The sequence below is a fragment of the Pseudovibrio sp. Tun.PSC04-5.I4 genome (assembly GCF_900104145.1).
Taxonomy (GTDB): Bacteria; Pseudomonadota; Alphaproteobacteria; order Rhizobiales; family Stappiaceae; genus Pseudovibrio.
In genome coordinates, this window is sequence record NZ_FNLB01000006.1 from 1,183,085 (window position 1) to 1,413,770 (window position 230,686).

The 230,686-nt window shown below is 50.1% G+C and carries 211 protein-coding genes, 5 tRNA genes and 8 pseudogenes; 139 read left to right on the forward strand and 85 right to left on the reverse strand.

Going from position 1 to position 230,686, the window contains the following annotated elements:
* Nucleotides 1-144 precede the first annotated feature (144 nt).
* From BLS62_RS10485 to arsB, 12 genes are all read left to right on the forward strand, one after another.
* Entirely contained in the window at nucleotides 145-1,173 is a 1,029-nt protein-coding gene (locus BLS62_RS10485; protein WP_093180289.1) for a TRAP transporter substrate-binding protein, read from the forward strand.
* Nucleotides 1,170-1,679: a TRAP transporter small permease gene (locus BLS62_RS10490; protein ID WP_093180291.1), complete on the forward strand. Its 510-nt coding sequence runs from the start codon at nucleotides 1,170-1,172 to the stop codon at nucleotides 1,677-1,679. The genes BLS62_RS10485 and BLS62_RS10490 overlap by 4 nt, the downstream gene beginning before the upstream one ends.
* The gene (locus tag BLS62_RS10495; RefSeq protein WP_093180293.1) at nucleotides 1,679-2,965 is read left to right on the forward strand and encodes a TRAP transporter large permease; all 1,287 of its coding nucleotides are present in this window, start codon (nucleotides 1,679-1,681) and stop codon (nucleotides 2,963-2,965) included. Before BLS62_RS10490 ends, BLS62_RS10495 begins: the two co-directional genes overlap by 1 nt.
* Before the next feature lie 32 nt (nucleotides 2,966-2,997).
* Nucleotides 2,998-3,465: a MarR family winged helix-turn-helix transcriptional regulator gene (locus BLS62_RS10500; protein WP_093180296.1), complete on the forward strand. Its 468-nt coding sequence runs from the start codon at nucleotides 2,998-3,000 to the stop codon at nucleotides 3,463-3,465.
* A gap of 128 nt (nucleotides 3,466-3,593) precedes the next feature.
* On the forward strand, nucleotides 3,594-4,115 hold the full coding sequence (locus BLS62_RS10505; RefSeq protein ID WP_093180299.1) for a MarR family winged helix-turn-helix transcriptional regulator: 522 nt from the start codon (nucleotides 3,594-3,596) through the stop codon (nucleotides 4,113-4,115).
* Between the two features lie 44 nt (nucleotides 4,116-4,159).
* Complete coding sequence (locus BLS62_RS10510) at nucleotides 4,160-6,310, forward strand: thiamine pyrophosphate-dependent enzyme (protein ID WP_093180302.1); 2,151 nt, start codon at nucleotides 4,160-4,162, stop codon at nucleotides 6,308-6,310.
* A 1-nt stretch (nucleotide 6,311) separates the two neighbouring features.
* Entirely contained in the window at nucleotides 6,312-7,874 is a 1,563-nt protein-coding gene (locus tag BLS62_RS10515) for an indolepyruvate oxidoreductase subunit beta family protein (RefSeq protein WP_093180304.1), read from the forward strand.
* A 578-nt stretch (nucleotides 7,875-8,452) separates the two neighbouring features.
* Nucleotides 8,453-9,730: an aromatic amino acid transport family protein gene (locus tag BLS62_RS10520; protein ID WP_093180306.1), complete on the forward strand. Its 1,278-nt coding sequence runs from the start codon at nucleotides 8,453-8,455 to the stop codon at nucleotides 9,728-9,730.
* 137 nt (nucleotides 9,731-9,867) lie between these two features.
* Nucleotides 9,868-10,065 (forward strand): hypothetical protein, encoded by a 198-nt coding sequence (locus BLS62_RS32555; protein WP_280141886.1) that lies wholly within the window; start codon nucleotides 9,868-9,870, stop codon nucleotides 10,063-10,065.
* A gap of 151 nt (nucleotides 10,066-10,216) precedes the next feature.
* The gene (locus BLS62_RS10530) at nucleotides 10,217-11,302 is read left to right on the forward strand and encodes an endonuclease/exonuclease/phosphatase family protein (RefSeq protein ID WP_093180308.1); all 1,086 of its coding nucleotides are present in this window, start codon (nucleotides 10,217-10,219) and stop codon (nucleotides 11,300-11,302) included.
* Between the two features lie 197 nt (nucleotides 11,303-11,499).
* Nucleotides 11,500-12,759: an IS256 family transposase gene (locus BLS62_RS10535; protein ID WP_093176470.1), complete on the forward strand. Its 1,260-nt coding sequence runs from the start codon at nucleotides 11,500-11,502 to the stop codon at nucleotides 12,757-12,759.
* The gene (gene arsB / locus BLS62_RS10540) at nucleotides 12,734-13,759 is read left to right on the forward strand and encodes an ACR3 family arsenite efflux transporter (protein WP_093180311.1); all 1,026 of its coding nucleotides are present in this window, start codon (nucleotides 12,734-12,736) and stop codon (nucleotides 13,757-13,759) included. The genes BLS62_RS10535 and arsB overlap by 26 nt, the downstream gene beginning before the upstream one ends.
* A gap of 149 nt (nucleotides 13,760-13,908) precedes the next feature.
* Here arsB and BLS62_RS10545 read toward each other — a convergent pair whose 3' ends face one another.
* From BLS62_RS10545 to BLS62_RS10560, 4 genes are all read right to left on the reverse strand, one after another.
* Complete coding sequence (locus tag BLS62_RS10545) at nucleotides 13,909-15,528, reverse strand: IS66 family transposase (protein WP_208990807.1); 1,620 nt, start codon at nucleotides 15,526-15,528, stop codon at nucleotides 13,909-13,911.
* Between the two features lie 147 nt (nucleotides 15,529-15,675).
* Entirely contained in the window at nucleotides 15,676-16,023 is a 348-nt protein-coding gene (gene tnpB, locus BLS62_RS10550) for an IS66 family insertion sequence element accessory protein TnpB (protein ID WP_093180317.1), read from the reverse strand.
* Nucleotides 16,020-16,373, reverse strand: a complete 354-nt coding sequence (locus BLS62_RS10555; RefSeq protein WP_208990808.1) for a transposase — start codon at nucleotides 16,371-16,373, stop codon at nucleotides 16,020-16,022. The genes tnpB and BLS62_RS10555 overlap by 4 nt, the downstream gene beginning before the upstream one ends.
* A gap of 57 nt (nucleotides 16,374-16,430) precedes the next feature.
* Complete coding sequence (locus BLS62_RS10560) at nucleotides 16,431-16,955, reverse strand: hypothetical protein (protein WP_208990809.1); 525 nt, start codon at nucleotides 16,953-16,955, stop codon at nucleotides 16,431-16,433.
* Nucleotides 16,956-17,754: 799 nt separating this feature from the next.
* Between BLS62_RS10560 and rbsD the strand changes: the two genes are divergently transcribed.
* The 6 genes from rbsD to rbsK all read left to right on the forward strand — a co-directional run bounded on the left by rbsD (nucleotide 17,755) and on the right by rbsK (nucleotide 23,561).
* Nucleotides 17,755-18,174, forward strand: a complete 420-nt coding sequence (gene rbsD, locus BLS62_RS10565; RefSeq protein WP_093180320.1) for a D-ribose pyranase — start codon at nucleotides 17,755-17,757, stop codon at nucleotides 18,172-18,174.
* A 40-nt stretch (nucleotides 18,175-18,214) separates the two neighbouring features.
* Nucleotides 18,215-19,708 carry a sugar ABC transporter ATP-binding protein gene (locus tag BLS62_RS10570; protein ID WP_093180323.1) on the forward strand — a complete coding sequence of 498 codons (1,494 nt, stop codon included), beginning with the start codon at nucleotides 18,215-18,217 and terminating at the stop codon, nucleotides 19,706-19,708.
* 5 nt (nucleotides 19,709-19,713) lie between these two features.
* The gene (gene rbsC / locus BLS62_RS10575; protein WP_093180326.1) at nucleotides 19,714-20,658 is read left to right on the forward strand and encodes a ribose ABC transporter permease; all 945 of its coding nucleotides are present in this window, start codon (nucleotides 19,714-19,716) and stop codon (nucleotides 20,656-20,658) included.
* Nucleotides 20,659-20,689: 31 nt separating this feature from the next.
* Nucleotides 20,690-21,571 (forward strand): ribose ABC transporter substrate-binding protein RbsB, encoded by an 882-nt coding sequence (gene rbsB, locus BLS62_RS10580; protein WP_093180329.1) that lies wholly within the window; start codon nucleotides 20,690-20,692, stop codon nucleotides 21,569-21,571.
* Between the two features lie 70 nt (nucleotides 21,572-21,641).
* Nucleotides 21,642-22,637 (forward strand): LacI family DNA-binding transcriptional regulator, encoded by a 996-nt coding sequence (locus BLS62_RS10585; RefSeq protein ID WP_093180331.1) that lies wholly within the window; start codon nucleotides 21,642-21,644, stop codon nucleotides 22,635-22,637.
* 9 nt (nucleotides 22,638-22,646) lie between these two features.
* The gene (rbsK, locus tag BLS62_RS10590; protein WP_093180334.1) at nucleotides 22,647-23,561 is read left to right on the forward strand and encodes a ribokinase; all 915 of its coding nucleotides are present in this window, start codon (nucleotides 22,647-22,649) and stop codon (nucleotides 23,559-23,561) included.
* Between the two features lie 56 nt (nucleotides 23,562-23,617).
* Here the strand turns inward: rbsK and queF are convergent, their stop codons facing one another.
* The 6 genes from queF to BLS62_RS10620 form a co-directional block, all read right to left on the reverse strand.
* Complete coding sequence (gene queF, locus BLS62_RS10595; RefSeq protein WP_093180336.1) at nucleotides 23,618-24,085, reverse strand: preQ(1) synthase; 468 nt, start codon at nucleotides 24,083-24,085, stop codon at nucleotides 23,618-23,620.
* 16 nt (nucleotides 24,086-24,101) lie between these two features.
* A complete protein-coding gene (gene queE / locus BLS62_RS10600) occupies nucleotides 24,102-24,842 on the reverse strand; it encodes a 7-carboxy-7-deazaguanine synthase QueE (protein WP_093180339.1) in 741 nt (246 codons plus the stop codon).
* Nucleotides 24,821-25,177, reverse strand: coding sequence for a 6-carboxytetrahydropterin synthase QueD (queD, locus tag BLS62_RS10605; RefSeq protein WP_093180342.1), 357 nt, complete (start codon nucleotides 25,175-25,177; stop codon nucleotides 24,821-24,823). The genes queE and queD overlap by 22 nt, the downstream gene beginning before the upstream one ends.
* Nucleotides 25,177-25,875, reverse strand: a complete 699-nt coding sequence (queC, locus tag BLS62_RS10610; protein ID WP_093180345.1) for a 7-cyano-7-deazaguanine synthase QueC — start codon at nucleotides 25,873-25,875, stop codon at nucleotides 25,177-25,179. Before queC ends, queD begins: the two co-directional genes overlap by 1 nt.
* A 225-nt stretch (nucleotides 25,876-26,100) precedes the next feature.
* Nucleotides 26,101-28,818: a hypothetical protein gene (locus BLS62_RS10615; RefSeq protein WP_093180348.1), complete on the reverse strand. Its 2,718-nt coding sequence runs from the start codon at nucleotides 28,816-28,818 to the stop codon at nucleotides 26,101-26,103.
* A 474-nt stretch (nucleotides 28,819-29,292) separates the two neighbouring features.
* Nucleotides 29,293-30,165 (reverse strand): urea carboxylase-associated family protein, encoded by an 873-nt coding sequence (locus BLS62_RS10620; RefSeq protein WP_093180351.1) that lies wholly within the window; start codon nucleotides 30,163-30,165, stop codon nucleotides 29,293-29,295.
* Between the two features lie 277 nt (nucleotides 30,166-30,442).
* Here BLS62_RS10620 and BLS62_RS10625 point away from each other — a divergent pair, with 277 nt between their 5' ends.
* Nucleotides 30,443-31,633 (forward strand): cation:proton antiporter, encoded by a 1,191-nt coding sequence (locus BLS62_RS10625; RefSeq protein WP_093180354.1) that lies wholly within the window; start codon nucleotides 30,443-30,445, stop codon nucleotides 31,631-31,633.
* A 24-nt stretch (nucleotides 31,634-31,657) separates the two neighbouring features.
* On the opposite strand, the gene BLS62_RS10630 is transcribed toward BLS62_RS10625, so the two are convergent.
* The 4 genes from BLS62_RS10630 to yghU all read right to left on the reverse strand — a co-directional run bounded on the left by BLS62_RS10630 (nucleotide 31,658) and on the right by yghU (nucleotide 36,341).
* Entirely contained in the window at nucleotides 31,658-32,998 is a 1,341-nt protein-coding gene (locus BLS62_RS10630; protein ID WP_093180356.1) for a ferredoxin reductase family protein, read from the reverse strand.
* Between the two features lie 202 nt (nucleotides 32,999-33,200).
* Nucleotides 33,201-34,514, reverse strand: a complete 1,314-nt coding sequence (locus BLS62_RS10635) for an ATP-binding protein (RefSeq protein ID WP_093180359.1) — start codon at nucleotides 34,512-34,514, stop codon at nucleotides 33,201-33,203.
* Nucleotides 34,511-35,179 (reverse strand): response regulator transcription factor, encoded by a 669-nt coding sequence (locus BLS62_RS10640; protein ID WP_093180361.1) that lies wholly within the window; start codon nucleotides 35,177-35,179, stop codon nucleotides 34,511-34,513. The genes BLS62_RS10635 and BLS62_RS10640 overlap by 4 nt, the downstream gene beginning before the upstream one ends.
* 289 nt (nucleotides 35,180-35,468) lie before the next feature.
* The gene (yghU, locus tag BLS62_RS10645; protein WP_093180363.1) at nucleotides 35,469-36,341 is read right to left on the reverse strand and encodes a glutathione-dependent disulfide-bond oxidoreductase; all 873 of its coding nucleotides are present in this window, start codon (nucleotides 36,339-36,341) and stop codon (nucleotides 35,469-35,471) included.
* 673 nt (nucleotides 36,342-37,014) lie between these two features.
* On the opposite strand from yghU, the gene BLS62_RS10650 reads away from it, so the two are divergent.
* The 4 genes from BLS62_RS10650 (at nucleotide 37,015) to BLS62_RS10665 (ending at nucleotide 53,663) form a co-directional block, all read left to right on the forward strand.
* Nucleotides 37,015-40,719, forward strand: coding sequence for a hypothetical protein (locus BLS62_RS10650; protein ID WP_093180365.1), 3,705 nt, complete (start codon nucleotides 37,015-37,017; stop codon nucleotides 40,717-40,719).
* A gap of 38 nt (nucleotides 40,720-40,757) precedes the next feature.
* On the forward strand, nucleotides 40,758-52,541 hold the full coding sequence (locus BLS62_RS10655) for a LysM peptidoglycan-binding domain-containing protein (RefSeq protein WP_093180367.1): 11,784 nt from the start codon (nucleotides 40,758-40,760) through the stop codon (nucleotides 52,539-52,541).
* 154 nt (nucleotides 52,542-52,695) lie between these two features.
* A complete protein-coding gene (locus BLS62_RS10660) occupies nucleotides 52,696-53,343 on the forward strand; it encodes a cytochrome c oxidase subunit 3 family protein (RefSeq protein WP_093180369.1) in 648 nt (215 codons plus the stop codon).
* Nucleotides 53,340-53,663, forward strand: coding sequence for a hypothetical protein (locus BLS62_RS10665; RefSeq protein WP_093180371.1), 324 nt, complete (start codon nucleotides 53,340-53,342; stop codon nucleotides 53,661-53,663). Before BLS62_RS10660 ends, BLS62_RS10665 begins: the two co-directional genes overlap by 4 nt.
* A gap of 216 nt (nucleotides 53,664-53,879) precedes the next feature.
* Here the strand turns inward: BLS62_RS10665 and BLS62_RS10670 are convergent, their stop codons facing one another.
* The 4 genes from BLS62_RS10670 to BLS62_RS10690 all read right to left on the reverse strand — a co-directional run bounded on the left by BLS62_RS10670 (nucleotide 53,880) and on the right by BLS62_RS10690 (nucleotide 61,913).
* Entirely contained in the window at nucleotides 53,880-56,153 is a 2,274-nt protein-coding gene (locus tag BLS62_RS10670; protein ID WP_093180373.1) for a hypothetical protein, read from the reverse strand.
* 461 nt (nucleotides 56,154-56,614) lie between these two features.
* Nucleotides 56,615-57,367 (reverse strand): ABC transporter permease, encoded by a 753-nt coding sequence (locus BLS62_RS10675; protein ID WP_093180375.1) that lies wholly within the window; start codon nucleotides 57,365-57,367, stop codon nucleotides 56,615-56,617.
* Nucleotides 57,364-58,044, reverse strand: coding sequence for an ABC transporter ATP-binding protein (locus BLS62_RS10680; RefSeq protein ID WP_093180377.1), 681 nt, complete (start codon nucleotides 58,042-58,044; stop codon nucleotides 57,364-57,366). Before BLS62_RS10680 ends, BLS62_RS10675 begins: the two co-directional genes overlap by 4 nt.
* A gap of 188 nt (nucleotides 58,045-58,232) precedes the next feature.
* Complete coding sequence (locus tag BLS62_RS10690; RefSeq protein WP_093180382.1) at nucleotides 58,233-61,913, reverse strand: vitamin B12-dependent ribonucleotide reductase; 3,681 nt, start codon at nucleotides 61,911-61,913, stop codon at nucleotides 58,233-58,235.
* Between the two features lie 694 nt (nucleotides 61,914-62,607).
* Between BLS62_RS10690 and BLS62_RS10695 the strand changes: the two genes are divergently transcribed.
* Both BLS62_RS10695 and BLS62_RS10700 read left to right on the forward strand, forming a co-directional pair.
* Nucleotides 62,608-63,297: a response regulator gene (locus BLS62_RS10695; RefSeq protein ID WP_093180384.1), complete on the forward strand. Its 690-nt coding sequence runs from the start codon at nucleotides 62,608-62,610 to the stop codon at nucleotides 63,295-63,297.
* A gap of 157 nt (nucleotides 63,298-63,454) precedes the next feature.
* A complete protein-coding gene (locus BLS62_RS10700; protein ID WP_093180386.1) occupies nucleotides 63,455-63,841 on the forward strand; it encodes an NADH:ubiquinone oxidoreductase subunit NDUFA12 in 387 nt (128 codons plus the stop codon).
* 97 nt (nucleotides 63,842-63,938) lie between these two features.
* Here the strand turns inward: BLS62_RS10700 and BLS62_RS10705 are convergent, their stop codons facing one another.
* Nucleotides 63,939-64,604, reverse strand: a complete 666-nt coding sequence (locus BLS62_RS10705) for an alpha/beta hydrolase (protein WP_093180388.1) — start codon at nucleotides 64,602-64,604, stop codon at nucleotides 63,939-63,941.
* Nucleotides 64,605-64,934: 330 nt separating this feature from the next.
* On the opposite strand from BLS62_RS10705, the gene BLS62_RS10710 reads away from it, so the two are divergent.
* From BLS62_RS10710 to BLS62_RS10750, 9 genes are all read left to right on the forward strand, one after another.
* Entirely contained in the window at nucleotides 64,935-66,101 is a 1,167-nt protein-coding gene (locus BLS62_RS10710; RefSeq protein ID WP_093180390.1) for a cysteine desulfurase family protein, read from the forward strand.
* Nucleotides 66,102-66,243: 142 nt separating this feature from the next.
* Nucleotides 66,244-67,716, forward strand: a complete 1,473-nt coding sequence (sufB, locus tag BLS62_RS10715) for a Fe-S cluster assembly protein SufB (protein WP_093180392.1) — start codon at nucleotides 66,244-66,246, stop codon at nucleotides 67,714-67,716.
* Between the two features lie 58 nt (nucleotides 67,717-67,774).
* Entirely contained in the window at nucleotides 67,775-68,527 is a 753-nt protein-coding gene (sufC, locus tag BLS62_RS10720; protein WP_093180394.1) for a Fe-S cluster assembly ATPase SufC, read from the forward strand.
* A gap of 15 nt (nucleotides 68,528-68,542) precedes the next feature.
* A complete protein-coding gene (sufD, locus tag BLS62_RS10725; RefSeq protein WP_093180396.1) occupies nucleotides 68,543-69,826 on the forward strand; it encodes a Fe-S cluster assembly protein SufD in 1,284 nt (427 codons plus the stop codon).
* Nucleotides 69,823-71,070: an aminotransferase class V-fold PLP-dependent enzyme gene (locus tag BLS62_RS10730; protein ID WP_093180398.1), complete on the forward strand. Its 1,248-nt coding sequence runs from the start codon at nucleotides 69,823-69,825 to the stop codon at nucleotides 71,068-71,070. Before sufD ends, BLS62_RS10730 begins: the two co-directional genes overlap by 4 nt.
* Before the next feature lie 5 nt (nucleotides 71,071-71,075).
* The gene (locus BLS62_RS10735) at nucleotides 71,076-71,471 is read left to right on the forward strand and encodes an SUF system Fe-S cluster assembly protein (protein WP_093180401.1); all 396 of its coding nucleotides are present in this window, start codon (nucleotides 71,076-71,078) and stop codon (nucleotides 71,469-71,471) included.
* A gap of 66 nt (nucleotides 71,472-71,537) precedes the next feature.
* Complete coding sequence (locus BLS62_RS10740; protein WP_093180405.1) at nucleotides 71,538-71,915, forward strand: HesB/IscA family protein; 378 nt, start codon at nucleotides 71,538-71,540, stop codon at nucleotides 71,913-71,915.
* A gap of 46 nt (nucleotides 71,916-71,961) precedes the next feature.
* On the forward strand, nucleotides 71,962-72,621 hold the full coding sequence (tenA, locus tag BLS62_RS10745; protein WP_093188761.1) for a thiaminase II: 660 nt from the start codon (nucleotides 71,962-71,964) through the stop codon (nucleotides 72,619-72,621).
* Between the two features lie 115 nt (nucleotides 72,622-72,736).
* On the forward strand, nucleotides 72,737-73,144 hold the full coding sequence (locus BLS62_RS10750) for a TfoX/Sxy family protein (RefSeq protein WP_093180408.1): 408 nt from the start codon (nucleotides 72,737-72,739) through the stop codon (nucleotides 73,142-73,144).
* 15 nt (nucleotides 73,145-73,159) lie between these two features.
* On the opposite strand, the gene BLS62_RS10755 is transcribed toward BLS62_RS10750, so the two are convergent.
* From BLS62_RS10755 to parE, 3 genes are all read right to left on the reverse strand, one after another.
* On the reverse strand, nucleotides 73,160-74,218 hold the full coding sequence (locus BLS62_RS10755) for a GGDEF domain-containing protein (protein ID WP_093180411.1): 1,059 nt from the start codon (nucleotides 74,216-74,218) through the stop codon (nucleotides 73,160-73,162).
* 110 nt (nucleotides 74,219-74,328) lie between these two features.
* A complete protein-coding gene (locus BLS62_RS10760) occupies nucleotides 74,329-75,786 on the reverse strand; it encodes a DEAD/DEAH box helicase (protein ID WP_093180414.1) in 1,458 nt (485 codons plus the stop codon).
* Nucleotides 75,787-75,994: 208 nt separating this feature from the next.
* Nucleotides 75,995-78,088, reverse strand: coding sequence for a DNA topoisomerase IV subunit B (parE, locus tag BLS62_RS10765; RefSeq protein WP_093180417.1), 2,094 nt, complete (start codon nucleotides 78,086-78,088; stop codon nucleotides 75,995-75,997).
* Nucleotides 78,089-78,692: 604 nt separating this feature from the next.
* On the opposite strand from parE, the gene BLS62_RS10770 reads away from it, so the two are divergent.
* From BLS62_RS10770 to BLS62_RS10785, 4 genes are all read left to right on the forward strand, one after another.
* Entirely contained in the window at nucleotides 78,693-79,583 is an 891-nt protein-coding gene (locus BLS62_RS10770) for a tetratricopeptide repeat protein (RefSeq protein ID WP_208990811.1), read from the forward strand.
* A gap of 388 nt (nucleotides 79,584-79,971) precedes the next feature.
* Nucleotides 79,972-80,048 (forward strand) — tRNA-Pro (locus BLS62_RS10775).
* 23 nt (nucleotides 80,049-80,071) lie between these two features.
* Nucleotides 80,072-80,148, forward strand: a tRNA-Pro gene (locus BLS62_RS10780).
* Nucleotides 80,149-80,170: 22 nt separating this feature from the next.
* Nucleotides 80,171-80,247, forward strand: a tRNA-Pro gene (locus BLS62_RS10785).
* 369 nt (nucleotides 80,248-80,616) lie between these two features.
* Here the strand turns inward: BLS62_RS10785 and BLS62_RS10790 are convergent.
* Entirely contained in the window at nucleotides 80,617-82,107 is a 1,491-nt protein-coding gene (locus BLS62_RS10790; RefSeq protein ID WP_093180420.1) for an inorganic phosphate transporter, read from the reverse strand.
* Between the two features lie 554 nt (nucleotides 82,108-82,661).
* Here BLS62_RS10790 and BLS62_RS10795 point away from each other — a divergent pair.
* Together BLS62_RS10795 and BLS62_RS10800 are read left to right on the forward strand one after the other, a co-directional pair.
* Nucleotides 82,662-82,967 carry an ETC complex I subunit gene (locus BLS62_RS10795; RefSeq protein ID WP_093180423.1) on the forward strand — a complete coding sequence of 102 codons (306 nt, stop codon included), beginning with the start codon at nucleotides 82,662-82,664 and terminating at the stop codon, nucleotides 82,965-82,967.
* Nucleotides 82,968-83,046: 79 nt separating this feature from the next.
* Nucleotides 83,047-83,123 (forward strand) — tRNA-Arg (locus BLS62_RS10800).
* Nucleotides 83,124-83,187: 64 nt separating this feature from the next.
* On the opposite strand, the gene BLS62_RS10805 is transcribed toward BLS62_RS10800, so the two are convergent.
* The 13 genes from BLS62_RS10805 to BLS62_RS10860 all read right to left on the reverse strand — a co-directional run bounded on the left by BLS62_RS10805 (nucleotide 83,188) and on the right by BLS62_RS10860 (nucleotide 89,595).
* The gene (locus BLS62_RS10805) at nucleotides 83,188-84,225 is read right to left on the reverse strand and encodes a tyrosine-type recombinase/integrase (RefSeq protein WP_093180426.1); all 1,038 of its coding nucleotides are present in this window, start codon (nucleotides 84,223-84,225) and stop codon (nucleotides 83,188-83,190) included.
* Complete coding sequence (locus BLS62_RS10810) at nucleotides 84,216-84,464, reverse strand: helix-turn-helix transcriptional regulator (protein ID WP_093180429.1); 249 nt, start codon at nucleotides 84,462-84,464, stop codon at nucleotides 84,216-84,218. Before BLS62_RS10810 ends, BLS62_RS10805 begins: the two co-directional genes overlap by 10 nt.
* Before the next feature lie 129 nt (nucleotides 84,465-84,593).
* Entirely contained in the window at nucleotides 84,594-85,172 is a 579-nt protein-coding gene (locus BLS62_RS10815; RefSeq protein WP_093180432.1) for a hypothetical protein, read from the reverse strand.
* A complete protein-coding gene (locus tag BLS62_RS10820; RefSeq protein ID WP_093180433.1) occupies nucleotides 85,172-85,807 on the reverse strand; it encodes a hypothetical protein in 636 nt (211 codons plus the stop codon). Before BLS62_RS10820 ends, BLS62_RS10815 begins: the two co-directional genes overlap by 1 nt.
* Nucleotides 85,807-86,385 carry a hypothetical protein gene (locus BLS62_RS10825; protein WP_093180435.1) on the reverse strand — a complete coding sequence of 193 codons (579 nt, stop codon included), beginning with the start codon at nucleotides 86,383-86,385 and terminating at the stop codon, nucleotides 85,807-85,809. The genes BLS62_RS10820 and BLS62_RS10825 overlap by 1 nt, the downstream gene beginning before the upstream one ends.
* Nucleotides 86,385-86,867, reverse strand: coding sequence for a hypothetical protein (locus tag BLS62_RS10830; protein WP_093180437.1), 483 nt, complete (start codon nucleotides 86,865-86,867; stop codon nucleotides 86,385-86,387). Before BLS62_RS10830 ends, BLS62_RS10825 begins: the two co-directional genes overlap by 1 nt.
* On the reverse strand, nucleotides 86,867-87,301 hold the full coding sequence (locus tag BLS62_RS10835; RefSeq protein WP_093180440.1) for a hypothetical protein: 435 nt from the start codon (nucleotides 87,299-87,301) through the stop codon (nucleotides 86,867-86,869). The genes BLS62_RS10830 and BLS62_RS10835 overlap by 1 nt, the downstream gene beginning before the upstream one ends.
* Nucleotides 87,301-87,567: a DUF2312 domain-containing protein gene (locus tag BLS62_RS10840; RefSeq protein WP_093180442.1), complete on the reverse strand. Its 267-nt coding sequence runs from the start codon at nucleotides 87,565-87,567 to the stop codon at nucleotides 87,301-87,303. The genes BLS62_RS10835 and BLS62_RS10840 overlap by 1 nt, the downstream gene beginning before the upstream one ends.
* 38 nt (nucleotides 87,568-87,605) lie before the next feature.
* Nucleotides 87,606-87,830 carry a hypothetical protein gene (locus BLS62_RS30740; RefSeq protein ID WP_143521537.1) on the reverse strand — a complete coding sequence of 75 codons (225 nt, stop codon included), beginning with the start codon at nucleotides 87,828-87,830 and terminating at the stop codon, nucleotides 87,606-87,608.
* A 1-nt stretch (nucleotide 87,831) separates the two neighbouring features.
* On the reverse strand, nucleotides 87,832-88,047 hold the full coding sequence (locus tag BLS62_RS10845) for a hypothetical protein (RefSeq protein ID WP_093180445.1): 216 nt from the start codon (nucleotides 88,045-88,047) through the stop codon (nucleotides 87,832-87,834).
* 33 nt (nucleotides 88,048-88,080) lie between these two features.
* Nucleotides 88,081-88,368, reverse strand: a complete 288-nt coding sequence (locus BLS62_RS10850; RefSeq protein WP_093180447.1) for a hypothetical protein — start codon at nucleotides 88,366-88,368, stop codon at nucleotides 88,081-88,083.
* The gene (locus tag BLS62_RS10855; RefSeq protein WP_093180450.1) at nucleotides 88,365-88,964 is read right to left on the reverse strand and encodes a 3'-5' exonuclease; all 600 of its coding nucleotides are present in this window, start codon (nucleotides 88,962-88,964) and stop codon (nucleotides 88,365-88,367) included. Before BLS62_RS10855 ends, BLS62_RS10850 begins: the two co-directional genes overlap by 4 nt.
* Nucleotides 88,965-89,046: 82 nt before the next feature.
* Nucleotides 89,047-89,595 carry a hypothetical protein gene (locus tag BLS62_RS10860; protein ID WP_093180452.1) on the reverse strand — a complete coding sequence of 183 codons (549 nt, stop codon included), beginning with the start codon at nucleotides 89,593-89,595 and terminating at the stop codon, nucleotides 89,047-89,049.
* 267 nt (nucleotides 89,596-89,862) lie between these two features.
* On the opposite strand from BLS62_RS10860, the gene BLS62_RS10865 reads away from it, so the two are divergent.
* On the forward strand, nucleotides 89,863-90,909 hold the full coding sequence (locus tag BLS62_RS10865; RefSeq protein WP_159436518.1) for a DUF4875 domain-containing protein: 1,047 nt from the start codon (nucleotides 89,863-89,865) through the stop codon (nucleotides 90,907-90,909).
* A gap of 793 nt (nucleotides 90,910-91,702) precedes the next feature.
* On the opposite strand, the gene BLS62_RS31025 is transcribed toward BLS62_RS10865, so the two are convergent.
* Nucleotides 91,703-91,864 carry a hypothetical protein gene (locus BLS62_RS31025; protein WP_159436520.1) on the reverse strand — a complete coding sequence of 54 codons (162 nt, stop codon included), beginning with the start codon at nucleotides 91,862-91,864 and terminating at the stop codon, nucleotides 91,703-91,705.
* Between the two features lie 108 nt (nucleotides 91,865-91,972).
* Between BLS62_RS31025 and BLS62_RS10880 the strand changes: the two genes are divergently transcribed.
* The 45 genes and pseudogenes from BLS62_RS10880 (at nucleotide 91,973) to BLS62_RS11100 (ending at nucleotide 128,518) form a co-directional block, all read left to right on the forward strand.
* A complete protein-coding gene (locus BLS62_RS10880; protein ID WP_093180464.1) occupies nucleotides 91,973-92,464 on the forward strand; it encodes a hypothetical protein in 492 nt (163 codons plus the stop codon).
* Complete coding sequence (locus BLS62_RS10885) at nucleotides 92,464-92,982, forward strand: hypothetical protein (RefSeq protein WP_093180467.1); 519 nt, start codon at nucleotides 92,464-92,466, stop codon at nucleotides 92,980-92,982. The genes BLS62_RS10880 and BLS62_RS10885 overlap by 1 nt, the downstream gene beginning before the upstream one ends.
* The gene (locus BLS62_RS10890) at nucleotides 92,979-94,181 is read left to right on the forward strand and encodes a DNA-methyltransferase (protein WP_208990812.1); all 1,203 of its coding nucleotides are present in this window, start codon (nucleotides 92,979-92,981) and stop codon (nucleotides 94,179-94,181) included. The genes BLS62_RS10885 and BLS62_RS10890 overlap by 4 nt, the downstream gene beginning before the upstream one ends.
* A complete protein-coding gene (locus BLS62_RS10895) occupies nucleotides 94,181-95,701 on the forward strand; it encodes a DNA cytosine methyltransferase (RefSeq protein ID WP_244283576.1) in 1,521 nt (506 codons plus the stop codon). Before BLS62_RS10890 ends, BLS62_RS10895 begins: the two co-directional genes overlap by 1 nt.
* Nucleotides 95,702-95,810: 109 nt before the next feature.
* Complete coding sequence (locus tag BLS62_RS10900; protein WP_093180469.1) at nucleotides 95,811-96,593, forward strand: hypothetical protein; 783 nt, start codon at nucleotides 95,811-95,813, stop codon at nucleotides 96,591-96,593.
* A complete protein-coding gene (locus BLS62_RS10905) occupies nucleotides 96,590-97,390 on the forward strand; it encodes an MmcB family DNA repair protein (protein ID WP_093180472.1) in 801 nt (266 codons plus the stop codon). Before BLS62_RS10900 ends, BLS62_RS10905 begins: the two co-directional genes overlap by 4 nt.
* A complete protein-coding gene (locus BLS62_RS10910; RefSeq protein ID WP_093180475.1) occupies nucleotides 97,377-97,670 on the forward strand; it encodes a hypothetical protein in 294 nt (97 codons plus the stop codon). Before BLS62_RS10905 ends, BLS62_RS10910 begins: the two co-directional genes overlap by 14 nt.
* Nucleotides 97,654-97,896, forward strand: coding sequence for a hypothetical protein (locus BLS62_RS10915; RefSeq protein ID WP_093180478.1), 243 nt, complete (start codon nucleotides 97,654-97,656; stop codon nucleotides 97,894-97,896). The genes BLS62_RS10910 and BLS62_RS10915 overlap by 17 nt, the downstream gene beginning before the upstream one ends.
* A gap of 60 nt (nucleotides 97,897-97,956) precedes the next feature.
* Entirely contained in the window at nucleotides 97,957-98,853 is an 897-nt protein-coding gene (locus BLS62_RS10920; protein ID WP_093180481.1) for a helix-turn-helix domain-containing protein, read from the forward strand.
* The gene (locus tag BLS62_RS10925; protein ID WP_093180484.1) at nucleotides 98,853-99,521 is read left to right on the forward strand and encodes a hypothetical protein; all 669 of its coding nucleotides are present in this window, start codon (nucleotides 98,853-98,855) and stop codon (nucleotides 99,519-99,521) included. The genes BLS62_RS10920 and BLS62_RS10925 overlap by 1 nt, the downstream gene beginning before the upstream one ends.
* On the forward strand, nucleotides 99,514-99,927 hold the full coding sequence (locus BLS62_RS10930; protein WP_093180487.1) for a hypothetical protein: 414 nt from the start codon (nucleotides 99,514-99,516) through the stop codon (nucleotides 99,925-99,927). Before BLS62_RS10925 ends, BLS62_RS10930 begins: the two co-directional genes overlap by 8 nt.
* Nucleotides 99,928-99,952: 25 nt before the next feature.
* Complete coding sequence (locus BLS62_RS10935) at nucleotides 99,953-100,681, forward strand: hypothetical protein (protein WP_093180490.1); 729 nt, start codon at nucleotides 99,953-99,955, stop codon at nucleotides 100,679-100,681.
* A 239-nt stretch (nucleotides 100,682-100,920) separates the two neighbouring features.
* On the forward strand, nucleotides 100,921-101,484 hold the full coding sequence (locus BLS62_RS10940; RefSeq protein WP_093180493.1) for a hypothetical protein: 564 nt from the start codon (nucleotides 100,921-100,923) through the stop codon (nucleotides 101,482-101,484).
* Nucleotides 101,485-101,748: 264 nt separating this feature from the next.
* Nucleotides 101,749-102,528 carry a hypothetical protein gene (locus BLS62_RS10945; protein WP_093180497.1) on the forward strand — a complete coding sequence of 260 codons (780 nt, stop codon included), beginning with the start codon at nucleotides 101,749-101,751 and terminating at the stop codon, nucleotides 102,526-102,528.
* A complete protein-coding gene (locus tag BLS62_RS10950) occupies nucleotides 102,440-104,467 on the forward strand; it encodes a phage terminase large subunit family protein (protein WP_093180500.1) in 2,028 nt (675 codons plus the stop codon). The genes BLS62_RS10945 and BLS62_RS10950 overlap by 89 nt, the downstream gene beginning before the upstream one ends.
* Nucleotides 104,468-104,483: 16 nt before the next feature.
* Nucleotides 104,484-104,720 (forward strand): gpW family head-tail joining protein, encoded by a 237-nt coding sequence (gene gpW, locus BLS62_RS10955; RefSeq protein WP_093180503.1) that lies wholly within the window; start codon nucleotides 104,484-104,486, stop codon nucleotides 104,718-104,720.
* A gap of 15 nt (nucleotides 104,721-104,735) precedes the next feature.
* Nucleotides 104,736-106,355, forward strand: a complete 1,620-nt coding sequence (locus BLS62_RS10960; protein ID WP_093180506.1) for a phage portal protein — start codon at nucleotides 104,736-104,738, stop codon at nucleotides 106,353-106,355.
* A complete protein-coding gene (locus tag BLS62_RS10965; RefSeq protein ID WP_159436521.1) occupies nucleotides 106,348-107,688 on the forward strand; it encodes a S49 family peptidase in 1,341 nt (446 codons plus the stop codon). The genes BLS62_RS10960 and BLS62_RS10965 overlap by 8 nt, the downstream gene beginning before the upstream one ends.
* Complete coding sequence (locus BLS62_RS10970; protein WP_093180511.1) at nucleotides 107,685-108,035, forward strand: hypothetical protein; 351 nt, start codon at nucleotides 107,685-107,687, stop codon at nucleotides 108,033-108,035. Before BLS62_RS10965 ends, BLS62_RS10970 begins: the two co-directional genes overlap by 4 nt.
* A gap of 15 nt (nucleotides 108,036-108,050) precedes the next feature.
* Nucleotides 108,051-109,106, forward strand: coding sequence for a major capsid protein (locus BLS62_RS10975; RefSeq protein ID WP_093180513.1), 1,056 nt, complete (start codon nucleotides 108,051-108,053; stop codon nucleotides 109,104-109,106).
* Nucleotides 109,106-109,336 carry a hypothetical protein gene (locus BLS62_RS10980; protein ID WP_093180516.1) on the forward strand — a complete coding sequence of 77 codons (231 nt, stop codon included), beginning with the start codon at nucleotides 109,106-109,108 and terminating at the stop codon, nucleotides 109,334-109,336. The genes BLS62_RS10975 and BLS62_RS10980 overlap by 1 nt, the downstream gene beginning before the upstream one ends.
* Nucleotides 109,336-109,722, forward strand: a complete 387-nt coding sequence (locus BLS62_RS10985) for a hypothetical protein (protein WP_093180518.1) — start codon at nucleotides 109,336-109,338, stop codon at nucleotides 109,720-109,722. Before BLS62_RS10980 ends, BLS62_RS10985 begins: the two co-directional genes overlap by 1 nt.
* A gap of 7 nt (nucleotides 109,723-109,729) precedes the next feature.
* Nucleotides 109,730-110,464 (forward strand): hypothetical protein, encoded by a 735-nt coding sequence (locus BLS62_RS10990; RefSeq protein WP_093180521.1) that lies wholly within the window; start codon nucleotides 109,730-109,732, stop codon nucleotides 110,462-110,464.
* A 6-nt stretch (nucleotides 110,465-110,470) separates the two neighbouring features.
* Nucleotides 110,471-111,007: a hypothetical protein gene (locus BLS62_RS10995; RefSeq protein WP_093180523.1), complete on the forward strand. Its 537-nt coding sequence runs from the start codon at nucleotides 110,471-110,473 to the stop codon at nucleotides 111,005-111,007.
* A gap of 25 nt (nucleotides 111,008-111,032) precedes the next feature.
* Nucleotides 111,033-111,215, forward strand: a complete 183-nt coding sequence (locus BLS62_RS11000) for a hypothetical protein (RefSeq protein WP_143521538.1) — start codon at nucleotides 111,033-111,035, stop codon at nucleotides 111,213-111,215.
* Nucleotides 111,212-111,583, forward strand: a complete 372-nt coding sequence (locus BLS62_RS11005; RefSeq protein ID WP_093180528.1) for a GPW/gp25 family protein — start codon at nucleotides 111,212-111,214, stop codon at nucleotides 111,581-111,583. Before BLS62_RS11000 ends, BLS62_RS11005 begins: the two co-directional genes overlap by 4 nt.
* A gap of 7 nt (nucleotides 111,584-111,590) precedes the next feature.
* On the forward strand, nucleotides 111,591-112,451 hold the full coding sequence (locus tag BLS62_RS11010; RefSeq protein WP_143521539.1) for a baseplate J/gp47 family protein: 861 nt from the start codon (nucleotides 111,591-111,593) through the stop codon (nucleotides 112,449-112,451).
* Complete coding sequence (locus BLS62_RS11015) at nucleotides 112,448-113,287, forward strand: phage tail protein (RefSeq protein ID WP_093180534.1); 840 nt, start codon at nucleotides 112,448-112,450, stop codon at nucleotides 113,285-113,287. Before BLS62_RS11010 ends, BLS62_RS11015 begins: the two co-directional genes overlap by 4 nt.
* Nucleotides 113,288-113,312: 25 nt before the next feature.
* Complete coding sequence (locus BLS62_RS11020; RefSeq protein ID WP_093180537.1) at nucleotides 113,313-113,828, forward strand: hypothetical protein; 516 nt, start codon at nucleotides 113,313-113,315, stop codon at nucleotides 113,826-113,828.
* A gap of 1 nt (nucleotide 113,829) precedes the next feature.
* Complete coding sequence (locus BLS62_RS11025) at nucleotides 113,830-117,030, forward strand: DUF4815 domain-containing protein (RefSeq protein WP_093180540.1); 3,201 nt, start codon at nucleotides 113,830-113,832, stop codon at nucleotides 117,028-117,030.
* Between the two features lie 3 nt (nucleotides 117,031-117,033).
* Entirely contained in the window at nucleotides 117,034-117,936 is a 903-nt protein-coding gene (locus tag BLS62_RS11030; protein ID WP_093180542.1) for a tail fiber domain-containing protein, read from the forward strand.
* Nucleotides 117,933-118,340, forward strand: a complete 408-nt coding sequence (locus BLS62_RS11035) for a hypothetical protein (protein WP_093180545.1) — start codon at nucleotides 117,933-117,935, stop codon at nucleotides 118,338-118,340. Before BLS62_RS11030 ends, BLS62_RS11035 begins: the two co-directional genes overlap by 4 nt.
* Nucleotides 118,337-118,876 (forward strand): hypothetical protein, encoded by a 540-nt coding sequence (locus BLS62_RS11040; protein WP_093180548.1) that lies wholly within the window; start codon nucleotides 118,337-118,339, stop codon nucleotides 118,874-118,876. Before BLS62_RS11035 ends, BLS62_RS11040 begins: the two co-directional genes overlap by 4 nt.
* Before the next feature lie 75 nt (nucleotides 118,877-118,951).
* Nucleotides 118,952-120,184 (forward strand): phage tail sheath protein, encoded by a 1,233-nt coding sequence (locus BLS62_RS11045; protein WP_208990813.1) that lies wholly within the window; start codon nucleotides 118,952-118,954, stop codon nucleotides 120,182-120,184.
* A 23-nt stretch (nucleotides 120,185-120,207) separates the two neighbouring features.
* Nucleotides 120,208-120,735: a hypothetical protein gene (locus BLS62_RS11050; RefSeq protein WP_093180551.1), complete on the forward strand. Its 528-nt coding sequence runs from the start codon at nucleotides 120,208-120,210 to the stop codon at nucleotides 120,733-120,735.
* Nucleotides 120,736-120,855: 120 nt separating this feature from the next.
* Nucleotides 120,856-122,240: pseudogene (locus tag BLS62_RS11060) on the forward strand (IS3 family transposase); the annotation flags it as partial.
* Between the two features lie 156 nt (nucleotides 122,241-122,396).
* Nucleotides 122,397-122,717: a phage tail assembly protein gene (locus BLS62_RS11065; RefSeq protein ID WP_093180553.1), complete on the forward strand. Its 321-nt coding sequence runs from the start codon at nucleotides 122,397-122,399 to the stop codon at nucleotides 122,715-122,717.
* Between the two features lie 207 nt (nucleotides 122,718-122,924).
* A complete protein-coding gene (locus BLS62_RS11070; protein ID WP_093180555.1) occupies nucleotides 122,925-125,321 on the forward strand; it encodes a phage tail tape measure protein in 2,397 nt (798 codons plus the stop codon).
* A gap of 26 nt (nucleotides 125,322-125,347) precedes the next feature.
* Entirely contained in the window at nucleotides 125,348-125,755 is a 408-nt protein-coding gene (locus BLS62_RS11075; protein WP_208990814.1) for a phage tail protein, read from the forward strand.
* Between the two features lie 8 nt (nucleotides 125,756-125,763).
* The gene (locus BLS62_RS11080) at nucleotides 125,764-125,988 is read left to right on the forward strand and encodes a tail protein X (RefSeq protein WP_093180562.1); all 225 of its coding nucleotides are present in this window, start codon (nucleotides 125,764-125,766) and stop codon (nucleotides 125,986-125,988) included.
* Between the two features lie 3 nt (nucleotides 125,989-125,991).
* Entirely contained in the window at nucleotides 125,992-127,101 is a 1,110-nt protein-coding gene (locus BLS62_RS11085) for a phage late control D family protein (RefSeq protein ID WP_143521540.1), read from the forward strand.
* A 95-nt stretch (nucleotides 127,102-127,196) separates the two neighbouring features.
* Nucleotides 127,197-127,667 carry a lysozyme gene (locus BLS62_RS11090; protein ID WP_093180568.1) on the forward strand — a complete coding sequence of 157 codons (471 nt, stop codon included), beginning with the start codon at nucleotides 127,197-127,199 and terminating at the stop codon, nucleotides 127,665-127,667.
* Nucleotides 127,664-128,095 (forward strand): hypothetical protein, encoded by a 432-nt coding sequence (locus tag BLS62_RS11095; protein WP_093180571.1) that lies wholly within the window; start codon nucleotides 127,664-127,666, stop codon nucleotides 128,093-128,095. The genes BLS62_RS11090 and BLS62_RS11095 overlap by 4 nt, the downstream gene beginning before the upstream one ends.
* Nucleotides 128,096-128,108: 13 nt before the next feature.
* A complete protein-coding gene (locus tag BLS62_RS31030) occupies nucleotides 128,109-128,273 on the forward strand; it encodes a hypothetical protein (RefSeq protein WP_159436522.1) in 165 nt (54 codons plus the stop codon).
* A complete protein-coding gene (locus BLS62_RS11100; protein WP_093180574.1) occupies nucleotides 128,270-128,518 on the forward strand; it encodes a hypothetical protein in 249 nt (82 codons plus the stop codon). Before BLS62_RS31030 ends, BLS62_RS11100 begins: the two co-directional genes overlap by 4 nt.
* A gap of 273 nt (nucleotides 128,519-128,791) precedes the next feature.
* Here BLS62_RS11100 and BLS62_RS11105 read toward each other — a convergent pair whose 3' ends face one another.
* From BLS62_RS11105 to BLS62_RS11120, 3 genes and pseudogenes are all read right to left on the reverse strand, one after another.
* A complete protein-coding gene (locus BLS62_RS11105; RefSeq protein WP_093180577.1) occupies nucleotides 128,792-133,090 on the reverse strand; it encodes an NACHT domain-containing protein in 4,299 nt (1,432 codons plus the stop codon).
* Between the two features lie 377 nt (nucleotides 133,091-133,467).
* A complete protein-coding gene (locus BLS62_RS11110; protein ID WP_200798498.1) occupies nucleotides 133,468-134,004 on the reverse strand; it encodes a DUF6998 domain-containing protein in 537 nt (178 codons plus the stop codon).
* Nucleotides 134,005-136,475: 2,471 nt separating this feature from the next.
* A pseudogene (locus BLS62_RS11120) lies at nucleotides 136,476-137,815 on the reverse strand (IS3 family transposase).
* Between the two features lie 373 nt (nucleotides 137,816-138,188).
* Here BLS62_RS11120 and BLS62_RS11125 point away from each other — a divergent pair.
* Both BLS62_RS11125 and BLS62_RS11130 read left to right on the forward strand, forming a co-directional pair.
* Nucleotides 138,189-138,758: a recombinase family protein gene (locus BLS62_RS11125; RefSeq protein WP_093180583.1), complete on the forward strand. Its 570-nt coding sequence runs from the start codon at nucleotides 138,189-138,191 to the stop codon at nucleotides 138,756-138,758.
* 618 nt (nucleotides 138,759-139,376) lie between these two features.
* Entirely contained in the window at nucleotides 139,377-139,724 is a 348-nt protein-coding gene (locus BLS62_RS11130) for a DNA adenine methylase (protein WP_143521541.1), read from the forward strand.
* A 271-nt stretch (nucleotides 139,725-139,995) separates the two neighbouring features.
* Here BLS62_RS11130 and BLS62_RS11135 read toward each other — a convergent pair.
* Nucleotides 139,996-140,071 (reverse strand) — tRNA-Lys (locus BLS62_RS11135).
* Between the two features lie 169 nt (nucleotides 140,072-140,240).
* Nucleotides 140,241-140,513, reverse strand: a complete 273-nt coding sequence (locus tag BLS62_RS11140; RefSeq protein WP_093180589.1) for an N-acetyltransferase — start codon at nucleotides 140,511-140,513, stop codon at nucleotides 140,241-140,243.
* Nucleotides 140,514-141,299: 786 nt separating this feature from the next.
* On the opposite strand from BLS62_RS11140, the gene BLS62_RS11145 reads away from it, so the two are divergent.
* From BLS62_RS11145 to BLS62_RS30745, 7 genes are all read left to right on the forward strand, one after another.
* Nucleotides 141,300-143,393 carry a NosR/NirI family protein gene (locus BLS62_RS11145; protein WP_208990815.1) on the forward strand — a complete coding sequence of 698 codons (2,094 nt, stop codon included), beginning with the start codon at nucleotides 141,300-141,302 and terminating at the stop codon, nucleotides 143,391-143,393.
* Between the two features lie 75 nt (nucleotides 143,394-143,468).
* A complete protein-coding gene (nosZ, locus tag BLS62_RS11150) occupies nucleotides 143,469-145,376 on the forward strand; it encodes a TAT-dependent nitrous-oxide reductase (RefSeq protein ID WP_093180592.1) in 1,908 nt (635 codons plus the stop codon).
* A gap of 13 nt (nucleotides 145,377-145,389) precedes the next feature.
* Nucleotides 145,390-146,664, forward strand: a complete 1,275-nt coding sequence (locus tag BLS62_RS11155) for a nitrous oxide reductase family maturation protein NosD (RefSeq protein WP_093180595.1) — start codon at nucleotides 145,390-145,392, stop codon at nucleotides 146,662-146,664.
* The gene (locus BLS62_RS11160) at nucleotides 146,661-147,581 is read left to right on the forward strand and encodes an ABC transporter ATP-binding protein (protein WP_093180598.1); all 921 of its coding nucleotides are present in this window, start codon (nucleotides 146,661-146,663) and stop codon (nucleotides 147,579-147,581) included. Before BLS62_RS11155 ends, BLS62_RS11160 begins: the two co-directional genes overlap by 4 nt.
* 3 nt (nucleotides 147,582-147,584) lie before the next feature.
* Nucleotides 147,585-148,415, forward strand: a complete 831-nt coding sequence (locus tag BLS62_RS11165) for an ABC transporter permease (protein ID WP_093180600.1) — start codon at nucleotides 147,585-147,587, stop codon at nucleotides 148,413-148,415.
* A complete protein-coding gene (locus tag BLS62_RS11170; RefSeq protein WP_093180603.1) occupies nucleotides 148,412-148,939 on the forward strand; it encodes a nitrous oxide reductase accessory protein NosL in 528 nt (175 codons plus the stop codon). The genes BLS62_RS11165 and BLS62_RS11170 overlap by 4 nt, the downstream gene beginning before the upstream one ends.
* Nucleotides 148,940-149,987: 1,048 nt before the next feature.
* Complete coding sequence (locus tag BLS62_RS30745; protein WP_143521542.1) at nucleotides 149,988-150,668, forward strand: hypothetical protein; 681 nt, start codon at nucleotides 149,988-149,990, stop codon at nucleotides 150,666-150,668.
* Between the two features lie 464 nt (nucleotides 150,669-151,132).
* Here the strand turns inward: BLS62_RS30745 and BLS62_RS11185 are convergent, their stop codons facing one another.
* The gene (locus BLS62_RS11185; RefSeq protein ID WP_093180612.1) at nucleotides 151,133-151,393 is read right to left on the reverse strand and encodes a hypothetical protein; all 261 of its coding nucleotides are present in this window, start codon (nucleotides 151,391-151,393) and stop codon (nucleotides 151,133-151,135) included.
* A 349-nt stretch (nucleotides 151,394-151,742) separates the two neighbouring features.
* Between BLS62_RS11185 and BLS62_RS11190 the strand changes: the two are divergent.
* Nucleotides 151,743-152,189: pseudogene (locus tag BLS62_RS11190) on the forward strand (transposase); the annotation flags it as partial.
* 30 nt (nucleotides 152,190-152,219) lie between these two features.
* Here the strand turns inward: BLS62_RS11190 and BLS62_RS11195 are convergent.
* The 10 genes from BLS62_RS11195 to BLS62_RS11240 all read right to left on the reverse strand — a co-directional run bounded on the left by BLS62_RS11195 (nucleotide 152,220) and on the right by BLS62_RS11240 (nucleotide 161,480).
* On the reverse strand, nucleotides 152,220-152,699 hold the full coding sequence (locus tag BLS62_RS11195) for a deoxycytidylate deaminase (RefSeq protein ID WP_093180617.1): 480 nt from the start codon (nucleotides 152,697-152,699) through the stop codon (nucleotides 152,220-152,222).
* A 14-nt stretch (nucleotides 152,700-152,713) separates the two neighbouring features.
* Entirely contained in the window at nucleotides 152,714-154,150 is a 1,437-nt protein-coding gene (locus tag BLS62_RS11200; protein ID WP_093180620.1) for an aldehyde dehydrogenase family protein, read from the reverse strand.
* Between the two features lie 19 nt (nucleotides 154,151-154,169).
* Nucleotides 154,170-155,054 (reverse strand): dihydrodipicolinate synthase family protein, encoded by an 885-nt coding sequence (locus BLS62_RS11205; protein WP_093180623.1) that lies wholly within the window; start codon nucleotides 155,052-155,054, stop codon nucleotides 154,170-154,172.
* A gap of 27 nt (nucleotides 155,055-155,081) precedes the next feature.
* Nucleotides 155,082-155,420, reverse strand: coding sequence for an indolepyruvate ferredoxin oxidoreductase subunit alpha (locus BLS62_RS11210; RefSeq protein ID WP_093180626.1), 339 nt, complete (start codon nucleotides 155,418-155,420; stop codon nucleotides 155,082-155,084).
* Between the two features lie 11 nt (nucleotides 155,421-155,431).
* On the reverse strand, nucleotides 155,432-156,208 hold the full coding sequence (locus BLS62_RS11215; RefSeq protein WP_093180629.1) for an enoyl-CoA hydratase-related protein: 777 nt from the start codon (nucleotides 156,206-156,208) through the stop codon (nucleotides 155,432-155,434).
* Nucleotides 156,205-157,371 carry a CaiB/BaiF CoA transferase family protein gene (locus BLS62_RS11220; protein WP_093188778.1) on the reverse strand — a complete coding sequence of 389 codons (1,167 nt, stop codon included), beginning with the start codon at nucleotides 157,369-157,371 and terminating at the stop codon, nucleotides 156,205-156,207. Before BLS62_RS11220 ends, BLS62_RS11215 begins: the two co-directional genes overlap by 4 nt.
* Before the next feature lie 27 nt (nucleotides 157,372-157,398).
* Nucleotides 157,399-158,766 carry an FAD-dependent oxidoreductase gene (locus BLS62_RS11225; RefSeq protein WP_093180631.1) on the reverse strand — a complete coding sequence of 456 codons (1,368 nt, stop codon included), beginning with the start codon at nucleotides 158,764-158,766 and terminating at the stop codon, nucleotides 157,399-157,401.
* A gap of 71 nt (nucleotides 158,767-158,837) precedes the next feature.
* The gene (locus BLS62_RS11230) at nucleotides 158,838-159,647 is read right to left on the reverse strand and encodes an ABC transporter permease (protein ID WP_093180633.1); all 810 of its coding nucleotides are present in this window, start codon (nucleotides 159,645-159,647) and stop codon (nucleotides 158,838-158,840) included.
* Nucleotides 159,647-160,450 carry an ABC transporter ATP-binding protein gene (locus tag BLS62_RS11235; protein WP_093180635.1) on the reverse strand — a complete coding sequence of 268 codons (804 nt, stop codon included), beginning with the start codon at nucleotides 160,448-160,450 and terminating at the stop codon, nucleotides 159,647-159,649. Before BLS62_RS11235 ends, BLS62_RS11230 begins: the two co-directional genes overlap by 1 nt.
* 4 nt (nucleotides 160,451-160,454) lie before the next feature.
* Nucleotides 160,455-161,480, reverse strand: coding sequence for an ABC transporter substrate-binding protein (locus BLS62_RS11240; RefSeq protein ID WP_093180637.1), 1,026 nt, complete (start codon nucleotides 161,478-161,480; stop codon nucleotides 160,455-160,457).
* A 153-nt stretch (nucleotides 161,481-161,633) separates the two neighbouring features.
* Between BLS62_RS11240 and BLS62_RS11245 the strand changes: the two genes are divergently transcribed.
* Complete coding sequence (locus tag BLS62_RS11245; RefSeq protein ID WP_093180639.1) at nucleotides 161,634-162,539, forward strand: LysR family transcriptional regulator; 906 nt, start codon at nucleotides 161,634-161,636, stop codon at nucleotides 162,537-162,539.
* A gap of 475 nt (nucleotides 162,540-163,014) precedes the next feature.
* Here BLS62_RS11245 and BLS62_RS11255 read toward each other — a convergent pair whose 3' ends face one another.
* Together BLS62_RS11255 and BLS62_RS11260 are read right to left on the reverse strand one after the other, a co-directional pair.
* Nucleotides 163,015-163,527, reverse strand: coding sequence for a Tn3 family transposase (locus BLS62_RS11255; RefSeq protein ID WP_159436524.1), 513 nt, complete (start codon nucleotides 163,525-163,527; stop codon nucleotides 163,015-163,017).
* Nucleotides 163,528-163,761: 234 nt separating this feature from the next.
* Nucleotides 163,762-164,019, reverse strand: a complete 258-nt coding sequence (locus tag BLS62_RS11260) for a hypothetical protein (RefSeq protein WP_093180646.1) — start codon at nucleotides 164,017-164,019, stop codon at nucleotides 163,762-163,764.
* Nucleotides 164,020-164,156: 137 nt separating this feature from the next.
* Here BLS62_RS11260 and BLS62_RS11265 point away from each other — a divergent pair.
* From BLS62_RS11265 to BLS62_RS32160, 4 genes and pseudogenes are all read left to right on the forward strand, one after another.
* A pseudogene (locus BLS62_RS11265) lies at nucleotides 164,157-165,481 on the forward strand (IS3 family transposase).
* A gap of 354 nt (nucleotides 165,482-165,835) precedes the next feature.
* A complete protein-coding gene (locus BLS62_RS32560; protein WP_159436525.1) occupies nucleotides 165,836-166,678 on the forward strand; it encodes a Tn3 family transposase in 843 nt (280 codons plus the stop codon).
* Nucleotides 166,679-166,851: 173 nt separating this feature from the next.
* Nucleotides 166,852-167,151, forward strand: coding sequence for a Tn3 family transposase (locus BLS62_RS32565; protein ID WP_093180655.1), 300 nt, complete (start codon nucleotides 166,852-166,854; stop codon nucleotides 167,149-167,151).
* 232 nt (nucleotides 167,152-167,383) lie between these two features.
* Nucleotides 167,384-167,608: pseudogene (locus tag BLS62_RS32160) on the forward strand (recombinase family protein); the annotation flags it as partial.
* Nucleotides 167,609-167,875: 267 nt separating this feature from the next.
* Here BLS62_RS32160 and BLS62_RS32165 read toward each other — a convergent pair.
* On the reverse strand, nucleotides 167,876-168,292 hold the full coding sequence (locus BLS62_RS32165; protein WP_093180657.1) for a helix-turn-helix domain-containing protein: 417 nt from the start codon (nucleotides 168,290-168,292) through the stop codon (nucleotides 167,876-167,878).
* A 339-nt stretch (nucleotides 168,293-168,631) separates the two neighbouring features.
* On the opposite strand from BLS62_RS32165, the gene speA reads away from it, so the two are divergent.
* From speA to speB, 4 genes are read left to right on the forward strand one after another with little or no spacing between them, the layout of a single operon-like run.
* On the forward strand, nucleotides 168,632-170,521 hold the full coding sequence (gene speA / locus BLS62_RS11300; protein WP_093188781.1) for a biosynthetic arginine decarboxylase: 1,890 nt from the start codon (nucleotides 168,632-168,634) through the stop codon (nucleotides 170,519-170,521).
* 21 nt (nucleotides 170,522-170,542) lie between these two features.
* Entirely contained in the window at nucleotides 170,543-171,754 is a 1,212-nt protein-coding gene (locus tag BLS62_RS11305) for a saccharopine dehydrogenase family protein (protein ID WP_093180659.1), read from the forward strand.
* Nucleotides 171,726-172,934 carry a carboxynorspermidine decarboxylase gene (nspC, locus tag BLS62_RS11310; RefSeq protein ID WP_208990816.1) on the forward strand — a complete coding sequence of 403 codons (1,209 nt, stop codon included), beginning with the start codon at nucleotides 171,726-171,728 and terminating at the stop codon, nucleotides 172,932-172,934. The genes BLS62_RS11305 and nspC overlap by 29 nt, the downstream gene beginning before the upstream one ends.
* A gap of 10 nt (nucleotides 172,935-172,944) precedes the next feature.
* On the forward strand, nucleotides 172,945-173,805 hold the full coding sequence (gene speB / locus BLS62_RS11315) for an agmatinase (protein ID WP_093180663.1): 861 nt from the start codon (nucleotides 172,945-172,947) through the stop codon (nucleotides 173,803-173,805).
* A gap of 322 nt (nucleotides 173,806-174,127) precedes the next feature.
* Here the strand turns inward: speB and BLS62_RS11320 are convergent, their stop codons facing one another.
* The 3 genes from BLS62_RS11320 to istA all read right to left on the reverse strand — a co-directional run bounded on the left by BLS62_RS11320 (nucleotide 174,128) and on the right by istA (nucleotide 177,180).
* Entirely contained in the window at nucleotides 174,128-174,985 is an 858-nt protein-coding gene (locus tag BLS62_RS11320; protein ID WP_159436526.1) for a tyrosine-type recombinase/integrase, read from the reverse strand.
* A 117-nt stretch (nucleotides 174,986-175,102) separates the two neighbouring features.
* On the reverse strand, nucleotides 175,103-175,930 hold the full coding sequence (istB, locus tag BLS62_RS11325; protein WP_093175407.1) for an IS21-like element helper ATPase IstB: 828 nt from the start codon (nucleotides 175,928-175,930) through the stop codon (nucleotides 175,103-175,105).
* Nucleotides 175,927-177,180 carry an IS21 family transposase gene (gene istA, locus BLS62_RS11330; protein WP_093176930.1) on the reverse strand — a complete coding sequence of 418 codons (1,254 nt, stop codon included), beginning with the start codon at nucleotides 177,178-177,180 and terminating at the stop codon, nucleotides 175,927-175,929. Before istA ends, istB begins: the two co-directional genes overlap by 4 nt.
* A gap of 67 nt (nucleotides 177,181-177,247) precedes the next feature.
* On the opposite strand from istA, the gene BLS62_RS11335 reads away from it, so the two are divergent.
* Nucleotides 177,248-177,604 (forward strand): hypothetical protein, encoded by a 357-nt coding sequence (locus BLS62_RS11335; protein WP_093180668.1) that lies wholly within the window; start codon nucleotides 177,248-177,250, stop codon nucleotides 177,602-177,604.
* A gap of 71 nt (nucleotides 177,605-177,675) precedes the next feature.
* Here BLS62_RS11335 and BLS62_RS30755 read toward each other — a convergent pair whose 3' ends face one another.
* The 5 genes and pseudogenes from BLS62_RS30755 to BLS62_RS32170 form a co-directional block, all read right to left on the reverse strand.
* Entirely contained in the window at nucleotides 177,676-177,882 is a 207-nt protein-coding gene (locus BLS62_RS30755) for a hypothetical protein (RefSeq protein WP_143521545.1), read from the reverse strand.
* A complete protein-coding gene (locus tag BLS62_RS11340) occupies nucleotides 177,866-178,423 on the reverse strand; it encodes a hypothetical protein (RefSeq protein ID WP_093180670.1) in 558 nt (185 codons plus the stop codon). Before BLS62_RS11340 ends, BLS62_RS30755 begins: the two co-directional genes overlap by 17 nt.
* A 210-nt stretch (nucleotides 178,424-178,633) precedes the next feature.
* Nucleotides 178,634-179,155, reverse strand: coding sequence for a hypothetical protein (locus tag BLS62_RS30760; protein WP_143521546.1), 522 nt, complete (start codon nucleotides 179,153-179,155; stop codon nucleotides 178,634-178,636).
* A 476-nt stretch (nucleotides 179,156-179,631) separates the two neighbouring features.
* Nucleotides 179,632-179,865: a hypothetical protein gene (locus BLS62_RS11355; protein WP_093180676.1), complete on the reverse strand. Its 234-nt coding sequence runs from the start codon at nucleotides 179,863-179,865 to the stop codon at nucleotides 179,632-179,634.
* 41 nt (nucleotides 179,866-179,906) lie between these two features.
* A pseudogene (locus BLS62_RS32170) lies at nucleotides 179,907-180,649 on the reverse strand (transposase); the annotation flags it as partial.
* A gap of 503 nt (nucleotides 180,650-181,152) precedes the next feature.
* On the opposite strand from BLS62_RS32170, the gene BLS62_RS11370 reads away from it, so the two are divergent.
* The 10 genes and pseudogenes from BLS62_RS11370 (at nucleotide 181,153) to BLS62_RS11410 (ending at nucleotide 191,111) form a co-directional block, all read left to right on the forward strand.
* The gene (locus BLS62_RS11370) at nucleotides 181,153-182,136 is read left to right on the forward strand and encodes an ABC transporter substrate-binding protein (protein ID WP_244283636.1); all 984 of its coding nucleotides are present in this window, start codon (nucleotides 181,153-181,155) and stop codon (nucleotides 182,134-182,136) included.
* Nucleotides 182,137-182,197: 61 nt separating this feature from the next.
* On the forward strand, nucleotides 182,198-183,709 hold the full coding sequence (locus BLS62_RS11375; RefSeq protein WP_093180684.1) for a sugar ABC transporter ATP-binding protein: 1,512 nt from the start codon (nucleotides 182,198-182,200) through the stop codon (nucleotides 183,707-183,709).
* 89 nt (nucleotides 183,710-183,798) lie between these two features.
* Nucleotides 183,799-184,689: an ABC transporter permease gene (locus tag BLS62_RS11380; RefSeq protein ID WP_244283637.1), complete on the forward strand. Its 891-nt coding sequence runs from the start codon at nucleotides 183,799-183,801 to the stop codon at nucleotides 184,687-184,689.
* 16 nt (nucleotides 184,690-184,705) lie between these two features.
* On the forward strand, nucleotides 184,706-185,662 hold the full coding sequence (locus tag BLS62_RS11385) for an ABC transporter permease (RefSeq protein WP_093188784.1): 957 nt from the start codon (nucleotides 184,706-184,708) through the stop codon (nucleotides 185,660-185,662).
* Nucleotides 185,659-186,693 (forward strand): LacI family DNA-binding transcriptional regulator, encoded by a 1,035-nt coding sequence (locus BLS62_RS11390; RefSeq protein ID WP_093180688.1) that lies wholly within the window; start codon nucleotides 185,659-185,661, stop codon nucleotides 186,691-186,693. Before BLS62_RS11385 ends, BLS62_RS11390 begins: the two co-directional genes overlap by 4 nt.
* Entirely contained in the window at nucleotides 186,678-187,940 is a 1,263-nt protein-coding gene (locus BLS62_RS11395; protein WP_093180690.1) for a Gfo/Idh/MocA family protein, read from the forward strand. The genes BLS62_RS11390 and BLS62_RS11395 overlap by 16 nt, the downstream gene beginning before the upstream one ends.
* A 478-nt stretch (nucleotides 187,941-188,418) precedes the next feature.
* A pseudogene (locus tag BLS62_RS11400) lies at nucleotides 188,419-189,771 on the forward strand (IS3 family transposase).
* Nucleotides 189,772-190,092: 321 nt separating this feature from the next.
* The gene (locus BLS62_RS31035) at nucleotides 190,093-190,266 is read left to right on the forward strand and encodes a hypothetical protein (RefSeq protein WP_159436527.1); all 174 of its coding nucleotides are present in this window, start codon (nucleotides 190,093-190,095) and stop codon (nucleotides 190,264-190,266) included.
* Nucleotides 190,267-190,633: 367 nt separating this feature from the next.
* Nucleotides 190,634-190,795, forward strand: coding sequence for a hypothetical protein (locus BLS62_RS31040; protein ID WP_159436528.1), 162 nt, complete (start codon nucleotides 190,634-190,636; stop codon nucleotides 190,793-190,795).
* 103 nt (nucleotides 190,796-190,898) lie between these two features.
* On the forward strand, nucleotides 190,899-191,111 hold the full coding sequence (locus tag BLS62_RS11410; RefSeq protein ID WP_093180694.1) for a hypothetical protein: 213 nt from the start codon (nucleotides 190,899-190,901) through the stop codon (nucleotides 191,109-191,111).
* 146 nt (nucleotides 191,112-191,257) lie between these two features.
* Here the strand turns inward: BLS62_RS11410 and BLS62_RS31665 are convergent, their stop codons facing one another.
* The 3 genes from BLS62_RS31665 to BLS62_RS11425 form a co-directional block, all read right to left on the reverse strand.
* Nucleotides 191,258-191,812: a thermonuclease family protein gene (locus BLS62_RS31665; protein ID WP_208990817.1), complete on the reverse strand. Its 555-nt coding sequence runs from the start codon at nucleotides 191,810-191,812 to the stop codon at nucleotides 191,258-191,260.
* 833 nt (nucleotides 191,813-192,645) lie between these two features.
* On the reverse strand, nucleotides 192,646-192,828 hold the full coding sequence (locus BLS62_RS11420; RefSeq protein WP_093180696.1) for a hypothetical protein: 183 nt from the start codon (nucleotides 192,826-192,828) through the stop codon (nucleotides 192,646-192,648).
* Between the two features lie 57 nt (nucleotides 192,829-192,885).
* Complete coding sequence (locus BLS62_RS11425; RefSeq protein ID WP_093180698.1) at nucleotides 192,886-193,095, reverse strand: cold-shock protein; 210 nt, start codon at nucleotides 193,093-193,095, stop codon at nucleotides 192,886-192,888.
* Nucleotides 193,096-193,930: 835 nt separating this feature from the next.
* On the opposite strand from BLS62_RS11425, the gene BLS62_RS11430 reads away from it, so the two are divergent.
* From BLS62_RS11430 to BLS62_RS11485, 11 genes and pseudogenes are all read left to right on the forward strand, one after another.
* Nucleotides 193,931-194,140: a cold-shock protein gene (locus BLS62_RS11430; RefSeq protein WP_093180700.1), complete on the forward strand. Its 210-nt coding sequence runs from the start codon at nucleotides 193,931-193,933 to the stop codon at nucleotides 194,138-194,140.
* 261 nt (nucleotides 194,141-194,401) lie between these two features.
* Nucleotides 194,402-195,544 (forward strand): D-alanine--D-alanine ligase family protein, encoded by a 1,143-nt coding sequence (locus BLS62_RS11435; RefSeq protein ID WP_093180702.1) that lies wholly within the window; start codon nucleotides 194,402-194,404, stop codon nucleotides 195,542-195,544.
* Nucleotides 195,545-195,767: 223 nt separating this feature from the next.
* Nucleotides 195,768-197,119: pseudogene (locus BLS62_RS11440) on the forward strand (IS3 family transposase).
* 288 nt (nucleotides 197,120-197,407) lie between these two features.
* Nucleotides 197,408-199,660 (forward strand): phage tail tape measure protein, encoded by a 2,253-nt coding sequence (locus BLS62_RS11445; RefSeq protein ID WP_208990818.1) that lies wholly within the window; start codon nucleotides 197,408-197,410, stop codon nucleotides 199,658-199,660.
* Between the two features lie 26 nt (nucleotides 199,661-199,686).
* The gene (locus BLS62_RS11450; protein WP_208990819.1) at nucleotides 199,687-200,094 is read left to right on the forward strand and encodes a phage tail protein; all 408 of its coding nucleotides are present in this window, start codon (nucleotides 199,687-199,689) and stop codon (nucleotides 200,092-200,094) included.
* A 9-nt stretch (nucleotides 200,095-200,103) separates the two neighbouring features.
* Entirely contained in the window at nucleotides 200,104-200,328 is a 225-nt protein-coding gene (locus tag BLS62_RS11455) for a tail protein X (RefSeq protein WP_093180708.1), read from the forward strand.
* Nucleotides 200,329-200,331: 3 nt separating this feature from the next.
* Entirely contained in the window at nucleotides 200,332-201,426 is a 1,095-nt protein-coding gene (locus BLS62_RS11460) for a phage late control D family protein (RefSeq protein WP_093180710.1), read from the forward strand.
* 126 nt (nucleotides 201,427-201,552) lie between these two features.
* On the forward strand, nucleotides 201,553-202,251 hold the full coding sequence (locus BLS62_RS11465) for a hypothetical protein (protein ID WP_093180713.1): 699 nt from the start codon (nucleotides 201,553-201,555) through the stop codon (nucleotides 202,249-202,251).
* A 354-nt stretch (nucleotides 202,252-202,605) separates the two neighbouring features.
* Nucleotides 202,606-203,076, forward strand: coding sequence for a lysozyme (locus tag BLS62_RS11475; RefSeq protein ID WP_200798503.1), 471 nt, complete (start codon nucleotides 202,606-202,608; stop codon nucleotides 203,074-203,076).
* Nucleotides 203,073-203,504 (forward strand): hypothetical protein, encoded by a 432-nt coding sequence (locus BLS62_RS11480; RefSeq protein WP_093180719.1) that lies wholly within the window; start codon nucleotides 203,073-203,075, stop codon nucleotides 203,502-203,504. Before BLS62_RS11475 ends, BLS62_RS11480 begins: the two co-directional genes overlap by 4 nt.
* A gap of 174 nt (nucleotides 203,505-203,678) precedes the next feature.
* Complete coding sequence (locus BLS62_RS11485) at nucleotides 203,679-203,924, forward strand: hypothetical protein (protein ID WP_093180721.1); 246 nt, start codon at nucleotides 203,679-203,681, stop codon at nucleotides 203,922-203,924.
* 353 nt (nucleotides 203,925-204,277) lie between these two features.
* Here the strand turns inward: BLS62_RS11485 and BLS62_RS11490 are convergent, their stop codons facing one another.
* The 3 genes from BLS62_RS11490 to BLS62_RS11495 all read right to left on the reverse strand — a co-directional run bounded on the left by BLS62_RS11490 (nucleotide 204,278) and on the right by BLS62_RS11495 (nucleotide 206,810).
* A complete protein-coding gene (locus BLS62_RS11490; protein WP_093180724.1) occupies nucleotides 204,278-205,660 on the reverse strand; it encodes a pentapeptide repeat-containing protein in 1,383 nt (460 codons plus the stop codon).
* A gap of 440 nt (nucleotides 205,661-206,100) precedes the next feature.
* Nucleotides 206,101-206,253, reverse strand: coding sequence for a hypothetical protein (locus BLS62_RS31045; protein WP_159436529.1), 153 nt, complete (start codon nucleotides 206,251-206,253; stop codon nucleotides 206,101-206,103).
* Between the two features lie 311 nt (nucleotides 206,254-206,564).
* Complete coding sequence (locus tag BLS62_RS11495) at nucleotides 206,565-206,810, reverse strand: hypothetical protein (protein ID WP_093180726.1); 246 nt, start codon at nucleotides 206,808-206,810, stop codon at nucleotides 206,565-206,567.
* A 672-nt stretch (nucleotides 206,811-207,482) separates the two neighbouring features.
* On the opposite strand from BLS62_RS11495, the gene BLS62_RS11500 reads away from it, so the two are divergent.
* Nucleotides 207,483-208,811 (forward strand): DUF6538 domain-containing protein, encoded by a 1,329-nt coding sequence (locus tag BLS62_RS11500; protein WP_159436530.1) that lies wholly within the window; start codon nucleotides 207,483-207,485, stop codon nucleotides 208,809-208,811.
* Here BLS62_RS11500 and BLS62_RS11505 read toward each other — a convergent pair.
* The 11 genes from BLS62_RS11505 to BLS62_RS11560 all read right to left on the reverse strand — a co-directional run bounded on the left by BLS62_RS11505 (nucleotide 208,778) and on the right by BLS62_RS11560 (nucleotide 213,724).
* Nucleotides 208,778-209,032 (reverse strand): hypothetical protein, encoded by a 255-nt coding sequence (locus BLS62_RS11505; RefSeq protein WP_093180731.1) that lies wholly within the window; start codon nucleotides 209,030-209,032, stop codon nucleotides 208,778-208,780. The two genes, BLS62_RS11500 and BLS62_RS11505, sit on opposite strands and share 34 nt — an antisense overlap.
* A gap of 262 nt (nucleotides 209,033-209,294) precedes the next feature.
* A complete protein-coding gene (locus tag BLS62_RS11515; protein ID WP_093180737.1) occupies nucleotides 209,295-209,498 on the reverse strand; it encodes a hypothetical protein in 204 nt (67 codons plus the stop codon).
* Nucleotides 209,495-209,923: a DUF7694 domain-containing protein gene (locus BLS62_RS11520; protein ID WP_093180740.1), complete on the reverse strand. Its 429-nt coding sequence runs from the start codon at nucleotides 209,921-209,923 to the stop codon at nucleotides 209,495-209,497. The genes BLS62_RS11515 and BLS62_RS11520 overlap by 4 nt, the downstream gene beginning before the upstream one ends.
* Nucleotides 209,923-210,198, reverse strand: a complete 276-nt coding sequence (locus tag BLS62_RS11525; RefSeq protein ID WP_093180743.1) for a hypothetical protein — start codon at nucleotides 210,196-210,198, stop codon at nucleotides 209,923-209,925. The genes BLS62_RS11520 and BLS62_RS11525 overlap by 1 nt, the downstream gene beginning before the upstream one ends.
* Nucleotides 210,199-210,312: 114 nt before the next feature.
* Nucleotides 210,313-210,801, reverse strand: a complete 489-nt coding sequence (locus BLS62_RS11530) for a hypothetical protein (RefSeq protein ID WP_093180745.1) — start codon at nucleotides 210,799-210,801, stop codon at nucleotides 210,313-210,315.
* Nucleotides 210,798-212,339: a DNA cytosine methyltransferase gene (locus BLS62_RS11535; protein WP_244283578.1), complete on the reverse strand. Its 1,542-nt coding sequence runs from the start codon at nucleotides 212,337-212,339 to the stop codon at nucleotides 210,798-210,800. The genes BLS62_RS11530 and BLS62_RS11535 overlap by 4 nt, the downstream gene beginning before the upstream one ends.
* Before the next feature lie 14 nt (nucleotides 212,340-212,353).
* Nucleotides 212,354-212,575, reverse strand: a complete 222-nt coding sequence (locus BLS62_RS11540; RefSeq protein ID WP_093180748.1) for a hypothetical protein — start codon at nucleotides 212,573-212,575, stop codon at nucleotides 212,354-212,356.
* An 11-nt stretch (nucleotides 212,576-212,586) separates the two neighbouring features.
* Complete coding sequence (locus tag BLS62_RS11545; RefSeq protein WP_093180751.1) at nucleotides 212,587-212,928, reverse strand: ASCH domain-containing protein; 342 nt, start codon at nucleotides 212,926-212,928, stop codon at nucleotides 212,587-212,589.
* 9 nt (nucleotides 212,929-212,937) lie between these two features.
* Entirely contained in the window at nucleotides 212,938-213,213 is a 276-nt protein-coding gene (locus BLS62_RS11550) for a hypothetical protein (RefSeq protein ID WP_093180753.1), read from the reverse strand.
* A gap of 42 nt (nucleotides 213,214-213,255) precedes the next feature.
* On the reverse strand, nucleotides 213,256-213,483 hold the full coding sequence (locus tag BLS62_RS11555) for a hypothetical protein (protein ID WP_093180756.1): 228 nt from the start codon (nucleotides 213,481-213,483) through the stop codon (nucleotides 213,256-213,258).
* A 1-nt stretch (nucleotide 213,484) separates the two neighbouring features.
* Complete coding sequence (locus BLS62_RS11560; protein ID WP_093180758.1) at nucleotides 213,485-213,724, reverse strand: hypothetical protein; 240 nt, start codon at nucleotides 213,722-213,724, stop codon at nucleotides 213,485-213,487.
* 214 nt (nucleotides 213,725-213,938) lie between these two features.
* On the opposite strand from BLS62_RS11560, the gene BLS62_RS11565 reads away from it, so the two are divergent.
* The gene (locus BLS62_RS11565; protein WP_093180761.1) at nucleotides 213,939-214,619 is read left to right on the forward strand and encodes a GNAT family N-acetyltransferase; all 681 of its coding nucleotides are present in this window, start codon (nucleotides 213,939-213,941) and stop codon (nucleotides 214,617-214,619) included.
* Nucleotides 214,620-215,072: 453 nt separating this feature from the next.
* Here the strand turns inward: BLS62_RS11565 and BLS62_RS11575 are convergent, their stop codons facing one another.
* Nucleotides 215,073-215,327 carry a hypothetical protein gene (locus BLS62_RS11575; RefSeq protein WP_093180767.1) on the reverse strand — a complete coding sequence of 85 codons (255 nt, stop codon included), beginning with the start codon at nucleotides 215,325-215,327 and terminating at the stop codon, nucleotides 215,073-215,075.
* 75 nt (nucleotides 215,328-215,402) lie between these two features.
* Nucleotides 215,403-215,846 carry a helix-turn-helix domain-containing protein gene (locus BLS62_RS11580; RefSeq protein ID WP_093180770.1) on the reverse strand — a complete coding sequence of 148 codons (444 nt, stop codon included), beginning with the start codon at nucleotides 215,844-215,846 and terminating at the stop codon, nucleotides 215,403-215,405.
* Between the two features lie 111 nt (nucleotides 215,847-215,957).
* On the opposite strand from BLS62_RS11580, the gene BLS62_RS11585 reads away from it, so the two are divergent.
* From BLS62_RS11585 to BLS62_RS11605, 5 genes are all read left to right on the forward strand, one after another.
* The gene (locus BLS62_RS11585) at nucleotides 215,958-216,176 is read left to right on the forward strand and encodes a helix-turn-helix domain-containing protein (protein ID WP_093180772.1); all 219 of its coding nucleotides are present in this window, start codon (nucleotides 215,958-215,960) and stop codon (nucleotides 216,174-216,176) included.
* A 370-nt stretch (nucleotides 216,177-216,546) separates the two neighbouring features.
* Nucleotides 216,547-217,689: a DNA-methyltransferase gene (locus BLS62_RS11590; protein WP_093180775.1), complete on the forward strand. Its 1,143-nt coding sequence runs from the start codon at nucleotides 216,547-216,549 to the stop codon at nucleotides 217,687-217,689.
* Entirely contained in the window at nucleotides 217,682-217,990 is a 309-nt protein-coding gene (locus BLS62_RS11595) for a helix-turn-helix domain-containing protein (protein WP_159436531.1), read from the forward strand. Before BLS62_RS11590 ends, BLS62_RS11595 begins: the two co-directional genes overlap by 8 nt.
* Complete coding sequence (locus BLS62_RS11600) at nucleotides 217,987-219,291, forward strand: helix-turn-helix domain-containing protein (protein ID WP_093180781.1); 1,305 nt, start codon at nucleotides 217,987-217,989, stop codon at nucleotides 219,289-219,291. The genes BLS62_RS11595 and BLS62_RS11600 overlap by 4 nt, the downstream gene beginning before the upstream one ends.
* A complete protein-coding gene (locus BLS62_RS11605; protein WP_093180784.1) occupies nucleotides 219,288-219,890 on the forward strand; it encodes a transcription termination/antitermination protein NusG in 603 nt (200 codons plus the stop codon). Before BLS62_RS11600 ends, BLS62_RS11605 begins: the two co-directional genes overlap by 4 nt.
* Here the strand turns inward: BLS62_RS11605 and BLS62_RS30765 are convergent.
* Nucleotides 219,887-220,117 (reverse strand): hypothetical protein, encoded by a 231-nt coding sequence (locus BLS62_RS30765; RefSeq protein WP_143521548.1) that lies wholly within the window; start codon nucleotides 220,115-220,117, stop codon nucleotides 219,887-219,889. The genes BLS62_RS11605 and BLS62_RS30765 overlap by 4 nt on opposite strands.
* 260 nt (nucleotides 220,118-220,377) lie before the next feature.
* On the opposite strand from BLS62_RS30765, the gene BLS62_RS11610 reads away from it, so the two are divergent.
* Nucleotides 220,378-220,569, forward strand: coding sequence for a hypothetical protein (locus BLS62_RS11610; RefSeq protein WP_143521549.1), 192 nt, complete (start codon nucleotides 220,378-220,380; stop codon nucleotides 220,567-220,569).
* Nucleotides 220,570-221,045: 476 nt separating this feature from the next.
* Here the strand turns inward: BLS62_RS11610 and BLS62_RS11615 are convergent, their stop codons facing one another.
* On the reverse strand, nucleotides 221,046-222,488 hold the full coding sequence (locus tag BLS62_RS11615) for a DUF6880 family protein (RefSeq protein WP_093180790.1): 1,443 nt from the start codon (nucleotides 222,486-222,488) through the stop codon (nucleotides 221,046-221,048).
* 401 nt (nucleotides 222,489-222,889) lie between these two features.
* Here BLS62_RS11615 and BLS62_RS11620 point away from each other — a divergent pair, with 401 nt between their 5' ends.
* The 4 genes from BLS62_RS11620 to BLS62_RS11640 all read left to right on the forward strand — a co-directional run bounded on the left by BLS62_RS11620 (nucleotide 222,890) and on the right by BLS62_RS11640 (nucleotide 230,626).
* A complete protein-coding gene (locus tag BLS62_RS11620) occupies nucleotides 222,890-224,404 on the forward strand; it encodes a type I restriction-modification system subunit M (protein ID WP_200798504.1) in 1,515 nt (504 codons plus the stop codon).
* Nucleotides 224,394-225,611 (forward strand): restriction endonuclease subunit S, encoded by a 1,218-nt coding sequence (locus BLS62_RS11625; RefSeq protein WP_093180792.1) that lies wholly within the window; start codon nucleotides 224,394-224,396, stop codon nucleotides 225,609-225,611. Before BLS62_RS11620 ends, BLS62_RS11625 begins: the two co-directional genes overlap by 11 nt.
* Before the next feature lie 994 nt (nucleotides 225,612-226,605).
* The gene (locus BLS62_RS11635) at nucleotides 226,606-229,896 is read left to right on the forward strand and encodes a type I restriction endonuclease subunit R (protein ID WP_093180798.1); all 3,291 of its coding nucleotides are present in this window, start codon (nucleotides 226,606-226,608) and stop codon (nucleotides 229,894-229,896) included.
* Nucleotides 229,883-230,626, forward strand: coding sequence for a M48 family metallopeptidase (locus BLS62_RS11640; protein ID WP_093180800.1), 744 nt, complete (start codon nucleotides 229,883-229,885; stop codon nucleotides 230,624-230,626). Before BLS62_RS11635 ends, BLS62_RS11640 begins: the two co-directional genes overlap by 14 nt.
* The last annotated feature ends 60 nt before the right edge of the window (nucleotides 230,627-230,686 follow it).

The following is a 230,686-nucleotide window of genomic DNA, read 5'->3' on the forward strand; positions in this document are numbered from 1 at the left end:
TTGAATTTAATATGCTATATCATATAATATTATGTCAACGGAAAAACTGAATAATAGTTGCCATTTCATATTAGTGCTTGATTAAACGACCGGATGTGTGCACATTTTTTGCCATCCAACTTGTATTCTCTGGGGAGGGAGAACATGAACAAAAAACTCAAGATACTTGCATCTGCAGCTATTGCTGCATTTACGATCAACACAGCCGCTGTGGCGCAGGAGACGGTCCTGCGTATGTCCAGTTGGTTGCCGCCTGCCCACCCAATTGTAAAGGGCATGATGGTGCCTTGGGCCGCGAAGGTAAAGGAAGTGACGCAGGGACGCGTTTCTGTCCGAATCCTAGACGCTCCGCTTGGCCCACCACCGTCGCACTTCGACCTTGCTGCAAATGGAATCGCTGATCTCACTTATGGTGTTCATGGCTATACGCCGGGCCGTTTTAAACTGACTCAGATCGCTGAACTGCCATTCCTTACCAAGGACGCAACCAGCCTGTCCGTTGCGTACTGGCGTCTCTATGAAAGCACACTGGCAAAAGTGGGCGAGCATCGCGGGGCCAAGGTTTTAGGTGTCTTCACTCATGGTCCGGGCTTGCTCTACACCACTGATCGTCTTGTTTCGCCGCTCAGCGAGTTGAAGGGGGCGAAAATCCGTGTTGCGGGCAGCATCACCAACCAGCTGGTGCAAACCATGGGTATGGTTGCAATTCAAGCGCCTGCGCCGCAATCCTATGAGATCCTCTCGGGCGGTATCGCAGATGGTATCGTGTTCCCGGCAGAATCCATCCCGTTCTTCAAGCTTGATGGTTTGTTGCACAATGGTCTGCGCGTTGAAGGTGGCCTTTACAATGTGTCCTTCTTCTTCATTGCCAACAATGCCAAGTTCTCAAGCCTGTCTGAAGCCGACCAGAAAGCCATTGAGGCAATCTCTGGTGAAGCATTCTCTCGTCTGGCTGGTGCTGCATGGACTGCAGCCGATGCGCGTGGTCTGGAGTTGATGCAAGGCAAAGTCGCCATTCATGATGCAACCGCGCAGGAGCGGGCGCAGCTGGAAGAGGTAACTCAGCCAATGTTTGAGGGTGTTGCTAAAGCCTATGCAGAAAAAGGCATCGACTTTGAAGTGGCTATGGACATGCTTCAAAAAGACGTAGCGGCGGTTTTATCTGAAAAATGATTGGGAATCTAGTCGATATTGCAGCGCGTGCCCGGCGAAAACTTCGCTCGGGCACCTCTGTCCTGTGCGGGGTGCTTTTGTTGGCGCTGGTGGCGGTAACAGTGATCGATGTGATTGGTCGTTATCTGCTCGCCAGCCCGCTGCCCGGTGCTCCAGAATACACCGAACTGCTGCTGATGGCAGTGATCTTCACCGGCTTGCCCGCGGTCTGTCTGGATGATGGTCATATTACGGTAGACCTGTTTACGTCACGCTTTAAAGGCGGATTGGCCTCTCTTCAGTTGTTCTTCTCACGCATGTTTGTGGCTGTTGTGCTGTCTGTGGTTGCCTGGCAACTCTGGAAACACGGCGCTCAGCTCGCAAGTTATCAGGAAGTCACAGTGTACCTGCGCATTCCTTTGGCACCCTTTGCCAAGGCAGCCGGCGTAATCTGTGCATGCTGCGCATTCGTCACCTTCGTGTTGGCGGTTTTAAAAATCCCTAGAGGTATTGGGGGCGGTTCCTGATGGAATGGTATTTTGGTCTTGCCATTCTTATGGCTTTGATTTTTGTTGGTGTTCCCATTGCGTTTGCGATGGCCGCCGTTGGATTCTTTGGCGTTGCCTCCTTCATCGGCATGCCGCCTGCCTTCCACATGGTGGGGCAGATCTATTTTGATAGCGGACGCAGCTACACGCTGTCCGTGGTGCCGCTGTTCCTGCTTATGGGCAATCTCATCGTACAGTCGGGCATCGCCAATGACATGTATGAGGCGGCAAACGCATGGCTGCGCCACCGCAAAGGCGGTCTGGCCATGGCAACCATCGTGGCTTGTGGCGGGTTCTCATCCGTATGTGGCTCATCTTTGGCAACAACGGCGACAATGGCCCGCGTCTCGTTACCGGCCATGCGCCGTTACGGGTATTCTGACCGTTTGGCCACGTCTTCCATTGCAGCTGGCGGAACCCTCGGGATTTTGATCCCGCCCTCTGTGATCCTTGTGATTTACGGCATCCTGACACAGCAAAACATTGGCGCTTTGTTTCTGGCCGGCATCTTGCCGGGCTTGATCGGCGTGATCGGCTACATGATGGCCGTGCGTCTCTCACTGGTCATGTTTAAAGAAAATCTGGTCGTTCAAAGCAAACTACCTTTGATTGAGCGGATTAGAGCACTGCGCGGTGTGGCATGGGCTCTCGTGCTCTTTACGTGTGTGCTCGGTGGTATTTATCTGGGTATCTTTACAGCGACGGAAGCTGCTGGCGTTGGAGCAGGGGGGGCGTTGGTTCTCACCGCCGTACGGCGCAAACTCACGTACCGCGAGACGCTGAACACCTTGTTTGAAACAGCCAAAACCACAGCCGTTATGTTCTTCATCTTGTTTGGGGCGCTGTATTTCCTCAACTACGTGAACATCTCTGGCCTGTCGATGGATCTTCGTGTCTGGGTGGGCGCGCTGGGTGTTGGGCCATATGCTGTCATCACCATGATTGTGTTCATCTATCTGGTGCTGGGTTGTTTGTTGGAAAGCCTATCCATGGTGACGCTCACCGTGCCGATTCTCTTCCCAATCGTGACAGGGCTTGGTTTTGATCCGATCTGGTTCGGTATCTTCGTCATTATTGTTACGGAAATGAGCTTTATTACCCCTCCAATTGGTATGAATGTCTTTGTTATGCGCTCGGTTGCTCCAGAAGTGCCGGTTGAAAAGATATTTCTAGGGGTTGTTCCGTTCGTGGCTATGGATGTGCTGCGCCTTATCCTGCTAATTGCAGTGCCGGGAATCGCACTTATCATCCCGTACTCCATGTAGCGCCACGATAAGACGAAGGAAGAGGCTGACCGGTGGAAGCAGACCCGAAAAAGTTCAAATACAGTGAGAAGACCCCCGGTTTTGTTGATGGGTATCTTCTTTATCTTCTTGCATCCGCAAGCCACCTTGCCAGTGGGCAGTTTCATGAAGAGATCCGGGACGCAGACGTTCGTGTCCCGGAATGGCGTGTATTAGCGTGCTTGTTGGATAATGATGGCCAAATGGTCACCCAACTGGCGCATTTTGCGTTGATGGAACAGTCTCACTTGACCAAAACCATTGACCAGATGGCAGATCGCGGGTTGGTACTACGTAAAACTGATGAGATTGATCGCCGCAGAGTCCGAATCTATCTGAGTGATAAAGGCCGGGAGCTGAGCGACAGACTGGTAACGCAGGCGCGGGATCATGAAGCGCGGTTGATCAAGCAGTTGAAAGCGGGAGATGTCTCTCGGGTAAAGCGGTTTTTGTCTCATATGATTGAGACTTTAGAAAAATAATGTGCATATGCATATTCTATTCACGATTACACGTAATTGTGGTTGCTGTTAACATGTAAATGCATATAATAAAAGCAAGGTTCGCTGCCAAAGCGAGGCTTGTTCAAATATAAGAAAGAGTACACCAAATGAATGACATTCACGGTGATGAAGCTCCCGAAAATGAACAAGACGGAAAGCACAACAAACCGGTGACCGCACCAAGAACATTGGGTGAAGTCGGTTTGAATCATTTTGCACCCTACCTGATGAACCGCATCATGGGGCGGTACAATGAAAGTTTGCGCGAGAAGCTGACGAGATCAGGTCTTTCTGTTGCCAAAATGAGAGCCTTGGCAGTGTTGTCAGTCGTAGACGGATTGATGATCAATGAACTCTCCGTCTACTCAGTAATTGAGCAATCGACGCTGAGCCGCACACTGGACGCGATGGAAAAGGAAGGTCTGATCCACCGCAAAGCCAGTGAGCAGGACAACCGGGTGCGCCATATCTTCATGACAGAAGACGGGCGTAGTGCGTTTGCCGAAATGTGGCCACATATGCGCAATGAGTATGAGGCAATGTTCAAGGGAATCTCCCAGTCAGAACATGATGCCTTTGCCATGACGCTGCGAAAAGTGCTCAACAATATTAAGAAGCACGACATCTGATCGGTCCCGTCAGACAGAGGTAGTCGTGCTTTCGGGGAGGAAGTATGGCTGAACGGTCCTTTGTGAAAGAGGTCGAAAAACTACGTGCCGGAGATGGCGAGGTTTTTCGAGGAGAAGGTATTTTAGCAATCACCAAGGCGTTGTTGCAAAACGGCGTCGGGTATGTGGGCGGATACCAAGGATCTCCCATCAGCCACCTCATGGATGTCCTTGCAGATGCGCAAGATATTCTGGGTGAGCTGGGCGTGCATTATGAGGCGAGCGCGAGCGAAGCTGCGGCTGCTGCAATGCTGGCAGCTTCAGTTCATTATCCCATTCGCGGCGCAGTCACCTTCAAATCCACAGTGGGCACCAACGTGGCCTCTGACGCATTGGCCAACCTGGCTTCGGGTGGCGTGACAGGCGGGGCACTTGTCATCGTGGGCGAGGATTACGGCGAAGGCTCCTCCATCATGCAGGAGCGCAGCCACGCGTTTGCAATGAAAAGCCAGATCTGGCTGCTTGACCCAAGACCAAACCTGCCATCCATCGTGAAAGCCGTCGGTGACGGATTTGAACTCTCTGAAGCGTCCAATACGCCGGTGATGCTTCAGGTTCGTATCCGCAGTTGTCATGTGCATGGCGAGTTCAACTGCAAAGACAATCTGCGTCCGCACACCACTGTCGCTGATGCATTAGAAAGCCCCAAGCGCGATCTGGGCCGTATCGTCCTGCCACCAGCCTCGTTCCTGCATGAACAGGAGAAGGTGACCAAACGCCTGCCTGCTGCGCTGGACTACATTAGCAAAAACAAGCTGAACGAGCACTTTGGGCCAGAGAAAGCCAAAGTTGGGATCATCCTGCAAGGCGGCATGTACAATGGCGTTATCCGCGCGCTTCAGCGGGTTGGCCTTGCCGATGTAAACGGTGCAACAGCAGTTCCGCTCTACGTGATGAACGTCACCTATCCGCTGCATCAAGGGGAGATACTGGAGTTCTGTGAGGGGAAAGATGCTGTTCTGGTCGTGGAAGAAGGCTATCCCGATTATCTGGAGCAAGCCATTGGCGCCATGCTGCAAAAGAGCGGGCAGACAATTAAGCTAACAGGCAAAGGCCCGTTCCCGGCAGCAGGCGAATACACCGGGCAAGTGATGTTGGACAGCATCCAGATCTTCCTTGCACAGCACTCTGATTTGCTACCGGACAAAGGCCGCGCGCCCAACAAACCCGCAGAATTACCGGATTTGAAGGAATTGCAGCAAACAGTACCTATGCGCCCACCGGGGTTCTGCATCGGGTGTCCGGAACGCCCAATTTTTGCGGCCACGAAATTGGTTGAAAATGAACTGGGTGAACACCACATCGCCTCCGATATCGGCTGTCACTTGTTTTCCATAATGCCCCCGTTTGGTATCGGTTCAACAACCATGGGATATGGGTTAGGGCCAGCCTCGGCCTCAGCGTTCAACACCACAGAAACAGACCGCCGCACCATCTCGTTCATGGGCGATGGCGGGTTCTGGCACAACGGCCTCACCACCTCTATCGGCAATGCAGTCTTTAACCAGAATGATGGCGTAATCGTTATCGTCGATAACTACTATTCTGCGGCAACAGGCGGGCAGGATATTCTGTCGTCGCGCGCCAACAACAAATCCAAATCCACCAAGCATCCGATTGCGGAGGCGGTGAAGGGTATTGGTGTGAAATGGGTGCGTCAGGTCGACAGAACCTATGATGTCACGCAAATGCAAAACGTCCTGAAGGAAGCGCTGACCACGCCGGAAAAAGGACCAAAGGTCATCGTCGCATCCTCCGAATGCATGCTGAACCTTCAACGCCGCGAAAAGCCGCTGTTGAACAAAGCAATCAAGGACCAGAAGCGCGTCGTGAAAACCAAGTTCGGCGTGGATGAAGACGTCTGCACTGGTGATCACGGCTGTATGCGCCTGTCCGGGTGCCCATCACTCACGGTCAAAACGCTTGATGATCCGCTGCGCGATGATTCGGTTGCCCACATCGACCAGAATTGCGTTGGCTGTGGCAACTGTGGGGAGGTGGCTGATGCCGCCGTGCTCTGCCCATCCTTCTATCAAGCGGATACCATTCACAATCCAAGTTCATCGGAAAAATTGCTCCGAAAACTGCAAGATCGCGTGATTTCTGCTCTGCAAAATTGGCGTGAGCGCCGCAGCCTGATCATTGAGGAGCTATAAGATGAACATCGAAACCGGGTGGAAGGCGCTTGGCTCCGGTCAGGACTCAACACGCACCATCACCAAAATTGCCGTTTTCGCTGTTGGCGGGCAGGGCGGCGGTGTGCTCACCGATTGGATCGTCAATCTGGCTGAAGCCAATGGGTATCGCGCTCAATCCACCTCCGTGGCAGGCGTCGCTCAGCGCACCGGGGCAACCATCTACTACGTGGAAATAGCACCTGATACGGGGGAGACTCCGGTGTTCTCCCTCAGTCCTGCCCAAGGCGATGTGGACATCGTTATCTGTGCCGAGCTGATGGAAGCAGGCCGCGCTGTCATTCGCGGTTTTGTCACCGCCGATAAAACAACCCTGATCGCGTCCTCTCACCGTATTCTTGCTGTCTCTGAAAAGATCGTACCGGGCAATGGGGAGCAGGATGGATCCGTTGTGCTTTCAAAACTGGGCAGTGCTTCGCGAAAACTTGTTGCGTTTGATATGGAAAGTGTCGCTGCAAGTCAGGGCAGCGTCATCTCCTCCAGCTTGTTCGGGGCCTTGGCTGGCTCCGGGGCATTACCATTCCCCAAGGCATCCTATGAGGACACCATCCGCAAAGGCGGGCGCGGTGTAGAGGCGAGCCTGCGCGCGTTCAATGCCAGTATGGAGTATGTGCCTTGTGAATCTGAGGCGGATGAAAAGCCAGTCTTACCGGCAGATGAGAAGAGCGCGTCAGCGCTCAACACGGCACGCGGCCCGCACACCAAGGTTGCGGCGTGGAAAATTCTTACAAGGCGTGTTGAAGGATTGCCCGTTGAAGCCAAAACCATGGCGTTGGCAGGGCTGAAGAAGACCGTTGACTATCAGGACTTGAAATACGGCGGACTTTACCTCGATCATCTGGAGCGCTTCTTCGCTCAAGATAACGCTGCTAACGGCTGGGAACTGACCATAAACGCAGCTAAATATCTCGCAAATGCCATGTGTTATGACGACACCATCCGTGTTGCTGATCTTAAAACCCGCGCCAGCCGCTTCGAGCGTGTGCAAGAGGATGTAGGGCAGGTGCAAGGCGCGCAACTGGTTTTGACAGAATACTTTCATCCGCGCATGGAAGAGATCTGCGGTACGCTGCCAATTGGTCTGGCCAAGTGGATCCAAGCCCGCCCGCGCCTGTTTCAATGGCTGGATCGCCGCGTGAACAAAGGCCGCCGCATCAAAACCAGAAGCATTCGCGGCTTTGCCATGCTGTGGTGTGTGGCCGGTCTCAAACGCTGGCGCCGGCGCTTCTATCGTCATTCCATCGAAACCAACCATATGCAGGCGTGGATGCAGACCGCACTCACACAAGTGACTTCTGATTATGCTTTGGCCGTTGAGGTCCTTAAATGTCGCCGCCTGATCAAAGGTTATTCCGATACCCACATACGCGGCCAATCCAAATTTGATCGTGTTCTCTCTGCTTTGTCCGTGTTGAAAGGGCGTGAAGATGCTGCCGATTGGCTCAGACGCCTTCGAGATGCTGCGCTCTTGGATGAAAAAGGCGAGGCTCTAGAGGGTGCATTGCAGACAATACGAACCCTCTGATTGCAATGAACCGGGGAAAAATGAATTGTCTAAATTTTTCCCCGACTTACTTTTACGTATACATTTGTGTGCCTTAGCAGATTTTGCGTAGACGCCAGAGTGCAAAAAGTGCGCTTTAGATGCGCATATTGTCTTTTTCCGCAGAATAATAAATCTGCGTGTTTTTTGCATGCATTTGAATGCAAACTCCATCAACGGAAGATCGCCAAGTATTAAAAGTTACCTCTAGGGCAGTGATATACTGTTTTTACACAATGTGTTAAATACATATATCAGCTTATCTTCATGTAGAGATTGCGAGCTGATTGTACCTATCAAAAATTCTGTACAGCTGTATTTCATTGAAAAATAAAATTAATATCCAATGTGCGACCGTTGCGGCAGATTGTTGCACGCATCGTCACTCTCACGGCAGTAGTCAGAAGTCAAATGAGATTTCGTAGCGTTAATATGGCGGGTCGCGTGGGTATTAAAACGTATGGTCATTAAATTTTAACATAAGTATATCAGGTCCCGATCCTAGTGAGATTGGGAAATTCTCCTAGGGCACGTGAGTGGCACATGGGGAAATAAAAGAAATGTCAAGCATACAAGCGGCCCAAGCAGAAGCCGCACCAAAAGAAACGGTCAAGTTTACCAAGCAAGATCTTACATGGTCTTTGTCTATGTTCGGCACTGCCGTAGGTGCTGGTGTTTTGTTTTTGCCGATCCGCGCCGGCCTTGAAGGGTTCTGGCCGCTGATCCTGATCGCAATTCTCGTGGGTCCTATGACCTACTTCTCTCACCGCGCACTTGCACGCTTTGTCCTCTCCTCCAAGCGCAAAGATGCAGACATTACTGACGTGGTTGAAGAGCACTTTGGTAAAACAGCAGGTTTGCTGATTACCTTCTTTTACTTTTTTGCGATTTACCCAATCGTACTGATCTATGGTAACGCGATTACCAACACCTTCGACAGCTTCATCGTGAACCAGTTGGCAATGCCTGCTGTCCCGCGCTGGCTGCTCTCAGGCGCACTCGTCGCAATGATGATGGGCGTGATGATCCTTGGTCGCCGTCTGATGCTCGTGGCAACAGAAATTCTGGTGTACCCACTGGTGATCATTCTGGCTGGTATGTCCATCTACCTGATCCCGTCCTGGTCATTTGAAGCTATGAGCTTCGACAGCATTCCAGACGTGGGCACTTTGCTGACAGTGGTGTACCTCACCATTCCAATGCTCATCTTCTCCTTCAACCACAGCCCTGCCGTCTCCTCCATGGCTCTGGCTCAGCGTGAAGCACATGGTGATGATGCAGTTGCAAAGTCCGACATGATCTTGAAGCGGGCATCTGTCATGCTTCTCGGCTTCGTTATGTTCTTCGTATTCAGCTGCGTTCTCGCTCTGTCTCCTGAACAGCTGATGGAAGCAAAACAGCAGAACCTGCCAGTTCTCTCCTACCTTGCAAACGTGTTTGAGAGCCCGCTGATCTCCTTCATGGGTCCACTGGTCGCGTTCCTTGCAATCTTCTCTTCTTTCTTCGGCCACTACCTTGGCGCAAAAGAAGGCCTTGCAGGCATCGTTAAGAAGTCCGCTCCAAAAGCTGTCGAAAGCATGGGCGAAAAGAAGTTCAACACACTGCTCGTTGCCTTCTTCTTCTTCTCCGTCTGGGGCGTTGCAATCATCAACCCATCCGTTCTTGGCATGATTGAAGGCCTGGGTGCACCGTTCATCGCTGCAATCCTGTTCCTGATGCCAATGTACGCAATCAAAAAAGTCCCAAGCATGAAGAAGTACGACGGCGTGCTGTCCAACATCTTCATCGCTGTTATGGGCATCATCGCTATCTCAGCGATCGTTAAAGACCTCATCTAAGAAGGTCTGTTGAAAGAAAAGAACCGGTGTCCTTTCGGCACCGGTTTTCTTATCTCCAAAATGTTCATGTTATGTTCGAAGTTTTTAACATCTTCAAAATCGGTTCTGGTCCATCCCGTTCTCATACAGTTGGTCCTATGAAAGCGGCAAAGCAGTTTATTGATAGCTTGCCGGTAATGGATAAACTGCGTGATGTGACGCCTATTTCAGTCGCTGACAGGAAAAGGTCACCATACGGACATCGCGGCCCATGTATGAGACCGTCAAAGATATATGCCCTACGCACCATGAAACCTCTCATGCGGGCTCGCGTTGAAAGTTGTGCCAGAGGCTAGCTGAATAAGCGACCTAAAGTCGACGTTGAATGAGCCAGCTATTTTATTGCCGTCTCTATGAGTATTTCAGGACATATTTAAAACTCGACGGGCGCGTGGAACCGGCTACTAACGCCTTTTTGGTACTCCCTGAGGAAAAAGGGAGAAACCCATGAAGTCTTTACTGCTGAGTGCAACGTTTCTAGGCTTTGCATTGCCTGCCGCATTCGCCGCTGATCCCGTGACCGTTGTGAGCTACAACGTCCAGAACCTGTTTGATAGCATTGATGCCCCCGATAATCCGCAGGACAACACCTACGTTTCTAAAGATGCCAAAGAGGAACTGAGTGAGGAACATAAAGCGACTTGCGAGAGTTATAGTGACAAAGAATCTCACTATTACAAGCAATGCATTGAGCTGAACTGGGGAGAGGAGTCTTATATGAAAAAACTGACTTCTCTTGGTGCAGTCATCAGGTCGTTCCCGGAAACGCCAGATGTTCTTGTCCTTCCAGAGACGGAAAATAAGAAGGTTCTCGATGACCTTGTTACGAATGCTTTGTCAGGGCTCGGTTACATCTCAGTGGTTCAAATTGATACCAGCGATAAGGATCAGGATCGCGGTGTTGATGTGGGTATTATTTCGCGGTTGCCATTGAGGGGGGAAGCGGAAGCCATTCAGTTGTTTGGCAAGGATCAACCCAATCCTCACGACTGCAAACCAACGCGAGACCTTATTAAAGCCCAGTTTGAGATGCCCGACGGAGAAAGCATTTATGTATTTGGGGTCCATTTCCCATCTGGAGACGCTTACCAGTGCCGTAAAGATGCGATGGGAATTCTGAATGCAGAACGGGCAAAACTCCCTGCTGATGCAAATGTAGTCGCAGCAGGAGACTTCAACTTCAATTGCACAGATGTTCAAAATGGTGAGTTTCAGGCGTTGGCAAGGGAAGGGCATTGGACGTACCCCCCAGAGATTGTTGGTTGTGCAGCACCTGGTAGTGCCTTTTTTTACAAGGACCAAAGTTGGTCGTTTCTGGACATGATCCTTGTTTCAGATGCATTACGCCCTGATAAAGATAGCGACAGCACGTGGTTTGCAGATTTGGGCAGTTTCCACACAGTGGTGACACATCCAAGCCAGTACACAAGGGACGCGAAAAACAGAGTACGGCCCAATAGATTTGATGCAAAAAACAATGAGGGCGTAAGCGATCATTGGCCTGTCCTCATGCGGTTTTTGAAACGCTTTTAGGATCAGCAATATTTTACCAAATATAAAACCGGCTCAGTCTTCTGAGCCGGTTTTATATTTGGGTTTTATCAACGTACCAACGCGAAAGCTTAGGTTTAATAAAGAGCTAACGGTGAATCTTGGTGACGGAGTGAATTGCGGCGTATCATAGCAAGTGATTGAGGCTTGCTTTTGACTCCAGAGGAGCTGATACGCCTATGACAGATGATAGTGTTATCCCGCTTGTGCAGCCAGGGGAATTTCAAGATGCACTTACGGAAGTTTTGCGTTCGGGTGCACAGCAACTTTTGCGAGCGGCCATTGAGAGTGAAGTCATGAGCGTGCTTTCGCTTTACTCGGACTTAAAATTACCAGATGGCCGTCAGCGGGTGGTTCGGCATGGGCATTTGCCAGAGCGACAGGTCCAGACTGGCGTTGGGCCAGTCACGGTCAGCAAACCTCGGATCCGGGATCGAGATGAGAATGCAGAAGAGAAAATTCATTACCATTCCAATCTGTTACCTAATTATCTGCGCCGTTCAACCAGTCTTGATGAATTGATCCCAGCGCTCTATTTGCGTGGGGTTTCTACCAATAATGTTCAGCAAGCTTTGAGTGCTTTGTTGGGTGTTGATGCCCCCAACCTTTCACCGGATGTCATCCGCGGCCTTGTCAAAAGCTGGCGATCTTTATGGGAAGAGTGGAAAACCAGAGACCTGTCAGCGCGCAACTACGTTTATATGTGGGCAGATGGCATCTATCTGAAAGCCCGGGGAGAACGGGAAAGTCGCTGTATTCTGGTGTTGATCGGGGCAACACCGGAAGGCAAGAAAGAGCTGATTGGCTTTGATGATGGCTACCGGGAAGATACTCAGAGCTGGCGGGAGCTACTGCTTGCTCTCAAAGCTCGCGGCTTGCAGATCGAACCGAAGTTGGCTGTCGGTGATGGTGCTCTGGGTTTCTGGGCGGCATTGCGGGAAGTCTTTAGCACAACAAAAGCTCAACGCTGCTGGGTCCACAAGACAATGAATGTCTTAAGCAAAATGCCTAAATCCTTGCAGGCCAAAGCAAAGAAAGATCTACAGGATATCTGGATGGCAGAGAACCGCGTAGATGCTGAGACGGCTTTTGATCTTTTCATAGAGAAATTTGAGGCCAAATACCCCAAAGCCACGCAATGCCTTGCCAAGGATAGGATCGAACTGTTGGCTTTTTATGACTTTCCTGCTGAGCATTGGGGGCATATCAGAACCACCAATCCAATTGAATCAACCTTTGCGACTGTGCGCCACAGAACAAGGCAGACCAAGAACTGCCTCTCCCGGGATACTGCAATGCCAATGGTCTTCATGCTGATCAAGGCAGCGGAGAAGCGCTGGCAGAAATTGAGAGGCAAAAATCAATTGCCTAAGATAATACAGGGTGTCATCTTCAAAAATGGCATCGAGAGTGATGCAAACCAAAATCACGCCGCCTGAAACCCATCACCAACTTTTGCGGTTAGCTCGCGCTGGCTTGCTGCAACCTGAACTATTTGAAACGATTGGCACACTACAAATAGGCGGCATCAATCTCGTCATTGCCGTGCTGATCTGGTTGATGATCTATCCAATGATGGTGCAGGTGGAATTCACCGGAGTACGCAATTGCTTTGTGAAACCAAAAGGATTGATTGTCACTTTAGTAATGAACTGGCTGGTGAAGCCTTTCACGATGGCAGCATTGGCAATCCTGTTCATGCGCTATATTTTTGCCTCATGGATATCTACAGATCTGGCAAACCAATATATTGCAGGCATGATCTTGCTGGGCGCAGCGCCATGTTCAGCAATGGTGTTTGTCTGGTCTTATCTCACTAGAGGAAACGCCAGTTATACTGTTGCACAGGTTGCGACCAATGATCTGATCATGATCTTCGCCTACGCGCCGCTCGCAGCATTCCTGCTCGGTGTTTCAGATATAATTGTCCCATGGGATGTATTGCTGGTTTCAACCGGCCTATTTGTTGCCTTGCCATTGGGGGCAGGGTGGGTGACTCGGCTCGCTCTAAAAAATGAGGCGCACCTCGCCTCCTTCAGCTTTGGCATGAAACCATTCTCTATCGCGGGACTCGTGGGAACCGTCTTCCTGCTCTTTGGCCTTCAGGCCAACGACATCATCGCCGCACCGGCAGACATTGTTTTGATCGCAATCCCACTTCTCATCCAGACTGTGCTCATTTTCTTCATCACATACATCTGGATGAAAAAGTGGCGCCAGCCGCACAACATAGCGGCTCCGGGTGCAATGATAGGCGCATCAAATTTCTTTGAGTTGGCTGTTGCTGTTGCTATCAGTCTGTTCGGTGTCACATCGGGAGCCGCACTCGCGACCATTGTTGGCGTTCTGGTGGAGGTACCCGTTATGCTTGCGTTGGTTTCTTACGCCAATAAGACACGCGGACAGTTTTCAAATGATCTTGCCGAAGAAAAAACGTAACGGCTCTCATCCCATTGTGTAGGGCGTTGATGGGTTGGATGCCCCACCCCGACGGCATCACAATGGCGTTGTTGCAGTATTCCACTGACATGGTGTATCTTCTTCGAAATTTCCTATTCTAAAGATGTAAGCGTCAACGCTTCGTGTGATCAAGCCTCGGTTTTGGCCTCGACCTTGTTTTTCTGAACATCGATAATTGCTTGATACTGCCAAGGCATCAGCTCGTTGATGCGGTTCGCAGGATGATCTTGGATCCGTTCCAGCACCCAAGCAAGCCACGCCTCTGGATTAATTTTGTTCAGCTTGCATGTCTCAATCAGGGTATAGGCGATGGCGGCTGATTTTCCACCTGCCTCTGAGCCCATGAATAGATAATTCTTTCTGCCCAGTGTAACCGGCCTCACAGCGCGTTCCGCGGTATTGTTATCCAACTCCAGAAAGCCGTGATCCAGATAGGGTCGCGCCTTTGGCAGGCGGGTCAGTGCATATCTGATCGCTTTGGCCAAAGGTGTCTTGGCAGATATTTTATTCAGCTGCGTTCTGAGCCAGTCCTCCAGATCATCAAAGATGGGCTTGGCGTCTTTCTGACGCAAAGCCACGCGGTCAGCTGGTGATTTCCCCCGTGCCCGTTTTTCCACGCCATAAAGATCAGCTATCCGGTTTATCGCCTCTTTGGCAACGGGTAACTTATAGCTGTCATAAACCTTCACAAATTCGCGCCGGATATGAACCATACAAGCCATCTCTTTCACACGCCCCGTGCGGTAGACATCATTGTACCCTGCATAGGCATCAGCATGGGCGAAACCCTCGTAGCTTTGTAGATGTTTACTGGGGTGTTTAGCTTCCCGACTGGTGGAGAACTGATACCATACGGCAGGTGGTGATGTGCTACTCCAAGCGCGTTCATCTCTAGCATAGACCCAGAGGCGTGCGGTTTTAGTCTTGTTTTTCCCGCGCCCCTTGCCCTTTTCAAGCAGCTTGACGGTAGTATCATCCATAAAGATAGCTTTGCCATCAGTCACATGATCGCGGATGGCATCGGAAAGTCGTTCCAACAACTTTGTGCTTTTGCCTACCCATGAGGACAGAAGCGACCCGCTTAGATCAATACTCTGGTTCGTAAAGATCTGGCTCTGGCGGTAGAGGGGCAGGTGATATCCGTATTTACAGGTTAAGATATGCGCCATCAGCGCAGGACCAACAAAGCTCTTGGGGATGGGACGCGAAGGCACCTCGGCTTGTGTGACAGTCTCACAGCAGGTGCAGGCGAGACGCGGGCGGATGATCTGGTTGACGATGTAATGGCCGGGAACATATTCCAGTTCTTCCATGACATCTGTGCCCAGTTCTTTGAAGCTGCCGCCACACTCAGCGCAGGCATCACCGGGTGTCAGGCGGGTCTGTGTGCGTTTAAGATCTTTTGGGAACGGCTTGCGCTGGCGCGGCGCGCGCGGCGGCTTGGCCTCTTGTTCAGCAGTTGGCGTGCCTTCATCGATACCAGTCTCTGCTGCCTGCGCAATCTCATGCTCTTCGAGCACCAGTTCCAATGCAAGCTGATCGAGGCTTTCCGAGCGTACGCCAAAACGATGCTTCTTATGGCCATCCAGTTGCAGGCGTAGATCGGCTATGATTGTGTCGCGGCTTTGGATCGACAGAGAATGGGCAGTGCGTTCTGCAACCAGTTCTGATTGCATTACTGACTTGAGGCGCTTTTGTTCCGCTGCATTGGTGAGGCTCGATTCCAGAAGCTCTGCTTCCAAACTCATGACTTCCACCCTCTGCGCGGCGATATAAGCCTGCACATCATGGGGTAAATTAACAAAATTTGGAAGCAATTCAGACATGAAACTTTATAGCATGTTTTGAGCATATTGGGAATTCAAAACAACCGGACATCCCAATAAAACAAGGCCTTATCCGACCATGGTGGGCCGCCAAGTCCTCTTAAGAATTCGCCAGTCTATGCCTTCCAACAGCATCGCCAATTGTGCACGGCTCAGGCTGATCTTGCCGTCTTTGGCCAAAGGCCAAACAAAACGGCCCCGCTCAAGGCGCTTGGTAAAAAGGCACGCGCCTTGGCCGTCCCACCATATCACTTTGATAGTATCACCGCGCCGCCCGCGAAACAAAAACAGATGGCCTGAGTATGGATCTCCCGCCAGAACCTGTTCCGTCTGAGCAGCCAACCCGTTAAACCCGCGCCTCATATCTGTGACACCCGCAGCCAGCCAGATCTTAGCATCCGCCAAAACAGGGATCATGCCGCAAGTCCTCGTGCCAGTTCCACAACAAAGCCTGCATCGACCCTATCGCTGATGGACAGCCTGCGCCCATTCTCAAGTATGATCTCTATGCGCGCTTCTGACAGTGGGAAGGGGATGTCTTCCAGCGTCGGCGCATCTGTTACCTCAACGACTGCAAAGCCGGACGGATCCAGTGACCCATCCCTAAACCGCTCATCCTGCCGCCATGCGTATATACGGCTGGCTAAAACGCCATGCCGCTTCGAGACCATAGGCACCGTCGTCCCTGCATTCAAGCTCTCCGCGACCAACTGCATCTTGAATGTATCCGAATATCTGGGCCCACTGCCACCACCATTCTTGCTCACAGTAAATCTCCTGTTATCGCACCGAAAATCAGCGCCATCACGCGAAAATGACAGGTCTCAGCAGGTTAAAAAAGAGGGGGTTCCCTTGGTGCTTACCCGGAAATTGACGTCAGCGACCAGAAAGTTGATCTCATCGGCCAGCTGTATGGTCGCGCCGCTTTCAGCATGTTCTATAAAGCGTTCAACAAAAGAGTTAAGAGCTTCTTGAAGGTAACCGAAGGAAATACGCACACTCGTATTTGAGAAGATTGGTGCAACCATCTCATGTTGGTCCTGCCATTCTACGCCTTCTGCAGAAACTAAACCATTATGTAGTATGGGTTTTAGTAGGTCAGCAATACCACCGCCCTTTGGAAAAATAGCTTGTTGCTCTTCCAGAACTCGGGACAGTAATTTAGGATCGTTTACGAGGAACTTGCGGGGGTCGTCGTCATCGAATTGGAAAATAGCACACTCATAGAGCTCCTTTGGAATAACACCAAGAGGGTCTGAGCTCAGATAATTGCTAAAGTTCCTCCAGCCTTCTACTGCGTCTCCCGGAAAGGGCGCTGGTGGTCGATATAATGAAATCCTGTTTTCCATTATCTACATTCATGTTGCGGCGGAAATTGAAACAACTCCGCACATTTCCCAACATTATCAGCATCTGCCGACAGAAGAAGCAGGTGAGAACCCATGCGTAATCACGCTTTGCGGAAATATAGAACAGCCCTCTTATAGATTTGCTTTCTGGACACAACAAATTTTGTTTGATTGCTAATCAAGAGGAATTACTTCGAGTTACCAAAGGCTTCGCACAGTAATTTGAGCGGTGCAAATAATAACTAGAACAGATAATGGCACTCATTTAGCTTCGTGAGCTGAAGGTAAATTGAGTATTGCCTTCTAGGCGAAATGACGCTTCGTCTTTTTATGGGTAGAAAACGGTTATATGGAGACCAACACTAAGCAGGCGTTGTGCGCTGAGGCTGACTGCAAAAAAACATTTTGCAACTGGTCTCAGAGCACACCAAAAGATGTCGCAGGCTAGGCGCACTTTCTGCATTCAGTGAATAAACTTCAGCCGGAGAGCACACATATCCCCAAGCAGATTACCTGAGACACTATTGCCTAAATGAGGAAGAGATCATTCAAAAATGGCATCGGGACTCCTCGCAAATCACCACAGCTTTTAATAATAACTGATTGTGCCGGCTAATATTTTTCAAATCGCGTCAGTATCCCGCTGAACTTGTAGGGCCAAACAAGAGCGCTGATTTAGAATAATTATGATATTTCACTTCGTTCGAATACTGACGCAAACGGTTGCGCAAACGGTTGCGCGAGTCGTTTGTGCCTGATATCTTATTCTCAGGTCGGGAGACGATGGGGGATTTCCGCAATGAAGAAGGGCGTACTTTTAAACGCTCCGGTATCCGGTATTATTTCTCATATGGGCCATGGTGATGGTCTGTGTGTTGGAGATGCAGGCTTGCCAATTCCGCAAAACGTTATGCGGATTGATCTTGCAGTTATGCGAGGTTTACCAGCAATGCTTGAAACGGCCAAAGCGATCACTGATGAAATGCAGGTTGAACGCGTTGTGATAGCGGACGAATTGGTAGAGCAGCAGCCAGCTTATCATCTCAGAGTTCTGACACTCATTGCTGAGATATCTAAGCAGCAAAATACCCGAGTGGAAATTTCGAGTGTATCCCACGATGCTTTCAAAGCACTGACAGCCGACTGTCGGGCTGTTGTCCGCACCGGCGAATGTACTCCATACGCAAATATTATTTTTTATTCGGGCGTCGCGTTTTAGCAAGCACGAGCATTCTTAAAACCTAAGAAGAGGACATAGAGTGACAACCCTTCTAGAACTGCAAGGAATTGAGAAATCCTTTTCTGGAGTGCACGTGCTCAAATCTGTCGATTTCACCATTCATGCGGGCCGCGTTGTTGCGCTTGCAGGGGAGAACGGGGCAGGCAAATCTACGCTCATGAAGATCATAGCTGGCATCTATGGACGCGATGCAGGCAAGGTGGTGTTCAAGGGCAATGAAGTTGAATTTAACACTGCGCGCCAGTCCATGGATGCAGGCATAGGCATTATTCACCAGGAACTTAATCTTCTCCCAGAACTGAGTGTTGCAGAAAATATTTTTCTTGGCCGTGAACCAACCAGGTTTGGTCGCATTCAGTGGGATGTAATTGACCGTGAAGCCCGCAAGTGGCTAGGGCAGTTGAAGCAGGATATCGATCCGCGTATGCTTCTTGGAAAGCTCTCCATAGCCCAACAACAAATGGTTGAAATTGCGCGTGCATTGTCTCTCAATGCTGAAGTGATCATCATGGATGAACCAACAGATGCGCTCACCGATATTGAAACAGCGATCCTGTTTGAAGTTGTAGGCGAGCTCCGCAACCAAGGCAAAGGGTTGGTTTTCATCTCGCATCGTTTGGGTGAAATTTTCCAGATGTGTGATGACATCGCCATCTTGCGTGATGGGCAGATGGTGCATCAAGGGCCTGTGAGCGAGATCACTGAGGATGACCTCATCCGCTATATGGTTGGCCGCGAGCTCTCTGATCAATATCCTTTTGTTCCAGCTGCACCGGGCGAAATTCGTCTGGAGGTCGAAAAACTCACCGCTCATGGGACCAACGATATTTCATTTTCCGCACATGCAGGCGAGGTCGTTGGCTTTGCAGGTCTTGTTGGAGCAGGGCGTACGGAACTTGCAAAAGCGATATTTGGCGCAAATCCAATCGAGAGCGGAATTGTTAAAGTCGATGGCGCCGAAATTCGCCTTAGATCACCGCAGGATGGCGTAAAAGCGCGCATTGGATATGTCACCGAAGACCGCAAACACGAAGGTTTGGTGCAATCTCAAGAGCTTGGCCGCAACATGTCTTTGAGTGGACTTGAAAGGTTTTGTAACAGCCTGGGTATCGTCAACAAAGCCGCAGAAGCCGTTACGATCAGCGAATATATCAAAGCGTTCGCCATCAAAACACGAGATGCAAATACAATTATCTCCAATCTGTCTGGTGGTAACCAGCAGAAGGTCTCAATCGCCAAATCTCTCGTACACGAACCAACCGTTCTCATTCTTGATGAGCCGACGCGCGGGGTTGATGTAGGTGCTAAGCGCGAAATCTATTCTTTGATTAACACACTGAAAGCACAGGGCCTGTGCATTTTGCTGGTGTCCTCAGATATGCCAGAGCTCCTCGGCATTTCTGATCGAATTCTGGTGTTGTCAGACGGGAAGCTGACAGGCGAATTTGAACGGGCTGATGCCACTCAGGAAAACATAATGCGCTGCGCCGTTGCAGGCCAGATAAACGGGTAAACCACATGAAACTCAACGAGTTCCTCAGTGAAAATAAGTCTCTGATTGGCCTGATTATTCTTATGGCCTTCGTCTCTCTTGCCAATGCCAATTTCCTTGGTGTTGACAATATGCTCAACATTTTACGCCAGACCTCCATCAACGCCATCATTGCAATGGGAATGACCTTTGTCATTCTAACTGCAGGCATTGACCTGTCCGTTGGGTCTATCCTTGCGTTTGCTGGTGCCATTTGTGCCAGCTTGATTGGTTTGGATACGCCATTGGTGATTGCGCTTGTCGCAACGCTCTGCGTTGGTGCTGCTCTTGGCGCAACCAGCGGCGTTATCATCAGCTATTTCAACGTCCAGCCGTTCATCGCCACGCTCGTCGGTATGACCATGATCCGCGGTGCTACGCTGGTCTATACGCAAGGCCGCCCAATTTCTACGGGCGACTATGATGTTGCGGAAAGCTTCTATCAGTTCGGAGCAGGCTATCTCTTCGGTATTCCCCACCCTGTAATCGTGATGGCGATCATCTTTGCACTCTGCTGGTTCTTGCTCTCACAGACCCGTTTTGGCCGCTACGTCTATGCCATTGGCGGCAATGAGAACGTGGCTCGTCTGTCCGGCATCAATGTCAAAAAGGTCAAGATTGCTGTGTATGCCCTCAGCGGCGCACTGGCAGCGCTCGCAGGCATCATTTTAACAGCTCGCCTTGAATCTGCACAGCCAACAGCAGGCCTTGGGTACGAGTTGGACGCCATTGCAGCTGTAGTCCTGGGCGGAACCAGTCTGGCTGGCGGTAAAGGCCGTATTTTCGGCACCATTATTGGTGCCCTTATTATTGGTGTGTTGAACAACGCACTGAATATTATGGATGTTTCATCCTACTACCAGATGATCGCCAAAGGTGCGGTTATTCTTCTTGCGGTTGTCGTTGACAGCCGTGGCAAAGCAAATGCTTAAGCAAAACAACTTGACACTTGGGAGGTTACCTATGAAAAAAATTATTAGTTTGGCAGCTGGTGCAGCACTTCTTCTTGGCTCAACAACAGCGTCTATGGCGCAGGACACACTGGCACTGGTCGTGTCCACTTTGAACAACCCGTTCTTCGTAACTTTGAAGGAAGGTGCTGAAGCACGCGCAAACGAACTTGGTTACAAGATCGTTGTTCTCGACAGCCAGAACGATCCAGCAAAAGAACTGGCAAACGTTGAAGACGTGCTGAGCAAAAATATTGCTTTGTTGCTCATCAACCCAACTGACTCTGATGCAGTTTCCAGCTCCATCCGCGCTGCAAATCGCAAAGGCGTTCCAGTTGTCACCCTTGACCGAGGTGCTAACCGAGGTAAAGTTGTGTCTCACGTTGCCTCAGACAATATTCTGGGCGGCGAAATGGCGGGCGAGCTGATCGTTGAAACACTTCGCGGCAGTGGCAAGGTTGTTGAACTGGAAGGCGTTCCAGGAACGTCTGCTGCGCGTGATCGCGGTGCAGGATTCAGGAAAGCAATGTTTGGTGCTTCCGGTATTGAAGTTGTGGCTGTACAGCCTGCCGATTTTGACCGCACCAAAGGTCTGAACGTCATGGAGAACATCCTGCAGGCACAGCCAGAAATCAACGCTGTCTTTGCTCACAATGATGAAATGGCTCTGGGTGCAATCAAGGCGATTGAAGGAGCTAATCGCGACATCCTTGTTGTTGGCTTTGATGGAACTGAAGATGGCGTAAAAGCTGTTGAAGAAGGTACAATGCTGGCAACCGTAGCGCAGCAGGCTGGCATGATCGGCTCCATCGGCGTAGACATTGCGGATAAAGTTCTTAAGGGTGAAAAAGTTGATACGTACACCCCAGTAGCACTAAAGCTGGTTACCAAGTAAACCTCAGTATCTATAGTACAAAAAGGGTCTGGCGTATGCGCCGGGCCCATTGTCCTAAACCGGAGTTAAAATGGTCAGTATCAAGGATGTTGCACAGGTTGCGGGCGTTTCCGTCTCTACAGTGTCTCATGTTATCAATGAGACCCGCTTTGTTGCTCCCCTGACCAAACAACGGGTGATTGAGGCAATCAAAAACCTCGGGTTTCAACCAAGTATGATGGCCCGTGCCTTGAAGGTAAAACGCACCAACATCATCGGTATGCTGGTATCTTCAAGCTCCAACCCATTTTTTGCAGATGTCGTTCGCGGTGTCGAAGAGGGATGCTACCAACACAATTTCAGCCTGATCCTGTGTAATTCAGGTCATCAACCAGATAGACAGCTTGCCAATCTAACGACGCTTCTTCAGCGCCGCATTGATGCGCTTCTGGTGATGACCACCAAAACGGATCCGGCTCTTTACGATCAGCTTAGCAAACTGGGCAAGCTGCCAAAGGCGATTTTGGACTCCGCACCCCATCCAAATGCGTGCACCTTGCAGGATGATTCCGTCCTCGGTGGCCGTATCGCGACAAAACATCTGATTGACCGCGGCCTGACAAAGATCGGGTGTCTAATGGGGCCGGATGACCATCCAAGATCTATCGAGCGCCTACAAGGTTTCAAAACGGCGATGGAGGCCGCTCATCTGCCCATAAATGAGAATTGGCTGGCGGCTGGAATGCTCACTGCTTCTGGCGGCTATGAGGCGATGAAACAAATTCTGGCATTAGAGACGAGACCAGATGCTATCTTCGCATTCAACGACCTTATGGCTATGGGGGCTTACAGGGCGGTGCAGGAGCAGGGGCTCTCCATTCCGCAGGATATGTCCATTGTTGGTTACGATGATGTTGAATATGCCTCCTATATGTCTCCAGCACTGACCACCATTAAACAACCAAGCTTTGAACTCGGCTTAAGCGCTGCAGAAACCTTGATCAGTCATCTTGAAGAAAAAACTGAAATGCCGCCGGTGGTTCAATTGGTTCCGGAACTCATTATGCGCAACTCTGTCAAACACTAGGAATACCTCATGTCTATCGTCATCGTTGGCAGCATAAACGTCGACATTACAACGCGTTCTGAAAAACTTCCGCGACCTGGTGAAACACTGCATGGTGACAGCTACTCAATTAACTTGGGCGGTAAGGGCTGCAATCAAGCTGTTGCTGTTTCCAAGCTTGGCGGCGATGTGCAACTGGTCGGGCGTATCGGCAAAGACGGTTTTGGGGATATCGCTGAGACCCAGTTAAAAGATATGGGCGTTGCAACTGATCACGTCTTAAAAGATGAGAACAACGGCACAGGTATCGCGGTCATCGGTGTTGATGCAAACTCGGAAAACTGCATCACTGTTGTTGGCGGTGCGAATATGGCGGTCAGTAGCTCTGATATAACGCAGAATAAAGAGCTGCTTGAGAATGCTAAGCTTTTGATGCTGCAGTTGGAGATACCAGCACAAACGTGTCTGGCAGCGGCAAAGGCCGTACAGGCCTCAGGTGGCCGAGTAGTCTTTGACCCAGCTCCAGCCCCAGTTCATGGTTTGCCAGAAGGTTTTTTGCGCCATGTCGACGTGATCACACCCAATGAGACAGAAACTGAAGTCTTGACCGGGTTTAAGCCAACCAACCCGCAAGAAGCTGCAAAAGCTGCAGATTTACTGCGCCAAATGGGTGTTCCGGCAGCTGTGGTAAAGCTTGGGGCTCACGGTGTCTACTTTAAGGATGAAACAAGCGAAGGTTTTGTAAAGCCGTACAAGGTCGATAGCATTGATTCCGTGGCAGCGGGAGATTGTTTCAACGGTGGCTTGGCCTACGCACTATCACAGGGCAAAAACCTAGGTGATGCCGTGCGGTTTGCTGCTGCGTGTGGTGCGCTTTCGACGACAAAGCGTGGGGCTGCAACATCAGCACCAACACTCAAAGAAGTCGAAGAATTGATGGGCTGAACATAACTTGAATAAGCTGGGGTTGGCAGCCTTTATGCAACCCCAGCTGAATTGGATTAGCCGCGCCCGCGGTAAGTTGGAACACCTTGTTCTGGAATCCAAACCCCTTTTGGCGCTTCTCCAGTTTGATAAAACACATCAATTGGAATGCCGCCGCGTGGATACCAGTAGCCACCAATGCGCAGCCAGATCGGGTTGAGCGTATCAACGATCCGCTTACCAATGGAAACGGTGCAATCTTCGTGGAAGGCACCGTGATTGCGGAATGATGTAAGGAAGAGTTTGAGAGACTTGCTCTCCACCAACCACTCATCCGGGACATAATCAATCACGAGATGCGCAAAATCAGGTTGCCCGGTAATTGGACACAAAGAGGTGAACTCTGGTGCCGTAAACCGGATGGCATAGCGCGTGCTCTGTTGTGGGTTTGGCACTTTTTCCAGAACGGCTTCCTCTGGAGATTGGGGCTGCACTGTTGCACCGCCCAACATGGTCAGGTTCTTGTAAATATCGGATTTGCTCATAATCTTCTCGTTTTTATTAGACGCCGCGCTTATTGCCCCAAAGCAGCACATGGAGTTGCGGCAGGATGCGGGGCGTAAACCAGCGGTCAGCAAGGGTCTTTTCAATAAGCCAGTGCATGCGCTCCATCACGCCATCCATGTCAATGCGCGCATCCTCATCGTCTGGCGGTGGAGGTGTATGGTTGCCCGGCTGCAGATACAAAGGTAAATGCGGGAACCGTTCATGAACCTTCCGCGCCCAATTATAGTCCACCTCATCAAACACAACGATCTTTAACAAACTGTTGGTGTCGTCTCCCGCTTTGGTCAGGCAAAGTTCAAACTTGATCCAATCGACGGTCTCACCAGAGGAGGGTGGTTTAGGGCTCAGCACCAGAGTATCAAGCTGCGCAAACCAGTCTTTGGCAACCGAGCCCTGTGTCTCCAGAGCAAAGCGGTAGCCCTTGGATTTGCCCATTTCAATGAGTTTGGAAAAATCCTGAATAGCTGGATTACCGCCCGACAATGAGACGGTCAAAGGTGTATGGCCAGTAAGTGTTTCCACCTCGCTCCATACATCTTCAGGTTCCATTGGTCGCCATGTATGACGATAGGCACTGTCAACCGCATGCAGCGTATCACACCAAACACAGCGATAATCACACCCGCCAGTGCGCACAAAGACAGTTGGTTCCCCCATCAAAGCCCCTTCGCCTTGAATAGTCGGCCCAAAGATCTCACTAATGCTCAGCTTGGTCATGGCCGATACTCCGCCCATGTTTTAGGTGTTTCGCTCACGCGAACAGCGCTCGTCTCATCCCAACGTTGCTTGCACCAACTGTAGATTTCGGTTGCCAGAAACTCTGAGGTCACCTGATCATGGTCAAACACCTCATTGAGATGCCGGTGATCCAGTTCATCATCAATATAACGCTTCAGCGGTTTTAACGCGGTGAAATCCACCACAAATCCGTATTTGTCCAAGGTCTCGCAGGAGAGCTCAACCACAACAACATAGTTGTGGCCATGAAGACGCGCGCAAGGATGGTCCTCCGGCATTTCGCAGAGTTGATGTGAGGCCGAAAAGTGGAATTCCTTTGTGATTTTGTACATTACAAAGGTGCCCGCTCCAACGCAGATTTCCAGTAATCAGGATCAGCATAGATAGTTGGATCCACAACACCGGCAATGGCAAAAGCTTCACGCCGTTCAACACAGGTGCCACATCGCCCACAATGTGTGTCGCCGCCTTTGTAGCAGGACCACGTGTCAGCAAACGGGACGTTGTGCTTTACGCCTTCCGTTACGATTGCGGATTTAGGGATCTCTAGAAACGGAGTGTAAAGGCTCACATTAGCGTACCCATCAAGGGCCAGCTTTTGCATGTCTTCAAAGTTCTTGATGAAACCAGGGCGGCAGTCTGGATAGATGAAGTGATCCCCACCATGAACAGCAGCAGCCACAGCATCTGCCTGCTGGGCAGCAGCAATGCCAAATCCAATGGAGAGCATAATGGCATTGCGGTTAGGAACCACAGTCACCTTCATGTTCTCTTCTGCATAATGGCCATCTGGCACATCTATATCATCCGTGAGCGCGGACCCACTGAGATGTCGCCCAATCTGGCTCATATCCAAAAGAGAATACGGCACCCCCAATTGCTTGGCTGCATGGGCGGCGTAATCCAGTTCAATTTTATGTCTCTGGCCATAGTCAAATGAGACCAGACCAAGGAGCGTCTGTTCATGCGCCACCTTGTAGGCGAGCGTAACAGAATCCAATCCGCCGGAGCAGATTACGATCGTTTTCATATTTTAGTCCTTGTTTTAGGTCCCGGGTAGGCTGCGACCGGCGCTCAAACGTTGAGCAAGGGGCTACCTAGCAGACTAAAGAAGCAAGGAAAAGGCGATTTTGGAATTGAACCGGTTCCTCTGGGGAAATTAGGGAAGCCGCATGAAGTTAGCAATTGATGTAAATCAGAAATGAAGTTGCCTTTGACACACATAGAAATTTGCGCGCAGGTCCTAAGGAGAATGTTAGGAGGCCAGAGTCAGGAGTTTGACCTCGAGCTGTATCAGGGCGGGCCTTAGCGTATTAAAGTCGTTTTCAATATTGGTGAACGGATGCCTCCTATAAAGCTTGATGGCTTTTGCACTATCCAACTGGGCAAGCAAAGGGCGAACGATACGCAAGGCATCTTCTCGTGCCTTTTTGCGGATTATGAGCGTCTGACGGGTATCTGCTATGATTTGAACATGTTTTTTGAGGTCCCCAGCGACGAGGGGTTGAGTTACGCAACTTATAAATTTCTTCAAAGCGGCAGTATCAACATACTGCTCGCCAGCTTCTTGATTGCCCAAAAGGATGTCAATAAAATAATTATCGGCAATCGATTTCGTAAGTTCCATACGTGCAATGCAGTTATCAGCTGCCTTTTTGACACCTTTTGCTATGTCCTCGCGAAAGCCGGTCAACTCGCCATGCATAGCATCATACATGCCTTTAAGTTCGTTCAGTTGGCCCATGTTTTCCTCATGAGAACTGTTCTTGGCAGATTCTTGTTCAAGCAATTTTATTTCAGTCAGGAGATCTTTAAATTTGGTTGGATCAAAAACAGATTCATCAATGCGGTCAATGCCTTTAATCTTGCCCTTGATATTTTTCCAGGAGGCCGCCTTCGAAGTCAGTATTTCCAGATTTTCCTTTATTGGGCCAGCCTTTTCTGTGAATTTGTCCTTAGATATTTTGCGGTCCTTGGCTAATTGGATGCCTTGTTTGTAATCCTCTTCAATTTTCTGGAAGTAACTATCTTCCGAAACATTATGAGGACTATCCACTTGTTCCGACTGCCAGTCCAGACGACCTTTCAATTCCATTATATATTTCTCAGCCTGAAACTTAATACGGTTCATCTGAGTGAGAGACTCTTTCAGATCGTCAACCGTAGAAGAATTATTGGCCACAATTCTTGCCTGTTTGAGATAAAGTTCTAACTCGCCATGATAGATTTTTTCGTTTTTCGGTTGCAGAATTGCTTTGAATTTTTGAGCTAATTCTGGCCGTGCCGCTCCCAGTTTAGCTAATAAAATGGGTATATCCTTAAAGCGTTTCTCAATGTGTTGAATTTTCAAATCAATAATCTTGCGGAATTCTATTGCCATCTTGATGTTGGACATAAGAGGTTCAAACTGCTCTGTTTCAAGCTCCTCACATTGGCGTATAGCCTTGTCAATACTTATACCGGAGGATTGATCTCGCAGGTTCTTAACATCTTCTACCAGTCGCATTTTGGCTTCTATGTAGTAGAGACCTTCTTTACTGCCCTTTGACTTATTGATCTTATCTAAAATTTTCTGAGTTCTTTTTTGTAAGTCCTCATATCCGCCAGGGTTTCTTTGTAAACCATCCAGAATATCTTCTGCCTTTAAAAACTCTTCTACGGCAATTGTTTCTATCCCACTTACCCCAGATGATCTAAGTTCATCCAAAAAATCGAAGGATTCCAAAAGGCTATCGAGAGTCTTACGAGGAACTGCTTTTGCTTTTTTATCTTTGGGACGCTTGGGGATCTCCACCATTACGTCTTTGGTTAACCCGTCAATATCACCAGCGCGGGCGTAGGATTCTGTCGTACTTTTCTTAGTAACAACTGTGTCACCGTCACCAAACATGACTAGTTTTTCCAGCTGCTCTTTGTAGTTTCGTGTTCGAATATCAAGATCCTTCTTGGCCCACTCCTTGTTTTTGCTCCATTTTTCCTTGCGAATTGCAGATGTTTTTAAAGTAAAAATCAAACTGACGACTGTAGCTAAATTGCGGGATGGGTCAGTTCTATAGTGACCAAGTTCTTCCAAAATTTGGTCTGCTACCTCACTCGGTCCAGCCGTTTGCATACTGGCACAAAGCTTTTCTATATAAGCTGTCATATTCTTCAAGGTGACCATAGAAGCTTTTGCTTCCTCGGTATTCTTAAAGAGATCCTGCCATGCTGGGTCATCGCTTGTGGCATTTAATGATTGAGCGGTCGCCAAGGGAGTGCTTAAGCGGGTTGCTAAGCCGGTATATCCTATCCCGGTGAGGTCGGTTATGCACTCTTTTACGGATATGATCTGCTTACTAAAGTTTTTTTCGGTTTCATCTATAATCGACCCACCGGAGTTTTGAATAACATCTTGCAAGAGCGATTGCATTGTGTCCAACTTGCTCCGGGTCTCGGCAAGAGAACCCTCACATGCATCATAACTATGTGCATCACAGTTCAGTTCAGCTTTTTGCAGTAACAGATCAACAGTTTCATGAATGGACCTGAATGCTTCATCCTCTTTTACAAAATCTTTAAAGCTAGCTTGATTTTTAAAAAGGTTTGCATTCCGTATTCTATAACCTGCAATTTGATCCTGCAGAAACGCCATGCGACTATCATCAAGAGGTGCGCCACCTATAGGAGGGTTGGTTTTAAGTTCTTCAATCTCCCAAAAGAGTTCTGAAATTTGCTGAAAATTGTCCATGGCCATAGTTTGCACTGCAGCAACTGTAGCTGCATGTTCCACAAGCTTGCGATCCTGCTCATCCTCAAGAGCCGCCGCCGCCGCGATTTCCTGCTCTTCCTTTTCCCTAATCGCCACATACAAACCATCAACAGCGGCAGCAAAATCAGGGTATGTCAGCCCAAATTCTTGAAAAACCGACTTGGCCCAACTGTCTTCTTTTCGTGTTAAGGGGGGGGCAGGTTGCTTTAACTTTGTTTCAGGCATCGGAGGCTTCACCTTGGTCTTTTTGAGGAGGTGATAATATTTGGATTTTCTGTAATGATATTTTCCAGTTAAGGCCCATGAGCAGACCTTCAAAAATCTTTGGGTATTGCAACGATTTGCCGGCCATTGGGAAATGGCCAGTTGGTAACTGGGAATGAATATTTTAGTTCATGAAACGGAGGTTTTACTTTGCTCACGTGTTCAAGTTCCAATTACGTATCCGGCGGTTTGTCCGTTGATGAGGACAACATCTGCAAGGGAGTAATACGAAATCACCCCTCGAATTCACCGCTTCCATGCGCCTCCTATGGTCACGGAGGATAGTTACGCCTCACATAAAAGTCGGCGCAGAAAAGCTACTGCAGCAGTTATGGCCGACCTTCGTGAAATATGCGTTGTAATAAATGTTTTGGTTTTCGCTTATTATTGATCGATTTTCAACGAACCCAAGTTCAGCTGTCGAGACAGTCGCGTTTAGGTTTTGTGTTTTCCAGAATACCCGCTTGGTTTGGACATCGACCATTTCTGTAATGAACCTTCTTCTGGCTTATAAATCTCAATGAGCAAGGGGTAGCAAGGCGTATTGTCATCAGAATGGCCGCTTCCACAATCACCACCGGGGCATGCGGAAATAGCACCAAGCAAATCAATTTCAGCAAAAAATTCGATAAAATCACCGGGCCGAACCGGGCTGGCTTTCATAAAGTATTGATGCGTATCAGGTGTGAAGCCTGTGCACATGAAAACGTTCATCACATCATGGACATGAGGCTCGGCGCCATCAAAAGATAGGCCTTTGGCAGCAGAAAGCGCGCGGGTCAAATTTGAATGGCAGCAATGGTTGTAGTCAACGTTCTTTAACATGTGATTGGTGTACGGATCACAGCGTGTACCAATCACATCATGAACTCCGGCACCATCTTCATCCCAGCCATACCAATCCAGTGTGTCCTGAGTAATCGTCGCCATTGGACGCAAATAAGGCATATTGCTCCAGAGACGATCGCCAGTGGTGAGATGGCTTGCATGGAGTTGCCTCGTCTTGCCGCTAAAAAAACGTTCATTCAGATCGTTGGCATTCCAAAGGTTCAAATCGCCGACCTGAGGGCCTTCAACGCTGACAATTCTAAAGAAGGATCCGGCAGGAACTTCAAAATACCCGCCATCACGCGGTGACACCAAAACCTCTGAAACTTTCTGCATGGTCTGTTTGGCCTGCTGATACAGATCCCCATCATAATCAGGAAGGTGGTCAACCTCATAGCAAACAATAGGGTTTTTGGAACGTCGCTCATCAGATGGGGCAGGGATACCGGTGGAAACAGAACGAGAAGCGAGCTTGGTCATGAGCCGATGATCCTATGAGTATGATGCAGACTTGATCGACCTGATTGAACATTGCAATGCTCATTTAATATATTGATATATTTTCATGAATCCGGTTAGCCGCGCATGAAAAGGAGGAGGAACAGAGGACCTCCACCGGGAATGTTTTTTGTGGCCGTTGTTTAAATGATTGAAAACGCGAATGTCATAGAGTTTGTTGAATGAAAAGGGCTGCATCCTGCATTTTCGTTTTATGGGAGAATTTTGAAATGAGCAAACTCCAAGGCGGGAAATTGGGATGTCCTATCAAAATCTAACTATAATTTTTGTCGTGGTCTTTGTTTATAGCGTTATGAACCGTAAGCTGGAACAATACCCAATAAACGGGGCCCTGTTGTTCTGCATCATCGGGTTTCTGCTGGGAGATAACGGCCTGGATTGGTTTAGCATCAGCCTTTCCAATGAAACCATTCGGACACTGGCGGAATTATCTTTGGCCATTGTTCTGTTTACCGATGCCGCCAATACAAACCTCAAAGTCCTATCTGACAACGTTGATCTGCCACGCCGGCTTTTGCTTCTAGGGCTCCCACTGACGATCATCCTGGGCATCGGGGCAGGGATGATGCTTCTGCCCGATTTACCACTTGTTGAAGTCGCTATTCTCGCCGCGCTTCTGGCCCCAACAGATGCAGCACTCGGCAAAGCTGTTGTGACTGATCCTGAAGTGCCGACACGAATTCGTGAGACACTGAACGTAGAAAGCGGTCTGAATGACGGCATCTGCGTTCCCATCGTTTTCTCACTCCTCCCGGTGGCAATAGATCCATCTCTGGCAAGCAACCTTAATCACATGGCTGCCAAGTTGTTTGCTGAACAGATTGGCTTGGGGGTGCTGATAGGTATTGGTGTCGCTGTGCTGGCATGTCAGTTTATCGAATTATGCTTTGGCAGTGCCGAGCAATCAAAAACATGGGAGCAGGTCACTGTTGTCGCTCTTGCAATAAGCTGCTTTGCCATAGCTCAGCTGGCTGGTGGCAGCGGTTTTATTGCCGCGTTTGTGGGAGGAATTGTTTTTGGCAGGCTGGAGAAGCCCTATAAAACACAGCTCCTGGTATCTGCGGAAGGAATTGGAGACACACTTTCTCTGATGACATGGTTGATTTTCGGGGCGGCAATTATTGGCTCTGTCCTCAGCACTTTCAGCTTTGAAATTCTGCTCTATTCAATTCTGAGCCTGACCATCGTGCGTATACTACCCGTCTATCTGGCGCTTTCTGGCGAAAGCCTGCTGCTCAAAGAGAAGCTGTTTATTGGTTGGTTTGGACCAAGGGGCCTTGCCAGTATTGTCTTTGCAATTATCGTGCTGGACGCCAATTTGCCGGGCAGTTCAATCATCGCGTCCACTGCGGTAACCACCATCGGTCTCAGTGTTATCCTGCATGGAATTACCGCTCATTCCTTCATCAAAGCGCTGATAAAGAAGTGAGCAACGTTGGTCTGGGGGCTCGGTTTATTTAACGGGTACGAGCTTGCCCGTGTGTTTGAAGAGCCGGCGAATAAGGAACTTGATCAACCAACCGAACCCAATATCTGATCGCATTTCGAATTCTTCGTAATGGAACTTCCGCATCGGGTAATTTAGTTTTTTTAGCCCAGTGGTCAAGTTCATCCGCATCATTTCTGGTCCACAGAATGCGATTGGCATCATATCAAAACAGGTGCCTTGTAAAATTTTGAGGAGCCGTGCATCGATGTATTCACCCATATCTGATTCAAAGTATTGAACATGCAGATTGGGGAGACGTTTTTGCAGCGCTTCAAGCTCTTCCTCAAGCGGGTTTTCAAGTCTATTTCGAACGCCGTAGTAAAGATAAATCTGTCCCGTTGCCTCAAGAGACAAGGCCTGTGCCCATGCCAGAAATGGAGTAATTCCCACTCCGCCCGCAATCCAGATCTGATCTTGATTTTGAGCAAAGGGTTTGAACCCGCCATACCCTCTGCTGAGCTGAGCCTTCGCACCTGCTTTTAACTCGTGAATGCGGGACGTGTAGTCACCCAGTGCAGAAATACAAAAGCGGATACTACCGTTTTCCTGAGGGGCAGACGCAATCGTATATGGATGCGTTTCCCGCAATCCGTCTTGTTCAAATGAAACATAAGCGAACTGTCCGGCTTTATATGAAATAGGCTTGCCGCCTGGCTTCAAACTAACGGTTGTAACCCGCCCATATACCTCAACAGTCTCCACCTCATAAGCTTTTGTACGCCCCGTGATGCCTTTGTAAGTCAGGTAGACAAAGGAACTGACACCAGCAAAACAGAAAACGGAGACATAAAGACCGAGTGGGTCACTCCATGAGAAGAAGTTGTTAATGAGTAAGAAATGGACGGCAGCTAGGGCGAAGAAAACACCAATGAGCCGATGGGTCCACCGCCAGATATTGTAGGGAATGAAGGTCGCCAAGGAGCCTAAACCGAGGATTAGGATGCCATAAAACCCAATTTCACCAAGCTCTCCGGCAATACCTTCATCTTCACCTCTGATAAACGCACCTGCAGCGTCCCGCAGAGTTGGCTCGGCTTCTATGGTGTCATGAAGAAAGGCAGCTACGATGGCCAGAACAGCAAGCCATTTGTGCAAAACATACACTTGGTCCAATGGCCCAAAGAGGGCTTCGACACCTCTTACACGTGTGGCCATAACCTGAACCAGCGCCATGCTGATCAAAGAGACCATGCCTGCATATTGGCTAATCAAAACAGAAAAGCTCTGCTCTCCGCCAAACTGCGTCAACAAATACAGAGGAGGCAACAGGCTTGCAAATATAAGTGACAGACCAACGGGCTTCATTCTCTAGCGCTTTCTTACCAACACAATTGAGTGCCTCGGATGAAGAAACAGCTTTACTCTGGTTGTACGCCGGGGGCGTCTAGAGCTGAATAATCGACCTTTTGGCTATCGCCGGCTTAGGTCTTCATAAGCTATTTTCTGGTTATCCAAGTGCCCGGTAACAAAGCGGGTTCAACCTGAAATCAATCTGAAGCTCCTGAAATTAATTTGGCAATTTTAACCAAAAGCACGCGCCGCCCAGTTTTGTACTCTCACAAAGTGCAATCTCAATTGAGTTCCGTTTGCATAAAGATTGCACAATGGAGAGACCTAACCCCGCGCCCGTCGATGATTGCCCTGGCATGCGGAAGAACCGTTCAAATACTTTCTCACAGTACTCTGCTGGAATTCCCGGTCCGCTGTCTTCGACCGTAAGGGTGATGCCGTTATCATGTTCTTCAACGGAAATCAGAACCTCGCCTTGCGCAGGTGTGTACCGAATAGCGTTTGCAATAAGGTTGCTCAACACAGTGTTTAAGTCCTCAGAATCTACAGGAGCATTGACCGCCACCGATTGGAGTAGCTGTAATTCAACATGCTTTTCCTGAGCAGAGTGTGCCTGTTGAGCTAATGCTTCCTGCAATACTGGGAGCAAATTGTGACGTGATGGTTCCCTCTGGTGCTCTTGTCCTGCCCGTGCATGTTCCAGCAGTTTCGCTGCCAGATGGGTTGCCCGGTCTACGCCTTCAATTATGTTGGCAAAACGGACTTTTGTAGCATCATCCAGTTTGTCTGTTTCAATCACCTGACATTGAGCCTTCACAACCGTCAAAGGCGTACGAAGTTCATGTGCCGCGTCATCAATGAACCTTTGTTCTCGTTCCAAATAAGCAGCTATACGATCAAACAGAGTGTTGAGGGATCCGATAATTGGGGCGAGTTCATCTGGCTGATTTTCGGTGCTCAGCTTGCCCAGACGCTCTGGTTCTTGCGAGGCGAGTGTTTCAGAAAGGGTTGTGAGGGGACGCAATCCGCTTCTGACGATGTAGACAGTCGCGGCAATGGAAAAGAGAAGGACCAGTGCAAGTGGAATGGAAACAGTCAAAACCGTTTGCTCAAGCAATTCAGTTGCCTCTTCAACAACCACGCCTACGATGTATTCCTGATCTTTTTTGTCGCCTGGAAATAACCAGATTACCCAATTTTCGCCTTTGGCTTGAACTTCTTGTGCCCCGAGTTTCAAGCTTTGAGGGAGCTGGATACTGTTGTCTGACTGGTAGACCGTATCTCCATTCACATTGCGGATGGCTATAAAATAATCACCGGCCTCATGATGCTCGTCTAACCATTCGGAAGATATCAGATCGCCCTGTAAATGAGCGATCGCACTAGCAAGCTGAAAAGTTTGAGCATCAGTCGTTTCAATCAACTCTTCCTCAGTCAGATTGTAAACGATGAAAGAAAAAGCACCCCAAACAACAACCAGTAGAGGAAGGAGGAAAATCAGAATTCGCCGACGGATGGAGTTTAGCCTCATGCGCTTATTTCCTCATCCACGATGTAGCCAACACCTCGAATAGTCCGGATGAGGCGAGGGGTTGTTTTTCTGCGGATTTGAGAAACATACACTTCCAGCACATTGCTTTCCGCGTTTTCCTCCCATCCATAAAGCTTCTCCATGAGGTCTGTTTTGGAAACGACCCGTCCTCGGTGCTCCAACAAAATGGTTAGCAGGCGGAACGCAAGTGGCTGCAGAACAACCTCCTGTCCTTCATAAACAGCGCTTTGCTGATCTAGGTCCAGACTGAGAGCTCCATGCTGTAACACCATGCGTGTACGGCCACTGGCACGGCGGACAAGCGCACGGCAACGGGCAAGCAATTCATCCATATCGAAAGGCTTGGTCAGATAATCGTCAGCACCGAGGTTCAGGCCATCAATACGGTTCTTGGTCGTTTCACGTGCAGAAAGGATCAAAACAGGGGCATCTGCCTTGTCATTTCTCACGGATTTGAGGAGTTCAAGACCATCTTGACCAGGCAAACCAAGGTCGAGGATGACGAGATCAAAATTGCCGGCTCTCAATGCGTCTTCTGCAAGCAAACCATCATCAACCCAATCCACACGATATTCATGCCGTTCCAGAAATGCCTTGATCGCGTCCGCAATAAGCCGCTCGTCCTCAACCAGTAAAATACGCATAGGTTCCTTCCAGCACTTGAAGGCGCTTCTTCCATAAGTGCCAACACTCTCATGATTATGAGATACCTGAAAACTGAAATGTGCCTGAAGAAAGCAAGAAACTTAGCGTAATACCCACAAAACAAAGAGGAAGGATCGAGAGTGAGGGTGCATCCTTTGAGAAAGGATGCACGACAGGATCAAGTCGGCGCTGGAGCAATTGCACGCTCTCTGTCGCTTCTCTTAAAATAAAAGCGACCTCTCCGTGATGGAAAGGCCGCTAATTTTGAGATTTGAAGGAGTGGGAGGCTTATTCAGCCGGAACCTTGTCCTGTGTCTTTAATTCAAAATCAGATGCATCATGGCGCTCATGGAGCTGACCTTCTGGCTCACCCCATGCTTTGTTGACCATGCGGCCACGCTTAACTGCAGGACGCTCGCTAATGTCTTTAGCCCAGCGCACGAGGTTCTTGTAGGAGCCCACATCAAGGAACTCGGCAGCTGAATAGAGACCACCCAGCGCAAGATTGCCGTACCAAGGCCAAATTGCCATATCCGCAATGGAATATTCATCACCGGCAATAAAACGGTTGTTTTCGAGCTGGCGATCCAAAACATCAAGCTGGCGTTTTACTTCCATGGTGAAGCGCTCAATCGGGTATTCCATCTTGAACGGCGCGTAGGAGTAAAAGTGACCAAAGCCACCACCAAGGTAGGGAGCAGACCCTTGCAACCAGAACAGCCAGTTCAAAGCCTCAATGCGTTTTGCTGGATCTTTGGGGAGGAAATGCCCAAATTTTTCAGCAAGGTGCAACAGGATGGCGCCAGACTCAAACACGCGCACAGGGTTTCCTGAGGAGTGATCAAACAAGGCTGGAATTTTGGAGTTTGGATTTACAGCCACAAAGCCGGAGGAGAACTGATCTCCATCCCCAATTTTGATGAGGTGGGCATCATATTCAGCGCCCTTTTCGCCAAGAGCAAGCAACTCTTCCAGAAGGATTGTTACCTTTTGGCCGTTTGGCGTGGCAAGAGAATAAAGTTGCAGTGGGTGTTTGCCAACTGGCAGCTCGGAGTCATGAGTTGAACCGGAAACTGGACGATTGATCTTAGACCACTGGCCACCGTTTTCAGCGTCCCAGACCCAAATCTTTGGTGGAGTGTATTCTGTTGCTTCGGTCATTGTTTAACCCTTGAGTTCAATCAGTATCATAAAGGCGCTAATTGCGCTGAATTGCTATGGTCTGTCATCTTTTGCGCCGTTGAGAGGGCATGTTGTAAATTTTCTACTGGTGCGAGTAACTCGCATGATCCTCAGCAGCCCCTCTTCGCAAAGTGCTATAAGTTCACGAGTTGTATGTTGGCGTTCTGTTCAGATAATCAAGAGCTTCTGAGAGAAATGAAAGTGGAATTTTCCTTTCACTTCCGCAGCCTCAACCTTTTGAGCAATCCATTCTCAATGCCATTTGGTGGGCGCTTGTTAGGTTCTCTTAAAGTTTAGGAAATTGGAAATTTAGTTTAATTTGGAAAAATACTATTTGGAATTTCAGTCAAACCGGAATGTACATTCAGACCCCGCATCAAACCAGTGATTATAATTCGCTTCACAAAACTGGATGATCGATTTTTGTATGTATCGCGCAGGTATGAGTGCAATTTTCCTATAATAAACAAAGCTTCTTCAATTTGTGAGATCTGTAGAAAGTTGCACTCCTGAAAGTTTTTCATCTCACTTTGTGAACTTTAATTGTCGTGAATTGAAGTCCCTATGCTCCCCATGTTCCCCTTAAACCGTGGGGCGGATTGCCCTTGCATGTCCCCTGTTTTGGGCGGATTTGTCTTTCGGGAGCTGACTGATGGAATTTGCCCAACAAGCTTGCAAGAGCCTTTATCTGGCTTCCAACACCGGAGATAACGCCGGAGGGTTTGCCTTTGTCGTGAGCCAGATGTCAGCAGAACGGGCAGTTTTGCCCACTCACATATCGCTGAAGGATGCTTTGACTGATCAAGCCTATCGGGGATCGTTTATCTATTGCCCCGACACGCTGAATTTTGAGAGTAACCAGACTGAACAACAGGCGCTGGTGACGGGCTTACATACATACCTGAAGACCATGAATGTCGCGCGCGGTTTCATGTGGCTGCCAAAAGCATCAACACCGCTTCCTCAACCTCCAGAGGATCCCAATCAGCGCCCAGCGTTCTTTTCCATTAACACGGCTGGAACTGAAACCACCAGCAGTCTGTCTTATGTGCTTGTGAGCGAGCTGACCATCGAGTTCTATTCTGGCGCGTATATCCGTGTTTCGGATGATCAAGAAAGCCTCCAGATTTCGGAGGGAGCGATCCAGTTAGGTGGGTATCTAAGTCCCGATACAGGGTCTGTGAGTGACGGCGATATACGGTGTTCGGGTCCTGATCGCGGTACAATTGTGTTCAATGCAGATTTTGAGCGAGCCGCCCTTCGTGATCAGTGGAACTGGGGGTTTCAATGGGTGGCTGCCGATCCCAAATTGCAAGATGGAGTAAAAGGGCAACGCTTTGCTCTGGGATCCGGCAATATCGGCACGCGCGAACCGCTCCCCATGGAAGTTATCGTGGATGTGACGGACCCGCTGAACCTATACCCAACGCATAACAGCGAAAATCCTGAGAGATGCGCCTTCTATTTCCGAAGCCTAGAGCAAAATGGCATCGGGCCAACCGTAAACAGCTTCTATCGCACCACCTATGGTGCTCCCATCTCCCTAACTGCAGTTAGCAAAGGATCAACACTTGCAGATGCTCGGCCCGCTGCTTTGGTGCTATCGCCAAGCTTCGGGAGCTCAGCCGCCCAGCAAAGGTTTATCGCAAGTCCTATCGGAGATTTCCTCATATGTGCTCCAGCCCGGCAGGGAGAACAACAAGCACGCTTCATGTGCGGGTTAGGTGGAACAGAGTTTTTGCAGCTGCTTGACGTCTCCCAAAAGAACATAACCTCGGCGGCACGGCTTCGTTTTATCCAACGTCAGCCGGCTTTCGCTCCGGTGTTTCCTCTTCCGCGCTCGTCTCCAACAGGGCCTCCAGCCCCTAAAGGAGCACCTCTAAAAAGCACCTACCAAACATCCTACGTGCAAGTAATCCAGCCCCAATCGTCTGAGGGTGAGACAACCACGTTACCCTGTAGCTATGTTGCACAGCCTCGTGGCAGCGCACTGCATGGATATGATGATGATATCTGGCAGGAAAACAAATCTCTACTCGGGACGGTTAGCCCATCCTACACACTGCCTGCGATGGGGCAGGACAGTTTTCCGTTGTTTCCTTACAGCGGCAAGGACGAACAAACGGCCAGCTACTCGCAAAACGAGATCGCTCTGTTTGAAAAAAGCATAATCGCTCCCATCAGACGGCAAACCATAGCCAAGCTGACAAACTCACAGATCACAGATAGGGCCACAGAGAATGCCAGAGATAATACCAGCGCAGAAAAGACGACCTCGGGCCAAGGCTCAACCACTTTAACCACACCATCAGGCGTCATCGCCACTCTGGCGTCACCGGAAGATGCGCGGTCATGGCAGGCTGTGAAGCTTGCTCAAATCAAAACTCCGGAGAGCTCGGAGTTTTCATTCATCGACCCCTCTGCAAAGCTCATTGAGGCGTTTCAAACCAATCAGTTGTTTATGGTCGCGGCCAATGGAGACGAGCTTGGGCAGGCCGGAAAGACCTTTTTAAACACACTCAATATCGAGGAGTGGCAGATTGAAGCCGATGTCGGAAACTCTCCTGACTTTGGTGACTATGCGAACATTCTCATCATCAAGGGCATCCGGGGTCCACTCTATGACCCCAAAGGGGATGAGAAAGACAATCTGATCGCCAACCCGCAAAAATGGACGCAGAAAGAAACATTCTCTGCACCGACCACCGTCCAGGAGAGTACGCCCGACCAAACTCAATTACTGAATGTATCCACATGGTTGCAGGATTACTTTCAAGCAGCAGTTGATAATCCTGACGGCGAGTATCTGGCAAATTTCAATCAGGTTGCCGCTGATCCCAACTGGACGGGTGTGTTGATGCTACGCGCGCGTATCAAGTCACCTCCAGAGCAACTGGCAGGTATTGTTGCGGGAGTGAGAGATCAGAGCTTGTTTTATGCACACCACCTTGCCATCCGTATCAATCAGATAAAGGCGGACCAAAGTGGTGGAGAAATCTCCATCAAAAAACAGAGTTCGGTGTATGGGCTGATCTACTACGAAGACCCGGAGTTTATCGCGCCCAAAGGCAAAGACAGTCCGCAGCCGGTGGTCCCATCCATCGCGCGCACCTATGATTTTATCCTGCTGTCCCTCAAAGTTTTGTTTGAGAACACGGCAATCAAGAAGTTCTCTTCCTACGCGCAGCTCGCCATAGATAAAGTGTTTGATAGCGCCGTCATCAATGCTGAACCGATCTCGCCGTCAGGGCAGGCCTTACCATCAGGCTCTCAGTACAATTCGTTGATCATGACGGCGAGTTATCAAGATAACAACCATCACCCATCCTACACCATGGCGGCTCCAGAACCCTATGTGTTCACGGTAGAAAACAACGTCTTGCAACAGGTGGAGTTTTCCTCAGCTCAGATGAATACCATTACCAGTGGAGCGAAAAGCAAGCAGGAGGAGGGTGCAGAGCAAAGACCGCTCATCCGGTTTGGATTAGCGGGTTTTTTGAGTTTTGCAGTCCTCAAAGACAGCAATGGACAAGACATAGACCTCTTTTCCTTTGGGGGTGAAGCAGGCCAGACTTCAACGCGTATTGGGCTGAATTTCGCCAATCTAGGTCTGGAGATGACTTTCTCAAAGGATGACCCCTATGAGACCCAAAAGATTGTCTGGGACAGCGCCCAAATGAGCTTCAACATGAGCTCCAGCACTCTGCGTCCCGGCAGCTTGTTGGCAACGATGCCTCTGGAATTACAAAGCTACATGAGCTCAGCAACAGCGCGTGAGGCGCCCTCATCTCTGGGGTTCCTCAATGTAATCACCAACGTGCGCCAACAAGGTGTCTCAGAGGCGTGGAACGGATTGAAATTCAAAGTCAATTTGGGCACGGCAGGAGATCTGGCGGGAAAACTGGGGCTTAACGCCTATGTCTTGTTGGCATGGTCGCCTGACTCAAAGGGAAACATCTACAAATCCATGACTGGCATCCAAATGCCGGGGACCACAAACGGGGCATCGCTCATCAGTTTGCAAAACGTCCTGTCTATGTCCTATGGCCCCATCCAACTGCTGTATGCAGATAAGCCCACCACCAAAAGCCCGAGTTCCGCTGAACAAATCACGAGTGTCTCCCCGCAATCCATTCGAGCTGTGGAAGCGAATGAACCGAGCCCAACCAGCGATAAACAATACATGTTTGTGCTCAATGAGATTGCCATCAAATTCATGGGACTGGCAAAAATCCCTCCCAACGGAGCGACTTCGTTTTACTTGTTTGCAGAGAGCGACACGCAAGCCCAATCAGCTGACAATAGGACCGGCCTGGCTTGGTATGCCGCTTACAACAACGAACCAGAAGACAGCTAATTCCTCCCCATTTCCTGACGAAACAATGGTGCCTGAAGATGAACGAGCTCAGCCCGATTGAACCCACCGCGCGTGTTGCCCTGCCAAATGAGGAAAGCTTGACCACGCAGCTCTCAGATCTTCTGCAATCGTTCTCGTCAGCTGCGCAAAGCCTCAATTCCACAATCACAAACAGCGTGATTGCGCGGCTCACAGATCATCTTCGTGGCAAAAAACTGCGGTACTTCGCGTATCAGCAAAAGCAAGCGGGCAGCGTTGCCAACACGGTCAACCTCATTGCGCGGATGATCAAACTTGGCTTTCGCAATGATGTAGAGCTGATCTACAACAGCCAGCAAAATGGACTGCTACAGGAACTGGCAGAACTCCTGCCCGGGTTTGATCCTGCCACACGCGCACCCTACACATTGAATGGGGTGACCCTCACGTTCTTCGCCTATGAAGAAACAACAGTTGGGAGCACCACCCACCGCCAAGTGCCGGATTTATCGGGCCAGATGCCACTGTGCCTGTGTGGCGGAGGAGATATTCCCAACATCTCCTCTGCAAGCATCGCTTTGGCAACAAAGTGCGATTACTTCCTCCTTCTGCAACCCTATTTGTGGACCGCTGAAAACTGTGGCAAGACCGATGAAACTTGCGATGCTCATTCCAAGATAGTCCTTCCCGGTTTCAAACAGGAAATCAATCTGGATGATCAGCTCGCGCTTCAATCCTCTCAGTTTTCATATAGAGCCTTCACACAGGAGCTGAATCCCAAGCTAAACTGGACAGATCTGGCCATAGTCCCAAAGGTAGATCCTCAGGTCCTCAGCGCTGCGCACAACATCAGCAACGCACTGGCACAAGGGGCAAAAAGGGCTTTCGAGTTCTTTCCCGTCTATGGTCTTTCCACCTCACCAAGGGACAAGCGGGCAATCGTGGGGAGCGCAGATGGCATCGCATTTGAGCTGATAGCTGCTGCAACGCTCCTGCAAAGACAAACGGGCTTCACAGAAAAACCTGTCGTGATTGCTCTGTTGGATGAGATCACATCCTCCCTCTGGCAAACCTTGCAGAGTTACTTCCCCAAACAAACCGCTGCTGGAACGTCATCGAACGGATCTGAGCAGATTGAAGACCAGCTCACCCAGAACATTAATGCTTACTGCCAAAGCCAGCAACTCTTTCAGAATTCCTCGGGTTCAGGAACCGGCATCTATCTCAACAAAGATGTTTCCGGCTCAGAGGGAGCGGCTTTTCTCAGCAAACTGCAAACGGGAAGTACGGTTGTCGTCACGCTCCCGAACTTGCCGCCGCAGGTCTTTGCGCATCTCTATCAATCTGCAACCCTGCCAAGTGTGTTGGAAGGGCTCCAGAACGATAATCTTGCCGTTAATCTGGGCAAGCCGTTTTTCAAATTGGGTAGTTTTTCAACCAATCCCTATCCAAGTGCTTACGGAAACGGAACCGGTAAAACATCCAGCAGCACAACGGCTGTTACCGCTAGGCTTTTCGATATTTCCAAGAACCAAATCGCGTTGGGAACCTCCTCGTTTTTAAGAGGCTACCAACGAACAATGCCCCCAAATCAACTAACAAAAACCATCGCAGAAATAACGAGTGAGTTTCGAAATGGCCATGGTGACTATTTTGAGTATTACGATGGCCTAAAGCGATTCTATACATCACCTATCAACGATAAGTTATTGCAAGCATTGGGGTTTATCTCTGCACGGTTTGCGTTGATATCTATAGAAAATAACATCTTCGCAGACCTGCCGAAGTTTTATGCAGAGCTAGAGGTCAACAACAAAAATGGTGTTTTATCCTTGATGCCACAGGTGCTGAAGGACGGGCCATTCCACACTTTCCTACGCACGGTTTTAAACACCAATAGCTTCACAATTGGGGCTACCAAAAATAACGTGAAGATATCCCGTAGTCCTGCTCAGTCTGCCAAAATTGATCAGGTTATAATCGACGGAACGACAACTGACTTCCTTGGAGTACCGCTTGATATAACACTGACAGTCACCAATACGAGCCCAGCTGCCTCACAGCAAAAGGACAGTGACTACACGGTTCATTTGGATCTGAAACTCGGTAAGGTCTCATTACCCGGTGTCGAATGGTTTTCACTGGAAGACACAAACCTATCTGCCGTTTTTTCAAGCACAGGTGCACGCTTGACGGGGGACCTGGGAACCACACTTAGTCTTGGAGATGCGCCTTTCTCCTTCCATATGGATTACCCGAGTTCTGCCAATGGAAAAATGGTGGTACAGGGACAGTTTGGCGATCATTCCCCCTCCCTCAATAGCGTATTCACGCTCATTGGCGGCATGAATTTCATCAACAGCTTCCCGCCGCAGGTATCCAGCGTGCAGGACCTCACCATAGAGGCCCTGCGCTTTAGTTATGACTTTGAAAGCAAGGCAATCGACAGCTTTCAGGTCTCTTTGAAAGACAGCAAGAAATGGCCCTTACTCGGAGATATCAGCCTTGAGGATCTCTCCTTCGATATCACCGGAGTAGAGCCGACAGGGTCACGGGAAATAAGCTGGGTTGCAACGACAGACGTCAAGGTGGGCAGCGCGCCCGACCCCGCCCAAGTCAACGTTTCTGTCAGCTACCCACAGACCACTGTAACTGCAACACAAGACCAAAATGCGCCGGATTTGTCAGTCTCTGATTTTGTAAATTCATTTTTGCCAAGCAGTTACAAGCTGGATGTCGATGCAGATATTGCAAACCTGTCTTTAGAACTCTCTCCAAGCAAAGGCCAAAGTAGCCAAACATATGCGGTTAAAGCCGGTGTCAATCTGGACAACTGGAAGATCACTCTAGCACCAGCAGAGTTTAAGCTCACAAACATCTACATTGAGGCACAAGGGGCAGGGACCGCCGCTGTTGGCTCAATCAGTGCCGCGACCATCCTTTTTGACGGAGTATCGGGTGTCGAACCCGTCCCTGTCAAAGTCACAGCCACGTTTAATAGCAAAACGGATCTCTGGACGTTTGTTGGCGAGCAAGGTGATGTTCCGATCAATCTCAAAGATATTATTGTTGCCTATGTCGGGAGCAATTGGTGGAACAAAGACCTACCGAATTTCGACCTCTCTGACCTTTATGTGAGCTTCTCAACCGGCAGTGGAGCATCCCCAAAGAATGAGACGTCAAAAACCGGAGGGGCTGCATCCAGTTATGAAGTTGGCGGAACGGTCACGCTTTCAGGTGAAATAACAAAGTGGTTCGAGTTTGAAACAGCCGTCACAGCCAGATTTGGAAACACCGGCGGCAGCGAGCTTTGGTTATCCGGCAGCAAAGCGCAGATCCCCATACTGGATGAGAATGACGAAATCTTTTTCCTTGAGCCAAACAAATCACTCATAGCTCAGGAGACCACCAGTTCCGGCGGAAAATACGGGATGATCTCCGCTGATGTTATTTGGAACAACATCGAGCTCCTGCTGTTTTTTGACTATGCCCCAACCTATCAATCCTACGGCTTTAAATGGGGGCCTTTGACCGCCAAAATCGACAGCGAAAAGAAAACGGCGATCCTAACCTTTACTGATACGACCACACTCGGCTCAATGGTTGAAACCTTCATTTCTTGGATGACAGGATCAAAGTTTGGTTTGGCCGCGCCTTGGGACCTTCTAAACTCAGTTAAGCTTTCTGGTTTCGATATGCTCTGGGATTTTGGCGAGGATTCAGTCAGCTTCACAGTCCCGATTGGCCCGGTTGATCTGGGCATCGCATCTGTAAAAGGGGTCACGCTCACCTATAAAAGCAAGGGTAAAGGCAAAGGTGTGCATGTTGAATTAGACGGCAACTTCCCTTGGCTGGATTTTGCCGCTGAAAGTGCGAAAACCCCAAGCTGGCGCGCTGATAAACCGTCAACAACACCGAGCCCGGGCGGGGCGGGCAATAAGTATCTTGATTTGCGCTTGCTCGCAGCGGGTCAGCACGTCGCAGTTAAAGGATTGCAAGAGGTCACGTCTGTTCAGGACGCGATCGACAAGCTCGCAGATCTGAAAGAACCATCTCCAGATAAGGTCCCGCAAATCGGTTTTGATGGCACCAACAACTGGTTGTTTGGAACCGATTTTGGGGTCCTGCGCATAGACTCCGGCAAAAAGAAGGGACAAGAGCACCAGGTCGAAGGAACGCAAAACGGCCCTAAATATACATTCACCATGCAAGTGGTGTTCACAGATCCAACGCTTTACGCTCTGCGCATAGCCTGTGCTGGTGAATCTGCGAAGATATTTGATGGGCTGGATTTCCAGATCATTTATCGCAAAATATCCCAGGGACTAGGCGAGTTCTCTGCGTCCATTCAGCTCCCCCTGATAATGCGCCGGATTGATGTGGGCGCGGTGACCATAACACTGCCAACATTCGGCATTGATATCTACACAAACGGAGATTTCCAGATTGATGTTGGCTTCCCATGGCACAACAACTTCTCTCACTCATTTTCTGTCGAGGCAATCATACCCCCCGGTATCCCGGTAAAGGGCGGAGGAGGGTTTTACTTTGGGAAGCTGCCTGCCGCCGCTGTTCCCGCCCTTCCGAAAGCGACCAACGGCTTCTTTAACCCCAACCTTGTGTTTGGCTTTGGCGCGCAACTTGGCTTGGGTAAGTCCTTTGAAATGGGGATATTGAAAGCTGGTTTCAGTTTGACAGCCTTTGGCATCTTGCAAGGTATTATTGCCAAATGGAATCCTTATGAGGCAACAAACACTGGCGGCGGTGATGCACTGTCGTTGCAAGGGCAGTATTTCTTTTCCCTAACAGGCACATTCGGCATCATTGGCAAACTGTATGGCTCAATCGATTTCGCGATTGTCAAAGCATCGGTCAACATCAGGATAGAGGTCAGCGCACAAATTGAGCTGACCTCCTATGAGCCAATACCGCTGACCATATCTGCAAAGGTCGATGTGAATGCATCCGCCAAAATCAACCTCGGTCTGTTCTCGATCAAAATCAGCTTTAGCTTTTCCGCCCATGTGCACACCACCTTCACACTAGGGGCGTTGCAAAACCCCAATGATGCGCCTTGGGTTACGGATGGTAATGCGAAAAAAGGCCGACTGGCAGCCCCAGCAGCAGAGCGTTTGGGTGCCTATAGCCGTATGCCTATGCTGTCTTACGCCTCTGAAGCTGTTCCACTTATCCTGGACTGGTCAAACCTGGAAGCTGCCAGTGACCCAAGTCAGAACAAGCTGGAGGTCCATCTGGGTTACGGCTTAACGCTGGCCAAAGATGAAAACTGGAATGCCTCAGCTGGTGCGCGGCCACAGCAATTCCCGTGTTATGTCGCAAACATGTTCATCACTGCGCCAGCGCCCACAAAGCCTGATGATACGGGGCTGGAGGAAAAAGCAGCAGGCACATCGATCGATACGCCGTTTGAAGCTCTTGCAAAAATGGTCGCGCGTTGGGTCGTTGCCGCCACTCTGGGCAACAAGGTCTCATATGAAGAGGTGAACAGCCATGTTATCAGCGCCAACGATATTAACCTGTTGCTGGATGAGTTAAGCGCGCAGGAGAAGAGCTCCGCCCAGTTGTCGCCGGACCAGATTACGACGTTCCTAAAGCAACAATTCCAGTTGGATGTCGGGCTTCCGTCAAGATCAGGGGAAGCGCAGGCCACATATTTCCCAATGCCGCCAATGCTGAATATAGCAGCGGCACAGGGAACTCAGGCGGCTGACCTAAGCTATAATTTCGTTGATTATAACAGGATCAGCGATACCTATCTAAGCGATTTATCCAATTATTTCGATGAGTTAAGCGTGCAAGTTGAGAAAGAAAGTAAAGAGTCTCAGGCAGAACTTAAAGCCGCTAATCCAGAACTGTCCATCGCCTCCTTTATCTATCAGAATTACTTCCTCTTGCTGATGAAACAGATGTTACAAAACATGCTCAGCGGCCTAAGGGATTTCAATTACCCTATCGTTGCCAGTGAAACACCGCTGGATGTGGTGAAGTGGGTCAACAGTACCGTCACGTTAGATCCCTCGGAGCAGGTCACGCTCACCGATGTGTTTAAGGCCAATGACAGGCATCCTCTCATCAGTGGTGTTGCAGTCACCATTCCCTTTGCACCAATAGTGCTTGCAGCGAACGACACACTATCCGGGCTTGCGAGTAACAACCTCTACAAAGCCACCGTTTCGCTCCAAGACCTGATGGAAGTCAACAAGAACACCGCCGGCCTGTTATTGGGCGGGGCCATCATCACCTATAGCCCAGCGGGCGGCTCTCCCGTAAAGCATGTTGTGTCGGGGGGGCAAACACTAAGCGTCATCGCCAGCGCTCTTAAAACGACTGTCGAAAGGCTTGCAACAAGCAGCACAATACCGAGCCTCACAGGTCTGTTGGTCGTGGGGGCTACTCTGCAAATGCCCGCTTTTATGCATGGTGTAAGCGAGGGTGAAACACTGTCTTCTGTCGCACAGACCTATGAAATTGAGCTGGATGATCTGGCAATTGACGCCAATGGAAATGTACAAGGCCTGTTTTCTGCAAGTGCCAACAAATATCTGAATTTGGTTTATCTGCCCCAGTTTCCGGTGGGCGAACTCATCAATGAAGTGCAACGCACCGGTGGCATCACCCATCTGTCTGGCATGGCATCACGCTACTACTTCCATGGCATGCGGTTGCCAACCGAGGGCATAACTCCACTTGCTGATGGTATGTGGGTTGAGAAAGAGCCCGCAGGCAACCTCATGCTGCCAGAAAATGCAGGGCTCTTTGCATTATCCGGCCAGCAAATACCTATCCCCACTGCGCTGGATTCTGATTTTTCGATTACACTCAGCAAACCGCAGGACACAGCTTGGATATTGTTCGGCCATGATCAAAATAAATTGGTCTATACGATTGAAAGCCCAACGGATGATGTTCCCGCAGGCCCGGAATACCAACGTATTGCAGCGCTCATAACCTATGGAGAAAAGGGCTACTTGCCGGCAGGACCAGAGCAGGTCTGCCTGCTTGCCAAACTGGAACAACAACCCACTAGTTTTCCAATACCTAACTTCATAAAATGGCAAAGCGCAGAGTCCATATATTTCCCTGATAAGACAGAGGCTCCCACCCAGTATTTGCGGTTGTGGCCGCTACCCGGCGCTCTGACAGCGCTTGGGGGAAGCTATGCACCCGGCAGCAACATCTTGCCGCCACAGCTGATCCTTGAGCAGGTCACGATGGATGAAGCATCAGGTAAAGCAGTCAAAACGCCCGTAACCGCATATGGCTGGACATCCACCGTCGAGTTCACCATCAAAAAACTACCTCAGCAGCAAGCGACAGCACCTGCGGGAGCTATCAAAACCACCTATGAAATCAGCGGTGTAAGTGCTGCCAACATTTTGGTGTTAGAGCGCTTGGTGCAAAACCTACCCCCAGAGCACACGTTTGCCTCTGTAACGCTTGGTTATAACACGGGCTCCGATAGCAGCGGTCTTCAGTTTGTCGGGCAGGGCGGCGCAGAGGTAACTTTCGGCATATCGCAAACCAACCTGTCCACCATCACAAAACCTCCCACAGAGATGCTGTTTCTTGACCAAACCAGGCAGGAAAGCACAGGCCCGACACTCCTGAACAAACCTATGGATTTTGTCCAACTGCTGTGGGAAGCGGCAATCACCAATGCAGGAGGCTTCTACCTCTATTACACCGCCGATGAGGGAGCGACAGGCCTACCAGCAGCTATCTTCAACACTAAAGGTGAGGCCACTCTCTCACTGGTGATCATCCATGAAGATAAAGATCAGGTGTTCCCATATGTAAACGGCCTTGCCACAGTTCAGCGTATGGCTGGATCTGGGTCTGTGTTGACTGCCGTCGCAAAAGGAGAGCTGATAGAGCACACTACAAGTGTTGGGGAGACCCTGTCTGGCATCGCGGCCCAATACACGTCAAATCTCAATTCCCTCATCGCAAACAGTGTCGTGATTGCCGAGAATGGAACGCAGGCAAGTGATCTTCAGCTGACGGCTGGCGTAACGATCAACATTGCGCAAGGCACTTATAGGGTGCCAAAGGGAACAAGTGCGCCGGGGGCTTCCTTTGCCAGCATTGCCTTGCGGTTTGGCATAGAGCCTGAGGCGCTCAAAACCCAAAATCCACGGATTGAAGGGGATGTTGTTCCCGCAGGGTATCCGCTCGTATTGCCTGTGATCTTGCTTGTTATTGGCGCAAAAGCTGCCAGCAACGCGATTAAAGCACTGCGCTCACTCTCAGATATTGCTCAGTATTATGGAACGGAACCAATCGTTCTTGCAGCTTATAATGCGGATGTGGCAGGCCTTGTCGCAAATGGTGAAAAGCTAAAACTCCGCAGTGGCCCGCTCTCCTTACAACCGGGAGAACACTCTGGTGTGCAGGCGTTGTATGCCCTCCGCAGTGCTCTGCCAGAAGTGCCTATGAGCGGAACCGATCCTGATTACGCAAAGGATTTATTGCTCAATAACTTCAGCCTTCTTGCGTATTCCATCAGCGATAATCAGGATTTTCGCGCCAGCAAAATGGGTTTGCCGATTGGAGCGAGTGGGAAATCAACATCACCAAACGATGGCAAACTGAGATTTGTACAGGATCCTGAACCCGATGAAGCGCAAATCTATCAAGGCGCGATCTCTTATCTCAGCCTCACAAAACCCGATCAGTTAACATCAGGTGAGGAGCAAAACCCCTACAGCGCCAACGGAATGCTGTTGCAAACGCAACTGAGCTGGAACGACTATTACGGCAATACCACCCTGACCAAGCTGGAGGATCAGAGCAGTCCGATCGAGCAAGCTAACGATAAGCCTGCGTTGCAAGGCTATACGGATCAAATTATCCCGCTCTCTCAATGGCCTTCAACCTCATCAGGCTGGACCGTTCAATCTGGCAGTGGACTGCAAGGGGCGGGTGCAGTCGATGCTGCTTTTACAAACTTCAGCATCGTCATTGAATTCAGCTTTGATGATGAACCCTTTATCCCGCAGCAGGGGCAAAATCCGGTCATAGCGCAGCAAAGAGCACGTTCGGCATTGGTGGTGGTGCAGGACATGCTTGCGCAGTTCAATGATCCCAACGGGTTTACAATTGAGGTGCGTTCCACGCTTGTTGCGCAGGTCCGCAGATTAAGCGAGACGGAGTTTGGTCAACTCGTGAGTTGGTGGGGTGAAATAAGTGAGTTCCTGATCCGGCAAAGTGAACCCACTGAAGCGAGAGATTACAGGGACAAAGGCAGCATTGCCGCGTTCACTCTTTATGTAACGGAAGAGCTGGGCAAGCTCAGTAGCGATCAAGTGATTGAGCTCTCAACTCAACTGGTTTTCACCCGCACCAATGGCATTGCAGTGGGTGACTACGCGGCTGTCCCGTCCACGCGCTCTGTCACCAACACAATCGGCGTCAAAACGTCAACGGGCAGCACATCTAAGCCGTCGGGTTCAAACCCGAATGTCTTGGCGGACTTTGCACAAAACATAGAGAACGCGATTGTTGGGCCTGATTACAGGATGATTGTCGCGTCCGGGACCAATAGGTATGCACCATCTGTTGGCACCGCTCCCACAGCCACATGGGGAGTGCATATTGGTGAGAAGTCAGGCACTGCAATCTCGTTCAAAATCAATGATAAAAGCAACCCTGAGATCTATGCACCACTGCCAGTCAGCAACACGTTAATCTCGCGTACAGTGCCGATTCAACCCTACACGGTATTGGATGATTTTGATCCGGCCACATGCCTTTTCACCAAGCCCGCTGTTCCAAGTACGTTCTCAAACGTGGAAATGGATGTATGGCTCAAACAATTTTTCGGTTTCTTCGATACCCTGTTGTCACCGCAATATTCCTCCTCAATCCTCTTTGTTGATGCGCTGGCAACAAACAAGCCCCAAGGCATAACAAGCTATTTAGAGGCTTTGACAGAGCTAAAGAAAAGCCTTGCTGACGTGACCTCAAAAATGCTTTCGCCGGTTTACCAAGGGCAGGCGAGCACAAGGCTGACATCAGTTCGCGAAACCTTCAAACAAACTCTGCTGGATGAACTCTCCAACCTTTATGTAACGCAAGCCGCACTCTCATTTGGCGCGCAGGTATGGGCGGATATTCCAACACGGGACGGTGAGGATGTGGCGCAGCTCTATGGCAACGTGACCATGCATCCGGTTAGGTCAAAAACCACTCAAACAACAAAGGACCTGTCGAGCCTGATCACCTTAACATCAGCCAAGGTCACGCTGGATAATGGTGATGATCAACCGCTCAATTTCCTTCTGCAAGCGCCTGAAAAACTGGGGGAGGACACTGATCTCGTTTCGCTTGACCTGACTTATAAAGTTGCTGCCATCGAGCATCAAATCAGTGCTGTGCCGGGCATTGCAAACTACAAAGCGTCCAGTTGGCTGTCCCCGATTAAAACCGCCAATAGTCCATACCTTGAAGCATCCTTAGGTCAGTTTTGTGTGCCAATTTTGCTGCGTAAGTTCCCGGAAACGCCGCGCATGGTGCAGCAAAATGGCGTCGCTGCCTATCCAAATGCACAGCAGCTCTCAAAGATCACACGGTGGGACTACGACTATACCTATGGTCTTGATTTTCACTATGAGCAAGACAAAGCTTTTGGGGAAGTACACTACAATCTCAAGGACACCTCTAAAGGAGAATTGGCCGGTTTTGCTGATGCGTTCCAGCCTCTGGCGCAATTCATCTCAGTCCAACATGATCTTTCAAAGATCATAGGTCAGTATGTTCCTGTCATCAGCGCTGGCAATAAAGGTGAGGTTGCAATTACTAATGCCTCAAGTGTACTATCGGTGTTTGTTAAACTAACACAAGATATAGCAACCGCTGCGTCAGCCAGCAATGGAGTCAGGGTCTTTGCCTCTGCAATGACAAAAACCGGTATTGAGCCCTACCAGTTTTATGTCACAGAAGAGCGCCAGATAATTACTGATGATACGCCGGAAGATAACCATCGCTGGATCGTAAAATTGGTTTCCAGCAGTGGTGTTGCACCAATAGGCCTTTCACAAAATCCACGTGTCGAGATTTCAGGTTGGACCAGCCATTTGAGCACCAAGGACAGTGATTTAATAAGCAAAGGCATTTACGTTTATTATTACACTCAGAAAACCGGTAAAAATCAGATCTACCTCACGCAACAAGTTGCTCAATCTCTCAGCAATCGACAGGTTGTCTTGCCCGGTATGCAGGTGCTTGCGCGGCAGGATGCCATGTCATCCATGTATCTGGTGCGCAATGAAGATATTGGCGGGCAGATCAACGAGGGCTTTGTGTTTAGGACGCCAACAGCAACCTTCAAAAACCCTTATCACCCAACTTTGAGCAGTCAGAAAACGCTCAACATCGCCTGTTTAAACAACCCAACGGGCGAGCCGTTCAAGCACACACTACAAGAGCATTTGAACCATCTCTTCATCGCGTTGTTTGAAGGGGAATATACGGGCGACGTCACCCTTCAGCTCAACATTGGCTATGATTACCACCTCTGCGAAGGCCTGACAGATGCCTCCATTGACCTTCCCATAGCGCTTCTGCCACCGACGCAAATCACTATCGAGGAAAGCGGTAAACCTGCTGGAGATATCATCGCATCGCTGGCAGGTTCGATCACCAAATGGGCATCCCAACATAAGCCGTCCAGACACAAAGCAGAACTACGCTTTGCCATGAACATAATGTCCAACCTGACAGAGAACCCCATGCCCTTGCTCAGTCTTGAGAATATAATACTGATGATTGACGATATTTCGCCTCCACTGGCATCTCTGGAAGGTGAACCCGCGATTACTTAGGAATGCTGAAATCCACCGGGATAAAGCCGGTTAGAACAAATTATCTTGAATCCAGTGAAGGGAGTTCTGTTGAGTTAGCGCTCCAACAACGACCATCTATGAAATCACATCAAAGGTCATTTCTAATGGGACCATAGGAATTCGGAAGGCAGCAATGGACGAAATTCGCGTAAACACTGTACCAGTGGATCAATCAACTCTTCGATCTGTTGCACAGGCAAGCACTCCGCAACGTGAGTATCAGGTAGAATCTCCTTGGTCCTTGGACAATCTACCCGGCGATCCCATGATGTGGATCCTGATACTCAGCGAAATTCTGGTGTTTGGGGGCTTTCTGTGGGCATTTGCGGGTAATGAGCTGCTTCATCCTGAAATGTATAAGGAAGCTCGAACCCATCTGAATGTGCCCCTTGCAACCATAAATACCATAGTGCTTCTCACCTCTGGTTTTTTTGCTGCAGTAGCTCTTCGCTTCGTAAAACTTGGAGAGATAACGAAAACACGGGTTTCGTTATTGGGAGCAGGGCTACTTGGTGTCGTTTTCATGGCACTTAAGATATTCGAGTATCAGGAGAAATTTGCGCTCGGCATCGACATAGAAACCAACACATTTTACACGCTCTATTATCTCGTCACTGGGTTCCATCTGGCACACGTGATCTTCGGTTTGATCATTCTGGCCATCCTTGCCATATGGCCGACTGAAGAAAATCTGGAGTCTGGGACAGCCTTCTGGCACATGGTGGACCTGATCTGGGTCATAATCTTCCCTGTGTTTTATCTGATGGGGCAAGCACTATGAATAACACCAGCCAAATATCTCCTGATGCGGAAAACACACCTGAAACCCCGTTGGCCGATCTTGTAAAAGCTTGGGGCATGTTGGTTGCCCTAACGCTCTTGGGCTATACTCTGAGCCTCTTCAACAACGCTCTTCTTGTCTATGTTGGTCCGCTGATTATTGCCGCGCTTATACTCCTTAAAACGCGCATTATCCTGAAACGCTATCTGGGACTGACCCGCTGCCCCGCTTGGCTCTCCATGTTATCGAGTATGATCTTTACACTCACCGTGGTCTGCGCCGGATTGCTGACAATCGTTTCAGCCGGGTTGTTGCCGTAAGTGGGGGAGAGATAAAATCAGCAGCCTGAACCCAACGCTAACTTTTGCGGGGAACATATCTTTCCTCACGCAACATAGGGACGACGAGACCTTTTGATCCTGTTTGACGACAGTCCCTTCACCGCGTTGTATGAGGTGTTCATATGTGTTGGGCTCCACAATCAAGCAGAGCCCAACACATATGATTATAAATATCTATCAGCAGTTTCTGTACCGTTAGGCTGCCTGTTTGAAGGCTGATGGTTTAAATTCCAAGACCCAACAAGCCTGCAGTTTGTTTTTCTTCCAAGGCAGAAGGGAACGGATACGGTACTGCACTTCACGAAGTTCCAGATAATCCGGCAAATTGGCATCTGCACCGCCAGACTTCTTTAGAAGATCAGCCCAATCTCTGGCAAGTTTACTTGGCTCTTCAACAATGGCAAGACCATTGGCGGAATCGCCAGTAGGTTTGGAGACCAACTGCTTGTGAACGGTTGGATTCAAGAGAGCACGCAACGCGCCTTTGAGACCATGGAACTGTTCGCCATATGTTTGATCTTCTTCATCAACGACACCGCCTGCATCCGCGCCAGCTTCTCCAGTTGGTTTATTGAGAACCGCAGTTCCTTCTTCAGTTGTTCCTTGGTTCTTCTCTTTAATAACAACATTGTACTCACCGCTGCTTCCATCCTCCTTCGGAGTGATGGCAACATCAAATATGGCTGACCAGGATTGTTGCGCGGCCCATTTCTTGATCTTTTTGATACTGGAACCACCGCTCATCTTTGCTATTACTTCCTTCATTGCATGGTCTTGAAGGCTGCTAATGGCATCATGGGCCGTACCATAATTCTGTAAGAGGCCATCTCCCTTTGTGCTTAGGAAGTTCTCAAGGTGGCTCTTCTTAGAAAGGATGTCTTCTGTCTGGGTCGCTTGATCGTTTTTCAGATCCTTCATATTCTCTGCAAGCTCACCAAGATCACCAGCAATACTGCGTGGCAGATTGTTCAGCAAGTTAACCTCAGAAACGGTCTCTGAAGTGTCCATTTGCTCGACAATCCATGCTGTTTTCACGGTGTCTGTCTTGGAAAAGAAACCTTGCTTAACATCGTGATAGTGAACCTGCTTGAGGCTCATATAGTCAGGCAACTGGTCACTTATATCGTGTCCGCCCGCTTGCGCTCTGGCAAGGGTTTCCCCCCATGTCATGGCCATATCAGTTGGTTTTTCGATAAAAGGCACATCATCAGAACTTGGCTCACCTGTTGGCTTTGTGGAGAGCGCTTGCTTCATTTCAGGTGAACGCAATCCGTTAAAGATCAACTCAGGTGTGTTGCTCAGTTTTTCCCTGGTGAGGTTTGTTTGAGCAAGATTTACAGTGTTATCGTTTTGAGGGCCATTTGCATCTGGTTCAGCAGAAGATTCGCGAACCTTTGTGATGATGTCAAAATATTCCCCCGAGGTATCAATGCTCACATCAATGAGGTTAGCCCAAGGTTGAGTGGCAACCCAACTCAGCGTTTTGCGTGAGCTATTGGACTGAGCCAGGTGTTTGCGAACCATGTCCTCAGTAAGTTTTGCAAGTCCAGAAACGGCGTTATGGGCGCGGCCATTCTCATAGGAAAGCTCTTCGGCGGCAGAATCGACTGTGGCACCAAAGCTGAGAGCAGACTGAACATCATTTGTCGTGTTCAGCGCCATACCCAGCTGTCTTGCAACAGCCATACGGTATTCAACAACTTCCTGTTCCATCTCATCAAGTTTTTTCTTTTCACTTTCTGTGACGGCATTTTCTCTAGCTTCATCAATGGTGTCGCTCATGGCCTTCCCAAAAGCGTGCTGGCGGTACAACTCATTGACGTTTGCGACAAGTGCATTGCCAAGTGTTTTGAGATTTTGGCTCAGGAAGACGAGCATTTCTTTGTGTGCATTAGTCAGTTTGTTTGGGCCACCCGAGGCGGCATTCTTCAGGAAATCAGTGAAACGTGGATCATCAGATTGTGTCTCGAAGATCTCCTTGGTGATGCTTCGGGATTCATTCTTCATATCGTTGGTGAACTGCATCCTGACCATCTCATCAGCTTTGTCCTGAGACATGCCAAGTGTTCCCTTGACGCGCCGTTCCCATGTGGAGGCTTTGGGATCAGCATAGGCTGCTGCCGTCGGATCTTTTTTGTAGGCAGTTTTTTTGTCGTGATAGTTCTGTATGCGATCCCGGAAATTGTCGGTTTCTGGAAGGCCAATTTCCTCAAAGACGGCATGAATTGGGCTTGGCTTGTAACCCGCTGACCGTTCGATGGGAGGGCTGTCTACAATTACATAATCACTCAGGTCCGGTTCAGCTGTTCCATTGCGCTGAGCATGTGTGCCATTCGCGCTCTGGAGTTGTTCGGCTGAGGCTCTTGCTGAGTTGGTTGAACCATCTTCATCAGGAAAGCTCCAATGAAGAGATTGGTAAACCGCTTTGGCCCAATCTTGCTGTTCAGTATTTAACTTATTTACAGGCATGACACGTCCCCTAGTAATTAAGTTTTGTTATTGGCTAATTATGTTGTGCTACTGCTATGCGTTTATTTTACGGCAGGTCGATAGACTTTAGTATAAAAAGTTAAAGCTATATAAATCGATAATGTCGACTTGCCCTCAAATTGAAACAACGGGAGGTGGAGTGCATTAGCGTTATTGGAAAGTTCCAGCAAACTATATCGGGGTGGGAACAACGCTTGAATAACAAACAATGCTTGATGCTTTGTAGCACTAACACATTGATCTAGAGGGTTTTGTTGCTGAGTGACCTAGTTGCAGGACGTAAGCGGAGAGAAATGAAACTCATCACAACTCTGCTCAGGATTAAAAAATGACACGCCCGTATTGGTCGTTTGCGCTTTGAAAATAGGCGAGACGGCCCAGACACATGATCGCGTAAATGTGAAGTGTTGGGAATGATCAATACGCAGGCCCGCATCCTTCTAACCGTCCTCAAGGTAGACCGAAAACCGCAGGGCAAGGATGATTGCCAGGGTTTGGGTTGCTGAGATGCCGAGCATGATTGCGATTTGGTATTGCACGGCCTCCATGGGATTGAGGCCACCAAGGATTTGCCCAGTCATCATCCCCGGAAGGGACACCAATCCAAGTGTTGCCATACTGGCGATGACGGGAGAGGCTGCTGCTCGGAGTGAAGATTTTATGAGGAAACGGCGAGCTTCCGCCTTTGTGGCTCCCATAGTGGTGAGAAGTTCGATGCGCTCTATATCCTCTGCCGTGCGAAGTTGAAAACGCCTGAGCGCAATCACGAGAGAGCCAAGTGCATTGCCTAATAACATGCCAGCAATTGGGATTGTAATCTGTGCAGAATACCAAGGGATTGGTCGGCTAAGAACAAAAATAAACATCAATAGGACGGGAAGCATCGCCACCAGAATTGCGCCTGTTAACGGAACAACAGAGCGTAGGCGAGGCATCTTTGCTCGCCCAGCGGAGGTTACCGCAGCAATCGCTGTCATGGCGATCAGCCATATCAGGTTGAGCGCGAAATTATTATAATCAAAAACAGCCTGAAGGTAAAAGCCTACGGCCAGCAATTGAATGCTCATTCGGGTGATGGATATGGAAAGATCGCGAGCTAAGTCCTTCAGGTCCATGAACCACAGCAGACTTAAGGGGATGAGGGCCGTAACATAAAACAGAGCTAACTGGCTCCAGCTGAGTGCGCCTGTCATCGGATCACCCCATCACCTTTGGCTGGGACATCGGGAAGTTCAATTTTGGTGGGAAACAGAGCAAGCAGCTCAGGGTCGTGTGTCACAGCAATCAATGTTTCACAGGTGTTTAACAGCAATTCTCCGCATGAGATTGCACGTTCTTTGTCTAAGGAGGCGGTCGGCTCATCTGCGATCCATAAGGGCCTTTCCAACAAGATCGCTGTGGCAATTGCCAAACGTTGGCGCTCCCCACCTGACAACTGACTGGTAGATTGATCTAGTGCTGTATCAGATAGCCCCGCTTTGCCAAGTGCAGCCATCATCCCGGTTTTATCAGGTTTTCGGTCATGATTATTGCGCAGCTCAAAGGGGGCGAACAAAGACTCCTGAACTGTTTCCCCCAAAAGACTGACCCGTTGTGGCAACCAATTGAGTTGCCTGTAAAGTGCTGCACATCCCCGTGCATTATAGGGTTTGCCATTAAAAAGAAGATCTCCTTGATCTGGCTTTTCCAGCCCGGCCAATATCCGCAAAAAAACTGTTTTGCCCCGGCCAGAAGGTGCGCTGATACATACCTTCTCACCTTTGTGAAGGGAAAACGAAAAATCTTGAAAGAGCTGACGTCCTTGCTTCTCGACACAAATCTTACGGGCCTCAATAAGAGGGGTTTTTTGCGGTGATTGAGAAGGGGGCATGTAAACTCCTGATTGCAGATCTCAACCTTGCGCCAATTCCCACTAAAATCAACTGATAAGCTCTTCCAAACGATTGAACCGGATGAAGTCCAACTTGATCATAAAAAAATGGCTCCAGAAATATCCGGAGCCATCATTCAGGATGTGGTTATGTGGCAAACTTATAAGAAGCCACATAATCTTACATTTTAGCTACAGCCGCTTGTGGAGCCACAAGTGTCACACTTCAGGCAAGTGCCGTTACGCACCATGGTGAAGTTGCCACATTCCGCGCAGTTTTCGCCTTCATAGCCCTTCATGCGGGCCTGAGCGACTTGGCTTGCAACCGTCTGCCGCGGAGCAGCCGGTGTGGCTGTACCAACGGAAACAGGAGCAGCAGCAACAGAGGCTTCGCCGCCGCGCTGGAAGGCCGTCGCAATAGCGTCAGATTGAACTGAGATGGCGCCAGCCATCTGAACAGCAGGATCACCGCCCGGAACCAGACGGAACTTCTCGGTCTGACCGCGCACAAGACCATGAGACACGATCCCAGGAGCGTTGTGGCTACCTTGTCCACCTCCAGTAGAGGCGTGGGCGGTAGACGTTGCACTTCCCAAAGCTTCTGGTGGAACATGCGCCAGATCATTACGACCCAAGTAAGACACAGCCAGTTCACGGAAGATGTAATCAAGGATGGACGTTGCATTCTTGATGGCATCATTGCCCATCACCATGCCAGCAGGCTCAAAGCGTGTGAAGGTGAACGCATCCACGTACTCTTCAAGCGGCACACCGTATTGCAGGCCAAGAGAGATTGCGATGGCGAAGTTGTTCATCAAGGAGCGGAAGGCAGCGCCTTCTTTGTGCATGTCGATGAAGATTTCGCCAATGGTGCCATTCTCATACTCACCCGTTGTCAGGTAAACTTTATGGCCGCCAACAGAGGCTTTTTGAGTGTAACCCTTACGGCGGTTCGGCAATCTTTCCCGGTTGCGCACAGTGCGCTCAACAATGCGTTCCACGATGCGTTCTGCAACAGCTTCAACACGGGCAGTTTGCGGCTGAGCTAGGATATCTTCAACTGTATCTTCGTCATCCTCATCATCTTCCAGAAGCTGAGAGTTCAGCGGCTGAGACAACTTGGAGCCATCGCGGTAAAGTGCATTGGCTTTCAGGCCAAGCTTCCAGGACAGCATGTACGCTTCTTTACAGTCCTCAACGCTTGCCGTGTTTGGCATGTTGATGGTTTTGGAAATCGCGCCAGAGATGAACGGCTGAGCCGCTGCCATCATCTTGATGTGGCTGTCGACTGAAAGGTAACGCTTGCCAGTCCGTCCGCATGGGTTGGCACAATCAAACACAGAGTAATGCTCTTCCAACAGGTGCGGCGCACCTTCAAGGGTCATCGCACCACACACATGTGTGTTCGCAGCTTCAATCTCAGCTTTGCTGAAACCCATGTGGGACAGGAGGTTAAATTCCATGTCGTCCAGTTGAGCAGCAGAAACGCCAAGCTTTCCGGTCAGCAGCTCGTCACCAAGGGTCCAGCGGTTGAACACAAATTTGATGTCGAACGCAGCGCCAAGAGACGCGCTGAGCTTTTCAAGCGCCGCATCATCAAAGCCTTTGGCACGCAAAGAACCGGTGTTGATAGCCGGTGCCTGTGCAATGGACCCATGCCCAACTGCAAAAGCTTCTATCTCACCAATTTCAGCTTCACTGTAGCCAAGGGTGCGAAGCGCTTCTGGAGCGGCACGGTTGATGATTTTGAAGTAACCGCCACCAGCGAGCTTTTTAAACTTCACCAAAGCAAAGTCAGGCTCAATACCGGTGGTGTCACAGTCCATAACCAGACCGATTGTACCAGTTGGTGCAATCACAGAAACCTGCGCATTGCGGTAACCGTGTTTTTCACCAAGGGAAAGCGCAAGGTCCCAAGCTACTTTTGCACGTTCAACCAAATCTGCTTGTGGGCAGGAGGCAGCGTCCAACGGAACGGGCAGGGTGTTGAGCTTCTCATAGCCACCAGCTTCGCTGTAAGCAGCACGGCGGTGGTTACGGATCACGCGCAGCATATCTGCCGCGTTTTCTTTGTGACGCGGGAAGGCACCCAGCTCGCCAGCCATTTCAGCAGAGGTTGAATAACACACACCGGTCATGATCGCGGAGATCGCACCACACAGCGCCCGGCCTTCATCACTGTCGTAGGAGATGCCGGAGGTCATCAGCAGGCCGCCAATATTGGCGTAACCAAGACCCGTAGTCCGGTATTCGTAAGAGAGCTGAGCAATCTGCTTGGATGGGAATTGGGCCATCAAAATAGAAATCTCAAGCACAATCTGCCAGAGGCGGGTTGCATGCTCAAACTTTGAAGAATCGAACTGACCATCGTCCTGACGGAACTGCAGCAGGTTCAAGGATGCAAGGTTACACGCCGTATCATCCAGGAACATGTATTCAGAACATGGGTTGGACGCACGAATTTCACCACCCTGCGGGCAGGTGTGCCAGTCGTTGATTGTGGTGTGGTACTGCAAGCCCGGATCAGCGGATGCCCAGGCAGCATACCCAATCTGTTCCCAAAGCTCGGTTGCTTTAACGGTCTTGTGGGCTTTACCGGTTTTGCGGGCGGTCAGATCCCAGTCCGCATCATCTGTCACAGCTTTCAAGAAGCCATCAGTCACACGAACGGAGTTGTTGGAGTTCTGGCCAGCAACTGTCAGGTAAGCCTCAGAATCCCAATCGGTGTTGTAAACCGGGAAATCGATAGACTTGTAACCCTGACGGGCAAACTGAACCACACGCTGAATGTAGTTGTCTGGAATCAGAGCCTTTTTCGCGGCGCGCATTTCGCGCTTCAGAGCAGGGTTCTTCTTCGGGTCAAAACAATCGCCGCCGCTGCCTTCGCAGTTAACGCAAGCTTTCATCACAGCCTGCAGATGCTTCTGACAGACCTTGGAACCGGTCACGATAGCCGCAACCTTCTGCTCCTCGTGAACCTTCCAGTTGACGAATTCCTCGATATCCGGATGGTCAATATCAACCACAACCATCTTCGCTGCACGCCGTGTTGTGCCGCCAGATTTGATGGCACCAGCTGCCCGGTCACCAATTTTCAGGAAGCTCATCAGGCCCGAGGATTTACCGCCGCCCGCCAGCTTCTCACCGCTTGCACGCAGGGAGGAGAAGTTGGTGCCAGTGCCGGAGCCGTATTTGAACAGGCGTGCTTCACGAACCCAAAGGTCCATAATGCCGTTCTCATTCACAAGGTCATCGTCAACAGATTGAATGAAACAGGCATGGGGTTGTGGATGCTCATAGGCTGTTGCTGAACGGGTCAACTTGCCAGTTTCAAAGTCCACGTAATGGTGGCCCTGACTTGGACCATCAATACCGTAAGCCCAATGCAGGCCGGTGTTGAACCACTGTGGGGAGTTCGGCGCTACCTTTTGAGTAGCCAGCATGTACCGCAGCTCGTCGTAAAACGCTTGCGCATCAGCTTCGCTATCAAAGTAGCCGCCCTTCCAGCCCCAGTAGGTCCATGTGCCTGCCAGACGGTTAAAAACCTGACGGGCGTCAATTTCAGACCCAAAGCGTTTGTCCTCGTCCATCTTGGACAGAGCTTTGTCGTCAGGTGCCATGCGCCACAGCCAGGACGGAATTGTGTTTTCTTCAACCGCTTTCAGCTTGGCAGGAACGCCAGCCTTACGGAAATACTTCTGAGCCAGAATATCGGAGGCAACTTGAGAGAATTGCTTTGGAACCTGAATGTTCTCAAGGCGAAACACAATAGATCCGTCTGGGTTACGGATTTCGCTCGTCGCATTACAGAATTCAATATCTGCGTATGGGGATTTGCCAGACGCAGTATATCGCCGCTCAATTCTCATTTTTTAGCCCCTTTCGTACCCAGTGGACCTCACTGCGATACATTCGGATTGCAAAGAACAATCAGTTGCAATTTTAATCAAAATCCACCGCTGGTTTTGATTGTTGAACTGACCGCCATTCGTTTAGGCGAGTTGTTTGTAAACGCTACGCATTTTTTGCTTATAACAATATATAGTGTGCGATAGATATATTAACACAATATTTAGTCGGCAATTGGCAAAAAAAAGCGACCGCTTGAAGTGAAAACTAATTCAACTTCTAGCACTCGATGCTACTGAATTTAGAAGAACTCCCGACCGAAGCCGTACAAACTGAACACGCCTTGATTTCGACCCCAAATTAGATTGAATCGGAAAGCATCGTCAAGCAGGATTTGTCCACTGGTTGTGTGCATAAGAGGGGATGAAACACCAAATATTGTATTGTGTGTGGATTATGGGGAGCCTTAAGGAACACTGAAAAGTGGCATGGGCAGCAGAACCCTGCCATTTCCGCAGAGCCAAGCGAAAATGCAAACTCAACCTCTTTTTTTTTGGGGAGTATTTTTAGGAAAGATTATTCGGTGGATCACAGCAATTCGCCGGTAAAAAGTCTGTGCACCCCTCGCAAAATTACTCGGTAATTGTATGGAGAGATCATATATAGACTCTTACTCACCATTGATTTCTTATTATGTTGGTCTAGCGAGCAATCATGCATCACACGTCATTCGGCAAGGACATTTCCCAGTTAGATGTGGTTCTTGTGGAACACTCAAAACCCACCCAAGTAATCTTGCGGGGTATTTTGAGTACACTGAAGCTCGGGCGTGTTCGCGTCTATGACTCGCCCAAAGATGCGCTGCCTATGTTGATTTCTGACCCGCCAGATATTGTATTGTCTGGATGGGAGATGAAACCGGTCAGCGGCTACCAGCTGCTCAAGCTTATGCGCTCCGGGCGAATCCCTGAACTCATTAACGTTCCGCTGGTCTTTATAACGGCCTATGGGACCCGGGCTCTGGTCACGCGCGCTATGGAAGCAGGGGCACATCATCTGCTCGTTACTCCAATCTCGTCTGCTGCTTTAAAAAAATCGCTGGAATCAATCTGCCGCGATCGCCGTCAGTTCATCAAAAACGCAGAAGGCGGCTTTCACATTGAAGGCACACAAAGGCGTGTTGATGAGAATCATGCAAAATTCGCGACACTGAATAAAGCGCGTGATTATCAAAAGATCGAGGAAGAGCGGCCAGCTGGGCCAAGATCGAAGAAACGGGCTTATAACGAGGATACTGCGCCTCTCTCCTTAAAGGATCTGGAGATTGAGCCCGCCTCAAAGGCAGATAAGTTTAGCGAGAACCCGTATCTGATGCGTCGAGCTCGAAAAACGAAATCAGATTAATCCGCCATATTGTGAAAATAATAACTGACCCTAGGATATTTTGGGTGACTTCCGGTGAATAGTTGAAACTACGGTACTCAAAGACTGGACAGGCAGGAAAACACTCGTCATATTCCGAGAAAATTCATAGAGCCATCGATCTGGAAAGGCCCGACTAATGAAACACCTTTTGCTTACGTTCTTCACGTGGTGGAACAGTGAAACATGGGGCACTCGCTTCTTTACATGGAAGAAGGGGGAGTTTGTCGGCACGGATGAGACTGGCAACAAGTACTATACAGAGCGTGGCGGCAAACGCCGTTGGGTGATTTACAAGCATATGGCGGAAGCCTCCCAGATCCCTCCAGGCTGGCATGGCTGGATGCATCACCGTACAGATACCCCGCCAACGCAAAGCGGCTATGTTGCGCACGAGTGGGAAGTACCACATTCTCCAAACCTGACGGGCACACCAAACGCCTACCGTCCAAAGGGTTCCATTCTGACCCCGGAAAACCGCCCGGAAGTAACAGGCGATTATCACGCTTGGACCCCAGGCGAATAGGTCCTTGGACCCCCGGCGAATAAATCAGAATTCAGTTATATAAAAAGCCCGGTCAGTGACCGGGCTTTTTTGTTGCAAAGCTCATAGGTGAAGGCGTTTAGATTCTGGTTCCATCTTCAGCAATCAGGCCAAGACGGCGATCAAGATAGCCAGCACAGTTGCGCATCAAACCTTCAACGTGATTTTCGAAGAAGTGGTTTGCACCCGGCATTTCCTGGTGGTCGATGATGATACCCTTCTGGGTTTTCAACTTATCAACCAGCACCTGTACATCCTTTTGCGGAACCACCTTGTCCTGCTCACCATGAATAATCAGGCCAGAAGACGGGCAGGGTGCCAAGAATGAGAAGTCATGCAGGTTTGCAGGAGGGGCTATAGAGATAAAGCCCTCAACTTCAGGACGACGCATCAAAAGCTGCATGCCAATCCACGCACCAAATGAGAAACCAGCAATCCAGCAAGCACGTGCATCGGGATGGATGGTTTGCACCCAATCCAACGCCGCCGCCGCATCTGACAGTTCACCTTGACCATGATCGAACTGACCTTGGGACCGACCCACGCCGCGGAAGTTGAAGCGCAGAACGGCAAAGCCGCGTCTGGCAAACATGTAATAGGTCTGATAAATGATCTGGTTGTTCATCGTGCCGCCAAACTGCGGATGCAGATGAAGAACAAGTGCGATCGGAGCATTACGTTTTTTTGCTGGATGGAAACGGCCTTCTAGCCGCCCTGCAGGGCCATTGAAGATCACCTCAGGCATATACTGCAAAATCCTTTTGTTTTCGCCAGCAGCCAAAGTGCTGCCGGTTTTTTTGGTAGGCCGGATCGCTGTCGATTAAACTTGACTGCGAAACGCAAGTTTACTAGAACTAGTTTAGAATTATTCTACGATGAATCTCAAGGGCTACCATGATATTCGGCCATAATTGGAGAAAGTAATTCCCAACTCGGTGCACTCAAGTTATAGACCCGTAAGACTTCAAAGGGAACTTATCCATCCTTATCGTAAGCGCGGTGGAAAATATCAAGGTTTCCATTTCCATAGACACCCAATTAGGGCACTAAAGAACCCCATTTTCTGTGTTAAACTATGACAGCGAACCGAGAACTGACATATTTAGACTATAACGCCAGCGCTCCGTTGAGGGAAGAATCTCTTTTGGCTCTTCAAGAAGCGTATAAAGCAGCTGGAAACGCGTCCTCTATTCATAGTAGTGGACGGCGCGCTCGTGCGATTATCGAAGATGCCAGACATAAACTCTCTGATCTGGTCGATGGTAATCCGGCAAACGTCATTTTTACAAGTGGTGCATCAGAGGCCAATGTAACGGCCTTATCTCCGACTTGGTTGAAGAATGGCGAGCCTTTTATATTAACCCAGTTGTTTGTGAGTGCCATTGAACATCCATCGGTCATTGCCGGTGGTCGCTTTGCCACTCAAAACACCCATGTCATTCCGGTTGACGACAAAGGCCGGGTTATTGTGGCTGAGTTAAAACGGTTACTGGAACAATTGGGCGAGGATGAGACCGTCCTTGTCTCTGTTATGGCAGCCAACAGTGAAACAGGCGTGTTACAGCCCCTGCAAGAAGTTGGTGTCCTTGTTGAAGATTTAGGGCACGTTTTTCATGTAGACGCCGTTCAGATGGCAGGCAAAGCCCCTGTTTCTATAGAAATGATTGGCTGTAACTCACTCTCAATTTCCTCCCATAAAATCGGAGGGCCACAAGGTGTTGGTGCTCTTATCTTAGGGAAGGGAGATTTTAGGCCAGTTCCGCTCTTAACAGGCGGTGGTCAGGAATCTTGGAGACGTGCAGGTACAGAAAATACAGCAGGCATTGCAGGATTTGCGGTTGCGGCAGCGCAATCAACCAATTCCGAAGAGCGTGCTAGAATATCTGGCCTGCGTGATTATATGGAGGAGAGACTAAAAGTACTCACTCCTGAAGCGGTTATCTTTGGTCAAGATGTTCTGCGTCTTGGCAATACGACGTGTTTCGCAGTTGAAGGGATTTCAGCTGAAACAGCGCTCATCAATTTCGATTTATCTGATGTAGCTGTCTCATCTGGGTCGGCCTGTTCTTCCGGCAAAGTTGGCGCATCCCATGTGCTTCTTGCTATGGGGATATCGGAAACACTGGCTCGTGGCGCAATCCGGGTGAGTCTCGGATGGGCAACGACCAAAATCGATATCGAGCGGTTTTTAATCGCTTGGACGAAAATATTTAAACGAATGAAGCCCACACAGAAGGGGTGAGCGCTAAACAAAAAATAAACGAGGACAACACCCTCGTATAAATAAGGATGCGATGTGTTGCGACACTGCATCTGTTAGGTAAGGGCAACGGGTCCGATAAGGTTTACCCAATGCGGCTTTGAACCGCGTATGGAGACAAAATATGGCGGCAGTCCAAGAAACAATTGACAAGGTCAAAGCAATTGACGTTGATCAGTATAAATATGGCTTCGTAACCAATATCGAAAGTGAGCTTGCTCCCAAAGGGCTCAACGAAGATATCGTTGCATATATTTCCGGGAAAAAAGACGAACCGGAATGGATGCTCAATTGGCGCTTGGAGGCGTTTCGTCGTTGGAAAACGATGGAAGAACCATCATGGGCGCGTGTTGATTATCCGAAGATCGATTTTCAAGACCTTCACTATTATGCAGCACCTAAAAAGCGCGAAGGCCTGAAGTCTCTTGATGAGGTTGATCCAGAAATTCTGGACACCTACAAGAAGCTGGGCATTCCGATTTCCGAACAGGAAATTCTTGCAGGTGTCGCACCAGAACACCGCATCGCAGTTGATGCCGTGTTTGATAGTGTCTCGGTGGCAACAACCTTTAAGGAAGAGCTGGCTAAGGCAGGCGTTATTTTCTGCCCGATCTCCGAAGCAATTCGTGAGCATCCCGAGCTTGTGAAAAAATATCTTGGGTCTGTTGTTCCAGTCTCCGATAACTTCTATGCAACATTGAACTCTGCTGTGTTTTCTGATGGGTCGTTTGTGTACATTCCACCAGGCGTTCGTTGCCCTATGGAACTGTCCACGTACTTCCGCATCAACGAACCGAACACCGGCCAGTTTGAGCGCACACTCATTATTGCAGATAAAGGCTCCTACGTGTCTTATCTGGAAGGGTGTACTGCGCCTCAGCGAGATGAAAACCAGTTGCATGCAGCAGTGGTTGAACTTGTTGCTCTGGAAGATGCGCAGATCAAGTATTCGACCGTTCAGAACTGGTACCCAGGCGACTCCAATGGTGTTGGCGGTATCTACAACTTCGTGACCAAACGTGGTGACTGCCGCGAGAAAAACTCGAAGATTTCCTGGACTCAGGTTGAAACCGGCTCTGCAATCACTTGGAAATACCCAAGTTGTATTCTGCGCGGGGATAACTCACAGGGTGAGTTCTACTCCATTGCGATCTCCAATGGTCACCAGCAGATCGACAGCGGTACCAAGATGATCCATCTGGGTAAAAATACATCCAGCCGGATTATCTCCAAGGGTATCTCAGCAGGTGTTTCGCAAAACACCTATCGCGGTCAGGTTTCTGCCCATCGCAAGGCATCTAACGCACGTAATTTCACCCAATGTGACTCATTGCTCATTGGCGATAAGTGCGGTGCTCACACAGTTCCTTATATTGAGAGCAAAAACTCGACAGCGGTCTTTGAACATGAGGCAACCACCTCAAAAATTTCAGATGACCAGATGTTCTATTGTCAGGCCCGCGGGCTTAACGATGAAGAAGCTGTCGCGTTGATTGTAAACGGCTTTGTGCGTGAGGTCATTCAACAACTGCCAATGGAATTTGCAGTTGAAGCACAAAAGCTGATTTCCATCAGCCTTGAAGGAAGTGTGGGTTAAAGCGCGGCAACGCGCTTGCATCAAACCTATTGACGAATTGAAAAGACGAGAACGATAGATGCTTGAGATTAAAAACCTGCACGCCGAAGTTGATGGCAATAAAATCCTTCGCGGCATTGACCTGGTCGTTCGCCCGGGTGAAGTACACGCGATTATGGGGCCGAACGGCTCTGGTAAGTCTACCTTGTCCTACGTTTTGGCAGGTAAAAGCGACTACGATATCACCGAGGGCTCCATCACCTATAATGGTGTAGACTGGGCTGAGCTGAGCGCACACGAGCGGGCCGCTGCCGGCATGTTCCTTGCGTTCCAGTACCCGATTGAGATTCCCGGTGTTGCGACCATGACCTTCTTGAAGACTGCTTTGAACGCACAGCGCAAAGCACGCGGTGAAGATGAAATTTCTACACCTGATTTCATGAAGCTCGTTCGCGAAAAAGCCAAAGCATTGAAGGTTACACCTGACATGCTGCGTCGCCCGCTGAACGTTGGTTTTTCCGGTGGTGAAAAGAAACGCGCTGAGATCCTGCAAATGTCTTTGCTGGAACCAACCCTGTGTGTTCTTGATGAAACAGATTCCGGTCTGGACATCGATGCGCTGCGTGTTGTCTCCGAAGGCGTGAATCAGCTTCGCTCCCCGGATCGCTCCATGATCGTGATCACGCACTACCAGCGTCTTCTGGACCATATCATCCCGGACGTGGTTCATGTCCTGTCCAAAGGTAAGATCGTGAAAACCGGCGGTAAAGAGCTTGCTCTTGAGCTGGAGAAAAACGGTTATGCTGAATACGTCGGCGAAGAAGCTGCTTGAGCGGAAGGGTAACCCATGAATGCTCCGGCAAAGATTCAAGAGACGAAAGCCGAACAGAGCTTAAACACTCAGTTCGACGCAATTATTGCAGATAAAACGCAAAATAACGCAATTCAACGCAAAGACGCGTGGGACGCTTTTAAAGCAAAAGGCATCCCGCATCGCCGCGTTGAAGAGTGGCATTATACCGATCTGCGCACAAAGATGAGAGATGCGTTCGCGCTGGCCGCAAAGTCTGCTCCCAAGGCAGATGCACTGCAAGGTGCAGGTGGTTTAGGCACGCACCGGATCGCGATCGTCAATGGTCGTTACGTTCCAGAACTGTCGTCAAATCAAGAGCTTGCTGGCTTGACGGTCACAGCGACTGATGGTGTTGTCGCTTCTGAGCTAATAGCCAAAGACGCGATGATCAGCCTCAATCAGGCTCTGGTTCAGGGCGGCATTGAGATCACCGTGGCAGACAATGCCAAGATCGAAATGCCAATCGAGATCGTTCGCTATACAGATGGAACTGAGGTCAGCTCCTACTCCAGCACACGCGTTGAAATTGGCGCAGGCGCAAAAGCACTATTTATCGAAAGCTTTGAAGGTGAAAGCGCAGCGGATTATCAATCCAACGCATTCACGCAGATCAACGTTGGCGATAACGCGGATATTCACTGGCTTAAGCTTCAGGTCGAATCTGAAAAAGCTCAGCATATCGAGACGCTTGGCATTGAACTGGGAGCGAAAGTTAACTTCCAGCACTTCATCTATAACGAAGGTGCCGCACTCTCCCGTGCCCAGCTTTTCGTTGAGCTCAAAGGTGAGGGAACCCACGCAGGTCTGCGTGGAATTTCTCTGCTAAAAGACGCGCAACATGCTGATATTACACTCTATGTGAACCACGCTGTTCCTGAATGTGATAGCCGCGAATACTACCGCACAGTGGTTGATGACAAAGCCCGCGCTGTTTTCCAAGGTAAGATTATTGTTGAGCCCGGCGCTCAAAAGACCGACGGTCAGATGATGATCAAATCACTCCTTTTGAGTGATACCTCTGAAATCAATGTGAAACCTGAGCTGGAAATCTTTGCAGATGATGTTCAGTGCGCTCATGGTTCAACCACCGGCGACATTGACGAAGACCTGCTGTTCTATCTCATGGCACGCGGTATTCCCGAAGATCTAGCTCGTAAAATTCTCATTCTGGCGTTCCTTTCTGAGGCGATTGAAGAATTTGAAGAAGAGCGTTCAGTTGAGATTCTGGAAGCAATGACCCGCAAATGGCTCGGCGCTGAGGATTTGGTAAGCGAATGACCAAGGTAGAAAAAATTGCTGTAACAACGGCTTATGACGTGGAGAAAGTTCGGAAAGATTTTCCGATCCTCTCGACGCAAGTCTACGGCAAGCCTTTGGTTTATTTGGACAATGGTGCATCTGCGCAAAAGCCGACAGCGGTTATTGATGCGATCACCAAAGCCTATACCGAAGAGTATGCCAACGTGCACCGCGGTTTGCATTACCTGTCAAACACGGCCACAGAAAACTTTGAAGCGGCACGCGAAATCACGCGCCGCTTCCTGAATGCACCAAGTGTTGATGAAATTGTCTTCACAAAATCCACCACTGAAGCCATCAATCTGGTTTCTTATGGTATCGAAGACGATATTCAGGAAGGCGATGAAATCATCATCTCCATTCTTGAGCATCACTCCAACATTGTGCCTTGGCACTTCCTGCGAGAGCGCAAAGGCGCTGTCATCAAGTGGGCGCCAATTGCAGAAGATGGGACGTTTCTGCTGGAGGAGTTCGAGAAACTCCTGACAGATCGCACCAAGCTTGTTGCAATCACACAGATGTCCAACGTGACTGGCACTGTCGTTCCTGTAAAGGAAGTGACGCGCTTGGCACATGAACGCGGCGCGAAAGTCCTTATCGATGGCTCACAGAGCGCTGTCCATATGCCTGTTGACGTACAGGATCTGGATTGTGATTTTTTTGTCATCACAGGCCACAAACTCTATGGTCCAAGCGGAATTGGTGCGCTTTACGGCAAAAAGGAAATCCTCAACAACCTCCGCCCTTTCCAGGGTGGCGGTGAGATGATTAAAGACGTGACCGAGTGTCATGTTACCTATGCTGAAGCACCGCACCGTTTTGAGGCAGGCACACCTCCTATCGTCCAGGCTATTGGATTAGGGGCTGCGCTTGACTATATGGATACTTTAGGGCGCGAAAACATTGCATTGCATGAGGCTTCCCTGCGTGATTATGCGCAGCAACGCTTGAAGGAAGTCAATTCCTTAAAGATCTTCGGGAATGCTAAGGGGAAGGGCGCTATCTTCTCCTTTGAGATTGAAGGCGTACATGCCCACGATATCTCAATGGTAATTGACCGGGAAGGCGTTGCTGTACGAGCCGGAACCCATTGCGCTCAGCCATTGCTGGCGCGTTATGGCGTAACAAGTACATGTCGTGCCAGTTTTGGGTTATATAACACCCATGCAGAAGTTGACCGCTTAGTAGAAGCTTTGCGTAAAGCGCAAATGATGTTTGGTTAGGACGGATGACAGATAACACACAAACAAGCGAGTTCTCTGACGGACCTCTGACAACTCCTGAGATTATTCAGAGTTCAGCCATTCCGGTCGAAGAACTGGAAACTCTCACGAGTGACATTATCGCGGCTATTAAAACTGTGTTTGATCCGGAAATTCCGGTCGACATCTATGAACTTGGCCTGATCTACAAAGTCGATATCGAAGATGACAGAGCCGTCAAAATCGATATGACCTTGACAGCTCCGGGTTGTCCAGTTGCTGGCGAAATGCCGATCTGGGTAGAAAACGCAGTGAATTCAGTGCCGGGCGTTGGCACCGTTCAGGTTGATATGGTTTTTGATCCTCCGTGGGATCCAAGCCGTATGTCTGACGAAGCCCGCGTTGCATTGAACTTCTTCTAAGGTTTAAAGCGCGCTTTAAGCAAAAGGGCACTTCAATTCAATTGGAGTGTCCAAGGAGGACGTAATATGACCTCAGCATTTCAGGTGCTATCAGTAACCGACGAAGCGGCGCAGCACATTCATGCTCTGCTGGATGCTAATGAAGAGCATCCACTGGGTATTCGTGTCTCTATTAAAACCGGCGGCTGCGCTGGCATGGAGTACGAGCTGGGTTTGGTTTCAGAAGTCAAAGCTGGTGATGATGTGGTGGAAGACAAGGGCGTAAAGGTCTTTGTAGATCCAGCTGCAACTCTGTATTTGCTTGGAACGGAAATGGGATTTGAAACCACTAAGTTCCGCTCTGGCTTTATATTTAAAAATCCAAACGAAGTGTCTGCTTGTGGTTGCGGTGAATCTGTAGAGTTACTGCCGGCTGATCTATCTAAGTTTGCGCTAAAAAACTAAGTAAGTCCGGGTTCCTTACCCGGGCATGGCAATGGGTGGCTATGTCATGTCTCTGTTTAATTCATTAAAAAACGATAATCTAGAGACATGGCATAGCTATACCAAGCACGAATTTGTTCAAGGGCTTGGGAATGGCAAACTGCCTATTGCCTCCTTTAAAAAATATCTTGTCCAAGACTACCTGTTTCTGATTGAGTTTGCCCGTGCCTATGCTCTTGGCGTGTACAAATCAACGGACCTGACGCAAATGCGCAAATGTCTTTCTTCTGCTAAAGGCATTCTGGACACAGAGATGGGGCTTCATATCCGACTTTGTGAATCTTGGGGGCTGTCAGAAGCTGATATTGTTGCAACACCGGAAGACCCTGCCAATCTGGCATACACTCGATACGTTCTTGATACGGCAATGAAGGGCGATATGCTCGACCTTAAAGTCGCCCTCGCACCTTGTGCTATTGGCTATGGCGAGATTGGCGCGGCACTGGCTCTGCAAGAGGGAGCGTTAAGCGCACAGAACCCGTATGCAGAATGGATTCGCGAATATTCTAGTGATGAGTATCAAGAGCTGGCGGCAGACGCAGTTAAAGAGATAGACGAGCTAGGTGCTCTGTATGCAACAGAGGCTCGTTACGTCCAATTGTCTAGAGTATTCCGTGAGGCTACTAGACTTGAGGCCAATTTCTGGCAGATGGGCCTGGAGTTATAATCCACCAAAAGGAAGACTTCACAATTCTGTGTATGGATAAAATGCGCAATCTCCTTGTCGATAACCGATGAGATGCTGCAAAGTTTTTATTTAATTATTCTATTTGGTGCCATTTATGTCTTTATCTATATTTTTCACGCCAGAAAACCGGCCCGATTTTTTAGAAAAAATCCGCTGCAGGCCGATGTTTGGTGGTCATGGCTATTACGTCAACGGTAAGATATTTGCGCTTGTGCGTGAAAAATCGCTTTATTTGAAAGCAGGCTCTGGCAATGTCGCTGACTTTCTTTTAATGGGCCAGCTTCCCTATATCCATCAATGTTTCGGGGAGTACTTCCCAACGAACTTCTATTCTGTCCCGCGAGATGTCGTAGTTGACCAAGGTGGGCTTGCCAGATGGATGGAAAAAGCGATCCGTCATACGGAAAATCAGACCACTTCAAAAATCTCAGATCGTCTCGATAGCCGACATAAAAAGGCGACCGGCATAATTTTGGTCGCCCATAATACATTCATTTTTTGATCTGAAAACCGCTGATTAAGCGACCTGTGTGACAGAAGGGATCTTTTTGTCTTCTTCGGCTTTCACAAGGTTGCGGCCAGCTTTTTTAGCAGCATAAAGCGCCAGATCAGCACGAGAGATCATACTCTCAGCATTATCACTTTCTCTGAAGGTTGAAATTCCGATTGAGATCGTGATCCGGCCCAGGTTCTCACCGGTAGAACGTTTTACAAGTTCTTTGGCAACAACGGCCCTACGAATATTCTCCGCAATGATCCTAGCGTCTTCTATAGTAGTACGCGGCAGAATAATGCCAAATTCTTCACCGCCATAACGGCAGGCAATATCGCTGTTCTTGACGTTATGTTTCACAGCCAAAGCAACCAGACGCAACACCTGATCACCAGTTTGGTGGCCATAATTGTCGTTAAACTGCTTAAAGTGGTCGATGTCTGAAATTAGCAAGGAGAGGGGAGCGTGGCTCTCTTCCGCTTCTTTGACAGAGCGAACGAGGCTTTGATCAAAGTGCTTGCGATTGTTCAGAGTTGTAAGCTCATCTGTCAGTGATTCATATCGGATGGCCTCAAGACCTTCCTGAAGTACGCCGATCTGCCGCCGGGAATCAACCAGCTGTTCACGCAATTCCTGATTGCTCTCAGCAGTTTCAGTCGTCATTTTTGCAAGGCTAATAACCAGTTTGGACAGTTGGGTTTGGTCACTTACATTCTCAAGCGCACTCAGCGTTTTGGCGAGCTCTTCACCATACCGAGTGGTCTTGAGAGTACCTTGATCCAGCGCAGAAATAAGTTCCCGCACTTCCTCAGATATCTTATCACCAACTTCGTCAATCCGCTCGCCAAGGCGATTGGGAGACAGAAATCGATTGTAGATCTTCTGAGTATCTCCGGGAGAAATTTTACCGTCTCGCGCAAGAATTTTATTTATGGTGCGGTTTAACGCACGGTTGAAACCGGACGCGTAAGAATACCATAGCTCATAATTGCGTGGAAACGCTGGGAGCTTATTGGTTTTGATGTAATCGAGCGCACTGTCTGCATAAACGATAGTACGCTTGAACTCGTCTTCTTGACTCATGATTGCATCACCGCGTCACGGAAAGGGCTACCCCATTATTAGTAAGCTAATTTAACATTAGCAAATTTAATGGGATACACCTAACCAGTGGTTAACCTCAGAAAAATGGGTTATCGGCTTTGAACTTTGGGACGAGTTCCACGTAAAAGGAACGCCGGAATGTGACTTGCGTTACGGAAAATAGCTTCATCTTTCTGTACTGCAACACGACGTCCGCCTCTTGGGCGCACAGGGCTCTGAGGTTCTGCAATTCTCTGAGGTTCTACAGCAGCAGAAACGGTTGGTTGTTCCTCAAGGCCGGCAGGTACAACTTCAACAGCAACCGCCTGAATTTCTGGTGTTTCTTGCGGCTCAGCCTTTACCTTACGCGGGCGAGCTTTGCTCTTGTCATTGCGGGCAGTACGGCGGCGAGACTTTCTCTCTTCAGCAGCAGCAGTAAAGTCCATTGGTTCGCCAATCCACTCAAGCTCTTTACCAATGGTCTCATTGATAGCTTTCAGAGCTTTCTCATCCTTGCCGGTCACAATGGAAATAGCTGTTCCTTCTCGGCCTGCACGTCCTGTGCGGCCAATACGGTGAACATAGTCTTCTGAGTGAATCGGGAGATCAAAGTTGAATACGTGACTTACAGACGGAATATCTAGGCCTCGAGCTGCAACGTCACTCGCAACGAGAACCTTGATCGTTCCCTTCTTGAAGTTGTCCAGCATAGTCATGCGTGACCGCTGGTCCATATCACCATGCAAGCCGCCAACGGAAAACTCGTGGCGAATGAGGGAGCGCAGGAGTGTGGCCACATCACGCTTACGATTACAGAAAACGATCGCGTTCTGTAAGTCTTCTGCGCCTTCAATTAGTTCACGGAGTTTCGCGCGCTTGTCATAATCCTCGGAGTCTGATGCAGCAATACGCTGTGTAACTGTATCGGCAGTAACAGAATTCTTAGCAACTTCAATCTGCGCAGGGTTCTGCAGGAAGGTATCTGTCAGGCGTTGAATCTCTGTCGGCATTGTTGCGGAGAAGAACAGTGTCTGACGTGTAAACGGAATGAGCTTACAGATACGTTCAATATCCGGGATAAAGCCCATGTCCAGCATACGGTCAGCTTCATCGATAACCAGAATCTCCACGCCCTGAAGCAGCAGTTTACCGCGTTCGAAATGATCAAGTAACCGGCCTGGGGTCGCGATAAGAACATCAGCGCCACGTTCAAGCTTACGGTCCTGCTCAGCAAAAGAAACGCCGCCAATGAGGAGGGCAACGTTTAGTTTGTGGTTTGCACCGTACCGGTTAAAGTTATCTTCGACCTGCGCTGCAAGCTCACGGGTTGGCTCAAGAATAAGTGTTCTTGGCATACGTGCGCGAGCGCGGCCTTTTTCCAGAAGAGTAATCATCGGCAATGTAAAACTTGCCGTCTTCCCGGTTCCGGTTTGAGCAATACCGAGCACGTCCCGGCGTTCCAAGACGTAAGGAATTGCTGCAGCCTGAATAGCTGTTGGCTCTGTATAGCCGGATGTTTCTACAGCAGCGAGTACTTTCTCACTAAGTCCGAGAGTGGAAAACGACATATTTCATGTTCTTTGCGATATATGAGGAGAGAAGCTGGAATCCGTATGGGTTACAGGTCTCTCCCACCAGTTTGGCGGAACACTACAGTTATAGGCAGCGTTGTCAATAAAATCCGCAGCATAACCGATATATTCCTTCAAGTTATGCCTAGGTTTGGAAGCGCTAACTTGTGCTTAACTAAGCAAAAGCTGCAGAATTAGGCCAGTTCTATATATTTAGATCCGTTGCAAATTCTGCTCGTTCCTGAATGAAATTAAACCTTGCTTCGGGTTTATTACCCATCAACTGCTCCACTGCATGTCCGGTTTCTATCACTGCATCTTCAGCAATGACCACTTGAAGAAGTGTTCTGCGTTTCGGGTCCATGGTTGTTTCTTTCAGCTGAGATGGCATCATCTCCCCCAGTCCTTTAAAACGGCCGATTTCAATCTTGCCGTTCTTTTTAAAACTGGTTCTCAAAAGCTCTTCGCGGTGCTCGTCGTCTCTTGCGTAGAGTGTCTTCCCGCCTTGGCTGATGCGGTAAAGCGGGGGGACTGCAAGGTGGAGGTGCCCATTATGGATAAGGCCTGGCATCTCTTTATAAAAGAACGTTATCAGTAGCGCCGCAATATGCGCCCCATCCACATCTGCATCCGTCATGATAACAATGCGCTCGTAACGCAGGTCTTTATCATCATAATTGGATCGTGTACCGCAACCCAATGCCTGAATAAGATCGGAAAGCAGTTGGTTTGCCAATAACTTATCCCGGCCAGCATTGGCTACATTCAAGATCTTACCGCGCAGTGGAAGGATGGCTTGTGTTGCACGGTTCCGAGCCTGCTTTGCTGAACCGCCCGCAGAATCGCCCTCCACGATGAACAATTCAGTTCCTTCAGACTTGCTGGTGGAGCAATCCGCCAGCTTGCCGGGAAGCCGAAGCCGTCGCACAGCGGTTTTACGGGCAACATCTTTGTCCTGACGCCGCTTAAGGCGTTCATCAGCACGGTCAAGTACCCATTCAAGAAGCTTGTTTGCCTGATTAGGGGAGGCCGTTAGCCAATGGTCAAACGCATCACGAACAGCATTTTCTGCAATGCGCGTCGCTTCATTGGTCGCCAGTCTGTCTTTGGTCTGGCCAACAAATTCCGGTTCACGAACAAAAACAGACAGCATCGCAGCGGCGGACGTCAGCACATCATCCCCTGTGATGATAGAAGCTCTCTTATTGCCAATCAGCTCGCCGTAAGCTTTCAACCCGCGCAACAGCGCATAGCGAAGCCCGGTTTCGTGCGTTCCGCCGTCTGGAGTGGGGACAGTATTACAGTAGGAGTTGACGAAGCCGTCACCAGCAAACCATGCAACAGCCCATTCAACAGAACCATGTTTGCCGGTTGCCTGTGTCCGACCGGAAAAAATTTCGTCTGTGACGCGTCGTTCCTGTCCAAGTGCTTCACTCAAATAATCTTTAAGACCGCCCGGGAAGTGGAATGTCGCGTTTTCTGGAACGCCGTTCGCGTCACTCGTCAGCGATTTAGCACAGCGCCAGCGAATTTCTACACCGCCAAACAGGTAGGCTTTGGAACGAGCCATCTTCATCAGACGGGCAGGTACAAATTTGAGTGTCTTACCGAAAATCTCAGCGTCTGGTTTGAACCGAACCATTGTACCGCGGCGATTGTGAACATCACCAACCAGTTCCAGTCCACCATCGGCAAGGCCACGCCGGAACGTTTGGCGGTAAAGCTTACGGTTACGAGCAACTTCCACAACAAGCTCTTCGGAAAGAGCGTTCACAACGGAGATACCGACACCGTGAAGGCCGCCGGATGTCTCATAGACCTTGCTGTCAAACTTACCGCCTGCATGCAACGTCGTCATAATGACTTCAAGTGCAGACTTATCTTTGTATTTAGGGTGCTGGTCGACCGGAATGCCGCGCCCATTATCTGTAATCGTCAGATACCCATCATCACCCAAGGAGACATCGATCCAACTGGCGTGGCCAGCGACGGCCTCATCCATGGAGTTGTCAATCACTTCGGCAAACAGGTGGTGAAGAGCTTTTTCGTCCGTTCCGCCGATATACATACCAGGACGCCGACGAACAGGCTCCAGCCCTTCCAACACTTCAATATCAGCGGCCGTATAGTCCGTGCCGTCGCTCGCACCCACGGGAGCCTTTCTCGCAGGAGAGGGCTTTGCAGAGGAAGCAGGCGCACTTGGAGCTGAAGTTTGTTTTCTTTTAATGTCACTGGAAGCGGTGGTTAAATCTTCCACGCATTTGGCAACACTTGCAAACAGATCATCACGCGAGCTCATCATACCTCTTTGATTTGGCTTTGTGCTTTCACAGCAAACGAATCGAATGGCAGTCTTGCAGGACTAAGAGAAAAGGGCAAAATTCTGCCAGCGTTCTACTCTTGTTCCTTGTGGGTAAGCGCGTTTTTGCACGATTTGACGCATACCCGTTACGACTACCAATCCAATTGAAGCTCTAGGGCAAGCCATATGCGCCATTCCCGGCGAAAATACAAACGTCAAATAACGGAGCTTGTATGAAACACTCCGTGTATTTGCACTGTGCATACACAGCCAAAGCGTGCTCTCACTGCGAAATGTTGCGAGCATGCAACAGCATTTCGCAGTGAGAGGAATGGTAGAAACTGACACTGGCTCACTCATGTCAAATTGGGTAGTTTGCCGTGTCCGTGTCCGTGTTGTAGAGGTGGTCGAACTGTGTGGTTTTTTTGTTAAGCGGACGAGAAGCTAGGCATTTGTAAGATTATTTGTGACAATTTGAAGATACATCACCTTTGGAGCCAAAATTGACATTTTTGCATTTCATAGCCTCGGGAGAACTTAGGCACCGAAAGCGCAAGAAGTCAGAACCAGTAGTCTAACTACAACGGTCAAGTGAGGCATTTTGAAAGTAGCTCTGTTAAAAGATGAAGTGGCAATGCATCGCGGTGCATTTACGCGTCTTGCGACGAGTTTGGGATGTGCCTCCATCCTCACTCTTCTTATCTTGGGACATGCTCACGCACTCGACACAAAAAAGAGTGCCATGGAAGCCGTCAATCAGATGGCAAATATCACACCGCAACAAGCATTGCGGGATGGCGCGCGAGCCTATTACTCTGGAGAGAAGGATAAGGCACTCTCACCACTTCGCTACGCTGCTGAAAATGGCCAGCCCATGGCTGCCTGGAAACTAGGTAGAATGTATGCTCAAGGGGATGGTGTTCCAGAAGATGACTTACAAGCCTTCCAGTACTTCTCGCAGGTCGTCCGTGAATATTCCTCTGAAGGTCCGAAAGCAAGGTCCGCACCCTTTGTGGCAAGCGCTCTGGTCGAGCTTGGTCATTACTTCCAGACCGGTATCAGTGACACCGCAGTAAAACAGAACCCAAACAAGGCGCGTGAGATCTTTACTTATGCGGCCTCCTATTTTGGTGATGCAGATGCTCAATACAGTTTAGGCCTTATGTATCTGGATTCTGAGCAGCCGGATCACGACAACCGACTAGCCGCACGTTGGCTAAAACTGGCCGCAGTTAAAGGTCATGTGGGTGCTCAGGCAAAATTTGGCGAACTTCTCTTCTTTACAGAAGAACTGACATCAGCACGCATAACCGGCCTTAAGTGGATGACGCTCGCTCGCCGGCAAATTGTCAGCGGTGAAAAAGATGCATGGATCATCTCACTGCACGAAAAAGCATTTTCGCTTGCATCAGAGCAAGAGCGCCGCAAATCTGCGGAATGGGCTGATGAATGGCTGAATAAACGTAGTAGCCTCGTCGCATCTACAAACTAATCCATCCAAAATTTTATATTTCTTGGCTTTTATCACTTGACCTCGCAGGATATTTTTGTAAATTAAAACATGAGTTCAATATTCATGTTTGTTATTGACCTCTGTTTGGCGATTGTAGATCCACTTGCGGGTCTCTGGAATAAACTTGGGGTGAGTCTTTTGTGCTCACCCTTTTTTTTATGTGCTGACTAGCGGAAATCCTAAAGTTTTATGCGTTTGCATGGGTGCGGTTTAAGTCTCTGAAATTTCAGTGTTTTCAACAGCGAAACATCAAGATCTCTTTTTTGTCGTATGTCTTGGGAAAAACTCTAAAACGCTATTGCCAAGCTTTAAAACACTGCCTATATACCTGCTTCAAGAAGACGCCACGGCGTTGAGGTGATTTTGTCGGAGCATAGCGCAGCCTGGTAGCGCATCTGGTTTGGGACCAGAGGGTCGCAGGTTCGAATCCTGCTGCTCCGACCATTTATCACATCGGTTGTATTGATCGGAGCATAGCGCAGCCTGGTAGCGCATCTGGTTTGGGACCAGAGGGTCGCAGGTTCGAATCCTGCTGCTCCGACCATCAACACAACCGCCGAATTGATCGGAGCATAGCGCAGCCTGGTAGCGCATCTGGTTTGGGACCAGAGGGTCGCAGGTTCGAATCCTGCTGCTCCGACCATTTCCTCCCAAGTAATCTCTTCATAATTCAATTTAGAATGTAGACAGCGGCGTACGCTGTTTTATTTGTTGTGCTCTGTGCTCTGTGCTCTGTGCTCTGTGCTCTGTGCTCTGTGCTCTGTGCTCTGTGCTCTGTGCTCTGTGCTCTGTGCTCTGTGCTCTGTGCTCTGTGCTCTGTGCTCTGTGCTCTGTGCTCTGTGCTCTGTGCTCTGTGCTCTGTGCTCTGTGCTCTGTGCTCTGTGCTCTGTGCTCTGTGCTCTGTGCTCTGTGCTCTGTGCTCTGTAAGGCAGCTCAAACGTGTGCAGACAAAGAAAAAGCCCGGGGGAGGCAATCCACCGGGCTTCGAGCTATTGGGAACTGTGGACCTCCCTCAGAAGATAAGCAGATCCAATAGATAAAACAAACACGCTGACAAAGCCGCCGCCGCAGGTACTGTAACAACCCACGCTGCAATGATCGTCATAAAATGAGAGCGACGCACAAGCATGCGGCGTTTTTCATCTTCACGCACCTGAGATTCTCTGAAACCTTCCATGCCCGTTTGCTGCTTAACAAAAGCAACGCGGCGCTTGGACTTCATGGTGTACCACTCACGGAAAAAGCCAACACCAAAGATCGCACCCACAGCAATATGAGTAGAGCTCACTGGAAGTCCGAACCCGGATGCAACGATCACGGTAATCGCTGCAGAGAGGGACACACAGAAAGCGCGCATTGGGTTCAACTTGGTGATTTTCTCACCAACCATGCGGATCAGCTTAGGACCGAAGAGCATCAGGCCAAACGATATTCCGAAAGCGCCAATCAGCATCACCCAAAGCGGAATAGTCACTGCCTTAGCAATGCCACCTTCCTGAATGGAGTGCACAATTGCGGCGAGGGGGCCAATTGCATTTGCAACGTCGTTTGCGCCATGTGCAAACGATAAAAGGGCTGCAGAAAAAATCAAAGGCCAGCGGAACAATGTACGAAGAGACTGGTTCCGGTTTTCCATGCCTTCGGACTGTTTGCGAATCAGCGGACGACAAATACCGATTGCCAGAACGAATGCCACAACGCCAAGAAGAAGAGCAATCTCAATATCAATCTTGACGATTTTCTTGAGGCCCTTCATTGCAAGGTAGGTCGCAAAAGTACCCATCATAATAGCAATCAATATAGGCACCCATCGCCGGGCGGCTGCTATCTTGTCGTGCTGGTAAATAATAAAAGACTTGATGAAGGCCAGGAACAAAGCAGCAATGACACCGCCAAGGACTGGGGAGATGATCCAGCTCGCTGCAATGCCAGACATTGTATCCCAGCTTACCGCGTCGAAGCCGGCAGCTGCGATGCCACCGCCCATAACACCACCAACAACAGAGTGTGTTGTTGAGACGGGGGCACCAATCCAGGTTGCCAGATTAAGCCAAACCGCGGCAGAGATGAGTGCCGCAAGCATCAGCTTTACGAAATCAGTGTAATTAGCGACCAATGTTGGGTCGATGATGCCTTTGGAGACGGTTTTAACGACATCACCACCTGCTATGAGTGCACCAGCGCTTTCAAACACAGCAGCAAGGAGAAGCGCACCGCCAATAGTGAGGGCTTTGGAGCCAACAGAAGGGCCAACATTGTTCGCGACATCATTAGCGCCAATATTGATTGCCAAATAAGCGCCGATACCGGCTGCAGCAACAACGATCAGGGCGTTTGGTTGCCCGGATACGTAAAGGCCAGCCATCGCCATCGCGAACATAAGGAAAACAAATGCGACCGCAGGAGCAATCAATGGACGAGCCATTGCATTGCCGGCCACCTCTAATCTGCTAAACTTTTCTAAGTCTTTGTCTAGAGTTGGCTTTTTTCTTAGGTTTGACATGCTGTATACTTTTTTCGCCACGTTTTATTCGCGTAATTTCTTACGCACCTGGCAGTCAGCATTAAGCTGATTTTGCCTGTAAGCATCCAGCATTCTCCGCCAATGAGTCGGAAAATGCGAGTGCGTATGGTTTCAAAGAGGCTATGAACGCCGCCCACGGAGCCGCCCGGAAGATAAAGGGATCCGAAAACTCCATCTGCAGAAGTTACCTTCACTTACTTTTATTTCCATTGACCACTCAGTTTGGGCGCAAACTAGTTTTCTCGCCGGTATATTTCAAGTTAAAAATCCCCTTAAACTTCAGAGATACAACTAGTCCCAGAAATATCACGAAAACATCACAAATTTTTAATTTTAATCGCCCGGTACGAAGTAAAGTATTACTCAGTTAAAAGCCGCAATTATTGCATCTATAGTTATTTACCTAAGAGATACTGGTATAGCTTAGTCAAGTGCATTGACAGCAATGCCATAATTGGAGAAGAAATAGTCGAACTGGTAATTCGTAGGACAGCATCAACAGCTTCTGTCTGCTGCGAGGAAAAAGAGGTCACATGGTTGCTCGCATTTACAGCCCGTCCAAAACTGCAATGCAGTCTGGAACTGCCAAAACAAACAACTGGGTGCTTGAGTTCAATCCCCAAGCACCTAAGAGCATTGACCCGTTGATGGGTTACACATCTTCTTCTGACATGAAGCAGCAGATTAAACTGAAATTCTCGACCAAAGAAGAAGCTGTAGCTTACGCGACACGCAAACAGATCACCTATCGTGTGGATGAAGAGAGCACGCGCAAGCACCGCAGGACCGTTTATTCAGATAATTTCCGGTTTGACCGATTATCTCCGTGGACTCATTAAGTTTCTGCATTGAGATTATTTTCTAAACGCCTTATGAACGTTTCACGCAAGGGGCGGGACAATCGCCCTTAAGCAACGTGGTCCCTTAGCTCAGCTGGATAGAGCACCGGCCTTCTAAGCCGACGGTCGCTGGTTCGAATCCAGCAGGGATCACCATTACTTTCAATGAGTTAGAATAGGTCAAGACCTTTCTGATTTGACTGTTTTCCAGAATGTTTTCCTAAATCCCATCATTCTGTTCACGGTCCAGCCTCAAAATGACCTTGTCACCGAGGCGCTGAGACATACTCAGATAGTGCGCCTCTAGTATTTTTTCCACATCCTTCAAACTGTGCCCGGATAGTGCCGCGATCTCTGGAACAGTCGCTCTAGCTTCTGCCCATGTGGTTACCGCTGTTCCCCGCAGGTCGTTGAACTGGAGCCCTTCAATTCCGATTTTCTTGATTGCTTTGCCCCAAGAGGACTGGAAGCCGTCGGTTGTCCACGGCTTACCTCTTGTGTTGGTGAGAACGTGCGTTGAGAGCTTGCCGCTTGAAAACTGGTCAAGCTTGATCAGTTCTAGCATCCGTCGCAGTTCGTTTGAGATCTTTATCCGAACGTTCTTGCCGGTTTTATTTTGTTTGATTTTGATATGGTCGTGGTCAACGTCTGACCAGAGAAGTTGAAGCAGGTCGGCCTGGCGTTGCCCTGTCTGGGCTGCAAGGACCATCGCGGCAACAATCTCCTTCGAGCCTCTCGCCTTTACTAAATCAATTTTATCTTTCGACCAGATAAACTCAACTCGAGTGCCTTTGTGCAACCTGCCGCCACCGTCGCATGGGTTGAGTGTGACCAAGCCATCATCCTTGGCCACATTGATAATTCGTTTGAGGACTGACCACATACGGTCAGCTTTGCGCGGAGTGTGGGCCTGCTGATCCCTCCAGGCTTTGAAAATGCCCCTTGTTCGCCGGTCTGAAAATGCAGCTATAGGGAAATCATCGAAGTCTGCTTCTATCATCTTGAAGATTGGCACGTAATCTTCCTTACTTCGAGCGCTCAGGCCTTTATAGGCTTCAGTGCCTTTGTAATGTACGAGCAGTCCGCCGACGGTATCGGTCTTCCTCTTCTGCTTGGCGTTCCTGTGGGCCTCATTATAACTGTCTACAAATTCCGGTGATCCCGGCTCGCCTTTAAGCCGAGGGCCGCCTGTCCACGCGTAGTAGTAGACTTGCCCGCGCGATGTTGCCTTCTTTATACCCTTCAACCTTACGCGCATTTTTTGCCTTCCAACCACGCATCCAGTGGGTTTTCATTATCGGCACCCGCTGCGTCTTTCTTAAAACCTGACATTTGGTCTATTGCCCGGTCAATTGCAGTTTTGTCCCACCTGAGAGTATTAGCCGTTTCGGTTTTGAGAGCATGGGGCATGATGCCCTGATCAATCCAATTCTGAAACCCGGAGACGGATAGTCCGCAATACCCCGCGGACTCTGATTTGCTAAGCAACCTTTTCAAATTCCTTACCTCCTAAGTTCGTTGGGCCAGCCAACTGGCTGCATTGGTTGTTTTGCCTGCATATTGGGCGAGCAATAGAAACGCAGTGTTCATGTTGATGCCTATTTGTGGGCTGCGTGGAGATGACCTTCAGGCTGCTGTGCCAAAGCTCACGCTTGGGTGGTTGCAGCTGTGTTCCATCTCGCTGGCCCATTCTGTTGCTGCATGTTCCATTGAGAGCGGCACCAGCCGATGTTTCACCGGCAGTGCGGGGCTATTTACGTTTCTGTCTGAAAAGTGGTTGAGGAACGTGGTTCTGGCTGCTTCATTGATCCCGTTGAGTTTGGTGGTATCAGCAGCGGATATTTTTGCAGGCCTTGGGATGAGCGCTGCTAAGGCCTTTGGGATCTCACACAATACGCCAGTAGGTTTTTTCAATGTAGTTTGGCCAGCGCTTTCGGTTATTTCCAGATAAGCCAGCTCGGAGAGGATCGTATGCAAGCCAGAAGACAGGATCAGCGGCTTTAGCTCGCGGGGCGTGAACTGTGCAGCGAGTAAGTTGAGCTGTGCTTGCGAGATAAACTGGTCAGTTAGGTTTGGCAGAGCTGGGATCCGGGCAAGGAGAGTGCCCAAAGAGCGCCACGAGACCTTTGAGGATTCCGGATGATCCAGATTGATGTAATCTGTGCCAGCTAATGGGATCAAGCGGGTTTGGTCTGCAAGGGGCATCAGGAGCGCTCCTGTTGGTTAAAGCTATCAATATTGCAGTGATGAACTTTGAATTCGGGAATGCACACCCATGGGTTTGTATCCCAGCCGTAGCCACGGTTTTTATTCAGGCTGTCCCAGAGGATTTGGAAGCTCCACACAAAGGAGCGCTTGTCCGGGTCTCGTCCGTCTTCAGCTCCGATCGCGTTAACGCCTTCGGCTTTCGCGTCTTCTTCGCTGATGATCCGCAGGGGCCCAACCCGAACACTAGTGACTTCAAGCGTGAGGCGAGAATGTTGGCGTGGCATGAAGATTGATGGCTTCCATTTGCGTTCGTCATCGCCGACTGTGGCCCGATAACGCACTTCGCCGACTTGAGGGCACAAGCAGAATTCAGAGCACCCACATTCTACTTCTTCGATTTGCGCCCAAGTTTCTCTAACCCAAAGTAGGTCGCCCTTAGAGTATTGTAGCAGTCCAAGCTCAGGCGCATCGATCACATGGGTGGAGATACCCATTCTGGTCTTGGTGGGCTTTTCCACGAGCAAGCTGTTGTCTTTGCGAACGCCTTTGATCACTCGGCGGGTTTGTGTCTTACGACCTTCCAATAGAGCCTGGACCATTGGAGTGGAGAAGAGGATTGGCTTATGTGCCATTACGCTACCCCCTCAGTTTGATACTCGCGTGGATTGATAGAGGTTCGTTGTTTTCCGGGTCGCCATGAAAAGATTGGTTTATATTTGATTATGTAGTTGTTCACTGCGCCAACTAGAACGGCAAGTTCAGGGCAAACTTCGCCGAGCTCCTGATCCTCTGGAATCTCATCTACCCAATTATCGCACTCGATCAAGCGAGGCGTTATGGGTTCGCAGATGGTTAGACGCAAATCTTCAGCTTTGGTATCTCGATATTCCAGATCATCAAGCAAGCTGCTGTCGCTGAAGAAATACTCTTCCAGAACTTCGCAATAAACAGGTTCGTTTCCATTCCAATCTACATGAGGTAATACTAACCATCTCTCATGGTCTGCTTTGTCTCTGCATGTGTCGCACTTGGTCCAGCTCTTGCTCATGTATCTGCCACACTCACATTTTTGGTGCGTGCAGCCAGCCCATCGGGCCATGTGCTCATCGTCGCCGTAAAAGTGCCCATTGCTAGACCACCAGCCAGTGAGCGTCACTGTTTTGTATTCAGCTGCGTCTGGGTGGTGATAGAAAACTCTTTCCTTTGGCATCAGGCAGTCTCCTGCTTTGAGAGTTGAACGTCCTCAACAGGAATGACGTAGCCGCCTGTGTCGCCGTAACGCTGACCTTTAGGGCCTGTTGGCTGGGCGATCACTGTTGCAGCCTTGTGGTCTATTGAGACGATATTACATTCGTCACCACGGGCGGTAATCTTGTTTCCGACTTCAAATGGAACTTTGATTTTGTGGAATGCGACCCATTGCTCTACAGCGGTTTTTAGAGCGCTATAGGTTGAATACCCTGCGAGCGTTTCGACTAGTTCAAAGTCCGGCTCCCAGTAATGATCTCTCTCAAGATTCTTGGCAAACTTGTAGGCATCCCAGTCTGCGGATTGGGTCAGCTGTTCCAGAATCTCGCTGCGCTCATCGTCTTCTGGCAAATGAGCCATTACGCTGTCTAGAATATCCTCGCAGGCTGCTAATTTGATTTTGGGCAGTCCACTGTGAGGGCGATCTGTTGGAAATGAAGACACTATGCAGCCTCCTTCGCTATCTGGACTGAACTGATTTTGCAGAACTTTCCAAAGGGCATGTCGATGCAATCGGTAAAGCTCAGGTATTTCGAGTAACGCGCTTTCCCGTGTGTTTCAGCTGGAACCAGGTCGGAAAAGGTTTCGCGGTCATAGGTGATGGAAACGTTGAAAAGACGGGTTTTGTCGCCGATGCTTTGCAGGTGCTCTTTAAGTGCCGCCCGTCCTTGTTTGGTCACAAAAAAGAAAGCCATGTCTCCGGAGGTCTGACCTCCCGTCCAGAAGGGAGAGGCTCTGAATTGAGCCTTCTCCTTTTGGTCGTCGGTTGCGAAGTGTTCCCGGTATGTTGGTTTTATCGGGTCAACTGGATGGCCGAGAGCATGGTCAATCCGGTTCATATCCTCGTCTTTGAGATACCGCTCGACCTTCGGTTGCATCACTCAGCCTCCGCATCTGGTCCAGCCATGCCGAGGGCGTGGAGGTAGAGATCGAGGACGGCCTCTTCTTCTTCGCGGAGGTGTGGTTGAATTTTGCGAAGGGAGACAATTTTGCGCATGACTTTCACGTCAAAACCGTTGCCTTTGGCCTCTGCGTAAACATCCTTGATGTCGTCTGCGAGGACCTTCTTTTCTTCTTCCAAGCGCTCAACGCGTTCAATGAAAGCTTTGAGTTGATCGACTGCAACGCCGCCTGCATCTGCCATGTGATTTATCCCATAATTTCAATAGAGTGGAAGGGGGGTTAGGTTATCTGCCGCTCATGCGTTTGAGCCCGAGCCACATCGCGACGAATTTTTGCTGCAACGCCTTCAAGTTTTTCCGCAAAATCCAAAGCATAATTGTCCATCACTTTATCCGACCCGTGGAAGCCCATTTTCTGAGCAATTGCGTTCGGCATTTCTGATGCTGCTAGCAAGGCTTCTCTAGTATGCCCCGCTAGCCAGCGTGGTAGATCTAATCGGCTCACTTCACTCTCCGGTTTTATATGGATGGTTTCCAAATGCGACTTCATCTGGGGTGAACACAGCCCGTAGGTCATCAAAAGCAGCTGCGAACTCGGCATCTGGAACGGGGGCATTGAAATCCAGCTTGCGCACCACTTTCAGAAGTGATGATTTAGGGACTTCGACGGTGGGCACATTTTCGCCAGCATCTACGGTGTGCGCTACTTCAAGCTCAGTCATCTTTCTGCATCGTATTTTACTGTTCTGCATGCCTTAACCCCGTCCGAGCTTGTTGAGGGCGTTCTGGCAATTTTTCCAGCCGTCCAGATAGAAGTCCTGCAGGTTCCGGATTTGCTGCGTTATCGCGGCTGGATCTTCTGGCGTTGAGCGCAAAACTTCTTTCAGGTCTTCGCGCTTCAAAGCGATTTCGCCAAAGCTGGGAGCGATATGGTCCAGCAGTTTATGGCCGTGGTGCTCTGCAGGTTGCAGGACCGGGAATTGGGCAGTTTGCGGGTGGTGCCTTTTGTGGCTGGGAACGATCGCGAGGTGAGGCGTGGTCATGCGGCGGTCTCCTTACTGCGCTCAAAAGAGGAGGCTGGGCGTTTGGAAATTTCTAAAAGGGATGAGTGAGTGGCAAGCTCCAGAAGCCGCAGCACAAGGTGGGCGCAAATGTAGGAATCCGGGCCCGCACGATGAAGTGGAGACGCATATTCCTGCTGGAAGCTTTCCTGTGATTTTAGATCGAGGAACTCACTAAGGGCCTGCAGTTGGTGCCGTGGCGCTTGCGGGAGGAGAACCTTTGCGCAGCGCCATGTACAGATCCACTCAAATTCAGCGGGCTTAAAGAAGGCTTGCTCAAAATCGATGTAGTGGGCAGCAAAGATGCTATCTGGCTCAATGCTGGCTGTCAGGTGCTTTCGGGCCGTTACTGGGTCCGGGCTGGCTTTCACCATATCATCTGTGATGCCGTGAACCTTCTGTGCAGCTTCAGGGATAGGGTGACCGGGGTTAACCAGATAAGAAACCGGGCTGCCGATTGCAAAAGGTGTTGGGTGGCATGGGTAGAAAATGAGGTCCGTATACCCGACCTCGCAGATCTCAGAATTTGGATCTTCGGACCAGCCGGTTGTTTCAAAATCAATTGCGCGAATAAGCATGGTGCTCTCCTGATGAGAAAAATAGGCGCGGGCAGTGAGGAGGGAGGCTGCCCGCGCCTGATATCTGTCGCTCCGAGGGGATTTAAGCGACAGATTGGGGAGCTGATTTGATAAAGGGCAGTGTGTGAAGCGCTTGAGGGGCTGCGGCGGTGCCTACGGAGGCAGTGGTGCTGTCCTGCGTATCTTTTCGGCTTAGGGGTGGCTCCAGATCGTTCATGCTGACCCAGTTCCATGTGAGCTTGCCGTTATGGAGTGAGACTATGCGGGCTTCCGGGTCTTGATCTGAATGAAAAGAAATGGACTTGATTTCGCCCGTGGTGCGCAGATGCCGACAATACACTCTATCTCCGAGCCGAAAGGGCTGTGATTGGTTTGGTTCCGGCTTTTGTTCAGTATGAGTGGCCAGCTGGTATGGGTTGATAGACCCGTCCATATTGCGCGGGTCCAGCTCTTCCAGCTCGCTGATCATTGCCTCGATTTTTGAGCGCTTGACCTGATAGGCGAGTGGGAGCGGTGTGCCGATGCAATGAGTTTTGGCATCAATGGATGCGCTTTTAATTGCATCCAGTGCAGTGGTGTACAAATGGCCCCACGCGGTAGCTGAAATGGCGTTCTGTGAGTTGTGCGGCATGAAAAAACCTCCAAAAGCGATTAGCTGATGGAGGTAAGATAAATTCATTAATAATGAATTGTCAATTTAATAATTCATAAAAAATGAATTTTACTTCTTTTGACTAAAAAAACGCTGGCAATTTCCCTTGCTTCCTTGGTGTTTGAGTTGATGATGTTTGCGTTTCAAAGGCTGTAATTGAGGTGGGGAATGCGGTTTATAATTATTTCATTTTATATGCTGGTTTGTGGTGTTCAAGGTTCCTTGGCTTGGGAGGTTCGGAGTCCGATGGATGGGCTGGACGCGCTGGTATTCATTCCTGAACGGCGCGGAGTGGATGCTGGTGTGTCGCTGTTGATTGGGTGCAAACGCCGTATAGTTCCAGAGTTTCGTCTTGGGCTTCAGTTTGAGGATCGTTACGACCCGGAGGTGCGCTCTGAGCTGGGCAGCCAATATCTGGAGGTGCAGGTTGATAATCATGCACGGAGGCACATCCAGTTTGGTTGGCGTAATTACAATGGGTATGCAGCTTGGGTCGTGGCTGGGTTAAGGGGGGAGCCTGTGGTTCCGGTTGTCGAGGAGTTATCTGAGGTTCTTGGTGGGCTTACGATAGAGAAATCCAGAGCTTGGCGTTTGAGGTTTGATGCGAAAGAGTTAGATGGAGCTGTCGACTATCTTGAGGGAGAATGTCTGGAGCCTGGCTATGAGGAGGTTGTGTTGACTGAGGGGGGCGTTGATATTTTGAAGTCACACCTCGTGCCAACACAGCTTTACGAAGTGTCTTTTTCGGGTCCGTATGAAAGGCGGGCTATTTCTGTTGGTTTAATCGAGGCGGGAGGTAAAATGTGGTCTGCTGAGCAGAGGGCTGCAACTGCTGTTCACGTTGCAAAAGGTCTGCAGCAGCGACTGGGGGTGAGTAAGGTTGAGGTTGATCTTTACCTAGGCGGTCTGGACTATCCCGAAATTAATAGGTTGGTGGCTATGGCTATATATGCGCCAGATCCTAAAAAGGCACCGTTAGTAGACAAAGCTTGGTATGTGGTTGCAACTGATCAGCATTTAAACTCAGAGGCCTATGAATATTATCAAGTTTATATGAGGGAGCGTTGGGAGTTTATAGACGATCTGGGTATGGTGACAGATCATGCAGGGTTGAAGCGGCGCATCTCCAGGGTTCTTGGGATTGATGCTCAGAACTTTGATGTATTTCCAGAATATACGACTGTTGATTTTTCAAATGCGTTTGAAGGAATCAAACTACCTTACACACTTGAAGTCTTGTTTGATGATGTTCAAGAGGAGTTGTGTTTATCGTTTTTCGAATACTGTCGTTAATCTAATAGTCTAATCATGATGTGTATTTAAAGGGATGTTGCCTCGGTAATGTCTCTTTTTCTATTGTTGCATCAAAGTGTAACGAATGCATATGGATATTTATTTTGTTTAAAATAGATATTAAGGAATACTTATCATGGGCGATGAGCAAAGATTGTTGGTTCTGCTTGCTTATGCTTGCGAGTTTGGCGATTCGTTAGATGAATTAGAATTGTCCTCGCGTGGTCTGGATACCCAAGCCGTTCTTAAATTGTGCGGTAGCGTGTCAGCTCTTCCGAGGAAGAGGAAATCCAGAGATGTGCCATAAACTGAGTTGATTTTTAATGCACCTTGCAGTGAGAGGCGTTGTTTGCCTTTTTCCCAGTTGTTTAGCTGGGTGTTTAATACGCCAATGCTTTGAGCGAACTCTCGCTGACTGAGGTCGAAGTGCTTCCTTAGCCAGAGTAGTCGTTCTGCTACGATTTCTGCATTTGATTCATTCATTAGGGACATACCGTAAAGTCTCATAATTCACAATAAATGAACATTTTCTAAAAGTGTATCTTGCTATAATTCATTATTTGTGAATTTAATGTGGTTATGAATGTAGCAAAGATCACTGTTAAAGAATTGGGCAGAGCTCAAATTCAGGAACGCTTGGGGGTTCAGGCCTCCGCGGTATCTATGGCGATCTCTCATAATAGGTTCCCCGCTGCTTGGTTTAATGAAATGGAGAAGTTGGCCTGTGCCAAAGGGGCTTCTCTGGATCGATCTCTCTTCAATTGGAAGAAAGCAAAGGCCGATGGTGGTCCTGTTAGGCAGGAGGGCGATCATGTCCCTTCTGCCTGATAATCTCCGCAAAGCCTATTGCAAACCGATGCGCCTTTATGGCGGTGGTTGCGTCTTGCCCGCTCTGACCTTTTTGCAGCTTTGCTTCGCGTTCCAGTTTTTCCAAATTCCATTTTTCTGTTCGCATCAAATAGCCTCGGCTGCGCTTTGTGGTTCGTCTGCCCGGAAATGTTCTGGCAGACAGTCTGTAAGACTGCCTGAGCGCTGTCAGCGAAATCTTTGAGGATAGTTTTGCATGTCTCGCGCACAAACCATACGCCCCCTGCGGGGCGCCGACTATTCCCGCCTTTTCGCCTATTCCAAAGAGTTGGTGAAGAAGAATGGGGGCGTGGAAGCGTCGAGTCTTTGCACCCGCGTTTCTCCCAGTCAGCTTTCTCGCTACGGCCAACAGCAGAGTGAAGAAGCTATGCCGGTGGACGTTATTGCTGATCTGGAGCACGAGGCTGCGGACCCGATCTTAACCCGTGTTTTGGCCCGTATGAGTGGGTATGCGCTGGTGGAATTGCCGCGAGAAGCTGCTGAACCCGATTGGGTGGGAAATGTGGGGCAGCTTTCAAAAGAATTTTCTGACGTCATTTCTCGTGTTGCGGAGTGTTTGCAAGACGATGGCAAAATCACTGCGGATGAAGTGAAGCACCATCATTTACGCCGTGAACTTGCAGAGCTGATCAGCGTTGCTGTGAGGCTGGATAAAACCTGTGAAGTTATAGAACGGGAGCCCACCTGATGATCTATTCTCCAAGCATCCGCCGGAAAATTAAAATTCATGACCAGCGCCGTATGAGCCATCGGCGTATCACACAGATCTTCGGCGTCTCTCTGGAAGAGGTCGCGGAGGTTGTGGGTACTGAAAAGAGCGAACACGTAAAGCTTTCTGGTGTGCCAATGAAAGACGGTCGTCCGCTCCATCCGGTAAAAGCAGTTGGCACTGCCACCAGCCCGCAGTTGAGGCTGTTGAGCGCTCTGGAAGACTGCATGCAGGTGTTCGCGTTGGATGTAGCCAAGAGTTGCAATGTGCATGTGAGCAAGCTGTTTACCGCCAAAGGGCAGGGCGCTGCCGATATTTTTGCGCGGGGCTGTTTTTTTTATGGGTTGAGTTGCCGGTTTAGATGGAATTATGACGCCATTTCGCAAGCGGCGGGTGTCAGCGTTGATGGGGTCGTAAACGCAATAAAGCACTACTGCGAGAAGATGGGCGCTCCCCGCCCCAAAGAGCTGTCGAACGCTCGGAGGGCTGTGGCATGAGTATGAGGGCTTTTGAAATTCTGGTTGGCGATGCGCTGGATGTATTGTGCGGTCTCCCTAAAGATCATTTCGATTGTGTTGTTACCTCTCCTCCTTATTGGGGGCTGCGGGACTATGGGGTCAATGGTCAGATTGGGCTTGAGCCCACTCTTGCAGAGCACCTTGATAAGATGGTGCAGGTATTTGAGGAAGTCCGCCGTGTGTTGAAACCAGAAGGCACCTGCTGGATCAATTACGGTGACTGTTACGCCACCACCCCAGCGGGTCATAAAGCTGATAATTCAGGAAGGGTGAGAACCGGTAAGGATGATCGAACTTTCACTCAAAAGCCGTTCTCGACAATTGGTCCTGTCTTTGATCCAGATAGAGAGCCCAAAGACCGCAGAGGTGGTGACTGCAAGCAATCCAGAAACGAGGGCTCAAATCATTCAGGCAGGATTGTGTCCGGTGGTTATCTAAAACCCAAAGACCTTTGCATGGTGCCCAATCGATTGGCTATCGCCTTGCAGGATGCAGGTTGGTGGGTTCGTTCCGAAATCATCTGGGCTAAGCCGAACCCAATGCCTGAAAGTATTCGGGACCGTCCGGCGAATGCACACGAGAAGATCTGGCTTATCACCAAATCCGCCCGTTATTTTTACAACGCTCAGGAAGTTCGTCAGGGGCGGGTAAGTAATGAAGATGCACGTGAGTTCCGAGGTGGTTCATATGTAAGTGGAGACACGGGCAAGCGCAAATCAGTTGGCAATAAAGCAGTCATTACAGGACAGCGTGGGCACAAACGGCCGCACGCTGGTTTTGCAAAAGGCTGGGATCAAATGACAAAAGAGGAACAGCAGGCAAACGGCCGCAATTTGCGCAATTATGAGCCTGCCCAGCCTGAAGTTTGGAATATGGCAACACGCCCGTTCTCTGGCGCTCACTTTGCGACATTTCCACCAGAGCTTGTTGAACGTTGTCTGAGCGCTGGTTGCCCCAAAGGCGGGAAAGTTCTTGATCCATTTGGCGGGGCAGGTACGACTGCTTTGGTCGCTCTTCGAATGGGATGTGAGCCTACTTTGATCGAGTTGAACCCAGAATACGCGGAGATCGCGCAGGAGCGCATTCAACAAGATTGGATGGGGCCAGATGAACGTAAGCGGGCGGTAGTAACTCCAGACCTAAACATGGGTCCTTTGTTTGAGGGAGCTGTCGTGTAATGGAAACTCAATTACTGCCCGGACTGGATATTCCCATGCCTCCGCTAGGGGCTCATTCAGAGCTTATCATTGATGCCTTTGCCGGTGGCGGCGGTGCGTCTACCGGGATTGAAATGACATTGGGGCGGTCTCCTGACATTGCCATAAACCACTGTGAGGCCGCGCTTGCTATGCATGCGCAGAACCATCCCGATACAATCCATCTACCAGAAAGCGTGTGGGATGTGGACTTGGCAGCATATACGGGCGGTCGCCCTGTGGGGTTGCTATGGGCCTCGCCGGATTGCAGGCATTTTTCACGGGCGCGGGGTGGGAAACCAACCTCCAGTTCGGTTCGGATGCTGGCCTGGTCTGTGGTGAATTTCAGTCAAAAGCTTGGTAGTAAACGACCGCGCATCATCATCCTTGAAAATGTACCTGAGTTTAAAGGATGGGAGGATTTTGAAGCCTGGAAAATAGCTCTGGGTAAGCTTGGCTACAAAATGGAATTTCGTGAGTTGAAAGCTTGTGATTATGGGGTTCCAACCATCCGCAAACGCCTGTTTATGGTTGCCAGGCGCGATCGCAAAACTATTCGCTGGCCTGACCCCACCCATGGGAATCCGAGGAGTGAGGCTGTTTTATGCGGTGAGCTGTTGCCATGGAAAACAGCGGCTGATTGCATTGACTGGTCTCTTCCTTGCCCCTCAATTTTTGAGCGTAAACGCCCACTGGTTGAGAACACAATGCGCCGCATTGCTGCGGGTATCAAAAAATTTGTTTTGGATGCTCCTGAACCCTTCATTCTCAATATGAGCCATGGTGGGAGCCTTGAGCCCCTTACCAAGCCATTCAGCACGATTAAAACTGAAAAGGGTGGGTGCAGGGCGCTTGTCGTGCCTTGCCTTGATCGACAGTTCGGTAACTCAAGAGGTGCCTCTGTTGCTGACCCTTTAGGGACAATCACAGCGGATGGAGGGGGGAAATCGGCTCTTGTTGCTGCCTTTTTGGCTCAGCACAATTTTGATGTTGTGGGCCGGGCTGCTGATGCGCCGCTTTCGACAATCACCGCAAGGGCAACACAGCAAACGATTGTCACCAGCCACCTGATTAAGCTGCGCGGGACCTGCAGGCATGGGCAAGCAGTTACAGAGCCGATGCCGACACTTACAGCTGGTGGAAACCATGCGGGTGAGGTGAGGGCGTTTTTAACCTCTTACTACGGATCGAGCGTTGGGCAGGCTGTTGATGCGCCGCTTGGGGCTGTGACCACCAAAGATCGCCACGGACTTGTGAGCATTGAGGTTGGCGGCGAGCCCTATGTCATTACAGATATTGGCATGCGGATGCTTGCACCTGCTGAGCTTTATCGGGCGCAAGGTTTTCCTGAAAGCTACTGCATCGACTTTGATTACAAGGGTAAGCCATTCCCGAAAACGGAACAGACCGCAAAATGCGGCAACAGCGTTTGCCCACCCGTTGCCAAGGCCATTGTTGAAGTTAATTTGCCGGAACTGAAAGTATTTGAGGTAGCCGCATGACCAAAATTGAATGGGCCCATCCTGCCGGATTTAATGGCGAGACATGGAGCCCCGTTGTTGCTTGTGTCGCGGCTGTGTGGGCATTTCCCAACGTGAAAGGCGGTGCTGCATGACGACTGTTACAACTCGATATGGCCGAACATGGGACCTCCTGGACCCGCAAGCAAACTTAGTGAGCTTTTGGGAGATCGCTGAGGTGCTGGCCCATATTCCTCGCTTTAATGGTCATACGAAAATGCGGTATTCTGTGGCTCAGCATTGCTGCATGGCGCATGATCATGTGTGTGAGGAGAATGATCCTCAACTCCGTCTGTTGGCTTTGTTGCATGATGCCCATGAGGCTTACATCGGAGATATTATTACGCCGGTAAAGGAGGCTCTTTGCGCGCTTCCTGGTGGTGGGCAGGTTGATGTTGCACTTGAGCATTTGAAGGTAAGGCACGATATGGCGATCCATGATGCCGCTGGATTGCCAAGTCTTTGTTATACTTCGCAGCAGGCTCTGGTGAAGTCCGTTGATAAAGACTTGTTGCTTGAAGAGCAGCGCTGGCTCTTCCCTCAGGACAATTTCCGTAAACCGAAGATCTTCCTAGCATATTGGACGGAAAAGCAGTCCGCAAAGGAGTTCATGCAGCGCTTGTACGCAAGCCCGATTTACAGAGCAAAGCTCTGGGAGGAAGGAGAGCTGACCCAGCCGCAATTCCTTACCGAGATCGAGCGCCTTGCCATCACGCAGGGGCAAAGCAGTGACCAGGCAAAAGACTATGCCGAGCGGTGCCTTGCGGACTTCCTGCATGAGTGTGGATGTGAGTATGGCTCGCATGACCACGCCTGGGATTTGAACGCAGCTGAGACCGCCTTTACAACTGGTTTGTGGGAGAGCGAACGATGAAGTCTGAGGATGTTATCGCGGCTTTGCGCACCACGTATTGCCAACCCAAATGGGCGCTTTTTACCGAAGTTGTTGAGGGCTTGGGGTTCGCCTCTCGTCGCCGTGCAGATGCAATCGCAGTCAATATGTGGGAGTCTGGCGGGTTTGAAATACGTGGGTTTGAAGTCAAAGTCAGCAAGGCGGATTTGCGGAATGAGCTGAAAGATCCGTCAAAAGCAGAAGCCATTTCCCAATACTGCGATACGTTCATTCTGGCCACGCCAAAGGGGCTGACCAAGGATGAGGAATTACCGGAGAGCTGGGGTGTGTTGGAGGTCTCTGACAGCGGCTCTGTTCGGATTAAAAAGCAGCCTCAGCGAAATAAAAACCCGGTAGAGCTCTCCCGCGAGTTTTTCGCGAGCCTGTGCCGGTCATCTGCAAAATCAGCGGAAGTTGAACTTGAGGCATTGGTGCGTAACCGAGTGCTGAAGGTCAAAGAAAAACACGCACAGCAGGTCAATGCGGAGCTTGAGCGGCGACAAGGGTATGACAGCCGGAAAGTTGAGCAGTTTGAGCAGTTATTTTCCAATCTCTCTCAAACTCTTGGGCAGGATGCCTCGCGTCTTGTCCATGACGAAAATTTCCTGACAGCTGTTGCTGCTGTTCATGCCTTGGGTGTGTCGCAAACTTATTCCGGGATTGGTCGGATTCATAAGGATTTGGCCATGGTGATGAGTACCTGTTCTGCTTTGAACGGAGTGCTGGGTGATCATCTGACCAACCTTAAAAATGGGGAGGCTGTTGATGGCACAGTTTAAGGCAGTGGCCACAGTTGAGGCAAAAGCAATCATCACTTTTGGTGAGTGTGAATTGCGCGCCCTGGACGCTATGACTGGCTATGGCATTGAGGCTTTTTTGAAGGTTTTTTATGCTGAACTTGGAGAGGCTAATATGCGGCCTTATGAGCAGGATTTGCGAGCACTATTTGCGACGCTTAATCCTCCGGTTTCTGAGGCGTTGGCGAAGGTAAACCAAGCAAGACGGGTTTTAGAAGAAGCCTCGAACAAGAGCGGGGTGAAGGATGCCCCTCAAAATTGATCGCAGCAAAGCTCCACGGATTACGCAGAGCGGACATAGCAACCACCTCTGCATGGCTGAGGAATGCGCCCGGTGGGGTTCACGCGGCTACAAGGTCAATGAGGCTGGTAAGCTTAGCCAACTGTGGTTCTGCCCCGCTCATGCAAAGCTTTACGAGCGCGATGTGAATGCTGCAAAACGTACACCGCCGCCGCCTTTGCCACCAAAACAAGGGAGGCTGGTTTGACGCAGGTTCCTCTCCATTTCCCCCAAATACCTTTCTTATTAGATTTTTCGGGAGCTTGTTATGACAGCTAAAAAGAAACGTAAGTGGTCTTACATGCCGATTGGAATCTTTGCTGATCCAGACCTTTCACCGCGAGACTTGCAGGTGATGGGTGTCTTGTGCAGTTCCACAAATGAGTACAGCATTTGCTACCGTTCTCAGGTCAAGATTGCAAAGCTATTACGTATTGGGCGTACCACTGTGCATAGGGCAATCCAAAAGCTGATAAAGGCCGGCTGGTTGGAGCGTGAGGGTGGTAAACGCAAGGATGGCGGCAGCTGTTCGTTCATCTATCGAGTAATCAATAAGGACCTGCTCACGGCAGATCAGGCCGATTTATTTGAGCCGGACTTGGAAGAAGAAGCGCAACGCAGAGAAGAAAAGAGATGCGAAAACGGACGGGGGCTGTCCACTCAGGCGGACACCTATAATAACGAAACTATAATAACGATTAAAGATGATGACAAAGCGGCTGCGAGTGGGGCGAATATGCGAAATGCTCGTTTTCCCTCTCATGCAAAACGGCAAGAAGACACGCCGCTTAAACGCTACACAAATGCGGTTGTAAGTGCCATTGCAGAACTAAAACCAGAGTTGGACGTGGCCCGCATGTCTGGTGGAACGAACCCGATTATGGGATGGTTTACGGTTGGTTGCGACCTTGAAAGGGACGTGAAACCTGCGATTGCCATGGTGCTGGAGCGAGCGCCGGTCCTGCCGCGCAGCTTGAATTATTTCACTCAGGCAATCATCTCTGCCAGAAAATCAAGAACAGAAATTGCAGAGATAAACCCTCGTTTCGTGAAGGATGGCGGCCAAGCCAAGGTCAAGCGAGCGCGGGAACTGGAGGCATCTCGCAGGAGTTGCAGCAATGCGATTGATGAACTGAGCGCTGAATTTGCAGCAGGAGGTGTCTGATGGGAGCTGCAGCCGCTCAAACCTCAACGCATCCGGTGCTTCAGTTTTTTGTGGCGCCGCTGCGGGGTACTTTTAGCCGAACACCGGGGGCTTCCGATAAGGAATATTTTGCGGACCTATGCACGCGGTTATCTGGTTTTGATGAAAGGATTCTGCGCGGCGCTTCCGATCGGGTTTTTAGAAAAGCAGCCTCTCAAACGTGGCCATTGCCGCCAAAATGCGTTGAAGCTTGCGAGGAAACAGCCCGCGAAACCTATACCCGCACCAAACGTGACCGGGTTTTGAACAAAGCAGCTGTTGGCCTGCCGGAAGATGCTGCTGTGCGCATTTTGGTTGCTGAAGATATGAATCTTGGGCTCAGGGCGTGCAATGGCGACTGGCAAGGAGATCTGATTGATTTCATCAAACGGAACCACCGCATGCCCGATGTTTGTGAGTGTGAAGGCTTGATTGTTGCCGCGATTGCACGAAGCCAACGGCTTCACAAACAGGAACAAGCCGCTCTTAATGGGCTGTTTGGACGTGATGTTTCGGGGCGGGTGTTGCCTGATAATCATCCGGTGAAAATTATGTTGAATGCATTTACGGCGCGTCGTGAACGGTTTGCCACGATGATTGCCCAGAACGTGCTTAAGACCGATACGAATGAAGGAGCCCACCATGTTTGATGTTGCAAAAACTATTGAGATTTATGGTGCCGTGATGTTTTCAGATGAGCAATTAAGAGCAGCTAAACAAATCGCTTTGATGTTGCACGGGCTGAACGCTGAATTGGATGAACAGCGGGATTGGATGGTGGTTTCCACGCCTAAAACATCTGCAAAGCTGAATGATTTGGCTTTGCTGATGGGGTATGACTGCGCGCTTTGCGTTTTTGCCTTTGTCCAGAGCGACTGTTTGGAAACGCTCGCCAAAGAATTCCCAAGTGGCAGCAAACAGTTGGTCATCACAAAGGCTCGGGAAGGGCTGGAAGAGGCTTACTTTGCTCTATTTGTGCCAGAAGTGATTGAGGCAAGAACACAGCGTGTGCGAAAGCTTCAGGATTTTATGGGGTCTTTGCAGGTTGCTGCTTGAACTGGTTTGAGTGTTGGAGAACGAAATGGCACATTCTATAACCTCAACCCCAGCCTATTTTGAACGCGTGAAGCAGGAACAGGCGCAGCGCAATGCAGTAAGAGTGATTGATCTGGTGAGTCTGCTGGAATGGACCTATGGGGACCAGAAAGCCCATCAGGACCATATCAATCACGATGAAGCGCGGTATTTGAAAACACGCAGCGCGATGGCCGTGCTTGAACAACTGCTGGATTTGGGAAAGTTTGTTGATGGAGGTGGGCGCTCATGTGTTGATCTTCATCCGGACGCGGCAACGGTGCATGGTGTTGTGTTGGAATTTGCAGAACAATCAGAAGATTGTGCGTATGCTGCGGGGCTGCTTATTTACTACGCTTCACACTTTGACCGGCCTGAAAAACCTGTTCTGGATGGGAAGCGGCTGGAAGCGAAGCGGGATAGATCCGGGCGTGTTGCGATGAGTTATTGGTGTGATGGAGAAGAGCTGTTTGAGCAACCAGGCACCAAGTTAGCAAAGCCCCATGATTATGATGGGCCCGGATGCCGAGTAGGGCAGGCCTGTGAGTTGACTGTTCGAAGATATCAAAGTGATTTGGAAGCGTTTTTGCATGAGACTTTCAACTTTTGGTGTGCTTCATTGGAGATAATTGCAGATGTTCTACCCTTGTTGAAAACTCATAAACTCAAGCCTTATCAATCACCTACGTTTGATAGGGCTGTCGTTGGCTTTAACTATTTGAAACGTACGGCTTGATCTGACCTACAGGATTTGACAACTTAGCAGCGAGCCAAGAACCGCACTGAGGGATGATCCTTTAGGGCGGTTTTTTATTGAGCAAATGAATGCAGTTCCGCCTTGTCCACCTGTGGAGGATAGAGCAATGATCTTGCCCAGTAATGCGGGCGCTTGGTTTCCCCTCAGTGGTTGAAGGCTTTGGCTCTGCCAAAGAGATGCGGTAGGCCACAGAGGGGAAAACAACTGGAGGTGCTGATATGATTGAATATGACATTGATGCGCAGCTAGAGAACTTCGCCAGAGCATTGAACGCTACCGGTGACAAGGTTTCAGCCAAAGGGCTGGCACGGCTGGCTAAGTCTGCTCTGCGTGATGGGCGTGATGCTTATCTTGAAGCGTTGGCTGACGACCTGTCCGACTACAAACTCCCCAAAACGAAGATCCGGCGCAACCTGCGAACTGTCTTCGTAAATGCTGGTGGAAGCAGTCGCTCTGCTCTGTTTCATGCGGGGTGGTTTCGTCTGGCAGAACAAAGCGGCCTAAAACAGACGCCGGAAGGTGTGGTTGCTCCCGGCTGGGGGCTGCACCGCGGGACATTCATCGCGACTATGCGCAGTGGGCACCGTGGTGTGTTCCGGCGCATTCGTGGTGTGCCGATGAACAGTAATCCCAACAAAGAGATGGTCAGAGAACTGTGGGGTGTGAACCCTAACCGCGAAGTTGAGCGCGGCAACTCTGATGCGCTCGAGCTTGCTGCTGATGCGGCGGCACAGGCGATCGAGGTCCGGGCCATCAGGCTGTTGGCATCGGTCGCCGGCTGAGCTGGGAGTGAATGCGTCCTGCATTCTTTTGGGTCCTTTGGGCGCTTCTCCCTCCTACACGGGGCCGCTGCATCGTTGGGGTTTGCGCTTAAGTCACTTAAAAAATAGCCTTAAAAGAGGCGAGCGGCTTAAAAGCTGACTTAAGTGAACGTCGTGGAAACCTGAGCTTTCTCGGGGCCGATTTGATGCCAGGCGCACAAGTGATTGGGCATGAATAAACCGGCCATGCTGGAGACCAGATTGAACCTTTAGGATGTTGCGCCAATGACAAGGCTTGTGAGCAAAAGCGGCTTTGCCAAAGAGGTAGGTGTTTCACCGGCTCGCGTGTCGCAATGGATCGGTGAAGGGAAAATTACCGCTGACGCTTTAGAGGGGGAAGGTCGCAGCGCAAAGATCAAAGCTGATCTCGCTAAAGACCTGATTTACGGCAGGCGTGACGTTGGACAGAGCCTTGCAAATGGCAAGGACACCAATCTTACGCAGGAAATGAAACCGGGATCGGGTGTCGGGCCACCGCGGGCTACACCAGTACAGCAAAAGATGCCGCTCACGGGAAATGCCAACACCATAAAGCCAGCAAGTGAGAGCGGGCCTTCTCTTGATTTGAAGGAAAAAGACGCGGATTTGATCCAGCGGCTTAAACGGCTCAAGCTTGAACGTGAGGAAGAGGATGCCCTCGAACAAAGGCGTGTAACCCGAGGCCAATATATCCTGACCGAAGATGCAAATGCCGAGATGGGCCGCATCATGACGCAGGTCATGCGAAGTTTTGAAGGGGGTCTGAAGCAGTTCGCAGCTGATCTTTCCTCAGATTTTGAAATCTCCAGTCGTGATGTTCAACACACATTAATGCGGTCGTTCAGAGCTGTTCGGGAGAACATTTACAAGCGTTTGGAGCAAGACTCTGAACTGCAGCCTGAACTGGAGGATCCTGTCGACTTAGTGGAGAGTGACCATGGCAACATACCTGGCCAACCCACGCCGCCAGTTGGGGAAGGCAGCGGCAAAAGCGGCGAAACCACCTCCACTGGTGGATTATGTTAAGTGGGCACAAACGCATGTGTATTTTCGCCCTGAACGCAGTGACTTTCCGGGGTACTACAATCCCGAGGTCTTCCCGTTTTTCAATGAAATTCTAAAAGCGCTCTCGCCAGAAGACCCGTGCCGCACTGTCACGTTTAAAAAAAGTGCTCAGCTTGGTGGCACGATCCTGGCTTTAATCTGGACTATGGGCTCCCTGGATGTGCAAGGGGGTGATTTTATGTACATCACGCCAACGCTGGAGAATGCAAAGCGTTGGTCCAAATCCAAGTTTGAAACTCTTGCAAACGATATTCCCACCATTCGCGCAAAGTTTCCGCGCAATAGCAAAGAAGCCACTGATACGATCCTTCGTAAAGACAGCAGAGACGGTTTAGCCAGCCTACTCATTTCCGGTGCCAACTCCGGAGCTTCTCTTTCAATGGAGAGCCGGAAAAACATTGTTCTTGATGACTTGGCTAAGTGGATCAACAACGATGCAGGTGATCCTGAAGGACAAGCCGAAAGCCGCGCTCAGTCATTTTTGTTTGCCAAAATATTCAAGAACTCCACACCGCTGCTTTGGCCCGGTTGCAGGATCACCTCCAGCTTTAAGCTTGGCAGTCAGGAACACTATTACGTTCCGTGCCCGCAATGCGAGCATGAGCAGGTTCTGGAGTGGGAGAATTTTAAATCCAGCATAGATACGGAGAATACCGCAACAGCTCGGTTCCATTGCGTTGATTGCGGTTTCCCGATCGAGGAACACCACCGCGCCGAGATGATGAAAAAGGGGCGGTGGGTTGCACATAATCCCAAGATGCTGCGCAAACATCGCAGTTTCTTTTTATGGTCTGCTTACTCTCCGCTGGCTTCCTTTGAACGTATTGCTGACAGTTGGTTGGCAGCGCAAGGAGACACGGAAAAGCTGCAGCGGTTCTTCAATGATGATCTAGGAGAACCACTGGAAGTTGAAGGCTCCATCCCTGATTGGGAAAGCATCAAGAAACAAGCTGACGAGGCGGACAACCGGCGCGGGCGTGTTCCTTTCGGGTTCTATTTGGTTTTTCTCGGCATTGACGTGCAAGAGGACCGTGTTGAGTGGTTGGCACGCGCTTATGGCCGCCGAAACCGAACCTTTACCGTGGATCATGGGGTCATTCATGGGCACATCTGCGAGGAGAACGTGCGCACTCAACTCAGCCAGTTGTTGAAAAAGAGGTTTCGCAATCCCTGTGGCCACGACATTGCGATCACGAAAACCGGAATTGATGGCAACTACTCAACTGAAGATGTGTTTGGCTGGATCAAAACCGGCAAGCTTCGCAAGTCTGAGGTGATCATGGTGCGCGGGGCAAAGGGTCACGAAGTCCCCATGATCGAGGCCGCTGGCAAGGAGGTCTCGCACAAAGGCCGAAAGAGCAAGAGAAAGCCCTGGCACGGTTGGTTCTTTAACCTGGGCGTTTCCAAAATGAAACTCTCTCTTTATCGGGCCTTGCGAACTTGTAAAGATCCAGATGAGCGTGGTTTTGTCGGGTTTGCCTCCGGGTTTGAAGACGAGTTTTATGAACAGCTGACAGCAGAAGCATGGGTTGGAGAAAAGAATAAAAGAACCGGGCGCAAAGAGTACGCTTGGGTCCCGCAGCGCGATCGCAACGAGGTTCTGGATATGATGAACTACGCTGACGGGGTGGCTATTCATTCAGGCGTTCGGCGTATGAGCGATGCGGACTGGGATGACCTGGAGGAAAGGCTGACAACACCTCCGCCAGAGCAGCAAGGTGATCTTGAAGATCTTCTGGGATTGGCGGCACCTCGGATATCTCAAACAAACGAGACGGACCAGACCCGGTCACCTGTCAAAGCTGCTTCAACAGCGCAAACTGACGCCAAACAGACAGAGCGAGATCGCCTCATTGCTGAGCGAGCAGCTCTTCGAGCTAAATTGGCAAAATCCCCTTAAATCTAGGCGGTTCGTCATGACTATGACAGAGGAAGACAGAGCCCTGCAAAAACACAGGCTCACTGAGGCTGAGGATGCATTGCATCGGCTCAACCTTGGGCAAAATGAAGTGCGTATGCGGGACCGTAGTGGGCGCGAGCTTGAATTCAAGCCGGCCAATAAACGGGGTCTGCAGGACTATATCAATAGCCTGCGAAAAGAACTTGGACTTCCTACCAAATCGGGAAGAGGCAGTAGAGCTATATCCTTCTAAAATTTGAGGTGTTTTATGGCTGCGACCAAAGCCAAACTCATTGACGTATTCGGCAATGAGATCGGACCCGTGCGTCCAGCTGCACGTATGGGCGGCGGGCGTGCATTTGAGGCTGCGTCCAATAAAAACCAATCTCTGACAGGATGGAGGCCTCCGCGTACGTCTCCACAAGATGCCCTCTCTGCCGACCGCCCTGACATGATGCCGCGTATTCAAGATCTGGCGCGGAATAATCCATGGGCCGCTTCTGCGATCACCAAAAAAGTGGATGGTATTGTTGGTACTGGGATTAATTTTTCCTCAAAACCAGATGCCCTGGCGCTTGGTCTTACAGAGGAGGAAGCCGTCGATCTTGCAAGTGCCATAGAAGATTTCTGGCGTGCCCATGTGAATGATGTTGAGCACCGCTGTGATGCCACCATGCGCCTTGATGGGGTTGGTCTTATGGCGCTGGCTGTGCGCCATTGGCTGCAATCGGGCGAGGCTCTTGCAACCATATGCTGGCGCGAACGCGGCGGGCAAAGCCATACGGCCATTAAGCTTATTCATAGTGATCGCTTACGCCAACCCATGGGGAAAATGCCCACGCCTTACTTTCGGGATGGCCTTGAACTTGGGAAAGACGGCGAGGCGCTCGCCTATAATTTTAGCGAGGCTCATCCTGATGATCGCACAGCGTACTCCAAGCGCTATGCAAGCAAGCGGATCCAGAAGTTTAATCAGGACGGATCGCGCCGGGTCCTTCACCACTTCTTAGGTGGCGATGTGGGGGAGATCAGGGGACGCCCTCCCATGGCCCCCATTACCAAGAAATTACGGCAGCTTGGGAAGTTTGATGAGGTCGAATTGGATGCAGCAATCTTGAATGCTGTTCTGGCTGCATTCGTCACGTCGGATTCTCCTGACAATATTCTTGGGGAGCTGCTTGAAGATGAGGATCATGGCAAAGCCAAAGTTGAGCAGCTCCTTGATGCGATGGAAGTCAATCGAAGTCTGCAGCGAACACAAAATCCAATTGAAATACCGGGGGTACGGCTAGGCCAGCTTGCAATTGGTGAATCCATCAACTTCACAAACCCGGCGCGTCCATCGGGTAATTATGAAAGCTTTGAGTTGGCTGCCTTGCGCAACATCGCAAGCGCTTTTGGTGTGAGTGTTGAATGGCTCACAGGTGATTATTCCAAGCTCTCCTATTCAGGCTTCAGAGGATCAATGTTGAATGTCTGGAGAGGGATCACTTCGGAACGGAGCGGCTTTATCTCAAGCTTTGTTGCTCCCTGGTTCTGTGCGGTGGTTGAAGAAGGCATTGCCACTGGCAAGATCTTTGTACCGCGCCATGCGGTGTCTTTTTGGAAAAACAAAAGCGCGTATTGCAAAGGGCGATGGCTGGGGCCTGGCCGTGGATCTGCTGACCCACTGAAGGATGCAAAAGCTGCTGAGATTGGTCTTGGGACTGGCTTGGTCACAATGGAAGATGAGTTGGCTGCGGTTGGCAAAGACTATGAAGACCAAATGAAAAGGCTGGAGCAGGAGATTAAGGATCACGAACGCATAGGCCTTATTCATCCACGCCTGCAGGGCAAACAAAGCGAGTTGCTGGAAACAAATCCGGATGAGGACAAAGACAATGAGTAGCAACTTACTTGCTCGCCTTGCCGGGGACGTGTTGAACAGGCCTTTGCTCCTGGAACCGACGAAGGCGCAAGTGCTGACTTCGGTTCTGGGAGGGCGCATTGGTCTTGATGCACCTTCAGTTGAAGACCTTCAAAAAACGATTGGCCCGCAAGCTGATCGTTTTTTTGGTTCTACGGGATCGGAATATCAAAAGTCAGCTTATGAAGTCATTGACCGTAAGGCGGTGATTACAATCAGCGGCGCATTGGTGAACCGCGGTGCTTACCTGAATGCCTCTTCGGGGTTGGTTTCTTATGAAGGTATTGGTGCGTTGATGCGCACTGCCATGGTCGATGATGAGGTTGATGGCGTTCTTCTGGATTTGAATAGTCCGGGCGGTGATGCTGTTGGAGCTTTTGAAACCACTTCGCTCATTCGAAAACTGTCAGAGCAAAAACCGATAATTGCTCATGTGAATGGCATGGCAGCTTCTGCCGGATACGCGTTGGCGTGTGGGTGTCAGGAGATCATCTCCATCCCATCAGGCATAAGTGGTTCCATTGGCGTTGTTGTCGTGCATCTCAATGAAGCTGACAAAGACAAGATGGAAGGGCGCGAGTTTACCTTCATTCATGCCGGCGCCAACAAAGTGGATGGCCATAGACATGCGCCGCTTTCCGATGCTGCCAAGGCTGGTTTTCAAGAAAGTGTTGATGATTTTTATCAAAGATTTGTTTCAAGCGTTGCCGATGCGCGGGGCTTGAACGAAGACGCGGTTCGGGGAACTGAAGCGCGAACCTTTACAGGTGACAAGGCTGTTGAACTTGGTCTTGTGGATGCGACCGGAACCTTTGAAGAGGCTTTGGAGTGTCTTTCCTCTCACATCTCGTCGCGCAGCGGCATTTCAAAGGGAAAAATGAAGATGAGCAAAACAGGTGGGCCCTTGGCTCAATCTGATGATGATGCTCGCACTCTGAGCACTGCTGAACTTGAGGCTCTTAAAACAGAGGCTCATGCGGAAGGTGTGAAAGCGGGTGTTGAACAGGAACGGGAGCGCGGCTCTGCCATTCTCGCTCTGGAAGAGGCTAAGGGCCGCGAAACCATGGCAATGGCCGCAATTCAAACTGGATTGTCGGTCGAGGCAGCCAAAGCGATGCTGGCGGTTGCTCCTTTGGCCCTGGCTCCAAAAACAGAGGAGGGAACAGGAGCTGGTCCTGCTCAGTTTGCCAAGCACAAGCAGGAGCTGGAGGCAAATACGCCGGATGTCCAACCCGGTGCCGGTGGGTCTTCTGAAGAAGACAAAGGCGCAAACCTTCTTGCTTTTGCAGGGCAAATGTATGGGAAAAAATCATGAACCACCAGGCAAGTGCGCAAACCCTCCCAGCCTCTCCAATTGATAATCTTCACAGTGGGAATATCAAAAGCCAGCCCTATGCGGTGAAAGCTGGATCCTATGAGCGGGGCCAAGTGCTTCAGTACGATGCAGCAGGCAAACGTTTGGAACCGCTGGATGATGCGACCAAGGCTGGTTTCATTATGCCCACCGACCTTGAACTCAGCGTTGATACGAGTGTTTCTGTCTATGTGGGCGGGGATGATTTCAATCTTGGAGCTATGAAATTTGGAGGTCTGGATGTGGATGCGGTCAAGCATGCTCTTCGGACCAACGGCATTCTTGCTCGCAATTGGCAGGTTCGTTAAGGGGGCCTTTTCGCAATGGATCATTATACACTGCAACAGCTCCTGCTTGTCGTTGAGACGCTGTTTACACCGAAGCGATTTTATCTCGATCGCTATTTCAAGCTTGAGCATCTTTCTGACAAAGAAGAGATCATTATTGATGATGTCTTTGAAAAACAGGTGACGCTGGCACCCTTTGTGATGCCGCTGGTCGCAGGTAAGCCGCAGGAAGCCGGGGGCTTTACAGCTAAAACCTTCCGGCCTGCCTATGTCAAACCCATGAATGTGGTCAAACCAACGGACGCAATTACTCGCATGGCGGGTGAAAGCTTTGGAGGTGACCTGTCCAATATGGACCGGTTTGAACGGCTAACCCTGAAGCATCTTTTTAATCAGAAGATGCAGATTGAAGCGCGTTGGGAGTGGATGGGCCGTATGGCTTTGATTGCCGGAAAGATCACGGTAACCGGCGAGGATTACCCTTCTGTTTTGATTGATTTTGGTAGAGATGCCGACAACGTTGTTGTTAATACAGACCCAAATCATAAGTGGTCGAATACTGACTATGACATCATGGGAGAGATCGAGGGTAAGTCGACCCACGTTGCTTCAAAGGTTAGTACGCCTGCAACCGATCTGCATATGGCGCCTGAGCTCTGGCCGCATTTCAAAAAGAACAAGTCCATCAAAGATGAGCTTGATCTGACCAAGCGCAATGACAGCACCATTACAACTTCTCCCGCTGCAACAGATCCTGAAAATCCGGTGATGTTTAAAGGCATGGTTGGCAACTTTGCTGTTTATGTGGATGCCTCCACATACCGCGATGAAGCTGGTGTGGAACACCGCTACCTGCCTGCAGGCCATGCGGCTTTGATCGCTCCAACGGGACAGGCCGGTACCTCTGGAGTTTATGGCGTGCGCGGATTTGGCGTGATCCTGGACAAAAAGGCCGAGCTGAAAGCGCTGCCTATCTTCCCTAAGGTCTGGGAGAATAATAACCCATCCGTAGATATGGTCATGAGCCAATCAGCGCCGTTGATGATTCCAGGTCGCCCGAATGGCGCATTTGTTTGGAAGGGGCTTTTGTAATGGCCAAACTCAAGTTTGTTGCCGCGGCCCAGCTTCAAACCTCCAAAGGGACGTTTGAGCCTGGCAAAAAGCTGCCAGCCAATTTTCCCAAAAGGGAGTTGGAGGAGCTGGAGAAGCTGGGTGGTGTTATTCAAGTTGAGGTCGATGAGACTGATAATGAAAAAGCGCCACCACCTCCAGACGAGCCGGAATCTGGAGATGGTGCCTCAAAGGGCAATTCTGACCCCTGATGCCAGGGTTTGATGAGCGCTTTGCGCAGAAATCAAAAAGGCTGGCCGAGGAATTTGGTCAGCCTTTTTTGTTCACTGCAAAGGTCAGGGGGCAAAGCTCCTTTGATCAGTCTGAGGATGACAAGTCAGTAAACATCCAGGCAGAGCTTACCTTTTTAGAGGATGCTCGATCCTCTGATGGCCGCAAAGGCGGTGATGATTTTCGCTCCCGGTCCTATGACGACACCATCACAGCTTCTGTTCACCTTGGTGAGCTTGAAAACCTCCGAAATCCAGAGGAGGGCGATGAGCTCAAACGACTGGAGGATGGTCGTGTTTTCAGAGTAAGCGCGTGCGGCGAACCTGAGGCAGGCTGGGTGATTTTGGAACTGACTTTGAAAACGTGAGATTGCCATGCTTGCCCGTACAGTTACCCGGTTTTTGACGATCGCAGTTTTAAGAAACACTGTTTTGAATGAGCGCCGTATTCTGGATACCCAGTTCATGCCCGTGGACCGACCGTTCAAGGATGGGGATATTGAGCCTTTGGCTGTGGTCTATACCGAGAAGGGTGTTCGCCATTCACGGGGCAAAATCGAGCTGGATCTTGTGATTGATATTGCTGGCGGTGTGAAGAGTATCAGTGAAATCAGGCACTCCGAAAACGGACCCGTTTATGCCTATGAGGTTGAACCTCCTGAAAGCGATGGTGCTGCGGAGCTTGCCTGCGATCTGGTGGAAGATGATATTGCCGCTGCTCTGATGGATATTGAAAACCCAATTGGTGATGTGTGGCGTGAGTTTTGTGAACTGCGCGGCCCGGTGCAAACGTTGTGCGGAGCAGATGATCGCGGTGTTCGCCGGGCGACACGGCGATTGTTTTTTCCTCTTAACGTTCCAAGGGGACTTTCCCGAGGGCGAAAGCTCACCGGCGCCTGGGATACGGCAGTGAGCGTATTGGAAGCCCACGACATGAGCTGGATGAATGTGGTGGGGCAACTCATTCGAACCCGGATGGAACAGGGAAACTCTCATGCATGGGTCAATCCCGCTGAGATGGATGGGCTTACCCAGAGCGAGGTGAAAATTCTCCACATGCCTCATCCTATCAATTTTTCCAGAACCGAAGAGCCGCCTGCAGGAGGGTAAGCACAAATGCCTTTCTCTGAGATTTACTCGAAGATCCGGCAACTGACCCGCAAAGTGGATCGTATGATCGAATATGGGGTTGTGACCTCATACGACCCCGACAACGAAAAGGTCATGGTGCAGCGAGATGAGGGCGGTGAGGCAGTTGAAGCTGATTGGGCTTTCCCAATGGCTGGAGACTGGAAGATCCGGGTTACACCCTCTGCTGGACAAGCAGTTGAGTTACGGCGCAGAGGCGGGGATGCCAGACAGCTGACGGCTTCCAGTTCTCCTGTAACGGGAAAGAATAAAAGCCCGTCAAATCATGCCGATGAGCTGATGATTGAGCGGGGTGATACCCGCCTCATCATGCGAAAAGAACTTATTGAAATGCACGTTGGTGAAAACCAGACCCTTGTGATTGAGCCCGGTGTGACCCGCCTGAAGGGCAACATTGAGCATGAGGGCGGTTATATCAAATCCCACGGCAAACCTATCGATCATACCCACAAACATAAAGATGTTGCCAGCGGGCCGGATGTTTCCGGTGAGCCTGTTGGGTGATGCGTCACGCAAAGGAGAGTTTGAAATGGAAAAATGGGAAGTGACAGACAAAGCCGGAGCGCGGCTGGAGCATAGGCCGGTGAAGGCAGGCGATATCATTGAGCTGCCAGCGGACAAGGCAGCGCCCTGGGAAGCGCTTGGCCACCTAAAACGGCATAAGTCTAAAACGACCGTTAAGCCCTCGGTCAGCCCTCAAGCGGGCTCGTGAGCGGATTATGCAGGCATACGGGTAAACCAATAAGTGCGTGGGAACACACGGTCCAGTCTATTGCAGAGGAGATCGTTCCCACACCCTATGGCGCTCGGGTCCAGCGCGAGGACTTTGGCTCTCCCGTTCCTGCAATTATCATCCGGCGCAATATCTCCAACGACACTTTGCTCGGTTATGCATGGGCTGTAGCTCTTGCCTGCGAGCTTTGGGAGCCCCGCTTTCGTGTCAAAAAACTCGTTCCTCAGGATGTTCCAGAGGAACGGCGCAAAGGTCAGACACAGTTTCATATAATTGGCGCGTTTATGCCGCGAGCCCATCTTGGAGACTTCACAGTCGAAGGGGAACGCTCGTTCTTACTTGGGTGAGATCACAATGAGCCGATTTAATCCGCATTCTTTTCCGCGCCCTGTTGTGGTTCAGCCGCTTGATTACGAACAGCTGAGGCAGGACCGGATTGAGGAGGCTGTTGCGGGCTTTCATGCCAAAGATATCGCCTACACAGTTGAGAATCTGGAAACAGATCCAGTGGTGATTGCCGCTGAAGCTGCAGCCTATGGCGATCTGCACTTTATTGGCAGGCTCAACGATGCCGCTCGTGTGGTTTTGCTCTCTGAATTCGCTGAAGGCTCGGACCTTGATTTGAAGGTTAAACGCTCTGGCCTGCAACGACTGGCCGGTGAAGATGACATTGCTTTGCGCGAGCGCGAACGTATCGAGCAAAAGGGGAAATCCTCAGGTGGCCCTATGGAGTATTATGTTGCGCGGGCCATGGGTGTTGATCCGCGCCTGCGGCATGTGAAAGGCTTTGGAGAGACACGGAACATCACAGAGCGTTGGCTGATATTCTCGGTCCTGACCCACGACAACAACGGAATTGCGGATCAAGAACTTCTGGACAGGATCAGCTCTTCTCTTCGCCAAACAGGCTTCAAGCGCAATTTTGTCCAGATTGAAGTGGTTTCGGCTGTGGTCACGACAGTGAATGTGAGCGCGGTGCTTCACTACTACCCGGAGGCCATCATTCCCGAACACCCGGAAGCTGCTTTGTTGCAAGCTTACATAAAGGACCAGCAGCAAGGGTTTGATATCACAACAAGTTATCTGGATCACTATTTGCACAGTAACGGCGTGCAGCGGGTGGAGCTACCCGGTTGGACAGACCGTATTGCTGCTTCCAATGAAGCTTTTGCACTTGGTGATGTTCAGATCACAACTGAACGGCTGATTTCATGAGCGGCGCTTTGCTCCCATCTGGAGCTGGCACGTTCACCTTTGTTCTGGCGCAGATGTGGGACAGCCATGGTCGTTACGGGCAACACATCGACAACATCAAACATATAGGTGTGTCCTCAACACCTGCCGATTGGGTTCCCTGGCTCATCTGGGATTACGGACTTGAGGAGGTGGTGCCTTATGTGCGCGACATGCAGCGCGTGCTTTCTGAGGGACCGGAATGGCAACGCGCACGCGGAACGGACCGAGCCTTTGAGATTGCGTTCACATGGCTAAATTCCGAGGGCTATATCGATACGCCGGACGGACGCCACCAATGGTGGGACTACCAGCTCGGGTTTACAAAAGCCCCTGACGATCTGGAGCAGCTCAAGCAGCTTGTCGGGCTGTCAAAGCTCTCACAGGCCGCAGAGGGCGAGCTGTTCAGGATCTTTTCGCAGGACCTTGATTATCGTCCCGTTCGTCTGGATGAACACCGCTACGATGACGGGTTGTTTGACGGGTACTCAGGAGTGCGGCTTTGGGAAGGCTCTCCGCTTATCTCGGTTGGTGTAAGCAGGCGGGCAGTCTTTGCACAAGACGGCGCTGCGCCTGTCTTTGCAACGGAGCTGATATCGGCGTTCATTCAGGAACCCGGCCTCGGACTTTGCATGGATGAGATGATCTTTGATGATCACCCGCCGCAGCCCATTATCTATCGCAGTGGAACAATCTTCTGTTCAGCCCGCGTGCTTGATTTTGAAACAAGCGGATGGCCGGAGTGGTGGCCGGAAAGCTGGGATGAGGTCGCAAAACCGTACCTGATCCCCACGTATCCGGACTTCTTCAGCCAATAGACTTCTCCAGATTTAAAGGTGGTTCATGAGCACCCCGATATTTAACGACGTGCGTACGCGTGCGGCGACCCTTGCTGTCACCAAAGTGCTCTCGCAGCAAACGTGGATAGCAGCTTTATGCCCGCCTGCGCCGGAGTGGAACGGCATTCCTCCCACACCGGATATGGACAACCCGCACCTTGAACAGCCATTCGTGTATTTGCGCAGCTTTGCAGTTGGATTTTTGAGCCCTGATGAGGCTGGTGAAGTGGCGGGCCAGACACCTGATGGTGAGCTCTTAAAGTATGCCTTCAGCGATGATCCAACCGACACATTGTTTGTGAAGGTGCATGCTCCAATCGGGTCCTTTGCGGGGCAGGAGCTGGGAGCCATAGCGCTTTACAGCAATCCTGCACTTGTTGAGGGCGTGCCCGCTGGCAAAGAGGTGTTGCTACCCGCTGATGTGGTTGAGCCGGGAACACTTTCCCGCGTGGCATACATGACGCCGACACCGCTGTTTGCAGGCACTGGCCTGACCCACTTCTTCATTGACAGGTATTGATATGCTGAGTTTTCAAGAGCTTCTTGCCAAGTTTGGCCTCACGGATATTTACAGCCGTTATGACCGTTCCAAAGGCTATCAACGGTTGTTGCATCACAAGCGTCAGTTTGTTGAAAGCGCTGAGGCCAATGAGACACAACAGATCTTTGAGGCCCGGATTGGCGATGTGGGCACAATGCTTGTTGGGGCAAGCTCGCTGCGTGAAGGCGGTGCCGTTGTCGTGCAGTCTCTTGGCCAGGTGCTGGTGGAAGCGGCTCGCATCTGGATTGAAAGTGCGCTGCTGAGCGTACCGGAAAAGCAGCTTATCGTTCCCACTGTTGGTCTTGCGGTTATCGGCGTTTATCTGGATGAGCAAATCATCACAGATCAGGACGACCCGAGCTTGAAGGGCATTGTCAGCAACACAGCTTCGGCTGGCCAGTCGCTTGCCGCTCGCCTTGTCTATCCTTTGACCTGGGGCGTTGAGGGAGACGGTACCGAGGGCACGTTTTACCCCGTCCATACCTTGCTGGATGGACAGGTGCAAAACGTCATTGAACCGCCCTCCGGGGATGTGGCCGAGCAGCTTGTTGCCCGCCATGTGCGCCAGACGCACGGCTCCCATGTGATCAAAGGGTTTGATGTGTCTTATGGCGGGAAAGCAGGAGATGATCATCGTTTGCTTATCTCTGCCGGTGAGCTGCGGGCCAACGGTATTCTGGTCACACGCACGGTCGATAGCCAACTTCTAGAGGCAGAAACACCCGAGCTGTCCTTGGTTCGCACCGAGAACCACGCCTATGTGGATCGGGGAGACGGCAAATGCGAGATCACAACCAACCGCGCTCCAATTGACGAGATTGTAGAAGTCACCCTGATCGCGCCTATGAGCAAGACCATCACCCATGGTGTTGCCGGTGGCATTGATAGCATTGGCGTGGCGTCCATCTATGCGGTGACCTCGATCAAGCAGGGCGGCACAACCTATGTTGAGGGCGCTGACTTCACTCGCAGCGGCGACAATCTGGATTGGTCGCTCCCTGGTGCTGAACCGGCACCGGGCTCCAGCCTTGATCTTGAGCTGGAATACTCCACGCAAGTTGTCCCTGAAACTGTCAGTGCAGAGGGCTACGTGATTGCAGGCGGTGTTGCTGGCCGCAATGTCACCACGCGCTATAAATGGAAACTGTCTCGCACGGATATTCTGGCGATCAATCAGGACGGGGCTTTTGTCTATCTGAAAGGGCTTTCCACCGGGTTCAACCCGCTTTCTCCAAGTGTACCGGAGGATCTGTGCCCGTTGGTACGCCTTCATAATCGCTGGGGGCAAGCTCCTGTGATTGAAGCCATCGGGCTTAAGGCGATCAAGGAAGCTGAGGCACGCGCCACCCAGCGCGATCTGCTGGTGTTGGCAGAGCAGGTCTCAACATTACAATTGCGCCAGCAATCAGCTGATCGAGATCCGGCCTCTCACAAAGGCTACTTCACCGACAATTGCACCGATCGGTCGCAGGTTGATGATGGATTGAATCCGACGGCTGTCGTTACTGGCGGGTTTGTGCGCCTGCCTTTGGCAGTGAGCAAACATGAGCTTGAGCTTGCTGAGGGCTGGTACACCTTGCCCCACTTAGCCGAGGTGATCGAGCAGCAGCCCTTTAGAACAGCAATCACCAAGATTAATCCCTATATGGCCTTTGATCCTGTGCCGGCTGCGTTGCAGCTTGATCCGCCTGAGCATTACTGGAGTGAGGTGGAGGTTGAGACCACCCAAGCTCAAACCGTGCGCATGGTGGCCTGGAATGCCTCTGCCGGATCGCAGAGCCTTGAAGAGCGGATCTCGACCTCTCAGCGCGAAGCCGAGTTCATTCCGCAAATCACGATTACCTACCGGGCCGAAGACTTTGGGCCTGGCGAACAGGTCGCCAGCCTGACCTTTGACGGCATCGCCATTGCAGAAAATGCGGTTGCAGATGCACAAGGGGTGGTGGCTGGATCGTTCAATGTGCCTGCCAATATACCAACAGGACAGAAGCGGGTGGAGATCAAAGGGCAGGGTAGCTCTGAAGCTTCTGCTGTTTTTATCTCTCAAGGCACCATCACCACAGAGCAATGGCGTGTCACCACAGTCCTGCTGCGTCCTGCCGCACAGCCACGCCGGCGCGATCCTGTCTCGCAAAGCTTTGTGTTGCCAGAGGACCGGTTGTTGCTTGGTGTCGATGTGGAATTCACAGCACGCGGCGATGCCTCCAAGGGGATTGCGTGTGAGGTCCGCGCAGCGCCGCAAGACACGCCAGAGGGCAACGTGTTTGCCTCTGGCAGCATTGCCGGTGATTTTGCTCTGTCCAATCCCAATGCCGATCTAGAAAGCAACTGGAGCCGCATTGCCTATCAGCTGCCATTGCCGGTTCCAGCTGGTGAGCGCCGCGCCTTTGCTCTGCTCACTGACGATCCGGATCATGCAATTGCCTATGCTCAACTTGGCTCGCAAGTGGGGGACAGTCCAAAAGGCTTTGATGCCCGCAAGCAGCAATGGGTGCGCAAAAACCCCGTTGGCGGCCAGATGGCAACCAGCCCCAACAATGCAGGCTGGGTGCTGCATCCAGACAGTGATGTAACCTACCGCCTGATTGGTGCTCGCTTTACCGCCACCGAGCACCGCATCGAGGCAGGAGCGATTGCTCTTTCCAATGCCTCGGATCTTGTGGCCGTTCTTTCCCATGAGCTCATGGGCCCGCAGACAAAAGTTGTGGTGGAGCTTTCCAAGGATGGGGATGTGATCCGCCTGGAACCCAACACCTATGTGGAGCTGGATCGGTATCTGAATGGCAACTGGCAGGTTGCTATTTTGCTTTACGGCACGCCAACACGAACCCCGCTGATTGCAGGGCGCTTGCTGGTTTTAGCTGGCACCTTGCAGGAAACCGCCGAGTACATCTCGCAGGCGATCACATTGGATGTGGCAGGCGGGCCTTTGAAAGTGCGGAGTATGTTTGAGGTCAGCACACCGGGCAGTTCGTCTGTCTCCCATGCTTTGGGAGGTGACGGGGACTGGCATGATCTGGCTCCCACATCCCACCTTGCAAAGGGCGATGGCTGGACGCAGCGCGAGCATTTGCTTGCCTCCACATCTGATTTGGAGACCCGGTTGAAACTCACACTGAGCGGAACCCCCGCATCCCGGCCACGGGTACGCGGTATCACAGCCCGCGCAACGGAGGTTTGATCAATGACTGTCGATAACAAGACCGAGCATTTTGATCTGCCTTTGCCACACCCGGAAAACCCGCCGCGCAGTGTGGACGTACAACGGCTGCGCGATGCGCTCACCGCCATCGATGTGGTTATTTATCAGCGCTTGGGTCAGGCTCTTTCTACCGAGGATGTAAACGCACTTATCTCCTCGGCTCTGGGGCCAGCTGTTGCTGCTGCCAAAGCCGAGGTGCTTTCGGACATGACCGGAGGCGTGCTGCAGGCGGAACTGGATACCTTAAAAGAGATCGGGGAGGCGCTCACCGTTCATGAGGGAGACAGCGAGGCCGCATTTGCAGCAATTAATCAGGCGATTGCACAACGGGTGACACTGACGGCATTCCAGAGCCTGGTCACAAGTGTTGCAGGTAAAGCTGATGCTGCTCACACTCACCAACCAGCCGACATAACCGGCCTGCAGAACCTTTTAAACGGCAAGGCAGATCTGTTTCATACTCATTCCATGGGCAATGTATCTGGATTGCAGGCCGCATTGGACGGCAAGGCCATCTCGGGGCATGTGCATAGTCTTTTGAAATTTGCCGGCAACACCAAGCTGCAGGCAGACGTAAATGGTGCGAAGGTAACTGGCAGGCTTGAAGCGTCCGGTGATGTGACAGCCTTTTCAGATGCACGGCTGAAACAGAACATCGCGCCGCTCACAGAGGCGCTGGCAAAGGTGCTTCAGCTGCAAGGGTGCTCCTATGAAAAAGATGGAAAGCAATCTCTTGGTTTGATCGCGCAACAGGTCCAGGAGGTGGTGCCCGAGGTGGTTCATTCCGGGACCTTCCTCTCTCTTGCCTATGGCAATCTGGTGGCATTGCTCATTGAGGCCATCAAGGAACTCAACACCCGGCTTAGCGAGGTGGAGGGCAAATGACCTTGCAAACAAGTGGGCCGATCTCTCTTGGTAATGTGCGTGAGGAGCTGGAAGCGGCTGGACCTATTTCCCTTGCAAGCTCTGCTGTTCGTGAGCTGGCTGGCGTTTCAGATGGGCCAATCAGCATGAGTGGCCTTTATGGGAAATCTTATGAGATACGGGAGCCGGAAACCGGCGAACACTACATAAACAGCACACTAGCTTACTATTGCTTCCATAATAGCGACTTAAACCACTCGTTTTTTTTCTGGAATACTCTTTTCTATTCCTCTGGTATTGCTAACGGGATTGGTGATCTACCATTCATAGACTTTGAAGGCTGGCGTTATTTTAGGGGGACTGCTCGACCGACTCCAACTGGTGCAACCGCCGACTTCTATGGAATCTATAGGATACAATTATGAAGCGCTATTCTCTGAACACAGCAGGGGAAACAGTCGTACTTGACCCCACACAATCGCTCACAGCTGCGGACGGAAATCGATACCCACCTTCTGCATTCACTGCCCTATCAGAGGATGAGCTTGGTGCAATAGGAGTAACCGTAGAGGAAGTGGAACCTGTATCTGCAACCGCAGTACACGTCAGCCAGTACGCCGAAATCCTGATTGATCAAGGCACCCAAATAAATGGTATCCAATTTAAGACAGATTTGGAGTCGGTCTCTCGCCTCAAGGAAATGCTGGATGGTTTTGATGCAGGCCTTCCTGAAGCAAGTGCAGTAAAGGCTATCACTTCTGCCGGAGTGCTGCTGGAATTGGATAGCCGGGGGAAGGTGGAAGCGCTCTACCATGCAGCTATTCGATATCGCGCAGGCATCGTGACCCGCTCCGCAGAAATCCAGCAACTGCCCGTGATCCCAGACCCAAGTAATGGCACTCTGTGGGACTTAACCAAGCCCCTTGCTGATATTCTGAGTGCCGAGGCAGATCCCGCCTAAACCACTCTCACATACCCCAATAATCCCACCCGCACAGCAGATCGCTGGAGCGGGTTTTTTCATGGAGAACAGCCAATGAGCGCGCCAAAAATCGGCATGCAATTCTCTTATAAGTCGGATGATCCGTTTCCAGTCACAGAAGGCGATCTATCCAAGGTCTTGGTGATCGACAGCTCTGAGGATGCATCCGATACTGAGTATCCCCTTGATACTCCAAAACGCATCTCATCCGGTGATAGAGCAAAGGTGGACGCCCTTGGAACCGGCACCTTGCGCGATCATCTGCGCGGGGTTCAGGATCAGCTCAATCTGATGGAACGTTCTGCTGATGTGACTGTTGTGCGCACAGCAAAAGGGGCAACACCTGAAGCAAGTGCTGCGGCGATTGCAGCTATCATCAATTCCATTACTGAAATCCCGTCTGCAGTAAATTGCACACCGGGCATTGTAGTTGCTGGCTCTACGGCTTGGCGTCCGGATCTGGAGACAGTCAACCCAGTGGTGGCCGCGCTGGAAGCAAACATTGGACGCATCCTTGCCGTTGCTCCCGTTGATGTGGACCCGACAAGTTCAGCAAATGCCATTGATGCCCGCGAGACCATGGCCTCGGGCCGCTTGATGCCGGTGGGTGTAGCGGCGCGGGTCTGGGAAGGTGATACCGTTGTCACACGTCCGATGGCCTCCCGCGTTGCTGGCCTGATTGTTCGTGCTGATACCAACAATGGCAACATGCCTTTTGAGACCATCTGTAATGAACCAATTTTTGGCCTTGCCGGACTTTCCAGAAAGATCCCGTTCAACTTCCTTGACGGGTCTAAGGAAGGCCAGCAGATGCTTGCCGCTGATGTGGCGATTGTGACTGAGGGTGAGATTGGCGTTTATGGCTCGGTTGCAGAGGGAGGCTTTACCTTCCTTGGCACGGATATGGCACAAACTGATGCCCAGTGGCCTCAGCTTCACCAGCAACGGGGCACGGATTACATCGTCACCCAGATGATCAAAATCACACGCCGTCATCTGGGCAAGAAGCAGAGTGCGCAGCGTGTTGAATCGTGGATCAGGGAAATTGTTGGTGATCTGCGCGGTTTGAAGCAGGGTGGGCATATCCTTGGTTACGCGCCTGCTTCCCAGATGTTCAAAGCTGACAAAAACCAGCCTGAGAAAATTGAACTGGGGCACATCAATCTGGAGATCAAACAGGAAACAGCAAGTGCGTTCAAACGCGCTGATTTTGAAATGCGCCGTTATCGCCCGGCTGTCGATGGCCTGATCAGAGACATTCTGGCGCGTCTGCGCTCGGTTGTTTAATTCCCTGAACTGGAGAGTTCTATATGCAGCGCCCTATACTGATTAACGGAGATATTGACCTGCGACTGGTCCGGTCTCCGGAAGATTCCCGCGCCAATATCCTGACCAAGCTTGCTCTGCCTGCCTTCAAATACACAACAGTCAATCATAATCCGGGCGGCGGTATTGGCGGGGTTGATTTCGGCAAGCCGCGCACAGAGGCCTTTGAGCCCAAAGCGGAACACAAAGGCATTGATGAAAGCCTTCTGGAAAGTCTTGGCGCTCATGAAGAGTGGGTCTTTGCGGGCAACTATCGCAAGATGCCAGGCAATGTGTGGATCCCAATTCGTGGGTTTATTCATGCCACATTGATGGAATGGGAACCCGATGATATGGGATCCGACGATCTGCAAGGCTGTAATCTGGTCTTCAAGGAAGTCACCCATGTTGAAGTGATCCTTGATCAGAAAGAGCTTTACTACTGGGATTGGTTTGAGCGCGAAATCCGGCCTCCCTCCGTGCCAATAAGTGTGAGACATTCCACTGGCCAAAGTTTACACTTGATGGCGTAGGAGAACGAACCCATGGTTATGCCTTCACAGACACCGCTTTCACCCGATACTGGACCTGATGATATTGTGCCCCCGCCACCGCCAACCCGCATGGTGACAGCGCCAGTGCAGCCTACAGCCGAGTTGACCGCTATCCCTAAGCGGAGAAGTTTCACAGCCAAATACAAACTGCGCATTCTGGACGAGACGGACCAAGCAGCAGACACAGGTGGTGTTACAGCCATTCTACGGCGCGAAGGGCTTTATTCTTCTGCGCTAACGGATTGGCGTCGGGCGCGCGCTGCAGGCTCATTGGGATCATTGCAGCCGCGTCAACGTGGCCCACAAAAAGCACCCGCCAACCCATTACAGGCCGAACTGTCCAAGGCTAACCGTGAAGTTTCAGCACTACGGCGGCGTCTGGACCAGGCGGAAGCCATCCTTGCAATCCAAAAAAAAGTGGCGACATTGTTGGACGAGATGGAGCAGACGCCAGAGCGCAGCGGCAAGTCATGATGGCCGTCGCGATTGCTCTGCCCTCAGGCAGCGGCCTGACCTCAGCCGTTTGCTCCGCGCTCTCTTTGTCGCGGGCAAGCGTTTTTCGCCATCGCGCTACATTGGCTGCTCCGCCACGCGCGGTAAAGCCACGTCCCCCCTCAGCGCGTGCCTTGCCGGAAAATGAACGGGCTCGGGTACTGGACCATCTGTGTGGGCCCAGGTTTACCGACCAGACCCCCACCGAGGTATTCGCCACTTTGCTGGATGAAGGCACCTACCTCTGTTCGATCCGCACGATGTATCGGATACTGGCCGCTCAGGGCGAAGTCATTGAGCGTCGCCGTCAGCGCACGCACCCTGTCTATCAAAAGCCGGAACTTCTAGCCGAAGCTCCCAATCAGGTCTGGTCTTGGGATATTACCAAGCTGATGGGCCCGGTGAAATGGTCTTACTTCTATCTCTATGTCATCTTGGACATCTTCAGCCGCCGTGTTGTTGGCTGGCGCATTGAGCAGGCCGAAAGCGCCAGCCAGTTCAAGGAACTGTTCATGGATGCGATGGGAAAGCATGCTGTTCCACGCGATCAGTTGACATTGCATGCCGATCGTGGCGGGCCAATGAAGGCAAAGACAACGGCTCTGATGCTGGTGGATCTTGGTGTGCTCAAATCCCACAGCCGACCCCATACCTCAAACGACAACCCGTTCTCAGAGGCCCACTTCAAGACGCTGAAATATCAGCCCGAATTCCCCAGGAAGTTTGAAACCATCGAGCAAGCTCGCGACTTTTGCCGCAGATTCTTTGCATGGTACAACGAACAACACCATCATGCAGGCATCGGACTCATGACCCCTGATCAGGTCCACTTTGGACAGGCCGAGGCTGTCTATGCCGCACGCCAAGCAACTCTCGAGGCTGCGTTCATCAGTACACCCGAGCGCTTCGTACTAAAACCGCCAAAACCACCTCAAATCCCGACGGCCGTCTGGATCAATCCACCAAAGCCAGAGAAAGAAAATCAAGCTTAAAGTCCAAATGCCACTGTCTCAAAGTCGTTGACACGTTCCGCCTGACCCAACCAAAGGTGCGCGCAACCGCGCTCTTGGTATCTAAGCTTTTAACAAACCCTAATTCTTGACATGCCCCTCGGTTTATCGCCGGGGGCTTTTTTGTGGAGCGCTCGCATGAGTGAAAAGAACAAGTCAGTAACTCTCGATTTGGAATTCCCCATTTCTCACGATGGGCGTGAGATTAAAAGTCTCTCGTTTCGCCGGATGAAGGCAAAAGACTCCTACGTTGCAGAGGGCGAAGAGAACGAGCTTAAAGCCGGTTTTCTGCTGTTTGCTTCGCTTGCTGGCGTATCTATCGAGGTTATCGAGGAACTTGACGTTTCTGACCTTGAAAGGATTGGAGAGGTTATCAAGCCTCTTTTGGGAAAGTCGGGGCAGAAACTGACAGAGAGAAAACCGGCTCGAAAGAAGAAGCGGACAAGTGGCGCGACTTAATTGCAGTCACGGCCAAGGAATTAAGCACCTCAGTTGATCAGGTGGAAGAGTGGGAAATAGACAAGTTGATTGCCTACTCCCGTTCCTTACAGCGCCAGTCCAAGCGTTCCAAATAGGTGAACTTAGTCAATAAACCAGTTGGCTTTGGCGGCTCTTCTAACCACCAATTATTGGTTTATTCCACCTCCAATAGAAAGGCCGTCCTCCGTGTCAGTGATTACGTCACAGCTTATCTTAGCCCTGGTTGACAGGGTAACTGCGCCTGCGCGTGCAGCTTTACGAAACGTCGAAGGTCTCAGACGAGCTGCACAACGCAACTCCCGTCAGCTCGCTTCAATGCGTGGTGGGATGCTTGAGGCGGCTGGTGTTGGTTATGTTCTGGCGCGAGCGTTGTCATCTCCTATCAAGGCAGCAATGAGCTTTGAAAGCGCAATGGCTGATGTAAGGAAGGTTGTTGATTTTGATAGTCCTGACGGTTTCAAAATAATGTCGAAAGACATTCGTGCCCTGGCCAGAGAAATCCCCATATCAGCCGAGGGGATTGCATCAATGGTTGCGGCTGCGGGCCAAGCCGGAATGGGGGCGCCAGAAGCTCTGGAGTTCGCTAAAATGGCCGGGAAAATCGGCGTTGCTTTTGAGATGAGTGCTGACGTTACCGGGGAAAGTCTTGCGAAGATAAAAACCGCGCTTGGTTTAACTGTTGGCGAAACCGGCGATCTTGCCGATGCGCTCAACCACCTATCAAACACCTCAGCAAGCAGCGCTCCCGATCTCCTTAATTATATGCGCCGCGTTGGGTCCGTTGGTCTGCAATATGGATTTACAGCTGAGCAAACCGCAGCCATAGGCTCGGCTATGATTGCGGCTGGTTCTGATGCGGAGGTAGCAGCAACAAGCTTCCGGAATGTTGGGAAGGCTTTAGCTCGGGGTGAGGGCGCAACCAAAAGGCAACGCAAGGCCTACCGCCTTTTAGGTCTAGATGCAGTGAAGGTTTCTAAGCATCTGCAAAAGGATGCGGTCGGAACGCTTAAAGCCGTAATTGGGCAAATTCGAAAGCTGCCAAAAGAGTTACAAGCTTCAACAATGACGGATTTATTTGGAGATGAGGCGCGAGCTATAGCTCCACTCATTGAAAATGCTGATTTGCTGACAAGTGCGCTTGGTTCTGTTGCCGAGGAAACTAATTACCTAGGATCTGCGCAATCAGAATATGAAGCTAGAGCAGCCACAACAGCTTCCGCGATGCAGCGGTTCAAGAACCAGGTGAATGATCTTGGAATTTCCATAGGATCAGCACTCCTCCCAGCCCTGACCAAGGTCATGGAAACCATTGGCCCTTTTATAAACGCCTTGGCTGATCTTGCTGCCGCAAATCCGGAAGTAACGGCTGCTGTCGTTGGACTGCTGGCAAGTTTGGTTGGGCTAAGAGTAGCTGTTATGGCAGCCCGGTTTTCGTTCCTCTGGCTGACCAACGGAGCGCTAAATGCTGCTCTCGGAATTCATTATGCTGTCGGGATGATTTCAACAGCTATGGCACGTTTAAGGGCGATGTTCATCGGAGCCTGGATGATGGCAGCTCTTGGCGGTGGCGGTTTTTGGGCAGGTCTTATTACAGCCGTGTCCGGGGCTTACGCTACTGTCATGGCCGTTGTCTCAGGAATTATCGCGACAGTTACGGCTGTGACGGCTCCTGTGTGGGGCCTGATTGCTCTGATAGTCGCTGTTGTCGCCTCAATAGCGCTGGCAATCTATAATTATTGGGAGCCGATAAGTAATTATATTTCAGGATTTGCCTCAGTCATATGGGAGGCACTCCTGTCTGTCCTTGAGGCGTTGGGCGGCTTTGCATATGAAGTCGCTGCTGCTGTCGGGGAGTGGGCAACGCAAAAGCTTATTGATTTTGGTGCATGGCTTGGGATCGATGAAGCGACTATGCGGGCTGCGCTTGATTTCGCGATCACAAGTATCTCTGAATCCCTGTCGAGCATTGTCGAGACGGTGAAAGCTATTCCGGCCAAAATAGGCGACTGGATCTCTGAAATCTTTACGATGAATGACTATTCCGATGAAGCTGAGGCTGAGTTCCACGAGGCGGGCGAGAAGGCCGGGAAAGCCATTGTAACCGCAATCAAGAATGCCTTTAATAGTCTTTTCGAATGGTTCTCAGAACTGCCAGATCGGATCCTGAAGGCGATTGGAAACATTGACGTTAGCAGCCTTATTAGTTGGCCAAGCCCTCCGTCATGGCTACCCAATTTATGGGGTGGAGCTGCAAACGACAACGTTGCCCAACCGAAAACTGGAATTTCCGGCGCGCGTGCCCTTGGTGGTCAGATCGTCGGGGGTAGGAGTTATCTGGTGGGTGAAAACGGGGCGGAGGTGGTTACGCCTAGCCAATCGGGTTACGTCCACACCGCTTCTGACACTGCCAATATGGCACCAGGCGGCGGGGCTGGACCTGCAGGTGGCTCACAAACCTTCAACTTTGGTGATCTCCACTTTCACGAAACCAGCAATGCTTCTGAAATGGTCGATGAATTTGTCGATCAGGTCCAGGACCGGATGGCAGGACTTCATGCTGACCAAGAATATGCGGTGCGCTGATGCTTTACATGCTGGGAGCTTTGCAGATGGATACCTTTCCGTTTAACGCGGATCGGGTGTCCATCTCCGGCAAAGCAGATACGGCCAAAAAAGCGGTGATCGGTGGGATTAAGCCCGGCGAATTCACCGGGGACGGCGGTAAGACAATCAACATTTCCGGGCAACTGTTGCCGACAAAGATCGGCGGGCTGACTGAGCTGCAGATCGCGGACGTGATGCGTTCTACTGGGGAGGTCTTTCCCGTTATGCGCGGCGATGGCGTGAGGCTCGGGAATTACTCCATCAAGTCTACCAGTGAAACCCACAAGGAGCTTGATCGCGATGGTGTGGGCTTTGTGGTGACCTATCGGCTTGCCTTGCAACAAGAGCCTGATGAAACGCCGCACTCCCTTAATCTGGTGAGCAACCTGCTTTCCGTTTTTGACATTTTCTAGGTGGTCCAATGTCCAGAGAGATAACCGTTTCAGGTGATGATATCAGCTTGGACCTGCTGCTTGTTCGCGTGCATGGCTGGCGCGGGCAAGAGCTGATCCATGAAGCCTTGCAGCTTAATCCCGGTATCGCGGGCGAGGGGCCATACCTAAAGCAAGGGCGGGTCATACTAGTTCCCGACCTGCCAGCTCAGACCACAACGACACCGGAACCCACTATAGACCTGTTTGGATAGATCATGAGTAACTGGATTGTAGATTGGGCCGTGTCGATCAATGGGGAGGATATCTCCCAGAACCTGCGCCCCTATCTCATGAGCATATCTGCAACGGATAAGGCTGGGTATAGCTCAGACAGTTGCAGCCTTGTGCTGGATGACAGAGCGGGGCAAATCAAATTGCCAAGCGCCGGAAGTAAGCTTGTGGTCATGCTTGAAGGCAAGAAGATCTTTGAAGGGATTACGGACCGCCCCGCGTCCTCCGGGAGCCGTTCAAGTGGCCAGAAGCTCACTATTAAAGCAAAAGGGTTTGATGAACGTTCGCCGGTAAAACAGCCTTTGTTCTTCCATAAGGATGACGCGAGCCTCGGTGACTTTCTGCAGACGGCTGCCAAAAAGGCAGGGTTTACCATCAAGGTTGACCCGGCTTTTAAGGATGTAATCAGAGATTACTGGGGCGCCAGTGGAGAAAGCTTTCTTGCCCTTGGTCAGCGGTATGCAAAGGAACTGCAAGGGGCCTTTAAAATCCGCGACAAGGTGGCTGTTCTGCTGCCTTTGGGTGCTGAAAATAAGCTGCCCGGGATCAAATGCACCAAACCCGGCAACATCATCTCGTGGCAAATAAAGCCGCGAGACTTAAAGCGGGTGTTCTCCGGTGGGTCTGCCAGGTATCTGGATCGGAAGAAAGGAAAGGTGGCTGTTGTTAAAAGACCATACAAAGCCGATGAGATTGGAGACTCAGCCGCTGAAACTGAAGACGTCGTGTTTAATGCAATCCGCTCCACTTCCAATGATGAAAGCCAGGTGCAGGAGGTCCTGAAGGCTCGTGAAAAGCAAGGGCAACGCGAGAAGGCATCGGGCACGATCACCATAGATCTGGCACCAGAAGCACAGGCAGAGGGATTGTGCCAAGTGGAGGGCATTAAAACCGGGATTGATGGCACCTACCGCATTGATAGCCGCACGCACAAAGCCTCACGCGGAGGCGGGGCAACAACAACACTCAGCCTGAAGGACCCGCAGGACGGGGCAGGCAAACGTGAGGGGAAAAAGGCTGTAACGCCGAAACCCAAACCCAAACCAGTTGGAGATGGGCTCAACCGGAACGGAACCACTGGAACGCAGCAGTGACCAAGTAACGGGCAGCCCCCGATTACAAGACCACATCAATTTTGAGTTTTCATGACCCGCCCACTGAGGCGGGTTTTTTATTGGAGTAATCCGAAATGAAATCAACGAAAACGCGACTAGCTGGCGGGATCGTGGTGCTAATTGTAGCTTTCGTAGGCACGTGGGAAGGACTTCGCACGACCGCCTATTCTGACATTGTTGGAGTGGCAACCATTTGCTACGGAGAAACAGCAGGGGTCAAACTTGGAGACACCGCGACAAAAGCTGAGTGCAACACCACGCTCATGAAGTCCCTCAAGAAACATGAAGCCGGCATGCGCAGATGCCTCAAGCGCCCGGACGCAATCCCGATCAAGTCTTATGTCTCGTTCGTTTCTCTAACCTACAACATTGGCACAGGTGCCTTCTGTCGATCAACAGCAGCTAAACGGCTTAATCGGGGTGATCTGGCAGGGGCCTGCGGAGCTGCTACGTGGTACAACAAGGCAGGCGGGAAAACCGTGAAGGGCCTCAATAATAGACGCTCTGCTGAATACAAGTTGTGCATGGAGGGGGTTCGTGAATGAGTACCTTCCTCATGCTGCTGGGGCTCAGTACTTACAAGATCATAGCCGTTCTAGCGCTAGCTGGGGCCGCGCTTGCCTATACTGCAAGGATTGACCCCAGAATACCAAAAGTCCTCTCCACGCTAGCTTGTGTAGCTCTGCTCTGCGTCTCTGTCTGGTTCTCGTCTGCATATCACTATGACAAGCAGGCTGAATTGGGTCGGCTCAACGCGGACCTTCAGGCATTGAGCCGCATAGCCGCCGCTCACGAACGCGTTTCAACCCACGCTAACGCTGCCCTATTGCAACGCATAAAGCAGGTGGGCACCCTCCAACAGCAGGTAACAGAATATGAAGTTGAGTTGGAGAAAGGCGGTGTCTCTGCCTGCCCTGCTGATGACGCTTATCTTAAGCGGATGCGCTCAATCAGGTTCGGTCAGGCACCTTGAGCTTCCTCAGCCTGTGTCTGATCTTACCGAGCGGTGTAAAGACCCCGGTGTGTCCGGTGACAAAGGCAAGGATGCAATTCGGCACAGGGCAGCTTTAGTTGCATGTGAAGCGAAACGGCTGGGTTGGCAGGCCTTTTACGGGACAGTCAAAGACAACTTGAAAGGTGGGGTCAAATGATTCCCAGAAATGAAATTGGATCTTCAGCGGCGCTTGGTGTTTATGGGATGCTGGGAATTGCAAGCTCCTACTTGGAGCCTGTCCTGCAATTTGCATTGCTACTTGTGATCTTAGTTGGGGCCATTTTGCTGGCATATGGCCGTTGGTTAGATGTCCGAAATAAACGGCTGGATACCCTGATTAAACGCCAACAGCTTAAAGACTTACAAGGGACGGAAGGTGTTGGCGACTGCAAACACGGGTGAGGGAGATAGCTAAGACGAGGGCTATGGTCGGAGTGTAATAAAGTCGCAAACTGGATACGTCTAGCCGCAGGTATTGGTCGGTTGAAAGCGGATTGCCGCTTCGAGCCCTGTGCGGTTAACCTAGAGGTCGCAGGGCTTCGCAAGCACAGCATGTCGCGTGGTGTCCTAAGCTGCCATTCACCCTAGCGCAGGGCAGCACCAATCCCAACGTCGTTGCAATTTCGGGCTGTTTTGGATCTAGCATCCTTAAGGTGGATGCCAAGCGAAACAGACTCACTTCGGCTTCTCAACTGAAAGCCTTGGACGCAAATCAAGGAAATGAACAGTTAACGCCACGGACCCACCCAGCTTTTCTTGAACTCGATCACTTTCATCGCACAGCAATGAAATAAGTTCCTCTGCCTCAATCTTTCTACCGTCATCTGGATGCTCCCAATTTCGATCTTTAGAAAGGGTCACCAGTAAAGCGCCTGATCTAGAGCTCTCAGCCGCCATGTATTTTTTCACGAGTTGATTTTCAATAGTATCACGCAAATCTCTTGCCGAGCGCGTGTCTCCGAGTTTGAGCTCGATCACGGCTTCATGAGGAGAAGCCACAGAACGCAAACGAATATCAGTTTCCTTTTCGTCTGCTGTCACTGCCTCTTGATCCACAGTATAGATCGAATTTCTCAGATGATGCAGCTCTCGTGCAATTTCTCGACGCATAATTTTCTCGGTTGAAATATCTGCCCAGAGTTGTCGCGGGGAAATATCACGCAAGAGAAGGTCATCGAGATCTGACAATCGATCTTTCATGATGGCAAACATGGCTTCATTTGTTTTAGCTGGCGCTTCTCCGCTGTGATCAAGCGCCACGGCCTGTGTTTCATCAAAGGCATCCACATCAATTTCTTGCGCCCAGTTCTCCTCAGCCATAGCCAAAATCCGGTCTTTGAAGTAAACGAACAAGGGGTCGGCGGCCATCTCAAGCTTAGCTGCTAATCCTTCCTCACCTTTCGCATTGAACAACGCAGTTACAATGTTATTGCGTGCCCACTCAGCGTTATCCCGCGTATCCGCCGTGTAAGACCCTTCATGGCTTGCATCATCTTGGATCCGAACATGTCTATAGGCAAGACGAAGTAGCCGCAGTAACATTTGCGGGGTAAAACGCTCGTCACTTAAACCAATTGCATCCTGGCGATCTCCGAAAAGGATGGCAAACCACGACACAGCCTCAGACCGCTCGGCTGGCTCAACCGTTTTTATCTGTTTTTCCAGTTTTTCGATGCCAACGAGCGGGGCAATCCGCATTAAGGTCGATAACCATACTTGGTGCAGTTCAATAGGTAGCTCTAGCTCAAGCCTTTGGACCGCCACTTGTTTTAGTCTCTCAAATGCGGTTCCATCATCATGCTTTAGAATTTCGCGTGTAACCTGTCGAACTCTTCCGGTCATTCCGTCTGTATTGTTAGCACCTAGGACTTGATCCTCACCTGTTTCCAACCATATTTCCAAGCGTGGTATGAACAATCTTGCCACTGTTTCTGACGTGTAGCCGATTCTTTGAAGCATCATTGAATGGCCATGTGCAGCTGGCTCCTGGCCAAGTTCCCATGAAAGCTCGTTACCGAGCGTCTGGTCCACTGCACTTGGATACGCCTCTGCTAGAGCCTCAATCCATTGAGGTAGGCCGTTTAGCTTGATCAAAGCATATCGTATAGCTAACAATGCTTCTTGATCGCTGAGCTTGGTTGCCCAGTCAGGATCCTCCGCCTCAGCGTATATTGCTGCCAATCCTAGCTGCCAACGTGAAAAATGAGTATTATGTTCTCCTTCAGACCTTTCGCTGGGAAGGGTTGGATGCTCATCTCGCCAGATCTTCATTAGTACGCGACGAAGCCGATCGACAGTTTCTTTATTGAACAGCTCTTCAATAAAGCGGCGATTCCAGCCAGATGACCAGATGTTGTCCACACCATGGGACATGGCACGCCACAGATTAAAAGCCGTAATTTTACTTTTCTTAGACGAGAAAGCGTCCTCAGGCTGATTAGCTACTTCGCGGCAAAACAAAACCCAGCTAGCGTAGGCCTTCGCTTTGCGGCGCTCTTCCTTCTTTTTTAGTTGAGCTTGTTGCCTTTCCATGCGCCGTTCATCTTTTTCATATCTGGATGGCTTTAGCGCTTCATCAATCCTATGCAGGAATGAAGGTTCATCAGATACGAGAGGTCTAAGTCCTTCAACATGTTTTTTCCAGATTTCTCGATTTGGAGACAAGCGAATTGCTGCCTCCAATAGCACAGCACGTTTGCTTACATCGCATGTGTTGTCACCTAGCGTATTGCACACCCAAGTTAGATCCCGATCAGAGTTCAGGTGGATCGGTTGGTCATGAACCTTAATTGCTGCGAATCGTTCCCGAGGGTCTGTTAGTTCATGGAGGGATTGAAGCAAAGCATCTTCGATCCAAAAGAGACGAGCAGTGCCATCTGCATTTAAACTAGCCAGCCGTTTTCTAAGTGAATTGTTCGGTTCACCATCACCGTAATTACTGTGATTTAATCGCAAGGCAAGAGCCCCAGCGTGAAGCCATTTATCGCTTTGGTCGAACTTGAGGCCACGTTCGCATACTGCGGCTAACACTGAGCTGAGATGCGGCTGATTACATGTGATATGTGGTAGATAGTGCCGCCACTTTAGCCCTTTTTGTACAAGATTCAGCAGGCTATCGCGAAGAAGCTCCAGAGTAATGATACCATGTTTCGACGTTTGTATCGTTCTAGCCAAGTGCCAAGTTAGGCCGCTTACATTGCTATTTGCTTGTTTAATCCATTGAAGAGTCTGACATAGTTCACCAACCGAAGCGTGTTTGGGAAAGAGGCGTATCATTGCTCTTTCTGCAATACTATCAGGCCAACAATCGTCACCTGCAGCAATTGCGGCCACAAATTCACTTAGCCGCTTATCTTCAAGAGCGATTAAAGCATCAAGAGCGAATATCCGTTCTCTTTCAGAGGCTTCGGTGTCTTGGGCGACATCGAAGGCGATATCCGCACAAGCTTCTATATGTCCTTCTGCGATAAGGTCTAAGAGAACCTCCCGAACATCAGGGTTTTCAACTCCGCCTTTCCAAATTCTGTCGATATCACTTGCTAGTTCTCTCGTAGCAAACCGATGAACCTGTATTTGGGGCACCTGAATGCCTCGCCACCCACCAACGCCATACCGGTTTGCAAATGCCGAAAGAGCCTGATTCCGCTGCTTTTGAGTGAGAGATTCTGGATCACCTTCATCCAGTAATACAGCGGGTTCATGATCCCGTAGTAGCTCAAAAACTCTATTTTCATGTAACGCGAGCCAACCCGCTATAGGTCGTTTGGATGGTCGAGCTATTGTTTTACCTTTGGTTTCTGCAAAAAGAATGCGTTTTAAAGCATTGAATGGCATACCTTGTCTTCGAAGAGTTATGAGCCGCTCAGAAGCTAGGTATTCTGTGACAGAACGATGATGGAAGCGCACTCGGCCATAAGATGCAAAGCCAAAAAGCGGGCGTTCAAGCAGTGCTTTTCGTTCGTTGGGCTGCCAATCTGATAAAATGGTTGCTGGATCGAGAGCGACTTCATCACTAACAACATCTGACGCTGCGCTATGCCGGATTGTCAGTCGTCGCGTTACTTGCATTGCAAGAGCTAGCCTACAGGCTCCTTCAATTGCCTTGTCGCTAGACAACTCTGCTGGTTCACGTCTGCCGTCATGAGGAAGTAACTTAACTCGAACGTTGGATGCAACTTGATCACGATGAGACCTGATGCGATTGTGTTCTCGCCAGTCCACACATAGTTCGATGAGATCTTGAGGCCTGCGTGCAAAGTCTTGAGCATTGCGTCGCTGCAGATCTTCCAGAAGGAGTTCGGGGTTACTTACACCCTGGCCTCGGGAAAATTCGACAATCTGTTCGTCCGACAGCGGCATCAAAGCTACCGTACGCCACTCAGGTGCAGTGTTATCGTTCTTAGTGTTACGCCGTTCCTGCTGGTCACACATAGCGATTTTCGCAAATTTTTCCTCGCTCGTTTCAGAAGAAGGCGCTGGAGGGACAGGGAGGATGTCTCGGATCAGTTGCTCGTCGATGGGGATCGGCCGCGTCGTTATGACGATCCTTGCCCGGTTAAGTTGATTTCCGATGCACTTCTTCAATCTCTTAAGCGCACGTTCTAGCGAACCCAAAGTTAATTTTAGCTCGTCGACCGAGTCTAGGAAAAATGTCGCAATGTCAGATTGCGAGGAAAGCCAAGCATCCAGCCGGGCCTCTTCGCCTGCATCTAGCAGGTTGCGAACGTCTTCTGTGGCCAACGCTGCCAGTTCAACAAAAAATGCTGGCTCGCCTGCTGCCCAAAGACGATTTGCTTGGGTTTGACATTCATATGTTTTTCCAGCGCCCGCTTCGGAGATCATCAGTACACGTTGTGATCGTAACAAATCATCCCATGCCTTGCCGCTAGACCAACCTAAACTGACTAGGTACGTTTGCTGATTTGACTCACTGAGTTTTCCGTCTGGGACTGTTTGAAAAATGCGTTCAATCATATTCGTATACTTATGTTGTGCATGAGGCTAAGGCGTACAAAAACTATTACTACCAATTGTATTGTTTGTAAAAAAATTCAATACAGAGTAAGAGAATTACTGTTTCTACAAACTCATTGATGAATATGTAAACTTTCCTTTTTTCGCACAGCAACGAACCGAAGTTTCATCCGCGTTGTCGTCGTTAGTCTGTCGTGCCGGGAACAGCTGCTAGAGCCTTAGCTGCTATTCGCTCAACACTATAATTTAGTCGTCCCTAGGAGTATCAATAGAGGTACTTCCGATAGCCTTCCTCAACGCTACCGGACTAGGTGGCTGACGCATTACAGTCTTAGATGCCGCCTTCATGGTGTGGTTGCGGTTTCTGGATATTAAGCTCAAGCGGAAACAGTTGGGGGACGATTAAGTGGTATTCGATCTGCAGGGTGAACTTTACTGTTTGCTTCGATTGTCTTTCTCAAAGATAATGTTCGTTGATTTGTAAAAACCGCCGGTAGACATTCAAGCGCTAACCTTTCGGGTCCATTAAAAACAATTGAAAACGCGCTATTTTCGAAATCTATATTGAAAAACAAAAGATGGTCAGCCTTAACCTTAATTGACCGAAAAGCAGGCCCGCGGTTTGTTCCTGTGGCTTTGACTTGAACAGTCCTTCCATCGCTCCAATTACCGGAGATCCCTTCCTTAGACCTTTGCTTACCAAGAATGATACCAAAATACTCTACAGCTAGGGCCTCGCCTATATCTCCCACTAAATTTCCATCAAAAGTGAACTTAAGCGAACTGCAATGCCCTTTATCAAGCATCATCTTATTATAATGCAGCTTTAGCTGAGCCCTAGCCTCGACTAGCGGCCTAATTGCATAGGGAAGAGCAAAGGAACGTACTTCCATGCTTGTTTTGTGCTCACTCATATAAATGTCTCGTTTCCTAAGTAGCCGCCAACTCTTCAGTCGTATTGAGAATTAACAAATTGAATGCGTCAATCAGTTCGATTGGCATAAAGTCATTATGTATTGATGGAATTTCCAGGGAAATTTATTTGGACAACCCCGCGTTACCAAATATTTTCATATTTAGAATTGCTAGCTCTTTGAGTATTAGATCATCAAGAACATGCCCTCACTTGTGAAGAAACTCCTCTAAAACCTTGAGTACCACACCAAGGGCAATCAGCAACAAATTCAGTCACAGTAATCTCCTAAATCAACCTGTAATTGGTGTATTGTGAGTCTTGCTCTTTGCCAAGCCTAGGAGTTTGCACAGCAGCAATTCTCATTATGGGAGTGAGACCTGTCGCCCGGCTTGATTTGATCTGAACGCTCACCAGTGTCGCTGAGACAGCGGCAATGAGACACTAAAAGCTATTCCCCGTTTGTTTCAGGCATGATGTGAACTGTTTTTGGGAGGGCATATCAACACAGGATTTAGCCAGGAACAAAGAAGAAACTTCAAAACAACTTCCGGCTTCTGTATCATTCTGCCTATCAAGCAATAGTAAGGTTCTCTAGAGCTATCTGAGCGGGGAAACACTCAAGCGACTAGTGCTAAATGTGCTTTACATTTTCTTTGTAAGGTATTGATGCGTAGTGTGTGCTTTGGGTTGTGCTGTACAAATAACCCATTGATTTCATTAAGAAAGACTTAGCCTTCTAAGCCGACGGTCGCTGGTTCGAATCCAGCAGGGATCACCACTCTCTTTTTTCCTCCCTATCTTATTGAAAATACGTGTTTATTAGATTTACCTAATAATACTATTCGTACCAGTTGTTCGTACCATATTTTTTGGGGATTGCTGGTTCTTAGAATGTGCTGCCGTCTTTGACGGTATTAGCGTTCAAAGCCTTATCAAGCGTAGCTCTGACGAGGTGCCTTCGTGCATGTACGTATTTCGTTCGTTTTCTATGTATTATTGCGATGGTTACGAGACGCAGAGGCTATCGACCGGTGCTTCATTGTGATCACAAGTGCAAAATCAACCATTATGACTGTTGTCATAGAGAACTTGTACTGGCAGCTCTAACATCACATTCAACAACAAGACCATCACGGTCTCCACGCGTCCTGTTGACCACAACCTGTACTGCCTCAATGACTTGCATAAGGCGAGCGGTGGTAAGACCAAGCACAAACCTGCGCAGTTCCTCCGAGGTTTAAGAGGTGCAAAAATGCACACCTTAACAATCCAAGGCAAAGGCAAGACCCAAGGAACCTACGGCGGCGAGAAGACAGTCTACAAGTAGGCAGCTTAGGTTGACGACGACTTCTATGATGCTGTCTTCGATGCGTTCAAAGCCGCAGCTAATGGTGATGGTGCTAAGGCAGTTGAGATTGCTAAGTCCGTTGTCGATATCCACGAAGCAATGCTAATGGCTAAGCCTCGCCAACTTATCCGTCAGTTCTTCTTGGACTCTACTGATATTACTCAGACCACCACAGACTTCATTAAGGCCACTCGATACAACAAAGAGGCTGGTTATGAGGAACGCATTAGGTTTGCTCAGAGTGCTCGCTAAATCATCAACGCAAGCTACGACAAGCTCCACGCTTCTAAGTTTGCTGAAGCCGCACAACACGCAACAGCTCTCCAGATCCTCGCAGAGTATGAGCGCACCTTAGTTCGCCGCAAGCCTCACTAAGTGAATTTTGCAGAAAAATCTGTGACCCTATTTACTAAGTCTATGCAGTTCAAATTCCCCGGTGCCCCTCGATCTCTTTTGTCTACCTATGCCGGTCTATCAAACATTGGCGAAGGGCAACACCCAGGGGACTCTCTACGTCTTTCTTGGATTTCTCAATGAGGTCATCAATCCACCTAGAAACGCCAGCAAGAGGAACGGAACATGGCTGTCACTAGGCCAAGCTGCCAAGATGGTAGGGGCATCCAAGTCCGCCATAAGCCGGTACATCAAGACCGGCAAACTATCAGCAAACACAACGGACAAGGGTGGGTACCAGATAGACCCAGCTGAGTTACATAGAGCCTTCCCAGATCGACAGTGGAACCTAAAGAACCCATCCACCTTAGAACCCACCGAACAATTGGCAACCCCTTAGCCTGTACTTGAGAGCGTCACAGAAGCCGCTGAGCTACGGGGCAAGCTATCAGGGGCTGAGCATGTGATTGAACATCTCAAGGAACATCAAAAGAGCTGAAGACGGAGAGGGATGGGTGGAGAGATCAGGCCAATGAAGCAACGAAGACCACCCAACGCCTCCTTGAAGATCAGAGGGAGCGGAACACCAAGGGCTGGTTCGCTAGTGTTCTCTCTATCTGATGAGGGCGCGCTATGGCTATCATCGGTCAGGACTGTGCGTCAGCAGAGTTTTTGGGTCCAGGAGCTGGAAAAACTAAGCGAGAGTTTGGCTGATCTGGTTGGTTTGATTATGCGGCGTGTTGCCTGTGATGCAAGCGGCGCATTTCGAGTGTCTTTCGTTTGATCCCTTCCCTTTGTTTTAGAATAGCTTTGTCGCGCCCGAAATAGACGTCGGCGGCCGTGAGGTTGCTTAAACTCTCATGGTTGTAGTGAGTGATGAAGACTTCGATCTGGTCTTCAAGGTCACCCGGCAGGAAGTAGTTTTCCAGCAGAATCCGGTTCTTCAGAGTTTGATGCCACCTTTCGATCTTTCCTTGGGTTTGGGGGTGATAGGGTGCGCCGCGCGGGTGCTTCATACCTTTACACTGTAACCATTCTGCCAGATCACCAGAGACGTAGCTGGAGCCATTATCGCTTAGTAACCGGGGTTTGTGGGCAACGTGAACCTGGTCGCAACCTGATGCCTGCAACGCCAGATCCAATGTGTCGGTCACATCTTCAGCCCTCATGTTGGTGCAGAGCTTCCACGCAATGATATAGCGGCTGTCGTCGTCCAGGATTGTGCTGAGATAGTACCAACCCCAACTGAGAACCTTAAGATAGGTGAAGTCCGTCTGCCAGAGCTGATTGATGGTTGTCGTTTTGTCCTTGAACTCATTGGCGGCCTTGATGACGATGAAGGCGGGGCTGGTGATCAGGTCGTGTGCCTTCAATACGCGGTAGACAGAAGCCTCTGATACAAAATACTTTTCCCGATCAGTGAACGTAACCGCCAATTCCCGAGGCGATAGCTCCGTCTCTTTCAAAGCCAGCTTGACGATCTTGCGCCTTACCTCGTCAGGGATGCGGTTCCAGACGTGCTTGGGTTTGGGAGATTGATCATTCAGTCCAGCCTCTCCGCGCTGTAGATAACGCTCATACCAGCGATAGAACGTGGTGCGGGGAATACCGAGCTTGGTCAGTGTTTAGCGAGCTGACTGGTGGCCTTCGTCAACCAACCTGATGATCTCCAGCTTCTCAGATGCGGCATACCCCATTCTGGGTCGCCCCCACCCTCGAACATGCTTTTTTTGAGCAAGCGGAGTTCCAGCGTTTGTTCAGCCACTACTTCCTTCAAATCGTGGGCTTCCCGGCGTAGGTCTTTAACCTCTTCAGTATTTGCCGCACGCGCCGTATCACCAGACAAACGCCGCTTGCCTGCTTCCATGAAGTCTTTCGACCACTTGTAGTAGATACCTTGCGATAAGCCTTCCCGGCGGCACAGCTCAGCAATGCTATCTTCGCCGCGCAGGCCGTCCAAGACGATCCTGATCTTCTCTTCTGATGAATAATGTTTGCGGGTGGCGCGTTTAATATCCTTGATGATCTTCTCGCCGGGGCTATTGCCTGTTCCTGTTGTCTGTCTCATGTCCCACTCCTCAGTGGTTACGATGAGCCAAAAACACTCTCTTATCAAATACTGCTATTTGGACCCATAGGGGCTGACGTCAGACATTCAGGACCAATACCAGCACATGCTGAAGCCCTAGGTTGTTTCAATCGACCTAGCTTTCTCAATCGTGGTGCCTTTGCTCCGAAGATATCAAGTCTTGGGTTTGATACCTTAGACATTACGCGACGCTCAACACTGTCAAGACGCTTGATGCAGCATCTGACTACGCTCTGGAACCACACTTTAAGACCTTCAGAAATGGCAGAGAAACATGTTGCAGTAGGGTTGGTTATGACTTACATACTAAACTAAATCCAACACCCATATGCTACACCCGGAGGATTGCAACATGAAGTTCGGTTACGCCCGTGTGTCCACCAAGGACCAGAACGAAGCACGACAGATTGAAGCCCTGAAAGACCACGGCATTACCGAGAACGATATCCTGATCGACAAGGTATCCGGTGCCACCAAGGATCGCCCTGCGTTGGATGAGCTGCGGGCTAAGCTGCGTGAGGGTGATGAGGTGGTGGTCTTGTCAATGGATCGCCTTGCCCGTTCACTGATCGACCTGAATGAACTGGTGCAGGAGATCACCCAGAAGGAAGTCACTGTTCGCTTCATCAAAGAAGGCCAGACCTTCAAACCAGCAAGCCAAGGCAAAGACCCAATGGCAACCCTGATGCTAGGCGTTCTAGGTTCCGTCGCTCAGTTCGAGCGGGACATCATCAAACAGAGGCAAGCTGAAGGCATTGAGGTTGCTAAGGCCAAAGGTGTCTACCAAGGTGGCAAGCCTACGATTGACCGTGCCAGAGTGCAGAAGATGCTGAGCCAAGGCATGAACAAAAGCGCCATTGCTCGAGAGCTGAAGGTCGATAGGACCAGTGTGATCAGGATCACCAAGGAGCTGGGTCTTTAGATACGCGCAGATTTGCGCCCACCCTTGAAAATAAACATGCTGTTTTGGCCCATTTTAAATGCCGGAAATCCGACCTTTAGTGACGAGGGCAGGGCTGGCGGTAGCCTACGGAACGGCAATATCCGGTCCCGAAAGGCTATATCAGATATAGCTTTAGTGGGTTGGTAGAGGCTTTGTGTCTCCTCCCACTTTTCTGCAACCCCAGAACCAAAGTCACCACAATGAACCCACCTCAGCCCCAAGGCTTCACAAAGGGACGAACCTAGATCGCCTAGGGAGCCTCAGGGTGAGTTTTAGAGGTATTCACACACTCCTCTACCAATGAATTCAAGAGCATCTCAGCGACGTCCTGAATCCCCCTAGAGCCAGTGTCACACTAAAGATCGGCACTGACCAAACCCCATTAGTTTCCCATTGAGCGAAGACTGATTGAGACCCTATTTTATAGCCAGTACCTCCCTAGATAAATTCAGAGAAACCTAGGACTTTAAGCACCCTGAGTAATGTGTTTTGAACAAGACGCCCTACAACACGCACCCTCAGGAACCTTAAGTAGACCTAGGTACCCTTAGCGTCCCTGCAGGTAAGGGCTGACGTCAGACAGATCTGAGCAAGATCGTGCCTTTGCTGGAGGACATTCACGAGCGGTTATCGGGCGTTATCATAGAGCGTCTATCATACGCTGAGCGCATCCAACTATATGACCGCACTGAGACACTCTTCTATCTGGACCCACTATATTGGGCTTGCGAGGATTATTATGGGAAGGGCGTTTTCACAGCTGATGATTTCCAAAAGTTGGCAGACCAACTCAAAAGCCTAAAGGGCCGCTTCCTTCTGTCCATCAACGATATCCCACAAATCAGAGAAATCTTCGCGCACTTTGATATGGAAGAGGTGAGCCTCAATTATACCGTAAGCACCAAGAGCCAGAAGAAGGCTCAGGAGCTGGTGATTAGTAACTGAAACAGGAACCCAATATGGGCGTTAGAAAGGCGTGGTTTGAAGCTCTTCTAACGCTTGTAATTCGGTAAGGAATGCAAAAGAGTGGGGTGCACATCAAAACGCCCACCTATGCAAAAATTCGCCCCGCGCCACAGCTGCAAGCGGGAATATGAGGGGTAAATACTGCTTACAAATTCTCTCATTTGCTTACATAGTGCTGACACGAAGCCCAAAAGCGAAAAGCTCCCGGATGGGAGCTTCGCAAAACCTCTTTAGGTACCATGAGGTTAAATGGTGAGCCCGCACGGTTTCGAACCGTGGACCTACTGATTAAAAGTCAGTTGCTCTACCAGCTGAGCTACAGGCTCACAGCAGCGTCTGGTGTGGTCGCTGCCTGTGAGGGGTCTTCTAAGGATTGCAGGGGCTTAGCGCAAGTGTCTTTTTTCTATTTTCCACATTGTCTCAACTCATCAGTCAATTAGCAGAGCTCGTGATTACTAGGTCCGTCGCAGGTAAATGTGGAGAGTAGGGCGCTCCTCACCTCAAAGGCATTCTCAAAACATGTTGAGGGCCAGCAACTTCGCCCCAATAAAGCTCACCGCTATTTTCAAATCCACCCTTCATATATATGCCCTGAGCTATCGGGTTTTTACAATTCACAGTAAGGTATACACCTTCATAACCCGCATAGAGCACCGAAAGATAAGGCTTCAAAGCCGAGACAGCTTGCTTGCCAAAATCTCTTCCTTGTTGTTGGTTATGAATAAAGAAAGATAGGAGGCCAAGGTCACCTTCAGCAGCAAAAATCATAGCGTTGATTATATAAGGTGTCGATTTCAAACAGACCAATGAGGTCTGAACCATACATTATGCAATGTATGTGATTAATCTTATTTCTGCTTTTAAGGACTTCAGAAGGAATGCCAACAAATTTTAATTGGTCCAGAGCAACACTTAAAGCAAGCGCATCACCTTCATCTGAACTGGTAAATTCTCGTAAATGCATCATCAGATCTCGTTTATCGCTTCCATCAGCGAAGCATGTACATATGTAGAACAAACAGAAAACAAACGGCAAGGATATTTTGTGAGCAGCCCATATATCCGGCTATGAGTGCGTCAATTGCGCTCGTATTTTCGTCGAACTGAAAGGCTCTAAGAAAAAATGCTGATATCACTAGGGCATATTGTCTCGATTTATCCGTAGAAATACAATCTATTCACCTCAAAACGACGTGTTTATGCAGATGTTTCACCTATTTTCACATGCAGGAGATGGTAAACCTGAAACGTCTATGTTCCTATTTATCTGCATATATTCAATAAATTGCATCGAATTTCATTTCTTGTTATTCCAGATTTACCCACTAATTCTACTTTTAGTTGTGATATATCGATTAGCTGTGGAGATGCGTCTTTTGACTGATCTCTCCCAAACCCTTTTTGATCTGTAGCAAAGAATTACATTCCAAATAAGCGCACCTACTAATGTATATTCTTCATACGAAATTGGGTTACTCGGCTATGCGCGCTCCATGGTTACGCACTGTCCTACTTCTAGCACTAACATTCTTTCTCAGTGTGTCGCACAATGCGATGGCCGCGACAGAATCCTCCACACGTGTTCTCGATTTTGCAAAAAAGGTTGAGGTCACAAAGTTTTTCCCAAATGCTGACAGGTACGGCGAGCTTCGCAAAGACATCGCAGTTCTCCCTGCTATGGCAGGAGATAAGGTGCTGGGTTGGGTTTTCCTGACCACTGACCTTGTTTCCACAACGGGGTATTCCGGCAAACCAATTGACACACTCGTTGGTATTGATCCGAAAGGCATTCTGACCAGTGTTCAGCTGGTAAAACATGCCGAACCAATCGTTCTTATTGGTATTCCCGATAGTGAAATCAAAAAAGTTACAGAAAACTACGCCGGCCTAGACATCAAAGATGAGGTGAAGCAGGGCGGCTCTGCGCACGAACTGGATATTATCTCCGGTGCGACTGTAACGATTATGGTGATTGACGATTCCGTTGTTCGCGGCAGTATTAAAGTAGCCCGCACACTTGGTTTGGGGGGATTAAAAACTGCAACTGGCGATACCGGTCCTAAATTCATTATTGACCCCGCCAAGCAAGATGTATCCAATTGGATGAGTATGACGGGTGATGGCACCGTTCGTCGCCTGTCTATGGATGTTGGCCAGATTAACGCCGCCTTTGCTCAGCAGGGAAATCCCAAAGCAATCAAGCGTCCGGAAAAAGGTCCTGAAACCGATCCGTACATTGATATGTATTTGGCACTTGCCGACGTCCCAAGTGTTGGTAAGACCCTCTTGGGAGACGCGGAATACGCCAACCTCAAAAAACGCATGAAGGAAGGCGACCACGCAATTGTCGTTCTTGGTCGCGGGCGCTATTCCTTTAAAGGCACGGGGTACGTGCGCGGCGGCATTTTTGATCGCATTCAGTTGATCCAAAATGACATTTCCGTCCGCTTCAGAGATCGCCAGCACACTCGTTTGGGCGACGTTGAGGTAAGCGACGCCCCATCCTTTAAAGAACTGGACGTCTTCATAATCCCAGGTGATGCCGGTTTTGATCCAAGCAAACCGTTCCGCCTGCAATTGCTGGTCAACCGCGCGATTGGTGCCATCGAAAAGACATTTCTGACCTTCGATCTTGGCTACCAGCTGCCTCCACAATACCTGAAGAAGGTAGAGCAGGCTCCGGCAGTTGCTGCTGCAAACAGCGGACAAAGCACCTCAGCGCAGGCTATAGAGGAAACTCGCCCTGAACTATGGAAGCGTATCTGGAATGACCGTCAACTCGACATCATCATTCTTGGTGTAGCGCTGACAATTCTATCCGGTGTGTTCTTCTTCCAGATGCAAGTGTCTAAATCTGCACGCTTCACATTCTGGTTCCGTATTGGCTTCCTGACCTTTGTTCTGTTCTGGCTTGGCTGGATGCAAAACGCTCAGCTTTCCGTTGTAAACGTCCTGGCGCTCTTCTCAGCTATCACAACTGATTTCAGTTGGACTGCATTCCTGATGGATCCACTCGTATTCCTTCTATGGTTTGCTGTGGCAGCAGCTCTTCTGTTTTGGGGGCGTGGCGCGTATTGCGGGTGGCTTTGCCCATTTGGCGCTCTTCAGGAGCTGACCAACCGTATAGCCAAGTTCTTCAAGGTGCCTCAAATTACGGTTCCTTGGGGCCTGCATGAGCGCTTGTGGCCACTGAAGTACATGATCTTCCTGGGCTTATTTGGGATGTCATTGTACTCACTGGCTCTTGCTGAGCATTACGCAGAAATTGAACCATTCAAGACTGCGATCATCCTCAAATTCCAACGCGCATGGCCGTTCGTAACTTTTGTTGTCGTCCTGCTGATTGTCGGTCTGTTCGTTGAACGCTTCTATTGTCGTTACCTTTGCCCTCTTGGAGCAGCTCTGGCCATCCCTGCGCGGTTGCGCATGTTTGATTGGCTCAAGCGCTACAAGGAATGTGGCAACCCATGCGCTCGCTGTGAAAAGGAATGCATGGTTCAGGCAATTCACCCTGAAGGCAACATCAATCCAAACGAATGTCTGAACTGCCTGCACTGTCAGGTTCTGTATCAGAGCACAGAAAAATGTCCGGTCTGCATTAAGAAGCTTACCAAGCGTAAGAAGTTTGAAGCGCAGACGGGTATTTAAAAGGCGGAAAGGGCACTTCCGTCAAACAACCGGCTTACTGCCGTTCTATATGAGTAAGTTACAAGGGAGACTTTCATGTCATACAAAAAAGAAGCAAGTTTGTCACGCCGCGCATTACTTGGCGGCACAGCTAAAACAGCCGCTGTTGCTGGTTTGGGTGCTGTCGCAGTCGCTAGCGCAGCTGGTGGTATCACTGCAGCGCAGGCATCCGAAGGCAGCAAAGGGTTTGTAGCTCCAGGTGAACTGGACGACTACTACGGCTTCTGGTCCTCAGGCCAGTGTGGTGAACTTCGCATTCTCGGCGTTCCATCCATGCGTGAGCTGATGCGTATTCCAGTGTTCAACCGCTGTTCCGCAACAGGTTGGGGTCAGACTAATGAATCCAAAAAAATTCTTCAGGAAAACCTCCTGCCAGAAACCAAAGCGTTTCTAGCAGCTCAGGGCAAAGACACCTACGATAATGGTGATCTTCATCACCCGCATATGTCCTTCACCGAAGGTCGTTATGATGGTCGTTACCTGTTCGTGAACGATAAGGCAAACACACGCGTTGCGCGTATTCGTCTTGACGTTATGAAAACGGACAAGATCATCGAAGTACCAAACGCACATGATATTCACGGTCTGCGTCCTCAAAAATGGCCTCGTACAGGGTATGTCTTCGCAAACGGTGAGCATGAGGCTCCGCTCGTAAACGACGGCACAATCCTAGATGAGCCAGACAAGTACAGCTGTATTTTCACCGCGATTGACGGTGATACAATGGAAGTTTCTTGGCAGGTAATTGTTACTGGAAACCTCGATAATTGTGATGCTGATTATCAGGGCAAATACGCATTTGCGACCAGCTACAACTCAGAAATGGGTACCAACCTTGCAGAGATGACTGCGTCCGATATGGACCATTGTGTTGTCTTTAACATCAAGCGCATCGAAGAAGGCGTTAAAAACGGCGACTTCCAGCTGCTGAACGGCGTGCCTGTTCTCGATGGCCGTAAGGGCTCCAAATACACTGCATACGTTCCAGTACCAAACAGCCCACACGGCTGTAATACTGCACCAGACAAAAAACACGTTGTTATTGCGGGCAAACTGTCTCCAACAGTAACTGTTATTGACGTAACTAAGCTTGATGCTGTGTTTGATGGTGCTGAGCCACGTTCTGCTGTTGTTGCTGAGCCTCAATTGGGTCTTGGTCCTCTTCACACTGCATTCGATAATAACGGTTTTGCTTACACAACCTTATTCCTCGACAGCCAGTTGGTGAAGTGGGATGTCTCCAAAGCACTTCGTGCATACAATGGTGAAGACATCGATCCAATCCATTCTAAAATCGATGTTGCTTACCAGCCGGGTCACAACCATACATCCATGGGTGAAACTCTGGATGCAGATGGTAAATGGCTTGTTTCACTAAACAAGTTCTCAAAAGATCGCTTCTTGAACGTTGGTCCTTTGAAGCCTGAAAACGAGCAGCTCATCGACATCTCCGGCGACGAAATGAAGATCGTTCATGATGGTCCTGCATTTGCTGAGCCGCATGACGTGATTATTGTTGATCGTTCTGTTGTAAACCCAGTATCTATTTGGGATCGTAATGACCCAATGTTTGCAGATGCTGTTGCTCAGGCAAAACTTGACGGTGTTGACCTGGAAGATGCTGAACATGTTATCCGCGACGGCAACAAAGTTCGCGTATACATCAGCTCTTATGCGCCAACATTCTCTTTGGAAAAGTTCACCGTTAAGCAGGGTGACGAAGTCACCATCTATGTCACCAACATTGATGACATAGACGACCTGACACACGGCTTCTGTATCTCTAACTATGGTCTGGCTATGGAAGTTGCTCCGCAAGCAACAGCCTCCGTAACCTTCATTGCAGAGCGTCCAGGTGTTCATTGGTTCTACTGCAACTGGTTCTGTCATGCACTGCACATGGAAATGCGCGGCCGTATGTTTGTTGAGCCACGCGACGCATAAGGGAGTTGCGGGCATGACAAGGTTCTTCTGGCAAATACTGCTAGGGGCAACGGCTTTGGTTGGCGTGGGGCTATCTGCTCACGCCACCGAGATCATTGTTCCTGCACAGCTCGATGCCTTAGCCCGCGCCTTAGAAAAGGCGCAGGACGGAGACGTTTTGCGCCTTTCTGCTGGAATTCATCAGGGACCGATCATTATAGATCGGTCTTTGGTGCTCAAAGGTGAGCCAGGCGCAGAGCTTAAAGGCAATGGCAAAGGCTCAGTTATTACTGTCGAAGCACCAGATGTGGTCGTCGATGGGCTGGTGATCACCGGTTCAGGTCTTTCTAATGAAACTCTCGATGCGGGCGTGAAGCTGACCAAAAAAGCAGACCGTGCCCGAATTACTGGCAATAAATTCCTCAATAATCTCATAGGTGTGGATGCCCATGGTCCAGATGACGCCTACATTGCTGACAATCTGATTGAAGGTCGGCAGGATTTGCGCCCAAATGAGCGCGGTAATGGCATTTATGTTTGGAATTCGCCAAGACTAGTGGTTGAGTACAATACCATTCGCTATGGCCGCGATGGCGTGTTCGTTAACACCAGTCCAAAAGATACGTTTAGAAACAACTATTTCGAGAATGTCCGTTTTGCTATCCATTACATGTACGGCAACAAAGGCACTATTTCCGGCAATGTTTCCGTAGGCAACAACATCGGTTATGCGCTGATGTTCTCAAACAAACTGACGATCAAAAATAACATCTCCAAAGGAGACCGGGATCACGGTTTGATGCTGAACTATGCAAACAACGCGGTCATTACTGGCAACTACATTCAAGGCACCCCCGAAAAGTGCCTGTTTATGTACAACGCCAACAAAAACATAGTGTCAGGGAATACCTTTAAACGGTGCGAAATCGGCGTTCATTTCACCGCAGGATCAGCAAACAACAAGTTTTCAGATAATGCCTTCATAGGTAACAAAACTCAGGTGAAATACGTTGGCACACGGCATCTGGAATGGACTTATGAGGGGCGCGGAAACTTCTGGAGCGACCATTCAGCTTTTGACATGAACGGCGATGGCATTGCCGATACAGCCTATCGTCCCAACGATATGGTTGATCAGATCCTCTGGACACAGCCTGCAGCGAAATTGCTGACCGGAAGCCCTGCAGTACAGCTGTTGAGCTGGACACAGTCGCAGTTCCCAGCGTTTTTGCCCGGCGGAATCGTGGATACAAAGCCGCTGATGCACCCACCGGAAATAACAATGCCGAAGGCAGGAGCAAGAAGATGAATAACTTAGTTCTTCGAGCTGAGAACGTCCGCAAAACCTTCGATGGACGGGACGCTGTTAAAAATCTGTCGTTTGAACTTGGAGGTGCAGAAAGGGTCGCACTTTTAGGTCACAATGGCGCAGGGAAAACAACTTTTTTCAAAATGGCACTTGGTTTCTTAAAACCAAATGAAGGGCGGATCGAAGTTTTGGGTGCAGAGCCTGGCAGCAACCATGCCCGTGCATCAACTGCATTTTTACCTGAGTCCGTTGCATTCCAAAGAACCCTGACTGGCGTTGAAGTCCTTAAGTACTATGCAAAGCTCAAGGGTGAAGATTCAAAGAAAGCTGTAGCACTGCTTGAAAGAGTAGGGCTTGCTGAAGCTGGAAAGCGCCGTGTTGGAACGTATTCCAAAGGCATGCGTCAGCGCCTCGGTCTGGCTCAGGCCTTGATTGGAACGCCAAAACTGGTTTTGTTAGATGAACCAACCAGCGGACTTGATCCAATCTCACGCCAGAATTTCTACGATCTTGTGACTGAAATCTCTGCCAATGGTGCCACTGTATTGCTGTCCTCCCATGCACTCACAGAGATGGAAGCACGGACTGATCGAATTCTGATTATGTCGCAAGGTAAATTGGTCGCCAATGATACGCTTGATCATCTGCGTACCGCAGCCAGACTTCCAATCCGTTTAAAAGTAAAAGCCAAGGAAGAGCCTGCCGAGCAGTTGGCAATCAGACTTGGCGGTACACCGGTGAATTGCCGGTCCGTTGAAATTTTGTGCGCACACGAAGATAAAATTGCGCGGATTGCAGCGGTGGCAAATCTTGGTTCAATGATCGAAGACATTGACGTCCATCTGCCAACTCTGGATGACGTCTACAAACACTTCTCTGAAAAAGCACATTCCAAAAATGAAGCAGGGGAGGCCTAAGATATGTTTCAACGTATTCTTACTGTAGCCCATCAAGAAATTCGGATCGGCTTGAGAAACCGCTGGATTTTGCTGGCAGTGGTTATCCTGAGCGCCTTTTCATTGGCGTTGGCTCTTCTCGGTTCTGCACCCGCCGGTACGCTGGACGTGAGCCGTATGACCATCACCGTTGCATCACTTTCCAGCCTGTCAGTCTATCTGGTGCCGTTGATTGCACTGCTGCTCGCATTTGATGCTGTCGCCGGAGAGATCGAACGCGGAACCTTGTTGCTGATTTTTTCGTCTCCGATTAAACGCAGCGAGTTCTTGATTGGTAAAGCAATCGGTCATCTCTGCGTTCTTCTGCTCGCTCTCACATTGGGTTACGGCTCCACAGCTGTCTTACTGGCCGTAACTGGGAGTGGTGACTTCAGCGGGCTGATTGATTTTGCCCGCCTGATTGGCACATCTGCAATTCTTGGCCTCGCCTTTCTTGCTCTGGGTTACATCGTAAGTTGCCTGGTTCGTCAGGTGACGACTGCCGCAGCAATGGCAATCGGCATCTGGTTGGTGTTGATCGTGCTATACGATTTGGCTCTGCTTGGTGCCTTGGTGACCGACAGCGATGGTTTCTTTGCATCCAGTGTGTTCCCGTATGCGCTCCTTGCAAATCCGGCTGATGCATTCCGTCTCTTCAACCTGTCAGCACTTGACGCTAACGCAATGGTTGGCGGTATGGCCGGAGTTGCAGATAGTCTTCCATTCCCGCCGATTGCTGCTCTTCTTTCCATCCTTGTCTTTGTTGGAGTAGCAATGTCCGGCGCAATCCTGCTTCTTAAGAGGGTTTCCCCATGATAAGGAACATCATAGCAATTGCAGGTCTTTCCTTGTTGCTTGCAGCATGTCAGGAAAAAGAAACAGTCACTAAACCTGTAGCCATGGAATTGAGCACAGAAGCGGCTGGCTTTTATTGCCAGATGACTGTGCTCGACCATGATGGCCCGAAGGCACAGATCCACTTAGCTGGAAGTCCATTTCCCCTCTGGTTCTCGCAGGTACGAGATGCGGTAGCTTTCACCAGATTACCTGAAGAATCCAAAGACTACGTCGCAATCTATGTAAACGACATGGACAAGGCTGAAAGCTGGAAACAGCCGGGAGATAACAACTGGGTGGATGCAGATCAGGCATACTTCGTGATCGAAAGCTCGCAGATTGGTGGCATGGGGGCACCGGAAGCAATTCCATTTGGGTCTAAAGAAGGCGCCGATAACTTCGCAAAGGACAAAGGCGGTAAGGTCGTTCGCCTAACAGACATCCCAGACGAATACGTACTTAGTCCAGTAGAATTTGAACTAAGCGATGCATCTGACAGCTAATTTTGAATGCATACGGTACAAAGATCAAACGCCCCAATTGGGGCGTTTTTTTAATTTTGAAGTATTGCCGAAACAACTAGCTTTCGTGGTTGCCTGAATAGGTAACTTTCAGGCTGGGATCTCCGATGACGATTAGATCTTCTGGAGTGCACGTGACACTTTCAGTTGGAGAGCTATCAAAGGTTCGAAATTTCAAAGATCGATGGCCGCAAATCAATGAAGTCTCACCGCAGACATAACCCATTTCTTCACTAGGTTTATGCTTGACGATAGACCCGAGAACAAGAGCACTCTGCGCTATGTCTGCTGAAAATAGACTTAAGAAATCTAGGTCTGAAGATGCATCTGCTTCACAAGCAGTCGCATTTTTTAGCATGTCACCAATGATATCAGTCCGCGCATGCGAATGATTAGCTGCAGTACTATTAGAATTGTCAGCGCGGTTAAATTCGAAGGGCATAAGAGTTCTTTCAAGTTGAGAACTAAAAGCAATTACTAAAATTGGCTAAGTGCAAAAGTAGTTACGTCACTTGGCAGTAGGCACTGTGGCACAATGGATATATCGCAGCGAGTTTTTAAGTAGTTACCAAAAAGTTGTGAAGATGACTACACCAGCAGGGACCTTTCTCTTCTCACTCAGCGCTACTCCAGGACGGCAAACAGCGACTAATAAAGAATAAATTGGATTATAAATCCATATATTATATTTTATCGATTGAAAAGGATTATAAATCCAATATTGGAGCAAACTGAAACATACATATATTTGAAATAGTGATCACTAACCTACCAAATACGCTTTAATATTCAGTGTGATAGGCTGCATTGTGCGGTACCAATAGAGTGTCCTACTAAATGAATTCTTATGCATGGCGTCAAAATAATCCTCAGGAAATCTGAGGCTTCCGTGCTCGAAGAACAGGACGAATACTCCCGCCAATTCAAGAGGCACATACCACGAAGCATTCCATTGTATTTCCAAGTGTTTCGATCGCTATTCATTGAATTGGTATAAGCGGCAAAATCTGTAAATTATAGGTAGTTCGGAATGGATATTATCTCTTGTGCTAGAGCTATAACTAAACTGCGTGATCGTATTTCAGAACACGGTTTAGAGATATTCACTGACAACAATCAGATGAATTACGCATATTTTATGAAAGATACTGGTAAACGCCCCGGAGAGAATGTGGGTGTTACTTTTAATACCATCCCACCGGAGAATTCCATTTTTATATATATATGCGAGGCAGGCGAAACTCTTTCTCGTAAAACAATTGGTGTTTGTGCAGCACGGCTAGACAGTTTGGGGGAATGGTCTCTCGCCGATTATTGGAAAGTTCATCTTCAACGCATTTACACTCATGAAGACGGTGGTATGCCTTGTATGAAGGATGAACAACCCTCCTTTGCAAATAAGCAACCTGGCCGGGTCGCATATTTGGGGGAACTGTGGGTCTCCAAAGATAAACGGGGGTTGGGTCTTGCAAAAGATCTCGTCCAACTTGCCATGCTGCTAAGTTGGGTGAATTGGAAACCGGATCTCGTCTATGGCTTCATGGTCGATGATCACGTTACCAAAGGATTAGCTTCCAAATATGAATGGGGAATGATCAAGCCTATGGCCTTGCGTTGGGAACGCTATCCAAAAGAAATCCCCCACGATCTTTGGTATGTGGGAAGTTCCCCTGAAGATCTGGAAGATCTTGCATACCGATTATCTCAATAGGCTGCAAAGGAAGGGCAAGGGACGCAAGCAGAACCTTGCCCGTCTTTAAATGCATCGGAAAAACCAAACGTGAGTACGTAACCCAGACACTTTCTGTTTCACTCACGCGCAAATCAGAGGAGATGACATCTAATACGGGGTGGTGATCAGAAACAGCAGCTCGGTATCCTTCAGCCACATAACTCCGAAATTGGAGATCCAGATCAGAGTTTATCTCTTCAGAAGAGCCATTCCATTTGTCACCTAACACTTTTGAAGCAAGTGTTTTACTGCCCGAATAAATAATCTCAGGCGTATCTTCTAGAACGTATTCACCCTTGAACTGAACAAGGTATTCAAGGTAGGGGAAAAAATCATCTGTCATTTTCCCACCGGCGCGCTCCCACAGAGAGAGTATCTCAGTGATAAAATCACCATGAATGGCTCTGTGTGCACCATGTATTGGGCAGTTCTTGATGAACCTGCTACGCATCCTGATGATGGCTCCTCATATGTCGCACAACAACGAGCATTTGCCGAAGCCGGTCCATAATGATTTCCTGCTGAGCGTACGTGATCGCTTTGTAATCCTCAAAACCGAATTCTTCCAAGGAAGCTGCTTTTACAAAAGCCAGAAGATCTTCAGTTTCCATAAGCGTCAGAAACTCACTGTAGCGCTGCTCCGTTGAAACCGGTGCTTTTTGCGTTTTTTCATTAGTTTGAAGAGTTTGGGAGGCCGAATCCATAAATCAAAACTCCAATGGAACAAAACAATAATGATGAAAATACAGGGTTCCTGCGTAGGTACAAGTGCGTTCTGAATACTCAACTCAGCGCTGTTGCATAACTCGGGCTTTGGCGTAATCTTGACTGAAGTTTCCTTCTCTAAATATCCTGTCTATGCCGTTCTAAAACAATAACGATCGCCGACACAAGTTTCCCAAAGCTAGATGGTGGATTCAACTGATCGGAGTATAACGAGAGCTTTCACAGTCACGGTGAGTTGACGGAAGAGAACGTTGGAGATCCAATAACGGTTCCTGGACTGCAGGACCAGGTTGAGGATCCAGTTGCGTCATATTGAGGATTGATTTTATGATGAAATATCGTTTGAGCGATGCGCAGATTGTCGCAATATTGAAGTAGAACGAAGGCGGCATTCCAGTTGCTCAACTGTGCCGTGAGCCTGGCATGAGCGCAGCCTCCTGTTATAAATGGCGTTCGAAGTATGGTGGCCTTGAAGCGCCTATGATCCAGTCGATGAAGCAGGCGGAGGATGAACTGCGCCGCTTCATGAAAATGTACGCAGAGCTCAGCCTACAAAACGAACATTCGAAAGAAGCTCTTGGAAAAAAAAGACTAAGGCCGTCTCAACGTAAAGAGATAGCCCGCATAGCCGTTGCGGCCAAACAGGTATCGATTATTTTGGCGTGTCGTACATCTGGTGTGAGTCCGCGTTGTTATCGCTACATGCGGATTTTAATTGACGAGAATGCGTTGATTGCCGATTGGTTGGTGCGCTTGACGTGTGCCAATAAAACCAGAGAGTGAATTATGCCGAAAAATTTGAGTTCAGCTTTCATTTTTGAACTGTGGAGGGTGTTTTATCGCAATCCCTGCTTCTCGAAGCATTACCTCTGCCACGTCAAAGCTGTGATCCAAAGCGCCATCGTTTTTAGGGGGTGGAGGTGAAACCACCTCAGAGATTCCAGATTGGATGATAGCTCTGGCGCAATCAGCGCAAGGGAACCGGTTGATGACAATTGTGCTGGATTGCAGTGCTGTGCCTGTCCGGGCTGCATTGTAAATCGCGTTCCTTTCGGCGTGTTCCACCCAGAAGAATTTTTCGCCACTTTTTCGATCATACCGGGTGTTATCCGCGCCACTTACACCGCGTGGTAACCCGTTATACCCGGTCGCAAGGATCACTTGGCCGGGTCCAAAAATAACAGCACCCACATGCCTGTCGCGATCATCAGACCAACTTGCAACGGTTTGGCACACCTCCAAAAAGCGAGTGTTCCATTGTTCATCTTTAGACGTGTCAGGCATGTGATTTCCTTTATTCAACCAGCAAAGCAATAGGCTGTCTTAACAGTCGTATAGAATTCAGCAGCATAACGCCCCTGTTCACGAGCACCAAAAGATGACCCTTTGCGCCCCCCAAATGCGACATGATAATCAACTCCGGCTGTCGGCAGATTGACCATCACCATACCCACATCCGCTTGACGTTTGAATTCCCTTGCAGTTTTTAGGCTTGATGTGCAAATACCGGCAGTCAGACCAAAAGGTGTGTCATTGGCAATTGCCATTGCTTCCTCAAAGCCAGCAGCTTTGATCACGGAACCGCACGGACCAAAAATTTCTTCCTGGTTGATACGCATCGCGTTATCGGTTCCCAAAAACAGGGCTGGGGCCTGAAAGAAGCCGTTTTTGCCAAGCTCTAAACGTTGACCACCAATGACTTCGGCCGCTTCGGAGCGCGCCAGATCGACGTATTTCAGGTTGGACAAAAGTTGCTTTTCATCCACCACAGGGCCGATGTGGCTGGAGGGATCAAGTGCGTCCCCAATTTTCAGGTTAGACATCGCCTTTGTCATGGCGTCCACGAATTCATCGTGAACACCAGCTTCTACGATCAGGCGTGATGAAGCCGTGCAACGTTGTCCGGTAGAAAAGAACGTCCCGTTGATGCAGGCAGGCACGGCAATTGAAAGGTCCGCATCATTCATAACGACCATGGGATTTTTACCACCCATTTCCAGCTGAACTTTCTTCAATTGCTTTCCGCAAACCTCTGCGATGTGACGTCCGGTTGCGACAGAACCGGTGAAAGAAATTGCGTCAACGTCCGGGTGGGAAATGAGAGCTTCGCCCACAGTGGACCCACGCCCCATAACAAGGTTAAACACGCCATTGGGGCAACCACATTCCACCAATAATTCAGCGATTATGTGCGCACACCCCGGCGTGAGGTCTGCTGGTTTCAAAATCACACAATTGCCATGAGCCAGTGCCGGAGCAATTTTCCAGGCAGGAATGGCAATCGGAAAATTCCACGGCGTAATCAGCCCCACCACGCCAACGGGCTCCCGTGTTGTTTCAACGTCGATATCTGGCCGAGTTGAGGCTTGCAGGTCACCAACCTGACGCAAGCATTCGCCTGCATGGAATTTAAACACTTGAGAGGCGCGCATGGTTTCGCCAACGCCTTCTGCAAGCGTCTTTCCTTCTTCTCTGGAAAGAAAGGCCCCAATTTCCTTGCTCCGTTCAGCAAGTTTGTTGCCAACAGCATCCAGTAGATCAAACCGTTGCTGCGGGGTGGAGTTGCGCCAAGCTTCCTGTGCCGATTTGGCCGCAGCAACCGCAGCCTCAACGCTGGACGCATCACCGTAGGAGTATTCGCCGATGACGTCTTCCGTATCCGATGGGTTAATGTTGGGTTTGTAGTCCCCAAGCTTCTGCCATTTCCCATTAATCAGGCTATCATGTTTTGTCATTTCACTATGCTTTCGTGTTTTATTCGGACAGATAGCTCAATTGGCTCGCCAGTTCGTCGAGTTTACTTTTGGTTTCTTGGTTTAATGGACAAAAAGGCGGGTGGACGTGCTCCCACGCTGTTTTCCGCATTCGTTTTGAAACCAGGTATTTAATCGAGGGCACGAGATATGGCCCCGCAATTTGCGCCCGAATTTCCCCGATGGTCCTTAACTGGTCAGAATTATCATTGTGTCGGTTGGCCCAAACTTTGGCGCAGAGTTGGCCTGTGTGATTTGTGGTTGCGGAAATGCATCCGGTAAAATTTGAGTGTGCGGCTTCGCCAAGGGACGTCTCCGAGCTTGGGAACACTTTCATGCCCGACATGGCGCTGCTGATCGCTCTGCAATACTCCAGATTTCCGGAGGAATCTTTGATCCCACAAAACCGGTCAGGTGCGGATTTATGCAAAGTTTCAATGGCTTCAATCGGAATTTCCATTCCCGTCATCTGAGGGTAATTGTAAAAATAGATTGCAATTTTGCGGTCACCAAGGGCAGCGTTCAGTCGGTTGTACCAATCAACAAGTCCTTCATTTGTGATTGGCTTGTAGTAATAGGGGGGCAAGACCAAAGCGACTGGATAGCCCAGGTCGTCGGCTGCCAGCGTCAACTCAATGGTTTCTTGCAAGGAGGGGGTTCCCGTTCCGACCATGAGCTTGTTCTGGTCCAGCTCAGTGGCCGTCCAGCTCATGATCTCCTTGCGCGTTGTTGCTGAAAATGAGTTCGCTTCCCCTGTAGAGCCAAGTATATTTAACCCATCGCACCCGTTTTCTAAGACCCATCGGCAGTGTTCCAAGAACATCGCCTTTTGCGGTTGGCCATTTGGATCCACAGGTGTGGGTACAGCTGCAATAATACCATGCATCTCAATTCCTTAATCTTTAACTTGAAGTCATTGTTGAGGGGCAATTATTGGCGCTGCCGCAACTATTGGATGATCAATTTCTGTCGTGTTTGAACTACTCCACCCACCAGGTTCACCAAGACCTGTGACTGTATCCTCGAAATACTCTCGATTAACGCGAATGAACTCCATGTCATCGGGCGCAACTTCGTCGTCGTACCGGATGGCATCAACTGGACAGATGGTTTCGCACAATCCGCATTCGATGCATTCAATTGGATGAATGTAGAACATTCGCCCACCTTCATAGATGCAATCTACTGGGCAGACCTTCGTACACGCCCCATCTTTAACGTCGATGCATTCCCCTTTAATAATCAGTGCCACAAGCGCCTCCTCTATTTTCCGCGCCAGACTGGTGCCCGCTTCTCGCGAAAAGCGGTTACGCCTTCCTCGGAATCTTCGCTCAAAAGTGCGCGTAGAGTAGACGGCAAATTGATGGAACTCGCGGCTTCGATGCTCAGATGCGCGGTGTCGCGGATCGTTCGCTTGATGGAGGCAAGAGACAGCGGGGCGCATGACACAATATCTTTGACCCAGGTTGCGACTTCCGCGTCCAGATCAGCCCGTGGCACAACCGCATTGACAAGCCCGTAATGCTTGGCTTCTGAAGCCGACATCATGCGACCTGTCATCATCAGCCCGGCAGCGATTTTTTCAGGGATCATGCGTTGCAACATCGTCATTCCCCCTGCCATCGGCAATCGCCCGACCTTGGCTTCGGGCAGTCCGAAACGAGCGTCGTCGGTTGCGATAACGATATCGCAACCCAAGACCATCTCCATGCCGCCGCCAAGTGCAAATCCGTTGATTTTACCGATTATCGGGACGTTCAGTGTTTGACGCGAGGCAATGCCACCAAAACCATTGGGATTAACGGATGCCCAATATTCCAGCCCGCTTGCATCAGACTCTGATTTCAAGTCTGCACCGGCACTGAAGGCACGCTCACCAGCCCCTGTTAAAACCACACAACGTACTGATGTATCGGCTTCAATTTTCTGCCAGATACTTTCGAGTTGCTCAGCCGTTTCCTGATCAACTGCATTCATTCTGTCGGGGCGGTTTATTGTTACCGTTGCCACACCATCTTTGAGGATTAGTTGGACAGTCATGATGCAACCTTTTCAACATGTGGAGCGCGTAAGTTGAATTCTGCAATGACTTCTTCGGTGTGCTCGCCCAATTGAGGAGGGGGACGGCGAACAGAGACAGGTGCGTCACTCAAATGAACTGGCGAACCAATGAATGTAACGTCACCGAGGATGGGATGATCCACTTCAAGCAACATATTATTGATCGCAGTTTGCGGATCTTCCAGCGCTTCGCCCAAAGTTCGGACTGGAGCACATAGCAAATCCTGCGCTTCAAGCCGCTCTAGCCAATATTGTGTTGTGTTTTTTGCGAAATTCTCTCGAAACACGTTCTGTAAGAATGGTTTGTTTTTACGCTGTGCGGATAAATCTGGATATGTTGGAGACAGGTCATCAATACCAAGGGCTGTGCAAATGTCCTGCAGCGGATTGATCTTAAAGGCGCCGACGACGACCAAAGACCCATTCGTGGTTTCAAAAACGCCTGTCAGTGGCATGGCCGCCCAATTCAGGACTTCACGATGTTTGCTCCATTGTGCAGCTTCCTGCATCTGCATTGCGATCATGGAATCGTAAAGGGAAACACCGACTTTTTGACCGACACCGCTTTTTTCACGTGCCAGCAAGGCGGCAAGTACACCTTGGACAAGGTGCATACCGGCGGAATAATCACACAACGTGGTTGGATAGATCGACTTGGGAATTGAAGGGTCAGATGTCTTTTCCATTACGCCGCTCATGGCCTGTGCCAATACATCTTGGCCGCCCTTGTGTGCATAAGGTCCGGTTTCACCAAAGCCCGTGCCCGAGGCGCAGATGATCCTTGGATTAATCGCTTTTAACGTCTCATACCCAAACCCGAGGCGATCCATGACGCCTGCTCGGAAATTGTCAACAACGACATCGGAAGCGCGCACAAGGTCATAGACCATTTGCTTGCCTGTATCCGATTTTGTGTCGATGGTGATAGATCGTTTATTTCGATTCAGCGATGAAAACACAGCATTGTTCATCGCTTCAACCGAGGTTTCACCATAGAAGCTTCGCGACAGATCGCCGGACCCAGGACGTTCCAATTTTATCACGTCGGCTCCAAAATCAGCCAACATCTGCGTGGCGCAGGGGCCGAGCATAACTTGGGTGAAATCTAAAATCCGCACGCCATCCAGCGGGTGTCCACTAATTTCAGTCACAGATTGATCCTCCATCTCTTATTTTTCAACCAAAGCGTTTTCCGAGGGGATATCGCCCGGATCAGCACCTTGGGCGCGCATTTGTTTTTGAATCAGTGTGGCATCAACATCCCGAAGGGCAGTGCTGCCTTGTAATGCAAGGGCAACTGCAACACCCGACGCTTCCCCCTGCGCCATGCAAGGCGGGATCTCGCGTGAGGATTTTTGTGCGTCAGAGTCCACCGAATAATGCCGGCCCGCGACGATGAGGTTGTCGATAGTCTTGGGTAGCAACGCCCTGTACGGCGTGTAATAATCGCGCCCACGGCATACGCTGTCTGCAAAGTGACGGCGGCTTGTGACATCATCCTTGGTGACGATGTATTCCCCCTTAAGGAGACGCGTTTGTCTGACGCCGAGCTGTTCTGCAGCACCCAGCATTTTGACATTTTCAAAGCCTGGAATATTGTCACGCGCGAATTTGAGCAGTGCCATCATTCGGTCGCGCCCTTGGTATTCGGCCTGAACCATCCCTTCAGGTGTCAAACCGTCGTACCCCGGCATATGCGGGCAGTTACACCAAACTATCCCCGGCAATGGTGTTTTCAGCCACCACATACCCCAGGCACCGCCAATAATACGCCGGGCTTGGCGGTCCAGTTTTTTGTATTCCTCGGGATTTTCGTACTCATAGGCCTCAGCGCGATCGGTATCGACATCACATAACCTGAATACGGTGGTGACGATGTACTCGCCTTTTGTGTATTCAGCACCCGCTGATGCTGCCAAGTCCAAATCGCCTGTGGCATCAACAACCATGTCCGCCATGATCGCCTGGCGTCCTACCTTTGTCTGGCAGATGACACCTTTTACTTTGGAACCCTCAACAATTGCCTCCGAAAACCAGCTGTGCAATCGGAGCTGAACACCGGCTTCGCGCACCAAATCAAGAGAAACACGCTTCCACGCATCAGGATCAAATGCCACTGCGTGAATAATAGGTTGAGGCATGCCTGTTTCGTGGAAATTGATACAGCCCCAGCGGGACCATTTTTGCCACATGTCCCAGCTTTTTACGCAGTCCTCGGATGGCGGATAGATCGCTGCATCCTGGCTTTTCATCCGGTCGACGAATTCTGTCACTATACCTGTCGTAACAATCTCATCAGGGCGATCTCCAGCGCCGGTATTGACCATATCGTCAAGAACAAGAACCATCCCGCCCGACGCTTGCCCACCAAGGTGGTGATAGCGTTCAACCAATGTCACGGAACAACCTAGCCGTGCTGCTGAAACCGCCGCTGATAAACCTGCTGGCCCTGCTCCAACAACCACCACGTCTGTCTTGCTCACGACGGGTACTTGCTCACTTTTTGACATAACGAAATCTGTATGCCGTTCAGTCATTTTGACACTCTTTCTCTATCCGGCGACGTCATAAGTACGTTGCCGGTGATTTTCTTGTTTGCATTAAATTGCTACCAGCGCACGATCAGTCGCTCAGCGATTGAAACTGTCGCAAAGAGAAATACTGAGAGGCCGGAGGACATAAAGACGGTGGCGTACAACAACGAAGATCTGAAATTGAACGTGGAATCGATGATCAAAGCGCCCAAACCAACATCCGCGCCGACCCATTCGCCTACAATTGCTCCGATGACGCAGGTGGTCGCTGCAATCTTGAGTGCAGAAAACAAAAAGGGCAGGGATGAAGGGAGCCTGATTTTCCAGAATATTTCGGACTTCGATGCGGAGAGTATGCGCGCAAGCTCCAAGGATTGATCGCTAACAGCTTGCAAGCCGCGCACCATATTTACCAGGGTTGGAAAAAAGCAAATAAGGCCGGCGATGACAACTTTTGCGGTTAGTCCGTTTCCAAAAATTAGGACCAATATTGGTGCGATCGCAAGGATCGGGATGGTGTTAATAAAAACTGCAATTGGGAAGAATGCTTTATCAACCAAACGATAATGCACGAATGCAATCGCAATAAGGATTGCCGCTGTATTACCAGCTAAAAATCCCAACACGCTTTCAAATAATGTGGGCCAGAAGTTCTCAAGCAGGATCGGGAATTTGTGAACGAATGTTGAGGCGACTTCCGATGGTGCAGGCGCGATGTAGGTCGGTATCTCGAAGAACCGGACCCCAATTTGCCATGTCAACAGCAGCATGACGAGTGTCCCACCTGGAATTAAAATCCCTAGGATTTTTTCACGCCATATCGCACGCCTGTCGAAGCCAAAGTCGAACGCCTGTGCTTCGTCATTAATCTGTACATTTTCCATTAGCATGTCTCCAGCAGCTCGCGCAGATATGCTGCGTGACGTGTGGATTCTTGGGTGTCGCGGATTTTGATTTCGCGGGGGTAGGGTAAATCAATGTCCACGATCTCGCGTAGCCGACCTGGATGGGCTTGCAACATCAGTACTTTTTGCCCAAGAAAGACAGCTTCGGGGATTGAATGTGTGACAAACAGAATTGTCACGCCGGTGTCCGCCCAAATTTTCAGTAGTTGAAGATTGAGATGGTCACGTGTCATTTCATCCAAAGCGCCAAATGGTTCATCCATTAGGAGCAACTTTGGTTTGCACACCAGCGCACGTGCGATAGCAACCCGTTGGCGCATGCCGCCAGACAGTTCGTGTGGAAGAGCGTCTTCGCGACCTTTCAGTCCAACCAGTGCAAGCAGTTCAGATGGCGAGCGATCACTCACCGGGATTTTAACGCCTCGCTTCTTGCCAATTTCCAAAGGAAGCTGAACGTTTTGCAGTGCCGTCCGCCAAGGCAGCAACGCAGCATCCTGAAAAACAAAGGCAAACTCCCGCGCCAACCGCGCTTCTTCCGTTGTCTTTCCAAATATCTGGACTTCGCCGCTTGCTGCTGGAACCAGATCTGAAACCAATCGAAGCATGGTCGATTTACCACAGCCTGACGGTCCAAGAATGGTGTGAAATGAACCTGCCTCGATTTCAAGTGAGAGATTTTCTATCGCCGTAAAGCGCCCAAACTTTACCGACGCATTCTTCAGCGATACAGCAACCGGGATAGATCCGGTTGCTGTGCTGATTTTTTGCGCAGCCGAATTCATGGCTTTATCCGAACTTCGGGCGGTCTGCCGCAGTTGCTTCTAGAACTGAGAAGTCCACCAAGTCATCCAATTTCGGTGCATTACCTTCAAACTGACCTAATTGATCATAGATGTTGATTTGAGCTTCCCAGTTTTCACGGGTCATTGTGCCCCAGCCGTTTTGTGCAGTGTTTTCGTTAAACGAGAACGCCCGGATCAGTGAAACGGCCTTCTTTTCAGATTCCAGATTCAGGTTGGGGTATCGTTCGACCAGAAATTCAACAGCCTGTTCTGGATTATCGTGCACCCAGCCCCAGCCTTTAGCTGAAACACGGATCATGTCTTCAACCTGCTTGCGATTTTCTGAAAGGGTTTGGTCTGTAACATAGAAGGGGTTTGCATATAGCTGGATGCCTGCGTCCCAAAGTGTCATGTCATTGCGCTGATCACCCAGGACTGAGAGGGCATTGATGTTGGTGTTCCAGCCAGTCACAACATCAACTTGTCCAGTCATCAAGGCCGCCATGTCGCCGCCCATAACCGTCACGTTAACATCGTCTTCAGATATGCCGTTTTTGGCAAGCAAAGCCCGGAGCAGGATGCGAGCAGTCCCTTGTGTCCCAACAGTTTTCCCGATGAGATCTGCTGGTGAATTGACTGGATTATCCTTCAATGAGAAATATGTGAAAGGGTGTTGTTGGTATCCTGCGGCGATACATTTGATTGGAATGCCCGCAGCGCGCGCCAGCATCAAAGATGGGCTGGAAGAGATAGAGCCCAGATTTGCGCGGCCTGATGCGACCGTTGCAACGCCATCGATGTTTGGGCCACCCGCAATAATTTTGAGGCTCAAACCTGCGTCTTCGTAGTATCCCAGCTTGTCAGCGGCAACTTCTCCGAGAATGCCATTTGAGGCGAGCCAGCCAAGCTGCATGTTTACTTCAAAAAGCCCTCGTGCGTTAGCGCCTCCAACACCCAAAAGCGTTCCCGTTGCTGCTGCGCCGATGCCTTTCAGCAGAACACGACGGTTCGGTTCATTAAATATAGACATAATTCCTCCCAAAGCTTGTAATCATTGGGGGGCTAAATTCTGCGGTCAGTTCCACCCCGTAAGAACACTTTACGCAGCTTGTGTGCGAGGCCTAAAGTGTTTAATTTGCCTAACAGTGGTGCAAATTACGCACCGCATAACAGGCCAGATAATATGCACAGTAACTTTTTAAAATACTTGGACGAGATTGCAAAACAAGGCTCAATTCGGAAAGCTGCGAATGTTCTCAATTTAACGTCAACATCGGTAAATCGAAAAATATTGAGTGTTGAAGAGCAGATGGGCGTCAAGCTGTTTGACCGCTCTCCGGAGGGGGTTGAACTGACTGCTGCGGGAAAAATTGTGTTAGAGCACTGCCGAAAGACCCTCTATGATTTTGACCATGTAAAAGCGATTATTCAAGATATTCGGGATTTGAGATCCGGTCATCTCAGCATCCAAACAATAGACTCTTTTACATTCAGCATTCTTCCGAAAATCCTCGATAGGTTTTGTTCGGAATACCCTGGAATTTCACTTTCAATTTCAGCAGCACAACCTGATGAGATCAATAAGGCAGTTGCACTTGGCACCGCTGACATCGGTATCAATTTCACCAAGGAATATCACCCAGACCTGCGGATAGTCCTAGAGAAAGCAGCGCCTTTCGGCATCATTATGCGTCCAGATCACCCGCTTTCTGGTAAAAGCACCATAGAACTGAAGGATTTAGATGGATATCCGTTGGTGAGGACAATTGATGCGCGGGGAAATAAATCATTACTTGATCAGGAAATGAAGTCGGCGACGACATATTTGACAACCCACACCTACACGAATTCACTCGCTATCGCGAAGCTGGCAATCAAGAGCAACAGGGCGCTTGGAGTCTACACTCAAATTGGTTTCATGGAAGAAGTCGCAAACAAAGAATTGGTGTTCGTGCCTCTTACGATGAAATCTCTTAGAAAATATCGGGTGGGGCTGATAATTTCGGCAAGTACAAACATTGACCCTCTTAGAAGGTTGTTTGTCGCGGAGGCGGACAGCGTTCTCAAAGGCGTTCGATTTGGGCCATGACCGGAAGTAAGGGCAGTGTTGCATAAACAGAATTTTGCTTATATCTTTCCCAACCCCATGAATCTGGGCATTATGAAACAAGCTGGAACATCGCGCGCGCCAAGGCTGTCATTTTATTAAGAACGGAGACGCCAACTTTTTCGCATTTCTGGCGTGGCGGAGCGTATTCCAGTAAATAATCGCCGCAATAACAAGATTAAGGGCCATTGCCCGCTTTTGTTGAGCGTCTGTGGATCGATCATAAATATGCTCTGGGAATGAGCAAAGTCAGCTTCTCCCAGAGCAAGATAAAGCCGGTGTTGCTGACGGTAGGTTCCTAGTTTTCTCAATAGTGCTGAGGGTTTTAAGGACCCACTTTTGACGCTCGCTGCCAAGCGGACAATATCTCCCCACTGTCTCAGAATAACTTCCTCGTTTACCGGTTTCCTGATGATAGAAGACAAGCCTTTCCATGCGTTTGGTTTTCCAAAACAGCTCAATCGCCGATTAGGAAAGTCCCGCAATCGGGGACAAGTTTAAGCCTGAGCAGATGGAGCATAGCAAAAACGTGATCCGATCCCCCTCCGGTATCAACGTAATGCACAAGCAGATTGAACTGAGCCGCATTCCCCTTCAGCCCATCCAGCACAAACGGAGCTTCCCCGGACGTGGCTCCGATCACGCTTGAATAAAAAGAACCATATTGGCCTGACAAAAAAGAATAGATTTTCAAATCTGGATCAAGCCCATATTTGGCGTTGATTTCACCTGAGTTGCGGGCTGAGGCAAAGAATTGCCCATCAGAAGAGGTGTGATCAGCTTGTCCCCAGATCTGGGCCAATGGCAGATTGTGATGAGCATCGATAATTTTTGCCAAGGCATCGGTGTAGGTTTCGGTGCGCAGATACCAGGTTGAGGCCCAAGACAATTGCGCATGCGTCACGTTTTCGGAGGCCTGCGCCATGCGCTCCAAGCCAAGATTTGTTGCTCCTGCCAGTACTGAAGCCAAAACTGCCGCTGGTTTGGTGAACGTAAATCGGTAAAAGCTCCCAGAAAGCTGGTGTGATGAGCAACATTCCATAACAAGTCTGTAATTTGGATGCGGGGCATGACAACATCAATCGCACGGTCAAGCTGCTCACTGACTGGCGACACAATTGGGTCATGCGCGTAATTTTCAAGCGCCCATTTTCAAGTCTGACGCCTTCTAACTGGCCACGTTTCAGCTTGCATTCAACATCTCTTAACCGTTAGTCCAAATGGGTGCGGAGCTGCCCCGCCCATCAATTGGTAAGCCGGTTTTACTCATGACATGGGATGCTTCCGCCCTAGGCATCAGGTAGGCATCAAAACGGCGATAATCCCGGCTTCCTTTAACCCAAGCATCTCCGGCACGAAGAAGGTCCAGCAAAGTGGAAATCACCGCGGTTTCATAAACCCGGCGCGTTGGCTTACCATCCTTGAAGATCAACGACTTCCAGTGTTTCGCAGCAAAAGGCATAGGCACAACGTCCGGTGGATTCCGTTTCCCAGCACGGTTCTGCTCTTTGATTGTCTGACGTCAGCCCCTATGGGTCCAAATAGCAGTATTTGATAAGAGAGTGTTTTTGGCTCATCGTAACCACTGAGGAGTGGGACATGAGACAGACAACAGGAACGTACAAGATCGCCAAAGATAACAAACGCGCCACCCGCAAACATTATTCATCAGAAGAGAAGATCAGGATCGTGCTGGATGGGCTGCGCGGTGAAGACAGCATTGCTGAACTGTGCCGTAGGGAAGGTCTCTCCCAAGGCATCTATTAGAAGTGGTCGAAAGACTTCATGGAAGCAGGCAAGCGACGTCTGGCTGGTGACACGGCGCGTGCGGCAAATACTGAAGAGGCTAAAGACCTCCGCCGGGAAGCTCGCGATTTGAAGGAAGTGGTGGCTGAACAAACGCTGGAACTCCGCTTGCTCAAAAAAAGCATGTTCGAGGGTGGGGGCGACCCAGAATGAGATATGTCGCATCTGAGAAGCTGGAAATCATCAGGTTGGTTGACGAAGGCCACCTGTCAGCTCGCTAAACACTGACCAAGCTCGGTATTCCCCGCACCACGTTCTATCGCTGGTATGAGCGTTATCTACAGCGCGGAGAGGCTGGACTGAATGATCAATCTCCCAAACCCAAGCACGTCTGGAACCGCATCCCTGACGAGGTAAGGCGCAAGATCGTCAAGCTGGCTTTGAAAGAGACGGAGCTATCGCCTCGGGAATTGGCGGTTACGTTCACTGATCGGGAAAAGTATTTTGTATCAGAGGCTTCTGTCTACCGCGTATTGAAGGCACACGACCTAATCACCAGCCCCGCCTTCATCGTCATCAAGGCCGCGAATGAGTTCAAAGACAAAACGACAGCTATCAATCAGCTCTGGCAGACGGACTTCACCTATCTCAAGGTGCTCGGCTGGGGGTGGTATTATCTCAGCACAATCCTGGACGACTACAGCCGCTATATCATTGCGTGGAAGCTCTGCACCAACATGAGGGCTGAAGATGTGACCGACACATTGGATCTGGCGTTGCAGGCATCAGGTTGCGACCAGGTTCACGTTGCCCACAAACCCCGGTTACTAAGCGATAATGGCTCCAGCTACGTCTCTGGTGATCTGGCAGAATGGTTACAGGGTAAAGGTATGAAGCACACGCGCGGCGCACCCTATCACCCCCAAACCCAGGGAAAGATCGAGCGTTGGCACCAAACTCTGAAGAACCGGATTCTGCTGGAAAACGACGCCCTGCCGGGTGACCTTGAAGACCAGATCGAAGTCTTCATCACTCACTACAACCATGAGAGTTTAAGCAACCTCACGGCCGCCGACGTCTACTTCGGGCGCGACAAAGCTATTCTAAAACAAAGGGAAGGGATCAAACGAAAGACACTCGAAATGCGCCGCTTGCATCACAGGCAACACGTCGCATAATCAAACCAACCAGATGAGCTAAACTCTCGCTTAGTTTTTCCAGCTCCTGGACCCAAAAACTCTGCCGACGCACACGTCGCAGTACTGTCTTATTTGCGTGCTCAACTGAGTATCGAAGAGGGTGTTGGACTTGGCGGGTACTTTTATTCAAGGACCTGCGAACGGCATGTTAAGTCGATCCCAGAACGGTATGGCCTTTGAGGCATGGCAGGCTACCGTTTTTTCTCACTGGTCCAAAGACAGGATCGAGAATGCTATGGCAGCAGTCGATAACCTGATCCAGCCAGCTGCTTCCAAACCATATACTGAACTTCGTGCGCGTTGGCGACGGGCGCGCAACCATTCGCTGATGCTATGCGCTGGTTGCGCGGTCAGTCTGACTGGTCCAAGGCCACCATGAAAGCAGCGCCAACCTCTGTGGTCTCCAAGTCCTGGCAGCCATACGTGCTGGATAGCAACGGGCAGATCGCCGACCCCAGCGCCTATGTCCTTGCGACCATTGATGCTTGGCATAAAGCCATAAAGCGCCGGGACGTTTTAGCGGTTCCAGAGATCAGGTATGCAGATTTGCGCATTGGGGTGCTGGAACGGCGGAAATGGCAAAATACCAAAGGCATTGTGTGTCGTAGTTTGAACCGCACGCTTGATGGACCGAGTGAGGTCAAGCGCCTGACTGAATTGCTGGATGCGACATATGCCCGTGTGGTTGCGCGTGTTGACCAAAACCCAGATTTGAAATCCGAGGACATCGGAGGCAAACGCAGGATTGGGATTGCCGCATTTGATCGAATGGATGAGCAAGACAGCTTGATCGCAGCGCGCAAGCAGGTCCACAACCTGATGCCAAAAGGCGGCATTCCAGATATTCTTCTTGAAGTGATGCACTGCACGGGCTTTGCCCAAGCGTTTACCCATATCAGCGGCAAGCCTGCCCAGATTGAGAATTTCGAGACCAGCCTCTGCGCCGTTCTGGTCGCACAAACTTGTGCAATATCGCTTGGAACCACTCGTGCGAAAGGAGCATCCAGCCTTGCGGCAAAGCCGACTGTCCTGATTCAAACCGAACTCTATGCGCACAGAAACACTCAACGGCGCCAATGCCATGATCGTATCTGCACACAGACAACTGCCAATTGTGGCATATTGGGGATATGGACAAACAGTTTCCGCCGGTGGCTTGCGTTTTCTGGCTCCTAAAAGTGCCATCCACGCAGGTCGCAATTCTAAGTATTTTGGGTGTGGTCGCGGCATCACATGGTACAATATGCTGTTCGACCAATATTCCGGGTTGTGCCCGGTAAACTGCGCGACAGTCTCTCTATTCTTTCCCTTCTGCTGGAGCTGCGAACCGAACTCGATCCATCCGGATCATGACTGATACAGCTGCCTACTCGGATTCCATTTTTGGTCTGTTTGGGCTTCTGGGGTACCAGTTTTGCCCTCGTCTGGCAGACACAGGCGGAGCGCGTCTTTGGCGGGTTGAAAAAGCTGCCGACTACGGCCCGTTCAATGGTATTACTGAGGGTACCATCAATACAAAGCTCATCATCGAAAACTGGGAAGATCTGATCCGCCTTGCCGACTCGCTCAAGCTGGAATTCCGTCTACATGCAGGAAGCGCTGACACGCCTCAACGCGCAGGAGTTCCGTTACAGACCCCGCTAACATAGCGTATTTGTCTCCTATTCTCTGGCGGTATATCAACTTCCTAGGCAGGTATGAAATCGCCTTGCCTGAAAGTGTTGCACAAGGCAGGCTAAGACCTCTCAGAGACCCCACTTCCGAATAGATGTTTTGAAAAAATAAAATAGACCTTATGACGGGACACCGTTCCGCTCAGCCCTGCGTCCCCTGACCAGGACCTGTCGGCGCAGAAAGATCGCCTGCTTGGTGCGCCGACAGGTGTTTGAGAACATCATCTTCAGCAAGCAGTTTGAAAGGCCCGGACTAACCCAGTTGCTGGATCATGCTCACCCCGGCGATAGCTTCTGTGTGACACGTCTTGACCGCCTTGGGAGCTGCCTCAAAGAACTGCTACAAACTGTAGAAGATCTTAAAACGGCCAACACCACATCCGCAGCTGGTGAACTCGCATTACATGTATTTGGAGCTATTGCGCATTTTGAACGGCGACTGATATCTGAGCGTACGAAAGACGGCATCGCTGCAGCTAGAAAACGAGGTAAAAGCTCAGGACGGCCTGCGCTCAAACAAGAGACTGTCTTGGTGCTACAAAAGCTCATTGAGCATGGTTTAACTGCAGGTCAGACCGCCAAGCAACTCGGCATCGGTAGATCAATGGCTTACAGACTTGCCAAAGGCTTACACAAAACGCACATGTTTATGATTTGTTCGCTCCAAGCGTTATCCAGCGAACAACCCGTGCGATGTCTCCTATTCGCCACGTTTCAACATCTCCTGGTAAATACGCGCAAACATCGTCGAAACAAAATTGATAGGGCCTTTATTGCCCTCGCCATAAATTTGCTCTTCCACGCCCAAGGCCTGACGCCAAGCCATGTCAATCAGATCTAGATCTGCTTCTTGCGTGCTTTCTTCTAAGTCCGCAAAAAAATCGGAGTTTTCCAATGTGCCTTGAGCTGCAACGCCATGAATCCCAAACCGTAGAAACTGTTCATTAACGCCAAGTGCTTGCGCCAGTTTCTCAATAGTATCCCCGCGTGGATTTTCAATTAGACCTTTTTCAATCTTGTAAAGATTGTCATATCCAACGTTGGCGCGTCTCGCCAAATCTTTGACACTTAAGTCATTCTGCTTTCGCAGTTGTTGAAGTCGCTTTTGCCAAGTCATGATCGCACTACAGCTGCTATAAAAAGTGGTCCGCTGGATTAGTAATCCAATTAGTACAATTAATCTATCTCACTCTTGGAGAGAAATAGATATGCAGACCAGATATCCGCAACTAATAGGTGAACTATACTCCCATAAATATTCTAGGTGCATCTTTTATCAGCGGAATACTGAAAAATTCTTTTCCATAAAAGCTCTGGTTGCAAAAACAATTCCAGTTGAGAAATGATTTATGCACCTGTTCTATCCCCACAGGTGATTTGAACCCAAAGAAGAGACTTGTCAGAATGGCAGACCATGAGTACATGGTGCCAGTTAGATTTGGAAAGGGATAAATGGTTGACTGATAATCATGGTACCGCTCATGCTATTTATGGCATGGGACGCTGGGGTAGGGATCTTTTGTCCGTTCTGCCGAACGGAGATATTGGCTTAAGTAATCCCTTATTACCGGAGGCGCCAAAAGTTAGTCTCCCGGAGATTGTTCATGATCTTGAACAACGGGGTATCCATTCTCCTTTGCTGCTGCGTGTTAGCTCATTTCTTCAAAACGAAATCGCGCATATCAATGGGTCTATGGCAGATGCGATCAAACGGGTTGGCTATAAAGGCGTCTATCGCGGCGTATTCCCAATTAAAGTCAATCAGCAGGCTCAGGTTATTGACCGTATTGTAGAATTTGGTCGTCCATATTCTTACGGGCTTGAGGCTGGTTCAAAACCTGAATTGGTCATCGCACTCGCGCATAAGCTGCCACCCGATGCCCTGATTGTTTGTAATGGTGTAAAGGACGAAGAGTTTATTCGCCTGGCGATCCTGTCGCGCAAACTTGGCTTTAACACCATCATCGTTCTTGAAAGCCCGAAAGAACTGGAAACAGTCATCGAGGTTATTGAGGAGCTGGGTGAAGAACCGTTGCTTGGCGTACGCGTCAAGCTGACCAATCAGATTGGCGGCCAGTGGGCTGAAAGCTCTGGCGACCGGTCCACCTTCGGCATGAACACCGATCAGTTGGTAACGGTGATCGATAAGCTGAAGGAAGTTAACCTTCTTCATTGCCTCAAGCTACAGCATTCACATCTCGGTAGTCAGGTTCCAGACGTAAACGATGTTCGCCGCGCTGCTGGTGAAGCATGTCGGTACTTCGTTGAGCTGACCGGTGAGGGCGCTCCGCTAACCCACTTAGATCTTGGTGGCGGCCTTGGTGTCGACTACACCGGTGAAAAGAAGGCGACCGAGAACTCCACCAACTATTCAGTAGACGAATACTGCGCAAACGTGGTTGAAACTGTTGCTTACGCAATGGATGAAGCCGAATTAAAACACCCAACACTGGTCACAGAAAGTGGCCGCGCGGTTGTCGCCACATCCTCCATGTTGCTGTTCAACGTCTTGGAAGCAACTCTGTTTGATGCACCAACGGCACCTGATCCGGAAGACGAAGACCATCATCTGGTCAAGGATCTGGCAGCTGTGCATGGGTATTTGAGTGCTGATCGTCTTCAGGAATGTCTGAACGATGCCACCTTTTACCGAAATGAATTACGCGCACTCTTCCGCCGCGGTTATATTAACCTGCGTCAGATGGGCCGTGCTGAGCGCATCTATCTGCATCTGATGTCCAAAATCAAAGAGTTAGCTCCACCCGCAGGCAGTGCGCCTGAGATTGATGAGCAGCTGAACAAGATCGCGGACATCTACCACTGTAACTTCTCCCTATTCCAATCCCTACCAGATGTTTGGGCGATTGATCAGTTGCATCCGATTGTGCCGTTACAACGCTTGAATGAAGTGCCCGATCGTCGTGCGGTGCTTTCTGACATCACATGTGATAGTGACGGCAAGGTAGACAAATTCATTTTGGCCGATGGCATTTCGCCATCTCTGCCAGTACATACACTTGAAGACGACAAGCCATACTATCTGGGCGTCTTCTTTGTTGGTGCCTATCAGGAAACGCTCGGCGACTTGCACAACCTGTTTGGTGACACCAACGTTGCAACAATTGATCTGCGTGCAGATGGCGGCTTCGATCTTCTTCAGGAAGTGGAAGGCGATACAATTTCGCAGGTTCTGTCTTATGTGGAGTATGATCCGCGTGATTGTGTGGATGCATTCCGTTCACTGGTAGATTCTGCCATATCTGCTGGCACACTCAAAGTTGCTGACCGACGCACGTTGATGGCCGCTTACCGCGACAGCATCAACGGCTACACCTACTACGAATAATCTCTAACCGGGGAAACAGGCATGGGTAAAACTCTGGTCATTGGCGCTGGCGGCGTATCGTCAGCAGCAGTTCATAAAATGGCGATGAATTCGGATATTTTCTCCGAAATCACGTTGGCATCGCGTCGCAAATTCAAGTGTGATGACATTGCAGCAAACATCAAAGCGAAAACCGGCGTAACCATTAAAACCGCTGAAGTAGACGCTATGGACGTGGCAGCTGTTGTGGCACTCATTAAGGAAAGCGGCGCAGAGCTTCTGATTAATCTGGCATTGCCTTATCAGGATCTGAAGTTGATGGACGCCTGTCTTGAGGCTGGCATCAACTACCTGGACACCGCAAACTATGAGCCGGAAGACGAAGCCAAGTTCGAATATCACTGGCAGTGGGCCTATCAGGAACGATTCACGAAAGCTGGCCTGACAGCAATTCTGGGTTCTGGTTTCGATCCGGGCGTAACGTCCATATTCGCGACATGGCTGAAAAAACATAAGCTGGAAACCATCCGACAGATCGATATTCTCGACTGTAATGGCGGCGACAACGGCAAGGCTTTTGCAACCAACTTCAACCCGGAAATCAACATCCGCGAAGTGACTGCTGATGCACGTCATTGGGAAAACGGCGACTGGGTAGTCAGCCCCGCCATGACCCACAAAGTTGCTTTCGACTTCCCGGGCGTTGGCGAGAAAAACATGTACCTCATGTATCATGAGGAACTGGAGAGTATGAAAACGCACTTCACCGAGATTGAACGTGCGCGCTTCTGGATGACTTTCGGCGATGCCTACATCAATCACGTTCGTGTGCTTGAAGGTATCGGCATGACCTCCATTGAGCCTGTCATGCATGAAGGCAAAGAGATCATTCCGTTGCAGTTCCTTAAATCCGTTCTGCCAGACCCAAGCGATCTGGGCGAGCTGACCAAAGGCAAAACCTGTATTGGTGACATTGCAACAGGTCAGGCCAAAGACGGCTCCGGCGAGAAAACCTACTACATCTACAACATCTGTGATCACGAAGAGTGTTACGCAGAAGTTGGGTCTCAGGCGGTCTCCTACACCACTGGCGTTCCAGCAATGATTGGCGCAGCTATGGTGCTCAAAGGTATCTGGAACAAGCCAGGCGTTTGGAACACTGAACAGCTCGACCCTGATGCGTTCATGGATATGCTCAACGAGCAAGGCCTGCCTTGGCAGGTACATGAGCTCGACGGTCCGGTTCAGTTCTAAGCTGATGGCAGATATGATGCAGACACAAGCCGGTGATGCCGGAGCGTTCAAAACCTTTGATCTCTCCCGCGTCCCCAGCCCTTGTTTTGTCGTTGATGAGGTTGCGGTCCGCCGTAACCTCTCTGTCATTAAAGAGGTTGCAGATCGCTCCGGTGCGCACGTCCTTGCCGCATTGAAGGCCTTTTCCATGTTCTCACTGGCCCCGGTGGTCCGTGAGTATCTGGGAGGCACCTGTGCATCTGGCCTTTATGAAGCGCGCCTTGCTCGCCAAAAATACGGTGGTGAAGTCGCAACATTCTGCGCAGGTTATAAGGCCAGTGAGATTGATGAGATCATCGGCTATTCCGATCATATGATCTTCAACTCGCCAGCTCAAAAAGACCGCTTTCTGCCTAACGTGAGAGCTGCCGATCATCCCGTACAGGTGGGCCTTCGCATCAACCCGGAACATTCCGAGGGTGAGGTGGAGAAATACGACCCGTGTGCGCCATGCTCAAGGCTGGGCTTTCCCGTCTCCAAGCTGACGGCTGATGTTCTAAACGGCGTCGATGGCCTGCATATGCATACGTTATGTGAGCAAGGTTTTGAGCCGCTGGAACGCACCTGGAATGCGGTAAAAGATAAACTTGCTCCCTATTTCGCTCAACTGAAATGGATCAACTTCGGTGGTGGGCATCATATCACCCGCGATGATTATGACCGTGAAGCGCTGATTGCCTTTATCAAAGACATTCGCGAAACCACGGGGCTTGAGGTTTATCTGGAGCCGGGTGAAGCTGTTGCATTGGATGCTGGTATTCTGATTGGTGAAGTGCTTGACCTGACTAAAAACGGCATGGATCTCGCTATTGTCGACCTGTCAGCAACCTGCCACATGCCGGATGTGATCGAGGCCCCGTATCGCCCAACTATGCTGGATGAAGTTAATGAAGGCTACACCTATCGCCTTGGTGGGCCATCCTGTCTGGCTGGCGATGTGATTGGTGATTACGCCCGCGCAAAGCCATTCCAGATTGGTGACCGCTTCGCATTCCTCGATCAAGCCCATTATTCCATGGTGAAAACCAACACCTTCAACGGTGTTGCCTTGCCAACCATTGCTCTTTGGAATTCTGAAAGTGATGAACTCAAAATCATTCGCGAGTTCTCCTATGATGACTTCCTGAACCGTCTTTCTTAAAGGAGACGACATGTCTGTATTTCTTGAGAGTGAACTGAGTGAAACCGAGCGCACAGAAGCTACCGCACTGTTCACGATCATTCCAATGCCGCTGGAACGCACAGTCTCCTATGGCTCTGGCACGGCAAAAGGCCCCGAGGCTATCATTGAAGCCAGCAATGAGCTGGAACGTGGCTGCAACGGCGGCGAACCGTGCGCCTCCGGTATCTTTACAGAAGCCCCCGTTGATTGCGATGGGCCTTTGCCAGATGTAATGGAACGTTTGGCAAAGCGCACAGAAGCGGCTGTGAAGGCAGGTAAAATCCCTGTAACATTGGGCGGTGAACATTCATTGTCCTATGGTGCAGTATCCGGCGTAGCCCGCGCATTGGGAAAACGCATCGGCATAATACAAATTGATGCACATGCAGATTTACGCATCGCCTACCAAGGTGAAAAACACTCCCACGCATCGGTTATGAACCTGCTTGCAGATAGCGGCGTTCGGCTTGCTCAATTTGGCGTTCGCGCTCTGTGCCAGCAGGAAATGGACAGTCGTGAAGAACACGGCGTCTTCTTTGTTGATGCGGAGGAGTTGGTCACCAAAGGCCTCCATGCAGTTGATCTGCCAGAAAACTTCCCTGAACACGTTTACATCTCTTTTGACGTAGACGGCCTTGACCCATCCCAGATGCCTGCAACAGGAACACCGGTTCCAGGTGGTCTTGGCTACTATCAAGCGCTTCATCTGGTTGAACACGCACTAAAGGGCCGCAAATGTGTCGGCCTTGATGTGGTGGAACTAGCTCCAGATGGCAATGCAGCATGGGATTTCACCACTGCACAGATCACCTACCGCCTAATGGCCGCCGCCGCCGCATCACAAAGCTAAAATAAGTTACCAGAACCGCATGAGGGAGCCGTACCCATTTGGTTGCGGCTCTTTTTTGTTTCCAAGCGAGAAACTGACTGCACCGTTTCCGATCAAGAACAGGACGAAAACAAAAGCAGTAAGGGATTTCTCGCATTAATCAGTGAAATATGAGTGTTCTCACCAAAATTGACCGCGTTTTGTTCTCATTTTGACAACAAAAACCCGCCGGAATGGCGGTTGTTTTATCTTAATTATCAGATAGTTAAATGGCGGATGGGTGGGTTTTGAACTCACTGAACGCTTACACGCTCGCCGGTTTTCAAGATCGAGCAATATAGATCTATTTCCTTCGTTTTTTCCTTAGTTTAGGTAGGCGCGCCTCGGGTTCTCCGGGATTTTTCCGGGAAATATGAGCCTGTTCCAGTGCGTTCCGGAAATCCTCGCGCATCCGGTGGGCGTATTTTTCGGTAGTCGTTGAGCGGGTGTGGCCGAGCAGTTCTTTAGCCACCATAATGTTGCCGGTGGCGCGTAGTGTGCGGGTTGCAGCTGTATGGCGCAGGTCATGCACACGCAGCTCTGGTTTGCCGATTTTGTTGGCTGCGGCTTTGTATGCAGTCTTAAAGGCTGAATAACTGAGCGGGTAGCGTTTGCCTCGGTTTCTGCCATTGCGCGTGCTTTTGGCGATATACGTGAAAACAGCTTCTTTATGATTGCCGAGATTACGCACAAGTATGGGTGCCATGGCCGAGGTAATGGGTAAGACGACTTTCCGACCTCCGGGTTTTTGGGATTTCACAAAGAAGGTCAGCAGTATCTGTTCTAGGTTTACATGCTCCGGTCGGAACATGATGCCTTTGCCGCGCAGCACATTGGAGGCGCGTGGCCCTGCAAGGATCAAGAAATCGAGCGTATCATGGAAGTCTTCTCGCAAATGCTCCTTCAGTTTTTTCTGATCATCCTGGCTCAACTCCACGATATGCTGGTCTGGTTCTTCCAGTTTGACAGCTTTGAAATTGGGCAGGCGCAGGTCCAGTTCCCACACTTGCAGAGCGCGGCGCAGGATAGTGCGCAGCAGCTGCGTTTCTTGGTTGATGGTTGCAGGAGCGGGGAATTTGTTGCGGTTGTTGGGTTGAAGCCGGCGCAGGGTGATGTAGGTCGCTAGATGTCGCGTACGGATTTCCCTTAGATTGGGTGGCAACTGGTCTGCTCCTAGAACCTCCGTGAGATTGTTGTCAATGCTGAGTCAAATTTCCCCACATGTGCTGGACGGAAAGTCCTCAGTTTGAGTATTTGGTGACCAGCCTTGTCTGTGGGTCTAACTCTCCTTTTTGGGTGGCCTGCCGCGTCGTTTTGGTGGTGGAGGTGGAGCTATTGAAGCGTTAGCCCGTACGTGCTCTGGCATGAGGTCCGCATGGCTGCGCAACCGATAACTAGCACCTTCGATCTGGATGACGACGGCATGATGCAAAAGCCGATCGAGAAGGGCTGTGGCAATAACGCGATCACCAAAGATCTCACCCCATTCCGCAAAGCCACGGTTTGAGGTGAGGATCATGGATCCCTTTTCATATTTGGCATTGACGAGCTGGAAGAACAAGTTTGCTCCCCCATTGGTAATTGGCAGATAACCGATTTCATCGACGATTAGCAGTGAAGTTCGTGCAAAGAAGCGTAGTTTCTCAGTCAACCGCCCTTCTTTTTCAGCTTTTGCCAAGGCTTCGATGAGGTGAGCTAAAGCAATGCGATACACCCGTTTACCCGCTTTAACGGCTGCAACCCCAAGAGCAGTTGCCAGATGGCTCTTTCCTGTACCAGGTGGACCGAGAAAGTGTACCACTTCATTGCGAGTGATGAACTCCAGTTCGGCTAGAGCCATGATGCGATCCCTGTCCAGCGAGGGCTGGAAGGTAAAGTCGAAGCTTTCCAGTGTTTTTATCGGAGTAAGCCGCGCTGTCGTCAGGGCGACGCCGATACGGCGGCCCTCGCGTGTTGAATATTCTTCATTGAGCAGAGAATCCAGGGCCTCCAGTGCCGTGAGTTCCCCTTGTTCCAATTGGCTCAGCGTGTGGTCGAGCACCTCTAAAGCCCGCGGCATTTTTAAGCCTACCAGTGAAGACTGAATGCGTTTACTGAGCGAACTCATGGCTTACCTCCAGTACTGGCAAGTCGTTGGCCTACCGCTTCATAGAACTCCAGTGGGCGTTGGTTTACACCGCTGTGTTTGGTTGGCTCCGCAGCCAGACGACGGCGCTGTGTTGCCCGTGGAGGAGCCTTGCGATGGCATGGATCAACCCGGCGCTGGTTCTTTCCCTCCATGACCGGATGGGTGGCGATGAGCTGACCGTTTTCATAGATGCGCACCTCTTGCGGGTGATGCTGGACTTCGACCATCCGTTTCTTAACGGTGTCCGGCACTGAATAAAGATTACCTCCAACGGAGACCATGCCATCACGCGTGACCCGCCGCTCCACCAGTAAAACAGCATCATAAGGGTGCGCTGGCAAAGGGATCAGAGCGGGCTGTTCCTCTCCAAAGACCTCGCCCACCACACGGTTGGTGGTGGCATGAACACGGGCATTGGCAATTTCCTTGCACCAGCGTGTGAACTGGGCATTAAGATCGTCCAGATCGCGGAACGTACGACCAAGGAAGAAATCCTGCCGGATGTAACGAAATGGCCGCTCCACCTTGCCCTTGGTTTTGGCCCGGTAGGGCTGGCAGGCATCCGGCTGAGCGCCATAATGGTCCAGAAGAGCGACAAGAGCAGGATTAAAAAGAACAGTGCCATCTGGCTCCTCTCCCAGAACGGCTGTCTTCATGCGATCATACAGGACTTCCAGTGTCGCTCCGCCGAAGACCTCAAAGGCCGCGATATGACAACGCAGGACTGTCTCTAGTTTTTGATTGGCACAATAGCGCCCCCACAAAAACCGTGAATTACTCAGCACCATTGAAAACAAAAAGACTTTTCGCACCACATCTGGTTCACTGGTGAACTCCACCTGAAACTCAGCAAAATCTACCTGTGCCTGCTGGCCTGGTGCTGTCTCAAAGCGCCGTTCAAATGCATGCGGAGGAGCTGGACGGATCAGGCGAAGATATTCCGTTACAGTGGAGTAACCGCCCTTAAACCCCAGTGTCTTCAGCTCACGAAGCAAGCGCCGGGCAGATAGACCGGGAAACCGCTCCAGTCGCTCAAGTAAATAGCCTTTGTATTCCTCCAGTACACGCCCGTCACGCTGGCGGGGGCCGTAGACAGGAGCTTCAAGGCCTTGGTGTAAGTATTTGCTGACCGTCTTTCTATCCAGCCCGGCTTTGCGCGCTATGGCACTTACAGACAGTCCCTGCTGCTTCAAATTATGGATCATTACGATCTTCCCTAGATTGACCACTCCTCCACACCCCTTCTTTCCAACAGGAACGTAGAGGAGAGTTTGGCCAACTTTTGTTTGAAGGGGCATGCCCCTTCAAACAAAAGTCAAAGCTGAAAAAGTGGGGAATTTTCAACCAGCGCTTTTGGGGAGAATACATCCAGCACTGACAATTGTCCTGCAGAAACTGCATTCGCCAGCTGAAGGTGGCGCTATCAGAGTAGTGGTTTCCCACTTCCTCCCAGAACAAATCAAAGGCACCATCAATGCTGGTTGTGTCGCGCGGAGCCTTCACATCCTCGCGCAGTTGTTTTTCTACTTTCTTCGCTTGCCTTTTGGTGGTCGCGCCCGTGTTGCCGCAAAACCTACGACCTTTCCACTGGAAATCGTAGTGCCATTCGGGGTTTTTGTAGTGCCCGCTTTTGTCCTTAGGCCGGTAGACTGACATGGAGTGAACCTCGGTGTGATGAGATACTTGTAGAGAAATGGCAGGCTGTAAACCCGCCGTTTGCCGCGCTAGGTGAATTCAATATGTCCAAGATCGCCTTCACCTGAAAGTGCCTCTGCATCCACCTGAAAGATTTTGGCAGCCTCCTTGTGGCTGACTTGTAATTTTCCGTTCATGCGTTCTGGAGTGTGCACAGTGTCGCTTCGGCTGCAATGCGTTGATAGACCACGGGCAGGGGTCCGCTCGCACCTGACATGATCACCTCCCGCTGGCATACAAAAATTCCATCTCTTCCGCCCAGTCTGTGGCGGCTTTGTCTGGGCTTTGTGCCTTGAGGCTTGAGAGCCGTTGCACGGTGGAGCCGGCAACAGTGCGTCCGCTCAGGTGGTTGATCAACGTAGCTTCTGCCCCTTGCACCAGCTTGCGGTGCTGCGTCACCAGATTAGCCTGTTGCTTGTGGCTGAAGAGATAACCGGCTGCCTCATGAATGACGGTGCAAACACGGTCCACCACGGGCATATGATCGGCAGGGCGGGTGCTGGAAAGCTCCAGCCAGCCACGCGTGTTCTCATTCATGGTGAGCTGACGGTGCAACGTGCGGCGTAAGCGAAACACCATGGCGCGGCTGCGGGCGGGCTCTGGCATAAACCCTGCCACCAGTAAGTTGAACTGGGCCAGTATGACTGGTTGATTGGTGATGTTGGGCAACACCAGCTCGCGGGACAGCAGTAAGCCAACGGAGCGCCAATTGATATCTTGTGCGGTGCTGGCGCCATCCAGTGTGCTGCCATCGGGCAACGGCAAAATCGTATTCATGGAGCCTCCTTAACCGCGACTAAGTTTGTTCAGTGTTTGCTGGCAATCTGCCCAACCTTGCTTGTACAGCTCGCGCAAATCACGGATTTGCTTGGTGATCGCCGCGCCATCTTCTGGTTAGGAAATCAGAACCGCTTTCAGATCCTCTCGCTTAAGGGCGATAGCGCCAAAGCTGGGGCGATAATATCCAACAGTTTGTGAGCTTGATGTTCAGCCAGATGCACAACAGGCATCTGACCCGCCTTCAGTAACGGGCCGGTACGGTGAGAAATCAGGGTGAGGTGCGGTGTGTTCATGCTCTTCTTCAATGTTTTCGGAAAAATGGGCGTGGGCAGTGAGGAGGGAGGCTGCCCGCGCCTGATATCTGTCGCTCCGAGGGGAGTTAAGCGACAGGTTTGGGAGCTGATTGCTGCAATAGGAGTATTGAGAATGCGTCGTTTGCTGGCTCATCGACTGAATGTGCGTTGCTTTGTTTGATAATGGATGTTCCAGATCTCTCATGCTCACCCAGTTTTGCGAGAGGTGGCCGTTGTAAACGGAAAGCAACCGTGCCTGAGGCCCCTGATCTGCATGGATGGCAATTCCGGTAATTTCACCCGTGGTGCGGATGTGCCGGCAATAAACTTTGTCGCCTATCTTAAAATGCGGGATCGCCTTGCACAGATTGCGGTGTTTGCAGTTTGATGATCGTGGGTACGCCCATATTGCGCGGGTCCAGCTCTTCCAATTCACTGATCATTGTCTCAATTTTGGAGAGCTTGACCTGATAAGCGAGTGGGAGCAGTCTTGGATGCAATGTGCTTTGGCATCAATGGATACACTTTCTGTGCGTCTGCAGAGTTTTTGGGTCCAGGAGCTGCGAAAACTAAGCGAGAGTTTGGCTCATGTTCTACAGGCGCACCTCTTCAAGAGCTGTCCTCTGTGCGGGTGGTTTGATGAGGCTTCATTCCTTCAGTCAAATGCCTACGTCCCTAATTCTATTATTCTATTTTATACTATGGGTTTAGGGAGGGGTTTACTCCGCCACATCAAAAAGCCTTATGTCCCCTAGGTTGATGATCTACAAAGCGGAACCATGTTTGACGGGTAGGTAGCATCTACAGGCCAATTTGAACCCAACTCCGTTGTGTCTGCGTTCCGAGTTCAACGAAACAACTCTCCCTCAGGTTGAAACAAGCTTATATTCCACCGGAAATCTGTGCAGGGTTTCACCCACACATGGCGGGCACTGAGCGGGAATCGGCGACCACCAGTTTATTCGGCAGAACTCGCATCTGATCATAGGGCGTCGTGAAAACGGTATTCCACTTGAGCAACCCTCCAAGATCAGGCACTGCAAACAGCCTCTTCCGTCCCGTAGTTATGATACCCAGATCAAGTTCCATCACCAGAGCATGCTTCTGGTCAGACGTATGAATGAAGTTAGGGATGTCCGCGAGCATCACACCCCAAACGACCTAGGCACGGAGCAATCAGCTCATGGCCTAGCTCCAGACAAAGATGTATCCGGGACAAGGGCGAGGCATTCACGACTAAAATCACCAATAATTGCTAGAACTCCAAATCGTCTGCCGTCGGTAAAGGCATCACTTACAAAATCAAGGCTCCAGCGTTCATTAGCACGGCTGGGAACCGTCATTGGCCGGCGTGTGCCGAGGGCTCGTTTTCGTCCACCACGTTTGCGAACCTGTAGGCCTTCCTCGCGATATAACCGACGCAGCTTCTTCAAGTTCATCGTAATTCCCTCGCGTTGGAGCATGACATGGACCCGACGGTAGCCAAACCGGCGGCGTTCAAAAGCGACTTTCTTCATAGCCACGCGCAAGGGAGCATCGTCAGCGCGAACGCGTTTGTAACGCACGCTAGAACGATCAACATTCAAAACAGAACAGGCCCGCCGTTCACTCACGTCATGGGTTTTGCAAAGAAAAGCAACTGCTTGGCGTGCCCCGCCGGACCCTACCACTTTTTTCCATTAACGTCGCGCAGCATGGCATTATCCAGCATTGCTTCTGCCAATAACCTTTTCAACTTGGAGTTCTCATCTTCAAGAGCCCGTAGTTTACGGGCATCTGAAACGTCCAACCCGCCACACTTAGCCTTATATTTATAAAACAAGGTCGTACTGATCCCGTGCTTTCGGCAAACTTCTGCCGTGGGAACCCCGCTTTCCTGCTCTTTAATCATCCCAATGATCTGTTCTTCCGTAAAACGCAAACGCTTCATATCCTCACCTCATCTGCATGGTGAATCCTACTACAAACTGGAGGAGTTTATGGGGGCAGGTCACAGCCGCCAATCGAGATTTACACGCTGTTTCGAAAAGCGAGGAGTAGAAGCTTCGTTCCCACAGGCTTGAGGTGATCATATCGATCCCCTGATCCCTCAAGATTTCTTCGATATTTGTGTGCTGCTTGGACCTAACTGCCCGCGTCATGGTGAAGATCACCGCATGCGGGATCGTTCAGTCCAGCGCCTCTTCCCGGGACTATACATCTAAGGAACTTATCACGGCGCTCAGAATTAAACTGATGCGGTGTCCAGCTACTCGATTGATAACTGAAAAGCTGACCTCGTATGCTGGCCATTCGGGCGTGGGCAATATCGCCTTTAGTATTGGTGATATTACTAATACACAACCTCTGATATATTTAATACAATCGATTACATTCTTCAGGGAGGAAGAGATGAGATCGAAATATATTGCTGTGCTTCTGGCGTCTGCCGCTATGGTTGGCTCTGCTTTTTCTGTGTCAGCCGCCGATTATAAGATCGGCCTCTCCAACGGTTGGGTTGGTAGTGAGTGGCGTACTCAAATGATTGCCGAAGCCGAGGAAATGGCCAAAGAGTGGGCTGATCACGGCGTCGACGTGGAAGTTGTTGTACAAAGCGCCAACGTTGATGTTCCGGGCCAGGTTGCCCACATTCGTAACTTCATCAATGAAGGCGTAGATGCCATCATTATTAACCCGAACAGCCCTACGGCTTTCAATCCTGTGTTTGCGCAGGCAAAAGCACGCGGTATTCTGGTTATCTCCACTGACGCTGAAGTTTCTTCGCAAGATGCCATGTACGTGGGCATCAACCATACCGCCTATGCAGCTGGAACCGCTCGTTGGTTGGCCGAAACCCTTGGCGGCAAAGGCTCTGTAGTCGCCATCAATGGCGTTGCAGGCCACCCTGCAAATGAAATGCGGGTTGAAGGCTACCGCGCTGTTTTTGACGAATACCCTGATCTCAAGATCGTGAACGAAGTTAACGGCAACTGGGAGCAGGCACAGGGCCAGCAAGTCACACAGAATATTCTTGCAACCTACCCTGATATCTCTGGCATCTGGGTGCAGGATGGCATGGCTGCAGGCGCTTGGCGCTCGATTGCAGATGCGGGTCGTATTGAAGATATCGCCGCCACCGGCGAAATCCGTAAGGACTTCCTCGACCTTTGGGTTGAGAATAAATACACCTCCGCAGCCGCTGTGAACCCTCCGGGAGTTATGGCAAGCGCGCTTAATGTGGCAGTAAATCTGTTGCAGGGTAAAGAATTAAAAGAGCCTGCTCACGACGGAAAATACGGCAATGCTATATATCTGCCAATTTCGCTTATTGATGAAAGCAATGTTGCGAAAGTTCACGTAGAGCTGGAAGGAAAGCCTGGTTACTATTCTTACACCAGCGCTCTATCCATTGAAGAGGCAGCTTCCCTCTTTAAGTAATAGCTACAAGAGGATGTGGAGTTACCGATTCCACATCCTCTTAACAGGTCGCCGGAATCTCATGCAAAAACTAGTCTTGAAGAACGTAAGCAAGTCTTACGGCCCAACATGTGCGTTCAAAAATGGATATTTTGCCCTAGAGGCAGGGGAGGTTCATGCTCTCATGGGAACGAACGGTTCCGGCAAAAGCACACTGTGCAAGATAGTTGCTGGCAGCGTGAAACCCGATAGTGGCACTGTTTCACTGAACGGAAAACCTGTTACTATTACCGGTCCGCAGGATGCGCGCACGCTTGGAATTGGTATATTTTATCAAGAGCTTAGTCTGGCAATTAACCGCAGTGTAGCGGAAAATATTTTCATATCACAGCTTCCCCTCAAGTATGGCGTGATTATTGACCAAGGCAAACTTAAGGAAAAGGCAGAGCACTACATAAAGCTTGTCCGCGATGTAGCAGGAGAAGGTTTTGAAGCAGACGCTGTTGTTGGCGACCTGCGTGCGGACCAGAAACAACTTGTTGAGATACTGAAGGCGCTTGCAACTGAGGCTGATGTTCTCATTTTTGACGAACCGACCTCCGCGCTGGACCGGTCACAGGTGAAATGCTTTTTCGACATTCTGCGAGATCTGAAAGCAAAAGGTCGTGCGATGATAATGATCTCGCACCGAATGGACGAAATTTTTGAGGTCAGTGATCGTCTTACAATAATTCGCGATGGAGCAATTGTTGGAACGCGTCTGAAGGGAGAGACAACCCCAAAAGCCATCGTTGAACTGATGGTTGGCGAGCAGGTTAACCTTACTTCGGAGCAACAGACAGACCAGCCGAAGGCGCAGATACCGAGCGGCGAAACGCTGCTGAAAGTTTCCGGCCTGAGTGGTAAGGGGTTCAAAGATGTTAGCTTTAGCCTGAAGGCCCATGAGATTGTGGGGTTTGGTGGCTTACATGGCCAAGGACAATCCTCAGTCCTAAGAGCGCTCTTTGGCGCCAACGCCATTACAGAAGGTGGAGTGGAGTTGAAAGGCTGCCCTTATACAGGCCAAACTCCCCGCGCTGGTATCGCCGCTGGCTGTGCCTACGTTTCCGGAGACCGTGTTCGCGATGGTGTTATTCAGGGACGCAGCATACTTGAAAACACAGTGCCAGTTCACGCATTCCGGCAAAGCTTGGTGTTGTCATCACGATCACGCCTTTCGCCCAGGGCAAAGACTGCTCTGGCGAAACTGACTACGAAGTATGAATCGATACTAAATTCGATTAACTCACTTTCCGGCGGCAACCAACAAAAGGTGGTTATTGCCCGATGGCTCATTGACCAACCTGACATCCTACTGCTGGACGACCCGACCAAAGGTATCGACCTTTCTGCCAAATCTGATCTGTTCGCATTGATCCGCGAACTGGCTGCTGATGGCCTAGCTATTATACTTTACTCCTCCGAAGATGCGGAGCTCTTGAATAACTCGGACCGAATTCTAGTCTTCAACGGAGGCTCTATATCCCGTGAGCTTGCTGGCGAGGGCCGAACCCGCTTTAACCTCTATGATGCAGCTTATGAGGTAGCCTCATGATCACCCAGACCTCTCAACGCTTTGCGCCTCTTGTCCGTTTCAAGCAGGCGTGTGCTTCATATCCGTTTCTGCCGGCGCTCATTATCCTGATGCTGTTGTTTGCACTCAATGGGATGTTCAACGCCAACAGCGTGTCCTTCAATGGTATTTCCGGCCTATTCAGTACATATTTGGCGCTGATGTTCCTTGCTGTTGGGCAGACTTTTGTTGTCTATGCAGGAGACATTGACCTTTCTGCTGGCACAATCTTGTCGCTGGTTAACGTGGTCATCATTACTTTAATGAACCAGATGGGTGGCGATGGTGCTTCGTCCCTTGCTATCATGGGAGTTGGAGTACTGGTCGGCGCAGTCTGCGGCCTTTTTAATGGTGTATTGATTGCTGGCCTCCGATTGCAGGCGATTGTGGCAACTTTCGCGACCTCCATTTTCTTTACAGGCATAGCCCTTTATGTCCTGCCGGTTGCAGGAATGCCTGCGCCGATGATTTTCTGGCAGACCTATTTCGGTTCAATCCTCGGTATTCCGTTTGTTTTTTACGTGGTTGCCATGCTCTGCCTACTCATCTTCCTCGTATCCAGAACGCAGATTGTTCTGCGGCTTCTGGCCGTGGGTGACGATAAGCAGGCGACCTTCCAATCAGGTCTACCGGTAACGGCGACCCGCATCGGCGGTTATGTGTTATGCGGAATTTTTGCCAGCTTTGCTGCCTTCTGCCTAACTGGCGACACTGCAAGTGGTGACCCGCTTGTTGGCGCGGCTATGACGCTTTCCTCCGTCGCTGCGGTGGTGCTTGGCGGCTCCATGCTTTCAGGTGGTTTCGGCACAATGCTCGGGTCCCTTTTTGGGGCACTGACCATCGGCCTTATCGGCAGTCTCGTTTATTTCGCTGGCACTCCAGCATCCTGGCAAAATCTCGTGCAGGGCCTTGCCATTCTCGCCGCTTTGATGATCGGCATTCTAATCAGTCGGAGGAGTTAAGATGTTCGGTGTGACAATCCAATCTACGCTGATTTTTCTAAAACAACCGCTGGCAGTGGCATTCGCCTTAATCCTTGTTCTGCTTGCCCTTGGCGAGTTACTTTCCCCTGGGTTTACCTCGATAGAGCAGATCATTCGGCTGCTGATTGTAGCTTCCCTTTTAGGAATTGTATCTGCCGGACAGAACCTTGTTATTCTGGGGGGACGTGAAGGGATCGACCTTTCTATTGGCGCAATCGTGTCGCTTACCGTGATCGTCGCGGGGAATCTAATGGATGGTGCCAATGCCAACATTCCGCTGGCTATTGTCGCTACCATCGCGACTGGTGCCTTTTTCGGTCTGCTCAACGGCGTAGGCGTGACACTGCTGCGCATACCGCCTTTGGTCATGACCCTTGGTATGCTGGGTGTTATTCAGGGGCTTCTGGTGCTGATCCGTCAAGGTGTTCCTTCCGGCGTTGCTGCCCCTATGCTCGCCAACTTCGTATCCAAGCCATTTCTGTTTGGTCTGCCCGGAATACTCTGGCTCTGGCTTGCTGTTGGTCTCTTTATGTCGTGGCTGCTCAAAAATACCGTTTTTGGTCAACGTATCTACGCTATTGGGTCCAACGAGCATGCCTCCTATATGGCTGGCATTCCGGTAAAGGTGGTTCGTATCGCCGTTTACACATGCGCTGGCATCTTTGCTGCAATTGCTGGTATTTGCCTGCTTGGTTACTCGGGTGCCTCATTCGCCAACGTTGGCGATCAGTACATGCTTACCTCAATCATCGCCGTGGTCTTTGGCGGAACATCGCTTGCAGGCGGCAAGGGCGAGTATACAGGCACAATGCTTGGTGCCATATTGCTCGTTATTTTGCAAAGCATCCTCACGACAATAAATATCGACGAATTTGGTCGCCAGATAATCTTTGGCGGCACTCTCCTCGTGCTGATGGTGTTCTATGGTCGCGGCAAAGGGCTTCGCGCATGACAAAACCAGCTACTCTCAAAGATATAGCAGAGTGTCTTGGTATTTCGACGGCAACAGTGTCGAGGGGATTGGCAGGCGATAAAAGAGTCACTTTTCAAACCCAGGAGCGCGTAAAGCAGGCTGCAAAAAAGCTGAATTACCGCGCCAATGCTATAGCCCGTTCGTTGCGCACCAAGAAAACTGGTGTTGTACTTCTAGTAGTTAAAGACATCAAGAACCCCTTTTACCTCGACGTTATGGTAGGTGTTGAAACAGCAGCAAGATCAGCTGGTTACAGTGTCATGATGTGCAACTGCGAGAACGACAGTTCGCTTGTTACATGCTACTTCGAAATGCTCAAGGATGGACGGGCCGACGGCATGTTGTTGATGACAGGGCGCATCCCTGAAGACGTCGTGAATGATCCGTTGTTTGCCAAGATGCCAGTGGTTGTCGCTCTGGAAGCGGTTGAAGGACACACTCTGCCTCATGTGCTGGTAGACAACGTACAAGCGGCTAAGGATGCTGTTGGACATCTGATAAAACTGGGACACACCCGCATCGCGCATGTGGGGGGACCTCGGCAAGAGTGGATGAGTGACCGACGACTTGAGGGCTACCGCGGCGCAATGGTGAAAGCCGGACTACCCATTTTCCCGGGCTATGAGGAAAGGGGAACGTTTGAGCTGCATTCGGCACAAGAACCCTGCCGCCGCTTGATGAAGCTAAAGAACCCGCCGACTGCAATATTTTTTGCCAACGATGAAATGGCGGTTGGCTCTTTTCAAGTCTTTAAAGAACTGGGTTACCGCATCCCACAGGATATCTCCCTTATAGGGTTCGATAACCTCTTCTGGTGTGAGGTTTCCGACCCTCCTCTCACCACAATCAGCCAGCCCCGCACCAAAGTGGGGCAGGAAGCCTTCCAGCTCCTACTTTCTACCATGTCGGGAGAGAAACCACAGGCAGAACCTATTGTTCTGCCAACAGAATTATATCTACGGAAATCAACAGCCGTGCCAGCAGACAAAAAACAATCGGGAGAGAACTAAATGACTTCGCTGCAAAAAAAAAGCGTCTTCGTGTGGGCTTTATCGGAAGTGGCTTTATTGCCGAGTTCCATCTGAAATCTATGATCAACGTTCGCAATGTAGATGTGACCGCCGTCTTTGGTCTTGACCCGGAAAGATGTCGTCGCTTTTCCAGTCTGGTTACGGAACTTGGCCTTGGTGATTGTACAGCCTATTCAACGCTTGAGGATCTGTTGGGGGCAGATGATGTGGATGCCGTCTGGCTTTTGACGCCGAACCATACCCGCCTTGAGGTGATGAAAGTCATTCATAAAGAGATCCTGGAGGGGCGCTCCAAGGTCTTTTCCATCGCCTGCGAAAAACCGCTTGCTCGCACTATTGGCGAAGCGCGCGAGATGGTTCGCTTGGCAGAAGAGGCCAGCCTCAACCACGGCTATCTTGAAAATCAGGTTTTTTGTACGCCCGTCCTACGCGGCAAGGAAATTATCTGGCGCCGTGCCGCATCCACCACAGGTCGCCCCTACCTCGCCCGTGCAGCGGAAGAGCATTCCGGGCCGCACAGCCCCTGGTTCTGGCAGGGAGATAAGCAGGGCGGCGGTGTGCTCTCCGATATGATGTGCCATTCGGTGGAAGTTGCCCGCCACCTGCTGACTGAGCCGGGCGCTGACCGTAAATCCCTCCGCGTAAAAGAAGTCAACGGCAGCACGGCAAACCTGAAGTGGGTTCGTAAGCACTATGCAGATAAGCTGATTGAGCAATATGGACCGAGTGCAAATTACCACGAGCGCCCATCTGAAGATTTTGCCCGTGGGACGGTTCTTCTGGAAGATCAGGACGGCAACGAGGTTGTAATTGAAGCAACCACCTCATGGGCCTATGTGGGTGCAGGCCTGCGTATTCAACTTGAGCTCCTTGGTCCTGAATATTCCATGGAATTTAATTCCCTTAATACTGGTTTGAAAATCTTCATGTCCCGCGAGGTTAGTGGATCGGAGGGCCACGATCTGGTTGAAAAACAAAACGCGGAACAAGGCTTGATGCCGGTATTGGAAGATGAGCCGGGCGTTTACGGCTATACGGACGAAAACCGCCACATGGTTGAATGCTTCCGCAAAGGAGAAACACCCCTTGAGACATTTGAGGATGGGTTGGCTGTTGTCGAAATCCTCATGGGCCTTTACCGCTCTGCCGAGATTGGCGCGACCGTCAAGTTCCCTATCGAGGACCTGACGAACTATGTACCACCGGTTGCCCGTGTGAACGCATAATCCGCCTGAGCGAAGGGAGTAGGAGGTATCCAGCTTCCTTTGCTTGGATTAAACTTATGTAAAAGTAAAGGGCCAGTGGTATATCTATAGCAGGCGGTAGACAAGTTTGCCGCAACCTTAAATTTCATGCTCTTTAACACAGCGTGATAGTAAATCGGGCCGACAATTCTTTAAGAAATCCATCGGAACAAACGGTACATCAGACAGGCATTGCCAAGTTGTTTGAGTGTGCGTCGGCAGAGTTTTTGGGTCCAGGAGCTGGAAAAACTAAGCGAGAGTTTTGCTCATCTGGTTGGTTTGATTATGCGACGTGTTGCCTGTGATGCAAGCGGCGCATTTCGAGTGTCTTTCGTTTGATCCCTTCCTTTTGTTTTAGAATAGCTTTGTCGCGCTGTCTGACATCAGCACCTATGGGTCCAAATAGCCGTATTTGATAAGAGAGTGTTTTTGGCTCATTGTAACCACTGAGGAGTGGGACATGAGACAGACAACAGGAACACGCAATAATCCTGGTGAGAAGATCATCAAGGATATTAAACGCGCCACCCGCAAACACTATTCATCCGAAGAGAAGATCAGGATCGTGCTGGATGGGCTGCGCGGTGAAGACAGCATTGCTGAGCTGTGCCGTCGTGAGGGTCTCTCCCAAGGTATCTATTACAAATGGTCGAAGGACTTCATGGAAGCAGGTAAACGCCGGTTGTCCGGGGACACAGCGCGTGCTGCCAGACCCAATGAGGTCAAGGATCTGCGCCGCCAAACCCGTGATCTGAAGGAGGTCGTTGCTGAGCAAACGCTTGAACTCCGGTTGCTCAAAAAAAGCATGATCGGGGATGGGGACGACCCAGAATGAGGTATGCCGCATCAGAAAAGCTTGAAATTATCCAGCTAGTTGAGAGTTCCCATTTGTCAGCGCGGCAAACACTGGCCAAGCTGGGCATTCCCCGAACCACATTTTACCGCTGGTATGACCGGTATCTGCAGCGTGGTGAAGCTGGGCTGGAGGATCGATCCCCCCAAGCCAAAACACGTCTGGAACCGCATCCCTGACGAGGTAAGGCGCAAGATCGTCAAGCTGGCTTTGAAAGAGACGGAGCTATCGCCTCGGGAATTGGCGGTTACGTTCACTGATCGGGAAAAGTATTTTGTATCAGAGGCTTCTGTCTACCGCGTATTGAAGGCACACGACCTGATCACCAGCCCCGCCTTCATCGTCATCAAGGCAGCGAGTGAGTTCAAAGACAAAACGACAGCCATCAATCAGCTCTGGCAAACGGACTTCACCTATCTCAAGGTTCTCAGTTGGGGGTGGTATTATCTCAGCACGATCCTGGACGACTACAGCCGCTATATCATTGCGTGGAAGCTCTGCACCAACATGAGGGCTGAAGATGTGACCGACACATTGGATCTGGCGTTGCAGGCATCAGGTTGCGACTAGGTTCACGTTGCCCACAAACCCCGGTTACTAAGCGATAATGGCTCCAGCTACGTCTCTGGTGATCTGGCAGAATGGTTACAGGGTAAAGGTATGAAGCACACGCGCGGCGCACCCTATCACCCCCAAACCCAAGGAAAGATCGAAAGGTGGCATCAAACTCTGAAGAACCGGATTCTGTTGGAAAACTATTTCCTACCCGGTGATCTTGAAGCGCAAATTGAAGCCTTCGTCGATCATTACAACCATCAGCGATACCACGAGAGCATCAACAATGTTACACCCGCCGACGTCTACTTCGGGCGCGACAAAGCTATTCTAAAACAAAGGGAAGGGATCAAACGAAAAACGCTCGAAATGCGCCGCTTGCATCACAGGCAACACGTCGCATAATCAAACCAACCAGATGAGCAAAACTCTCGCTTAGTTTTTCCAGCTCCTGGACCCAAAAACTCTGCCGACGCACAGTGCAACAGTCCAAAGTGGGCAAACCTTTTCAAGGGTCGGGAATAAAACTGAACAAGGCTTTAGGGTCGAGACCTATAAGTTCACCGGCAATAACCCTGTTCAAACCGCTAACATTTCTCATGATGTTATTGTGGTCGAAGAGTAATATCCCGCACTTTTTCTAAGTGTAATTGACGCTTGTAAATTCAACTTCTGATCTGTGATGAAACTTGGCTCCCTGCGTGGAGCCTTTTTTGTGAGGTGATTATGGGATGGGTACCAGACTTAGAATCTCAAGAAATGTTGCAGGAGTCGGGCTTTGATCCGGAGGGGCTTGATGGTGATTGGGGCAAGCTTCCTGAGGGGGCATTTCACAATCCAAGCATCATTGACTGGGCAAAGAAACTGGGCATTGGGTATGGGGCGGATGAGACACCATAGTGTGGCTTGTTCGTTGCTCACTGTATGAGCCATGCGAGTGATAAGCAGCCTTCCAATCCATTGGTGGGGGCAAGGCAATGGGCGAGCTATGGCGTTCGCTTAGATAAGCCGGCTCCCGGTTCCATCCTTGTTTTCTGGCGTGGCAGTCGGCGTGGTTAGAAAGGGCATGTTGGTTTCTATGTAGGTGAAGATGCGACCAACTATCACGTGCCTGGTGGAAACCAGTCTAACGCGGTCACAATCACGAAGCTTTCTAAATCACGACTCTTAGATATCCGGTGGCCTGTAAGTTATCCGGTGTCTGGGCAGCAGGAATTTTCTAAGCGCGAAGGCGCTGTCTCGATCAATGAAGCATGAGGTGGTTTTTATGGATACTACACATGTAGACTTTTCAACGCTTGTCAGCATGTTGTTGAATGGTGTGTTCGCTGCTCTGGCTGGTGGTGGGGGTATTCTTGGCTCGTCGGCGGTTGCGCGAGCACGCTCGGGCTTGATCCGTGTACGCTTCCGCCAGAAGATGTTGATGTGATTTCAGAGCGGCTGGCACGCTCGCTTGATTGGGTGTTGGAAGTTTGAGATCTGGCAAAGTGCCCAAGTCCACCAGAAGATATTCATTCTTAAGCGGGGCTAAGATGCAAAAATCTGAAGCGGGTACCACAGTGACGTTTGTTCTTGCATGGACTGCACAGAATTGGACTGACTATCTGGAGCCCATGTTCCAGGCGCTTCTCATTATTCTGACAGTGGTTGCCGCATTTTATATGGCTTGGAATAGGGTGCTGGACAATTGCATGAAACGAAAGCAGTTGCGTGATTATGAGTGGGGGAAAGCTGGTGGAGATTAACCGGCTCCGGTGAACTTGTCATTGCACGGGCCAACAGCAGTCAATCAATTCCGTACCTTGAGGTTGACTACGATAGCATTTGACTACCTCAAAAGCGAAATCCAATTTTCTCTCACGGTGAATACCAAAACTGACCGGCACGTCGTTTATTCGACTTTGGCTGCACGAGATTTTTGTTTCTCCTCGTATTTCTCCCAAACATGCATATGGCCTTTCTGACGGGCGTTAGCGAGCCACAGCTTCTTTCGGACCCCGGGAAGCTCAAATGAGCTATATTCTCCACCTGAGAACTTCGGCCAGTCGATAGCCAGTCCAAGCTTGACCATTTCAGCAGAAAGGTCGCGCCCGTCTTCCAGAGTACACCTTGCCACCGTGCGACCATGGGCATCCTTTTCGAGAATTTCTGCTCGTATCTTCTGACCCTTGCACAAGGAAACCAACGCCCACTTAGCTTTCTTTCCGTATGGGTGGTTCATCTCGGGTGCATCTACACCAAACAAACGCACTTGAGTTTTCTGGATAGTCAAACCGTCGCCATCGACCACGTAAGCAGAACCATGCAATACAGGTTTATCTGGGCGCTGTTCTGCGCTCTCGCAACGGTCTTTTTGACGGGTCTTGTTAGCTTGACCATATCCCTTTCGATAACGAAATAGCCATAAGGCACCAGCCAAAATGAGTATGAGTGTCAAGGTTCCCAAAAGGATCTCCGTCGTTCTTTTCGCTATGCCGACTTATTCCAAGTCTGCCGAAAGAAACTCCTTTTTTCGCTAGTTGTCTAACCAGTGTTTTCAATGGATGGTGGTAAATTTTCATGTAGTTTCAATTGCTACAGAAAGGTTAGCTCTAAAGACAGCATTTCGCCTTTACCCGCAAAATAGCTTTTTTCCGGTGAATGTGAAGTAGGAGCTTCCCTCACATCTTCTCTGGAATTTGATCACAATCAGAAGTAGCTACGCCTTTAGGTTTGGATTGCTCAGAGCTATAGCGGGTGACCGGAATTGTTAGCCGGAAACGGCTGTGAAATCGGGCCAACAGCGGGCGCTGGAGAGGTTCTATCAAGGGTTGATGCGATCTGTATAGAGCTGAGCACTTAGTGGGCAATCGGTCTATGCAATCACTTGAGCAGGATGCCTAGCAGGTTCGCAGAGCACTTTGCGGTCATTGGTCGTAACACAGGTCTTCATGGATGCAGCATAGTGCTGAGTAACCATACCTGCCATTCATCCTAACTTAGGGCAGCGCCAGCCAGAGCAAGGTTTCAACTTCAGATCGGCCTCATTCAACTTGCCACCATAGATGGAGAGCTGGCTTCGATTGCGCAACAATACGACACCTCTGCCCATTGCCGTTGTTAGTACGCAGTGCTGTGACTTGTGTGAGTGATTGCTCTGTAGGAGTGAAACGCTGTCGAACTAATTCTTTCAGAACGATCTCTTCTAGTATTAAACCTAGCTTACATTCGAAGTATGTCATTTTCTCAGAAAACACTTCGAGCTAACAGAAGGCGTTTAGATAACGAATACGGCGTGACTTACTTCTTCAAAGGACTTTGTTCTTTGTCTAAAGTTTCTTTGGCAAGACGGATAGCTTTAAGTCGAGACGTTTTTTCGCTTACCTTCATTGCCTTTTCTTCACCTTCGTCGAGTGCTTTTTTTTGGGATTTTTCGATCGCAGCAAAACGATCTTTGGCGCGTGTTTTGGAAATGCTGAGCATAGTGCGTTCCTTCCTATTGAGATCAGGGCCTACAATAAGTGTGGCCTTAATCTGCTGTTAGTTGGCCAACTGAAGGCTTACTGCTGAAATCTTGCCGTCACGGCCATTTTCCAGGTCGTAGGAGATTTTTTGACCTTCCTCCAGACCAGAAAACCCTGCTCTTTCGACAGCAGAAATATGGACAAATGCATCCTTTCCGCCGTCTTCAGGAGAAATAAAACCAAAGCCTTTTGTAGAATTAAAGAATTTTACGGTGCCGACTGTCATGGTTGATACCTTGTAAATACACTCGGATCCGAGCAAGCGTGGCTCCCATGCGCGAAATGCACATGGTCTGTAACGTTCTCAAAATCAGGAGAAACCTAGCAAACCGGTAAACCGGAAGAACAGATAGCCAATGATGGCTGCAAACGCACTTTGTATATATGGTTACTCGTAGTTCCATATTCAAGGCGCGCACAAATTATGCAAGCAATTCCTCGATTATGGGAAACACTGGACTCTCGCACAAGGAGGAAGTCCTATCGCCTTTGTTGTTGTAGGCCTGCGCTGCGACGTTGGTATTCTCAATGGTTCAGCTGTCTCGCGCCTGTTCTATTTTTCGATTGAAGAGCAGTTATGTGTTTGCAGCCACAATCTGCAAACGTGTAACGGCGCCCAAAACCGATCAACTGAGATATATGCCAAATATCAGATTAAGAGAATATATGAACGCCTCTGCATAATCTAAAGATAATAGGCATCCGTATTTCTGTGAAACGCGAAAGTCAAAATCTATATTCAACCATGTACCTGCAACGATGGACAAAATAATTATTCTTCAAATGTTAGCAAGCTCTATAATATTGATATATGATCCAGCTTCTGTTGAAGCTATTATTAGATCTCAGATAATAATACTGACTATACAAACATAAAGTCATCTCACAGAACAATATAATCCGTATTAATATTTAAATCTATTGAAAATCTACAATTTACATGATTAGATATACAGTATGCATATAATGCGTTATTATTTCTTGCATAGTAAAATACTCTAACCAAGCTCCTGCACATAAGTACAGGAGCGTTTTGGTTTATCACCGATTGAAGCCCCAAAATGATCAATGGTTCCGTGGAATTCTTCAATTCTGAACAAGGTTTTGGTTACATACAACAGGAAGGCAGCGCTTCACAGTTTCGCGTTCTCCGCGCATCCCTGATACGCGCTGGGATTAAGAAACTGACCGAACGCCAAAAGGTACGTTTCGACACGCACACAGATCCTGTAAGTGGCAAAATACACGTCAACAATATCGAGATTGCCTAACAACAGGCGCTTCACAAACACACCCCGGCTCAATCAATAACCCATGCAACAACTGCGTTGTAGCTCTTCCTATGAGTTATGGCAGCCACCACGTTCATCTATTTTGCAAAATTTCCAGAACAACAAACACAGGCTCAATAAAGACTGTGCGAACTACTTCCATTCATTTTCAGAAATAACTTTTCATAACTTCCTGCGCTCTAAACGAAGCGCCACCAACTTGCTCGTCAACATATGACTGAGCTCTGAAAGAATGACCCGATGACAAAGCAACCTAACTTCAAAGAAATAAGTTTATCTGCAGATATATCCAGCTCTACCCAACTCCAAGATACAATTGAAAATAATAATTCCAAAGAAATTTTTCAAATTCACCAACCAAAGCTACAGCATCACATTGCAGTCGTAGCTACCAATACACAACAGATGAAGGAAACTGGCTTCGGAACGATTGAAACTTGTAAGTTTTTCTACGACATACTGAATAAAAAATATCAAAAAGTCACTTTTCACGATGTATCTTCAAAAACCGATTTATATGAAGTCGTGTTATCAAAACCAGACCTTGTTGTTCTCTGCAGTAAGTACCTCATGGATGTAGATAGTAATACTAGAACATGGTTTGTAGATTACTTTTCAGAACATGAGATTGCATTCACAGGATCCGATCGCCAAGGCCTCGAATTTGATTCTAACAAAAGTAAGGCAAAAACGACCGTACAAAACCACGGTATAGCAACTGCAAATTTTTTCTTGGCACAACCTGACCAGTTCCAATCAGAAGATAAACTCCCACTCCCGCTTCCGCTATTCATCAAGCCAATGGATGCTGCCAACGGAAATGGGATTGATGAAAACTCGCTGGCCCGCGATTTTGAGAGTTATCAGAAGAAAGTTCAGGAGCTTTTCACAATCTACGGCGCAAATGTGCTCGTTGAAGAGGTTTTATCTGGTCGAGAATTTACTGTAGCTATCTTCGATGACCCACAAAACAATTATAGATCTATTATGCCGGTAGAAATTATCACTCCGATGAACACTAAGGGAGATCGAGTTTTAGGTAGTGCTTCAAAACAGAAAAATGATGAACTACTCAGAGCTGTCACCGAGCCCACCTTAAGCGCTGTCTCTGAGCTTGCCGGAAGCGTATTCTCTGCACTGGGGGCAATAAGCTTTGGCCGTATAGACATCAAACTTGATGCATTGGGGAAACCAAATTTCCTAGAAGCGAACTTAATGCCTGGCATGACGCCTGATTCAAGTTATTTCCCAAGAGCTTGCTCCTTACAATCAGTTGCTAACCCATCAGACACAAAGCCAGCAGGTATGTCACACTCTGAGGTTGCGTTGAAAATCGTTGAGCTTGGCCTCAACCGTGTCTTAACTTTGGAACAAGTGGCTTAACCAATATCACTCCCCATGCATTCTTTGCGGGTTTGGCCGCAAAAAATGCTGCACCTGAACTTCTGATGAAAGCTGCCGAGTGGTGTGTCAGAACACAGGAGCTCGAGCACCTACTAGGGACTTCAGTTGACGACAACTGTCTGACGTCAGCCCCTATGGGTCCAAATAGCAGTATTTGATAAGAGAGTGTTTTTGGCTCATCGTAACCACTGAGGAGTGGGACATGAGACAGACAACAGGAACGTACAAAAGCCCTGGCGAGAAGATCGCCAAAGATAACAAACGCGCCACCCGCAAACATTATTCATCAGAAGAGAAGATCAGGATCGTGCTGGATGGGCTGCGCGGTGAAGACAGCATTGCTGAACTGTGCCGTAGGGAAGGTCTCTCCCAAGGCATCTATTAGAAGTGGTCGAAAGACTTCATGGAAGCAGGCAAGCGGCGTTTGTCTGGTGATACGGCGCGTGCGGCAAATACTGAAGAGGTTAAAGACCTCCGCCGGGAAGCCCGCGATTTGAAGGAAGTGGTGGCTGAACAAACGCTGGAACTCCGCTTGCTCAAAAAAAGCATGTTCGAGGGTGGGGGCGACCCAGAATGAGATATGTCGCATCTGAGAAGCTGGAAATCATCAGGTTGGTTGACGAAGGCCACCTGTCAGCTCGCTAAACACTGACCAAGCTCGGTATTCCCCGCACCACGTTCTATCGCTGGTATGAGCGTTATCTACAGCGCGGAGAGGCTGGACTGAATGATCAATCTCCCAAACCCAAGCACGTCTGGAACCGCATCCCTGACGAGGTAAGGCGCAAGATCGTCAAGCTGGCTTTGAAAGAGACGGAGCTATCGCCTCGGGAATTGGCGGTTACGTTCACTGATCGGGAAAAGTATTTTGTATCAGAGGCTTCTGTCTACCGCGTATTGAAGGCACACGACCTGATCACCAGCCCCGCCTTCATCGTCATCAAGGCAGCGAGTGAGTTCAAAGACAAAACGACAGCCATCAATCAGCTCTGGCAGACGGACTTCACCTATCTCAAGGTTCTCAGTTGGGGGTGGTATTATCTCAGCACGATCCTGGACGACTACAGCCGCTATATCATTGCGTGGAAGCTCTGCACCAACATGAGGGCTGAAGATGTGACCGACACATTGGATCTGGCGTTGCAGGCATCAGGTTGCGACTAGGTTCACGTTGCCCACAAACCCCGGTTACTAAGCGATAATGGCTCCAGCTACGTCTCTGGTGATCTGGCAGAATGGTTACAGGGTAAAGGTATGAAGCACACGCGCGGCGCACCCTATCACCCCCAAACCCAAGGAAAGATCGAAAGGTGGCATCAAACTCTGAAGAACCGGATTCTGCTGGAAAACTATTTCCTACCCGGTGATCTTGAAGCGCAAATTGAAGCCTTCGTCGATCATTACAACCATCAGCGATACCACGAGAGCATCAACAATGTTACACCCGCCGACGTCTACTTCGGGCGCGACAAAGCTATTCTAAAACAAAGGGAAGGGATCAAACGAAAGACACTCGAAATGCGCCGCTTGCATCACAGGCAACACGCCGCATAATCAAACCAACCAGATCAGCCAAACTCTCGCTTAGTTTTTCCAGCTCCTGGACCCAAAAACTCTGCCGACGCACAGATCCCGCATATCGTGACAAAAACTGGCGAGCATTAAGACTTCGTTTGGCCGGCAGTAGAAAGGCCAAGTCCCGTGTCAATACTCACGTCCCAGCTTATCTTATCCATCGTTGACAGAGTAACGGGACCAGCGCGTGCCGTTGCGCGCAACATTGAGGGGCTCAGAAGAGCAGCTCAACGAAACGCACACCAATTAACGTCAATGCGCGGCGGGATGCTGGAAGCTGCGGGCGTTGGTTATGTGTTAGCACGCGCACTTTCTGCCCCGATCAAGGCTGCTATGGACTTTGAAAGCGCCATGGCGGATGTGAAAAAAGTTGTCAAATTCGAAAGCCCTGATGGGTTGAAGAATATGACGAAAGATATTCGAAAGTTGGCACGAGAGACCCCTATTTCTGCGGAGGGGATTGCATCGATGGTTGCGGCGGCAGGACAGGCCGGAATGAAGGCACCAGAGGCTCTTGAGTTTGCTAAAATGGCAGCAAAAATCGGGGTGGCCTTTGAAATGGGGGCCGATGTGACGGGCGAAAGCCTGGCCAAGATCAAAACGGCTCTGGGATTATCCGTTGGAGAAACCGGTAAGCTTGCAGATGCTATCAATCACCTCTCAAATACGTCAGCAAGTAGCGCTCCCGATCTTCTTAACTACATGCGCCGTGTTGGCTCGATTGGGTTGCAATATGGCTTCACCGCCGAACAATCTGCAGCGGTAGGCTCTGCAATGATTGCAGCAGGTTCTGATGCAGAGGTGTCAGCGACAAGCTTCCGCAATGTTGGCAAGGCACTTTCAAGGGGCGCGAGCGCTACCGGGAGGCAAAGGAAAGCCTATAAGCTTTTGGGCCTTGATGCGGTGAAGGTCAGCAAGAACATGCAAAAGAATGCCGTTGGCACGCTTAAAGCTGTTCTCGGGCAAATTCGCAAACTCCCCGAAGAGGTACGAGCTTCCACGATTTCTGATCTGTTTGGAGATGAGGCGCGGGCTATTGCCCCACTCATCGAGAATGCTGATTTGCTGACGAACGCCCTTGGTTCTGTTGCCGAGGAAACCAACTATTTAGGATCGGCGCAACTGGAGTATGAAGCTCGGGCAAATACAACAGCTTACGCAATGCAACGGTTCAAAAACCAGATGACCGATCTTGCGATTTCTATAGGCAATGCGTTGCTTCCGGCCTTAGTCAAGATAATGGAGACCCTTGAACCTCTTATTACTACTCTGTCTGATCTAGCCGCTGAGTACCCAGAAGTAACGGCCGCTGTTGTTGCATTAACGGCGGGTCTGGTAGCATTAAGGGTTGCGGCAATAACGGCGCGGTTCTCTCTCCTGTGGCTCAAGAACGGAGCTATAAATGCAGCACTTGGAATTCACTATGCAGCGGGGGTCATAGGAGCCGCAGTTGTACGCCTGAGGGCTATGTTTATTGGTGCATGGATGATGGCCGCTATCGGAGGTGGTGGGTTTTGGGCAAGTCTGATTACCGCAGCTTCTGCGGCTTCTGCCGCCATTACTGCGACTGTCTCGGCAATTGTTGCAGCGGTTGCTGCTGTAACAGCTCCCATATGGGGCCTGATTGCTCTGATAGTCGCCGCTATCGCTTCAATAGCTCTGGCGATCTATAATTACTGGGAGCCGATAAGCAATTATATCTCCGGCTTTGCCTCGGTCATCTGGGAGGCTCTCCTGTCAGTTTTAGAAGCTTTGGGCGGCTTTGCCTCTGAAGTCGCTGCAGCTGTTGGGGACTGGGCAATGAAAAAGCTAATCGACTTTGGTGCATGGCTTGGAATTGATGAAGCGACCATCCGTGAAGCTCTTGATTCTGCGATCACAAGTATCTCTGAATCCCTGTCGAGCATTGTTGAGACGGTCAAAGCTATTCCCGCTGAAATAGGCAACTGGATCTCTGAAATTTTTACGATGAATGACTACTCGGATGAAGCGGAAGCTCAGTTCCGAGACGCGGGTTCCAGGGCCGGTCTTGCCATCGTAAACGCAATCAAAGATGCGTTTGATGGTCTTTTCACATGGTTCAAGAACCTACCTGACATGATCATGGATGCGATTGGAAACATTGATATCAGTGGCCTTATCAGTTGGCCAAGCCCTCCGGCATGGCTAAGCAATTTATGGGGCGGGGCTGCAAACGACAATGCTGTGAAACAGAACACTGGAATTGCAGGAGCTCGGGCAGCTGGTGGGCCAATAGCCGGAGGTCGAACCTACCTTGTTGGAGAGCAGGGCCCGGAGTTTGTTACACCTTCGCAGTCAGGCTACGTCCACACCGCCTCAGACACTGCCAATATGATGGCAGGGGATGGAGCTGGCGCAACTGGTGGCCAAGGGGTCAGCTTCGGGGACGTTCATTTCCATGGCGTCGAGAATGCTTCTGACGTGTTCGATGAATTCGCAGAGCTGGTCGAAGATCGACTGTCCGGACTTCAAGCTGATCAAGAATATGCGGTGCGCTGATGCTTTACATGTTGGGAGCTTTGCAGATGGATACCTTTCCGTTTAACGCGGATAAGGTGTCGATCTCCGGCAAGGCAGATAAAGCCAAGAAGGCTGTCATAGGCGGGATTAAGCCCGGCGAGTTCACCGGTGATGGCGGGAAGACCATCAGCCTTTCCGGCCAATTGTTACCGACCAGAATTGGCGGATTAACAGAGTTGGACATTGCCGACACCATGCGCAAAACGGGCGAGGTATTCCCTGTCATGCGCGGCGATGGAAAGCGGTTGGGCAATTACTCCATCAAGTCTTCAAAAGAAACACACAAAGAGCTTGAACGAGACGGGATCGGGTTTGTGGTCAACTACCATCTGGTGCTTGATCAAGAGCCTGATGAAACGCCGCACTCGCCAGATCTGGTGAATGATCTGCTTTCAGTATTCGAGCTTTTCTAGGGGGCTTTTATGTCCAAGAAGATAACCGTTACAGGTGAAGGCATCACGCTGGACCTGCTGCTGGTGCGCGCTCATGGCTGGCGCGGCCAAGAGCTGATCCATGAAGCTTTGCAGCTCAATCCCGGCATTGCAGGCGAGGGGCCTTATCTGAAGCAAGGAAGGACAGTCATCCTTCCAGCGCTGCCAGTGCAAACCTCAAAAACACCAGCCCCCACCATAGACCTGTTTGGATAATGCATGAGCAAGTGGATTGTAGATTGGTCTGTTTTGATCAATGGAGAAGATATCTCTCAGGATCTTCGCCCTTATCTTATGAATATTTCTGCAACGGATAAAGCTGGTTTTAGTTCGGACGGCTGCTCTCTTGCGCTTGATGACAGAGCAGGGCAAATCAAATTACCCAGTGCTGGTCACAAGCTCATCGTGAAACTTGAAGGGCAAAAGATCTTTGAAGGAATAACAGATCGCCCGGATTCCTCTGGCAGCAGATCGGGTGGGCAAAAGCTTGCGATCAAGGCAAAGGGCTTTGATGAGCGTTCCAAAGTAAAGCAGCCCCTGTTCTTCCATAAGGATGATGCGACCCTGGAAGGGTTTATGAAGGTTGCCGCGAAAAAAGCAGGCTTTGAAATCAAGGTTGATCCTGCATTCAAAGAGATCTTCCGAGACTACTGGCCTGCCAATGGAGAGAGCTTCCTTGCCCTTGGGCAGCGTTATGCCAAAGAGCATAATGGTGCGTTCAAGATCCGTGACAAAGTAGCTGTGCTGCTGCCATTGGGAGCAGCGAACGGATTACCAGTCATCAAATGCACAAGACCGGGAAACATCATCTCATGGCGCATCAAGCCACGCGATTTGAAGCGTGTGTTTTCCGGTGGTTCGGCAAGGTATGTGGATCGGGAAAAGGGCGAGGTGGTTGAGGTCAAAAGACCGTACAAAGCCGATGAGATTGAAGACACAGCCCTTAATGCGATCCGCTCAACGGCCAGCGATGAAAAACAGGCTCTTGAACAGATCAAAGCGCGGGAAAGCCAAGGGCAGCGTGAGAAGGCCTCTGGGACAATAACCATTGATCTGGCACCCAATGCCCAAGCCGAAGGGCTATGCCAAGTGGAAGGCATAAAGACCGGAATTGATGGCACCTACCGCATTGAAAGCCGCACTCACAAAGCCTCTCGCGGAAGCGGAGCAACAACGGCTTTGAGTTTGAAAGATCCGCAGGATGGAGCTGGGAAACGTGAGGGCAAAAAAGCAGCAACCCCAAGTCCTGAGCCGGCGCCCAAACCTTCAGGCGATGGGTTAAACCGGAACGGGAGGACTGGAACCCAGCAATGATCCGATAAAATTCAAACTCGAAGAATCAAGGACGGAAATAACCGGTATCAAAAATTGCAATATACGAGCTCTCGTGAGCTAGCTACTTTCGAAGTTGATGTTCGCCATAAAACGACGGGAATTGCGATGTCACTCACTGAGATCGATAGCATTAGAACGCTTTTTGATAACGCCGATAGTTTCTTGATTCTGGGCGCATTGATTGCACTTTACATAGTGCATCATAGTAGAGACACACGCATGAGCAACCTAAGCGTGCTTCCTTGGTTGCTCTTCTGGTTACTCTTAGTTTACTCAACCCACAGCTTGATTACTGGTTTAGCGGGCTATGCTGCAAACACCGCAGGAGAGATACGATTTTGCTCATCTTCAGCATCCGAAGATTGTACTCCATTTCGGATATCTGAATTGTTCAATGTAATTAATTTCATTGCGCCGCAACTGGTTTTGGTGTTCGCAATTTTTGCTGCATATTTTTGGAGAAGCCGGTTAAGGCTGATAGTGCTTAAAAAGCTGAAATCCCGTGGAATTTGGGAACCTGAGTTTACTTCCACCCAACAGATTATTTTCTTGACTGGTGAAAAGCCTACCGGCCAAGTCGCTGTGCACACTTCGCGTGGAACTTACTTATCAATAGATCTCGCCCAGTTTGAGGAACAGCCTCATGGTGGTGTTTATTTGGGCTCTGACGGGGCTATTGCGATACATGTCACGCATGTTCTAGATGAAGAAACAAAAATGGCGAAATCAGTCGAGCAAACCGATCCGCCTACTTTGACAATATTTCCTGCCTCAGAAATTGAGGCGATAGAAGTGCAACACTAAAATTAGGCGATTTCTAGTTCCTGTTTTTCGTGTACTTCAACTTCATTATTAGTTTTTTCGGGTTTTCTGCGAGCAAACAGTGTGGAATGAGGAGTTACATCTTTCACTCTGTCTCTATTTTTTTTAGTTCGCAACGTAAATTGCTCGGCGTATAAGTCATTTTCAGTTTTTAAAATTACGGGCATTGTATATCCCTCTATAATCTGGCGTTTTCGATATTAAGTTATTCCGACTGTAAGATACTTTTACTTAAATATTACATCAAGACCAGTGATTGCATCCAAGAAATATTATGGTAGCAGAATCAACAACCAACCCGCCCTATGAGGCGGGTTTTTTCATGGAGTTATCACTATGAAATCAACAAAGACCCGCCTTGCAGGTTGGGTAATAGCCCTCATTATTGCCTTTGTCGGCACATGGGAAGGTCTTCGAACCACTGCTTATTCAGACATCGTTGGTGTCCCAACCATCTGCTACGGCGAAACAAAAGGCGTCAAGATGGGTGACACCGCCACAAAGGCTGAATGTGACACCATACTGATCCAGTCTCTAAGACGTCATGAAACCGGTATGAGGCGGTGCTTAAAATACCCGGATAAAATCCCAATCAAGACCTATATTGCGTTTGTATCGCTCACATACAACGTTGGAACAGGCAATTTCTGCAGGTCTACGGCACGGCGGCGGCTGGATAAAGGTGATTGGGCGGGCGCATGCAAAGCTGCCACTTGGTTCAACAGGGCTGGTGGTCGCAAAGTGTCAGGCCTCGTGAACCGAAGGCAGGCTGAATATAAGCTCTGCATGCAAGGTGCTCGTAAATGAGTACGTTCCTCATGCTGTTGGGGTTAAGCACATACAAGATTATAGCTGTTCTGGCACTCGGTGGGGCTGTGCTTGCATTCGCTGTAAGGATTGACCCCCGAATACCCAAAGCCCTCTCCACGCTAGTTTGTGTAGCTCTGCTATGTGTCTCTGTCTGGTTCTCGTCTGCATATCATTATGACAAGCAGGCCGAATTGGGTCGGCTCAACGCAGACCTTCAAGCATTGAACCGTATAGCCGCTGCACATGAGCGCGTTTCAACCCAAGCTAACGCAGCTCTATTGAAACGTATTGAGCAGGTAGGCGACCTCCAAAAACAGGTAACAGAATATGAAGTTGAGTTGGAAAGGGGCGGTGTCTCTGCCTGTCCTGCTGATGACGCTTATCTTAAGCGGATGCGCGCAATCAGGTTCGGGCAAGCACCTTGAACTCCCTCAACCTGTCTCAGATCTTACCGAGCGGTGCACAGACCCCGGCGTTTCCGGTGACAAAGGCAAGGATGCAATCAGGCATAGAGCTGCGTTGGTTGCATGTGAATCAAAACGGCAAGGTTGGCAAGCCTTCTACAGCACGGTCAAAGACAACTTGAAAGGTGGGGTCAAATGATTCCGAAAAATGAATTTGGATCTTCAGCGGCATTTGGTGTCTATGGGATGCTAGGGATAGCGAGCTCCTACTTAGAACCAGTCCTGCAATTTGCATTGCTACTTGTAATTTTAGTTGGGGCTATCTTGCTAGCTTATGGCCGATGGTTAGATGTCCGAAATAAACGGCTGGATACCCTGATTAAACGCCAACAACTTATGGATTTACAAGGGACAGAAGATGTTGGTGACTGCAAAAAATAGTTCAAACGGGGACTATCGCCATACAGTAATAAAGCTGCCTACTGGATAGCTCGGTCGAAGGCGAACTACCGCTTCGAACTTTGTGGGCTCAACCATAAGATCATTGGCTTTAACAAGCGCAGCGAATGATCGCTATCGCCTCAACAGCGAGGCGAATAAAGTCGACCTATGGTTGAAATCTCACACTCTCTGGAGTTGCCTAGATTCAGGCGATTATCAGTTTTGGTTCACGTGCGACATATCGGGAATAGCTGTGAGAACGAGCCAAGCCGGGCCATTGCTGCAGTGCGACCCGACCTATCCAGCTTTGCGCTAAAAGTGAAAAGAACCAACCCCGTTTAAGCGCATGCCAATTAGGCGCGTCGAGCAACCTTGTTTGCCAAAATTGAAATCAGTAACCCCAAGTTTATATATCCTAAGACGACTTCCCACATAACGACAAGCTTTCCTATCACCCCGGCTGCCACCGGTGTAACGTCACCGAATCCTAACGTCGTAAATGTAACGACCGAAAAGTACAAATTAGTTAGAATCTGTTTGTACCAAATCATATTAACCAAGGACCCATCTGAGTAATTTACAAGCGCAAAGCCATTTAAACTTAGAACTGAAAATAGCAATCCAAACCCAAGAGCAACCCCAATGCTAATAAGCGCAGTTTTTCCAATATCGCGACCGTAGTTTATCATCCTCCACAAACCCAAGAGGCGGAGTTCATAGAGAGACGTTTCTCTGGAACGAGTTGCGACAAATATAGCCCAGAGTGTGTGAATAGGTAGCGCAAATATCAGGTATGGCACTAAGGATATGTACTGGAGCAGAAAGATCTGGCGGCTAAACCAAGGCAAGTCAGCTTTCTGAATACTCCTCACCACATCTCCTTTGCTTAGAACATTCCTTTCATATCTATCGATAACTTCCCTTTTTAAGGTGTCGATATATGATTGATCCTTTAGGTCACGCAGAAATAAATCGTTGCCATAAGCGGAGTCTAAGCCTCTGATGTTATAGTTCCTCGGAAAATCTCCATCCAGCTGCCCGGCTTCGTAATCAATACCTGTAAAATTTACATCCCTAAAGTCACAGCGATAGAAAACGTTGCGCCTAAACCTAGCAAGCCTAAAGTCAGAATGAACCAAAGAAGTACCGTTGAAGGTGACACCCTCAAGGTCGCAGTTGACGAAGCTAGCGTAGGGGAAATGAGAACTATTCAGGTTGGCACCACGCAAATGGGTGTGCGATAGATCAACCCCCTTAGGTAAAACATGATTATGTCGTTCAATTACGGGAAACACCCTTGAAAATAGCTCCAGGCGACCATGCATTTCATCTCTGGATAATACAAGCCACGTCTCAGGGCGACCAGGATGTATCAGTTTGTCGAGGCGCTCTTTCAACTGATTCCATTTTTTTGTGCATTCGATCTCCTTTTTGCTGTTTGTTCTATACTCCCAATCGTTTTTCACTCTTGACTGTGCTCCTGTACTACAAGAATCTAAGAGCATCTGCATAACTTTAAATTTTTCATTCAAAACCGCAATGTCAGGGTGTGGAGAGGTCAATGTGTTTCTAATGTCCTTGGCTGGCTTGTCTACATTCTCAATAATATACGTAATTACGAGTGACGCATTTTCCTTAAGACGACCCAAGCTTCCGTCGTTAACATTCTGAAAGGGATTGGTTGATCCGCAAAGCCTTTCCAGAACCAACTCTAAATTCTCTACTGAAATAGCCATCAATCACTCCAATGAAAATATTTCTGCTATAATTTATTGCTCGCCCTACAGGTTGTGTTGGGCAAAAATAATATGTTTTTTGCAGATTGGTCGAACTGCCTTTGAAGTCAATAGGTGTGCGTGTGCCGTTTTCTCGTGTGCATGCGTTCGAGCCTTTAGCCGCTCAATGCTGCCAACGCTTAGCACCTCCTGGATGAGCAGCGATGACAGCAATGGGTTAATCAAGCCTGTCGCGTCATGCACGCGCGAGCTAGTATTGGGTGGGATTGCGCTCTTTTGGTATGAATGTTTTTACTCTCCCACATCTGGGATCTTTTGCTGTCGCTCTTTATAGGTGCTCTATGATTATTCATAACCTTTCACTGCAACTGGCGTCATTGCAGTATGATGCTTTATTATTTGGCCACAGCAATCAGTTGTTTAATATAGGGACTTCAAACCTAATCATCCAGTTCCAAGTCCCCAAGCTGGGAGCCGAAGAGCGCTAGACGGTCCATTTCCTTTTGCGTCAACGCAATATCTAAATGGATCAAGCCCCCTTCAATATAGATCTCGCAGTGTTGGGCCATGAAATCCAAAATCACATTCAGCATAGTGTCACCTTTTAATATTCTTCAGTATTATTCGGAGCTTAGGCAGCAACTATTTGCAACCTTTAGGTGTCATGCAAGCGGAATATGTAAATATTTAAGGGCTTGACCTCGAAGAGGTAACGCTCTGATAAAAATAGCTTCTTTGGATATGTCGCGCTAGAGGATAGCGGGAAGAAAACCAAAGTAGCGCTTATTTATGATAGAGTGTTTAGGTAGTAGCCGGCGTGAGGATTCTTGAAAATCCAGTTGTTTTGGATTTAGTATCTAAAATCAACTGAATTTAACTTACCTATAGTTGCCAGCTAAATACATCACTCTCCAAAGTTTAAGATGTACTCGGGGTTCTCTCTAAGTCCTCGTTCAATTTCTTCTTCGTATGTCTCTTCCCACACTTCCATGTCATAGACCGCAAACGTGAACCTGTTGCCGGGAATGATTCTGTCTGGCCGCTCACCCGAGTCCTTTATGCAAAGGCAATGAGCAAGCTTGCCTTCGATACTCTCAACTTCAATTTCAGTACCGGAAGAAAGGTAGGCAGAGGGCAGAGAGATAGACATGGGCGCATGGTGCCCTCGGGTTCCAGACCTTCCCGCTTAAGCTGGACTTCCTTCCGAGCGCGTGAATGCGCGCTGATGCAAATAGGCACTAAAAGCTTTTCACCGATTGATACAGGCATGATGAGAACTCCTTTTGGAAGGGCACTCTACCTCAAGATTCGGTTGAGAACAAAAAAGAAACATCTGTTGGTAATCTGTTGGCGATTTCAGACAAAAAGTCCCGGAACTCCGGTGAAACCACCCAAAACAGCCACGCTTTGTTCCCATTTAGACAACAAAAAACCCGCCGAGGTGGCGGGCTGTTTTGTCTTAACTATCAAATAGTTAAGTGGCGGAGGGGGTGAGATTCCTCATGAAATTACACTCGTAACACCAATGTCAATATAATGCTTTAACAACAGTATGTTATATGATTGCGCCTCTGATATAAAACTCTCGAGACTTACAAATGTTATGTATTTTGTTATGTAGTAATTGTAGGCGAACTAGGATACGCCACAACATCTCAAATCAACAATACTGAGTATGAGACGACTCGCAAACTGCCCAATAATAACATCGCTTGCCCTTCCGATTGGGAGATTATCTATTTTTCGTTTGACACTAGCTCCCTTTCTTACATAACATTTTGCATAACAAACTACATAACGATCATGTGGGATGGGTTGGAAAATGAGCTTCACATTAAGCCGCGGCGTCTACTATTTTGTGAAGCGTGTTCCCAAGCGCTATGCTTCGGTTGAACCGCGATCACGTATCCAGCTCTCTCTTAAAACTCGAAGCCCAGACGTTGCGAAAAAGAAAGCTATTGTCGTGGAGGAGCGGCTCTTCGCTTATTGGGAAGCTCTTTTGGTGAGCAACGATACGCTGGCGCAATCTCATTATGACGCTGCTCTGAATTTTGCAGCTGCGCACGGTTTTACCTATCTATCCGTTGAGGAGATGGTGGAACAGCCTGTCACAAGATTGCTCAGTCGTGTTGAGGCGGTGCCGGAATATGGTTTAACCAAGGCAAACTCTGCTGCTGTGGTGGGCTTGCTCGGAGGTGCTGAAAAGCCGGCGCTGAAAATCTCAAAGGTCTTTGAGGAATATCTGGATCTCACTCCTGATTTGCGCGTTGGTATGAGTGATGATCAGGTGCGCAAATGGAAAAATCCAAAGCTAAAGGCGATCAATAATTTCATAGCGGTGGTTGGCGATAAGAACATTCGTGAGATTACTCGGGATGATGGTTTGAGGCTTCGTCAATGGTGGATGGATCGAACACTTGATGAGGAGATCAAGCCCGGAACCGCGAACAAGGACTTCACTCACCTGTCTAAGATCTTCTCAACTTGGTGCGACCTGAAGCATGAGAAACTAGAGAATCCATTCTTGCGATTGCGGTTGGCGGAAAATGACCTGCAGGCTAACCGGCCTTCATTCTCGCGGGACTGGACGCAAACAAAACTGCTTGCGCCTAACGCGTTTGGTTCAACCAACGAAGAAGCTGTTCTGATTTTCAAGGTGCTGATCAATACCGGCCTGAGACCTTCAGAACTTGTGGGGGCTAAGCTTGAACATTTTATGCTTGATCATGAGGTTCCACACGTCAAGATCGAAGAATATAGGGATGGTCCGGTTCGGCGGAAACTCAAAACCAAGTGGTCAGCACGCGAGGTTCCTCTCGTTGGAGTATCTTTAGAGGCGGCGCAGCGGCTGGTCGATATTGGTGGTGTGAAGAACTACTATCTCAAAGCAGATAGGTGGAGCGCTACCATCAATAAAGAGATGTTGGAACATAAGCTCAAGGAATCGGATCGTCATACCGCGTACTCGCTGCGGCATTCCTTTGAGGATAACATGCTTGAGGCTGGCGTTGATCATCGCTTACGGGTTGAGCTGATGGGGCACTCTTATGAAAGACCCAAGTATGGAGAGGGTGGCAGCTTGGAGCTGAAGCAAAAAGCAATAGAGAGTTTTGCTTTTTATTCGCCAGCCGCAATTCTTAGAGCCAACTGAAGGTCGTCTTCTTTCTCTTGGAACTCCTCAATCTCTTTTTTAAAGCGCTGGAACAACGGCAAGTATTGTTCATTGCCTGCAGCAATGATGATTGCCAGCTTCTTTTGGGCTGCGAGGAGGCGCTCCAGTGTCACCTCCTTTTGCTCATCGGATTGAGGGAGAAGGTGTGAGACTGAAGTCGCTTTAGGTGCCGTTCTCTTACGGCGTGGGGCGACGTCCATTGGATGTGTTCCTGTACGATTTTACTGGTGTCAGTTGGTCTGGTTACAGATTGGGCATGAGATACCGCGCTTGCCGTAGGTGACAGTTGGACAATCAACCCAACCAGAGTCCCAATCGCATCTGCTGCACTCGAAGTGAGCAATCGGGGAACCATCTGGTGCGCTCCCAGCATCAATTACATGAGCCTTAAAAACTCGCGACTTGCTCTGCTTAGGTGGGAAGTCAAAAAGTGTTTCCTGCATGATTTTCACCTCTCAGGACTTAAGTCGAAATTGCGATTAGGAGCTTTTCAAGCAGGTTTGATGTGCGATCACGCAGGGCATCCGGCATGTGCTCATTGACCTGCTTTGCTAGGCCACTGGGGGCATTAACTGCTATGGCGCTGAGTACCTCTGCCAAAGCTTCGGGTTTGGAGGTTAAACTGATGCCGATATGAATGGGATTGACGTCTGTTTCCAGTCTCATGGTGTGCTCCTGTTTTCGCCAAAGAGAGTGAAGGGCAGAGGAGCTGTTACAATCCAGAGATGATACATGTTTGCTCCGTCAACGATCTCTCCCTTGGGTGGATAGACCTCTACAGCGGTGGCCTCTGGTCCGGCGAGTTCATCCTTGATGCGTTGCATTTCAGGCCAGGATGGGCGGATACCTGAAAGAGACGTTATTGCAAGATGACGAACGCCAGTTGCGAGGGTTCGGTCGAGTACGCTGAAGACCTTGTTTTTGTGAGCCTGAGCAAAGTCGGCTGCCCAGCTGCGGCCTATTGAGCCCTTTTGGAATTCAATAAGTTCCCATGCTCCCCACCTTCCAACCTTTCGATTGGTTCTCTCGTGTTTGAGGATCCGGGTTTGCTCATTTCTGGAAAGGCTGGATGCAGATAAGGCATTTGTCATTATGAAGCGTCCTTTACTGCACCGGACTGGTAAGCCAGCACAACTGCGGCGGCATCCCATGCGAGGTTGATTTGCTCAGTGTTTGAAAGGTCTTCAAAAGCTTGCTCAGGGTTTGAGCGAACGAGTTGCCAGTACACTCTTGCAGCGGGTTTTAGAGCTTTTGGGTCTAGCTCTTCAATGTCCAGCGACCCTTTGCCATTACAGCGTTCGCAGGAGCTAATAGATAAACCCCAGTGGTCTGTTGTGCCGTATCCGTTACAGGAGATGCAGTTCATTCCTCGCCCTCCTGTTGCAGGGAGCTGCCGTATCGCACTGGCTGGTTACCAAGCAGGCAGATTTGCCACATCCTCATCAGGTTCACGCAGCAGATCAGCGGCAAGAAGACTGGGTTATAGGGCATTGCTTACCTCACGTGGTCTGGTGCGGCATGATGTGGGTTGAGAGAGGTTATTTTCCTTGCAATGATCCTTGATTGCGCCTCGGACACATGGTTCTGAATATTGCGTGTGGATTGCAATTGTGGGCACAGACCAGCCAAGCTTGCTTGCCAGTTCATAGAAGAGCTGTTTGCGTGCTGATATTGCTGCCGGGATGTTGCAATGCGTCCTGAAGATTGCATCGAGCGATGCTCCGTTTTGCACCTTGACCTTGAGCACAATGTCTTGTGCTTCCAACGGCATTTCAAAAAACACAGGGCACATTGCTCTCTGCTTTTCCTCCTGTTTGGGGGCGGGGAAAGCAGCGGGCAGGCCTTTGGCAGAGGAATAGAGTGCTGCGACATAACGCGCGGAAACACCGTAAATATACGCGATCTTTGTGAAGCTCATGCCGTGGCGAACGCGTGCTAAAATGGCCTGATCCGAGGAAATCATTGTCATGCTGTGACCTCATAGGAAATGCACTCAGGGAGGTTGGCTTCAACAATTGCTTTGGCGACTGGTGGGCAAACGCTGTTGCCACATTTTGCCGTCTGCTCTGTCTTTGGAAAAGGCTTGCCGTTGTAGTCGAAGCTGATGCGGTAATCATCTGGAAAGCCTTGCGCTCTATAGAGTTCCGCCGGTGTGAGCATGCGCATGCCAATGTCTGTTATGATGTAAGGCTCACCACCGACATCAACGGTAACAACTCCATGTCGATCTTTGGTGGTAACTGTGCCGATTGGGAGGTTTGCTTCCTGACCGATACTGGAGCCATAGTAAGAGGTGAGGAAAGTTCGGACTTCGCAAAGTCGACTGCTGCTGAGTGCCCGCAATGGTGCGTTGATGGGATGCTCTTCGACGCTATTCCCCAAAAGCCTTACTAGATGGCTCGTGACCAAATTTTGCTGAGTGGCTCTGGAAGTTATTGTCGAAAGGGGCGTGTCTGCTGCTCGGCCTACGACATCGAAGTTATGCTGAGCCAGAAACGTTGCCACTAGTGCAGACTTACCGCTTCCCTGCGTCATGACTGTGCCGAGGGGCTTCTCAACTGATGCACCTGTTGAATTTGTGAACTGTCGGTCTATGCAGGGGATCACAAGGGCTCTGCAGCCACCTTTCTCAGTCTTTATCGTGCTGAGCGGCTTAGTTAATGGTTCCAGGCTCCCTCCGTGACTCATGTTGAGAATGAAAGGTTCAGGCGCTGTGACAACAAATTTTTTGATACCGGCGGCGATCCGTTTCAGCGTATTTTCAGCTAACGGCTTCTTGCGTTCAAAAATTGATGGGCAAGGAATAGACCAGTCAATGCAGTCTGCTGCGGTCTTCCACGGCAATAGTTTGCCGGCTTTGACTTCTTCGCCACCGGGGTCTCCGTGGGTAGGTGCGGGCCAGCGGATAATCTTACGATCGCGGCGAGCGATCATAAACAATCTTTTACGGATGGTTGGGGCGCCATAATCGCAGGCCCTCAAAATTCGAAATTCGAGATTGTAGCCCAATTTATTGAGGGCAGCTTTCCACGCATCAAAATCTTCCCACCCCTGGAATTCAGGAACGTTCTCCAGAATGATGATACGTGGGCGCTTAGATCCTAACTTCTGGCTGAAATTGACCACAGACCAAGCAAGCATGCGCACTGATTTTGATGTTGGTTTGCTACCCCGCGCTCGTGAGAAATGCCTGCAATCTGGAGAAGCCCACAGCAGACCTACAGGGCGTCCATTCGTGTAGGCCATGAGATCAACTTCCCACACACTCTCCGGCAAATGGATGGTATCCGGGTGGTTCTGTGCGTGCATTGCGAGGGCCTTCACACAATGATTGATCGCAATATCTGGAGAATGCCCCAAAGCCATCTCAATACCTGTTGAGGCTCCGCCGCCGCCCGCAAAGGCGTCAATGATGAGCTCTTGCCCTCGTGTGGGGATCTGATCGAGCGGCATATTCATGTGATCGAATAGCGGTGCTTTGGGCACACTGATGGTTTGAACTGACATTGCAATACCCTGAGTTAACGGCTGGAAGTCTGATCAAAAGAGGCGATCTGGGAGGCGACGAAACTTGAAGGAATGCTCTGCTGTTTGGCTTCGATTACTGTGTCATCGAGAGCAGGTGCCAAATGGAGAAGGCCGATACCCAAAGCAACCAGAACCGCCAGTTTCATTGCCTCGCTAAAGAGGAACAGAGGCACGTTGCAGTGATCACTAAATACGTCATTATCAATGCTATTCATGGGTCTGTTCCTCAGGGTAGAAACTCAAACTCAATGCGGTTTACGGACTGTGTAGGGTCAACACGGTAATGCTGCACCAGCATGTGCACGAAGTTGTCAGGGCTCATGTCTGGGAAGCCTTCACGTGCGCAATCTTCTTGGGTGATTGCATTCAAAGGCTCACTGCGCACGCTCAGAATTTTGACCTGGCAGAGGTGCTTGATCTTCTCGCCCTTGCGCAGCCCCATGGTTTTTTCAACGACGTTGACCACCTCTCCAGCTTTCAGGAAGTTCCAACCGAAGCGGCGGGTTACTGTCTTGGTCTGCTTTCGCATTTGCTGGGTGGTCATGGAGAAGGACATGTTGCGTGGCATTATGCGCTCCTAAGTACGGCCCATTTGCTGCAAGAGTTTTGTGAGGCCTACTTGGGCGTCATCAAGGGTCTCGCGCAGGGCGTAGATGCGGTTTGCAATGGGTGCGGCTTTGTCGGGTGAGAGCTTGATCATTTCGCGCAAGTCATCGCGGGCAAAGCAGATATCTGAATGTGCTTCGGAGGAGATAATCAGTGCTTCTTCACCAATTTCCGCCGCAGACTTTACGACACGGAGAGGGCAGAGCTTTCGAGATGCGGGAAACTGGATGACTTGAGCACTAGGCATTATTTGTCTCCAAACATGTGGTTGAGCTTGAAAGAAGAAAGGTTAGGAAGAGATTTTCTCTTCCTCCCTATTGGCGGAACTTTCGAAGGCGTTCACCATGACGTTTTCTGTTACCTTTTTGACTATTGCGCTGCCAGCGCGGACAGCCAAAGTAACCTTGTCTGTGTCTGCTACGGGTGAGTGCTGGATTTGATCCGCGAGGTTATCAATTCCGGGTTGAAGGTTGAGGCGTGTTGCTTGCACTTGCTTGTCGTCTCTCTGGGAAGTCATCTCACTCAACCTCTGCTTTTTCTAAATTTGAAACTGCTACGACTGCCTGCTGGGGAATTCCAGCTTTATCGATGTAGTCAACAAGCACAGCCGCTAGAGCTGTCTCTCGACCCACGATGCCAATGTTGTGGCCAAGATCCACCGGGGGTGTTGCCCGAAAGCGGATGACTGTGCCTGCGGGGAAACGGGTTTTCTCACTCCGATAAACTCGAAGGGTTTTGATTACTTCAATGTCGTTCATGGTATTCAACTCACACAAAATACGTCTCGAAAATATGCGCTGAGTATATTTCATTGTCAACACTCAAAGCATTAAAAATACCCGTTGTGTAGAAAATTTGGTAGATTTGCCGAATTTGTAACAATGCCGATTGTTGGATTTCGTAAGTAATTTCGTTAGGTTTTGTGTGGATATCTGCTTTTTGTTGAAGTTGGGGTCTTTGGAGATGACAAAAATGGTAGCGCGGATAGTGCTTTATCAAGCAGCAGCACGACTAATTCGTGAGTTTCAGGAAGCGGGAATGGTAGTAGTGCAGGGGGAGTCATTCTCTGCGGTGCAGGATTTCTTGCCGGAGAGTAAAGGCGGGTTAACGCCACACTTTGCGCACGGGATCAATGGGCAGGGGAGTGAGAATGTGGCCTGGATTGGGTTAAGGCGAGGAGATGATGAGCACTTCTGCGGGTTTGCGGGAGTGCGCTTAGAGCCGATGCAAGGTCTGGCGTTGAGTGATTTTTTAGCTACTTATTGGTGTTTGCGCTATGCGGATGTAGAAGGTTTGCCCGTGCGGGCAACTGCTGATCAGCCTGAGATTACAAAGCGGATTGTTGGACGCGTTGGGTATCTTGGCGATCTATGGATACGGCCTGATATGCGTAAAGTAGGTAACGCGCGAAAGCTAATGGAGTTGGCTCAAATCTTGGCTTTTGATCTTTGGCGTCTTGATTGGCTTTATTGTTGGATGCGGCCAAGCGATTTCTTAAACGGTAATGCTGCGCGTTGGGGCTGGTTGATTGGGCAATGTGACGGCATTCGCTTTAAATCCCCTCCGAAAGATTTTCCTGAGGGTTTAGCCTTTTGCGCAAATCCATCATATGCACTAAGTCAGCTTATAGCGGACATCGCAGAGCGAGATTAGTTATAAGTTTCTTTCGTAAATACAACTAGTTGATATATTCCTGCCCGTGATTGTACGGGTAGGATCAGCCTACAATACTCCCTGTAGTCATTCTGACATCTGAGATTTGCCCCAATAACTTCGAAAACAGGTCTGTTGGATTGAAAGGCCTTCCAGTAGCTGCTTGCGACAAGTCGCCTGTAGGTTGGCGGCATCGCACTTCGTGCTTTGGTTGGCTGTAGTGCCCAATCTTCACCAAAGGCATGTTTTGCAAAGCTGTCGTGACCAATCATGAGGATTTCGGGGCTGTCCGCTGGACATGCGGGTGGGGCCATTAACAGTAGTTTGCGGGCATATTCGATGAACCGATGCGACAACCGTCCATTTGAGGTGTCCCATATGTGCAAAAGTTGTGCACCTGTTGTGCTTAACTTCTCTAGATTGAGCGGTGTTGCTGGACGCCTTTCTGTGTATTCACGCAACTTCCTGCTCCAATATCTGCTGTTTGTAAGCCACCAGAAGCGTAGGGCGGAACTGGTTGATGAGTTCTTGTTGTTGTGGTTCGCTGAGGATTTCTATGTCTGCGCAATTGAAAAGATTAAGACACATCATCTTTAGGCTAGGTAGGAGATCTAGCTCTTTGGTTGTGCTGAGGACGTCATCAAGCTCTTCCTGTGGCGTGAGGCGTTGATAGTGCGGTACAAGTGATAGTGCGCTTTTGGTTTCCATAATAGTCTCTCTCCGGGTACTTATGGTATGAGCGCATAATCGATCTTTAAGACAGTAACTATCAGTTAAAAATTATCACCTGTTGTTCTTTTTATTCTTTGCAGCGTTATAAATATTTTCAACTATAATTGATAAATCTCTAATGCTGCCTTTTCCGTCAAGTATTTGCTCTTCAAGTCTTATTCCCTCTTCAATTGACTTTAAGAATAGTTCCAAGTCAAGTTTATCTACTTCTGGGCGATTGGATTTATTAGTCATTTCCCCGAGTAAGCTGTGTGCGGTTGTCTCAGTTTGACTGTCTCTGTCAGCTATATCGGCATCTTCTCCATATAGCAGGAATTGCGGTGTTGTTTTGAAGCGGCGGGCATAGTGCGCAGCATCATCATGATTGAAAGCGCGAGACCCATTTTCATGGCTCGCATAGGTGCTGTTGTTGACGCCAAGGGATTTGGCGGCAGCAGTTGCTGTTTTGAAGCCTGCGCTGAAGCGGGCTTGTCTGAGGCGTTCATTCGGTTTCATGGCTACACAATGCCAATCAGTTTTATGCTTTGGGTGTTGACTTTCGACTATGCGTGAGGCATTAAAAATACACATATCGAGTAAATAATATACCCACGGGATTTTATAACGATGCTAAATCCTAAATATATTCGTGATGAAGCAGGTCTAACTCAGCTTGAAATGTCCAAAGCAATAGGGTGCTCTCAGGCTCATATCTCTCGTATTGAGAAGTCGGGATTTGAAGAGCTCTCTGGTCTATTCCGTCGTTCATATGAACTATTCGTATTGGAGCGGATGGTAGGTGCCATTGTTGATGGAAGACAAGGGCCTCCCTGCCGTCAACCCTAGTTGACGGCCATTAGCGGCACTGTGTAACGGTGCGCACAGCGCTACTCTATTCGCTTTAAAGTCCTTAAAAGGTGCCTGAAATGATTTACTTATCAGTTTTGGATTATCTTTCTAGGAACTCCTCAACTAGCTTCTTAGCTCGCTCTTCATCATGTGCCTTATCCCCCACCTGGGCGCGAACATTATTAAAATATCTCACATTAATAGTGTCATCATCACTCATGCTGGCTGTTCCTTTCCTGCCAGTGTGCGCAGAGAGCTTTGCTATGTTGGCGCATCCGGCAAGGCTCTCTGCATCTCTTTGCGATGATGATTGCAACACGCAATCGGCTGAGCGTCGATCTGCGGGATCAGTTGGGAGGGATGTTGCATGACCTCTCCTAAAACCATCCATATTGGTGATTTGCCCTGTGAAATCCGGTTGGGTGATGTGCTCGACCGGTTGCGCGAGATGCCTGATGACAGCGTCGATTGCGTTGTTACCTCACCACCATACTGGGGCCTGAGGGATTACGGCGTTGAAGGGCAGTTGGGACTTGAGCCAACGCTCAAAGAGCATATCGACAAGATGGTTGAGGTGTTTGCTGAAGTTCGGCGGGTGTTGAAGCCAGAAGGTACCTGCTGGATCAATTACGGCGACTGCTACGCAACAACGCCTGCAGGGCATAAAGCAGATGCTGATGGGCGGATCCGAACCGGAAAAGATGACCGAACCTTCACGCAAAAACCTTTCTCGACAATTCAAGGCAGCTTGAAGCCGAAAGACCTCTGCATGGTGCCCAACCGACTGGCAATTGCGCTGCAAGATGCGGGCTGGTGGGTGCGCGGTGAGATCATTTGGGCAAAGCCTAATCCAATGCCTGAAAGCATTCGTGACAGGCCTGCAAGTGCTCATGAGAAAATCTGGCTTGTTACCAAATCGGCTCGCTATTTCTACGATGCTTCTGTGGTCCGGCAGAGGCGCGTTGGTAGCGAAGATGCGAATGGTTTTCGAGGTGGTTCCTACACGGGTGGCACTGCTGGAAAACGCAAGAACCTAGGAAACAAGCGTGTATCAGACAAGCTGCGCGGGCACCGCCAGCAACATGCCGGTTTTAACAACCGCTGGGACCATATGACCAAGGAAGAGCAGCAAGCGAACGGGCGAAATCTTCGTAACTTTGAACCTGCTCCACTTGAAGTTTGGAATGTGGCAACGCGGCCATTTCCCGGGGCTCATTTTGCAACCTTCCCGCCAGAGTTGGCGCAGCGGTGTATTAAGGCGGGTTGCCCAAGAGGCGGCGTTGTCCTCGATCCGTTTGGCGGGGCTGGCACAACTGGCCTTGTCGCGCTGCGTCTTGGCAGACAGGCGATCCTGATTGAACTCAATCCAGACTACGCAGCGATAGCGCAGGAGCGCATCGCGCAAGATTGGATGGGGCCTGAAGAACTGAAATCACAACAAGCAGCGACTGATTTGGATGCTGGTCCGCTGTTCTCCCGAACTGAGCCAACGGAGGTTTGTAATGCATGAAATTCAAACTCTCACAGAATGGCGGCGTGAGTTTTCGCGGTGCCATCTGCCTTCCAGCACCAATTTGGTGTTGCACGCAATCAGCCTGTTTGCGGCGGGCGTTGGCGAAGTTTGCTCGCCTTCGGTTCGTGATCTTGCCGAGCACACCAGCCTGAGCACGCCGATTGTGACCAAGCATCTAAGAAATGCCGAGCGCTGCGGGTGGTTGGGAATTCGCAAGTATGGCCCATTGGGAGAGAAGCTGAAGCGAAACGAGTACATGCCCAAGCTTCCAGAGATGGAAGTGGAGGGCTGGACATGAGCGAAGTCCGAAAGGCCTGGAGCTGGCGTCAGGCCTTCTGCAAGTCTGATCTTCAGGGGCCGACAAGAGCTGTATTGCAAGCCATGAGCATGTTCATGAATGCGGTTGGCGAGAGTTGTTACCCGTCCATAGAGGACTTGGTGGAGTACAGCGGCTACAGCAAGAACGCAGTTTTGAAGCATATCGACATAGCAAAAGAGGCTGGTTGGATTGAGGTCTCGCAGCATGGCTTTCGAGGGCAAAGATGGAAGCGCCAAGAGTATGTCGCGCGGTGGCCAGAGCGTGATTTAGACGCTCCCAGCACATCTGAGCGTATGGTCAAAAATGCTGAGTTTGAGAAAAAAGGCGGTGCACCTCCTGCACCAGCTCCCTCAAAAAAGGTGGTGCACGAGGTGGATGAAGGTGGTGCACGTGGTGGACCTAAGGCGGTGCACGAGGTGGACCAAGATAAGAACAGTCCATTTAACAATCCAATACCAGTCCAAGGGAGAGAGTGCGCGCGTGAACTTGGAAATGATAAAAATGACAATAGCGGCACTGTCACTCACGAAACGTGGGTTCGAAGGCTGAAAAGAGCTCATGCGAGGTGGCCAACATTTGTGAGCGACAGCTCGGATACAGCTGAGAAAGCTTGGTTTGGATTAAGCGGTGGTGATCGGGAAAAGGCTGGGGAACTGGTTGGTGCCTATGTCAAACACGCCAAATCCGAGGGGCGCAAGAAGTTCTGCGCATTTGCGGTTTATCTCTCAGAAAAGCGCTGGGAGAAGCTTCCAGAAGTGGCTGGGAGTAGCGGCGGTTCTGTTGAGGTTGCTAAGCCTTACGGCAAGCTTTGGGGTGTTTATCGGTTTGCTGATCTGTTGCAACCAGCCTATGGGAAATTCTCCAAACCAACTCCGTTCATTGAGGGAATTCTGCGTGGCGGCGGCGAAGATGCGCGGCTGGAAAAGCTCCGGCGGTTGGCGCTCTATGGCTGGCCTCGGGTGGTGGACATGCACAATCAGGCCTCCCGCCGAGGTAGCGGCATTACCGTGAAGGGCAAACTGGCACCACTTGCTGATGAGTTTGCAGCGGTGCGGGTTGGCAGTGATGTTTGGCAAGCCTGGAAGCGGCTTCACGAAGAACGCGGCTGGCCTTGGTTTGGGCCTGATCGCGATCTGCCTGATTGGGCGTACATGCCCAAGCCGCTTGCCGGGGAATTCCCATCACCGCTTGAGGCTGTGAGCGCGGCATTGGCGAGCTTTGAGGCTGCACATGCTCGGCTTACGGGTGAGAGAACGACGAAACAGGAGGCGGCTGAATGAAGATGACTGCGCCCAATGCCGGGAATAAAGCTCTCGAGCAGGACTACATGCTGCTACGAGCCCTGATGACTAAATCATCGCTTGAATGGATTGTGGTGCAAACCAATCCAAACTGTGAGGATCGAGCACACGCAAGCATCACTGCCACGGGTGCGATTGCCTACTTGCCGAAGATACCTGCGATACGAAAAGTGAAGCGATCTGGCAAAGTTATTGACGTCAGTGGCCCAATGTTTCCGCGCTATCTGTTTGTTGGTTTAGACCGTAATGAGAGGGGGAGCTGTGATCAGGTGCGGTCCTGCGACGGTGTGGAAAAGATATTGGCATGCTCCCAGAAGCAGGCTCCGCACCGTGTACCTCTGGCTGAGATGCTTCGTATTCTGGAAACCGCCTGTGAAGCTCAGGTCGGTAAAAAGCCCACGACCGGTCAGCTCTTCAGCGTGGGAAGTGATATCCTGCTTGTGGCTGGAGTTGGGGCTACACTCAAGGGTGTGGTGAGCGAGCTTAGAGCGGGAGGACAAACGCTGAAGGTAGAGCTGAAAGCGTTTGGCCGAACCACAACGGCAATTGTGCCAGCTGATAAAGTGGAACTTCGTTAACCATCAGTGTTGATCAGTTTTACCTGACGAAGGCATGGCGTGCGCTGGCCCACGATATGAAGCAGCTTTACAGCTATCGTGTGAGACCAGCGGTGCTGATTTCTGACCGCATCATTGAGCGCCGTGATAGCGGGGCAGGGACTGGAACCGGCGAACATCCAGTGCGCGTGTGCATCGGGTGTTATAACCGGAAAACAACCCAAGCGCAGGGCTCCCGTAGCTGACACTCTGACCTGCTCAGATGCGGGGGGGTGGGTCAAAAGTCCGGGGGGATCGAATGTTTTACCGGACCCCAATTCACGGAGAGATTTTTTTTGTCCGCCTTTGAATTTGAACTGTTAGGCGACACAATACCTGAGGGCTTCGGAGGGCGAGGGCGGTCATCTCACAAGCTCAATTATGAAAACAGTATATTTATCAATATGTTAATGGCGTCAGGAAAACTCAAAGTGAAATTTCTTCAGCTTTGGGGGTCACTGAGCCGACGTTGTGCAAGAATTGTTTTCGTCAGCTGGAAGTCAAGGATGATGCGGGGGCGCGGGTGGAAGCCAAGTGTCTGGGCAAGCTGATGGAGCTGGTCGAGGCTGGCAATGTTGCAATCGGCATGAACCACGCGCAACAGTTTCCTACCAAGGGCAGTGAACCCAAACTACACCAGTATCGCGAAGCGATTGAGTGATGTGATTGATTAGACGCGCCGGAATTGTCTATGTGGGCGAACAGCTGAACTTTGAGCATTTCCACCAATGATTGAGACAATTCTTTTGGAAGTTACTGCAGACGCTTTCCCGAGTACTTTTCGGTTGACCTATGCGCTCATTGTGGCTGGATGTGCCACGGGCTCGTCGAGCCATTACAGTCATACGTGATGCCATCGGCCTTCGCGAGTGCTGCAAGTCGCTTGTGACCTACAGCAGCCGTACGACCCAACACGGGCCTGAGATTTCTGGAATGTTATTTCAATTTCTGATTGTGTTTGCACCAATAAATCCTGTGAAGGATAATGGCGTTGCAGTTAAATGCTCTAAAAGCAAACCCGAACAGGGAAAGTGTTTATTGCACCTGCTAAATGCCAGTAGCGCAAATGGATGTCTTAGGCACAGAACAAAGCAGCTGCTGTCGTTTAAACGACCCATAGTATACAACGCGTTTTCCTTAACTCACACGGTTCCAGAACGATGTTTTCCGTCCGTGTTGTTGCTTCAGTCTGGATGCAAAAGCTTCGTGCGTTTCGTGCCCTTGAAAATCGCTGATCACTGTTGCCAAGCCATTGCATTCCATGAAGTGGTTGGCGCAATGCTTGTAACGTGAGCTGCGCCCATATTCGAGGCTGAAATCAATCATCTTGCGAAGTATCAAACTTGCTGCAAGAGGACTTTTGGCAGAGAGTTTTTCCGCGCAAGGTGTAAGGATCTGATAGATGTCACCATCAAGGTCTTCATAGCGTCTAAGCACCAATTCCTTAGCTTTGTCCATGGCCTTCCAGCTGACGAGAAATGCAAGAGCCGCGTGTACATTCTCAACGGTGAAGGCATAGTCAATTGCTTTAAGTTCAGCATCAACATCCTCAAACTCCGGTAGATTATCGAGATAATCACGCAAATGGGGTGATGAGAGTGTATCCTCAAAATATTGCCACCGCATTCCCTGAGCCTCTTCCCGCCGACCGAGCGTTTGCAATGCGCAAATGCGAGTATCAGTCCACTCCTCCAACTGATTGATCCAGGTGACCTGACGTGCAGATTCAATATCGGCTCCATCCAGGAACTCGAGCGCTTTTTCAGGGTCATTTGCTACAAGAAAGCGCTGAGCGATCCGTGCTGCCATCTGTGGAACTTTCTTTTGTTCCTCAGTAAACTGCGCGGTGAAGCCGTCAAGGTCGCCGAGCAGGTCAGCAATTTCGGTTAAAGTGGACTTTACGGTAAGATTAATACCATAGGTTTTGTAGTCACGATCAGAGCTGGAGTTAAATGGCACAACCACTCTGTCGCTTTCTTCAGAAGGAGCCATAAGTGACTCCTTGAGTTCAATCATTCGGGCCTTGATGTGCTCCAGGCCAGTTGTTCCAAGAACAGGAGCAAGGCCGCGCAAAAGCGGATCATATTGTCCATAGCCATTGTCACACAGGGCACTGAAAGTATTGTCAGCAAGGGCGGCGGTTGGAACTTTGGCCTTTATCGCCATCGCAATCAGTTCTTCCACTGCATCATGGAAAATGCCAGTCACTGTCCCGCTTGAATCATCGCAACGCGCGAATATGCTGTCAGCAAGCTCGACAAAACGCCAGAGCAATTCCAACGCGGTTTCCGGGTCATACTTTCCAACGATATTGGTGATTGCATTGCACTGCGTTTGCAAGTCTTTAACAAGCTTGTGTCGGTTTTCCCAGTTCACGAAAGTGTCGGAACGCTGTATCGTCGAAAGCCGCTTGCGCACTTCCTTTGCTGCATCAGCCGGGCTTAACGCGCCCGCAAGCTCCAGCCGCAATTGTCGTTTTGCCTCTGCATTTCCAGTGCTTACTTCAATCAAAAGCTGGGCCAGACGTTCGGCTCCAAGCGCTTCCAGATTTTTTGCATTAAGTGTTTTTTTGGAAGCCATGTGCAGAACCTTGAAAATGATGGGTATCGCCGAGAAATCGAAGTTGATCAGACACTAATCTCTATGTGCCATGTCTTTCAATGCTTTTCGTTATTTGGTCCTCATACAAATCTACGGGAAATGGCAGCGGTAGGCTTGTTAACTGGTCCAGCATATTAAAACGTAACAATCACACAACTGAAGTAAGATATCAGCGTTGTGGTGGCTGAGGGGTGGCATGGAGGATCTATCATGACCGGAGGCAGTGTCCTCCGATCCTTATCTCCTGCGATATGTGTCTCCTCTCACATTCTGCGGGCTGCGACCCGGCGAAAACTCTGTGTCCTACGCTAATTTGCTCTTCCGGCGCTTCCTCCAGCCCATTACACTCCCGCGAGCTCATTCATATTCAGGAAATTTCCATGTCCGCTGCGCGTGTATCGCAAGATCAGATCAACAAGGCCGCTTGGGGCGCTTGTGACACCTTTCGGGGTGTTGTTGATCCCTCCATTTACAAGGATTATGTCCTGACCATGTTGTTCCTCAAGTACATCTCTGATGTGTGGCAGGATCATTATGATGGCTTTGTTGCGCAGTTTGGCGATGAGCCGGAGCTGATCACCGAGATGATGAAAAACGAGGCTTTCGTGCTCCCACAAGGCGCTGGCTTCTATTCCCTTTATGAGAAGCGCCATACGCCGGGTAATGGCGAACGCATTGATGTGGCCCTTGCCGCCATTGAAGAGGCCAACGGCACCAAACTGCGGGATGTGTTTCAGGATATCTCCTTCAACTCCACCAAGCTGGGGGATGAAGAGCAGAAAAACGACATCCTGCGCCATGTGCTGGAAGATTTTGCCAAGGACGACATGAACCTGCGCCCAAGCCGCGTCGATAAGCTGGATGTGATTGGCGGCGCTTACGAATACCTCATCTCTCGGTTTGCTGCCACGGCGGGGAAGAAGGCCGGTGAGTTCTACACCCCTGCCGAGGTCTCTCAGTTGATGGCTGTGCTGGTGGACCCACAGGAAGGCGATGCCATTTGTGATCCCACCTGTGGCTCTGGCTCCTTGCTGATGAAGTGCGGTCGCCAGATCACGCAGAAGACCGGCAAAAAGGCCTACGCGCTGTATGGTCAGGAGGCTATCGGCTCCACCTGGGCGCTTGCCAAGATGAATATGTTTTTGCATGGCGAGACCAACCACCAGCTTGAGTGGGGCGATACCATCCGCAACCCCAAACTGCGCAACAAAGACGATACCCTGCGCACTTTTGACGTGGTGGTCGCCAATCCGCCGTTCTCGCTTGATAAGTGGGGCATTGAACAGGCCGAGCGTGACCCGTTTAAACGCTTTAGCCGTGGTCTGCCCCCAAAAACCAAGGGCGATTATGCATTCATCTCCCATATGGTGGAGACCCTGAAGGAGGGCACAGGCCGCATGGCAGTGGTTGTGCCGCACGGGGTGCTGTTCCGTGGGTCCTCTGAGGGTAAAATCCGAACAAAACTCATTGAAGAAAACCTGCTGGACGCTGTTATCGGTCTGCCGGAAAAACTGTTCTTCGGCACTGGCATTCCCGCAGCTATTTTAGTCTTCAAACAGGGCAAGGCGGATAACTCTGTACTGTTTATTGATGCCAGCCGTGAATACGATGCTGGCACCAACCAGAACCAGCTCAATGACAGCCACATTGAGAAGATCGTCGCCACCTACAAGGCACGGCAAGCAGCAGACAAATACGCCTCTATTGCCATGCAAGACGAGGTCAAGGAGAACGATTTCAACCTCAACATTCCGCGCTATGTGGACACTTTTGAGGAAGAAGAAGAGATCGACCTCATGGCAGTGCGAGCCGAGCGCGAAGAGCTGAAAGCTGAGATGTCCGAGTTGGAAGCCAAGATGGACGCCTACCTGAAGGAGCTGGGTTATGGTTCCTGAGGGGTGGGTCAAAAAGAGTCTTGAGGACGTTGCTGAAATTCGCACTGGTGTAGCGAAAGGTAAGAAAAGCCTTAAAGATCCCGTAAGTCTTCCGTACCTTCGAGTTGCGAATGTCCAAGACGGATATCTTGATCTTTCAGAAATGAAGACTATTGAGGTCAACGGGAAAGATATTGAACGGTATAGTCTCAAAGATGGGGATGTAGTACTCACCGAAGGTGGAGATTTCGATAAACTTGGACGAGGAACTATATGGCGAGATGAAGTCCCCGGCTGTTTGCACCAGAACCACGTTTTTGCCGTCCGAGTGGACAGGGCACAGTTACTTCCTGAGTTTTTTGCCATGCAAAGTGGTGGGTTCTACGGCAAGAAGTATTTCTTGAGCTGCGCAAAGCGGAGTACCAACCTCGCCAGTATTAATTCCACACAACTCAAGCAGTTTCCGGCTATTATCCCCCCCCTCCCAGAGCAAAAGAAGATCGCGGAGATACTGGGGACGTGGGATCGGGCTATCGAGACTGCTTCAATGCAACTGAAGAACGCGAGTGCCCAAAAACGCGCCCTCATGCAACACCTCCTCACCGGCACCCACCGCCTCAAGGGCTTCGAGGGCAGCGAGTGGAAGACCGTGAGAATTGGTGACATTGCGTCGGAGTATTCCAAGCGCAATAAAGACGATGCAGAACTCACTGTGATTTCGTGCACCAAGACGATAGGTTTCGTAAATTCTTTGGACTACTTCAAGAAGAAGGTCTTCAGCGACGATCTCACAGGATACAAAATTATTAAGCGTGGGCAAATCGGATACCCCTCTAATCATATCGAGGAGGGGTCTATTGGCCTACAGAACTTATACAATGAAGCGATTGTCAGCCCCATCTATACGGTTTTTGAAACCGGTGACACTGTTTCTCCGCTCTATTTATTCAGGCTCCTGAAGACGGATAGGTACCGACAAATTTTCGCAGCCGCAACGAATGCGTCCGTGGATAGGAGAGGGAGTTTGCGATGGAGCGCCTTCTCTTCCATATCGGTAAGCCTTCCGTCACTTGAGGAACAACGTGCGATTAATGACGTCCTTTGCTGCACAGAATCTGAAGTGAAGAAGGCTAATGAGCACCTCTCTCACCTCCGCACCGAAAAACGCGCCCTCATGCAGCAGTTGCTGACGGGCAAGACGCGGGTGAAGGTGGAGGCTGAGGCATAGCAGCCAACGGGGTGTCATCCCGGCCCCCGCGCCGGGACCCATACAGCCTTTCACCATCGCAAAATCCTTTCCTCGTGTGCGGCTCTGGCTCCCGGATATGCGCTAGGCTTTTCCGGGATGACGGCGATTGGGGTGGTGCCCCGGAACAACGGTGCATGAGAGGGCAAAGCTGCGCTCAGTATAACGGTGAATGAGATAACAAAGCCACGCCTCCCGCTCCGCCGTCATCCCTGACTTGATCAGGGACCCAGAGCGACCCGCTCATGTGTTGCTCACGCGGAACGCGGCAGTGGTTTGCCAGCACATGCACAAAGAGCACCGCATAGCTTGCCATGCAGTGGTGTGGGTGGTTTTTCCCGTAAAACGGGGTGGGCAAGGCGCACAGGCAACACCTGCGCTTTTTTATAAAAAATGGTTCTTCGGCATTGGCTGGTGCCTTGCCCGGGCGTTTTTGTATGAAACAAGATCTCCTCCGAAAGGCATTGGGAGCAGGCACTGTCAACAACGCACACACTTGCAAGAGGCAGATGTGATTGTTGGTGATAGCTAAACGCCTGCCAGTGTAGACGCCCATCGGCTAACCAGCTTCCGCTTGGTCTCTGCACTAAAGACTTTCAAGGGGTGTTTCAACGAACCCGCCGGAAGATGCGTTATGTCTTCCGGTAGCTCCGCCCAGCCCACGCCAAGCTGGCGGTCGCTCCGCCAGATGCCCGTTTACGTGAACCTGCAATGAGTATGGCCTCAGGTTTGGGGGGCGGGAATAAGTATTTTTAGCGCAAGCATCAACCCCGCAAAACTCAGGGCATTAGCTTCATGGATATGGGATCTTCGTGATTGCTTGCCGAGCATGGCACCAAGCAGCCCGGAAACACTCTAATCCTTGGGGGTAAGCTGAGTGAAAATGGTACCAAGGCCAACATTGTGTTGCGGTGCTCGGTATCTGCGGGTTGTATGCTACAACCTAAGCGATTGATTTGTTTGATTTGAGAGCGCCATGACCACTGTCCAGTTTGAGAGCCGCCCAGACACCCGTGAAGATGCGGCCTCCAAGATCCCCGCGCTTGCCTTGATGATGAATATGGGCTGGGCCTATATCGGGCCAGAGGAGTGCACCGCTCGCCGTGGATCGCTGCGCTCTGTGCTGCTGGAAGACACGATCCGCAAACGCCTCAACACCTACAGGACGGCAGATGGCTCGACTTTAAGCAGCAGCGCAAAACAGCAGGTTCTCAAAGCGCTGAAATCTCTTGGCCTGACAGAAGGGCTGCTTGCCGCCAATGAGACGCTCTACAAGCACCTGCTTTATGGGATCACGGTGAGCGAAGTGCGGGATGGCAAGAAGCTCAGCATCACCGTGCCACTGGTGGACTGGGAAAACCTTGGGGCCAACAGCTTTGAGGTGACCACGGAAATGTCGGTAGAGCGGGAGGCGATGACGCAGACCTACCGCCCGGACATTGTTGGCTTCCTCAATGGTATCCCCGTTGTGATCATTGAGGCCAAGCGTCCCATTGGGGGGTGTGAGGATAAGATGGTAGAAGAAGGCATCAGCCAACACCTGCGCAACCAGCAGAGTGACGGCATTCTCTCGCTCTATGCCTATGCGCAACTGCTGTTTTCTATCGCAGACACTGCCGGGCGTTATGGCACAACCAACACCCCCAAAAAGTTCTGGAGTGCATGGCGGGAGGATGAGGTACAGGATGCGGAAATCCACACCATTAAGAACCGCAGACTCTCGTCTAGCGATCATGCAGCCCTCTTGAGAGACGCTGACGGGAAAACCAAAGACCACTTTGCTCAGCTCTGGGCACTGGATGTTTGTGTAACAGAACAGGACCGGTTGCTGGTTGGTCTGACGCGCCCTGACAGGCTGCTCGACTTTCTGCGTTATTTCATCCTGTTTGATCGCAAGGCCGGTAAAATCGCCGCTCGGTATCAGCAGGTGTTTGGCGTCAAATCCATGTTGGAAACCGTGAAGACCCGCAAGCCTGAAGGCGGGCGCGAGGGCGGTGTGATCTGGCATACAACTGGTTCTGGCAAGTCCTACACCATGGTGTTGCTCTGCCGTGCCCTGCTGCTCAACCCCGAGACCGACAATTGCCGCGTCATCGTCATCACAGACCGTACAGACTTGGAAAAGCAACTCGCTGCCACGTTCCTCTCCGGCGGGGCATTCGGCTCTAACATCGGGGCCAAAAAGGATGGGGCCAAGGCTCGCGCTGGCTCAGGCAAAGAACTGGCGATGAAGATCGGCAAAGGCAACGAGCGCATTATCTTCACCTTGCTGCAAAAATTCAATTCCGCCGCCAAACTGCCAGAATGCAAGAATGACAGCGACAACCTGATTGTTTTGATTGATGAGGGCCACCGCAGCCAAGGCGGCGAAAACCACGAGCGGATGCGTCTGGCGCTGCCCAATGCGGCCTATCTGGCATTCACCGGCACCCCGCTGCTAAAGCAAGACAAAACACGCGGCAAGTTCGGCAAAATCCTCCACGCCTACACCATGCAACGCGCTGTTGAGGATGGGACCGTCACGCCGCTGCTTTATGAAGAGCGCCGCCCTGAGGTGGATATCAACGACGAGGCAGTTGACAATCAGGTCGAGGAAATCACTGAAGGAATGACCGAGGCACAGGCTGCCGATTTCAAGAAGAAGAACGCCAACAAAGGCGCTATTTACCAGTCTGAACGGCGGATTGCGCTGATCGCTCGTGACCTTTCCAAGCACTTCTCCGACAACTTCAAAGACCTTGGCATGAAGGGACAGCTGGCGACCGACAGCAAGCTCTCTGCTATCCGCTATAAGCGTGAACTGGACAAGATCGGGAAGATCACTTCTGCTATCGTGATCTCACCCCCAGATACGCGCGAAGGCCATGATGACGCCAACGCTGCCAATGCACCCGAGGTGCAACAGTGGTGGAAGGAAAACGTCACCGGCGACCCTGAGACCTATGAAAATGGTGTGATCGAAGACTTCAGCACCAAGGGCGCTCCGCATATCCTGATCGTGGTCGACAAGCTGCTGACTGGTTTTGATGAGCCCAAGAACGCCGTGCTCTACATTGACAAGAACATCAAGGAACACAACCTGCTACAGGCCATCGCCCGTGTGAACCGGTTGCACGAGGACAAGCAGTTTGGGTACCTCGTAGACTATCGCGGTATTTTGGGCGAGTTGGACACGTCTTTACAGAACTATCAGGAGCTGGAAGCCGAGACCGTTCAGGGATACGACCCCGAGGACTTGGCTGGCACCTATGCAAACGTTGATACTGAATACAAGAAGCTGCCAAAGCTGCACAAAGAGGTGTGGGCGTTCTTCTCAGGAGTGAAAAACAAGCAGGACCGTCAGGCTTTCCGTCAAGTGCTCGTGCCTCGCTTTGTTGATGATGAAGCTGGTGTCTCTTACGACCAGAGCCAGAAGACCCGTGAGGACTTCTATGCAGCGCTCACCAGCTTCGGCATGTGTCTCAAGGTGGCGCTTTCAACCAGCAGCTTCTTCAAGGACCCGGCTTTCACCGAGGCCAAGATCGCCACCTACAAGATGGACCTGAAGTTTTTCACCGAGATCCGCAAACAAGCCCGTCTGGACGCACAAGAGACCGTGGACTACTCAGCCTATGAGAAGCAGATCCGCGATCTTGTTGACCGTGAAGTGACTGGTGTGAAGATCTATGATCCCGAGGGTATCATCGACGTCAATAAGATGGGCGCAACAGGTGATGCCTCAGATGATCCGGCGGACTGGAGCGACGAGAAGGCCAAGAACGAGGCCGACACGATCACCAGCCGCGTCAGGAAATCCATCGAAGAGGACTTGATAGAAGATCCGTATGCGCAAGCAGTATTCTCGGAGCTTCTGCGCAAGGCCATTGACGAAGCGAACGCGAACTTTGAACACCCGCATCTGCAATACGACCTCTTCAAGGACTTAGAGGAGCAGGTGAAGGCTGGAGCTGCGCCGGATATTCCAGAAGCGATCAAGGGAAACAAGCATCAACGAGCCTACTACGGAGTTTTCAAACAGGCTGTTGAGACTGGTGACATGGAAGACAAAGGCGAAGAGCACTTCGTCAAGGAAGCATTGTTTGTAGATGGGTTGGTCAATGAAGCCGTTGCTGCCAATTCCCTGTCTCATGAAGCTATCTATCAGCAGATCAACCAGAGACTGCTACCTCATTTTTTCTCCCAGTACGGCGGTCTGGAAGGGGCAAAGAAGCTCATTGAACAGATCATCGAAAAGACCCGCAAAGGGGTGAGCCGTGACAGCTTCTGATCCGGCCCCGCGTATTCTCATCTATGGGACAGAGCGGATCCCTTATGTGGTTCAGGTCCGTAAGGATGGCAAGAGCAAGCTGGCGATCCACGTTGAACCGGATGGGCAGGTGATTGTAGAAGCGCCTCAAGATGCTTCTCAGGAATCCATAGATGCCGCTGTGAAGCGGCGGGGGCGTTGGGTGTTTGAACATGTAAAAGCTGCTCAGAAACGCTTAGAACACGTTCGTGAGCGGGAGTATGTGAGCGGGGAAACTGCGTTCTATCTGGGGCGTAGGTACAAGATCAGGGTGATTGAGGTCCCCAAGGCAGAGCGAGGCGTCAAGCTGCTACGTGGTGCCATCGAAGTGCGTAGCGAGAACCTAGACCCACAAGCCATCCGAGGGCGATTACGGGGATGGTACAAGGTTCGCGCTCAGGTCTATCTCGGTAAGCGCCTAGAGCTGGTTGGCGACAAACTCCCATGGATCTCTGAGCGTCCACGCTTCCACTTCATGGAGACAGAAAAGCGCTGGGGAGGCTGTTCAGACGATGGCTCAGTGCAGCTCAATCCGTTTCTTATAAAGGCACCAAGAGACTGCATCAACTACGTCCTGCTGCACGAGCTATGCCACCACAAAGAGCATAATCACAGCCCAGCATTCTACGCGTTACTTGACCAGTACGACCAGAATTGGAAGTCTACCAAGCGCAAATTGGATGACATGGCAGAGCTCTTGTTGAATGAGTGAGACAGTTCTTTTGGAAGTTACTGCAGGCGCTTTCCCGAGTACTTTTGGGTTCGACCAATG

Bases quoted from the DNA above. Each gene is read 5' to 3' on its own strand.
- BLS62_RS10485 (WP_093180289.1), top strand. From the start codon at position 145: ATGAACAAAAAACTCAAGATACTTGCATCTGCAGCTATTGCTGCATTT.
- BLS62_RS10490 (WP_093180291.1), top strand. From the start codon at position 1,170: ATGATTGGGAATCTAGTCGATATTGCAGCGCGTGCCCGGCGAAAACTT.
- BLS62_RS10495 (WP_093180293.1), top strand. From the start codon at position 1,679: ATGGAATGGTATTTTGGTCTTGCCATTCTTATGGCTTTGATTTTTGTT.
- BLS62_RS10505 (WP_093180299.1), top strand. From the start codon at position 3,594: ATGAATGACATTCACGGTGATGAAGCTCCCGAAAATGAACAAGACGGA.
- BLS62_RS10510 (WP_093180302.1), top strand. From the start codon at position 4,160: ATGGCTGAACGGTCCTTTGTGAAAGAGGTCGAAAAACTACGTGCCGGA.
- BLS62_RS10515 (WP_093180304.1), top strand. From the start codon at position 6,312: ATGAACATCGAAACCGGGTGGAAGGCGCTTGGCTCCGGTCAGGACTCA.
- BLS62_RS10520 (WP_093180306.1), top strand. From the start codon at position 8,453: ATGTCAAGCATACAAGCGGCCCAAGCAGAAGCCGCACCAAAAGAAACG.
- BLS62_RS32555 (WP_280141886.1), top strand. From the start codon at position 9,868: ATGAAAGCGGCAAAGCAGTTTATTGATAGCTTGCCGGTAATGGATAAA.
- BLS62_RS10530 (WP_093180308.1), top strand. From the start codon at position 10,217: ATGAAGTCTTTACTGCTGAGTGCAACGTTTCTAGGCTTTGCATTGCCT.
- BLS62_RS10535 (WP_093176470.1), top strand. From the start codon at position 11,500: ATGACAGATGATAGTGTTATCCCGCTTGTGCAGCCAGGGGAATTTCAA.
- arsB (WP_093180311.1), top strand. From the start codon at position 12,734: ATGCAAACCAAAATCACGCCGCCTGAAACCCATCACCAACTTTTGCGG.
- BLS62_RS10545 (WP_208990807.1), bottom strand. From the start codon at position 15,528: ATGAGTTTGGAAGCAGAGCTTCTGGAATCGAGCCTCACCAATGCAGCG.
- tnpB (WP_093180317.1), bottom strand. From the start codon at position 16,023: ATGATCCCTGTTTTGGCGGATGCTAAGATCTGGCTGGCTGCGGGTGTC.
- BLS62_RS10560 (WP_208990809.1), bottom strand. From the start codon at position 16,955: ATGGAAAACAGGATTTCATTATATCGACCACCAGCGCCCTTTCCGGGA.
- rbsD (WP_093180320.1), top strand. From the start codon at position 17,755: ATGAAGAAGGGCGTACTTTTAAACGCTCCGGTATCCGGTATTATTTCT.
- rbsC (WP_093180326.1), top strand. From the start codon at position 19,714: ATGAAACTCAACGAGTTCCTCAGTGAAAATAAGTCTCTGATTGGCCTG.
- rbsB (WP_093180329.1), top strand. From the start codon at position 20,690: ATGAAAAAAATTATTAGTTTGGCAGCTGGTGCAGCACTTCTTCTTGGC.
- BLS62_RS10585 (WP_093180331.1), top strand. From the start codon at position 21,642: ATGGTCAGTATCAAGGATGTTGCACAGGTTGCGGGCGTTTCCGTCTCT.
- rbsK (WP_093180334.1), top strand. From the start codon at position 22,647: ATGTCTATCGTCATCGTTGGCAGCATAAACGTCGACATTACAACGCGT.
- queF (WP_093180336.1), bottom strand. From the start codon at position 24,085: ATGAGCAAATCCGATATTTACAAGAACCTGACCATGTTGGGCGGTGCA.
- queE (WP_093180339.1), bottom strand. From the start codon at position 24,842: ATGGGCGGAGTATCGGCCATGACCAAGCTGAGCATTAGTGAGATCTTT.
- queD (WP_093180342.1), bottom strand. From the start codon at position 25,177: ATGTACAAAATCACAAAGGAATTCCACTTTTCGGCCTCACATCAACTC.
- queC (WP_093180345.1), bottom strand. From the start codon at position 25,875: ATGAAAACGATCGTAATCTGCTCCGGCGGATTGGATTCTGTTACGCTC.
- BLS62_RS10615 (WP_093180348.1), bottom strand. From the start codon at position 28,818: ATGCCTGAAACAAAGTTAAAGCAACCTGCCCCCCCCTTAACACGAAAA.
- BLS62_RS10620 (WP_093180351.1), bottom strand. From the start codon at position 30,165: ATGACCAAGCTCGCTTCTCGTTCTGTTTCCACCGGTATCCCTGCCCCA.
- BLS62_RS10625 (WP_093180354.1), top strand. From the start codon at position 30,443: ATGTCCTATCAAAATCTAACTATAATTTTTGTCGTGGTCTTTGTTTAT.
- BLS62_RS10630 (WP_093180356.1), bottom strand. From the start codon at position 32,998: ATGAAGCCCGTTGGTCTGTCACTTATATTTGCAAGCCTGTTGCCTCCT.
- BLS62_RS10635 (WP_093180359.1), bottom strand. From the start codon at position 34,514: ATGAGGCTAAACTCCATCCGTCGGCGAATTCTGATTTTCCTCCTTCCT.
- BLS62_RS10640 (WP_093180361.1), bottom strand. From the start codon at position 35,179: ATGCGTATTTTACTGGTTGAGGACGAGCGGCTTATTGCGGACGCGATC.
- yghU (WP_093180363.1), bottom strand. From the start codon at position 36,341: ATGACCGAAGCAACAGAATACACTCCACCAAAGATTTGGGTCTGGGAC.
- BLS62_RS10650 (WP_093180365.1), top strand. From the start codon at position 37,015: ATGGAATTTGCCCAACAAGCTTGCAAGAGCCTTTATCTGGCTTCCAAC.
- BLS62_RS10655 (WP_093180367.1), top strand. From the start codon at position 40,758: ATGAACGAGCTCAGCCCGATTGAACCCACCGCGCGTGTTGCCCTGCCA.
- BLS62_RS10660 (WP_093180369.1), top strand. From the start codon at position 52,696: ATGGACGAAATTCGCGTAAACACTGTACCAGTGGATCAATCAACTCTT.
- BLS62_RS10665 (WP_093180371.1), top strand. From the start codon at position 53,340: ATGAATAACACCAGCCAAATATCTCCTGATGCGGAAAACACACCTGAA.
- BLS62_RS10670 (WP_093180373.1), bottom strand. From the start codon at position 56,153: ATGCCTGTAAATAAGTTAAATACTGAACAGCAAGATTGGGCCAAAGCG.
- BLS62_RS10675 (WP_093180375.1), bottom strand. From the start codon at position 57,367: ATGACAGGCGCACTCAGCTGGAGCCAGTTAGCTCTGTTTTATGTTACG.
- BLS62_RS10680 (WP_093180377.1), bottom strand. From the start codon at position 58,044: ATGCCCCCTTCTCAATCACCGCAAAAAACCCCTCTTATTGAGGCCCGT.
- BLS62_RS10690 (WP_093180382.1), bottom strand. From the start codon at position 61,913: ATGAGAATTGAGCGGCGATATACTGCGTCTGGCAAATCCCCATACGCA.
- BLS62_RS10695 (WP_093180384.1), top strand. From the start codon at position 62,608: ATGCATCACACGTCATTCGGCAAGGACATTTCCCAGTTAGATGTGGTT.
- BLS62_RS10700 (WP_093180386.1), top strand. From the start codon at position 63,455: ATGAAACACCTTTTGCTTACGTTCTTCACGTGGTGGAACAGTGAAACA.
- BLS62_RS10705 (WP_093180388.1), bottom strand. From the start codon at position 64,604: ATGCCTGAGGTGATCTTCAATGGCCCTGCAGGGCGGCTAGAAGGCCGT.
- BLS62_RS10710 (WP_093180390.1), top strand. From the start codon at position 64,935: ATGACAGCGAACCGAGAACTGACATATTTAGACTATAACGCCAGCGCT.
- sufB (WP_093180392.1), top strand. From the start codon at position 66,244: ATGGCGGCAGTCCAAGAAACAATTGACAAGGTCAAAGCAATTGACGTT.
- sufC (WP_093180394.1), top strand. From the start codon at position 67,775: ATGCTTGAGATTAAAAACCTGCACGCCGAAGTTGATGGCAATAAAATC.
- sufD (WP_093180396.1), top strand. From the start codon at position 68,543: ATGAATGCTCCGGCAAAGATTCAAGAGACGAAAGCCGAACAGAGCTTA.
- BLS62_RS10730 (WP_093180398.1), top strand. From the start codon at position 69,823: ATGACCAAGGTAGAAAAAATTGCTGTAACAACGGCTTATGACGTGGAG.
- BLS62_RS10735 (WP_093180401.1), top strand. From the start codon at position 71,076: ATGACAGATAACACACAAACAAGCGAGTTCTCTGACGGACCTCTGACA.
- BLS62_RS10740 (WP_093180405.1), top strand. From the start codon at position 71,538: ATGACCTCAGCATTTCAGGTGCTATCAGTAACCGACGAAGCGGCGCAG.
- tenA (WP_093188761.1), top strand. From the start codon at position 71,962: ATGTCTCTGTTTAATTCATTAAAAAACGATAATCTAGAGACATGGCAT.
- BLS62_RS10750 (WP_093180408.1), top strand. From the start codon at position 72,737: ATGTCTTTATCTATATTTTTCACGCCAGAAAACCGGCCCGATTTTTTA.
- BLS62_RS10755 (WP_093180411.1), bottom strand. From the start codon at position 74,218: ATGAGTCAAGAAGACGAGTTCAAGCGTACTATCGTTTATGCAGACAGT.
- BLS62_RS10760 (WP_093180414.1), bottom strand. From the start codon at position 75,786: ATGTCGTTTTCCACTCTCGGACTTAGTGAGAAAGTACTCGCTGCTGTA.
- parE (WP_093180417.1), bottom strand. From the start codon at position 78,088: ATGAGCTCGCGTGATGATCTGTTTGCAAGTGTTGCCAAATGCGTGGAA.
- BLS62_RS10790 (WP_093180420.1), bottom strand. From the start codon at position 82,107: ATGTCAAACCTAAGAAAAAAGCCAACTCTAGACAAAGACTTAGAAAAG.
- BLS62_RS10795 (WP_093180423.1), top strand. From the start codon at position 82,662: ATGGTTGCTCGCATTTACAGCCCGTCCAAAACTGCAATGCAGTCTGGA.
- BLS62_RS10805 (WP_093180426.1), bottom strand. From the start codon at position 84,225: ATGCGCGTAAGGTTGAAGGGTATAAAGAAGGCAACATCGCGCGGGCAA.
- BLS62_RS10815 (WP_093180432.1), bottom strand. From the start codon at position 85,172: ATGCCCCTTGCAGACCAAACCCGCTTGATCCCATTAGCTGGCACAGAT.
- BLS62_RS10820 (WP_093180433.1), bottom strand. From the start codon at position 85,807: ATGGCACATAAGCCAATCCTCTTCTCCACTCCAATGGTCCAGGCTCTA.
- BLS62_RS10825 (WP_093180435.1), bottom strand. From the start codon at position 86,385: ATGCCAAAGGAAAGAGTTTTCTATCACCACCCAGACGCAGCTGAATAC.
- BLS62_RS10835 (WP_093180440.1), bottom strand. From the start codon at position 87,301: ATGCAACCGAAGGTCGAGCGGTATCTCAAAGACGAGGATATGAACCGG.
- BLS62_RS10840 (WP_093180442.1), bottom strand. From the start codon at position 87,567: ATGGCAGATGCAGGCGGCGTTGCAGTCGATCAACTCAAAGCTTTCATT.
- BLS62_RS10845 (WP_093180445.1), bottom strand. From the start codon at position 88,047: ATGACTGAGCTTGAAGTAGCGCACACCGTAGATGCTGGCGAAAATGTG.
- BLS62_RS10850 (WP_093180447.1), bottom strand. From the start codon at position 88,368: ATGACCACGCCTCACCTCGCGATCGTTCCCAGCCACAAAAGGCACCAC.
- BLS62_RS10855 (WP_093180450.1), bottom strand. From the start codon at position 88,964: ATGCTTATTCGCGCAATTGATTTTGAAACAACCGGCTGGTCCGAAGAT.
- BLS62_RS10860 (WP_093180452.1), bottom strand. From the start codon at position 89,595: ATGCCGCACAACTCACAGAACGCCATTTCAGCTACCGCGTGGGGCCAT.
- BLS62_RS10865 (WP_159436518.1), top strand. From the start codon at position 89,863: ATGGATGGGCTGGACGCGCTGGTATTCATTCCTGAACGGCGCGGAGTG.
- BLS62_RS31025 (WP_159436520.1), bottom strand. From the start codon at position 91,864: ATGCGAACAGAAAAATGGAATTTGGAAAAACTGGAACGCGAAGCAAAG.
- BLS62_RS10880 (WP_093180464.1), top strand. From the start codon at position 91,973: ATGTCTCGCGCACAAACCATACGCCCCCTGCGGGGCGCCGACTATTCC.
- BLS62_RS10885 (WP_093180467.1), top strand. From the start codon at position 92,464: ATGATCTATTCTCCAAGCATCCGCCGGAAAATTAAAATTCATGACCAG.
- BLS62_RS10890 (WP_208990812.1), top strand. From the start codon at position 92,979: ATGAGTATGAGGGCTTTTGAAATTCTGGTTGGCGATGCGCTGGATGTA.
- BLS62_RS10895 (WP_244283576.1), top strand. From the start codon at position 94,181: ATGGAAACTCAATTACTGCCCGGACTGGATATTCCCATGCCTCCGCTA.
- BLS62_RS10900 (WP_093180469.1), top strand. From the start codon at position 95,811: ATGACGACTGTTACAACTCGATATGGCCGAACATGGGACCTCCTGGAC.
- BLS62_RS10905 (WP_093180472.1), top strand. From the start codon at position 96,590: ATGAAGTCTGAGGATGTTATCGCGGCTTTGCGCACCACGTATTGCCAA.
- BLS62_RS10910 (WP_093180475.1), top strand. From the start codon at position 97,377: ATGGCACAGTTTAAGGCAGTGGCCACAGTTGAGGCAAAAGCAATCATC.
- BLS62_RS10915 (WP_093180478.1), top strand. From the start codon at position 97,654: ATGCCCCTCAAAATTGATCGCAGCAAAGCTCCACGGATTACGCAGAGC.
- BLS62_RS10920 (WP_093180481.1), top strand. From the start codon at position 97,957: ATGACAGCTAAAAAGAAACGTAAGTGGTCTTACATGCCGATTGGAATC.
- BLS62_RS10925 (WP_093180484.1), top strand. From the start codon at position 98,853: ATGGGAGCTGCAGCCGCTCAAACCTCAACGCATCCGGTGCTTCAGTTT.
- BLS62_RS10930 (WP_093180487.1), top strand. From the start codon at position 99,514: ATGTTTGATGTTGCAAAAACTATTGAGATTTATGGTGCCGTGATGTTT.
- BLS62_RS10935 (WP_093180490.1), top strand. From the start codon at position 99,953: ATGGCACATTCTATAACCTCAACCCCAGCCTATTTTGAACGCGTGAAG.
- BLS62_RS10940 (WP_093180493.1), top strand. From the start codon at position 100,921: ATGATTGAATATGACATTGATGCGCAGCTAGAGAACTTCGCCAGAGCA.
- BLS62_RS10945 (WP_093180497.1), top strand. From the start codon at position 101,749: ATGACAAGGCTTGTGAGCAAAAGCGGCTTTGCCAAAGAGGTAGGTGTT.
- BLS62_RS10950 (WP_093180500.1), top strand. From the start codon at position 102,440: ATGGCAACATACCTGGCCAACCCACGCCGCCAGTTGGGGAAGGCAGCG.
- gpW (WP_093180503.1), top strand. From the start codon at position 104,484: ATGACTATGACAGAGGAAGACAGAGCCCTGCAAAAACACAGGCTCACT.
- BLS62_RS10960 (WP_093180506.1), top strand. From the start codon at position 104,736: ATGGCTGCGACCAAAGCCAAACTCATTGACGTATTCGGCAATGAGATC.
- BLS62_RS10965 (WP_159436521.1), top strand. From the start codon at position 106,348: ATGAGTAGCAACTTACTTGCTCGCCTTGCCGGGGACGTGTTGAACAGG.
- BLS62_RS10970 (WP_093180511.1), top strand. From the start codon at position 107,685: ATGAACCACCAGGCAAGTGCGCAAACCCTCCCAGCCTCTCCAATTGAT.
- BLS62_RS10975 (WP_093180513.1), top strand. From the start codon at position 108,051: ATGGATCATTATACACTGCAACAGCTCCTGCTTGTCGTTGAGACGCTG.
- BLS62_RS10980 (WP_093180516.1), top strand. From the start codon at position 109,106: ATGGCCAAACTCAAGTTTGTTGCCGCGGCCCAGCTTCAAACCTCCAAA.
- BLS62_RS10985 (WP_093180518.1), top strand. From the start codon at position 109,336: ATGCCAGGGTTTGATGAGCGCTTTGCGCAGAAATCAAAAAGGCTGGCC.
- BLS62_RS10990 (WP_093180521.1), top strand. From the start codon at position 109,730: ATGCTTGCCCGTACAGTTACCCGGTTTTTGACGATCGCAGTTTTAAGA.
- BLS62_RS10995 (WP_093180523.1), top strand. From the start codon at position 110,471: ATGCCTTTCTCTGAGATTTACTCGAAGATCCGGCAACTGACCCGCAAA.
- BLS62_RS11000 (WP_143521538.1), top strand. From the start codon at position 111,033: ATGGAAAAATGGGAAGTGACAGACAAAGCCGGAGCGCGGCTGGAGCAT.
- BLS62_RS11010 (WP_143521539.1), top strand. From the start codon at position 111,591: ATGAGCCGATTTAATCCGCATTCTTTTCCGCGCCCTGTTGTGGTTCAG.
- BLS62_RS11015 (WP_093180534.1), top strand. From the start codon at position 112,448: ATGAGCGGCGCTTTGCTCCCATCTGGAGCTGGCACGTTCACCTTTGTT.
- BLS62_RS11020 (WP_093180537.1), top strand. From the start codon at position 113,313: ATGAGCACCCCGATATTTAACGACGTGCGTACGCGTGCGGCGACCCTT.
- BLS62_RS11025 (WP_093180540.1), top strand. From the start codon at position 113,830: ATGCTGAGTTTTCAAGAGCTTCTTGCCAAGTTTGGCCTCACGGATATT.
- BLS62_RS11030 (WP_093180542.1), top strand. From the start codon at position 117,034: ATGACTGTCGATAACAAGACCGAGCATTTTGATCTGCCTTTGCCACAC.
- BLS62_RS11035 (WP_093180545.1), top strand. From the start codon at position 117,933: ATGACCTTGCAAACAAGTGGGCCGATCTCTCTTGGTAATGTGCGTGAG.
- BLS62_RS11040 (WP_093180548.1), top strand. From the start codon at position 118,337: ATGAAGCGCTATTCTCTGAACACAGCAGGGGAAACAGTCGTACTTGAC.
- BLS62_RS11045 (WP_208990813.1), top strand. From the start codon at position 118,952: ATGAGCGCGCCAAAAATCGGCATGCAATTCTCTTATAAGTCGGATGAT.
- BLS62_RS11050 (WP_093180551.1), top strand. From the start codon at position 120,208: ATGCAGCGCCCTATACTGATTAACGGAGATATTGACCTGCGACTGGTC.
- BLS62_RS11065 (WP_093180553.1), top strand. From the start codon at position 122,397: ATGAGTGAAAAGAACAAGTCAGTAACTCTCGATTTGGAATTCCCCATT.
- BLS62_RS11075 (WP_208990814.1), top strand. From the start codon at position 125,348: ATGGATACCTTTCCGTTTAACGCGGATCGGGTGTCCATCTCCGGCAAA.
- BLS62_RS11080 (WP_093180562.1), top strand. From the start codon at position 125,764: ATGTCCAGAGAGATAACCGTTTCAGGTGATGATATCAGCTTGGACCTG.
- BLS62_RS11085 (WP_143521540.1), top strand. From the start codon at position 125,992: ATGAGTAACTGGATTGTAGATTGGGCCGTGTCGATCAATGGGGAGGAT.
- BLS62_RS11090 (WP_093180568.1), top strand. From the start codon at position 127,197: ATGAAATCAACGAAAACGCGACTAGCTGGCGGGATCGTGGTGCTAATT.
- BLS62_RS11095 (WP_093180571.1), top strand. From the start codon at position 127,664: ATGAGTACCTTCCTCATGCTGCTGGGGCTCAGTACTTACAAGATCATA.
- BLS62_RS11100 (WP_093180574.1), top strand. From the start codon at position 128,270: ATGATTCCCAGAAATGAAATTGGATCTTCAGCGGCGCTTGGTGTTTAT.
- BLS62_RS11105 (WP_093180577.1), bottom strand. From the start codon at position 133,090: ATGATTGAACGCATTTTTCAAACAGTCCCAGACGGAAAACTCAGTGAG.
- BLS62_RS11110 (WP_200798498.1), bottom strand. From the start codon at position 134,004: ATGAGTGAGCACAAAACAAGCATGGAAGTACGTTCCTTTGCTCTTCCC.
- BLS62_RS11125 (WP_093180583.1), top strand. From the start codon at position 138,189: ATGAAGTTCGGTTACGCCCGTGTGTCCACCAAGGACCAGAACGAAGCA.
- BLS62_RS11140 (WP_093180589.1), bottom strand. From the start codon at position 140,513: ATGATTTTTGCTGCTGAAGGTGACCTTGGCCTCCTATCTTTCTTTATT.
- BLS62_RS11145 (WP_208990815.1), top strand. From the start codon at position 141,300: ATGGCCGCGACAGAATCCTCCACACGTGTTCTCGATTTTGCAAAAAAG.
- nosZ (WP_093180592.1), top strand. From the start codon at position 143,469: ATGTCATACAAAAAAGAAGCAAGTTTGTCACGCCGCGCATTACTTGGC.
- BLS62_RS11155 (WP_093180595.1), top strand. From the start codon at position 145,390: ATGACAAGGTTCTTCTGGCAAATACTGCTAGGGGCAACGGCTTTGGTT.
- BLS62_RS11160 (WP_093180598.1), top strand. From the start codon at position 146,661: ATGAATAACTTAGTTCTTCGAGCTGAGAACGTCCGCAAAACCTTCGAT.
- BLS62_RS11165 (WP_093180600.1), top strand. From the start codon at position 147,585: ATGTTTCAACGTATTCTTACTGTAGCCCATCAAGAAATTCGGATCGGC.
- BLS62_RS11170 (WP_093180603.1), top strand. From the start codon at position 148,412: ATGATAAGGAACATCATAGCAATTGCAGGTCTTTCCTTGTTGCTTGCA.
- BLS62_RS30745 (WP_143521542.1), top strand. From the start codon at position 149,988: ATGGATATTATCTCTTGTGCTAGAGCTATAACTAAACTGCGTGATCGT.
- BLS62_RS11185 (WP_093180612.1), bottom strand. From the start codon at position 151,393: ATGGATTCGGCCTCCCAAACTCTTCAAACTAATGAAAAAACGCAAAAA.
- BLS62_RS11195 (WP_093180617.1), bottom strand. From the start codon at position 152,699: ATGCCTGACACGTCTAAAGATGAACAATGGAACACTCGCTTTTTGGAG.
- BLS62_RS11200 (WP_093180620.1), bottom strand. From the start codon at position 154,150: ATGACAAAACATGATAGCCTGATTAATGGGAAATGGCAGAAGCTTGGG.
- BLS62_RS11205 (WP_093180623.1), bottom strand. From the start codon at position 155,054: ATGCATGGTATTATTGCAGCTGTACCCACACCTGTGGATCCAAATGGC.
- BLS62_RS11215 (WP_093180629.1), bottom strand. From the start codon at position 156,208: ATGACTGTCCAACTAATCCTCAAAGATGGTGTGGCAACGGTAACAATA.
- BLS62_RS11225 (WP_093180631.1), bottom strand. From the start codon at position 158,766: ATGACTGAACGGCATACAGATTTCGTTATGTCAAAAAGTGAGCAAGTA.
- BLS62_RS11230 (WP_093180633.1), bottom strand. From the start codon at position 159,647: ATGGAAAATGTACAGATTAATGACGAAGCACAGGCGTTCGACTTTGGC.
- BLS62_RS11235 (WP_093180635.1), bottom strand. From the start codon at position 160,450: ATGAATTCGGCTGCGCAAAAAATCAGCACAGCAACCGGATCTATCCCG.
- BLS62_RS11240 (WP_093180637.1), bottom strand. From the start codon at position 161,480: ATGTCTATATTTAATGAACCGAACCGTCGTGTTCTGCTGAAAGGCATC.
- BLS62_RS11245 (WP_093180639.1), top strand. From the start codon at position 161,634: ATGCACAGTAACTTTTTAAAATACTTGGACGAGATTGCAAAACAAGGC.
- BLS62_RS11260 (WP_093180646.1), bottom strand. From the start codon at position 164,019: ATGCCTTTTGCTGCGAAACACTGGAAGTCGTTGATCTTCAAGGATGGT.
- BLS62_RS32560 (WP_159436525.1), top strand. From the start codon at position 165,836: ATGCGCTGGTTGCGCGGTCAGTCTGACTGGTCCAAGGCCACCATGAAA.
- BLS62_RS32565 (WP_093180655.1), top strand. From the start codon at position 166,852: ATGACTGATACAGCTGCCTACTCGGATTCCATTTTTGGTCTGTTTGGG.
- BLS62_RS32165 (WP_093180657.1), bottom strand. From the start codon at position 168,292: ATGACTTGGCAAAAGCGACTTCAACAACTGCGAAAGCAGAATGACTTA.
- BLS62_RS11305 (WP_093180659.1), top strand. From the start codon at position 170,543: ATGGGTAAAACTCTGGTCATTGGCGCTGGCGGCGTATCGTCAGCAGCA.
- nspC (WP_208990816.1), top strand. From the start codon at position 171,726: ATGAGCTCGACGGTCCGGTTCAGTTCTAAGCTGATGGCAGATATGATG.
- speB (WP_093180663.1), top strand. From the start codon at position 172,945: ATGTCTGTATTTCTTGAGAGTGAACTGAGTGAAACCGAGCGCACAGAA.
- istB (WP_093175407.1), bottom strand. From the start codon at position 175,930: ATGAGTTCGCTCAGTAAACGCATTCAGTCTTCACTGGTAGGCTTAAAA.
- BLS62_RS11335 (WP_093180668.1), top strand. From the start codon at position 177,248: ATGCCCCTTCAAACAAAAGTCAAAGCTGAAAAAGTGGGGAATTTTCAA.
- BLS62_RS30755 (WP_143521545.1), bottom strand. From the start codon at position 177,882: ATGCCAGCGGGAGGTGATCATGTCAGGTGCGAGCGGACCCCTGCCCGT.
- BLS62_RS11340 (WP_093180670.1), bottom strand. From the start codon at position 178,423: ATGAATACGATTTTGCCGTTGCCCGATGGCAGCACACTGGATGGCGCC.
- BLS62_RS11355 (WP_093180676.1), bottom strand. From the start codon at position 179,865: ATGCTCGCGGACATCCCTAACTTCATTCATACGTCTGACCAGAAGCAT.
- BLS62_RS11370 (WP_244283636.1), top strand. From the start codon at position 181,153: ATGGTTGGCTCTGCTTTTTCTGTGTCAGCCGCCGATTATAAGATCGGC.
- BLS62_RS11375 (WP_093180684.1), top strand. From the start codon at position 182,198: ATGCAAAAACTAGTCTTGAAGAACGTAAGCAAGTCTTACGGCCCAACA.
- BLS62_RS11380 (WP_244283637.1), top strand. From the start codon at position 183,799: ATGCTGTTGTTTGCACTCAATGGGATGTTCAACGCCAACAGCGTGTCC.
- BLS62_RS11390 (WP_093180688.1), top strand. From the start codon at position 185,659: ATGACAAAACCAGCTACTCTCAAAGATATAGCAGAGTGTCTTGGTATT.
- BLS62_RS31035 (WP_159436527.1), top strand. From the start codon at position 190,093: ATGGGATGGGTACCAGACTTAGAATCTCAAGAAATGTTGCAGGAGTCG.
- BLS62_RS31040 (WP_159436528.1), top strand. From the start codon at position 190,634: ATGGATACTACACATGTAGACTTTTCAACGCTTGTCAGCATGTTGTTG.
- BLS62_RS11410 (WP_093180694.1), top strand. From the start codon at position 190,899: ATGCAAAAATCTGAAGCGGGTACCACAGTGACGTTTGTTCTTGCATGG.
- BLS62_RS11420 (WP_093180696.1), bottom strand. From the start codon at position 192,828: ATGCTCAGCATTTCCAAAACACGCGCCAAAGATCGTTTTGCTGCGATC.
- BLS62_RS11425 (WP_093180698.1), bottom strand. From the start codon at position 193,095: ATGACAGTCGGCACCGTAAAATTCTTTAATTCTACAAAAGGCTTTGGT.
- BLS62_RS11430 (WP_093180700.1), top strand. From the start codon at position 193,931: ATGATCAATGGTTCCGTGGAATTCTTCAATTCTGAACAAGGTTTTGGT.
- BLS62_RS11435 (WP_093180702.1), top strand. From the start codon at position 194,402: ATGACAAAGCAACCTAACTTCAAAGAAATAAGTTTATCTGCAGATATA.
- BLS62_RS11445 (WP_208990818.1), top strand. From the start codon at position 197,408: ATGCTGGAAGCTGCGGGCGTTGGTTATGTGTTAGCACGCGCACTTTCT.
- BLS62_RS11450 (WP_208990819.1), top strand. From the start codon at position 199,687: ATGGATACCTTTCCGTTTAACGCGGATAAGGTGTCGATCTCCGGCAAG.
- BLS62_RS11455 (WP_093180708.1), top strand. From the start codon at position 200,104: ATGTCCAAGAAGATAACCGTTACAGGTGAAGGCATCACGCTGGACCTG.
- BLS62_RS11460 (WP_093180710.1), top strand. From the start codon at position 200,332: ATGAGCAAGTGGATTGTAGATTGGTCTGTTTTGATCAATGGAGAAGAT.
- BLS62_RS11465 (WP_093180713.1), top strand. From the start codon at position 201,553: ATGTCACTCACTGAGATCGATAGCATTAGAACGCTTTTTGATAACGCC.
- BLS62_RS11475 (WP_200798503.1), top strand. From the start codon at position 202,606: ATGAAATCAACAAAGACCCGCCTTGCAGGTTGGGTAATAGCCCTCATT.
- BLS62_RS11480 (WP_093180719.1), top strand. From the start codon at position 203,073: ATGAGTACGTTCCTCATGCTGTTGGGGTTAAGCACATACAAGATTATA.
- BLS62_RS11485 (WP_093180721.1), top strand. From the start codon at position 203,679: ATGATTCCGAAAAATGAATTTGGATCTTCAGCGGCATTTGGTGTCTAT.
- BLS62_RS11490 (WP_093180724.1), bottom strand. From the start codon at position 205,660: ATGGCTATTTCAGTAGAGAATTTAGAGTTGGTTCTGGAAAGGCTTTGC.
- BLS62_RS31045 (WP_159436529.1), bottom strand. From the start codon at position 206,253: ATGCTGAATGTGATTTTGGATTTCATGGCCCAACACTGCGAGATCTAT.
- BLS62_RS11495 (WP_093180726.1), bottom strand. From the start codon at position 206,810: ATGTCTATCTCTCTGCCCTCTGCCTACCTTTCTTCCGGTACTGAAATT.
- BLS62_RS11500 (WP_159436530.1), top strand. From the start codon at position 207,483: ATGAGCTTCACATTAAGCCGCGGCGTCTACTATTTTGTGAAGCGTGTT.
- BLS62_RS11505 (WP_093180731.1), bottom strand. From the start codon at position 209,032: ATGGACGTCGCCCCACGCCGTAAGAGAACGGCACCTAAAGCGACTTCA.
- BLS62_RS11515 (WP_093180737.1), bottom strand. From the start codon at position 209,498: ATGAGACTGGAAACAGACGTCAATCCCATTCATATCGGCATCAGTTTA.
- BLS62_RS11520 (WP_093180740.1), bottom strand. From the start codon at position 209,923: ATGACAAATGCCTTATCTGCATCCAGCCTTTCCAGAAATGAGCAAACC.
- BLS62_RS11525 (WP_093180743.1), bottom strand. From the start codon at position 210,198: ATGAACTGCATCTCCTGTAACGGATACGGCACAACAGACCACTGGGGT.
- BLS62_RS11530 (WP_093180745.1), bottom strand. From the start codon at position 210,801: ATGACAATGATTTCCTCGGATCAGGCCATTTTAGCACGCGTTCGCCAC.
- BLS62_RS11535 (WP_244283578.1), bottom strand. From the start codon at position 212,339: ATGTCAGTTCAAACCATCAGTGTGCCCAAAGCACCGCTATTCGATCAC.
- BLS62_RS11540 (WP_093180748.1), bottom strand. From the start codon at position 212,575: ATGAATAGCATTGATAATGACGTATTTAGTGATCACTGCAACGTGCCT.
- BLS62_RS11545 (WP_093180751.1), bottom strand. From the start codon at position 212,928: ATGCCACGCAACATGTCCTTCTCCATGACCACCCAGCAAATGCGAAAG.
- BLS62_RS11550 (WP_093180753.1), bottom strand. From the start codon at position 213,213: ATGCCTAGTGCTCAAGTCATCCAGTTTCCCGCATCTCGAAAGCTCTGC.
- BLS62_RS11555 (WP_093180756.1), bottom strand. From the start codon at position 213,483: ATGACTTCCCAGAGAGACGACAAGCAAGTGCAAGCAACACGCCTCAAC.
- BLS62_RS11560 (WP_093180758.1), bottom strand. From the start codon at position 213,724: ATGAACGACATTGAAGTAATCAAAACCCTTCGAGTTTATCGGAGTGAG.
- BLS62_RS11565 (WP_093180761.1), top strand. From the start codon at position 213,939: ATGGTAGCGCGGATAGTGCTTTATCAAGCAGCAGCACGACTAATTCGT.
- BLS62_RS11575 (WP_093180767.1), bottom strand. From the start codon at position 215,327: ATGGAAACCAAAAGCGCACTATCACTTGTACCGCACTATCAACGCCTC.
- BLS62_RS11580 (WP_093180770.1), bottom strand. From the start codon at position 215,846: ATGAAACCGAATGAACGCCTCAGACAAGCCCGCTTCAGCGCAGGCTTC.
- BLS62_RS11585 (WP_093180772.1), top strand. From the start codon at position 215,958: ATGCTAAATCCTAAATATATTCGTGATGAAGCAGGTCTAACTCAGCTT.
- BLS62_RS11590 (WP_093180775.1), top strand. From the start codon at position 216,547: ATGACCTCTCCTAAAACCATCCATATTGGTGATTTGCCCTGTGAAATC.
- BLS62_RS11595 (WP_159436531.1), top strand. From the start codon at position 217,682: ATGCATGAAATTCAAACTCTCACAGAATGGCGGCGTGAGTTTTCGCGG.
- BLS62_RS11600 (WP_093180781.1), top strand. From the start codon at position 217,987: ATGAGCGAAGTCCGAAAGGCCTGGAGCTGGCGTCAGGCCTTCTGCAAG.
- BLS62_RS11605 (WP_093180784.1), top strand. From the start codon at position 219,288: ATGAAGATGACTGCGCCCAATGCCGGGAATAAAGCTCTCGAGCAGGAC.
- BLS62_RS11615 (WP_093180790.1), bottom strand. From the start codon at position 222,488: ATGGCTTCCAAAAAAACACTTAATGCAAAAAATCTGGAAGCGCTTGGA.
- BLS62_RS11620 (WP_200798504.1), top strand. From the start codon at position 222,890: ATGTCCGCTGCGCGTGTATCGCAAGATCAGATCAACAAGGCCGCTTGG.
- BLS62_RS11625 (WP_093180792.1), top strand. From the start codon at position 224,394: ATGGTTCCTGAGGGGTGGGTCAAAAAGAGTCTTGAGGACGTTGCTGAA.
- BLS62_RS11635 (WP_093180798.1), top strand. From the start codon at position 226,606: ATGACCACTGTCCAGTTTGAGAGCCGCCCAGACACCCGTGAAGATGCG.